Source organism: Streptomyces sp. NBC_01260 (assembly GCF_036226405.1).
Classification (GTDB): domain Bacteria; phylum Actinomycetota; class Actinomycetes; order Streptomycetales; family Streptomycetaceae; genus Streptomyces; species Streptomyces laculatispora.
Genome location: NZ_CP108464.1, coordinates 4398058 through 4628743 on the forward strand (window position 1 = coordinate 4398058; position 230686 = coordinate 4628743).

A 230686-nucleotide genomic window follows, 5' to 3' on the forward strand; every position below is an offset into this window, starting at 1 on the left:
GAGGCCGGCGAGATCGCGGGCCTGAACGTCCTGCGTATCGTCAACGAGCCGACGGCCGCCGCGCTGGCGTACGGGCTCGACAAGGACGACCAGACGATCCTCGTCTTCGACCTCGGTGGCGGCACCTTCGACGTGTCCCTCCTGGAGATCGGTGACGGCGTCGTCGAGGTGAAGGCCACCAACGGTGACAACAACCTCGGTGGTGACGACTGGGACCAGCGCGTCGTCGACTACCTGGTGAAGCAGTTCGCCAACGGGCACGGCGTGGACCTGTCCAAGGACAAGATGGCTCTCCAGCGTCTCCGCGAGGCCGCGGAGAAGGCGAAGATCGAGCTGTCGTCCTCGACGGAGACCTCGATCAACCTGCCGTACATCACGGCGTCGGCCGAGGGCCCGCTGCACCTGGACGAGAAGCTCACGCGCTCGCAGTTCCAGCAGCTCACCGCGGACCTCCTGGACCGCTGCAAGAACCCGTTCCACAACGTCATCAAGGACGCGGGCATCCAGCTCTCCGAGATCGACCACGTCGTTCTCGTCGGTGGCTCGACCCGTATGCCGGCCGTCGCCGAGCTCGTCAAGGAGCTCACGGGCGGCCAGGACGCCAACAAGGGTGTGAACCCGGACGAGGTCGTCGCCATCGGCGCCTCGCTCCAGGCCGGTGTCCTCAAGGGCGAGGTCAAGGATGTCCTGCTGCTCGACGTCACCCCGCTGTCTCTCGGTATCGAGACCAAGGGCGGCATCATGACGAAGCTCATCGAGCGCAACACCACGATCCCGACCAAGCGCTCCGAGATCTTCACGACGGCCGAGGACAACCAGCCGTCCGTGCAGATCCAGGTCTACCAGGGCGAGCGCGAGATCGCGGCGTACAACAAGAAGCTCGGAATGTTCGAGCTGACCGGTCTGCCGCCGGCCCCGCGTGGCGTGCCGCAGATCGAGGTCGCGTTCGACATCGACGCCAACGGCATCATGCACGTCGCTGCCAAGGACCTCGGCACCGGCAAGGAGCAGAAGATGACCGTCACCGGTGGCTCCTCGCTGCCGAAGGACGAGGTCAACCGGATGCGCGAAGAGGCCGAGCAGTACGCGGACGAGGACCACCGCCGTCGCGAGGCCGCCGAGTCGCGCAACCAGGGCGAGCAGCTCGTCTACCAGACGGAGAAGTTCCTCAAGGACAACGAGGACAAGGTCCCCGGCGACGTGAAGACGGAGGTGGAGACCGCGCTCACCGAGCTGAAGGAGAAGCTCAAGGGCGAGGACACCGCCGAGATCCGTACCGCCACCGAGAAGGTCGCGGCCGTCTCCCAGAAGCTGGGCCAGGCGATGTACGCCAACGCCCAGGCCGAGGGCGGCCCGCAGCCGGGTACCGAGCAGGCCCAGGGCGACGCTCAGGACGATGTCGTCGACGCCGAGATCGTCGACGACGAGAAGGACACCAAGGGCGGTGCGGCGTGACCGAGGAGACTCCGGGCTTCGAGGAGAAGCCCGACGTCCCCTCCGGCGCCACCTCTGAAGACGCCGGGACGGAGGCCGCCACCCCCTCTTCGGAGGAGGCGGCGGCCCCCGCCGGGGACGCGAACCAGACAGCCGGTCTGACGGCACAGCTGGACCAGGTCCGTACCGCGCTCGCCGAGCGCACGGCCGACCTCCAGCGGCTCCAGGCCGAATACCAGAACTACCGCCGCCGCGTGGAGCGGGACCGGGTCACGGTCAAGGAGATCGCAGTCGCGGGTCTCCTGTCCGAGCTCCTGCCCGTGCTCGACGACGTCGGCCGGGCCCGGGAGCACGGCGAGCTCCTCGGCGGGTTCAAGTCGGTGGCCGAATCGCTGGAGACGGTCGTCGCCAAGCTCGGCCTGCAGCAGTTCGGCAAGGAGGGCGAGCCCTTCGACCCGACGATTCACGAGGCCCTGATGCACTCGTACGCGCCGGACGTCACCGAGACGACCTGCGTGGCGATCCTGCAGCCTGGGTACCGGATCGGCGAGCGCACCATCCGTCCCGCACGGGTGGCCGTGGCCGAACCCCAGCCGGGGGCGACGCCCGCGACCGCGAAGGACGCGAAAGAAGAGCAGGCAGCCGACGAGGAGAGCGGTGGCGGCGAGGAGGTCTGACATTCCGTCCGACCACTTGGCGGCACACCGCCCGGTCATCAGGGCCTTTGGTTTGGATCAGGCCGGACTCCATGAGCCCGGCAGGATTCAGGCGGAAGGCCCTGGGCCGGTCGTCCGGAAGGAGGGACGTCGATGAGTACGAAGGACTTCGTCGAGAAGGACTACTACAAGGTTCTCGGCGTCCCGAAGGACGCCACGGACGCCGAGATCAAGAAGGCGTACCGGAAGCTCGCCCGCGAGTTCCACCCGGACGCCAACAAGGGTGACAACAAGGCGGAGGAGCGCTTCAAGGAGATCTCCGAGGCCAACGACATCCTCGGTGACACCAAGAAGCGCAAGGAGTACGACGAGGCTCGCGCCCTCTTCGGCAACGGCGGCTTCCGCCCCGGACCCGGCAGCGGTGGCGGCAACTTCAACTTCGACCTGGGGGACCTCTTCGGAGGCGCCCCGAGCGGCGGCCAGGGCGGCGGAGCCGGCGGCTTCGGCGGCGGTGGCGGCGGTCTGGGCGATGTGTTCGGCGGCCTCTTCAACCGGGGCGGCGGTACCGGCACCCGGGTGCAGCCGCGCCGCGGCCAGGACATCGAGTCCGAGGTGACGCTCAGCTTCACCGAGGCGGTCGACGGGGCCACGGTCCCGCTGCGGATGTCCAGCCAGGCGCCCTGCAAGGCGTGCTCCGGCACCGGCGACAAGAACGGCACCCCCAGGGTCTGCCCGACCTGTGTCGGCACCGGCCAGGTCTCGCGCGGCACCGGCGGCGGGTTCTCGCTCACCGATCCCTGCGTGGACTGCAAGGGCCGGGGCCTCATCGCCCAGGACCCCTGTGACGTCTGCAAGGGCAGCGGCCGGGCGAAGTCGTCCCGCACCATGCAGGTCAGGATTCCGGCGGGCGTCTCCGACGGCCAGCGGATCCGGCTGCGCGGCAAGGGCAGTCCGGGCGAGCGCGGCGGACCGGCCGGCGACCTCTACGTCGTCGTCCACGTCGACGCCCACCCGGTCTTCGGCCGCAAGGGCGACAACCTCACGGTCACCGTGCCCGTCACCTTCACGGAGGCGGCGCTCGGCGGCGAGGTGAGGGTCCCCACGCTCGGCGGACCGCCGGTCACCCTGAAGCTTCCGCCCGGCACTCCCAACGGGCGCACCATGCGCGCCCGCGGCAAGGGCGCGGTGCGCAAGGACGGCAGCCGCGGCGACCTGCTGGTCACCGTGGAGGTGGTGGTCCCCAAGGACCTGGGCACGGACGCCCGGGACGCCCTGGAGGCCTATCGCAAGGCGACCGCGGACCAGGACCCGCGGGCGGAGCTGTTCCAGGCAGCGAAGGGAGCTTGAGATGGACGGCCGCCGACGTAATCCGTACGAACTGACCGAAGAATCCCCGGTGTACGTGATCTCGATCGCGGCCCAGCTCTCGGGACTGCATCCCCAGACGCTGCGCCAGTACGACCGCCTCGGCCTGGTCTCGCCCGACCGCACGGCCGGGCGCGGCAGGCGCTACTCGGCCCGCGACATCGAGCTGCTGCGCACCGTGCAGCAGCTGTCGCAGGACGAGGGCATCAACCTCGCCGGCATCAAGCGCATCATCGAGCTGGAGAACCAGGTCGCTGCGCTCCAGCAGCGCGTCGCCGAGCTCTCGACGGCCGTGGACGGGGCGGCGGCGGCGTTGCAGCAGCGCGAGGCGCAGGTGCACGCCTCGTACCGGCGCGATCTGGTGCCGTACCAGGATGTGCAGCACACCAGCGCACTGGTGGTCTGGCGGCCCAAGCGGCCCAGGGAGTAATACCTCAGCACTCACCGAGGCCCGTCGTCCCGCTCGCGCGGGGCGGCGGGCCTTCGTGCCGTCCCGGTCGGGGCGCGGCGAGGCCGGACTCGACGAGCAGGGCGCCGAGGTGGGTGCGGCTGGTGGCGTCGAGGGTCTGCATGAGCTTGGAGATGTGGGCGCGGCAGGTACGGACGCTGATGCCGAGCTTGCGGGCCACCACCTGGTCGACATGCCCCTCGACGAGCAGCCGGGCGATGCTGAGCTGGACCGCGGTCACGGAGCTGTCCGCCGGGGCGGCCGGCAGGGGCTCGGTGAGCGGGGTGGCCTGCGCCCACATGACCTCGTACACCTGGGTCAGATAGTGGACCAGGGCGGGGTGACGGATTTCGAGGGCCACGTCGCGTTCGGCATTGGCCGGGATGAAGGCCACGGTGCGGTCGAAGATGAACAGCCGCTCGACCGTCTGCTCGGTGGTGCGGACCTGGATGTGGCCCGCGGGTATGTCGCCCAGATACGCCTTCAGCGTCGGGCTGTAGCGGGTCGGGTGCTGGTAGATGTGGCGGAGCGTCGCTCCTTGTCCGACGGCGGACAGGGCGCGCGCCAGCGCCTCCTTGAGCTGTTCCGCCGGGCGGCTGCTGCCCGGCTGCAACGTCAGGATCTCGTCCCGTGCGCCGTTCAGGGCGTTCTGGATGGTCGCGTTGATCAGCGGCATGCCTTCGAGCACGGTGATGGCCAGATTGGGATCCGTACTGGCGACGGAGGCCAGCGGCGCCAGGGAGTCGGCGAGGGCCGCGGTGAGCCTGATGCGCTCGTGGATCTCCCGGATGACGGGTTGCAGCAGATGGGCCAGGGCGGCGGACGGCGGCACGGGACGTATCCAGGCGTCGTCCTGCGGGTCGGGATGGACCAGCGTCAACTCGGTGAGACAGGGGGCCGGTTCGAGGGCGCTCCGGGGGATCCGTCCCGCGCTCAGTGCCTCGGTGTAGACGCGGATCGCCGCGTCGCACAGCTGGCGGTCGCCGTGCGGGTGCGCCGTTGTGTCCTCATCCCTGCCCATTCGTGCCCCCCCACTTTTGGCAGTGCAGCAAGATGACGGTGGTGGCAGCGTAGTCCGCGGGCCACTGTGGGTCTTGTCGGGGGAGCCGGGAACTCCCCCGGCTGATCGGGGGCGTGGCCATGTCTCTCCCCCTTGCATGGCCATGCTTCCGGCCCGGGGGTGGGGACCGTTCGGTGCCGCCCGGTCAGGAGTCCTGATCGAGGATTCCTGACTGGGCTATCAGGTAGCCGAGTTGTGCACGGCTGGTGCTTCCCAGTACGGCGGACAGCTTGGCGACATGGGCTCGGCAGGTACGGACGTTCATGCCGAGCCGCCGGGCTATCGCTTCGTCGACGTGCCCCTCGATCAGCAGCGTGGCGATGGCGCGCTGGACGCCTGTGATGCCGTCGCGGGCCGGGTCGTACGGGGCTGCTTCGTCCAGCGGGACAGCTCTGCGCCAGAGTTGTTCGAAGACCTTCGTCAGGTAGGCGACCAGTCCGGGGTGCCGCAGTTCCAGGGCGATGGGCTGGTCGTCCTGGACCGGGATGAAGGCGACGGTGTCGTCGCAGATGATGAGGCGCTCGATGAGCTCTTCGAGCGTCCGGATCTCCATCCGGGCGCCGGCCATGAGGTCGACGTAGGCGAACGTGCGCTGGCTGTGCCTGACCGTGTGCTGGTACAGGGTACGGACGCTGATGCCGGAATCTATGAGAGGTTTGCTGCGGGTGAGGGCCTCGCTGAGGACCTCTTCGCTGCGTTTGCCTCCGGGCTGGACGGTCAGTACTTCCGTCCGGCTCTCGGCGATGGCCAGGTCGAGCGCCCCGTTGATCCGGTCGATGCCTTCCAGCACCGTGATCGCGTGCGTGGGCGCGGGGCTCTGGGCGCTGATGGCCAGGAATGGTTCGAAGGCGTCAGCCAGCTCCAGCGAAGTCCGCCTGCGATCCTGGATCTCGCGTTCCAGCGGGTGAAGGCGCTGCGCCAGGGCGGCGGAAGGCGGAACCGGGCGGAGCCATGAGGCGTCGTCCGGGTCGGGCAGCAGGAGACCGAATTTGACGAGGCAGGGCGCGGGCCTGACCTCGGCGCGGGCGAGGCGGCCCACGCTGAGCGCGGCCGCATACAGCCTGGCCCCCTCGGTGCACAGGTTCGTGACCGCATGAGTATGTGTCGGTTTCGTGTCCATTATAGGTAAAACTCCACCCCCCAGGGTCCTGAACATTCAGGAACATGATGCATCGCTCCTGTGGCTTTGACGCGTCCGAATGAGCCATCGTCTCTTGAAGAGCGGGGGAGAGGATCCATCAAGTGAGGACGAAGCCGACTATGTACAAGAGAATGCTTCGCTCAGTGCTTGGCACTGCGTTTGCGGCTGCTGCACTGCTGCTCGTGGCGCATGGCTCTACTCCGGACGTTGGATGGGGCAATGCGCGGACAAGCGCTGCCGTCGCCCTTTACCAGGGCGATGTCGGTTGGGGCAATGTACAGCCGGCTGCCGCCGGTGGCCTTCACCAGGACGACGTCGGCTGGGGCAATTCGGTGGGGAACAGGGCGGAGTTGTGACCACCCCGCCCGACGACCGGACCTTCCGGCGCGAGATGGCAACCGCCTACCGCTCAGGGTGGCATTTCATCGACCTCGTCACGGCACTCCCCCACCGTGGTGACTCGTTGATGGTCACTCTGTTCGGTGACCCGGTCGTCGTCGCCCGTGAGGACGACGGGGAAGTCCGCGCCTACCGGTGCCTCCGCAAGCCGCGTGGAGCACCGCAGCCCGTGCGCTGCGCTGTTCGGTACGACATGATTTTTGTGAACCTCGCACAGCGTGACCACCAGCTGTTCGAACCTGAAGCCATCGCCGCCACCCCCCGCAGTGCCTGAGCGATCCCCCGTCGTTCCACGTCGCTCAGACACTCCCCCACACAACGGCGTCACCGTGACCTGAACACGGTGGCGCCGTTGTGCTGTCCGTTTCCGGTCAGCCTCGGCCGAGCGCCCGGTCCAGGGTGATCTCGATGGCGACCCGGTCCGGGTTGGGCTTCGGCGCGCGGCCGTAGCGGGCCGTCTTGCGGCGTACCGCGTCCTCGACCCTGTCCTGCTCCGTGCGCACCCTGGCGACGCCCTCCAGGGTCGCCCAGCGGCGCCCTTCCATCTGGCAGACCGCGACCCGTGCGCCGTCCGGGCCCGCGGCCAGGATGTTGGCGACCTTGCGGCTGTTCCTGCCGGTGATGATGCGGGCGAGGCCGGCCTCGGGGTCGTACGTCACGCACACCGGGACCACGTGCGGGGTGCCGTCGGGGCGGAGTGTCGTGAGGGTGCACAGATGGGGCTCGCGCCAGAAGGCGAGGTACTCGGGCCCGGGATCGCGTACGTCAACTGCCATGGGGTCAGGGTAGGCAGCCCCGCGCCGCTCTGCGGTGGCGGGCGGGCGGACCGGCCGGTTCACTCGGACATGAGGGGCGGAACGGTGTGGGAGCAGGCTGTTTTTGCCTTGAGTGGAATAGACTCAACTTTATGCACGTTCAGCGTGTCAGAAGTGAGTACGGGCCAGTCGTAGCAAGGAGGGCAGAGCGCACGTGGACGCCGAGCTGACCAACAGGAGCCGGGACGCCATCAACGCGGCCACCAACAGGGCCGTGAAGGACGGGCACCCCGATCTGACCCCCGGGCATCTGCTGCTTGCGCTGCTCGCGGGCGAGGACAACGAGAACATCATCGATCTGCTCGCCGCCGTCGAGGCGGACCAGATCGCCGTTCGCACCGAGACGGAACGGCTGCTGGCCGCGCAGCCCAGCGTGACCGGGTCGACCGTCGCACCGCCGCAGCCCAACCGCGAGCTGCTCGCCGTCATCTCCGACGCGGCACAGCGGGCGAAGGAGCTCGGCGACGACTACATCTCCACCGAGCACCTGCTGATCGGGGTCGCGGCCGAGGGCGGCCGCGCCGGTGAGATCCTCGACGGGCAGGGGGCCAGTGCGAAGAAGCTGCTGGACGCGTTCGAGAAGAGCAGGGGAGGGCGCCGGGTGACCACACCCGACCCGGAGGGCCAGTACAAGGCCCTGGAGAAATTCGGTACGGACTTCACCGCGGCCGCCCGCGAGGGCAAGCTCGACCCGGTCATCGGCCGTGACCAGGAGATCCGTCGCGTCGTCCAGGTGCTCTCGCGCCGCACCAAGAACAACCCCGTGCTCATCGGCGAGCCCGGCGTCGGCAAGACGGCCGTCGTCGAGGGGCTCGCCCAGCGCATCGTCAAGGGCGACGTACCCGAGTCCCTGAAGAACAAGCGGCTCGTCTCGCTGGACCTCGGCGCGATGGTCGCGGGCGCGAAGTACCGCGGCGAGTTCGAGGAGCGGCTGAAGACCGTCCTCTCCGAGATCAAGGAGAGCGGCGGCCAGATCATCACGTTCATCGACGAGCTCCACACCGTCGTCGGCGCCGGAGCCGGCGGCGACTCCGCCATGGACGCGGGCAACATGCTCAAGCCCATGCTGGCCCGCGGCGAGCTGCGGATGGTCGGTGCCACCACGCTCGACGAGTACCGCGAGCGGATCGAGAAGGACCCCGCCCTGGAGCGCCGCTTCCAGCAGGTGCTGGTGGCGGAGCCGTCCGTCGAGGACACCATCGCGATCCTGCGCGGGCTCAAGGGCCGCTACGAGGCCCACCACAAGGTGCAGATCGCGGACTCCTCGCTGGTCGCCGCCGCGGCCCTGTCGGACCGCTACATCACCTCCCGCTTCCTTCCCGACAAGGCCATCGACCTCGTCGACGAGGCGGCCTCCCGGCTGCGCATGGAGATCGATTCCTCGCCCGTCGAGATCGACGAACTCCAGCGCGCCGTCGACCGGTTGCACATGGAGGAGCTGGCCCTCAAGAACGAGTCCGACGCCGCCTCCAAGCAGCGGCTGGAGAAGCTGCGCCGCGACCTCGCCGACAAGGAGGAGGAGCTGCGCGTTCTCAACGCCCGCTGGGAGAAGGAGAAGCAGGGTCTCAACCGGGTCGGCGAGCTGAAGGAGCGCCTCGACGAATTGCGCGGACAGGCCGAACGGGCCCAGCGCGACGGCGACTTCGACACCGCCTCCAAGCTGCTGTACGGGGAGATCCCCGAGCTGGAGCGGGAGCTGGCCGAGGCCGAGGAGGCCGAGCAGGTAGTAGCGAAGGAGCCCGAGGAGACGCTGGTCAAGAAGAAGGTCGGCCCGGACGACATCGCCGATGTCGTCGGCGCCTGGACCGGAATCCCGGCCGGACGGCTGCTGGAGGGCGAGACCCAGAAGCTGCTGCGCATGGAGGAGGAGCTGGGCAGGCGCCTCATCGGGCAGACCGAGGCCGTACAGGCCGTCTCGGACGCCGTGCGGCGCACCCGGGCCGGAATCGCCGACCCGGACCGGCCCACCGGATCGTTCCTCTTCCTCGGCCCGACCGGCGTCGGCAAGACCGAACTGGCGAAGGCCCTCGCGGACTTCCTCTTCGACGACGAGCGGGCCATGGTCCGCATCGACATGAGCGAGTACAGCGAGAAGCACAGCGTGGCCCGGCTGGTCGGCGCCCCGCCCGGCTACGTCGGCTACGAGGAGGGCGGCCAGCTCACCGAGGCGGTCCGCCGCCGCCCGTACAGCGTCGTCCTGCTGGACGAGGTCGAGAAGGCCCACCCCGAGGTCTTCGACATCCTGCTCCAGGTCCTGGACGACGGGCGGCTCACCGACGGACAGGGCCGGACGGTGGACTTCCGCAACACCATCCTGATCCTGACCTCCAACCTCGGCAGCCAGTACCTGGTCGACCCCCTGACCAAGCCCGAGGAGAAGAAGAAGCAGGTCATGGACGTCGTGCGGGCGTCCTTCAAGCCGGAGTTCCTCAACCGGCTGGACGACCTGGTGGTCTTCTCCGCGCTGTCCGGCGACGAGCTCGCCCATATCGCGGGGCTCCAGATCGACCGCCTCGCCAAGCGGCTGGCCGACCGCCGCCTCACCCTCGACGTCACCCCGGCCGCCCTGGCCTGGCTGGCCGAGAAGGGCAACGACCCGGCGTACGGCGCCCGGCCGCTGCGCCGGCTCATCCAGACGGCGATCGGCGACCGGCTCGCGAAGGAGATCCTCTCCGGCGAGATCACGGACGGCGACACGGTCCGGGTGGACCGGGACGGTGACGGCCTGGTCGTCGGCGCGGCTCGTCACGGGAGTGCGCCCCCCGTGAGCCCCGAAAAGGGAGTGCACGCCCCCTGACCGGAGCGCGCACGGCACAACCGGAGCACACAGCGGCCCCGGTCCCCACCGGCTGGATATCAGCTTGTGGCGGATCGGGGCCGTTCCCGCTTGCCATGCCCCGCCCGGCATGGGAGAGGATGGCAGCCAACCGCACGAAGGGAAATTACGGTGAGCATCGATCCGTCCTCGATTCCTAACTTCGGGGGCCAGCCCGAACCGCAGGCCGCAGGACCGGAGGGCCCCGTCGTTCCTGACCAGGACCTCGTCAAGCAGCTCCTGGAGCAGATGGAGCTGAAGTACGTCATCGACGACGAGGGCGACCTCGCAGCGCCGTGGGAAGACTTCCGCACGTACTTCATGTTCCGTGGCGAGGGCGAGCAGCAGGTCTTCTCGGTCCGTACGTTCTACGACCGCCCGCACGACACGGACCAGCGCCCGGTCCTGCTCGACGCGATCGACGACTGGAACCGCCGCACCCTGTGGCCCAAGGTCTACACGCACACGCACGAGCCCGAGGAGGGCGCCGAGGACACCGGCACCTCGGTCCGGCTGATCGGTGAGGCGCAGATGCTCATCGGCACCGGCGTCAGCCTGGAGCACTTCGTCTCCTCGACGGTCAGCTGGGTGCGGGCCTCGATCGAGTTCGACAAGTGGCTGCTGGAGCGCCTCGGCCTGGCACCGGCCGAGGACGGCGCGGAGCCGGCCGACGGCACCGAGCAGTCCGCTCCGGAGGCCTGAGCCACAGCGCGCGGCGACAGCCCGGCGCGGCGAGCGGGTCCCATCGGACCGCTCCCCGCGCCGGGCTTTCTCACAGGCCCTTCAGCCGGGAGACCGCCTCCGCCAGCACTTCCGTCCGCTTGCAGAACGCGAAGCGGACGAAGGGCGCGCCCTGCTCCCGGTGGTCGTAGAAGACCGCGTTCGGCACGGCCACCACCCCGCACCGCTCCGGCAGCGACCGGCAGAACGCGAAGCCGTCGCCGCTGCTGTCCAGCGGGCGGATGTCGGTGGTGACGAAGTACGTGCCGGCCGGGCGGTAGACCTCGAAACCGGCCTCGGCGAGCCCGCCGCTCAACAGGTCCCGCTTGGCCCGCAGATCCGCGCGCAGCGTGTCGAAGTAGCTGTCGGGCAGCCGCAGCGCCTCGGCGACCGCGTACTGGAACGGGCCGGCGGAGACGTACGTCAGGAACTGCTTCGCGGAGCGGACCGCCGTCACCAGCTCGGGGCTCGCGGTGATCCAGCCGACCTTCCAGCCGGTGAACGAAAATGTCTTGCCGGCCGAACTGATGGTGACCGTGCGCTCGCGCATACCGGGGAACGAGGCGAGCGGCAGGTGCTCGCCCTCGAAGACGAGGTGCTCGTAGACCTCGTCGGTGACGACGAGAAGATCGCGCTCGCACGCCAGGGCGGCGATCGCGGCGAGTTCCTCGCGGGTCAGAACGGTGCCGGTGGGGTTGTGCGGGGTGTTGAGCAGCAGCAGCCGGGTGCGGGGGGTGACGGCGGCGCGCAGCTCGTCGAGGTCCAGCCGGTAGCTGCCGGCCGAGGGCTCGGGATGCAGGGTGACGGGGACGCGGGTGGCGCCCGCCATGGCGATGCAGGCGGCGTACGAGTCGTAGTACGGCTCCAGCGCGATGACCTCGTCGCCGGGCTCCAGCAGGGCCAGCATCGAGGCCGCGACCGCCTCGGTGGCGCCCGCGGTGACCAGGACCTCGGTGTCCGGGTCGTACGTCAGGGCGTAGCGCCGCAGCTGGTGTTCGGTGATCGCGGTGCGCAGCTCGGGGACCCCGGGCCCCGGCGGGTACTGGTTGCCGTGCCCGGCGCGCAGGGCCCGGACCGCGGCCTCGCGGACCTCCTCCGGGCCGTCGGTGTCCGGGAACCCCTGGCCGAGGTTGATGGCGCCGGTGCGGACGGCCAGCGCGGACATCTCCGCGAAGATCGTCGTGCCGAACTCGGCGAGGCGGCGGTTGAGCAGCGGTCGTCCCTGTGTCATGACCGCCATCCTGCGCGGAAGCTCTGGAGTTGCTCAAGTCTGCTTTCGCCGAACGGGGGCGGGGGCATCCCCCTCCTGCACGTAGGAACCGGTGAGAAGCGGGGGACTCGCTTCGGGGGACGGAAGGACGTGAGGTCCGTGAAGGTGGTCATCATCGCGGTGCTCGTGGTCGTGGCGTTGTTGGTTCTCGTTTCGGCGAGGGCGGGCGCCGGCAGCAGCGGCAAGCGGCCGGTCGGGAGCAAGCGCCGGCGCGGTGCGGCCGGTGGCGGTGCGGCGGGCGGCAGCTGGTGGGCGGGGGGCGGCGGCGGCTCGTCGTGCGGCAGCGGCAGCGGTCACTCGGGCGGTCACTCGGGCGGCCACTCGGGCGGCCACTCCTGTGGCGGTGGCCATTCGTGCGGCGGGGGTTCGTCGTGCGGCGGCGGGGGCGGATGCGGCGGAGGCAGCTGACACGGGGCAGCTGGTCCGCGACCGGGCGGGTGTACGACGGCCCGGTGCCGGCGGAGGTGTCCGGCGGGACGTGGGACGGGGCTTCGAACCCGCTCCAAGTCCCGCCGGACACCTTTTTGTTGGGCCTTTCGGCGAGTCGCCGGTGAACAGGTGAACCGGAAGGCCCCCGAGGGGATGGAAACCACGCCAAGTTGGGGAAAAACACTGCGAGTGAGGCTTAGTTCGTGATTCCCTCGGTGGAGAGAACATTCAGCCCTCGGACCCCAGTTGGACCTGATCGGGCGCTTTCCACCTCCCACGTGCACCACGTCGGGGGCGTCCCCCCTGTCCATGTGTCCATGTGTGTTTTGCGGAGCCGACCCATGCTCACGACCCTCCATACGGCCTATTCCGACACCCGTGCCGCCGATCTGGCCTGGGCGCTGGGGCGTGAACCGCTCCCGGCGCTCGCCGTGCTCGACCTCCATCTCGACGGCGCCCAACTCCAGTTGCGCCTGCTCGGCGCCTCCCATCAGGTCCTCCTGGAGGAGGACCGCGGCAGCTGTTCCGAAACCGTCGCCTGTATGCCGGGCAGCAGCACACCGCTGCCCCTCGGTGTGTCCAAGCGGCTCGGGGACTGGGAGTACGAGTTCGCGGCCCGCGTGGAGACGCTCGGCGCGGGCTCGTTCGCGGGGCGCGCGCAGGAGCTCCTGGCGCTCGTCGCCGACCATCCCCACGGCCTGGCCGGGACGTTCCCGGGCAGTCCGCACGCCTTCACCGCCATGCTCGCCCAGCGGACCGAGGGGCAGGTGCGGTGGCGTACCTGGCACGCGTACCCGCAGGAGGGACAGCTGGTGGTGACGCGCACCCGAGTGGGTGTGCGGTTACCGGCCGCCGTGCTGTGACGGGGGCCAACTCCGTTGCGGTTGAGTCACTTACATCCTTGTGGGTGACAAGCGGCGACGTTCCAGTGACGTAGCGTTCGCGGCATGATCGACCAGCAGGTGTCGCTGCGAGGGGGCGCGGCGCGGCTTCCCGTACGACCGCGGACCGGCCGGTACCTCGTGCTGGCCGCGGTCTTCGTCTGCGCCGCGTGCGGTCTGGTGTACGAGCTCGAACTGGTCGCGCTCGCCTCCTATCTGATCGGTGACTCCGTCACCCAGGCGTCCGTCGTGCTCTCCGTGATGGTGTTCGCCATGGGGATCGGCTCTCTGCTCGCGAAACGTTTATGCAGTCGGGCCGCGGTCGGCTTCGGTCTGATCGAGGCCGCCCTCGCGCTGGTCGGCGGCTCCTCCGCGCTGGTGCTCTACGCGACGTTCGCCTGGATCGGGGAGTCGCGGTACGCGCTGGTCGGCTTCTCGCTGGCGATCGGGGTCCTGATCGGTGCGGAGATCCCGCTGCTGATGACGCTGATCCAGCGCGTCGACCGGCAGGACGCGGGCGGGGCCGTCGCCGATCTGTTCGCCGCGGACTACGTGGGGGCGCTGGTCGGCGGGCTGGCGTTCCCGTTCCTGCTGCTGCCGATGCTCGGACAGCTCACCGGGGCGCTGTTCACCGGTGCGGTCAACGCGGCGGCGGGCGGGGCGCTGGTGCTGTGGGTGTTCCGCCGGGATCTCACCTGCCGGTCCCGGTGGCTGCTCATCGCCGTCAATGTGGCGGTGATCGCCCTGCTGGCCACGGCCGCGGTGCTGGCCGACGACTTCGAGCGGGCGGCGAGGCGCGCGGTGTACGGGGACCGGGTGCGGGTCGCGATGCAGACCGACGTCCAGGAGGTGGTGCTGACCGGGGCGGGCCGCAGCTCCCTGGACCTCTATCTGGACGGGCGGCTGTGGGTCAGCTCGCGCGACGAGTACCGGTACCACGAGGCGCTGGTGCACCCGGTGATGAACGGGCCGCACGCGCGGGTGCTGATCCTGGGCGGCGGCGACGGTCTGGCGGCCCGCGAGGTGCTGCGCTACCCCGGCGTGCGGAGCGTCACGCTGGTGGAGCTGGACCCGGCCGTCACCCGGTTGGCCCGTACGGACCAGGCGCTCTCCGCGCTGAACGCGCACGCGTACCGGGACCCGCGGCTGACGGCCGTGACCGGGGACGCGTTCACCTGGTTGCGGGCGGCGCACGGCCGCTACGACGCGGTGATCTCGGACCTGCCGGATCCGGGGGTCTCGGCCAGCACGAAGCTCTACTCGGCGGAGTTCTACGGTCTGGTCGCCGAGGCCCTCGCGCCCGGCGGCCGGCTGGTGGTGCACGGGGGGCCGCCGCTCGGCCGGCCGCACACGTACTGGACGGTCGAGGCGTCGATGAGGGCGGCGGGACTGCACACCCGCCCCTACCGGATCAGTGGCCGGCACGCCGGTTTCGAGGCGGGCCCGGACCGTGCGGCCGGCCGGGCCACGCAGGTGCACGGCTGGGGGTTCGTGCTGGCCGGACTCGGCCGGACCCCGGCGCTCGCGCTGGACCCGGAGGCGCCGGAGCTGAGGTCCCTGTCGCAACCGGTGCTCCGGGAGGCGGGGCGGCGGGCGGAGTCCGGCCGGCTGCCGGGGCTGGCGCCCTCGACCCTGGTGCACCCGAGGTACTGGGACGAGCCGTGAGCGCTTGCCCCGACTGGGGAGCGAGTGGGAAGCGAGTGCCGTGAGCCGTACGGGCGGGACCGGCACGGGGAGCCGTGGGCCGTACGGGACGGGGCGGTGGCGGTGGCTCCGGAGGGGCGGAAGCGGTGACGTGATGCCCGGGGCTGAGTAGGCTCGGTTTCCATGGAGCATGAGGTGTTCGTTCCGGTTCCGGTCCCTGTCCTTCGGCGGACGCTGGGCGATCCTGCCCGGGTCGCGCGCTGTGTGCCGGGGCTCCAGCAGGACGCCGACGCGTCCGCGGGCCCGCTGGCGGGCCGGCTCAAGGTACGGGTCGGCGGCCACACCATCACCTACCGGGGCGCGCTGCGGCTCACCGCGCTGACGGGCGTCGCGGAGGGGGACACCGCGTACGGCGTCTCCGTGACGGGCGAGGGGGCGGAGGCGCGCGGCACCGGCTCGGCGAAGCTGGCCCTGACCGTCCGCCTGACGGAACGGGACGGCGGTACGGCGATCGGGTTCGAGGGCACGGTGGGCGGCGACGGCCGCCTGGTGGAGCTGGACTCGACGGCGGCGCTCACCGCGGCCCACCGCCTGCTGGACCGGTTCGTACAGCAGCTGGTGACGGAGGCGCTCGCCGCGCACGAGGGGACCCAGGACCCCGTGGACGGCGCGGGGGACGACGGGGCCGACGTGGACGACGCCGCGGGGTCCGCGTCCGTGGCCGGTTCCGAGGAGCGGTCCGTCGGGGACGCGGTGGAGAAGGCCATCGAGGAGGCCGCGGAGGAGGCGGACGGCACCGGTGCCGAGGAGGCCCCGACCACGCATGACGCCGCCGCCGACGAGGCGCCGGCCGGGGAGCAGCCGCCGGAGAGGGCCTCGGTCTTCGACACCCCGGTGCCGCCGCCTTCACTGGACCCGGTGTCCGGGATCGAGTTCACCGTCCCGGACGGGCCTCCGGCCGAGGCCGCACATGCCCGGCGCACCATGATCGGGCGCAGCGCCGAAGAGGTCGACCACGCCCCGCCGCGCGGCCGGTACGCCCCCGTGCCGTCGCCCGACTCGACCGGTGCGGGCGCCACGCTCCGCTGGGTGGCCCCGGCGGCCGCCCTCGCCATCGCCTCCGCCGTGGTGGTGGGCCGGGCGCTGCGGCGCCGGAGGTAGCCGCGCCAGTAGTGTCGTCGTGTGAGCAGCAGCGAGAAGGACGTCCGGCTGTCCGTCGGCGACGCAGAGTTGACCGTGAACCCCGCCAACGGTTGCCGTGTCAGCAGCCTGCGGATCGGTGGTACCGAACTGTTGCGGCAGGGGGAGCGGTACGGCTGCTTCCCGATGGTGCCGTGGTGCGGGCGGATGGAGAACGGGCAGTTCCGCAACGGCGGTGTCCTGCACCGGATGCCGCTGACCGCCCCGCCGCACGCCATTCACGGCACGGGCCGTGACACGGCCTGGCAGATCGCCCGGGAGACCGGGACGGAGGCCTCGTTCTACTACGACCTGGCCGCCCCCTGGCCGTACCCGGGCCGGGTGACGCAGACCGTCGAACTGGCCGAGGACTCGGTCACGTTGGCGTTCGGTATCGAGACGTACGGGGACTCCTTCCCGGCGCAGGCCGGCTGGCACCCCTGGTTCCGGCGCAGCCTCGGCGGCGAGGACGTGCGGATCGGCTTCGACGCGGCCTGGCAGGAGGAGCGGGGCGAGGACCATCTGCCGACCGGCCGCCGGATTCCGCCTCTGGACGGACCGTGGGACGACGCCTTCGGGATGCCCGACGGCGTCGATGTGACCCTCACCTGGCCGGAGCAGCTGGAGCTGACCGTGAAGAGCCGGACCGAGTGGGTCGTGGTCTACGACGAGCAGGCCGAGGCGGTCTGTGTGGAGCCGCAGTCGGGTCCGCCGAACGGACTGAACACCGCTCCCCGCTACGTCACCCCGATCGAACCCCTGGAGATCGCGACGACCTGGAGCTGGCGCAGGCTCTGAGCGGCTGCCGCCCGGTCCGAGGCCGCCGACGGCCTCCGAGCCGGTGGAGGTGCGCGTACGGGCCGCCGCCGCGCGAACGGGCCGGTGCCGGGCGCCTTATCCTCGTAGCCATGACAGACGTACGCGCTGAGCTGCTGCAGCAGATCAAGGACAAGGCCGTTGTACACGGCAAGGTGACGCTCTCCTCCGGCCTGGAGGCCGACTGGTACATCGACCTGCGCCGCATCACGCTGGACGGCAAGGCTGCTCCGATGGTCGGTCAGGTCATGCTCGACGCGACCGCGGAGCTGGACTTCGACTGCGTGGGCGGGCTGACGCTGGGTGCCGACCCGGTCGCCACCTCGATGCTGCACGCCTCCGCCGCTCGCGGTCAGGAGCTGGATGCGTTCGTCGTCCGCAAGGCGCAGAAGGCCCACGGGATGCAGCGCCGGATCGAGGGCGCCGAGGTCAAGGGCCGTCGCTGCCTGGTCGTCGAGGACACCTCGACGACGGGTGGCTCGCCGCTGACCGCTGTCGAGGCGGTGCGTGAGGCGGGTGGCGAGGTCGTCGCCGTCGCCGTGATCGTGGAGCGGGGCGCGGCTCCGGCCATCGCCGAGGCGGGGCTCCCGTATGTCCATGTGTACTCGGTCGCGGACCTTGACTTGTCCTGACCTGCGGTTTCTTTTGAGGGCGGCCGGTTTCACGTGAAACCGGCCGCCCTTGTCGTATGTCCGCAACCGGTGGCCCCGAACGATGGGGGAGTGCGCCGGGTGGAGCCGAACCCAGAGTCTGGGAAGATGGGGGCGACGATGACGTCGCCCCCAGGTCAGGGAACCAGCAACGCACACCCGCACATCCCAAGGAGCGGACAGATGCCCATCGCAACCCCCGAGGTCTACGCCGAGATGCTCGACCGGGCGAAGGCAGGCAAGTTCGCCTACCCGGCCATCAACGTGACCTCGACCCAGACCCTGCACGCTGCGCTGCGCGGTTTCGCGGAGGCCGAGAGCGACGGCATCATCCAGATGTCCACCGGTGGGGCGGAGTTCCTGGGCGGCCAGTACAACAAGGACATGGTCACGGGCGCTGTCGCCCTGGCCGAGTTCGCGCACATCGTCGCCGCCAAGTACGACATCACGGTCGCGCTGCACACCGACCACTGCCCCAAGGACAAGCTGGACACGTATGTGCGTCCGCTGATCGAGGTCTCCGCGGAGCGCGTCGCCAAGGGTCAGAACCCGCTGTTCCAGTCCCACATGTGGGACGGTTCGGCCGAGACGCTGGCCGACAACCTCTCCATCGGCCAGGAGCTGCTGGCCAAGGCCGCCGCCGCCAAGATCATCCTTGAGGTCGAGATCACCCCGACCGGCGGTGAGGAGGACGGCGTCACGCACGAGATCAACGACGAGCTGTACACGACCGTCGACGACGCGCTGCGTACCGCCGAGGCGCTCGGGCTGGGCGAGAAGGGCCGCTACCTGCTGGCCGCGTCCTTCGGCAACGTGCACGGCGTCTACAAGCCGGGCAACGTCGTGCTGCGCCCCGAGCTCCTGAAGGACCTCCAGGTGGGTGTCGCCGCCAAGTACGGCAAGCCGGCCGGCAGCCAGCCGTTCGACTTCGTCTTCCACGGCGGCTCCGGCTCCACCGCCGAGGAGATCTCCACCGCGCTGGAGAACGGCGTCGTGAAGATGAACCTCGACACCGACACCCAGTACGCCTTCACCCGCCCGATCGTGGACCACATGTTCCGCAACTACGACGGCGTGCTGAAGGTCGACGGCGAGGTCGGCAACAAGAAGGTCTACGACCCGCGCAGCTGGGGCAAGTCCGCCGAGGCGGGCATGGCCAAGCGCGTCACGGAGGCCTGCGCCAACCTGCGGTCCACCGGCACCAAGCTGAAGTAGTCCCGTACGGATGTGTGCGTGGGCCCGGTATCCCTTGGGGTGCCGGGCCCACGGCATGTCCGTACCCGGCAGGAACGATCCGAGGGAACAGCTGTGAGCACGTCCTACGACTTCGACACCGTCATCGACCGCCGCGGCACCTGGTGCGTCCAGTGGGACGGGGTCGCGGACCGGTTCGGGGTGGACGGGCTGCTGCCGTTCACCATCTCGGACATGGACTTCGAGACGGCCCCCGAGGTGCTGGCCGCCCTGCGGTCCCGTCTCGACCACGGCGTGTTCGGCTACACCGACTGGCAGCAGGACGACTTCACGTCGGCGATCGCCCACTGGTACGCGACGCGGTACGGCACCACGATCGACACCGGCCGGCTGGTGTACGCGCCCTCTGTGCTGAGCCAGCTCTCGCAGCTGCTCCAGATGTGGACGGCGGAGGGGGACGGCGTCGTCGTTCACACCCCCACCTACGACGGTTTCCGCAAGGCGGTCACCGGGCTCGGGCGGGAGCTGCGGGGGGTGCCGCTGGGGGACGCGGCCGCGCTGGAGCGGGAGCTCGCACGTGAGGACAGCAAGGTCCTCCTGCTCTGCTCGCCGCACAATCCGACGGGGCGGGTGTGGACGGAGGCGGAGCTGGCGGAGCTGGCCCTGCTCGCCGCGCGGCACGGGGTCGCGGTGATCAGCGACGAGATCCACGCGGACTTCGTGCACGGCGGACGTCGGCACGTGCCGTGGCCGCGGGTGGCGGGCGACGGGCGCTGGGCGGTCATCACCTCGGCGTCGAAGTCCTTCAACTTCCCGGCACTGACGGGTTCGTACGGGATCATCGGACGGCCCGCCGACCGGACGGAGTTCCTGCGCCGGATGCAGACCGCGGAGGGGCTCGCCTCACCGGCGGTGCTCTCGCTGACCGCGCACATCGCCGCGTACCGGGAGGGCGGGGCGTGGCTGGACGCGGTCCGCACGTATGTCACCGGGAACCTGGCCCTGGTCGGGGAACGCCTGAACGCGGCCTTCCCCGAGCTGGGGTGGGAACCGCCGCAGGCCGGCTACCTGGCCTGGATCGACCTGCGGAAGGCGGGCGTCGAGGACGACGAGGCGCTCCAGCGGGTGCTGATCGAGCGGGAGCGGGTCGCGGTGATGCCGGGGAGCGTGTACGGGGCCGAGGGCTTCGTGCGGCTGAACGTGGGGTGCGCGCGGAGCAAGGTGGAGACGGGGCTGGCGGCGTTGATCCGGGGCGTGGAGGCGGTACGGGTGGCCGCGTAGCGGGGGTGCTGGGGTGCGGGGCATGGGCCGTTTCGGGGGCGCTGCCCCCGGACCCCCGCTCCTCAATCGCCGGAGGGGCTTGAGTTGGCCGGCTGAGGGGCCTGAGCTGCGTGGCTGAGGTGGATTGCGCGAGGGGCTTGAGTTGGCCGGAGGGGCTTGAGTTGTTCCGTTCCCCCGGTGGCCCCGGGGGCGGTCGGCGTTGATGCTGGGGGCATGGAGAAGAGTGAGGCGGACGGGCCCGGGATTCGTGTCGCCTCCGCCGCCGGGCACTGGGTCGTCCTGACGACCGTGCTCGGGTCGAGCATGGCCATGCTCGACTCCACCGTCATCAACGTCGCCCTGCCCCGTATCGGCGAGGACCTCGGCACCGACCTGGCCGCACTCCAGTGGACCGTCAACGCCTACATGCTGACGCTCGCCGGGCTGATCCTGCTCGGTGGGGCGCTCGGTGACCGGTACGGGCGGCGGAGGGTCTTCGTCATCGGGGTCGTGTGGTTCGCCCTCGCCTCGCTGCTCTGCGGCATCGCGCCCAACGCCTTCGTGCTCATCGCCGCCCGCGCCCTCCAGGGCGTCGGCGGGGCGCTCCTCACCCCCGGGTCACTGGCCCTGATCCAGGCGAGCTTCCATCCGGACGACCGGGCCCGCGCGGTGGGGCTGTGGTCCGGGTTCGGCGGGGTCGGGGCCGCCGTCGGGCCGTTCGTGGGCGGCTGGCTCGTCGACGGGCCCGGCTGGCGGTGGGTGTTCCTGCTCAACCTGCCGCTCGCCGCCGTCTGCGCGCCCATCGCCCTGCGTCACGTGCCGGAGTCCCGGAACCCTTACGCGCACGGCCGCTTCGACGTGCTCGGGGCGGCGCTCGGCGCGCTCGCCCTCGCGCTGGTGACGTACGCGCTGATCGAGGCGCCGGGGCTGGGCGCCTCCCCGGCCGTGATCGGGGCGGCGGTCGGCGGGGTGCTGCTCGGCGTCGCGTTCGTCCAGGTCGAGCGGCGGCGGACGTACCCCATGCTGCCGCCGTCGGTGTTCGCCTCCCGGCAGTTCACCACCGTCAACATCGTCACCCTCTGCGTGTACGCGGCGCTCGGCGGCTACTTCTTCCTCTCCGCGATCCAGCTCCAGGTCGTCGCGGGGTACTCGGCGCTCGGCGCCGGCACCGCGCTGCTGCCGACGACCGTCCTGATGCTGCTGTTCTCGGCCAGGTCGGGCGAGCTCGGCCAGCGCATCGGCCCCCGCATCCCGCTCACCGTGGGCCCGCTGATCGCCGCCACCGGAATGCTGCTGATGCTGCGGGTGGGGCCGGGTTCGAACACCGTCACCGGGTACCTGACCGACGTGCTGCCGGCCGTCGCCGTCCTCGGCGTCGGACTGGTCACCGTGGTGGCCCCGCTCACCGCGACCGTCCTGGCCTCCGTGGACACCGGCCGGGCCGGCCTCGCCAGCGGGATCAACAACGCCGCGGCCCGTGCCGCCGGGCTGATCGCGGTGGCCGCGCTGCCGCTGCTCGCCGGGATGGGGCCGGAGGCCTACCGCAACGCCGGGGAGTTCGCCGCGACCTTCCGGCGCGCCATGCCGATGTGCGCCGGGCTGCTGGTCCTTGGCGCGCTGATCGCCTGGTCGACCGTGCGCACGCCCCCCACGGCCGTACGGGACACCGCCCGTCCCGAGTGCGCGGTGCACTGCGGCGTTGCCGCCCCGCCGCTGGAGCCGGCCCCGGAAGCGGCACGCCAGGCGGACGACCCGTGAACGTCCCGGGCGGGCATTGTGCGCCCTTGGTGCCCCGGCGGCGCCGGTGCCAGGCACACTTGGACCCATGTCGATCCACGAGAACCTGCTCGGGGGCCCTGCCCCGACCCACCTGCCCGACGACCCGGGACCGCGCGAGCTGCTCGCGGCGGACGTCGCGCCCGCCGAAGTCGCCGCGAAGTACCCGACCTCCTCGCTGGCCTGGGCGCAGCTTGCCGACGAGGCGTTCGAGGGCGGCCGGGTCATCGAGTCGTACGCATACGCCCGCACCGGCTACCACCGCGGCCTGGACGCACTGCGCCGGGCCGGCTGGAAGGGCCACGGCCCGGTGCCGTTCGAGCACGAGCCGAACCGCGGCTTCCTGCGCGCCCTGCACGCCCTCGCGCGCGCCGCGCAGTCGATCGGTGAGCAGGAGGAGTACGAGCGCTGCTCGTCGTTCCTCCGCGACTCCTCACCGACCGCCGCCGAGACGCTCGGCTAGCACTTTCCGGGGCCCGTCGGGCCCCTGCCGCGCAGACCCCGCAGACGTACCACTGCCTGCGGGGTCTGCGCGTCCCCGGGACAGGCGTTTAGGATGCGAGCAGGGGACCGGAGCTCCACCACCTCACGGAAGGGGCGGACCGCTACCCGGAAGCTCGTGTCGAGGAGACAGCAATGTCGACGATTCACCCCGACCCCGAAGCCACCGGTGCGCAGACCCCGCACCTCGACTTCGCGGGAACGACTCCGTACGAGGACTATGTCCAGGCGGATGTCCTGACCCACCTCCAGCACCTTCGCTCCGACGACCCGGGCGAGATGGTCTTCCTGGTCACCACCCAGGTCATGGAGCTTTGGTTCACCGTCATCGTCCATGAGTGGGAGACGGCCGCGCACGCCCTGCGCGAGGACCGGCTGCCGGTCGCGCGCGACGCGCTGAAGCGGTCGGTGCGGGAGCTGGAGGCGCTGAACGCCTCCTGGACGCCGCTCGCCCAGCTCACCCCCGCCCAGTTCAACTCCTACCGGTCCGCGCTCGGCGAGGGCTCCGGCTTCCAGTCGGCGATGTACCGGCGGATGGAGTTCCTGCTCGGCGACAAGTCCGCGTCCATGCTCGTGCCGCACCGGGGCGCGCCCCGCGTGCACGCCGAGCTGGAGAAGGCGCTCGGCGAGCCGGGGCTGTACGACGAGACCCTCGCGCTGCTCGCCCGGCGCGGCCACGCCGTGCCCCAGGCCGTGCTCGGCCGCGACCTCAGCCAGAAGTACGAGCCGTCGCCCGAGGTCGAGGCCGTCTGGGCGGAGATATACGCCAACCCCGACCAGAACGACGACCTGGTCCGGCTCGGCGAGGCGCTCACCGATGTCGGCGAGCTGGTGTGGCGATGGCGCAACGACCACCTCGTCGCCACCCGGCGGGCCATGGGCTCCAAGACCGGAACCGGCGGTTCGGCCGGCGTCGCCTGGCTGGAGAAGCGCGCCACGAAGAACGTGTTCCCCGAGCTCTGGACGGCTCGCAGCCATGTCTGATCTTCAGGAGCGCGCCCAGGCGCTCGACTCCGCCGACGAACTGGCGCCGCTGCGCGAGCTGTTCACGCTCGACGACACCGTCTACCTGGACGGCAACTCGCTGGGCGCGCTGCCCCGCCACGTGCCCGCCCGGCTGCAGGACGTCCTGACCCGCGAGTGGGGCGAACTGCGCATCCGGTCCTGGGGCGAGAGCGGCTGGTGGACGGCGCCGGAGCGGATCGGCGACCGCATCGCCCCGATCGTCGGGGCGGCCGCGGGGCAGATCGTCGTCGGCGACTCGACGAGCGTGAACGTCTTCAAGGCCGTCGTCGCCGCGACCCGGCTGGCGCCGGAGGGCCGCGACGAGATCCTGGTCGACGCGAACACCTTCCCCACCGACGGGTACATCGCCGAGTCGGCCGCCCGGATGACCGGTCACCGGATCGTCCCCGTGGCCCCCGCCGATGTGCCTGACGCCCTCGGTCCGCGCACCGCGGCCGCCCTGCTCAACCACGTCGACTACCGCACCGGCAGGCTCCACGACCTGCCCGGACTCACCGCCGCCGTGCACGCGGCGGGCGCGATCGCGGTCTGGGACCTGTGCCACAGCGCGGGCGCGCTGCCCGTCGGGCTGGACGCGCACGAGGTGGACCTGGCGGTCGGCTGCACGTACAAGTACCTCAACGGCGGCCCCGGTTCGCCCGCGTACCTGTACGTCGCCGCACGCCATCAGGCGGCCTTCGACTCGCCCCTGCCGGGGTGGACGTCGCACGCCGACCCGTTCGCGATGACCCCCGGGTACGCGCCCGCCGACGGCGCCGTACGGGGCCGGGTCGGGACCCCCGACATCCTGTCCATGCTGGCCCTGGAGGCGTCCCTCGACGTGTGGGACGGGGTCGGGGTCGAGGCGGTACGGGCCAAGTCCCTGGCGCTGACGGACTTCTTCCTGGAGTGCGTCGCGGCGTACGTCCCCGAAGGACGCGTCACCCCGGTCACCCCGGCCGCCCACGCGGAACGCGGCAGCCAGGTCGCGCTGCGGTGTGAGGACGCCGAACCGGTGATGGGCGCGCTCATCGCACGCGGAGTCGTCGGGGATCTGCGCCGCCCGGACGTGCTGCGGTTCGGATTCACGCCGCTGTACGTGGGATTCGCCGACGCGGAACGCGCGGCGCGGCTGCTCGCCGAGGTGTTGGCCGCTCCGGCGGCGTAGGCTCCCTGGTCAGTCCGGCGACCGGCTCGCCCCGGTCGCCGGACGGGTTCCGGGCCCACCCGGGAGTGGGAAGAATGGCGTGCGACGGCCGTCGGCGGCGAGGGGTTGCACCGCATGATCTTCGATATCCACCCTGGCGGTGACGGTGACGGCGGGAGCTGCCCTGCCGGCTATGTGAGGGCCTCGCGCGCGGTCCTCGCCGATGTGGTGCGACGCCGGGAGGACCTCCGGGTGCTGTGCGAAGCCGGTTTTCCGCAGGGCCCTTTCCGGATGGCCCCGCCCCTCGCCGCGGACGACTGCGTGGTCGAGACGAGCAGCGTGGTGGGCCTCGGCGAGGTGGTCGAGATCGCGGAGCTGGACTTCGGCGATCTGCTGCTCTTCGGCTCGGTCCAGGGCTGGTACCTCTTTCTCCACCTCGGCGACGGCACGGTACACGCCTACCCCGACCGGATGGCGCTCTTCGTCGGAGACTTCCGTCCGGTGCACACGGACCTCTCCTCGCTCCGGCACATGCTGGAACTGCTGCACCGGCGCAAGCTGCGGATGAAACGCGAGCGGACCGGCCCCGTCGTCCTCTCGCCGCACGGTGAACTCGACCGCTTCGCCGACGGGATACTGGAGGAGTTCGCCGGCCTCGACCCGCTGGTCTTCTCCGAGGAGGACTCCAGGGAAAGCCCCTGGATCTTCTTCTTCGCCGACCTCCGGAGCGGGATGTACGACCCGTCCTACTAGCGACCCGGCCGGGCGGGCGTCCCCAGTGACCGCCACCGGGGCGGGGAACGGCTCCATACTGATACCGTCCCCGCAGGTCAGCCCAGTTGGGCATTGTCAGGGGACGGTTGGAGCAGCATGTCGGATTCTGCCGCGCGTGATCAGGACGCAGCCGAGACCGAGTCCGCGTTCTCGCATCCGGTGGTCGCCCCCGATGCCTCCGCCGCCTACGGCAGCCACCCGGACCAGACGATCGACTTCTACGCCCCGCACGACGGACGCACCGGCGCGCCCGTCGTGGTCGTCCTGCACGGCGGGGCGTGGCGGGCGCCGTACGACCGGCTCCACGTGTCCCCGTTCGCGGGATTCCTGGCCCGGCGCGGGTTCGCCGTCGCCAGCGTCGAGTACCGGCGGGGCAGCGAGATCCCGCAGCAGCGCGGCTCTGGCCCGGTCGCCGGCCGCTGGCCGGAGACCTTTGACGACGTCGCGGCGGCGATGGACGCGCTGCCGGAGCTGCTGGCGCGGGAGCTGCCCGCGGCGGACGCCCGGCGCATCGTCGTCACCGGGCACTCGGCGGGCGGGCAGCTCGCCCTGTGGGCCGCCGCCCGGCACGTACTGCCGGAGGGCTCGCCGTGGCGGCTGCCGCGCCCGCCCGCGCTGCGCGGCGTGGTGGCCCTCGCACCGATCGCGGACTTCACCCGCGCGGTCGAACTGGATGTGTGCTCCGGCGCGATCGGGCAGTTCCTGGGGACCGACGAGGACTTCGCCGCACGGAGCGCGCACGCCGACCCGGCGCTGCTGCTGCCCACCGGCATCGCGACCGCCGTGGTGCAGGGCACCACGGACCTCACGGTGCCGCAGGCCGTCGTGGAGGCGTTCGTCGACGCGGCCGCGAAGGAGGGGGAGACCGTGGGGCTGACCCTGCTGCCCGGCGTCGGGCACTTCCCGCTGATCGATCCGGCGGCCGACGCGTGCGCGGTGGTGGCCGAGGAGATCGCCCAGCTGGCCTGGTGAACCCGCGGTACGCGGCCGGCGGCGGACCCGGGTAGTACTTGCGACGGACGGTCCAGGATCCGTATCTGTACTGACGACCCCGCTCGCCGTGCCGCCTACCGTGGAAGCGTGACCGAGACCAAGACCAGAAACCCGGAGCTCCGGATGGCCGTAGGGGCCATAGGCGGCCTGCGGCAGGCCCTCATCCAGGACGCGTTCGCCTACCGCCCGCTGCCGCCGATGCGGACCGACGGGCCGCTGACCCGGCGGCTGCCGGAGCGGCTCCGGTCCGGTGCCGGGTGGACGCCGCACGCGGTGGTGCTGGGGGCCGCGCTGATCGCGTTCATGACGGGGTTCTCCCGCACCGGCAACGCCGGTGTCCTGCTGTCCGGGCTGCTGCCCGCCGCCTGCATCGCGATGACGCTGGTCAGGCCGGTCGGGGCTTTCTGGATGTCGATGGCGCTGACCCCGGTGAGCGCGGTCTTCGGAGGCGTGGACGAGCTGTGGGGGCCGAGCATCTTCTTCTCCCACCTGGTCGTGCTGGTCGTCGTCGCGGCCCGGACCCGGCCGCGCACCGCCGCCTGGATGTGGGGCCTGACCCTGCTGTTCGGCACGCTCCTGGAGAACCTGGGCTGGGACACCTCGTCGAACACCGCGGCCATGGCCGTGACCTCCGCGTTCGCCCTGCTCGTCGTGAGCCTGGTGCAGATCCGGCGGGAGGCGGAGCGCGAGGTCACCGTGCAGCGCACCGTCACCGCCGTCGAGCGCGACCGGCGCACGCTGCTGGAGGAGCGCACCACCATCGCCCGCGAACTGCACGACGTGGTGGCCCACCACATGTCGGTCGTCGCGATCCAGGCCGAGGCCGCCCCGTACCGGGTGGAGAATCCGCCGCCCGAGCTGGAGCAGGCGTTCATCACGATCCGGGAGAACGCCGTCGCGGCGCTCACCGAACTGCGCCGGGTGCTCGGTGTCGTACGGACCGAGGGCTACGAGGTGCCGGACGCGCCGCAGCCCACCCTGGCCGAGCTCGACGGCCTCCTCGCCAATGTCGGCGAGGCGGGCCTGACGACGCGGAAGACGGTGACCGGCGCGGTGCGCGAACTGCCGCAGGGCGTCGAGCTGTCGGCGTACCGGATCATCCAGGAGGCCCTCAGCAACACCCTGCGGCACGCGCCGGGCGCCACCGCCGAGGTCGAGATCGGCTATGTGCTGGGCGGGCTCGGACTGCGCGTCGTCAACGGCCCGCCGACCGGCCCGGTGAAACCCTCGCAGGGGGCCGGGCACGGGATCACCGGGATGCGGGAGCGGGTCGGGATGCTGAACGGTGAGATGACCGCCGGGACGACCGCGGACGGCGGTTACGAGGTCGCGGCCTTCATCCCCGTCCAGCAGACCCCCTCCGACGCCCCCGTGGAGCAGGCATGACGACCGACGCGGGTGCGACGATCCGGGTACTGATCGTCGATGACCAGATGATGGTCCGCGAGGGTTTCTCGGTGCTGCTCAACGCGATGCCGGGCATCGAGGTCGCCGGTGAGGCGGTCAACGGCCGCGAGGCCGTCTCGCAGGTCGCGGCGCTCCGCCCCGACGTGGTGCTGATGGACATCCGGATGCCGGAGCTCAACGGCATCGAGGCGACCCGCGAGATCGTCGCGGCGGACGGAGACGCCAAGGTACTGGTGCTGACCACCTTCGACCTCGACGAGTACGTCTACCAGGCGCTGCGCGCGGGCGCCTCCGGCTTCCTCCTCAAGGACGCCTCGGCCCGTCAGCTCGCAGACGGTGTAAGGGTGGTGGCCTCCGGTGAGGCACTGCTCGCCCCCACCGTCACCAAGCGGCTGATCAACGAGTTCTCCAAGCTCACGGCCGCCCCGCGCCCGCCCGCGCTCGCCCGGATCGGCGACCTCACCGAGCGCGAGACGGAGGTGCTGGTCCTCATCGCCCAGGGCCTGTCGAACGCGGAGATCGCCTCGCATCTGGTGGTCGCCGAGTCGACCATCAAGACCCATGTGAGCCGCATCCTGGTCAAGCTGGGCCTGCGCGACCGCACCCAGGCCGCCGTCTTCGCCTACGAGGCCCGGCTGGTCACGCCGTCCTGAGCGCCTGCGCGGCCCGGGCCGCTCGCGCCGTCCTGCAAGCGGGTGCGGCCCCCGGGAGGGCGGGTGGGTGCGGCCCCCGGGAGGGCTGGCCCGGTGGCGGGTGGCCGGTTAGCGTCGGTTCATGAACCAGCCCACGCGTGCCGCCTCCGGTTCCGCCGCCCCCTTCGACCCGTGGTCGGCGGCGTTCGTCGCCGATCCGTATCCCGCCTATGCCGAGCTGCGGGCCACCGGCCGGGCGCACTACTTCGAGCCCACCGACCAGTGGCTCGTGCCGCACCACGCCGATGTGTCCGCGCTGCTGCGTGACCGCCGGCTGGGCCGGACGTATCTGCACCGGTTCACGCACGAGGAGTTCGGCCGGACGGCTCCGCCTCCCGAGCACGAGCCGTTCGAGACGCTCAACGGGCAGGGGATGCTGGACCTGGAGCCGCCGGACCACACGCGCATCCGGCGGCTGGTCTCCAAGGCGTTCACCCCGCGCACCGTCGAGCAGCTCGCGCCGACCGTACGGCGGCTGGCCGCCGGGCTCGTCGACGACTTCGTCGCGCAGGGCGGGGGCGATCTGCTCACGGCGGTCGCCGAGCCGCTGCCCGTCGCCGTGATCGCCGAGATGCTCGGCATCCCGGAGTCCGACCGTGCGCCGCTGCGGCCCTGGTCGGCGGCGATCTGCGGGATGTACGAGCTCAACCCGTCCGAGGAGACCGCCCGCGCCGCCGTCCGCGCCTCGCTCGACTTCTCCGCGTATCTGCGCGAACTGATCGCCGAGCGGCGCGGGAACCCGGGTACGGATCTGATCTCCGCGCTCATCGCCGCCCATGACGAGGGCGAGCGGCTGACCGAGCAGGAGATGGTCTCCACCTGTGTGCTGCTGCTGAACGCGGGACACGAGGCGACCGTCAACACCACGGTGAACGGCTGGTGGACGCTGCTGCGCCACCCCGGGCAGCTGGCCGCGCTGCGGGCCGACCACGGGCTGCTGCCGTCCGCGATCGAGGAGCTGATGCGGTACGACACCCCGCTCCAGATGTTCGAGCGCTGGGTGCTCGACGACATCGAGATCGGCGGCACGGTCATTCCGCGCGGCTCCGAGGTGGCCCTGCTCTTCGGCTCGGCCAACCGCGACCCGGCCCGCTTCCCCGACCCGGACACGCTGGACCTCTCCCGGCAGGAGAACCCGCACATCACCTTCGGCGCGGGCATCCACTTCTGTCTGGGCGCCCCGCTGGCCCGGGTGGAACTGGCTGCGTCCTTCGGGGAGTTGCTCCGCCGGGCGCCTGGAATGCGGCTGGTCGCGGAGCCGGAGTGGAATCCGGGGTACGTGATCCGGGGCGTGAAGGAGCTGCGCGTCGAGCTGTGACCGGCCGGGTGCGGGCCGCCCCGCTCAGTTCAGCATGTCCCGCCTCCGCAGCGCCGCCAGACCGCCGGACACCAGGGCCACCGCGAGCACGGTGAGCAGCGCCACCGGACCCCACTCCATCCCCGCCCCGGGCAGCTTCGGCAGGTGGGTGAACGGCGACAGGTCCATCACCGGCTGCGGCAGGTTCAGGGCCGGGCCGATCCAGCCCAGCGCCAGGCAGAGCCCCACCAGTCCCCAGGCCGCGGCGGCGGCCTTCGGCAGCGCCCCGTACAGCAGGACCGTCACCCCGCCCAGGAGCCAGACGGCGGGCAGCTGCACCAGCGAGGCGCCGAGCACGGCGGGCAGCTCGTGCCCGTATCCCGCGGCCAGGCCGAGGCCGCCGGCCACCGTGATCAGGGCCGCGCCGCCGAAGGCGATGAGCAGGTGGCCGGCCGCCCAGCCGATCCGGCCGACCCCGCCCGCCAGCACTGGTTCGGCCCGCCCGGCGGTTTCCTCGCCGTGCAGCCGCAGCACCGAGGAGACGATGTACAGCGCTGCCACCGTGCCGAGCACGGAGACCATCGAGGCGAGGAACGCGTCGGTCAGACCGGCCTGTCCGCCCATCCGCTCGAAGATCTCCCTGGTCTTCTCGTTGTCCCCGACGAGATCGGCCGCTCCGCCGGTCAGCCCGCCGAAGACGACGCCGACCGCGGCGAACGACACCGTCCATCCCAGTAGCGCACCGCGCTGGAGCCGCACGGCGAGCCCGAACGCCGTGGAGATCCGGCCCCGGGCGGGCCCCGGCCGGGTCGCCAGGAAGCTCATGCCGACATCGCGCCGCCCGGTCAGCGCGTACGCCGCGGCGCACTGCACCGCCACGGCGGCGACGATCACCAGGAGCACCCACCACCGCTCGTCCGCGTACGGCCGGACGTTCTCCGCCCAGCCGATGGGGGAGAGCCAGGTGAACACGGACGAACCGTCGGCCGTCGCGGAGTCGCCCGCCGCCTTCAGGACGAACGCGGCGCCGATCACCGCGGCCGTCAGCCCCTTCGCGAGCCGGGCGCTCTCGGTGAACTGAGCGGCGATCGCGGCGGTGCAGGCGAACAGCACACCGACTCCGGCGACGGCCGACGCGATCGCCACCGCCCCGGCGCCGCCCGCCCCCGACCCGGCCATCCCGGCCATGATCACCAGGGCCAGCGCGGCATTGGCGACCACCGCGGCGAGCAGTGCGGCGGTCAGCGGGGCGCGCCGTCCCACCATGGCCGAGGAGAGCATCTCCTGACGTCCGGTCTCCTCTTCCTCCCGGGTGTGCCGCACGACGACGACCAGACTCATCACCGCGGCCAGCGCGGCGCCGAAGGCGATCATGCGCCAGCTGACGAGCCCGCCGACGGAGTCGTCGAACACCGGCCCGTACATCGCCCGCAGGGAGCTGTTGCCGTTCATCGAGGCGGCGAGCTCGGCGCGCTGGGCGTCCGTCCCGTAGAGCGAGGAGATGGATTTCCCGACGGAGGAGAACGAGCCGCCGAGCACGATCACCCAGAGCGGCATGATGATCCGGTCGCGCCGCAGGGCGAGCCTCAGCAGGACCCAGGTCCCCGCGAGCTGTCCGGTCCCGGTCCGGCGACCGGCGTCGGCCCGTGCGGTCATGGTCACGGCAGTCATCGCGCCGCCACCTCCGCGACCTGGCCGGTGTCCGCCGCGTAGTGCCGCAGGAAGAGCTCCTCCAGCGTGGGCGGGGTGCTGGTCAGCGACCGGACCCCGGACGCCGAGAGCGATTTGAGGACGGCGTCCAGCTTGTCCGTGTCGACCTGGAGCGTGACCTGCCGCCCCTGGATGTCGAGGTCGTGCACCCCGGGCAGCCCCGCCAGTCCGTTGGGCTCTCCGGCCAGTTCGGCGCTGATGTTGGTGCGGGTCAGATGGCGCATCCCGGCCAGCGAGCCGGTCTCCACCGTCCGCCCCTGGCGGATGATGCTGACCCGGTCGCAGAGCGACTCGACCTCGCTGAGGATGTGGCTGGAGAGCAGGATCGTCCGCCCGCGGTCGCGCTCCTCGGTGACGCAGCTCTGGAAGACCTCCTCCATCAACGGGTCGAGCCCGCTGGTCGGTTCGTCCAGGATCAGCAGGTCCACATCGGAGGCGAACGCGGCGACCAGGGCCACCTTCTGCCGGTTGCCCTTGGAGTACGTACGCCCCTTCTTGGTCGGGTCGAGCTCGAACCGCTCCACGAGGTCGGCGCGGCGGGCGTCGTCCAGTCCGCCGCGCAGCCGCCCGTACAGATCGATCACCTCGCCGCCGGAGAGGTTGCGCCACAGCGTGACGTCGCCGGGGACGTACGCCACCCGCCGGTGCAGTTCCACCGCGTCGCGCCAGGGGTCGCGGCCGAGCAGCTGGGCGGCGCCCGCGTCGGCCCGCAGCAGGCCGAGCAGGACCCGGATGGTGGTGGACTTCCCGGATCCGTTGGGCCCGAGGAAGCCGTGGACCTCACCGGACTCGACGGTCAGGTCGAGCCCGTCCAATGCGTGCGTCCGGCCGAACGACTTGTGCAGTCCGGCCACGGTGATTGCCGTCGTCATGATTTTGAACGTACGCTACTTTCACAAATTTGTGAAGTTAAGGAAACATATAAACTCGGACGAGTGACGGGGCCGGAGTCTGCCCGGGCACCCGGGCAGACGCAGGGAGACGATGGGGCTGATGAGCAGCGAATCCGCGGAGAACGCAGGGGACCGCCAGGACGCGGGCGGGGCCCCCGCGCAGCGTGACGCGGAGGCGGTCTCGCGCTTCGTCGAGCGGTTCGCGTCCGAGATGACCGAAGCGGGGATGCAGCGGATGGCGTCCCGGGTCTTCGCCGCCCTGCTCGCCGACGACGACGCCTCGATGACCTCGGCCGAGCTCGCCCTGGCGCTGCAGATCAGCCCGGCCGCCGTGTCCGGCGCGGTGAACTACCTCACCCAGGTCAGCATGGTCGGCCGCGAACGCGAACCGGGCTCGCGCCGCGACCGCTACCGCCTGCACAACGAGATCTGGTACACCACCTTCGCCAGCCGCGACCAGGTGCTGACCCGCTGGGAGCGCACCCTCCGGGAGGGGGCCCGCACGCTCGGCGAGCACACGCCCGCCGGTGCCCGGATCGCCGAGACGGCGGCGTTCTTCGAGTTCCTGCAGTCGGAGCTGGAGGGGCTGATGGCCCGCTGGCACGACCACCGCAAGACGCTCGACCTCCCGACGGCCGACGGCTACACGGGCGCCTGAAGGCACCCGCACGCCGGTCCGGCGCGGGGGAGGCACTCGGGGGAGCTACCCCGCCGGCACCGGCAGCATCAGCCCCCACGCGCCCGCCCGCACCGTCCAGGTGCGCGTCCTCACCGGCCCGCCGACCTGTATGTCCGCGCGGTAGCGGAAGTCCGCGCCGGAGACCGTGACGGCCTTGGCCTCCGTGGTGACCGGGTCGCCGTCCGGCGGGTGGATCGTCACCTCCGCGAGGCCGCCGTCGCCGCACCCCGAGGTCACCGTCACCGATTCGACCGGGCGGTCCAGATCGTTCAGCAGGACGCCGTCCGCCTCGATCCGCAGCCGGTGCGTGCGCAGCGGGGCGGGCAGGGCCGCGGGCGCCGGGTGCACCAGGGTCCGGACCAGGGAGCGGCAGGTGTCCCAGACCGCGGTGACGCCCGAGTGGACGGCCTCCGTGCCCGGTGCGCCGCTCGGGGCCGGGATGCGCAGCGCACCCAGGACCACTCCGTCGCTGTCGTCGACCAGCAGGTCCAGCCGTCGCACCGCACCGTCGAGCGCGGTGCGGGCCGCCGCCACCGCACTCGTCGGCACGCCGAGTGAACGGGCGAGTTCCAGTGCCGCCGCGGCGCCGACCGGGATCAGCGAAAGGGTGCTTCCGGCCGGTTCCCGCTCCCGGTGCAGCTGGGCCACCGCCCGCCTCAGCGCCCGGTCGTCACCGACCACCACCGGCCGCCGGCCGCCCCTGCGGGAGAGGGCCCGGGCGAATTCCTCGGGCCCGTCGGGGAGGCAGATCTTGGCGTGCGAGCCGGCGCTCAGCACGTCCCTCGCGATCCGCACGGACTCGCCGTCCGTCCGGCGGGCGACCGGATCGATCACCACCAGCAGACGGGGCGCACCGTTACCGGGGGGCTGGGCAGCCGACACCTCGGTCCTTCCTCGGGTAGCATCTTGGTGCAAGAGCCCCTTGCGCTATTGCGCCAGGGGCTTGGTCTATTCCGGGGCACCCGGTTCGACGGTTCAGGCCGTGTCGTACAACGTCGTGCGGCATGCACGGCGTTTACGTACGCCCCCTGACCTTGGACATGCCCCGCCCGGAAGGGGTGTACGCCTGTGCCCGCACTTGTGCTGCTCGGTGCTCAGTGGGGTGACGAGGGCAAGGGGAAGGCCACCGACCTCCTCGGTGGATCCGTGGACTATGTGGTGCGATACCAAGGCGGCAACAATGCCGGCCACACGGTGGTCGTCGGCGACCAGAAGTACGCACTGCATCTCCTCCCCTCCGGAATCCTGTCACCGGGGTGTACCCCGGTCATCGGAAACGGTGTCGTGGTCGACCCGGCCGTCCTGCTCTCCGAGCTGAGTGGGCTGAACGACCGCGGCGTGGACACGTCCAAGCTGCTGATCAGCGGTAACGCCCATTTGATCACCCCGTACAACGTCACCGTCGACAAGGTGACGGAACGGTTCCTCGGTAAGCGCAAGATCGGCACGACCGGGCGCGGTATCGGCCCGACGTACGCCGACAAGATCAACCGGGTCGGCATCCGCGTCCAGGACCTCTACGACGAGTCGATCCTGGAGCAGAAGGTCGAGGCGGCCCTGGAGCAGAAGAACCAGCTTCTGGCCAAGGTCTTCAACCGCCGCGCGATCGAGGCCGGCAAGGTCGTCGAGGACATGCTCCAGTACGCGGAGCAGATCAAGCCCTTCGTCGCCGACACGACGCTGATCCTGAACAACGCCATCGACGAGGGCAAGGTCGTCCTCTTCGAGGGCGGTCAGGGCACGCTGCTCGACGTCGACCACGGCACGTATCCCTTCGTCACCTCGTCGAACCCGACCGCGGGCGGCGCCTGCACCGGTTCCGGCGTGGGCCCGACGAAGATCAGCCGGGTCATCGGCATCCTCAAGGCCTATACGACGCGCGTCGGCGCCGGTCCGTTCCCGACGGAGCTGCTCGACGAGGACGGCGAGGCGCTGCGCCGGATCGGTGGCGAGCGCGGTGTCACCACCGGCCGCGACCGCCGCTGCGGCTGGTTCGACGCCCCGATCGCGCGGTACGCGACCCGGGTCAACGGCCTGACCGACTTCTTCCTCACCAAGCTCGACGTCCTCACCGGCTGGGAGCAGATCCCGGTGTGTGTGGCGTACGAGATCGACGGCAAGCGCGTCGAGGAGCTCCCGTACAACCAGACCGACTTCCACCACGCGAAGCCGGTCTACGAGATGCTGCCGGGCTGGTCCGAGGACATCACCAAGGCGAAGACCTTCGCCGACCTGCCGAAGAACGCGCAGGGTTACGTGAAGGCGCTGGAGGAGATGTCCGGCGCCCCGATCTCCGCGATCGGGGTCGGCCCCGGCCGGACCGAGACGATCGAGATCAACTCGTTCCTGTAAGCGCACGGGAGCGGACGGAGGGCCGGGGCGGCGCATGTGCCCCGGCCCTCCCGCGTACCCGCTCCCGGCCCTCCTCGCGTGCCCGCGCTCACCCCTCCCCGCAGATCCGCAGCCCCTCCGGCGTCGCGCAGGGCAGGTGGCCGTGGGTGCGGACGACGTCCTGGCCGCTGCCCCGGCTGAGGTAGGCCAGGAAGCTGGAGGCCAGTGAGTCGGCGGGCGGGCTGCCGTAGGTGTACGCGTACTCGATCTCCCGGTACGGGTAGCGGCTGGTCCCGATCGTGTCGACGGACGGGGCGTCGCCGTCGATGGCGATCTGGTGCGCCCCGGCGGGCTTGGTGCCGGAGCGCAGTTCGCTGTAGCCGATCGCGCCGTCGAGGCGGCCGACCTCGGCCAGGACCTGCTCGGTGGAGTCGAGTTCGCAGCGGATGACGGCGGCCCGCGGGTCGTCCTTCGTGGTGCAGTCGCGGGAGGACTGGGCGGGCTCGTTGCGGCCCAGGACCCGGCGCTGGAAGACCTCGCGGGTGCCGGAGTTGGCGTCCCGGCTGACCAGCAGTACGGGGAGGTCGGGGCCGCCCAGCTCGCTCCAGTCGCGGATGTCGCCCCGGTAGATCCGGCGGACGGTGTCGCCGGTCAGGTTCTTCAGCGGGACCCGGTCGTTGACGACCAGGCGGAAGAGCGAGACGGCGACGCGGTTCTCGCGCAGTTGGGGGAAGCCGCTCGGCTTGGGGCCGTCGGAGAGGGCCACGAGGGCGGGTGAGCCGGACTTCCCGGCCTCGGAGCCCCGGTCGGCCAGTTCCCGTATCCCGGCGGTGCTGCCGTGCGCGTCCACGGTGACGGTGGCCCCCTCGCACGCCTTGCCGTACTTCACCGCCAGCTCCCGCAGGACCGGTGCGAAGGCGGTGGAGCCGGTCAGGGTCAGCTCGCCGCGGGCGCAGCCGATCGGGGGCGGGGTGTCGTCCCGGACCAGGATGATGGAGGCCAGGGTGACGACGCAGACGGTCAGCGCGACGGTGATGAACCGGGCGGCCCGGCCGAACAGCGGGGGCTTCTCGTCGGGGCGGGCCGCCTTGTTCGGCGTCACCTCGCCGTCCCGGATGCCGCCGGTGACCCGGATCGGGCTGCCCACGTGTGAACCGGTCAGCAGGACCAGGAGCTTGAAGTGCTCGCCCCGGTTGAGCGGGACGCGCGGCAGCCGGATGAGGGAGCCGGTCTCGCGGAGTCCGGCGGCCGGGGTGAAGTGGTCCATCAGGTGGTCCGCGCCGGGCGAGTGGGTGACGGCGATTCCGCGAACCCGGCGTTCGGTGAACTCGACCACCAGGCCGTGGAGTTGTTCGTCGGGGCCGGTGTAGTCGCCGCGGGTGATGGACTGCGAGCCGTCGTTCTCGATGCGCAGCAGGACGAGCGTGGCGTCGGACATGTCCGGGGTCTCGTCGAAGAGCCCGAGCCGGACGTTGGCCCGGCCCTGGCTGACGTCGCTGCCGATCGGCGTGTCCATCTGCACCCGGTAGCCGATGCGTTTGCGGCGGGGCACCCGGCGTTCGTACCAGAGCACGCCGATGGAGGCGAGGACGCCCAGTACGGCGGTGAGCACGGCCACGATGTTCTCGGCGCTGAACCACTCCACGGCCTTCACCAGCTCCCCCCGGGGTGCCCGCGCACCCGCGCCGCCGGTCTGCGGTTCGCGCCACCGTACGTGTGTGGCAAGGGAGTTGGGGCCGTCGGGCGAGACCTTCGGCCGACGTTCGCCTGCTGTTCGCCGTGCGGTCGGGGGTGCGGTGCGACCGGGCGGATACCGGGTGCTGGTCTAGACCTTGACAGGTCCAGACCAGTGGGGGTTGGGTGTCGGGGTGCCGGGACGCATGCCGGAGCCCGTTCGGTGTGCCCTGCCGAAGGAGTGAGCAGCGCTGAACCGCATCAAGAGCCTTCTGACCGCACTGAGCGCCGTCGTCGCGACGGCTGCCTTCCTTCCCGCCGCGGCGCATGCGGCGGCCCCCGCCCCCGTCGCCTCGTGCGCGCCGCTGTGGAGTTCCTCGACGGCCTATACGGCCGGCGGCGCCGTCTCGCACCACGGCCGCAACTGGACGGCCAAATGGTGGACGCGGAACGAGAATCCGGGCGCCACCACCGTGTGGCAGGACGGCGGAGCCTGTACGGGCGGGGTCGGTGACTTCGTCATCAGCGAGGCGGAGTTCGACAGGATCTTCCCGGACCGCGACCCCTTCTACACGTACCAGGGGCTGATCGACGCCCTGCACGCCTACCCGCGCTTCGCGAACACCGGGACCGAGGCGATGCGGAGCCGGGAGGCGGCGGCGTTCCTGACGCACGCCGACTTCGAGTCGGTCGGCCTCAAGTGCGTGAAGGAGATCAACGAGGCCAACTACTGGATCAAGTGCGACTACAGCCAGCCCTTCGGCTGCCCGGCCGGGCAGTCCGCGTACTACGGTCGCGGCCCGATCATGTTCAGCTGGAACTTCAACTACAAGCCCGCCGGTGACGCGCTCGGCCTCGACCTGCTGAACAACCCGTGGCTGGTCGAGCGGGACCCGTCGGTCGCCTGGCAGACCGCGCTCTGGTACTGGAACACCCAGAACGGTCCCGGCACCATGACCTCGCACGAGGCCATGGTCGGCGGCGCCGGATTCGGCGAGACGATCCGCTCGCTCAACGGCGCGCTGGAGTGCGACGGCGGCAATCCCGCATCGGTGCGGGCGCGGGTCGCCAAGTACGAGCGGATCACCGGCATCATCGGCACGAACCCGGGTTCCGGACTCACCTGCTGACGGCGCGACAGGTGTGAGGGCAAGGGTGCGCGGCTGACCGGTCGGACAGTAGGGCGTCCCGAATGCTGGACGGGCCCGAAGGTTTTACCTTCGGGCCCGTCCCCGTTCCGGGTGAGGGCGCGGAGTGACTCCCTCCGGAATAGGCCCTGTTGAGGGCGCCTGTGGCCTGTGAGGGCGGCGGTGCCTCCGTGCGGGGGTGGCGGGCTGGGAAGGTTTCCTTACGATGGTCTGGACCTTGACAGGTCCAGACCAGCAGCGCTTGAGTGTCGGCACCCCCCATGGCGGCGCACCGATGAGCTCGGTGCGCCGCGCCGAAGGAGTGTTCACATGATCAGACGCATCATGGGCGTGCTCGCCGCGCTGGGCGCGGTCGTCGCGGCGCTTGTCGTCCTTCCCGCCACCACCGCATCGGCGGCCGACTGCGCGGCTGCCTGGAACTCCTCGTCCGTCTACACGGGCGGCGGCGCCGCCTCGTACAACGGGCACAACTGGACCGCCAAGTGGTGGACCCAGAACGAGAAGCCCGGCAGCTCCGACGTCTGGGCCGATCAGGGCAGTTGCGGGAGCGGCGGCACGGACCCGGGCGGCCCCGGCTCGTCCGACGGCTTCGTCGTCAGCGAGGCGCAGTTCAACCAGATGTTCCCGGGCCGGAGTTCCTTCTACACCTACAGTGGTCTCACCGCCGCGCTGAGCGCCTACCCGGGCTTCGCCAACACCGGCAGCGACACGGTGAAGAAGCAGGAGGCGGCCGCGTTCCTGGCCAACGTCAGCCACGAGACCGGCGGCCTGGTGTACGTGGTCGAGCAGAACACGGCCAACTACCCCCACTACTGCGACAGCAGCCAGCCCTACGGCTGTCCCGCGGGCCAGTCCGCGTACTACGGCCGCGGCCCGATCCAGCTCAGCTGGAACTTCAACTACAAGGCCGCCGGTGACGCTCTCGGCATCGACCTGCTGGGCAACCCCTACCTGGTCGAGCAGAACGCCGCGGTGGCCTGGAAGACCGGCCTCTGGTACTGGAACACCCAGAACGGACCCGGCACCATGACGGCCCACAACGCCATGGTGAACGGCGCCGGATTCGGTGAGACGATCCGCTCGATCAACGGCTCCATCGAGTGCAACGGCGGCAACCCCGCCCAGGTCCAGAGCCGGATCGACAAGTACCAGGCCTTCGTGTCGATCCTCGGCACGACGCCCGGATCGAACCTGAGCTGCTGACCCGCTGAGCTCCCGTCGGGGGGCGCCTGGCGGCCTCACGGCCGGCGGCGCCCCCCGTTCGGCTGTCCGCCCTCGGTCAGGTCCAGCGCCCGGAACGCCAGCCACAGGTCGTAGCGGGCACTCGGCGTCCGCAGGAGCGAGCGCTGGAGCACGGTCTCCAGCCGGGTGAGGCGTTTGCGCACACCGGGTACGGAGATGGACAACGCCTTGGCCGTCGGCCCGAGTTGGGCCTCGCACTCCAGCCAGGCGCGCAGGGTGGTGTACGGGTCGGAGGCGTTGTCCGCCGCCGCGGGGGTGCCGAGTGGGCCCACCTGCTGGGCCGCCCAGGAGCGGACCGCCGGGCTGCGCAGGATCTCGTCCAGCGAAAGGACGGGCGCCGCCGCGTCCCCGGCCGGGCGGCCGGACCTGGGCAGGGCGGGTGTGGCGCGGACGGCCAGGGCCAGATCGAGTGCGGCCTGGTCGGCGACCCGGTTCAGATCCAGGTCCAGCAGCTCGCCGATCAGCCGCAGCCGTGCGGCCAGGGTGTTGCGGTGGATCTTCAGGTGCGAGGTCGCGTGCGAGGAGAACGCGAGCCAGGACGCGAGGGTCGCCGCGAGTTCCTGACTGCCCGGGTCCTGGCTGCGCCGCGGCAGATGCCCGAGCAGCGGGGCCAGCAGGGCGTCGGCCCACCGCGCACCCTCGGCGCCGACCACCAGCGCGGGCTCGGGTGCCGAGCCGAAGCCGGCGTGCCGGCCGGGCAGCCCGCGGGCGACGGCCAGCGCGTGGAAGGCCTGGCGGTACGCGGTCGCCGTGTCGGACAGCGGTACGTCCTGGCTGATGCCCACGACGCAGTCGTCCACCACCGCGGCCACCTCCGGGCCGAGCCCCCCGTCCGCCGGTTCCGGTCCCGCCGGCACGATGAGGATCAGATGGCGTGCGTACACCGGGCACCGCACAATCCAGGACCGGCCGCCGGAGAGCTCCGTGCAGATCCGGGCCACCTCGTCCCTGCCGCCGCCCGAGCACTCGACGACACAGACCCGGACGGGGTCGGGCAGGGCGGGCCTCAGCGCGCCCGCCACCTGGTGCGCGATCGACAACTGGCCGGTCATGAGCAGATGCAGCACCGCCTCGCGGCCGCGGGACTCCGCCAGATCGACGCGACGGCGCTTGCGCTCGACGGTCTCGGCCGCCCAGCACATGGTGAGCGGCAGGGCCGCGTCGGCGAGGAGCACGGCCAGCCGGTCCGGCAGCGGGCGCCGGCCGATCACGGCGAGGACCGGTGCGGCGGTGCCCGGCGGGCCTTCCAGGGCGAACAGCAGCGCGGTGTGCGGCCCCCTGTCGAACGAGAGGGAGCGGGCCCCGAGCGCCGTCAGCTCCCGTGCGCCCTCGGCCGCGAGGGCGGCCGATCCGGCGCTCGCGGCATCCGGGTCCCGGGCGACGCCGTACAGGACGGTGCCCTCGCGGCCGAGCAGTCCCGCCCAGCCGTCGGCACGGCCGGACACCCAGCGCAGCAGTTCCCGCGAGCCGCCGGAGCGGGCGAGCCCGTGCATCCGTATGACGTCGTCGGCGCGACCGCGCGCGTGCACACTTCCCCCGCTCCTGCCAGGAACCGGAGTGAAGCGTACCGGCCTGGTTGTGCGGACTGATACCCCTCACCGCCCACACAGTGCGAACTGAATCTTTACCGGCTCCTGCTCCGCGGCCTAGAGTCCGAACGCGGTTGCGGGCCTTTCGGGGGAGAGGCACGGGGGACGACGGCAGCGGCTCACGGGGGTGGCCGCTGTCGTCGGCGCAACCGCCTCCTCGCTCCGTTGTCAGTGGTGACCCTTAGCGTCGAGGACCAGAGATGGTCGCCGGCGCACGAGGAGAGGTCACCACCATGGAGTTCCGGATCGAGCGCGGCGCACTGGCCGACGCGGTCACCTGGGCGGCCCGGGTGCTGCCCACGAGATCACCCGTTCCTGTGCTGGGCGGTCTGCTGCTGGAAGCGGCGGACGGCCGGCTGTGCATCTCCGGCCTCGACTACGAGGCGTCCGCCCGTATCGAGGTGGACGCCGAGATCCTGAGGCCCGGCAAGGTGCTCGTCATGGGCCGCCGGCTGCTGGACGTCTGCCGGGTGCTGCCCGAGGGCGCGGTGGAGTGCGCGGTGGAGGGCTCCCGCTTCACGGTGACGGGCAGCGGAGCCGGATTCGGCCTCTCGGTGCTGCCGCTCGACGACTATCCGTCGCTGCCGCCGCTCCCGGAGGTCCTCGGGGCGGTGGACTGCGAGGAGTTCGCGGCGGCCGTCGCGGATGTGACGGTGGCGGCCGGCCGGGACGACACCCTGCCGACGCTCACCGGAATCCGGCTGGGGCTCGACGGCGACCGGATGACCCTGGCGGCGACGGACCGGTACCGCTTCGCGGTCCGCACGCTCGGCTGGAAGCCCGGGGCGGCGGACGTCTCGGCGGATGTCGTGGTCTCGGCCCGCCGGCTCACCGAGATCGCCCGCTCCTTCGGCCGCGCGGGCATGGTCAGCCTCGCACTGGACAACGGGTCGGCCGGCTTCGAGCTGGCCGGGATGCGCACCACGGTCCGGCTCCTGGACGGCCGACTGCCCCGCCACGACAAGCTGTTCGCGATGTCGGACCCTGTCACGGCGGTCACGGAGCGCGAGCCCCTGGTCGAGGCGGTGAAGCGGGTCTCGGTGGTGGCGGACAACGACAGCCCGCTCCAACTCGCCTTCCACACGGACTCGGTGCTGCTCCAGGCGGGTTACGAGGACGACGTGGCGTCCCAGCGGCTGCCCGCCGTGCTGGCGGGCGCCCAGGAGATGGCGGTCGCCTTCAACCCCTCCTACCTGATGGACGCGCTGGCCTCGTTCGACGCACCGGTCGTCCGGTTCCGGCTGATGGGTCCGGGGCAGCGCGCCATGGTCACCGGGCATGACACCCGCGAGGACGCGATGGCCACGGCGGAAGGGGCGTCGCAGCCGCCGCACCAGCACCTGCTGATGTCGGTCAAGCCGCTGGTCTAGGGCCTTTCGGACCCAAAGGGGGCGGGGTGGCGTCCGGGCTGTCGATGCCCGTCCGCCACCCCATCCAACGTGCCGCTGCGGTTACTTGGTGAAGATGAAGTACTTCCAGGCGCCGTGGGTGGTCGAGTTGACCGAGTCGCCCGAGGAGCCGTTCACGTACGAGGAGCGGGCACGCATCCGGTATCCCGTCTCGTGAGTGCCCTTGAGCGTCACGGCGGTCTTGCCGTTGGTGCCGAGCCTGAAGTACTGCGAGCCCGCGTCGTACCACTTGCCCTGGTAGTTGAGCTCCAGCGACAGCTTGAACGAGCGGTTCTTGTAGTAGTTCATCGTCGTGGTGAAGACCGGGTCGGTCTTCTTGTGGAAGTACGCGTACGAGGTGGAGCCGATCTTGGCCGTCTTGTACTGCTTGGCGACGGCGGTCGAGACCTTCACCTTCGCGTACGCCGTGGACGTGACCGTCTTGGACGCGTAGCGGCCGTCACCCTTGAAGACGGCGGTGACGGTGGTGTCCCGGGTCATGTCGACCGTGGTGGACAGATTGCCCTTGGAGTTGACCTTTCCGGTCTTCGCCAGCTTCTTCGGCTTGTCCGTGCCGTACGGGTCCACCCACAGCTCGACGGTGCGGTTCTTGTACGTCTTGCCGAGGTGCGCGGTGAACGACACGTCGGTGCCGTACGCGTACAGCGCCTTGTTGCGGTTCAGGGTCAGCGAGGTGGCCGCACGGGAGACGGCGACCTTGCCGGAGCCCGATCCGGCGGAGTGGATGGCGTCACCCGCGTACGACACCTTGTACGTGACCGTGCCGCCCGCGGGCGGGGTGTCGGAGAAGGAGAACGCCCCGTTCGACTTCAGCGTCACCGCGGGGAGGGCCTTGCCCTTGGGTGACTCGACATCGGTACGCGTCACCGTGGCCTTGGCGCCCGCCGCGAACGCGCCGCCCGACGTCACCTTGCCGCTGACGGTGAGCTTCTTGGCGCGCGTCGACTTCGCTGGGGCGGTGACTGTGACCGTGGTCCGCGACTTGACGGTGTCGGTGAGCACCCGCAGTGAACGGACGTCCTTGCTGTTCACCGTGACGGCGAACAGCAGGCTGGTGTCCGGTGCCCAGGCCAGCCCGGCGGGGACCAGCGTGTCCGAACCGCTGCTGGTACCGGTGTTGGGAAAGTCGAACGTCCGCACCGGCTTGCTGGTGGAGGCGCCCGGCTTGTACACGTACACGTCGGGCGAGTACACCCCGTCGATGCCGGCGGCGACCGTACCGTCCGGGGCGATGTCGACAGAGTTGGGGTACGAACCGGACTGGTACGCGACCCCGGGAGTGAGGTCGGAGGTCCGGTACGCCTGGTGGACGTACGGGTACCCGCTGGCCACCACGACCTGCGTGCCGTCCGGGCTGAGCGCCAGGTCCTGCAGGTTGGCGCCGTCCGTGCGGGTCCGCGCGGTCTCCGTGGCCGTGCCCGAGGCCACGTCGTACACGGCCAGCTCCGTCGGACTCTGGCTCTCGATGCCGGCGGCCAGCACATTGGGCGCGCCGGGCGCGGAGGCCAGGGTCGGCGCCGCGTACCAGGTGCCGTTCTCCTCCGGGTCCAGGGTCACGACCGGCTCGGCGCCGTTCAGGTCGAGCGAGCCGATGTGGCCCGAGCCGCCCGAGCCGTAACCGAACCAGAGCTTGCCGCCGGCCAGGGCCGGGTACTTCGGGTCCGTGCCTTCGCCGGTGGCGTACCGGGCGGACTCCTTGAGCGCCTTCGTGTCGATCGTGACGATGGCGTCGGCGCCCGGGACGGCGGCGTAGAGCGTGCCCGAGTCGGCGGACAGGTCGAGCCCGGTGACTCCGGGCAGCGACGGGATCGTCGCGACGACCGCCCCGCTGTAGTCGGCGACGAGGACCTTGCCGCCGGTCGGGTCACTGATGAAGACGTGCTTGTGCACACCGTCCGCGAGGATGTCGCCGACGGACTTTGCAGGAAGGATTCTGCTGGAGTCGGCCGCGGCCGGATTCGCCGCACCGCCGACCAGTACCACTGAGCTGAACAGGACCGCGATCGAAGTCGCGGTGGAGACCCTGCGCATACGGAAGTTGTTGATCTCTACCCCCACGGTAAAAGAGGGCCGCTTGCCACCCGTAGACGAGAAAGGGGCGCGGCACAGGAACGCAGGGTATGGCATGACCTTCACGGTGCGTACACATTATGGTCGGCAGGCATCCGGCCGTCCCGTGGGTCTCGTACCGCGCGGCCTGCCCTGATCATTCGGACTTCGTGTACGTGAGCCTCTCGCCGGTGTCCGTGTTCTCGCGGCTCAGGGTGCCGTCAGGGAGCAGGGTGAGCGTGGTCGGACCGCCCGGTGTGCAGGACGACATGGGCTCGCCGAGCGTCACGGTGGAGGGGCCGATCCGGAGCGGGTCTTCTCCGGTGGCCGCATCCGTCAGAGCTGCCTGGAAGACACAGCGGTAGGTGCCGCCCGCATCGGTCGGACCCTCCGCGGTGAGGCTGAGGACGGTGTCGCCGGCCCCGCCCTGCTGGATGACGAGTTCGCGGGTGGAGTGGCCGACGGCGTTGTCGATGCCGCTGGACCAGGTGCCCAGGTAGGCCTCGGGGACGCCGTCCTCGCCGCCGTCGGTGGGGGACGGGTCCTGGGTGCCGTCGGAGGAGTTGGAGCCGGAGTCGGAGGAGTCGTCCTTGGGAGAGGGGGTGGTGGAGTGGTTCGGGGAGGCGGTGTCGCCGCCACTGTCGCTCATCAGCGCGTAGACGGAGCCGCCGGCCCCTATCGCGACGAGCACCGCGATCGCCACGAGAGCGACGGTCGAGCCGGCTCTCCGGCGGGCCGGCCCGGGGGCGGGCGGCTGGGTTCCGGTCGGGTACTGCGGGTCGTACGGGGGCGTGGAGCCGAAACCGGGCTGCTGGGGATAGCCGTACGCATAGCCCTGGTCGGGGCTCTGCTGCTGCGGATAGCCGTACCCCGGGGCGGGGGTCGCGGCCGGGTACGCGGCCGCGTACGGCTGCGCGGGCTGCTGCGGATATCCGTACCCGGGGGAAGGCGTCCCGGAGTACGTCCCGGGGGAGTACGTCCCGGGCACCGGTGGTCCGGCCGCCGGGGTGGCGGGCTGCTGGGGGCCGGCCGTGGTGCGCGGGGGGTGGGTGCTGCCCGGTGCGGGGTGCTCCGGTGACGTGGCCGGTTCGGCGGGGGGCGGGGGCGGTGTGTCCTGCGGGACCGCGTCCTCAGGGGGCGCCACGCTTTCAGGGGCCGCCGCGTTCTCAGGAGCCTCTGCCTCTCCCGGCCCCTCCGCGTCCTGCGGGTCCTCCGAGTCGAGCAGCTCCACGGCGTGGCGGCCGAGTTGGGCGAGGAGCGCGCCCGGGAGCCAGGGCTCCGACGTGTTGTCCTCGGCCAGCCGGTCCAGGATCTCGTCGGGCACCGGTCTGGCCGCCGGGTCCTTGCGGAGGCAGTCCTGGATCAGCTCCACGAGGTCCACCGGCACCCCGGTCAGGTCCGGGTCCTCCTGCGCGATCCGGAACAGCAGCGCGTGCACCCCGCTGGCGGCATCGCCGAACGGGAGCCGCCCGGTCGAGGCGTACGCCAGCACCGAGCCCAGACAGAACACGTCGCACGCCGTGGTCACCCGCTCGCCCCGCACCTGCTCGGGCGACATGAAGCCGGGGGAGCCGACCAGGGCCCCGGTGCGGGTGAGGCCGCTGTCGGTGACGGTGTCGAGGGCGCGGGCGATGCCGAAGTCGATGACCCGGGGGCCGTCGATCGTCAGCAGGATGTTGGACGGCTTGAGATCGCGGTGGATGAGCCCGGCGGTGTGGATGGCCCGCAGGGCGTGCGCGAGACCGTTGCCCAGGATGTGGACCGAACGCTCGGGCAGTGGTCCGTACGCGCCGGGGGCGGGGCTCGCCGAGGTGCTCGCGCGGCCCGAGACGGTGGTCTGGAGGGACGGTCCGGCGACGTAGCCGGTGGCGACCCAGGGCACGTCGGCGTCGGTGTCGGCGTCCAGTACGGGGGCGGTCCAGGTGGAGCCGAGGCGGCGTGCGGCCATCACCTCCCGCCTGAACCGGTCGCGGAACTCCTGCTGTTCGGCGAGTTCTTCGCGTACGAGCTTGATCGCGACGGTGCGGCCGCGGTCCGAGCGGGCCAGGTACACCTGGCCCATGCCGCCCGCGCCGAGTCTGCCCAGCAGTCGGTAGGCGCCGATGCGTTGCGGATCTACGGAGCCGAGCTTTTCCATGGTGTGCAGTCCTCCCCCGTACGGCGACACGCCGAACGGGTCGAGAATAGCGGCGCGGTTGTGCCCCGGCGGGGGGTGGTGGCCGGTCCGTGCCCTCAACCGCCGGGTGGGCCGGAGGCGTCGGCGGGGCTCGGAGCACCGGCCGTGCTCGGGTGGTGCACCGCGTCCATCGCCCGGGCCAGGCGTTCCAGCACGCGTACCGTTTCCGCGAACTCCTCCGGGCCCAGCTCCCGGGACAGCCGCGCCGCGAACTCCGCGTGGCCGGGGCCGATTCGGGACATCGCCGTGCGGCCCTCCCGGGTCGGGCGCAGGAGCTTCGCGCGGCGGTGGGCCGGGTTCGGTACGTACTCCGCGAGCCCCTTGCCCACCAGCAGATCGGCGATCCGCTGCACTGCCTGCCGGGTGATGCCCATGACCCGGGCGATCCCGGAGACGGGCAACGGTTCGGCCAGCACCGCCCCGAGCACCTGCCACCACGCGGCGGTCAGCCCGGCCGGGCGGGCCAGCTCCTCCGACAGGGAGAGGAACTGGCCGTTCAGCCGGAAGACACCGAGAGCGGTCCGGCTCAGCCGGTCCTGTTCCGTGCGGCTCATCCCTGGAGCACCTCGTACGCGCTCGCGTCCGAGTCATGGAAGAGCCGGTACCAGGCGTCGAGCTTCTCGCCCTCGAACACACCGAGGAGGGCGAGGATCTCGCGGGCGAACGCGACCGGCTCGGTCGGCCCGGCGGTGACCAGCGCCCCACCGGAATCCGCCCCACCGGAATCCGCCCCACCGGAACCCGCCCCACCGGAACCCGCCCCACCGGAACCGGCCCCGTCGCGACCGGCACGGCCGTGGTCGGTGACGGCGTCCGCGTCGACGTAGTGCTTGCCGCCCCCGTAGCCGGTGGCCGCCAGATAGAAGGACACCGCGCTCGTGTGCGCCCGCTCGTCGAGCAGCCCCTCGCGGGCCAGCCCCGCCGTCGCCCCGCAGATCGCGGCGACCGGAACGCCCGCGTCCAGGCAGGTCCGGGCGGCACGTGCGAAGGGGGCCAGTTCGTCGCCGGCGTCCCACAGCCCGGCGCCCGGCAGGATCAGCAGCGCGCCGTCCTCGGGGCGCAGCTCCGCGAGCGCCAGATCGGGGCGCACGGTCAGCCCGCCCATGCTGGTGACCGGGTCGGTCGTCGGGCCCACCGTCCGGACGGTGAAGCCGTGCTGGGCGAGGTGGGCGGTGGTGTGCCCGGTCTCCCAGTCGGCGTAGGTGTCGTACACGGCCAGATACACGGTCCTGCGGGTCATGACGGCCTCCGCGGCAGGAAGAACACTGATGACAACACGCTGTCACTACGACAACATGTTGTCAATGCATCGGCCCTCGCGCCGGACCCGACACCCTGCCGAACCACACGCCCCACTCCATACAAGGTGGCCATACCGGGCCGCGCCCGCCGCGGCCTACGCTCGCCGTATGACCCCTCATCCCCGTCATGCCGACGCCGCTGACCCCGCCGCCGGCGCGGCCGTGAAGGCCGCCGACCGCGCGCACGTGTTCCACTCCTGGTCCGCCCAGGGCCTGATCGACCCGCTCGCCGTCGCCGGCGCCGAGGGGGCGTATTTCTGGGACTACGACGGCAACCGCTACCTGGACTTCACCAGCGGTCTCGTCTACACCAACATCGGCTACCAGCACCCCACCGTCGTCGCCGCGATCCAGGAGCAGGCGGGGAAGATGACGACCTTCGCGCCCGCCTTCGCGATCGAGTCGCGCTCCGAGGCCGCCCGCCTCATCGCCGAGCGCACCCCCGGCGACCTGGACAAGATCTTCTTCACCAACGGCGGCGCCGAGGCCGTCGAGAACGCCGTCCGGATGGCCCGGCTGCACACCGGCCGCACGAAGGTGCTCTCCGCCTACCGCTCGTACCACGGCGCCACCTCCACCGCGATCAACCTGACCGGTGACCCGCGCCGCTGGGCGTCGGACAACGGCTCGGCGGGCGTCGTCCGGTTCTGGGCCCCGTTCCTCTACCGTTCGCCGTTCTACGCCGAGACCGAGGCGGAGGAGTGCGCCCGCGCGCTCCAGCACCTTCAGGACACCCTCGCCTACGAGGGCCCCTCGACCATCGCCGCGATCATCCTGGAGACCATCCCGGGCACGGCCGGCATCATGACGCCGCCGCCCGGCTATCTCGCCGGTGTCCGCGAGATCTGTGACCGGTACGGGATCGTCTTCGTCCTCGACGAGGTGATGGCCGGATTCGGGCGCACCGGAAAGTGGTTCGCCGCGGACCACTTCGACGTGGTGCCGGACCTGATGACCTTCGCCAAGGGCGTCAACTCCGGTTACGTGCCGCTCGGCGGCGTCGCGATCTCCGCCGAGATCGCCGCCACCTTCGACACCCGCCCCTACCCGGGCGGGCTGACCTACTCCGGCCACCCGCTGGCCTGCGCCGCCGCCGTCGCCACCATCCATGTGATGGAGGACGAGAAGGTCATCGAGAACGCCACCCGCATCGGTGAGACGGTCCTCGGCCCCGGTCTGCGCGAGCTGGCCGAGAACCACCCGTCGGTCGGCGAGGTCCGCGGCCTCGGCGCGTTCTGGGCGCTGGACCTGGTCCGCAACAAGGAGACCCGCGAGCCGCTGGTCCCGTACAACGCGACGGGCGCCGACAACGCCCCGATGGCGGCCTTCGGTGCGGCGGCCAAGAAGAACGGCCTGTGGCCGTTCATCAACATGAACCGCACCCACGCCGTGCCGGCCTGCAACGTCACCGAGGCCGAGGCCAAGGAGGGGCTCGCAGCGCTCGACGCCGCGCTGTCGGTGGCCGACGAGCACACCGTGTAGCACCCGTCCGCACACAGCGCCCCTCCCCTCCCCGCACCTGCCCGGCCGGTGCGGCCGATGGGCTCGGTCTAAGGTGGCCGAAACCGAAACTGGGGAGGGGCGCTCATGCGCGCGAGCGGAGCTGTCACGCGCAGTACGCTGCGGCAGCAGATCGCGGACGCGCTGCGTGACGAGGTGCTTGCGGGGCGTCTTCAGCCGGGACGGGAGTTCACCGTCAAGCAGATCGCCGAGCAGTACGGCGTCTCCGCGACGCCTGTCCGCGAAGCGCTGTTCGATCTCTCCGCGCAGGGCCTGCTCGAATCCGATCAGCACCGCGGATTCAGGGTGTACCAGTTCACCGTCGCGGACTACCGGGCGATGGTGGAGGCCCGCACTCTGGTCATGGACGGGGTGATCCGGGACGTCTTCCGTGAGCAGCCCCCGTCCCCGGCCCAGCAGTTGAAGCGCCGGGACTCGCTCGTCTCCGTACGCCGCCGGGCCGAGGAGGCCGCCCGCGCGGCGCGCGGCGGTGACCTGGACATCCTCATCGGCTACGACCTGCGCTTCTGGCGGGAGCTGGGCGCGCTCGCCGGCAACACGTACATCAGCGACTTCCTGCACCGGCTGCGCGTCCAGGCCTGGGTGTTCGCCGTGCCGTACCTGCGCGGCGACGCGGACGTACGGGACTGGCTCTGGCACGGGCACGCCGACCTCGTCGCCGCGGTCACGCTCCGGGACCGCGACGCGCTGCGCGTGGTGGTCCACGACTACAACGGGCACGCGCTGAGCTGGGCGGACCGGCTGGCGGCCGGGGACCCGGCCCACCCCGGTCACACACCGCAGCCGCCCGAGGCGGCCGGACCCGCGGACCCGGCGCGGCCGGGAGCCTGACCGGCACCGGTCCCCGAAGTCGGTCATGGGGGACCACTGTCCGCGACGTGCCGGCCGCATTACGCTGTCCCGACCATCGCACGCACCAGTTGGAGAGCGAGACTTCGTGGCCTGTGACCTGTGGCTGGTCCCCCTCGTCGATGTGCTGTGCCACAGCCCCGACAACCCCTTCGCCGAGGAGATAGCCGTCTTCGACAAGGCGCTGGGTGAGGTGGGGCTGCCGCCCGTGCCCGTCTACGCCTACATGCCGGGCCTGACCGGAGACGTGGCCCCGGTCGCGGGCTTCGACTACGACGCCCTGCACTTCCTGCGCCGCGCCTATCTGCTCCAGATCAGCGGCCTCGCCGTCACGCCCGTGGACGAACTGGGCGGCGACTACGAGCAGTTGCTGGAGATGTTCGAGCCGACGGCCCAGCAGTCGCACCTGGTGTGGCACTACGACCACGCCGGGGCGTACGTCCCCCTGGACTTCGCCTACCCGATCTCCACCGATGACCTGCTGGAGGGCGGCGGCCCGCTCGGCTCCTCGCACGGACTGCTGCGGGAGCTGGAGTTCGTCGCCCCGTCCATCGGCATCGACCCGGCCAACCCGCCGGCCGCCCCGCTGCCGCCCGCCGCGCCCACCGAACTGGAGGAACCGGCGGTCCCGATCCCGTACGACGACAACCCGTTCGCCCGGGAACGCCACGTCTGGCTCGGCCTGCACGCGGCGGTCACCCGCAGCCTCGCCCAGGGCTCAATGATCATCTTCAGCTGACGGACGAGCCGGCGGGCGGCTGACGGACAAGGCGCCCGCCGGACCCCCCGCCGGAGCCCCTCCGGAATCACGGTGATCACCGGTCATCGCGGGGACTCCGGCGGCCGCTGCCGCGGCATGTTCGGCCGGCCCATCGACTGCAGCGGGAACCTCCCCGGCTGTGCGCCCTGCTCGGCACGCCCGCCACCCGTGCCGCCGGACACCAGCGCCTGCGTCCCCATCGGCGCGGGACCGGCCCGGAACTCCACCATCCAGTCCGCGGTCTCCGACCGCACGAGTTCCGTGACGTCCTCCGAGAACCGCCGCAGCACGCCGAGGCACCGCTCGGCCGCCTCGCTCGCCGTCCCCTCGGTCGGGCCGAGCACCTCCCGTACGCACTCCGAGGCCCAGTCGAACTGGAGCACCTGGAGCCGCCGCTGCACGGCCTGTGCCGTGGCGAGATTCCTTATCCACCCCGAGGTCAGGCCGAAGTACCGGTCGCACGCCATGCACGCGGCGCCCAGCAGCAGCGACAGATAGCCCCAGCCCGCCGCGCCGTGCAGCGCCCCCGTCAGATCGAGCAGCGGCAGCGCCGCGCCCGCCACCGCACCGGCCGCGGTCCCCATCCGCAGCACCCTGGCCCCACGCCGCTTCCACACCCGGTCGCACAGATACCAGTCGGCGGTGCGCAGGGCTTCGGCCTCGACCCAGCGGTACAGCTCGTCGAGCCGCTGGGCGGGTTCGCCCCAGTCGCCGAGCGGGAAGGGCGCTCCGGTCAGATCCCGGCCCGGCGCGCCGGAACCCGTACCGGAAGGAGGGGCGGAACCGGCCGGACCGGGCACACCGGAATCGTTGCGGGGCGGCCCTTCGGGCTGCATCTCCGGCTGACTCACCGGGGTACTCCTCTGCATGCTGCATGACGACGCGTGCTGTCGACCGCGTCCTCGACGATGGGCGGGATATCTGCCCTCTGCTCACTGAGGCTCGCTGCGACCGGCAGTGCCCCATACGTAACCTTGCGTGACGGTGGGTGCGCGTGCGCGTACCGGGACGCATGCCCTTCCTACCGCCGAATGGTGGGCCGCGTGGTCGAAATCGCGGTATTCCCGGGTGCGCGGAGCCTGTGATCAGGTATAGGAGTCCTGCCTTCGCTGACTCGATCTCACTCGAAAGAGTTGCTCGCCAGTGGGTGGCGCGCGCCGCCCGGGGACCACGTAGGCTCGGCGTACCGAAACATTTGTCGTCGAAATGCCTGGAGTGACAGTGATTCCCGGTGGTGGTCAGCCCAATATGCAGCAGTTGCTGCAGCAGGCCCAGAAGATGCAGCAGGACCTCGCGGAGGCCCAGGAGGAACTGGCCAGGACCGAGGTCGACGGCCAGGCGGGCGGCGGTCTCGTCAAGGCGACGGTCACCGGCTCCGGTGAGCTGCGCAACCTGGTGATCGACCCGAAGGCGGTGGACCCCGAGGACACCGAGACGCTCGCGGACCTCGTCGTCGCGGCGGTCCAGGCGGCGAACGAGAACGCCCAGACGCTCCAGCAGCAGAAGCTGGGCCCGCTGGCCCAGGGCCTGGGCGGCATGCCCGGTCTCCCCTTCTGACCAAGGGCATGTCCTAGGACATGCCCAAGACGGTACGCACCCCCTACGGTACGTACCACGACGCGGCCGACCAGGCGGCAGGAAAGGCTTTCCGTTGTACGAAGGCGTGGTTCAGGACCTCATCGACGAGTTGGGCAGGCTGCCCGGCGTCGGTCCCAAGAGCGCGCAGCGGATCGCCTTCCACATCCTTCAGGCGGAGCCCACGGATGTGCGCCGCCTCGCCCATGCCCTCCTGGAGGTCAAGGACAAGGTCCGCTTCTGCGCGATCTGCGGCAACGTGGCGCAGCAGGAGCAGTGCGGGATCTGCCGCGACCCGCGCCGCGATCTGACGGTCATCTGCGTCGTCGAGGAGCCGAAGGACGTCGTCGCGATCGAGCGGACCCGCGAGTTCCGGGGCCGATACCACGTACTCGGCGGGGCGATCAGCCCCATCGAGGGCGTCGGTCCGGACGATCTGCGCATCCGCGAGCTGCTGGCCCGGCTGGCCGACGGCTCCATCACGGAGCTGATCCTGGCGACCGACCCCAACCTGGAGGGCGAGGCCACCGCGACGTACCTGGCGCGGATGGTCAAGCCGATGGGGCTGCGGGTGACACGGCTGGCCAGCGGTCTGCCGGTGGGCGGCGACCTGGAGTACGCGGACGAGGTCACGCTCGGCCGCGCCTTCGAGGGGAGGCGCCTGCTCGATGTCTGACCCGCTGCCGGTACCCCTTCCGGCCCCGCCCCCGGCCTCTCTTCCGAGGCCTCACGGCGGCTTTACGTTCAGCGCAGTTATCTTCTACTCAACGTCTCCGACCGTGCCCACGGGAGGTCTCCTCGATGTCTGACGCCACGCTGAACACTGTCACCCAGGACCCCGACGACTTCGCGGTCCAGATCGCCGACCAGATCAAGACGTTCATCGTCGCGGTCACCGAGGTGTCGAGGGTCGAGGAGCCGGAAGAAGCCGTTCCGGTGCTGCTGCTCCAGGTCTCCCAGCTCCTGCTGGCGGGCGGCCGGCTGGGCGCGTACGAGGACATCCTCCCGGACGAGCGCTACGAGCCGGACCTCGGCGCCGAACCGGACGCGGACGGGCTGCGCGAGCGCTTCGCGGTCCTGCTGGAGCCGATCGACGTCTACTCCGAGGTCTTCGACCCGTACGAGCCCCGCAAGGCCCCGGTCCCGGCCCGCATCTCCGACGACCTGGCCGACCTGGTCACGGACCTGCGCCACGGCCTGGCCCACTACGAGGAGGACCGCACCACCGAGGCCCTGTGGTGGTGGCAGTTCTCCTACTTCTCCAACTGGGGCTCCACCGCCTCCGCCACCCTGCGTGCCCTCCAGTCGCTGATCGCCCATATCCGCCTGAACCAGCCGCTCCAGGCGCTCGACGGCCTGGACACCGGCCTGGACGCCGGCGACGACGACCTGGCCGAGGAGGCCGGCCGCGTGATGGTCGAGGAGATCGCGGGCCCGCTGGGGCTGCGCCCGGTCACGTAGCGGACGGCCCTGGCCCGAGCGCGGTGCCACTGAGATGGTCAATTCCAAGGGATGCCTGCGGAGGGTGTGGGGTGCGCGGCGGCCGAAGCCACCGCGAGACGGTCAGGCGGCGGGCTGCCGGCCTTGGTTGTCGAGGTGGCAGCGGGCGGTCAGGCGTCAGGGTCGACTTCGGGGTGCGTGAACCGCACGGGCTTGCCCAGCGACCGGGCGTAGGCGATTTCGGCTCGGGTGCTGTCTCCGATGTAGTCGCCGACTACGAGCACCTCATCAGCGAGCCGGATCTTCGCCCGGTGCAGCTCGTCGAGTCGAACCTTCAGCGCCTCGGCCTCGACAGGATCGGACCGGAGTTCGTGCGGCGACTTCATGTCACAGCCCGGTTTGACGACAATCTTTCCGGCTTTGGTCTCCCGCAGATCGGCCTCGTTCATCTCGGTCATGAAGCGGGTGGAGCCGCAGATCACGACGATACGCGGGAGGCTCAACAGCTTCTTCGCGTCGGCGAGCTTCTCCTCGGGGGTGAGCAGTCGCGGGTATGACACTGGTTCCTCCTGGTGGTGTGGTCAAAGGGGTGCCTGCGGAGACAAGAAACCGCTACGAGGAATACCTGTCCAGGTCGACGGGGGCACGGGGAAGACGGAGGCGTTCGATGACTCAGTACAGCAACTGGGCCGACGTGAAGCGCCGGCTGCGGGAGAGTAACCCCGAGGCGTCCGACGCCGACTGGGAGGGGCGCAAGCAGGTCGCACGCGCTGCCACCGAGGCGTATGTGCTGGGGCACGGCCTGCGTGAGATCCGTGAGGCTCAAGGCCTCACCCAGGTGCAGGTGGCCGAGGCGGTCGGGATTTCCCAGGCGCGGGTCTCCCAGATCGAACGCGGTGAGATCCACAACCTGGAGATCATGCGCACCTACGCGTCGGCGCTGGGAGCCAAGATCACGTTCTCCATCGAGTACGGCGACCGGATCGTCGGCGCAGCCTGATCACTGGTGATCGGCCTGTCCGAGGGCAGACCAGAGCTGTTCCGCGTCCACGAAGGGCGCTGTCGGTGTGGGCCAGGACTGCCACATCAGCGGCCAGGTGTGCCCGTTCAGCGCCGGTACGCCGACGTAGCCGACCTGGTGCCGGGTCCCGAACCGCTCGACGTCCAATGGCCAGGCGCGGTCGCCCGCGGTGCGCGGCGGCAGCAGGAAGTACATCCAGCGCAGCCCGGTCCCCTGCCACACGATCGGGCCGGCATCGTCCCCCGTGAGCCGCCCCAGCCGGGCCGCGACCTCCTCGCCCCGGATGCCCTGGATGCGCAGGGTGTCGAAGTGAACCCCGCTCATGCGGAGTTGGTGCCCGGAGGCGGGGACCCAGTCGGGGCGGTGAATTGCTCGCGTCATGGCTACACGGTGCTGGTGCAGTGGCTACGCTCGGTAGTGACTGCTGCGATACGCGGTGATGTGTATCCCTTGGAGGTGGCCGCTGTGTCAGTTCAGGACCCGCCCCCCGCGGCTTGGCGCTACTGCGGTGACCAGCTGAAACGCTGGCGTACGCGGGCGGGCGTCAGCCGGGAGGAGCTGGGCGCGGCGGCGAAGTACGCCCCGGACACGATCAAGTCGATGGAGCAGGGCGTACGGATGCCGACGCCTCAGTTGCTGGATGCGGCGGACGCGCTACTCCGGGCGGAGGGGCTGCTGAGCGCCGCGAAGGACTTTGTCCGGCGGGAGAAGTACTCCTTCAAGTCGCTCGACTTCATGGCGCGGGAGCGCGAAGCGGCAAGTATGTGGTGGTACGAAACCATCCTGATCCCGGGGCTGTTGCAGACACGTCCGTATTCGCGAGCTCTGATCAGCGATCACTGGCCGCCTCTTGATGAAGAGACGGTTGAGACAAGAGTGACGGCCCGGTTGGAGAGGCAGGCGATCCTTGGCCGCACCCCGCCAGCCGCTTTGAGTTTCATCCTGTACGAGGCGGCGTTGCGCGGCTCCTACGTGGACAAGGGGCAACTGGTCCACCTTCTGGAGGTGGGGCGACTGCGTAACGTGTCGGTCCAGGTGCTGCCGTACGCGAAAGCCAAAGCGGCCTCTTTGCTGGGGCCGATGCTGCTGCTGGAGACCGTTGACCACGAGCGGTTGGCGTTCACGGAGGGCCCGTCGATGAGTCAGCTCACTGCTGACGCGGAAGTGGTTGGGACACAGGCCGAGCGAATTAGCATGCTCCGCATGGAGGCCCTCAGTTCAGCGGGGTCTGCCGATTTCATCAAGCGGATGGTGGATGAGTTATGAGCGACGACCGGCAGTGGTTCAAGTCCAGCTACAGCGACTCCGAAGGGGGCGCCTGCGTCGAAGCCGCCCTGAGCTGGCGCACGTCCACGTACAGCGGATCCGAGGGGGACAACTGCGTCCAGGTCGCCCCCTGCCCCACCGCGATACATATCCGCGACTCCAAGCTGTCCATCGACAGCCCCCAACTGACCGTCCCCGCAGAGCCCTGGGCGGAGTTCCTCGCGTACGCGACCGGTGCCGCCGGCCATTGAATCTCCGCAGGTCCGCCCGAGGCTCAAGCCCCGAGCCGCGAGCCTCGGAGTCCGAGCCTCTTTCTGTGGGAATGGGTGGTGAGGTTGAACCCACCCACCCTCCCAAGTCCCGCGTATCACCTGCGCGGATGACTTTCGGTGATCGGCTTGCGTCACAGCGTGTGCACGCTCTAGGTTCGGTGTAACAGTCCTTAAAACGGACGATCCCGGCGGTGAGCCAACACCAACCGGGATCTCGTCCTGATAGATCGAAGAACTAGAGAGACTCGATCCACATGACTTCTGCTCATGTTAGTGCTGCCCTGCGCGCGCCCGCCCACCGCATGGCCAAAGCCGGTTACGGCAAGCGGCTCGTCCCCGACGAAGCCCCGCGCGGTGCGGCCGACTTCGCGCATCTGCTCACCCGGGAAGCGGCGATCGCCGCGTACATCGACCGGCTGCCCGAGGGTGCCGCGATCGGCTACAAGGTGCTGGCCGAGGAGCTGCCCGACTACGGGCAGCAGGCGTGCCGCAGTGCGCTGGACCGGCTGACCAGGGCCGGGCACCTGCGCCGTATCCGGGTGCAGATCGCTGTGGAGGGCAGCGGGCTGCGCTGGGTGACGCGCACGTTCTTCGCCCGCACCGCCCGCGACGCCGCCTGGTGGACTCGGTACATCCGGTACATCCGGGGCGTGGACGCGCCGGGGCAGCCCCCGGCGCCGGACACGGTGCGGTCCGCCGAGCCCGAGCCGGGCGTTCCGGCCGCGCGCTCGGAGGCGTACGGCGTGCTCGCCGGGCTGGGGAGCAGGGAGCCGAGGCTCCAGCTCTCCGAGGGTGAATGCGTCGCCCTGGAACCGCTGGTGCAGGAGTGGCTGGCGCGCGGGGTGGGTCGTGAGCAGGTCGGCCAGGTGCTCGTCGCAGGACTGCCGGCTTCCGTGCACTCCGCCGGAGCCTTCCTCCGTACCCGACTGGAGAACAAGATGCCGCCCGTACCGCAGCCGAAGAAGAACAAGTTCCGGGAAGTGGAAGAGACCATCGTGGCGGCGCTGGAGATGTGCGCCTTCTGCGACGAGGACGAGAGCACCACCACGCTCGTGGACGGGGTCTGCGTGGACTGCCGCGCGGACATCGACCGGGACGAGGCGAACGGGGCGACGGGCGACATCCCGGACACGTTCCTGGCCCGTCCCCGGCAGCGTACGGACGTCGCGGCCAAGGTGGCCGGGCTGCGGGCTGCTGCGGGGCGCCCGGCCGTACCGGGGCCGAGGGCGGGCGGCTGAACGCGGCCCGCAGGGGCTGTCACCCCGAGCATTCCTCGGGCCGGGAGGCGTTGGTGGTGCCCTGCCAGGTGAGGCTGGTGACGAAGTGGGTGTCGTAGCGGTGCTGCTCGGTGAGCAGGCTGTCGCGGTCGGCCTCACCCCGGCGGATTCTGGCGACCTGCCGTAGGTAGTCGAACCGTTCGATGCCAGGGGTGATCACGATCAGGGCATCGGCGGTGCTCTCCGGGCCGGCGCGGAAGGCGTGGTCGCAGCGTGGTGGGACGACCAGGAAGTCACCGGAGCCGGCCGTGATGATCTTCGATCCCATGAGCACCTCCAGCGTTCCGTCGACGACGAAGAACAGTTCGGACGCGTGGTCGTGCCGGTGCGGGACGGCGCCGTCGGCGCCGCGGGCGAGCTGGATGCGGTGGGCGCTGAGCGCGCCGTTGCTGGCGCCGGCGTCAGCCAGCAGGTAGTGGCCGATCTCGGGCAACTGCTCGGCATCGCCCGCGCGGACGACAACCGGGTCGTGCGGGGCGGCCGCAGAAGCAGACATGAGCGGGTCCTTGTCGATGGACTATCTGGCTAGGTATCTAGGATGCTAGCATCTCCCTCATGGGTGATACGGAGGTCAAACAGTTCAACGTGTATCTGCCGCTAGAGCTGATCAGGCAGGTCAAGCATCACGCGATCGAGACGGAGATGTCGTTGTCGGCGCTGGTCGCCGAGGCGTTGCGTGCCTACCTCGACGACGCCCACGGGCAGCGGCAGCACTCATCCGGAAAGGAGTCATGACATGGCAACCGAAGGCATCGAGGCGATGTTCTTGGAGACCCACAACTGGGGGAAGACCGCGAGCTTCTTCCAGTCGCTGGGTTACGAGTTGGAGACCTCGGAGGGCGACGGCTCCGGCGTACTCCGCAACGGCGAGGGTGCCTACCTCGTCGTCGTCGAGATCCCCGAGGACCGGGAGCCCGGCATGCAGGTGGCGCTGAAGGTGTCCGACGCGGACGCCTTCCGTCCCGGTCCCGCCGTGGAGGTGGTCACCCCGTTCGAGGACACGCACTACGGGACCCGGGAGATGACCGTCCGGGACCCCGACGGACGGCTGTGGAGTCTTCAGGCGCCTCCCAGGAGCTGACGCCGCTCTTTCGTCAGGGTGGCCTGATTCGCCTCGGCCGACGACGCCCGCGCCGCCCTGACCGGCGCGACGGCCTGGTCGAACCGGCCGGGGCGAACTCTGAGGGGCAGCGCCTGACCGGGGGCTGCGACGAGCCATGGAGGGGATACGAATGAGTGGATGGCGCGGCAATCCCTGGGCAGTGCTGCTGACGCTCAGCCTGGGATTCTTCATGACACTGCTGGACCTGACGGCGGTCAACGTCGCCATCCCCAGCATGATGGGCAGCCTGCACGCGTCGCTGGACGAGGTGCTGTGGGTGATCAACATCTACATCCTCGTCCTCGCCGCGCTGCTGATCATGTTCGGCCGGCTGGGCGATGTGCGCGGGCCGCGCGCCATGTTCATCGGGGGCGTGGCGCTGTTCACCGTGGCCTCCGTGCTGTGCGGCCTGTCGCAGGACCCGGCCCAGCTCATCGCCGCCCGGGCCGTACAGGGACTGGGCGCGGCGGCTCTGATGCCGCAGACGATGACGATCATCATCGGCACGTTCCCGGCCGAACGCCGGGGCGTCGCACTCGGCGTCTGGGGCGCGGTCGCGGGCGTGGCCACGATCGCGGGGCCCACTCTCGGCGGGCTCCTGGTCAGCACGGCCGGCTGGCGGTGGATCTTCTTCGTCAACGTCCCGATCGGCGCGATCGTGCTCCTGATGGCCGTCAGGCTCGTGCCCGACATCAGGCAGGGGAACCGCCGGAAGCTGGACGTCGTGGGCGTCGTACTCGCCGCGATGACGCTGGTGTGCCTCACCTTCGCGCTCACCGAGGGCCAGCGGTACGACTGGGGCGTCGGCATCTGGGCACTGCTGGGCGGCGCCGCCCTGCTGCTGGGGCTGTTCCTGATCCACCAGCGCGCCCGGCAGCACGACGAACCGCTGCTCCCCTTCGTGCTCTTCCGCGACCGCGACTACGCGGTCATGAGTTTCGTGGCCGCGACCGTCCAGGTCGGGATGCTCGGCCTGTTCCTGCCGGTGATGATCTATCTCCAGTCGGTGCTGCACTTCAGCGCGCTCACGGCCGGACTCGTGATGGCGCCGGCGATGGTGGTGTCAGCGGTGCTGTCACCGGTCTCGGGCCGGATGGCGGACCGGATCGGCGGCAAGTACGTCCTGATGACCGGCCTGACCCTGTTCGCGTGCGGCATGGCCTGGCTCACCTGGGTCACCGATGTCGGCCGTGCGTGGTGGGAATTCCAGCCCGCCTTGATCATGTCCGGGGTGGGCATCGGCTGCGTGTTCGGTCCGATGGTCACGGTCGCCATGTACAACGTGGAGCCCGCAATGGCCGGGGCCGCCTCCGGCGTGCTGAACACGATCCGCCAGGTCGGCACGGTGTTCGGCAGCGCAGCGGTCGGCGCCGTACTGCAGAACCGTCTGGCCGTCTCGCTGCAGGACGAAGCGGCCGAGCGGGCTGCCGGTCTCCCGGCCGACGTCCGCGGCCCCTTCCTGGCGGGCTTCCGCGACGCCGCCAGGAGCGGTCAGGAGGCCGGCGTCGGGCAGAACGGCGCAGCGATCCAGTTGCCGCGGGGAACGCCGACGGGCCTCGCCCGTCACATCGAGCAGGCGGCGGCGTCCACGTACGAACACGGGGTCGTCCACGCGATGCGGCCGACCCTGGTGCTGCCCATCGTCGTGATCGCGGTCGGCGCCGTCTCGTGCTTCCTGGTACGACGCCGGCAGAGCACCAGCCCGCGCACCTCTCCGGAACCGGTCGACCTCGGCGCCCCGGCCTGACAGCCGGGGCGGACGCCCCCGAATGCCGCGGCCGGGCGTGTGGGCTGGGACACATGAGGGAGTGCGCGGGTGATCGGCGGGCAACAGCCTCGTACGAGCAGTTCGGAACGGCGCGCCGATGATCACGTGGTGAGCGGGACATCTCAGCATATGATATCGGCGAGGCGATTCCGGGCTGCTCGTTAAACTGAGCTGACCGCAGCAATGGACTGAGCGAGGAGCGCACGTGGGCCTGGTCGTGCAGAAGTACGGAGGTTCCTCCGTAGCCGATGCCGAGGGCATCAAGCGTGTCGCCAAGCGAATCGTCGATGCCAAGAAGAACGGCAACCAGGTGGTTGTCGTGGTGTCAGCGATGGGCGACACGACGGACGAGCTGATCGATCTCGCGGAGCAGGTGTCACCGATGCCCGCCGGGCGCGAGTTCGACATGCTGCTGACCGCCGGAGAGCGGATCTCCATGGCCCTGCTGGCCATGGCGATCAAGAACCTGGGCCACGAGGCCCAGTCGTTCACGGGCAGCCAGGCCGGCGTCATCACCGACTCGGTCCACAACAAGGCGCGGATCATCGATGTCACGCCGGGCCGCATCCGGACCTCGATCGACGAGGGCAACATCGCCATCGTCGCCGGGTTCCAGGGGGTGAGCCAGGAGGGCAAGAACATCACCACCCTCGGCCGCGGCGGGTCCGACACCACCGCGGTGGCGCTCGCCGCCGCGCTGGACGCCGAGGTCTGTGAGATCTATACCGATGTGGACGGTGTCTTCACCGCCGACCCGCGGGTCGTCAAGAAGGCCCAGAAGATCGACTGGATCTCCTTCGAGGACATGCTGGAGCTGGCGGCGTCCGGCTCCAAGGTGCTGCTGCACCGGTGCGTGGAATACGCACGCCGTTACAACATTCCGATCCACGTCCGCTCGTCCTTCTCGGGACTGCGCGGAACCTGGGTCAGCAACGAGCCGCTAGGGGACCAGCAGGTGGAGCACGCGATCATCTCCGGAGTCGCCCATGACGTCTCCGAGGCCAAGATCACCGTTGTCGGTGTGCCCGACAAGCCGGGCGAGGCCGCCGCGATCTTCCGTACGATCGCCAACGCCGAGGTCAACATCGACATGGTGGTGCAGAACGTCTCCGCCGCGTCGACCGGTCTGACCGACATCTCGTTCACGCTCCCGAAGTCCGAGGGCCGCAAGGCCATCGACGCCCTGGAGCGCAGCCGCGGTGCCATCGGCTTCGACTCGCTGCGCTACGACGACCAGATCGCCAAGATCTCCCTGGTCGGCGCCGGTATGAAGACCAACCCGGGCGTCACCGCGGGCTTCTTCGAGGCGCTGTCCGACGCGGGCGTGAACATCGAGCTGATCTCGACCTCCGAGATCCGCATCTCAGTGGTCACCCGTGCCGACGACGTCATCGAGGCCGTGCGCGCCGTGCACTCCGCCTTCGGTCTCGACAGCGACTCCGACGAGGCAGTCGTGTACGGGGGCACCGGCCGATGACCGCACGCCGCCCTTCGCTCGCGGTCGTCGGCGCGACCGGGGCGATCGGCGGTGTCATGCTCCAGATCCTTTCGGAACACGCGGATATCTGGGGCGAGGTGAAACTGATCGCCTCGCCGCGTTCGGCCGGCGGCAAGCTGGTCGTGCGTGGTGAGGAGACCGAGGTCCTCGAACTCTCCGAGGACGTCTTCGACGACGTGGACGTGGCGCTGTTCCTGGCGCCCGACGAGGTGTCCGAGCGCTGGGCGCCGCTCGCCGCGTCCAAGGGCGCGGTCGTCATCGACGACTCCGCGGCCTTCCGGATGGACGGCGACGTTCCGCTCGTCGTCCCCGAGATCAACCCCCACTCCGCCCGGATCAGACCGCGCGGCATCGTCGCGAGCCCGAACAGCACGACGCTGGCGCTGATCGTCGCGGTCGGCGCGCTGCACGCCGAATTCGGGCTGCGGGAACTCATCGTGTCCTCGTACCAGGCCGTGAGCGGGGTCGGGCGCGACGGCGTCGCCGCGCTGCGCGAGCAGCTGTCGGTGGTGACCGGTACCGAACTGGGCACGAAGCCGGGTGACGTACGCCGGGTCGTGGGGGACACGGACGGCGGCCCGTTCGCCGCACCCGTCGCCCTCAACGTCGTGCCGTGGGCCGGGACGGACGCCGGTGACGGCTGGTCGTCCGAGGAGCTGGCGATCCGCGACGAGTGCCGCAAGATCCTCGATCTGCCGAACCTGCGGGTGTCGGCGACCTGTGTGTACGTCCCCGTGATCACCACCCACTCGATGTCCGTGCACGCCCGCTTCGAGAACGAGGTCACGGTCGACCGGGCGCACGAGATCCTGGCGACCGCGCCCGGTGTGGTGCTGTACGACAACCCCGGGACGGGCGACTTCCCGACCCCGTCCGACGTGGTGGGCACCGATCCGACCTGGGTCGGCCGGGTCCGCCGGTCGATGGACGAGCCGAGGGCGCTTGAGCTCTTCGTCTGCGGCGACAACCTCCGCAAGGGCGCCGCGCTGAACGTGGCGCAGATCGCCGAATCGGTGGCTGTCGAATTTCCCCGGTCCTGATCGAACCTGTTTTGTACGCTCTGTGAATGCCCTGTGAGCAAGTTGCTGGTCTGAACCTCTTGAGCTGGGGTGTCGCGGTATCCGACGATGACCTTTCGGCCCGTTGCAACCGCTGGTCGGGCGGCGCGCGTCTATGCCGTCACTTCTTGCGCGACGAGGCGCACATTCGGGGTATTTGGGGAAGAGCGGTTACGTATGAAGGCATTTCGCATGGTGTCAAACGCGGTGCCGTATGCGTACAACCCTGACGGGGGGAAACGTGTCCAACTGGCGTGGCAGAGGTACTCGATATCACAGTGGTGGGCCCCTTGCGCGGCGCTTCGGTGCGACCGCTCAGACGGCCCCGCGCGCCCGGCGGTATGCCGGTGATCGCGCCCATGCCCGCTACGCGCCCGGCAGGGCTGCCGTCACAGCGCGAGGGCGCTGACGACAGCGTGGCAGCCGGAACTACCGTTGACCATCTCACCGAAACCTATCGCGCCCACTACCGTTCGCTGCTCGGCCTCGCGGCCCTGCTGCTGGACGACACGGCGTCCTGTGAGGACGTCGTGCAGGAGGCGTTCATCCGCGTGCATTCGGCACGCAACCGGGTACGGGAGCCCGAGAAGACACTCGCGTACCTGCGCCAGACCGTCGTCAACCTCTCCCGCTCCGCGCTGCGTCGCCGCATCCTGGGGCTGAAGCTGCTCTCCAAGCCCATGCCGGACATGGCGAGCGCGGAGGAGGGTGCGTACGACCAACTGGAGCGGGACGCGCTGATCAAGGCGATGCGGGGGCTGCAACGGCGCCAGCGGGAGGTACTCGTGCTGCGCTACTTCGCGGACATGACCGAGGCGCAGGTCGCCACGACCCTGGGGATATCCCTGGGCTCGGTGAAGGCGTACGGCTCCCGCGGAATCGCGGCGCTGCGCGTGGTGATGGAGGCGCAGGCATGAGCCGGCGCGACGGCCACGAAGGCGAGCACGGCCACGAAGGCGAGCACGGCCACCGGCACGGGCCCTCATTCGGACATCGGACTGACCGGACTGGAAACGGAATTGTGAATCACGGGCCGGACAGCACCCCGGGCACGGACCGCGATACGGAACCGGTCGCGGACCGCGACGCGGCACCGGGCACGCAGCCCGGCGCGGTCGTGGGACCGACGCCCCTGAGGGGTGTCGACGCTCCCGCCGACACCCTGGCGGCCGGTCTGCTGACCGACCTCTTCGGCAGCGGCTCCGGTTCCGGATCAGGTTCCGGATCAGGCTCCGGCGATGGTGGGGACGTCGACGAGGACGCGCTGCGCCGGATGATGCGCGGCGCCGTGCAGGACCTTGAACCCCGCGACGGCAGCCTCGACCATCTGTACCGCGCGGTGCCCGCCCGTCGGGCCCGGCGGCGGCAGGCGCTCGTCGGAGCGGCGGCGGCGGCCCTGCTCATCGGCACCGCGATCCCCGCTTTCGTCCATGTCGCGCACTCCGAGGGCTCGAACGCAGCCAGCCCCGCGATCGCCGGTCACGGCGAGCGGGCGCAGGGCGGCAACGGCGAGGAGCCCGGACCGGCTTCCGGCGGTGCGAACGGCGGCGGCGGGAGCGACGGGCGGGAGGACGCCGGTGACGGCGTTCCCGACAGCTCGGCCAGCCCGTCCGCCAGCAGCGGCCAGGGCGTGCAGGGCACCGTGGCCGGCGGTTCGGCCGACCCGCAGGCCAGTGCGGCGGCCGGTATGCCGACCTGCTCGCCCGACCAGCTCGGGGTCGCCTCGGCCAGCACCGGCGCGGCCGGTGCCGACGGCACGGTGTACGGAACGTTCCGGATCGCCAATGTCTCCGGCAAGAACTGCTCGGTGAACAGCGGCGGCACGGTGGGCTTCGAGGCGATGGGCGCGGCCGACCCGGCCAGGATCGTGGTCGTGCGGCACACCCAGGGGGACGCGGCGTCCGGACTGCCCGATCCCGCCGAGGAGGAGTCGACGGTGCTGCTGAAGCCGGAGATGGCGTACGAGGTGCAGTTCGCCTGGGTTCCGGGGGACACCTGCCCGTCGACCGGCGGTTCACCTTCCCCGACCCCGACGGACGGTGCGGCCGGCAACGCCGGGGGCTCGGACGGTGCCAGTACGGGCAGCGGGACCGGGGGCACCGAAACGGGTACGGAGGCGCAGCTCGGCAGCGAGGACGGGGCAGGGACGGCGCAGGGCAGCGTCTCCGTGCAGCACACTCCGGAACCGGGAGCGCCGGTCGCGGAGACGAAGATCGCCAACGCCTGTGCGGGCACGATCTACCGGACGGGCGCGCTGGAGCCGTCGTCGTAGGAGTGACGCAGGAGCGGCGCAGGAGGAGTGGGGCGGGCCGTGGGTACGGGCAGGCGCCCCTGCCCCTCGGGACCGGACTGGGCTGAGCTGAGCTGGGCCGGGCTCGGCGTTCAGGGGGCCGCGGGTGTCTCCGGGCCCGTGTCCGCGTCCCGGTCCGGGGTCGCGTCCGTGTCGGCGACGAGGCCCAGTCGCACGTCCCGGACGGCCTCGGCCTCACGCCGGACCAGCCGGAACCACATGAAGAGCACGAACGCCGCGAAGACGAACCACTCGCACAGGTAGCCCAGATTCTGGAAGGCCTTCAGGTCGAGCCCGGTGCCCTGTGCCGCGGCGGCCGGTACGGGGCGCAGGGCAGCGGCGCCCTTGGCCGCGCCCGCACCCGCACCCGCAGCGGCCGGGGTGTCGGGCTGCTGGAGTGTTACCCACGCGTCGTACACGTCGTAGGGCACGAGGTTGACGAGTGACGCGGCGCTGATCATGCCGACCTGGCCGTCGGGGAGCCCGCCCGTCGCGTCGACCCCCGCGGTGGCCGGGTTCTCCGAGGCCTGGAGGTCGCCGGTCACGGTGACGTCGCCGGTCGGCGCGGCCGGCACCGAGGTGTGTCCGGCCTTCCCGGGCAGCCAGCCCCGCACCACGGGCAGCGCCTTGCCGCTGTCGGTGCGCAGCATGTCCACGACGTAGAAGCCGTTCCGGTCGTCCAGCTTCCGGCCGGGCACCAGGAACTGGTCGGCGTACCGACCGGTCGCGGTGGCGGGACGGCCGGAGGTCACCGTGTCGACGGGCAGCAGCTCGTCGAGCGGCTTGGCGGTCCTCGTGCCCGGAGCGGGCTGCTTGTCGGCGGCCTCGTGCGTCTGCACGCGGTCCTCGAAGCGGCCGAGCTGCCAGGTGCCCATGAACACGCAGAACGGGATGGCCAGCACGACGAAGAGGTTGATCCCCCACCATCGCGGGGTCAGCAGGAACCGGTACACCCCTCCACGGTACGGTCCCCCGCTCCGGCCGTCCGGAGCGGGGCACTCGTGGAGCAGCCCTTTATACGGCTCCTACGCGGTTTGATCCGTGCCGGTACGGCCCGGCGTACCCAGGTGGCGGGCGGCGAAGTCGAGCTCCAGGCGCACCTGCTTGATCCGCTCCTCCACGACGAGCGAGCCATGACCCGCGTCGTAGCGGTAGACCTCGTGCGCGGCGGCGCGGTCCTTCAGCCGGTCCACGTAGTTCTCCACCTGGCGGATCGGGCAGCGCGGGTCGTTGACGCCCGCCGAGATGTAGACCGGGGCCCGCACGGCATCGACGTACGTCAGGGGCGACGAGGCCTCGAAGCGCTCGGGCACCTCCTCCGGCGTCCCGCCCAGCAGGGTGCGGTCCATCGCCTTCAGGCCCTCCATCTCGTCGTGATACGCCGTGACGTAGTCCGCGACGGGGACCGCGGCCAGGCCCACGGCCCAGTCGCCGGGCTGCGTGCCGAGGCCGAGCAGGGTCAGGTAGCCGCCCCACGAACCGCCGGCCAGGACCAGCTTCGACGGGTCCGCGAGGCCGGACTTGACCGCCCACTCCCGCACCGCCGCGATGTCCTCCAGCTCGATCAGGCCGATCCGGTGCTTGAGCGCGTCCGTCCAGGCCCGCCCGTAGCCGGTCGAGCCGCGGTAGTTGACCCGGACGACCGCATAGCCGTGGTCCACCCAGGCGGCGGGCCCGCCCGCGAAGGCGTCGCTGTCGTGCCAGGTCGGGCCGCCGTGGATCTCGAAGACGGTCGGGAACGGCCCCTCGGCCGGGGCCGCGGGACGCTGGACGAGCGCGTGGACCCGGCCCCCGGGCCCCTCCACCCACACGTCCTCGACCGGCACGGACCGCGGAGCCTTCGCACCCGGCGGATCGAGCACCACCGCACCGGTCGTGGACCGGACGACGGGCGGCTCGGCGGCCGACGACCAGAGGTACTCCACCGTGCCGTCCGGGCGGGCGGTGGCCCCGGACACCGAACCGGTGGGCGTCTCCACCCGCACCAGGGTGCCGTCGCCCGCCGCCGGCCCGTACCGCCACAGCTCGCTGCGGGCCTCGAAGCCGTGCTCGATCAGCAGCGCGGAGCCGTCCGGGTACCACTCGGCGCCCACGTCGCCGGGCAGCTCGACGGCGAGGTCCGTCTGGGTGCCCGCCACCGGGTCCCAGATCATCGGCTCCCAGCGGCCGCGCCGCTGGTGCCCGACCAGCAGCCGGGTGTCGCCCGCCACCGGGGCGAAGCCGAGAACGGCCAGGCCCAGCTCCTTCGTGCCCCCTTCGGTGTCGTCCAGCTCGGCGACCGTGGTGCCGTCCGGCCGCACCACGCGCAGCGCGGAGTGCATCGCGTCACCGTGCTCGGTGTGCTCCAGCGCGATCAGCGTCCCGTCGTGCGACAGGTCGCCGACCCCGGCCGACTCGCGGTGGCGGTAGATCTCGACGGGCACCGCCCCGGGCCGTACGACGTGGACCGTCGTCCCGTCCTCGTCCGTCGAACGGCCTACCACCGCGGTGCCGTCCCGGCCGATCGCGAGCCCGGCCGGGTACGAGGGCTCCAGTCCGGGCGCCGCCGGCTCGTCCTTCGCGGCCTCGGCGCCGCCCTCGCCGTCGCGGAACGGCCGGCGCATCCACACCCCGAACTCGTCGCCGTCGGTGTCGTTGAACCACCAGATGGCCTCGCCGTCCGGTGTCAGTGCGCCGTCCGTCGTCCCGTTGGGCCGGTCGGTCACCTGGCGCTGCTCACCGGTCGCCCGGTCCCAGGCGTACAGCTCGTACGTTCCCGTCGCGTTGGACACGAACAGGGCGCGGTCCGGCGCGTCCTCCGCCCAGTCGGGCAGGGACACCCGGGGAGCCCGGAAACGCTGCTCCCACTCCGGAACGGAATCGGTCGTCGAACCAGTGGTCTCAGTCATGCTCCCCATTCTGCGCCGGGCCGCGGACAATCCGTTCGCCCCGTCGGCAGCCTGTGGATAACCTCGCGGACATGCATGCACCGATACCCGCCGACTGGCGCGAGGCCAACCGCGCGATGTGGGATGAACGTGTGCCCATCCATACCGGCAGTGACTTCTACGACCTCGACTCCTTCCGCGCGGGCAAGGACTCCCTGCGCGCCTTCGAGCTGGCGGAGGTCGGGGACGTGACGGGCCGGACGCTGCTGCACCTCCAGTGCCACATCGGACTCGACACCCTCTCCTGGGCCCGGCACGGCGCCGCCCAGGTCGTCGGTCTCGACTTCTCCGAACCGGCCGTCGAGACCGCCCGCTCGCTCGCCCGGGACCTCGGCCTGCCCCCGGACCGGGCGGCGTTCGTCGCCGCCGACGTCCACGACGCGGCGGAGGCCGTCCCGGACTCCTCGTACGACATCGTCTACACCGGCGTCGGCGCGCTGAACTGGCTGCCCGACATAGACCGCTGGGCCGAGACGGCGGCCTCGCTCGTCGCGCCCGGGGGTTTCCTCTACCTGGCGGAGTTCCATCCGCTCACCGACTGCCTCGACGACGCGACCGGCACCCGGATCGTGCACGACTACTTCAGCCGCGACGCCTGGGTGGACGAGACGCCGGGCACGTACGCGGACTTCGACGCGCCGACCGTTCACAACCGCAGCGTCGAATGGCAGCACCCGGTGGGCAGCGTGGTCTCGGCCCTGGCCGCGGCGGGGCTCCGGATCGAGTTCCTGCACGAGCACGACGCCTCGCTCTTCGCACGCTTTCCCGCGCTGGAGCGTCAGTCGGACGGCTGCTACCGCTTCCCGGCGGACCGGCCCCGCATCCCGCTGATGTACTCGATCAAGGCGACCCGGCCCGAACGGCTTCCCTAGCACCGGAGCCGGAGCCGGGCGGGCCATTGCCCATGGTCAGGGCGATTGTCAGTGCTGGGGTCCAGACTCGCATCATGACCACGACTGCTGATCCGCGTGCCACGGTCGAGAGCTACTGGACCGCGGCCGGCCTCCGCGACTGGGACACCTTCGCGGCGACGCTCGCCGACGAGGTGCTGTACGACCTGCCGCAGACCCGCGAGCGCATCCGCGGCAAGGAGCGGTACGTCAGCTTCAACCGGGAGTACCCGGGGGAGTGGCGGGTGCGGGTCGAGCGGATAGTGGCCGACCGGGACGGAGGGCAGGTGGCGGTGCGGACGCTGTTCACGGTCGGCGCAAGGGAGATGCACGCCATCCACTTCTTCACGTTCGACGCGGAGGGGCGGATCAGCGAGATCACCGACTTCTGGCCCGAGCCGTACGAGCCCCCGGCGGGCCGGGAGCATCTCGTCGAGCGGTACTGAGCGCGGCCGGGCGGGGAGAGGAACAGCAGAAGCGCGGCAGGGCCGGGGAGCCGGGGCTCCGCACCCGTTGCCGCGCCGCTGCTTCCCGTGGTCCTACGCGGCTGAGCTGAAGGCGGGCAGGTAGCCGCCCGACTGTCCCTCGGCCTTGGGGTGATACGAGTTCTCGATGGGGATCGAGACGCTGTGGAGCCACGGGTCGCCGGAGCACAGCTCGTGCCCGGTGAACTCGTCGGCAACGCCGGAGAAGGTGAATCCCGCGTTGGCGGCCTGCTTGGCGATGACGCCGTTCAGCACGTCGGACGCGTTGTTGATGGCCGTGCGCTCCGCCTCCGTGAGCCCGGCGATGCAGCTTCCGCCGATCTTGTAGAAGCGCGGGTAGCCGAGCACCACGACATGTGCCTGCGGGGCCTTCGAGTGGATGGACCCGTAGAGCGAACTCAGACCGGCCGGCAGCGAACCGTTCATCTGTGAGACGGCCGAGTTCACGGCGGCGAGGCAGGCGGCCTCACCGGACAGCACGCAGTCCTGCATGACGTCGGCGAACCCGACGTCATTACCGCCCGCGGTCACGCTGACCAGCGAGGTGGACGAGCTCAGCGGGCCGAGCTGGCTGCTCGCCACCGAGCTTGTGGTGGCGCCCGAACAGGCGACGAAGTCGAACGAGGACGGCGAGTTCGCCGCCGCCCAGAGGTAGGCGTAGGCGTTGGTGCTGCGCCGGCAGTCACCGCTGTCGGAGAGGTAGCTCCCCGCGCCGACGCCGGACGAGTACGAGTCGCCCAGGGCGACGTACCCGCCGGTGGCGGCCGAGGAGGATGCCGAGGCCGGCTGGGCCATACCCAGAGCGGCTGCGGCGGCGAGGAGCAGAGTGGATGCGGACGCCCAGAATCTCCGTACTGACATAGCTGTCGGCCCTCCGAAGTGTGGGGGGTGGGTGGGGGGTTGATTGAGCGTCAACTGTTGTAGCAGCTACGGGTACCAGTCGGTAATAGCCAGACTGGAACCTGCCGGAATTGCCCGAATGATCGTTCGGCGGCCGTAGCTCCGCGCGTAGATAATCCTTGAACTCCACCCGAAACAAGGGGTTTACGTCTATCCGACCGTCACTTCGCAGGCGCTCGCCCGGCGGCTGGATGCATGGTCGTCAGGGGCGGCGAGACATCGGGCGGACCCCCGGCGCGCGCCGCTGCGCCGGGCGGCCGCGCCTCGGCCCGATGCGGTCCTGATGGGGCATCCGCATGGTGGGCCTGACGGGCATCCGCCCGGTGGGTCTGATGAGCGTCCGCCCGGTGGGCCCGGTGTCCGAATGTGACAGATAGCCGTCATTGCGGTCATGCGGTGCGGCGGTGACGATGGACGCATGTCCTCCAGCACCTGCCGCGTCGTGATCGCGGTCTTCGCCGACGTCGACCTGCTCGACGTCACCGGTCCGGCCGAGGTGTTCGCCCTGGCCAACCGGGAGACCGGTGGCGATGCGGGGTACGAGGTCAGGCTGGCCGGTCCCGAGAGGGGTCCCGTCGTCACGTCGGCGGGGGTGCGTGTCGTGGCGGACCTGGCGTTCGCCGAGGTGGGAGCCGCGGTGGACACCCTGCTGGTGCCCGGTGCCGTCGACATGGGCCCGGAGGGGCCGGTGGCCCGGGTCGACGACGAGGTGGTGGCCTGGGTGCGGGCCACGGCTCCGCACGCGCGCCGTATCGCCTCGGTGTGCGTGGGCGCGCACGTACTGGCGGCGGCGGGCCTTCTGGACGGGCGGCGGGCGACCACTCACTGGTCGACCGCCGCGCAGCTGGCGGCCGACCATCCCGAGGTGAGGGTGGACCCCGACCCGATCTTCGTGCGCTCCGGCAAGGTGTGGACGGGTGCGGGCATCAGCACCTGCATGGACCTGGCCCTGGCGCTGGTGGCGGAGGACCACAGCGAGGAACTGGCACTGGTGGTGGCCCGGCAGCTGGTGATGTACCTCAGACGGCAGGGCGGCCAGAGCCAGTTCAGCGTCCCGCTGAGCCGGCCGGCCGCGGCCCGCCGGGACATCGACGAGCTGCGGGTGTTCATCACCGGGCACCTGGACGCCGACCTCTCGGCATCCGCGCTGGCGGAACGCATGTGCCTGAGCGAGCGCCACTTCGCCCGGGTCTTCCAGCAGGAGACCGGCACCAGTGCGGCCGCGTACGTGGAAGCGGCCAGGGTCGAGGCGGCGCGCAGGCTGCTCGAAGCCACCGATGAGCCGCTGGAACGAGTCGCGGCGGCGGCCGGTATGGGCTCGGTGGAGACGCTGCACCGGGCGTTCCGCAAGCAGATCAGCACCACCCCGGCCGCCTACCGCCGCCGCTTCCGCACAACGACCTGACCCGTCCCGTCCCTTCTCCGCTCCGTTCAGCCGGCGCGCGATCCCGCCGACCGGCGGCTCCGTCACGCCCGAACCCGAAAGGAACCTTCAGCAATGAGCGTCTCCACGTCCCTGCGCGATGTCATCGGTCTCGACAGCACGCTGCCCCGCCTCGGCGGTGCCACCCTCCTGATGATCGACTTCCAGAACACCTACCGCACCGGCGTCATGGCGCTGGAAGGTGCCGAACCCGCCCTGGCCGCAGGGGCGCGCCTGCTGGCCGCCGCCCGTGAGGCCGGTGCGACGGTCATCCACATCGTCAACGACGGCGGCGAGGGAAGTCCGTACGACATCCGCGCGGAGATCGGGGCCATCAGCCCCGAAGTGGCCCCGGTCGAGGGGGAGTCGGTCGTCGTCAAGCAGTTCCCCGACGCCTTCCACGGCACGGACCTGGAGAAGGTCCTGCGGGAGCGGGGCGCCGGTGCCGACCTGGTGCTGGCCGGGTTCATGACCCACATGTGCGTCACCTTCACGGCCCAGGGCGCCTTCAATCACGGCTACCGGCCCACGGTCGTGGCCGAGGCCACCGCCACCCGCTCCCTGCCCGCCCCCGGCGGCGGCACACTGCCCGCCGCCACCCTCCGGTCCGCCGCCCTGACCACCGTCGCGGACCTCTTCGGCACGGTGGCCCCGACCGTCGCCCATCTCGCGGGCTGACGGGAAGCGCACCCGGCAGGCCCGCGCCCGAGCCGGTGCTCGCACACAGAAATGTTCAAACAAACATGACTGTGTTAGAAATGAGCCATGGGTGTCGCTAATCGTCTGGACCTGACCCTGCGGTTGGTGCAGGGCTCCGACCGGGTTTCCGTGTCGGAGCTCTCCCATCGGCTGGGGGTCTCCGAAATGACCGTGCGCAGGGACCTCGACGCACTTGAGCGCCAGGGGCTGGTGCGCAGGGTGCACGGAGGCGCCGTCGCTACGCGGTCCCGTGAGGAAGGGGCGGGGTTCTCGGCGCGCGAGCCGTGGCAGGCCGCGACCAAGGACCGGCTCGGCGCGGCGGTGGCCGCGATGGTGGAGCCGGGTTCGAGGGTGCTGCTCGACGCGGGCACCACCACCGTCCATGTCGCGGAGCACCTCGCCGAACGGGCCCCGCTCACGGTGGCGGTCCTCAGTCTGCAGGCCGCGGTGAGCCTGGCGGACCGGCCCGGGATCGATCTGCTGGTCGTCGGCGGCCGGTCCCGTCCCGGCGAGCGGTCCCTCGTCGGCCCGCTGGCGCTGCGCACGCTGGAGGCGCTGGCCTTCGACTGCTTCGTCCTGTCCATCGGCGGTGTGCACGCCGAGTACGGGTGGTCGGAGTTCTCGCTGGACGACGCGGCGGTCAAGCAGGCCGCGCTGACGGGAGCGACCCGGACGATCGCGGTGGCGGACGCGACCAAGCTCGGGGTGCGCGCGTTCAGCCAGGTCGCCCCGCTGGGCGAGGTCGACGACTTCGTCACCGACGCCGCCGCCGAGGACTCCGCCACCCACCCGGGCGGCCCCCAGACCCTCACGGCCCTGCGCGATGCGGGCGTCCGCATCACCCTGGCCTGAACCCGGCCCGACCCGCCCCGAACCCGGTCCCACTGCGAGGAGCACCTGCCATGACCGCCGTCCCGCGCCCCCTGATGATCCTGGTCGCCGGCCCCTACCGGTCGGGGACCGGCGACGACCCGGCCAAGCTCGACGCCCATGTGCGCGCGATGAACCGGACCGCACTGGCACTCTTCCGTGCCGGTCACCTGCCGCTCACCGGTGAGGCCCTGGCCCTTCCCCTGGTGGAGGCCGCGGGGAGCACGGGGCCGGGCGACCCGGTCTTCCAGGAGATCTTCCACCCCGTCGCCGAACGCCTGCTGGCGCGCTGCGACGCCGTACTGCGCATCGGAGGCCCCTCGGGCGGCGCGGACCGGATGGTGGCGACGGCCCGGGAGCTGGGCCTGGACGTCTATACCGGCCTCGACGACATCCCGGCCGCCCGGTGACCGCCGGCCTGGACACCCCGGACCGGCGCGGGCGCACCGGCCTGGACCGGCACGGCCGGGACCTGACCGGCAACCCTCGGGTGCGCGTCAGGGATGTGGAGGTGCTCTCCTGCGACTGGTACGTCCTGCGCCGGACGACCTTCGACTACCAGCACAGCGACGGGCACTGGAGCCGGGAGCAGCGCGAGACGTACGACCGGGGCGACGGCGCCACGATCCTGCTCCACAACACCGAACGCCGCACCGTGCTGCTGACCCGGCAGTTCCGTCTGCCCGCGTACGTGAACGGGCACCCCGACGGAATGCTGGTCGAGGCCGCCGCCGGGCTGCTGGACGGTGACGCCCCGGAGGAGGCCATCCGCAGGGAGGCGGCCGAGGAGACCGGGTACGTCATCGGTGTCCCCGAGCCGGTGTTCACCGTCTACATGAGCCCGGGGTCGGTCACCGAACGCCTGCACTTCTACGCCGCTCCGTACGATCCCGTGTCCGCGGTGGCCGACGAGTACGGGCACGGGGTCGCCGAGGAGGGTGAGGACATCGCGACCGTGGAACTCCCCTTCGACGAGGCGCTCGCGATGATCCGCAGCGGGGACATCGCCGATGCCAAAACCATCATGCTGCTCCAGTGGGCGGCCCTGGACGGACCGTACGGGCACCCCGGTCCGCCCTCTTCACCTGTCCCGTAAGCGGATTGAGTCCGCGCCACCACCGTCCGCCCCTGCTCGCGCACGAGGGCCGCGACGCCGTCACCACCCGCGGTCGCGGTCACCGCGGGCGTGCAGCCACCGGCCATCTACCGCATGTTCGGCGACACGGGCGGGCTGCTCGACGTACGTCACCCCCCCCTCAACAACACGTCCGGGTACGGGACATGAGATCCCCGCACCCGGACGAATGCCCATGTGCGGGCTGCGTCAGCCGCGCCCGCCGTTGTCACGCTCGAAGGCGGCGAAGGCCGCCTCCTGGCGCCACTGCGTCGCCGCCTTCGGGCTGGCGGCGAGATAGCGGGAGCAGCGCGGGCTCGGCCGCCCGGTGCCGGGCCGGTCGCTGCGGCAGGCGGGGACCAGCTGGTAGCCGGAGGGGGCGGAGCCGGCGGCCCACAGGCTGCGGCCGTCGCGGAACGCGTACTCCAGCGAGGCGCGGGCCAGGTCCTTCAGCTCGGTATAGCTGAGGCCGTAGGTCTTGGCGGCGTACTGGTACTCGTGGCTGATGTTGATCCGCGAGACCCCCGGGTCGTCGGTGGCCAGGACCACCGGGACGCCGTAGCGACGGTAGGCGTTGAACGGGTGGTCGTTGCCCGCGATACCGAGGATCTGCTTGTTGCTGGAGAAGGGCACCTCGACCGCGACCTTGCGCTGCGCCATCGTCCGGGCGAGCTGCCGCCAGTTGTCCTCGTGGACCAGGTCCACACCGTGTCCGATGCGCTCGGAACCGGCGACGAGTACGGCCTCGCGGATGTGGAAGGTCAGATCCTCGGGCTTGACCAGGCCAGGGGCCAGCTCACCGGCGTGCAGGGTGAGGTGGGAGCCCGGGTACTCGCCGTGCAGGTACTTCAGCATCCGTATCTGGAGCCGGTAGTTGGCCAGCGCGCTCTCCCCGTCCTCGGGTTGTACGAGGTTGACCGCGACGAACCTCGGGTCGCGCTCCGCCAGCCTCATCCCGACCGCGATCTGGGTGAACACCCGTGCCGGGGTGCTGCCCCGGGAGACCTGGGAGATCCACCTGACGGGCAGTCGGCAGCCCGGATCGGGGCGCGCGGTGTCGCAGTGCGCGGTCGCCCGGAACTGGACGTCGGCGGCATCGGCCTCCGCGACCGCCTCGTCGACGACCCGGTCGAGCTGCCCGCCGGCCAGGAGCTTGCGGTGGAAGGCGGCCAGATCGGCGTCGTAGCCCACTTTGTCGGCAAGCTTCTTGGCGCTGTCGGAGGCCGGGGTGACCATGGTCTCCAGATAGAACTGGTTCTGCTCGACCACGGTGTCGGCCACATTGGCGAGGAGCTTGCCGCGGTCCCAGGTCGCCAGGCTGAACTTGCCGAAGGTGTCGAAGAAGTGGTCGTGCCCGGACTGATCGGCGGGGAAGTCCTGCATGGACCAGGCCCTGATGATCTGCTGCCGGAAGGCGGCGTCCGTCCGTGCATCGGACGCGGGCCTGGTGCCCGACCCGCACGGCGGCGCCACAGCCGTCATCGTCGCGTCGATGCAGAGGCCCCTCTCGATCGCGAGCTTGATCAGGTACTCGGTCGTGGCCGCGCCCGACAAGTGGTTGTGGAGGTCACCCCCCTTGGGCAGATCCCTGAAGAAGGCCTTCAGCCGCGCGGGCCTGTTCCGCAGCGAACCGAGGTACGCGGCGGTCCTGCGTTCGGCCGCGGTCACCACGCGGGGCGAGGCCTGCCCGGCGCTCTGCGGCGACGCGTCGTGCGCGGGCGCGGACGCGGCAGCGGCCGGGAACGACGGGAGCAGGGTCAGCACGGTGAGTGCGCCGATCCCGGCCAGGAGGCGGGACTTGGGACGGTGTTCCGTCCGGATTGTTGAGATCACGGCCGAATGATCGCGTCCGAGGAGGTATTTTTCACCCAAACCACATCTATGGCCTGAAACCTCCACTCGATCGAGTGCTTGACCGGCCGCACGACATGTCGCGTGGCATGCCGCGCGACGTACCACGTGACATGCCAACGCCGGCCGCGCGACCAGCGACCGAATCGGCAGGTCCTGCCGCTCGTTGATCGCGTCTTCCATCGGCGGCGGACTCGTCCGCGTCCGAGAAGTTGAGCGGAAGGCGGCAGCGGCCCAGGCGCACCGCCTCGGCCGAGGGGCAAACGGCTCGTCGGCGTGGCAGCCGGGTGCCATACGGTTGCGGCGCCTTGCGGATCAGGCCGTCACCGCGTGTGACACGGTTGAGTGGCCCGAGCGGTCGCGTCCGCCGCACACCTTTCCGGCCTCGCCGTGGCACCGTCGTCGGCGCCGTACGCACGAAATGGAGCATCCGAGGATGGCTCGACACCTGGTCACCAGCGCGCTTCCCTACATCAACGGGATCAAGCATCTGGGCAACATGGCCGGGTCGATGCTTCCGGCGGACGTGTACTCCCGGTACCTCCGTCGGCGCGGTCACGACGTCCTGTACATCTGCGCCACCGATGAGCACGGGACGCCGGCCGAACTGGCGGCCAAGGCCGCCGGGATGTCGGTGGCGGAGTTCTGCGCGCAGGCCCATGACGCGCAGAAGGCCGTGTACGACGGGTTCCAGCTGGCCTTCGACTACTTCGGCCGCAGCTCCTCGCGGCAGAACGCCGAGATCACCCAGCACTTCGCGCGCAGGCTGCACGGACACGGGTTCATCGAGGAGCGGGCGGTCCGCCAGGTGTACTCGCCGGTCGACGGCCGCTTCCTGCCGGACCGCTACATCGAGGGCACCTGCCCGCACTGCGGCTACGACAGGGCCCGCGGCGACCAGTGCGAGAACTGCACCCGCGTCCTGGACCCGACCGACCTGCTGAACCCGCGCTCGGCGATCAGCGGCTCCACGGAGCTGGAGGTCCGCGAGACCACGCACCTGTTCCTGCTCCAGTCCAGGCTCCAGGACGAGGTCGAAGCGTGGGTGGCCCGGCACGAGGAGCAGTGGCCGCAGCTTTCTTCGTCCATCGCCCGCAAATGGCTGACCGAGGGCCTGCAGGACCGCGCCATCACCCGCGACCTGGACTGGGGTGTCCCGGTCCCGGCCGACACCTGGCCGGAGCTCGCGGCCGAGGGCAAGGTCTTCTACGTCTGGTTCGACGCCCCGATCGAGTACATCGGCGCGACGAAGGAGTGGTCGGACGCCGCCCCGGACGGTGAGAGCCGCGACTGGAAGTCGTGGTGGTACGAGGCCGACGACACCGTCCGCTACACGCAGTTCATGGCCAAGGACAACGTCCCGTTCCACACGGTGATGTTCCCGGCCACGGAGCTCGGTGTCCGCGAGCCCTGGAAGAAGGTCGACGTCGTCAAGGGCTTCAACTGGCTGACGTACTACGGCGGCAAGTTCTCCACCTCCCAGCAGCGGGGCATCTTCACCGACGCGGCCCTGGAGACACTGCCGGCCGACTACTGGCGGTACTTCCTGATCGCCAACGCCCCCGAGTCCGACGACTCCTCCTTCACCTGGGAGCACTTCGCCGCCACGGTAAACAAGGACCTGGCCGACACGCTCGGTAACTTCGTCAACCGCGTGCTGTCCTTCTCCCGAAAGAGATTCGGCGACGAGGTCCCGGCCGGCAGCGCCGCCGGTGAGGCGGAAACGCGCCTGGGCGGTGAGATCGCGCGGCTCCTCGCCGAGTACGAGGAGCACATGGAGGCCCTCCAGTACCGCAAGGCCGCCGCCGCGTTGCGCGCCCTGTGGTCGGCGGGCAACTCCTACCTGGAGGCGAAGGCCCCCTGGCTGGAGATCAGGACCGACCCGGAGGGTGCGGCCCTGACCCTGCGCACGGCGATGAACCTCATCCACCTCTACGCGATCGTCTCCGAACCGTTCATCCCGGCCTCGGCCGCCGCCATGCGTGGTGCCTTCGCGCTGGAGAGCGACACCGCGACCTGGGTGACGGCCGAAGAGGCGAAGTCCCTGGCTTCGGTCCCGGCCGGCACGCCGTTCACCGTCCCGCCGGTCCTCTTCGCGAAGATCACGGAGGAGGACCTGGAGTCCTACCGTGCGCGCTTCGGCGGATTCGACGCCTGACTGCGTCTTTGGCGCCCGTACCGACTGCGGCTTCGTCCGACGGTACGGGCGCGGAAGCTCCCAGCCGGTTCATGTCGGCTCGGACTCAACCAGGGTGGTGGGCTACGTGGGTGCCGGTCTGCTTACCTGCTGCACTGGCCCGTAGTGCTCAGGCCACGGCCGGGCTCGCCCCATGGCGTTCGTAGAGCCGTTTTACCTGCGTAATCCAGAACTCGAACTTCTCGTCTGCGGATGCACTCATAGGCAGAAGCCGGAGGTCTTTGGCCAGCTGGTAGAAACCGGATCCGGCATCGTTGGCACCCAGGTAGTTCACCAGTGCTCCCAAACGGCTCCCAAGATGGCCCCCGGAAACCACTCAGGGGCCTGATCCACTGAGTGGATCAGGCCCCTGACCTGGTCTTACGGCTGTCGGGGTGGCGGGATTTGAACCCACGACCTCTTCGTCCCGAACGAAGCGCGCTGCCAAGCTGCGCTACACCCCGATCGTCGTCGGTGTCCCGGCGACATCGATTACTTTAGCCCACCGGCGGCCGGAGACGAAATCCGGTTTTTGTGCCGATCGGGGTGCGGGTGAGGGGTACCAGGGTGGGGTACGTCGGAAGGGTGCGGACGAAGGGCTCGGCCGAGGGGGTGTGAAGGCCTCGGGTGAAGGCCTCGGGTGAGGGCCTACGCGTCCCGGGCCGTCAGGGTCAGCAGGGTCGCCTCGGGGGGGCAGGCGAAGCGGACCGGGGTGTAGCGGTTGGTGCCGCAGCCGGCCGAGACGTGGAGGTAGGCGCGGTTGCCGTCGACGGAGTGGGAGGAGAGTCCCTTCACGCGGTCCGTGTCCAGGTCGCAGTTGGTGACCAGGGCTCCGTAGAAGGGGATGCAGAGCTGGCCGCCGTGGGTGTGGCCGGCCAGGATCAGCGGGTAGCCGTCCGAGGTGAAGGCGTCCAGGGAACGCAGGTAGGGGGCGTGGACCACGCCGATGGAGAGATCGGCGCCCGACTCGGGGCCGCCTGCGACCTCCGCGTAGCGGTCGCGCTTGATGTGCGGGTCGTCGAGGCCGGTGAAGGCGAGCTCCAGGCCGTCGAGCTTGAGGCGGCCGCGGGTGTTGGAGAGGTTCAGCCAGCCCGCCTCGTCGAAGGCGTCCCGCATCGGTTCCCACGGGTTGTGGACGACGCCGACCGCCGGGGCGTTCCCGTTGAGGCCGTGCTTGCCCGCGGTCTTCTCGAAGAGGTAGCGGGCGGGGTTGCGGAGCTTGGGACCGTAGTAGTCGTTGGAGCCGAACACGTACACACCCGGGAGCTCCATCAGCGGTCCGAGCGCGTCGAGCAGCTCCGGGACGGCCTCCGGGTCGGAGAGGTTGTCGCCGGTGTTCACGACGAAGTCCGGGCGCAGTCCGGCCAGGGACTGCAGCCAGGCACGCTTCTTGCGCTGGCCGCTCACCATGTGCACGTCGGAGACCTGCAGGACGCGCAACGGACGTGCTCCGTGCGGGAGTACGGGGATCGTGACCCTTCGCAGGCGGAACGAGCGGGCCTCGAATCCGGCCGCGTAGGCGAGGCCGACGGCGCCGGCCGCGGCGGTGACCGCCGTGATTTTCAGGGGTACTCCGTAGCGTGCGCGCATGGGTCCATCGTCGCAGACCGTGCGTGCCGACAGGAAAACCGGCGGGCGGCGGGCACCCCGCACCTGCCACAATCACCACATGACCACGCTCAAGTCCAAGCTCAAGGAAGACCTCACCACGGCCATGAAGGCGCGCGACGAGCTGACCTCGTCCACGCTCCGGCTGACCCTCACCGCGATCACCAAGGAGGAGGTCAGCGGCAAGTCGGCCCGAGAACTCTCCGACGACGAGGTGCAGAAGGTGATCGCCAAGGAGGCGAAGAAGCGCCGTGAGGCGGCCGAGGCCTTTTCCCAGGGCGGCCGGACTGAGCAGGCCGAGCGGGAGAAGAAGGAGGGCGAGCTGCTCGACGCCTACCTCCCGCAGCAGCTGGGCGACGACGAGCTGGCCGCGATCGTGGCCTCCGCCGTCGATGAGGCGAAGGCCGGCGGCGCCGAGGGGCCCCGTGCGATGGGCGCCGTGATGAAGATCGTGAACCCGAAGGTCGCGGGGCGTGCGGAGGGCGGCCGGGTGGCCGCCGAGGTCAAGAAGCTCCTCGCGGGCTGAGGCCGCGGGAGTCATCCGGCAGGTCGGTGGGCCGCCCCCGGCGGGTCGGTGGGCCGCCCCCGGCGGGTCGGTGGGCCGCCCCCGGCGGGTCGGTGGGCCGCCCTCGGTAGTGGGCCGCTCGGCAGGCCGACGAGCCGTCCGGCAGGTCGGTGAGGCGCGGTGGCTCCGTAGCACCGTGGCCGGTCAAGGACCGTAGACACGAAACTGCCGTAGATATGAAACTGCCGTGGACATGAGGGTGGGGCGCTCCCGGACCGGGAGCGCCCCACCCTCATGTCTACGGCGGCGGCAGTGGCAGGAGCAGGTCAGTGACCGTTCTTCCCGCCGTCGTTCTGACCGCGGCCGTGGCCGGTGTTTCCGCCGAGCAGGTCCGGCGGAATGCTGGTGCCGGGGAAGGGGCTGTTGTCGCCGGGCTTGTCGCCGTCGCCCGGCTTGCCCTTGTCCTCGTCCCTGTTCCTGCCCCTGTCTTCCTTCGGCTTCGACCGCGGTACGTCGACCGGGGTGAAGCCCGGTGTCTCCGAGGCGTTCAGGGAGCCGGTCATTGCCGTCTTCCAGATCGGACCGGGCAGACAGCCACCGCAGACGTCCTCGTAGTACTGGCCGCCGATGGTGATGTTGCTCATCGGGAGCTGCTGGGCGCCGTCACTGCCGACCCACACCGCCGTGGACAGGTTCGGTGTGTAGCCGACGAACCAGGCGTTCTTGCGCTCGTCGGTGGTACCGGTCTTGCCCGCGTTGTCACGGTCGCTGAGACCGGCCTGCTTTCCGGTGCCGTCCTCCACGACGCCCTTGAGCATCTGGTTGATGGTGTCCGCCGTGTGCTCGCTCATGGCCTGCGTGCACTTCGACTTCGGGACGTCCATCTGCTTGCCGTCCGGCTTGGTCACCGAGAGGATCGCGATCGGGGAGCAGTACTTGCCGCGGTTGGCGAAGGTGGCGTACACCGAGGCCATCGCCAGCGGTGTCGACTCCTGACCGCCGAGGGTGGTGGAGGCGACCGGCTGCAGCGGCTTGTTGTTGCCGCGGATGTAGCCGACCTTGTCCGCCATCGAGAGGGTCTCGCAGAGACCGGCCTTCTGTTCCAGCTTCGCGAAGTAGGTGTTGATCGACTTGCTCAGCGCGCTGGTCATGTCGAAGGTGCCCTTCTCCTCCTCCAGCTCGTTCGACACCTCCCAGGGGCGGTTGTCCGCCGGCCGGTTGTCGCAGGTGCGGAAGCTTTCGCCGGGCAGCACTATCTGGTGGTCCGAGGTGAAGCTCTGCGCCGGACTGATCCCCTTCTCCAGCGCGGCCGCCGCGGTGATCGGCTTGAAGGTCGACCCCACCTGGAAGCCGGCGTAGCTGCCGCCCATCTTGTGGTCGACGTTGAGGTTCAGCACGGTCTGGTGCTTGGACTGGTCCAGCCCGTAGGGGCGGGACTGGGCCATCGCCATGATCTGGCCCGTGCCGGGCTTCACCTGCACGACCGCGTCGGCGATCTTGTCGTCCTTGTTGACCCGGGAGGTGGCGGCCTCGTTGGAGGCGGCCTGCGAGCGCGGGTCCAGCGTCGTCTTGATGGTGAGCCCGCCGACCGCCCAGAGCTTGGCCCGGTCCTTCGCGGTCTTGCCGAAGGCGGGATCGCCCGTGACGATCTGCCGTACGTAGTCGCAGAAGAAGCCGGAGCCGCTGACGGCGGTGATGCAGCCGTTCTGCGGCCGCTTGACCTTCAGCTTGATCGGGGTCGCCTGGGCCTTGGCCGCCTCTTCCTTCGAGATGTCCCCGACATCCGCCATCCGCTGGAGGACGGTGTTGCGACGCTTGGTCGCCTCCTCCTTGTCGTTGACGGGGTCATAGCGGCTGGGCGACTGCACGATGCCGGCCAGCAGCGCCGCCTCCTCCACCTTCAGGTCCTTCGCCGACTTCGAGAAGTAGCGCTGCGAGGCCGCCTCGACCCCGTACGCCTGCTGTCCGAAGAAGGTGATGTTGAGGTAGTTCTCCAGGATCTTCTTCTTGCCGAGTTCTTCCTCGACCTGGATCGCGTACTTCAGCTCCTGGACCTTGCGGCCGAGCGTCTGCTGGGTGGCCTCGGCGACCTTGGCCGGGTCGTCGCCCGCCTCCTCGACGAAGACGTTCTTCACGTACTGCTGGGTGAGGGTCGACGCGCCCTGCGCCGTCCCGCCCGACTGAACGTTGCGGTTCATCGCGCGCAGGATGCCCTTGAGGTCGACCGCGCCGTGCTCGTAGAAGCGGGCGTCCTCGATCGCGATGATCGCCTTCTGCATGTACGGGGAGATGCTCTTGAGCGGCACCACGGTGCGGTCACGCGAGTAGACCGTGGCGATCTGGCCGCCCTGGTTGTCCAGGATCGTGGTTCGCTGGCTCAGCGGTGGAGTCTTCAGATTGGCCGGGATCTCATCGAATCCGTCGACCGTTCCCTTGGCGGCGAGACCCAGTGCTCCGGCGGCCGGCAGCGCGATGCCCGCCAGGACCACTCCGGAGAGTGCGGCGACACCGAGGAACTTGGCGGCCTGCTGGGTCGTCGTGAGACCCCCGCCCGAGCGCTTCTTTGGCATGGGGGCAGCCTACGTTCTCATTCGCCGGACACAGGTATATGCCTTGGCCTAAGCTGCTCTCAACTGTCACAGCAGTCCGGTTTCGTATCAACCCCCCTGCATGACCCGTGCGTGACCCGGCCACGATTCAGGCGCTCCCGAAATCGCCTCGTGTGTCATCGAACGTCCGTTGTGACGCAGATGGTCTGTCCCGATTCTTCTTGGATAGTCACGCATGTCCTCACCTCACTCCCCTGGGTGATCTGCCGCATACGCATAGTCCGTTCGGGCCATTCAAGATTGGGCCCGAAGGGGGTGTTGTGCTGTCGCCACCTTCCGTAACGTCCTCAACTGGCAGCGGTGAATATGCCGCTGTCGCCGTGGGGGAGCCTCGATTCGGGAGAGGACGGCGCCGGGATGGGCTGGGTAACCGACTGGAGTGCGCAGGCAGCCTGCCGCACTACCGATCCGGATGAACTGTTCGTACAAGGGGCAGCGCAGAACAGGGCCAAGGCGGTGTGCACCGGATGTCCGGTGCGGACCGAGTGCCTGGCCGATGCGCTGGACAATCGCGTCGAGTTCGGCGTGTGGGGCGGAATGACGGAGCGGGAGCGCCGCGCATTGCTGCGTAGGCGCCCGACCGTCACGTCCTGGCGCCGGCTGCTGGAGACCGCGCGCGGCGAGTACGAGCGGTCCACGGGCATCCTGCCCGTGGCGATCGGGCTGGAGGACGACGAACTGCACGAGACGTTCGCCGCCGTGGGGTAGCCCCGGCCGGTGGACGACAGGTCCGGCCCCGAGGGGGCGGACCGCGCGGTACGTGCGTTCTGACGCCTACTTACGTGCGTCCTGACGCGTACTACGGATCACGGGGTGACTGCGCAGCTCCGGTTTCGGGGCGGCTACGCAGCTCCGGCCGGGGCAGAACCGGTAGCGAGCCGGTCCCCGATGGTTCGCAGCCCTGCGAGGTCGTGAACATCTCCGGGCAGCGCGGCCACCTCGGTCACGGCCACCTCGGGATGCAGCGCGGTGAACCGGTCGCGTGTGCGCTGTTCGCGCGCGGCCACCTGCATCCTTTCGGCGTGCAGACGCAGCAGACCGGCAGTCAGCTGCTCGACGGAGACAGCGGGTTGCTGCTCGGCGGGCCCGGTGGGCTGCTCTTCGGCGGCCCCGGCGTCGGTGTCGGCGGACTGATGCGCGGAGTCCGCGGAGTCCGCGCAGGCTGTGGTGTCGGCCGGGGCTCCGGCCTCGGGCGTGGCATCGGGTGTGTCGGCGGACTCGTGCTCCGAGGCATGCTCGGACGGGTCGGGGGTGGCGGCTCCAGCGGTGTCCGTGGTCTGTGCGGTCCCGGCCTTGGGGGAGTCGGCGGGCTCACGAAGTCCAGCCTTCCCGGCCCTCTGATCCACAATGCCGGCGGCATCAAGATTTTCTGCGGCGGCCAGCGCGCGCTCGGCCGAGAGCCGGGCGGCCTCACTGCCGTGCACCCGGTTGAGGACCAGACCCGCCAGCGGCATGTCCTCCGAGGCCAGCCGCTCCACGAAGTACGCCGCTTCGCGGAGCGCGTCCCGCTCCGGCGTCGCGACGACCAGGAACGCCGTGCCGGGTGCCTGGAGAAGCTTGAACGTGGCATCGGCGCGGGTGCGGAACCCGCCGAACATGGTGTCCATCGCGGCGACGAAGGTCTGTACGTCCCTCAGGAACTGGCCGCCGAGCAGCTTGCCGAGCGTTCCGGTCATCATCGACATGCCCACGTTGAGGAACTTCATCCCGGCCCGGCCGCCCATTTTCGCCGGGGCCATCAGCAGCTTGATGAACTTCCCGTCCAGGAACGAGCCGAGCCGCTTCGGCGCGTCCAGGAAATCAAGCGCGGAACGCGACGGCGGGGTGTCGACGACGATCAGGTCCCACTCCTCGCGCGCCCTGAGCTGACCGAGCTTCTCCATCGCCATGTACTCCTGCGTGCCCGCGAAGCCGGCCGACAGGGACTGGTAGAAGGGGTTCTCCAGAATCGCGCGGGCCCGCTCGCCGTCCGCGTGCGCCTCGACGATCTCGTCGAAGGTCCGCTTCATGTCGAGCATCATGGCGTGCAGCTCACCATCGCCACGCGTCTCGATCCCCTTGACCCGGCGGGGGATGTTGTCCAGCGAGTCGATGCCCATGGACTGGGCGAGCCTGCGGGCCGGGTCGATGGTGAGGACGACGACCTTGCGACCGCGCTCGGCCGCGCGTACACCGAGCGCCGCGGCGGTCGTGGTCTTGCCGACCCCGCCCGAACCACAGCACACGATGATCCTGATGCCCGGGTCGTCGAGGAGCGCGTCGGTGTCCAGGGCGGGGGCGGTTGTCGGCGCGTCCGCGCCCGAGTTCCCGTCCGCGCCGGCATTTGTGCCCGTGCCCGTGCCCGTGTCTGTGTCCCGGTTTCTGTCCGATGTCATGAACCCACCTCTTGTCCCGCCGGTCCTTCGCCCGCCCCTTGCTTACGGAGCTCCATCGCCAGCTCGTACAGCCCGGCCGGGTCCACGCCCTCGCCGATCAGCGGGAGTTCGTAACCCGGCAGTCCGAGGGCTGCCAGCACGGCGCGCTGTTCACGCTCCAGCTCGACCCGCTGGGCGTGCTCGGCGGCCTGTTCGACCAGCGGGCGCACGAGGCCCGCGGAGCCGGTCACGCCGGCCCGGGTCAGCGTTTTGGCGATCTCCCTGCGGCGGCCGCCCGCGGCGGTGCGCAGCGCGTCCTCGTCCAGCAGATGCGGGCGCACCATGTTCACGATGACCCGGCCCACCGGCAGCTCGGCGGCCTGGAGCTCGGCGATGCCGTCGGCGGTCTCCTGGACCGGCATCTCCTCCAGCAGGGTCACCAGGTGGACGGCGGTCTCCGGGGACTTCAGCACCCTCATCACGGCCTGGGCCTGATTGTGTATCGGGCCTATCCGGGCCAGCCCGGCCACCTCGTCGTTCACGTTGAGGAAACGGGTGATGCGGCCGGTCGGCGGGGCATCCATGATCACGTAGTCGTAGACGAACCGGTTCTGCTTGTCCTTGCGGCGCACGGCCTCGCACGCCTTGCCGGTCAGCAGGACGTCCCGGACGCCGGGTGCGATCGTGGTGGCGAAGTCGATCGCGCCGAGCTTCTTGAGCGCCCGGCCCGCGCTGCCGAGTTTGTAGAACATCTGGAGGTAGTCGAGGAGGGCGCGCTCGGCGTCGATCGCCAGGGCGTACACCTCCCCGCCGCCCGGTGCTACGGCGATCTTGCGTTCCTCGTAGGGGAGGGAGTCCGCCTCGAAGAGCTGGGCGATGCCCTGTCTGCCCTCGACCTCGACGAGGAGGGTGCGCCTGCCCTCGGTCGCGAGGGCGAGCGCGAGGGCGGCGGCAACCGTGGTCTTACCGGTACCGCCCTTGCCGCTGACGACCTGGAACCTGCTCACGTATTCGAGCCTAACCAGTAGTACCGCAGGCTACGCACGAGGCTGCGCGTCCCGTGGATTGCACAGGCATTACAGTCAGGCCATGACCAAGTGGGAATACGCGACCGTGCCCCTTCTCGTGCACGCGACCAAGCAGATTCTGGACACCTGGGGCGAGGACGGCTGGGAGCTGGTCCAGGTCGTTCCCGGCCCGAACAACCCCGAGCAGCTCGTGGCCTACCTGAAGCGGGAGAAGCAGTAGTGGCGGGCGCCGTCGAGGCGAAGCTCGCCGAGCTCGGGCTGGCCCTGCCGGACGTCGTGCCGCCGCTGGCCTCGTACCAGCCGGCCGTGCAGTCCGGGGTGTACGTGTACACCTCGGGCCAGCTGCCGATGGTGGACGGCAAGCTCGCCGTCACCGGCAAGGTCGGCGCGGAGGTCACGCCCGACGAGGCCAAGGAGCTGGCGAAGACCTGCGCGCTCAACGCGCTCGCCGCGGTGAAGTCGGTCGCGGGCGACCTGGACCGGATCGCACGCGTCGTGAAGGTCGTCGGCTTCGTCGCCTCGGCCACCGACTTCACCGGCCAGCCCGCCGTGATCAACGGCGCGAGTGAGCTGCTCGGCGCGGTGCTCGGCGACAGGGGTGTGCACGCGCGCAGCGCCGTGGGCGTCGCGGTGCTGCCGCTGGACGCGCCGGTCGAGGTCGAGGTCCAGGTCGAACTGACCGGGGCCTGAGCCGGCCCTTCGCCGCCGCCCCCTCCTGATCCCGTCCGGTCACGACGACCGGGCGGGATCTTCTGTGTGCCGGAGCTGACCGTCTGTGTACAGGGCATGTGCGGACCACCGCCCCTCTCGAACATCGACGCGGTTCCGGATAGCCTCCGGCCATGTCCAATGGTCAGTGGTACCCACCGGAATGGCCCGACCGGATCCGGGCCCTCGCCACAGGCGAACTGACGGCCGCGACCCCCCGTCGGGCCGCCACCGTGATGCTGCTCCGGGACGCCGCGGCGGGTACCGGGGGCGGACCCACTGTCCACATGCTGCGCCGGCGCACCTCGATGGCCTTTGCCGGAGGGGCGTACGCCTATCCGGGTGGCGGGGTCGACCCGCGCGACGACGACCGGCTCGTCGGCTGGGCCGGACCCGCACTGGAGAGCTGGGCGCAGCGGCTCGGTGTCGCCACTCCCGCCGAGGCGCAGGCGATCGTCTGCGCCGCGGTCCGCGAGACGTACGAGGAGGCGGGCGTCCTGCTCGCGGGCCCGAGCGCGGACACCGTCGTCACGGACACCACCGGCGCGGACTGGGAGGCCGATCGCGAGGCGCTGGTCGCACGGGAGCTGTCGTTCGCCGAGTTCCTGGAGCGCCGCGGGCTGGTCCTGCGCTCGGACCTGCTCGGCGCGTGGGCGCGCTGGATCACTCCGGAGTTCGAACCGCGCCGGTACGACACCTGGTTCTTCGTGGCCGCGCTCCCCGCCGGCCAGCGCACCCGCAACGCCTCCACGGAGGCCGACCGCACGGTGTGGATCGGCCCGGGAGAGGCGGCCGACGGCTACGACCGCGGCGAGCTGCTGATGATGCCGCCGACCGTCTCGACGCTGCGCGGACTCAGGGACTACGCCACCGCCGTACAGGCGCTGGAGGCGGCATCGGCCCAGGACCTCGCCCCCGTACTCGCACAGGCGCGTCTGGAGGGCGACGAGCTGGTGCTGAGCTGGCCGGGGCACGCGGAGTTCACCAAACACATCCCGGCGGGCGGCGCGGGCGGTGGGGCGGCATGAGTGACGCGGCAGCGCTGCCCGGACAGCCGCGCGGCGGGGTGCTGTCCGGCCCCGCCACCGCCCGCGCGGTCAACGTCCTCGCGCCCAACGCGTCGCCGATGACGCTGGACGGCACCAACACCTGGATCGTCGCCGAGCCCGACTCCGATCTCGCGGTGGTCATCGACCCGGGACCGCTGGACGACGTCCACCTGCGGGCCGTCATCGACACCGCCGAGCGGGCGGGCCGCCGGATCGCGCTCACGCTCCTCACTCACGGCCACCCCGACCACGCCGAGGGCGCGGCACGGTTCGCCGAGCTGACCCGTACGAAGGTGCGCGCGCTCGACCCCGCGCTGCGTCTGGGTGACGAGGGCCTGGGCACGGGTGACGTGATCACGACCGGCGGGCTGGAGATGTACGTGGTGCCGACCCCTGGCCACACCGCGGATTCGCTCTCGTTCCATCTGCCCGCCGACTGTGCGGTGCTGACGGGGGACACGATCCTGGGCCGCGGTACGACGCTGGTCGCGCATCCGGACGGGCGGCTGGGGGACTACCTCGACTCGCTGCGGCGGCTGCGCTCGCTGACGGTCGACGACGGGGTGCACACGGTGCTGCCGGGGCACGGGCCGGTGCTGGACGACGCGCAGGGCGCGGTCGAGTTCTACCTGGTGCACCGCGCGAACCGGCTGGCCCAGGTGGAGACGGCGGTGGAGGCCGGGTTCCGGACGCCGTCGCAGGTGGTGGCGCACGTGTACGCGGACGTGGACCGGTCGCTGTGGCCGGCCGCCGAGCTCTCGGTGCGGGCGCAGCTGGAGTACCTGGACGAGCACGGCCTGATCTGAGACCGGCCGGCGGGTGCCGTGGGGCCTGCGGCCGTGTCCCCACCCGCGAGGGGCTCGTACGAAGTCCCACGCGGGGTCATGCGTGAGGGGCCCCGCGATGCCGATCGGCGGGGCCCCTCGGACGCTGTGCACGACGGGTCAGCGGGACCGCTTGGCCAGCCGCTCCACGTCGAGCAGGATCACCGCACGGGCCTCCAGCCGCAGCCAGCCGCGGCCGGCGAAGTCGGCGAGGGCCTTGTTGACCGTCTCGCGGGAGGCGCCGACCAGCTGGGCCAGCTCCTCCTGCGTCAGGTCGTGCACGACGTGGATGCCTTCCTCGGACTGGACGCCGAAGCGGCGCGACAGGTCGAGGAGCGCGCGGGCGACACGGCCCGGCACGTCGGAGAAGACCAGGTCGGACATCTGGTCGTTGGTCTTGCGCAGGCGCCGGGCGACGGCGCGCAGCAGGGCCGTGGCCACCTCGGGGCGTACGTTCAGCCAGGGCTGGAGGTCGCCGTGGCCGAGGCCGAGGAGCTTCACCTCGGTCAGCGCGGTCGCGGTGGCGGTGCGCGGGCCCGGGTCGAAGAGCGACAGCTCACCGATCAGCTCGCCGGGACCGAGGACGGCCAGCATGTTCTCGCGGCCGTCGGGGGAGGTGCGGTGGAGCTTCACCTTGCCCTCGGTGACCACATAGAGGCGGTCACCCGGGTCGCCCTCGTGGAACAGCGCGTCGCCGCGCGCGAGGGTCACCTCACTCATCGAGGCGCGGAGCTCCGCGGCCTGCTCGTCATCGAGCGCCGCGAAAAGCGGGGCGCGCCGCAGAACGTCGTCCACGAGTTCTCTCCTTGTCGGCCTGTTCTGGGAACCGTGGTCCCCATCATGCCGGACGGTAAAACAGTGCGATCAATCACAAACCAGTTTGACGCACGCGCGTCCCGGAACGTACGGCAGGGGGCCGATCGGGGGCGGATCGTCAGTGACCGGGGCGGATGTCGGTGGCTGGCTCTAGGCTGGCCGGGTGTCCAGAACGCCGGTGAGAGTGCAGGCCAAGGGGGCTGATGGGGTGTCGGAAGGCCGTAATTCCGCTGTGGGCGAACAGGCTGCGAGCGAACCGAAAAATGCGACAAAAAGCCCGGCGGGGCGGATGAAACGGTTGAGATCGGCGGAACGCGTGGGATCAGCGGAGCGGGTGGGATCAGCGAGTGGCACCGGATCGAAGCCGGACTCGAAGCCGGACTCGAAGCCGAAGGCCGAGCCGACGCCTGAGCGGAAGACCGAACGGAAGACCGAGCCGACGCCGAAACCGAAATCCAAGGCCAAGGCCAAGCCGGAATCACACCTGGCCATGGTCCGCAGGGCTCGCCGGATCAACCGTGAGCTCGCCGAGCTCTACCCCTACGCCCATCCGGAGCTGGACTTCCGGAACGCCTTCGAGCTTCTCGTCGCCACGGTGCTCTCCGCCCAGACCACCGATCTGAGGGTCAACCAGACCACTCCCGCGCTCTTCGCCGCGTACCCCACCCCCGAGGACATGGCCGCGGCCGTCCCGGAGGAAATGGAACAGATCATTCGGCCGACCGGCTTCTTCCGCGCCAAGACCAAGTCGCTGCTGGGCCTCTCCGCCGCCCTCCGGGACAACTTCGACGGCGAGGTGCCCGGACGGCTCGAGGACCTCGTGACCCTGCCGGGAGTCGGCCGCAAGACCGCCAATGTGGTTTTGGGCAATGCTTTCGGCGTACCTGGGATCACTGTCGACACCCACTTCGGACGGCTGGTGCGCCGCTGGAAGTGGACCGAGCAGGAGGATCCGGTGAAGGTCGAGGCGGAGATCGCGGAGATCTTCCCCAAGAGCGAGTGGACGATGCTCTCGCACCGCGTCGTCTTCCACGGGCGCCGCATCTGCCACGCCCGCAACCCCGCCTGCGGCGCCTGTCCGATCGCCCCGCTCTGTCCCTCGTACGGAGAGGGCGAGACGGACCCCGAGAAGGCCCGGAAGCTTCTGAAGTACGAGATGGGGGGCCGGCCGGGTCAGCGGCTGAGCCCGCCGCCGGAGTACCCGGGCGCCCCCGCCCCCGCCCTGGGCGCCGGCTGACCCGGGCGCCGCTCCGGAACGAAATGCGTGACGACAGGCGTTGTGAGACGAGGGGTGCCCATGAAGACGCATCAACACAGCACGGACGCGGACGCCGCGCCGTCGGCCGCGCCCGGGCCGGGTGCCGGCGGCGAGGCCTCGATCACCGTCACCACTGAGGGCCTGCCCGGCTGGCTGGACCCCGTCGCGCACGCCGCGCGCACCGTCGAGCCGCAGCAGCTCAGCCGCTTCCTGCCGCCCGAGAGCGGAGCGGGACGGCAGTCGGCCGTTCTCGTCCTGTTCGGCGAGGGCGCGCGCGGGCCGGAACTGCTCCTGATGGAGCGCGCCGGGAGCCTGCGCTCGCACCCCGGGCAGCCCTCCTTCCCCGGCGGCTCCCTGGACCCCGAGGACGGCGACCAGGCGACGACAGGGCCGCTCAGGGCCGCGCTGCGGGAGGCGGAGGAGGAGACCGGCCTCGATCCGCACGGTGTGCAGCTGTTCGGCGTGCTGCCCCGGCTCTACATCCCCGTGAGCAGCTTCGTGGTGACGCCTGTCCTCGGCTGGTGGCATTCGCCCAGCCCGGTCGGAGTCGTCGACCCGGGTGAGACCGCGCGGGTCTTCACGGTCCCCGTGGCGGATCTCACGGACCCGGCGAACCGGGCCATGGCCGTCCATCCCAGCGGTCACCGAGGCCCGGCATTTCTGGTCGAATCCGCACTCGTATGGGGGTTCACAGCCGGTGTGATCGACCGGATTGTGCACTTCGCGGGCTGGGAGCGCCCCTGGGACAGAGCCAAGCAGGTGCCGCTCGACTGGCGCGCATGACAGGCTGACACCCGTGCTCCACTGCTCCGGGCCCGCCCGGACCCAGAGAGACGTACGGGCCCGGTGACGAATCTGTGAGGCTATAGACGGTGAACGTGCTGGACATCCTGCTGCTTGCCGGCGCCGTGTGGTTCGCGGTCATCGGATACCGCCAGGGGTTCGTCGTCGGCATTCTGTCGGTGATCGGGTTCCTGGGCGGCGGTCTCGTCGCCGTCTATCTGCTGCCGATCCTGTGGGACCAGGTGACGGACGGCTCCGAGGTCTCGTCAACGGCCGCCATCGTCGCGGTCGTCGTCGTGATCGTGTGTGCCTCGGTGGGCCAGGCATTCACCACCCACCTGGGGAACAAGCTCCGCCGGTACATCACGTGGTCGCCCGCGCGCGCCGTCGACGCGACGGGCGGCGCACTGGTCAACGTCGTGGCGATGCTGCTGGTGTCCTGGCTGATCGGCTCCGCACTGGCCGGCACCTCGTTGCCGACGCTGGGCAAGGAGGTGCGCAGCTCCTCGGTGCTGCTCGGCATCTCCCGGGTGATGCCGCCCCAGGCCTCCACCTGGTTCACGGACTTCTCCTCGGTCCTCGCGCAGAACGGCTTCCCACAGGTCTTCAGCCCGTTCGCCAACGAGCCGATCACTGAAGTCAAGGCCCCCGATCCGGCCCTGGGGGGCAGCCCGGTCGCCGCCCGCGCCAAGAAGTCCATCGTCAAGGTCGTCGGTACGGCCCCGAGCTGCGGCAAGGTTCTCGAAGGCACCGGCTTCGTCTTCTCCGACCGCCGGGTGATGACCAACGCCCACGTCGTCGGCGGCGTCGACGAGCCGACCGTCCAGATCGGCGGCCAGGGACGGCTGTACGACGCGAAGGTCGTCCTCTACGACTGGCGGCGCGACATCGCCGTACTCGACGTCCCGGATCTCGACGCGAAGCCGCTCGGTTTCACCGACACCGACCACGACGCCGCGACCGGCAACGGCGCGATCGTCGCGGGTTTCCCGGAGAACGGCGGGTACGACGTGCGGGCCGCGCGGGTCCGCGCCCGTATCGACGCCAACGGCCCGGACATCTACCACCGGGGCACCGTCCGCCGCGATGTGTACTCGCTCTTCACGACGGTCCGCCAGGGGAACTCCGGCGGACCGCTGCTGACCCCCGACGGCAAGGTGTACGGAGTCGTCTTCGCCAAGTCGCTCGACGACCCGAACACCGGCTACGCGCTGACGGCCGACGAGATCCGTCAGGACATCGCGCAGGGCCGCACCGCCAACCAGCAGGTCGACAGTCAGGCGTGTGCGCTCTAGCTTGATCTTTAACCTCGGGGTCCGAACGGCTCGTCGTACTTGATCACTCGGATTGGTAACTGCCGTACACACGGGCGGCCTTCGGCTGAGCATGTGATCCGACCAAGGAACACACAACGCTCAGCACGAAGGCCGTGGGGATGAGTCTGTCGCACCATGCTGTCGGGCAGGATCCGTTTGCGGAACTGTCACGCTTCCGGGGTGAGTTCTACTCCTGTCTGACCAAGCGTGCGGATGCGCTGTTCGAACTCGCGGACGCGGTGTTGTGCGCGGATGGTCCGGTCCGGTCGCTGGTGGAACTGTCGCTGGTGGGCGAACACCGTCGCGGGCATGGCGGGCTCTACGACGCCCTGTCCGCGGGCCGGGTCGACGTCGCCCGGCTGCGACGGGGCCTGGCCACGGTGCCGCTGCCACGGGCGGCGGACGGCCGGCTGGTCCTGGCCGCCGACCTGACCTGCTGGCTGCGGCCCAGTGCCCACACCTCACCGCAGCGGATCCTGTGCCACACCTACGGGCGGGGCAGGGACCAGCACATTCCCGTGCCCGGCTGGCCCTACTCGGTGATCTGCGCGCTGGAGACAGGCCGCAGTTCCTGGACCGCACCGCTGGACGCACTGCGTCTGGCACCGGGCGATGACGCCGCCACCGTCACTGCCGGGCAGATGCGCGATCTCGTCGAGCGGCTGATCGATGCCGGGCAGTGGAAGGACGGCGATCCGGAGATCCTGATCGTCGTGGACGCCGGCTACGACGTGCCCCGCCTGGCCTTCCTGCTCAAGGATCTACCGGTGCAGGTGCTGGGCCGGATGCGTTCGGACCGTGTCCTGCGACGGTCGGTCCCGCCCCGCGAACCCGGTGTCCGGGGTCGGCCGCCCCGCCATGGCGGCGAGTTCGTATTCGGTGACCCGTCCACCTGGAACACTCCCGACGCGCAGACGGTGACCGCAACCCGCCTCTATGGCACCGCCGTCGCCCGGGCCTGGGACCGGCTCCACCCGAGACTGACCCATCGCTCGGCCTGGACCGCTCAGCTGGGTGCTTTGCCGGTTATCGAGGGCACGGTGATCCGTTTGCAGGTCGAGCACCTGCCCAGCGGGGCAACACCGAAGCCGGTCTGGCTGTGGTGGTCAGGGCTCGACGCCACTGAGGCGGAAGTCGATCTGCTCTGGCAGGCATTCCTGCGGCGCTTCGACATCGAGCACACCTTCCGGCTGTTCAAACAGACCCTGGGCTGGACCTGCCCGAAGATCCGCAGCCCCGAAGCCGCCGACCGCTGGACCTGGCTGATCCTCGTGGTCTTCACCCAGCTCCGGCTCGCCCGCCCCCTGGCGGCGGACCTGCGCCGACCCTGGGAGAAGCCAAGTCCCGCGGACAGGCTTACCCCTGCACGAGTCCGCCGCGATTTTCGGCACCTCCGGCCGAAGGCCGCCTGCCCAGCCGGAGCACCGAAATCCTCTCAGCCCGGCCCAGGACGGCCACCCGGCCGCAGAAACAACCAACCCACCGCACGCTACGACGTGCACACAGTCGGCAAACCAGACTCCACAAAGCGACGGACGAAGAAGCCAACGACTCCACGTCCACGCCGCACAGGTTAAAGATCAAGCTAGGGCCTGTTTCAGAAGTGGATCACCAACGAGCGTGACGCTCGGCTGCAGCATGCCACCAGCCGGGCGGAGAGGAGGCTGCGACCCGGGCGGTCGGCTGGTCGGGGTGCAGTCCATGGCGTCGCAGAGCGTCGGCGTTGATGTGGACGTCGAACCAGCCGTGCCACCGACCGTCGGCACCGACACCACAGGCCAGATCCCAACGGACCTCGGTCTGGTGGAAGGGCATCCAGTCGATACCCCGATCACGCAGTCAAGCGCGAACGGCCGCCATGGGCCGGAGGCAGCCCGGCAGGTTCTCGTAGGCGGTGACAGTGATCCAGTCGGCGCTCGGCGTGGTCATGGTGTCCATCATGCCCGGCGCCGGTCCGGCATGAGGGCCGACGGCCCTATCAGAGCCACTCGTTGATGGCCGCGACCAGTACGGTCGCCTCATAGCGGACGGCGAGCTTGTCGTATCTCGTGGCGACCGCGCGGTGACGCTTGAGGCGATTGATCCCACACTCCACCGCGTGCCGCTCCTTGTAGTCGTCCTTGTCGAACTTCGGCGGCCGGCCACCGCGGGAGCCGCGCTTCTTGCGGTTGGCGATCTGGTCGCGCTTCTCCGGGATCGTGCAGCAGATCTTGCGTTTGCGCAGGTAGGCGCGATTCGCGCGGGAGCCGTACGCCTTGTCGGCGCGGACCTTGTCCGGCCGGGTGCGCGGCCGTCCCGGGCCGAGCCGGGGCACCCGGATGCGGCCCAGGACGACCTGGAACTGCGGGGAATCTCCGCGCTGCCCAGCCGTGATCACCAGCGACATCGGTTTCTGGGCCTGCTCAACCGCGAGGTGGACCTTGGTGGTCAGTCCACCTCGCGAGCGTCCGAGCCCGTGGTCTTCGGGCTCAGCGAAGACGCCGCCGGGCGGCTCAGCCTGCAGATCCCCCTTTTGCGGGCACCGGCCGCATGCTGGTGCGCGCGGGCGATCGTGGAGTCCACCGAGATGTCCCAGGTGATCAGGCCCTTCGCGTCGGCCTGGGCCTGGAGCTGCTCGAAGATGCAGTGCCAGGTGCCGTCGCGCTGCCAGCGGCGGAACAGACCGTAGACCGTCTCCCATGGCCCGTATCGCTCGGGAAGATCTCGCCACGGTATCCCGGTCCGGGTCCGGAACCGTATGCCGTTGATCAGCTGCCGCTTGCTGTGCACCGGCGGCCGTCCGGGCTTGATGCCCTTCGGCAGCAGCGGATCCAGCACCGTCCACTGAGCGTCAGTCAGATCTCCCCGAGCCACGAGGCAAGATCATCGCACGGCCTTGATCCACTTCTGAAACAGGCCCTAGGGCCCCTCGTCCCGGCCGGGCGAGGGAGCCGGCCGGGCAGAAACCCGTGAGCCGGGAACCCGCGAGCCGGGGCGCGAGGGGCTCAGAGCGTGATGGTGGTGGGTGACCGGGAGGCCGTCCGCGGAGGCCGGGTGGTCATCCGCGGGGATCGTGGGGTCATCCGCGCGGGTGGCGCAACCGCGCGGAGACCCAGCGGGCCCGGCGGCGGAGAATGCGCGGGATGCCGAGCCGGGGATCATGCAGAACATGCATAGTGTGCACCCGGCCCTGGAGGCCGCTCCCCTCATGAGTGCCCGGACCCGCCGTGGCGGTCGAGCGACGATTGCGTGCTGCGTCACCGAAGTCGTGCGTCCAGCCCATACCCCGACGTCTGCCCGTGGCTCATGGTCGGTAACCGCCCATCCGTCAGCCAATTGGCCTATGCGTCAGGCAAGTGGCTGTTCGTAGGACGTGTGTGCCCGTCGGCTAGCGGTCGGGCTCGGAATCCTTGAGCCAGCTGATGAGTTCGGCCGAGAACCCGGCCGGGTCCTCCTCGTGGGGGAAGTGCCCCAGACCGTCGAAAAGTCGCCAACGGTACGGTGCCTCCACGTACTCGCCGGACCCCGCCGAACTCCGGGTGCGTACCGCCGGATCGAGTGAACCGTGCAGATGCAGCGTGGGCACCCGCACCGGCCGCTTCATGCGCCGGTTGAACTGGATGCCGTCCGGGCGGGCCAGCGAGCGCACCATCCAGCGGTACGGCTCGATCGCGCAGTGCGCCGTCGATGGAATGGACATGGCGCGCCGGTAGACGTCCACGGTCGCGTCGGCGGGGAAGCCCGCGGTCCGCGGCCCCGCCCAGTCGTGGATCAGCCGGCCCACCAACGCCGCGTCGTCCGCCACGAGCTGACGCTCCGGCACCCACGGCCGCTGGAAGCCCCAGATGTACGAGCCCGCGCGGGACTGCGCGAAATCGGAGAGCATCGAGGAGCGCCACCGCCGCGGATGCGGCATCGAGGAGACCACCAGCCGGCGCACCAGCTTCGGGCGCATCACCGCGGCCGTCCAGGCGAGGTAGCCGCCCATGTCGTGGCCGACCAGGGCGGCATCGGGCTCGCCGAGCGAGCGGATCACGCCGGTGATGTCCAGCGCCAGGTTGGCCGGGTCGTAACCCCGGGGCGTACGGTCGCTGCCGCCCACTCCGCGCAGGTCCATCGCCACCGCCCGGAACCCCGCGTCGGCGAGCGCGGGCAGTTGGTGGCGCCAGGTCCACCAGAACTGCGGGAAGCCGTGCAGGAGCAGGACCAGTGGCCCTTCACCCATTTCGGCGATGTGGAAGCGGGCGCCGTTGGCCGCCACGTCGCGGTGCGTCCAGGGGCCGTCCAGGCGGACGGGGCCACCGGACCCGGCCGCGGGGCCCAGCGGGCCGGTGAAAGACGCTGAGGCCGAGGGCGGCGGTGTGGCGGAAGGGTCTGCCGGGGGACCGGCCGGCCCTTCGTGGCCCGCCCGGTCGTCCGGGCCCACTGGGCCGAATGCGCTGGAATCGGGGACCGTCATGTCGATGAGCGTGCCACAGCTGACGCCTTGTCCTGGACCGGACGGTTCTCGATGGCCTTGTCCGCAAGTGTGCTGCCGCCCGCCGGAAGGATCGCGTTCGCGGCGATGCCCGGACGCGGGTGCGGCTTGACGCCCTGGAGGACGGCGGCGGTCTGCTTCGCCGACGCGATGGACTTCTCCGGCGGCTTGACCTTCTTGAACTTGGCGTAGCCGAAGAGTGCGAGCAGGATCCCCAGCAGGATGAACGCGCCGCCCACGATCAGGAACGACAAGGCGAGGCCCAGCCCCAGGTTGTGGATTCCGTACGCGGCCGCGAAGCTCAGCACCGGGATCGCGAACAGGATCAGCACACCCGTGACGATGAACGCCACGCCGCCGGTGACGCCGCGCTTGACGTCCTGTCGCACCTCGGCCTTGGCCAGGGCAATCTCGTCGTGTACCAGCGCCGACAGTTCGGCCGTCGCCGAGGCGACCAGCTGGCCGAGACTGCGGTCGGCGCTGCCCGCGTAATTGCCGGGGTCGCTCATGCCTGACTCCCTCTCCTGTTCAACACATCCGATGTCAGATCATGCCGGACTGTCCGGCTTGTTGCTCGCTGCCCCCGCCAGTTGGGCAAGGCGGCGATGCTCGGCCGCCTTCCGCTCGTGGATCGCGGCCATCCGCAGGTGGTACTCCGGATCGTCCTGTTCATAGACGTCCGGTATCCCCGACTCGTCCTCGTCGAGCTCCTCCGCGTCCGAGAGCGCCCGGTATCTGCGTACCCGGAATTTGAGCAGTACACCGGAGAGTACGGCGGCAATCAGGGAGCCGAGCAGAACCGACGCCTTGACCTCGTTGATCATGTCGTCGTTGCCGGTGAAGGCGAGCTCACCGATCAGCAGCGAGACGGTGAAGCCGATCCCGGCGAGCGAGGCGACCGCGAAGACATCGGCCCAGGCCAGCTCCTTGTTCAGCTCCGCCTTGGTGAACCGGGTGGCCAGCCACGTGCCGCCGAAGATCCCTATCGTCTTGCCGAGGACGAGTCCCAGCACGACACCGAGTGTTTCGGGCCGGGTGAACACGCCGGCCAGTGCGCCGCCGGAGAGTGAGACCCCGGCCGAGAAGAGCGCGAACAGCGGTACGGCGAAACCGGCCGACAGCGGGCGGACCAGGTGTTCGATGCGTTCCCCGGGGGAGTGTTCCTCGCCGTCGCGCCTGGTGCAGCGCAGCATCAGGCCCATCGCGACGCCGGCGATGGTGGCGTGGACGCCGCTGTTGTACATCAGCCCCCAGATGACCAGGGCGAGCGGTACGTAGATGTACCAGCCGCGGACGTTGAGACGCAGCAGCAGGTAGAAGACGGCCAGGCCGACGAAGGCGCCGATGAGCGCGACGAAGTCGATGGTGTCGGTGAAGAAGACGGCGATGATCAGGATCGCGAAGAGGTCGTCGACGACGGCGAGGGTCAGCAGGAACGCACGGAGCGCGGACGGCAGCGAGGTGCCGATGACCGCGAGGACGGCCAGCGCGAAGGCGATGTCGGTGGCCGTGGGGACGGCCCAGCCGCTGGTGGACCCATTGCCGAGCACCGTTACCAGCGTGTAGACGACCGCGGGCACGGCCATGCCGCAGAGTGCGGCGACGACCGGCAGGGCGGCGGCCTTCGGATCGCGCAGTTCACCTGCGACGAGTTCGCGCTTGAGCTCGACCCCGGCGACGAAGAAGAAGATCGCGAGCAGTCCGTCGGCCGCCCAGTGCGCCACGGAGAGATGCAGACCGAGCGCCTCGGGCCCGAAGTGGAGGTGGCTGACGCTCGTGTAGCTCGATCCGTAGGTGTTCGCCCAGATCAGCGCGGCCACCGCGGCGACCAGCAGGATGACTCCGCCGACGGTTTCGGTACGCAGTGCGTCGGTGAGGTATTTCCGCTCCGGGAGCGATTGGCGTCCCAGGAAGGTGCGGCGGGGGGAGGGGGGTGCGGGGGTGGGCGCGGCCACGAGAGAGGACCTCCGGGTGGGTACGGCAGCGACGGCATGGCTGATGCACTTGCCGACCAGACTTCCCGGCACACCCTTTGGAGATTTCTTGTCGTTTTATTGACCAGCTGCCACTCTACCCGGGGTGCGCGGGGCCGTGAGCGGTGATCTTCACCCTAAATGCCCGAAGGGCATCCGGCGCGCTGCCGGATGCCCTTCGGGGAGCTCAGTCCTCGGGAGGAGCGCTCAGCTCTCGGGAGGAACGCTCAGTCCTCGGAGGAGGACGACGGAAGCTGGGTCTGGATGAGATCCATGACCGAGGAGTCCGTCAGCGTCGTGACGTCCCCCAGCTCCCTGTTCTCCGCGACGTCACGCAGCAGACGCCGCATGATCTTGCCGGAGCGGGTCTTCGGCAGCTCGGCCACCGGCAGGACCCGCTTCGGCTTGGCGATGGGGCCGAGCGTGGTGCCGACGTGGTTGCGCAGCTCCGCCACCAGCTCATCGGAGGCGGTCGCCGTACCGCGAAGGATCACGAACGCGACGATGGCCTGGCCGGTCGTCTCGTCGGCCGCGCCGACCACGGCGGCCTCGGCGACCGACGGGTGCGACACGAGTGCCGATTCGACCTCGGTGGTCGAGATGTTGTGCCCGGACACCAGCATCACGTCGTCGACCCGGCCGAGCAGCCAGATGTCGCCGTCCTCGTCCTTCTTGGCACCGTCGCCCGCGAAGTACTTGCCCTCGAAGCGCGACCAGTAGGTGTCGAGGAACCGCTGGTCGTCGCCCCAGATGGTGCGGAGCATCGACGGCCACGGCTCGGTGAGGACGAGGTAGCCGCCCCCGCCGTCCGGGACCTCGCGGGCCTCGTCGTCGACGACCGTGGCGGAGATGCCCGGCAGTGCGCGCTGGGCGCTGCCCGGCTTGGTCGCCGTGACACCGGGAAGCGGCGAGATCATCATCGCGCCGGTCTCGGTCTGCCACCAGGTGTCCACGATCGGGCAGGTGTCGGCGCCGATGTGCTTGCGGTACCACATCCAGGCCTCGGGGTTGATCGGCTCACCGACCGACCCGAGTACGCGCAGCGACGACAGGTCGAACTTGGCGGGGATGTCGTCTCCCCACTTCATGAACGTACGGATCGCGGTCGGCGCGGTGTAGAGGATCGTGACGCCGTACTTCTGGACGATCTCCCAGAAGCGCCCCTGGTGCGGGGTGTCGGGTGTGCCCTCGTACATGACCTGCGTCGCGCCGTTGGCCAGCGGGCCGTAGACGATGTACGAGTGTCCGGTCACCCAGCCGATGTCGGCGGTGCACCAGTAGACATCGGTCTCCGGCTTGAGGTCGAAGACCGCGTGGTGCGTGTACGCCGCCTGCGTGAGGTAGCCGCCGGAGGTGTGCAGGATGCCCTTCGGCTTCCCCGTTGTGCCCGAGGTGTAGAGGATGAAGAGCGGCTGCTCTGCCTCGAACGCCTCAGGGGTGTGCTCGGTGGACTGACGGCCGGTGATCTCGTGCCACCAGACGTCGCGCCCCTCGGTCCACGCGGTGTCCTGTCCGGTACGCCGGACGACGAGGACGTGCTCGACGCTCTCGATACGGGAGACGGCGTCGTCGACCGCGGGCTTGAGCGCGGAGGGCTTGCCGCGGCGGTATCCGCCGTCGGCGGTGATGACGACCTTCGCGTCCGCGTCCTGGATGCGGGTGGCGATGGCATCGGCGGAGAAGCCGCCGAAGACCACCGAGTGCGCCGCACCGATCCGGGCACAGGCCAGCATCGCGACGGCGGCCTCGGGGATCATCGGCAGATAGACGGCGACCCGGTCGCCCTTGCCGACACCGAGCTCGGTGAGGGCGTTGGCGGCGCGGGAGACCTCGTCCTTCAGCTCCGCGTAGGTGATGGCACGGCTGTCGCCGGGCTCTCCCTCGAAGTGGATGGCGACCCGGTCGCCGTTCCCCGCCTCGACGTGGCGGTCCACGCAGTTGTACGCGACGTTGAGCTTGCCGTCCGCGAACCACTTCGCGAAGGGCGGATTGCTCCAGTCGAGCGTCTCGGTCGGCTCCGTGGCCCAAGTCAGGCGGCGGGCCTGCTCGGCCCAGAAGCCCAGCCGGTCCGCATCGGCCTGTTCGTACGCCTCGGCTGTGACGTTGGCGTTCGCGGCCAGATCGGCAGGCGGTGCGAACCGCCGCTCCTCTTTGAGCAGGTTGGCCAGGCTTTCGTTGCTCACGACATCTCCCATTCCCAGGGTGTCCGTTGTGTCCCGGGGCACAGCTCATCAGGCCAAAGGCCGGGTGACAAGTGTCTGCCGGGAATTGGTTTAGACCTGTGTTTCGTGTATGGAGGCACGATCCCGCCCCCGCGGCGGGGTGGAGCAGAGTGCCGAGGTGCCGTGCGGTGGTGCACGGTGCACGGCGATGCGGAGGCGGGACCCACACGGTCTCACGGACCCGAGGTGTACCCGGTTCAGGCGCCGGTACGCGCCAACTCGGCCGGTTCATAGGGATCGTACGGGGCGGAGGGGCTGACCCGTTCGAAGACCTCGTCGAGCCCCTGGCCCGCGCCGATGCCTTCGGTCAGCAGATACGACTGGGCCTCAGCCACGTGGAAGTACATGCCGTGCAGTTGGAGCGTGCCTTCCGCGAGGCGTCGTGCCACCGATCCATGGGTCCGCAGATGCTCCAGTTGCTGGACCACATTGGTGAGACAGAGCTGTTCCACCTCATCGGCGGGCAGCCGGCCGGAGATCCGGGCCCAGGCGTGGCGCTTGGAAGCCATTCGCTTCAGGCTGGGCACACCGTGCCGCAGCCAGCGCCACAGAGGCGTGTCCGGGGTTTCGGGTCCGGCGCCGAGCAGCGCGTTCATCGCGCCGCAGCCGGAGTGCCCGCAGATGGTGATGGACTCCACCCCCAGCACATCCACCGCGTACTCGATCGCCGCACCCACCGAGTCGTCACCTCTCGCGGAATGGGGCGGCGGCACCAGATTTCCGATGTTCCGTACGGTGAACAGGTCGCCCGGACCGCTTGCCGTGATCATGCTCGTCACCAGGCGGGAATCCGCACAGGTGATGAACAGCTGCGAGGGGCGCTGCCCCTCCCTGGCCAGCCGTGCCAGCTCCTCACGCACCAGGGGCGCCGTATTGCGCTGGAACGAGCTGAGGCCGCTGACCAGTCGCTGCCCGCCGGCCCGGCGCGGTGGGGCAGCTGTGTGGTCGGGTACGTAGTCGGTTGAACGGCCGGGGGGCTGCTCGGCGGCTGTGGGGGTGAGCCCATCGGGCGTGGCGCCGGTGGTGTCGGTGACGCCCGCCGGGGGTGAGGCGGGAGTGGGTGCGGGGTGCAGGGCGGCGGATACGAGGACGTGGCTGGGGCTGTCCTTCATGTCCGGGGCAAGTTGGGTGGTGGTGCCGGCGGGGGTCGCGGCGGACTCGGTGGCCTTGGCAGGCTCAGCGGATGTGGTGACCTCGGCGGTGGTGCCTGGGATGCGGCGGTCGCGCCTGAAGCCTGTGAGGGGTACCTGCTCGGGCCGGTCGTGACAGTGATGGTTGCGCCATGGTGTCCAGGGGCGGCAGCAGGAGTGCGCTGCCGAGGCGGGCTCGGCGATCCGGCCACCGGACCTGCCGGCGAAGACGGCCCGGCCGCCGTGGGCGGTGTGGGCATTGCTCCAGTCCTGGAACATCTCGAACGCCGCGTGATCCATGAAGAAGCCGTCCAGCTCGACGACCACGTCCGCGTTCTGGGGCAGCTGGCCCAGCGTCCGGTTGAGCCGTGGCACAGCCAGAAACGTCAACTGGCCCCGTACGACGACCAGATGCTGGCCGCTCTGTTCGGTCACGGTGATCCTGGTCCGCGCCAGTCGGTGCAGGGCGACGGCCACTGCCACCGCGATCCCGATCGCCACGCCCTTGAGGACACCGAAGAGCAGTACTCCGGAGATCGTCGCCCCGTACACCAGGAATTCCCGGTGCCTGTGGACATTGCGGATGTGGGCGAAGTTCACCATCTGGATGCCGACCACCATCACGAGCGCGCCGAGGGCGGCCAGCGGGATCCACTCCAGCGCGGTGACCAGCAGACCGGTGGCGAGCAGCACCCAGACGCCATGCAGCACGGTGGAAGCGCGGCTGGTCGCCCCGGCCCGTACATTCGCCGAACTGCGCACCGCGCCACCGGAGACCGCCAGCCCGCCCAGCAGGCCCGACACCGCATTGGCGATGCCTTGTGCGCGTAGTTCCCGGTCGAGGTCCGAGCGCTTGACGGGGGGCGAGGCCGGGCCTGAGCCGGGCTCGGGGAGGTCGGCCATGTGCTCGGGGGGGCGCTCGGCCGTGTGCTCGGACGGCTTCTCGGGCGGGCGCTCGACCGGCTGATCGTCGTCCCGTTCGACAGCCGGGTCGGCAGACCGCTCGCTGCTCCGGTCGGCGGCCAGTTTGTCCACAGCGACGGCGGCGAGCATGGATTCCAGGCTCGCCACCAGCATCATGGTGAACACGGCCGTGGCCAGGCCGAGTACGGGTCCCTGCGGCATTTCGGGCAGGGCGTGCGAGCGCCAGGACGGCAGATCGACCCGTGCGATCGACGGTGCCGCGAAGGCCGCCACGGCGGTGGCGACGGCCACGGAGACCAGGGCCGCCGGAATCCGCCGCATGACGCGGCCGGGCCGCCCCGGAATCCGGGGCCACAGCACCAGAATCGCGATGGTCAGACCGCCGATGAGCGGTGCGGCGGGGCCCACCTGCTCCAACCGGCCAGGCAGGGTGAGGGCATTGGAGACGGCTGAGCTCTCCGGTGAGCCGCCCAGCACGATGTGCAGCTGAGCGAGCGCGATGGCCACGCCGATGCCGGCGAGCGTGCCGTGCACGATGGCGGGGCTGACGGCGAGCGCGCTGCGAGCGGCCCGCAGTGAACCCAGGAGGATCTGCAGCAGACCCGCGCCGATGGTGATCGCGCAGGTGGTGCGCCAGCCGTAGATCTGGATCAGCTCGGCGGTCACCACGGTCAGCCCGGCGGACGGCCCGGAGACCTGGAGCGGGGTACCGCCGAGCAGACCGGCGACGATGCCGCCGACCGCGGCGGAGATGAGACCGGCTTCCAGCGGAGCATCCATGGCGACGGCCAGGCCGAGCGACATGGGGATGGCGAGCAGGAAGACGGTGATCGATGCGGACAGGTCGGCGCCCGCGATGCGGAATCGTCCGCCGCGACGCGGCGGCGGGCTGTGAGGTCGCTTGACCCCGGATGACCGGGGAGGGCGCGAACTGCGGGATGAGTGGTCATGGCGAGTGGGGACGCAGGCAGGCATGTTTCCCGTCTCCTCCGGGGCAGCGCGGTCGCGGAACGTGGGACGCGGCCGTGGGTCACGGCGTGCAGCGGCGGGATATCTCAACTCTCGGTAAATAGATCGTAATGGAGAGTAAAGATCTGTGTCCACGATTGAGGGCAAATGGTCCATCTAACCACCCATTCCAGTGAATAGGCAGCTTTTCATTCGGCCTGTCGCACGGATTTGTGTGCAGTGCGTGCGACTTTGACCGCGCCACGCCGGCACTTCAGCGCAACCAAACCTGCAAGGAAGAGGGTGGGCGGATGATGACCGCCGCAAAGAGGATCGCCTTGGGCGTCATGGCCGTTGCGCTGGTCGCGGGAGTGGCCGGCTGCTCCGGGTCGGGCGAATCCGGGTCCGGTGTCGTGAACGGAGCGGCCGGGGCGAAGAAGAAGGTCGTCGGCGAGGCTCCCAAGAGCGCGTTCCGGCTCATCGGTGACGGCTCCACGGCCTTCACCGGCGCTCAGCCGAAGCAGCCCGCGGTGCAGCGGCTGGGCCCCGGTCAAAAGCCCCCGCAGTTCGTGGTGTTCTCGTGGGACGGCGCAGGGGAGGACAGTCAGCAGCTCTTCTCGCACTTCCGCGAGGTGGGCAAGAAGTACGACGCGAACATGTCGTACTTCCTCAGCGGCGTGTACCTGCTGCCGGAAGCGAAGCGGAAGCTCTACGACCCGCCCAAGCACAACGCCGGCAGTTCCGACATCGGCTTCAACGACACCAAGGGGATCCGGGACACCCTCACTCAGGTCCGCGGTGCCTGGCTGGACGGCAACGAGATCGGCACCCACTTCAACGGCCACTTCTGCGGCAAGGACGGTGGAGTCGGCACCTGGTCCGTTGCCGAGTGGAAGAGCGAGATCAACCAGGCGAAGTCCTTCGTGAAGGGCTGGAAGTCGAACGATCCCGAGCTCAAGGGCATGAAGCCGCTGCCCTTCGACTACGACAAGGAGCTCATCGGCGGCCGCACCCCTTGCCTGGAGGGGCAGAAGAACATGGTGGCGGCCGCACGCTCGATGGGCTTCCGCTACGACTCCAGTGGCGTCAACGACCAGGTCTGGCCGAAGAAGAAGAGTGGTATCTGGGACCTCTCGATGCAGCTCGTCCCGGTGCCGGGGCGCGGATTCGAGACGCTGTCGATGGACTACAACTTCATGTTCAACCAGTCCGGTACGACGCAGGGTGACCCGGACCAGCACGAGTACTGGGGCAACCAGATGCGGGACGGCCTGCTCCAGGCCTTCGACCGCTCGTACGACGGAAACCGCGCACCGCTGATCATCGGCAACCACTTCGAGTCCTGGAACGGCGGCACGTACATGCGCGCCATCGAGGAGACGATCGAGACCGTCTGCACCAAGCAGGGTGTGCGATGCGTGTCCTTCAAGCAGCTGGCGGACTGGCTGGACGCGCAGGATCCGGCGACGCTCGCGAAGCTCGGCACGCTGAAGGTCGGTGAGGCACCCAAGAAGAGCTGGACGGCCTTCCTCGGCGGGGCCGCGAGTCCCGGCAAGGGCAAGAGCAAGAGCAAGGAGCAGGACAAGGCTGCCGCGAAGGTGCCCGCCGGGTCGGCCGGGAAGCCCGCCGACCCGGACGCCCGCAAGTGAGGATGCGGCCGACTGGGGCTGCCGTGTCCCGTGTGCCCGAGCGGCCCCAGCCGGTGACCGGCGCCCGACGGGCCGGTGACCGAACCCGACCACCCGGATGGACGGGGCCGGCCGGTGCCGGGCAGCTTGGAACCGGCCCGGCACCGGCCGGCCGTGTTGGGGGTGCCCCGTACCGAACTCGGTCAGGGGCACCGTCCGATCAGGCCGGCTGGGCTGCCCCGGTCTGGGCACCGTGCTCGTCGAGCACGAAGGCGGGGTCCACCTGGGCTGCCAGGTCGACCCCTGTCTTCTCGTTGCCCCAGCTCTCCGCGTTCTTCAGATGGAAATGCACCATCTGTCGCGTGTAACGCTCCCAGTCGCGCTGTCCGTACGAGTCCTCCGCGGCGTTCTGCAGAGCCTGCAGGGCCATCCGGTTGTCCGCCTCCAGCAGCTCGAAGCGGGCTGGGCGGCCCTTCTCCATGGCCCGCACCCAGTCGGAATGGCCGACGGTGACCAGCAGGTCGTCGCCGACCTCGGCGCGCAGGAACTCCAGGTCGTCCTCCCCCTGCACTTTGTTGCCGACGACCTTCAGTGCGACTCCGAAGTCACGTGCGTACTCCTTGTACTGACGGTAGACCGAGACTCCCTTGCGGGTCGGTTCCGCGACCAGGAACGTCATGTCGAAGCGGGTGAACATTCCCGAGGCGAAGGAGTCCGAGCCGGCGGTCATGTCGACCACGACGTACTCTTCGGGGCCGTCGACGAGATGGTTGAGGCAGAGCTCGACCGCGCCGACCTTGGAGTGATAGCAGGCCACCCCCAGGTCCGACTCGGTGAACGGCCCGGTGGCCATCAGCCGGATGTCCCCGTCGTCGAGCCCGACCGTGCGCGCGCATGCGTCGTAGATCGGGTTGTCCTCGCGCACACGGAGCAGTCGCGAGCCCTCGCCGGGCGGCGTCGTCTTGATCATCGTCTCGACCGAAGGGATGCGGGGATTGCTGCCGCGCAGATACTCCTTGATCAGAGGCAGCTGCGCTCCCATGGCGGGCAGTGCTGCGGCCTCCTCCTCGTCGAGGCCGAGCGCGGCCCCGAGATGCTGGTTGATGTCGGCGTCCACCGCGACGACGTGGGCCTCATTGGCGGCAAGGTGGCGGATGAAGAGCGAGGACAGCGTGGTCTTGCCGCTGCCGCCCTTCCCTACGAAAGCGATCTTCATGTTCACCTAGGGTAGTGGCACGATCGCTATCCGTCGTCGAGCTTCGTGAATAAGGCCACTCCGGGGGAGCAGGCGCGCGAGGGGCGCGTAGCCTCGCTACTTATGAGTACGACTCCCTCGGACCCGCTCGCCACGCTGGGCACCCTGCCGGGCGTGACGGACGCGGTGGACTCCGTGCGCAAGGCTGTCGACCGCGTCTACGGTCACCGCGTCATGCGGCGCCGCAGTAACGAAGTCACCTCGGAGGCGGCCCTGCGGGGCGCCCGTGGGTCGGCCGCGCTCTCCGGTGCGGACTGGAACCTGGAAGAGGTGCGTCGGCGTACCGACTTCACCGGAGACAGCGAAGCGCGTGTGGTCGGGGCTGCTCTGCGGTTGACCGCAGAGGCGGGCCAACTGCTCTCCATCTGGCGGCAGTCGCCGTTGCGTGTGCTGGCGAGGCTGCATCTGGTGGCGGCCGGTGGCGCGGCGCCCGAGGATGCCGTCGGCCGGCCCCGCCTGGCGGGTGAGCCGGTGGATGAGCCGCTGATCGAAGCGCCGCTGCCCGACGCCGATGAGGTGGCGGGGCGGCTGGAAGGGCTCAGCGGGCTCATCCTTTCGGGGAGTGAGGCGCCCGCTCTGGTGACGGCCGCGGTCGTGCACGGTGAACTGCTGGCCCTGCGTCCCTTCGGTTCGTACAACGGCCTGGTCGCGCGGACCGCCGAGCGGATCGTGCTGATCGGCAGCGGGCTCGACCCGAAGTCGATCTGTCCGGCGGAGGTCGGCCATGCCGAGCAGGGGCGGGCGGCGTACGTAGCAGCCTTCGAGGGTTATCTGTCGGGAACGCCGGAGGGGATGGCGGCCTGGATCGCGCACTGCGGGCGCGCGGCTGAACTCGGCGTCCGGGAATCGACGGCGGTCTGCGAGGCGCTCCAGCGCGGCGCCGCGTAACGACCGGGCGGCCGGAGATTTTCGGCGGCTCGGACGCCGGGGAGTGCCTGGCGAAAAGGGGTGCGGCGGTACCGACCTCGGTACCGCCGCTGGCATGTCCGCCCGGTTACCAAGCGTCCTCTATATATGCCCATCAGGTCGGGTACTTCGCCCGTTCCTGGTGCGGCTGGCCCGTAATCGACGGGTCGACGTCGCGTGGGTGCCCGGCTTTCATGCGCGGTCCGTGGGGCCTTCTCTGCGTTACGGGTCATCCTCACGGATGTCCTTGGTCTCGCGGGCCGTTGAGTCCTTTGTACTCCTGGGGCCGGGTGAGCGGTAGTGCTGGCGGCACTTCTTTACTTTTGGGTTCAATTACGGACTAGTCGGTTCAATTGGGTGTGCAGGGAATTCGGGAGCAGTAATGGCGGCCCGCGCTTGATTTCCGGGGTATCCGAGGTGGTCGGTGGCCCGGTTGGGCGGGGAGGGGCGTTCGTCGTCCGGGTGTCCGCCGACGGGGCCGAGGGCGGGCTGCGTCATGCGGACGCCGCAGCGGTGCGCCGGCGGGCGGTGTACCAGACGAGTCCGGCGGTGAGAGCGGCTGCGCCCACTGCTGCCGCGGCCATGAGTGCCGGGCGCGGCGGCAACGAAAAGGCGGGCAATCGCTGCTTGAGCCGGACCGGGCGGTCGAAGACGAGAATCGGCCACTCCCGGAGAGTCGCCTCGCGGCGTAGGGCACGGTCCGGATTGACCGCGTGCGGATGGCCGACGGACTCCAGCATCGGCACATCGGTCGCGGAATCGCTGTAGGCGTAGCAGCGCGCGAGGTCGTAGCCCTCGGAAACGGCGAGGGCCTTGATGGCCTCTGCCTTCGTCGGCCCGTACGCGTAGTACTCCACCTCGCCGGTGAAGCAGCCGTCGTCACCGACGACCATGCGCGTGGCGACGACGCGGTCGGCACCGAGCAGCTCACCGATCGGTTCGACGACCTCGGCGCCGGAGGTCGAGACGATGACCACATCGCGTCCCGCGGTGTGATGTTCCTCGATGAGCGTTGCCGCTTCGTCATAGATGATCGGGTCGATCAGATCGTGCAGAGTCTCGGCGACAATTTCCTTCACCTGCTGGACGTTCCAGCCTTTGCAGAGCGCGGAGAGATACTCGCGCATCCGCTCCATCTGGTCGTGATCTGCGCCCCCGGCAAGGAACACGAACTGTGCGTACGCAGTGCGCAGTACGGCACGGCGGTTGATCAGCCCGCCTTGGTAGAAGGACTTGCTGAAGGTCAGCGTCGAAGACTTCGCAATGACCGTCTTGTCCAGGTCAAAGAAGGCTGCTGTGCGCGGCAAGAAGCAGTTTTCCACAAGGCAGAGCATAGAGGCCCACCATTCGGCGTAAACTCCGGCGCGTGGGTTTGCCTGAGAAGGCGCTCGGGTACACCATGGAAGTCACGGATCGTTCGCGACCGTGCTAACCCGGTCCGGCTCCTCCCCCCCCGAGTCGGCCGTGGGGACGACCCCCGCTCTCCCCCCCGGCGGGGGTCGTCGCATGTCCGGACGCATTTCTGTCGCTCGGAATCAAGCATTTCTCCTCCTTCTCGGCCGCGGCGACCCGCAACTGCGCTGAACTCACATCAGCATGCCTCGTCACGATGCGTGACGGAAGGGCTGCTCTCCGGAAGCCGCCGGTTCGAGTGACGGGGATATTCACAACGGCGGAGTTGTCCACAGTTTTTGAGCAAGATCCACACGATTTCCTGAAGCGCTGCACCGTGATTCCACCCGTGAAGTCCACGGGTTGCGGAATCACCGTTCTCGGAACGCTCCGAGACCGCCGCGAAACCGCGGTGAAGGTGAGCGAAGAAGGGGGCTGAGATCGTGGCTGAATCCAGTGCACGGGATCGTTTGCAGGCCGTCGGGTTGCGGCGGGGCGGGCCGTTGATCGTCACCGAGGATGTGGATCTGCTCGACGATCTGCTGAGGCTGTGCGCGGCCGCCGGCGCGGAGCCCGAGGTCCATCACACGCTGCCGGATCGGCGAGGGGGCTGGGAGCGGGCGCCCATGGTCCTCGTCGGGGACGACGCGGCACCGCGGTGCCGCGGGGCGGCTCGAAGGCGGGGCGTGATGCTGGTCGGGCGCGATCAGGACGCGCCCGATGTCTGGCGCCGGGCCGTGGAGATCGGGGCCGAATATGTGCTGCGGCTGCCCGATTCGGAGAACTGGCTCGTCGATCAGATCGCCAACGCGACGGAAGGCGTCGGAAGGCCGGCGCTCACCGTCGGGGTGATCGGCGGCCGGGGTGGCGCCGGTGCGTCCACGCTGGCCTGCGCACTCGCGGTGACCGCGGCGAGGATCGGGCGGCGGACCATGCTGATCGACGGCGACCCGCTGGGCGGTGGCATCGATGTGCTGCTCGGCGGCGAACGGGCGGAGGGCATGAGGTGGCCTGATTTCGCCCATTCCAAGGGGCGCGTCGGTGGCGGCGCCCTGGAGGAGTCGCTGCCCGCGCTGCACGGGCTGCGAGTGCTCAGCTGGGGCCGTGACGACTGGGTGGTCATCCCGCCACAGGCCATGCAGGCAGTCCTGGCCGCCGCGCGGAGGCTCGGCGGGGTGGTGGTCGTCGATCTGCCGCGCCGTGTCGATGAGGCGGTGGCCGAGGCCCTTGCGCAACTGGACCTCGGGCTTGTGGTGGTGCCCGGGGAACTGAGGGCGGTCGCCGCGGCGAAACGGGTGGCGTCGATGGCGGGGATGGTGCTCGACGACCTCCGGGTGGTGGCACGCGGGCCGTACGCGTCCGGCCTCGACGAACAATGGGTGGCGCGTGCCATGGGGCTTCCACTGGCCGGCGAACTTCCCTTGGAGCAAGGCCTGCTGGCTGAGCAGGACATGGGTGAGCCGCCCGGCGGCAGCGTTCGCGGGCCGCTTGCCAGGTTCTGCTCGGCCTTCTGGGACCAGGCGCTCGCCGGTGAGCGCGCCGGTGGACCGGCCGTCGGAGGACCGGCCGCCGGAGGTGCCTCATGACCGAGGCGCTGCTCGACGCCGTTCGGCAGCGGCTGGCGCGGAGCGGAGCGGCGCCGACCCCGGCCGGGGTCGCGGCCGCGCTGCGGGCGCAGGGGCGACTCCTGGGGGACGCCGAAGTGCTCTGCGCCGCAGATGAGCTGCGTGGCGAGCTGATCGGGACCGGCGTGCTGGAGCCGCTCCTCGCGGATCCGGCGGTCACCGATGTCCTGGTGTCCGCGCCCGACCGGGTGTGGGTGGACCGGGGCCGCGGACTCGAACTCACCGGGGTGACCTTCGCCGACGCGGCGGCGGTGCGCAGGCTCGCGCAGCGGCTCGCCGCCGTGGCGGGGCGGCGGCTGGACGATGCCAGGCCCTGGGTGGACGCGCGGCTTCCGGACGGGACCCGGATGCACGCCGTGCTGCCACCGGTGTCGGTCGGATCGACCTGCCTGTCGTTGCGGGTGGTCCGTCCCAAGGCCTTCTCGCTGGGCGAGCTGGTTGCGGCGGGGACCGTACCCCCAGGTGGTGACCGGGTGCTGCGGGCGCTGGTGGAGGCCCGGGTCTCCTACCTCATCAGTGGAGGAACGGGGGCCGGAAAGACAACGCTCCTCGCCAGCCTGTTGGGTGCGGTCGGGGAGCAGGAGCGGATCGTGCTCGCCGAGGACTCCGCCGAGTTGCGTCCGGACCATCCGCACGTCGTACGGCTGGAATCGCGTCCTGCCAACCAGGAGGGTGCCGGGCAGGTGACGCTCCGGGACCTGGTGCGACAGGCCCTGCGTATGCGGCCCGACAGGCTGGTGGTCGGGGAAGTACGGGGTGCGGAAGTCACCGAACTGCTGGCTGCGCTGAATACCGGCCATGAGGGCGGCTCGGGGACGGTCCACGCAAACGCGGCCGAGCACGTCCCGGCCCGGCTGGAGGCGCTGGGGACGGCGGCGGGGTTGGACCGTACGGCACTTCACAGCCAGCTGGCGGCGGCGCTGTCCGTGGTGGTTCATCTCGTACGGGACCGGGCCGGGCGGCGGCGGATTGCCGAGGTCCAGGTTCTGGAGCGGGATGCGGCGGGGCTGGTGGTGACCGTACCGGCACTGCGGTGGGGCGCGGCCGGATTCGAGCGCGAGCGGGGCTGGAGGCGTTGCGGTCGCTGATCGGGGGTGAGCTGTGACCGGTGCGGAGGTGGCGATGCCGGAGGCGGTGCATGCGGCGGCGCTGTGCGCGGGAGCGGCTGCCTGGCTGGTGGTGGCCGGGCGGGGCCAAGGGCGCCGAAGAGCGGCGGAGTTGTTCGCCGGAGGGGCTGCGGAGTCGCCCCCGGGGGAGCGGTGGGAGAGCGGTCGGAGGCGGCTCCAGGTGCGGCTGAGGGGGCGGTGGGAGTGGCTCTGCCTGCCGGTGGCTCTGGTTCTGGGGGTCCTTGGCGAGTCCGTGCTGCCGATGGCCGCTGGGGCGGTCGCGGTGCCGCTGGTGCGGCGATGGCTGCGGAGAAGGAAGTTGCGCGAGGACCGGGAGCACCGGGCCGACGGAGTGGTGGACCTGTGCGGTGCGGTGGTGGGTGAGCTGAGGGCCGGCCGCGAACCGGGGCAGGCGCTGCTCGTCGCGGTCCGCGGAACAGGGGCGTTGGGCGTGGCGGAGGCGGGGGTGTCGGCTGCGGCGCGGTTCGGGGGCGATGTCCCGGGAGCACTGGGACAGGCGGCCTGCGAACCGGGCCTGGACGGGCTCGCCGGAGTAGCCGCCTGCTGGCGGGTGGCGGTGGACGGCGGGGCCGGACTCGCGGCCGGTCTGGACCGGCTGGAGGGCTCGTTGCGGGCCGAGCGGCGTCGGCGGGAGGAGCTGCGGGCGCAACTGGCCGGTGCGTGGTCGACGGTTGCGGTGCTGGCCTTGTTACCCGTGCTGGGCATGGGGCTTGGTGCCGCGCTCGGGGCGGATCCGTTGAGGGTGCTGCTGCACAGTCCGGCCGGCCTGGTCTGCCTGGTGGCGGGCGGCTTGCTGGAGGCGGCCGGTCTGGCCTGGGCCGGCCGCATCGTCCGGGCGGGAGAAGCGGTATGAGCGCCGGATTCGGTGAAGTTGTCCACAGGCTGGGGGCCATTGGGGCGGCGGCGGGTGTGTGCACCCAGTTGGCGCTTGCCCTGGCCGGTCGGCGGACCGGGCGGCGGGTGCGTCGCAGGGGAGCGGCGATTCTGGCGGTGGACGAGCTGGGTTCGGTGCGTTCTGGCGGCCGTGTCGGCACAGTCGGCCGGGTTCGGCGTCGGCTCGGCCCACTGGTGGCCGGTGCTCCGGCCAGGCAGTGGGCGGCGGCGCTGGGTGTCGTGCCGGCGAGCTGGATTCTGGTAGGCGGTCTGCTGGGGTGGGCGGTTGGCCTGGTGGCGGGCTACGGCGCCTGGCGGTGGCAGCGGGCTCGGCTGGGGAAGGCGCCGCATGTCGCGGCCGAGGAGACGGCGAAGGCCGCGGAGGCAGTACGTCAGCTTCCGCTGGCTGCCGACCTGCTGGCGGCCTGCATCTCCGTCGGGGCGGGTCCGCGAGAGGCGGCAGAGGCGGTGGGGGAGTCGCTGGGTGGGCCGGTCGGTGAACAGCTGGCCCGGACGGCGGCGGAGATCCGGCTCGGTGGGGACCCCGCCGTCGCCTGGGGGAGGTTCGGGGAGATACCTGGAGCTGCCGCTCTGGCCCGCTGTCTGGACCGGGCCGCTGCGACCGGCGCTCCGGCGGCGGAGCCGGTCTCCAGGCTGGCCGAAGCGATGCGGGCCGAGCGGTCGAGCGCGGCGGTGGCGCGTGCGCAGAGGGCCGGCGTACTGATCACCGCGCCTGTCGGGCTCTGCTTCCTTCCCGCCTTTCTCGTGGTGGGAGTGGCGCCCGTGGTGATCGGTCTGGCGACGGGATTGCTGAATCCCTGACGCACCAACAACGGTTCATGCGGTCAATAACGGTTCATGCGGTCAATAGGCCAATTCGGGTAGAAATCTATCTCGCGGGGGTTTGAAATCATGCGGAAAGTAATGAATTGGGTGCGGAGTCTGGTACGCGGGGCTCGGTCGGACAGGGGCATGACGACGTCCGAATACGCGGTGGGGACGATCGCCGCCTGTGCGTTCGCTGCGGTGCTCTACAAGGTGGTCACCAGTGCACCGGTCATGGCGCAGTTGCAATCACTGCTGAAGGACGCCCTCGATGCGAAGTTCTGAGACCGGCGCAGCGCTGGTGCCGGGTCCTGGGGAGGGGGCCGGTGAGCGATCCGGGCCGGTGCGGTGGCGGAGTGACCGGGGCGCGGTGACGGCGGAGGCTGCCATGGCGATTCCGGTGCTGGTGGTGTTCACCCTCGCCCTTTTGTGGGCCCTGATGGCCGCATCGGCCCAGATTCGGTGTGTGGACGCGGCACGGGCCGGAGCACGGGCGGCGGCCCGCTCGGAACCGGAGGCACAGGTGCGGGAGGCCGCCCTTTCGGCGGCGCCGGGCCGGGCTGGGGTCGAGGTGCAACGGACCGGGGCGCTGTGGCGGGTCAGGGTGACCGCACCGACCCCGGGCCCGGGGCCACTGGCCGTCACGCTGAGAGCGGAGGCTGTGGCGTCGGCCGAGGACATGGTGGGGGCGACGCCATGATGCGGTCGGGGCGGCGAGCGCTGTGCGAATGGCTACAGGGGATCTGTGGGCGCTGCGAGCGGCGGGACCGGGGGATGGCCACCGTGTGGGCTGCGGTGGCCACCGTGACGCTGTGCACGGTGTTTGCGGTGGTGCTGGCGCTCGGGCAGGTGGTGGTGGCTCGGCACCGGGCCGGAGGCGCGGCCGACCTGGCGGCCCTGGCAGCGGCGGACCGGGCCTTGGAAGGGCCGGTCGCAGCCTGCCGGGCCGCCCAGCAGGTCGCCACGGCGCAGGGGGCGGAAGTGGTGCGGTGCGCCGTGCGGGGGGAGGTCGCCGATGTGGCGGCCCGGGTGCGCCTCGGGCCGTACTCACCGGAGGTCAGGTCCCGGGCAGGGCCGGCGACGACGGCTCCTGTGGCTACAGGGCCGTCGGAGAGCCCGGAGAGCCCGGAGAGCCCGGAGAGCCCGGAGAGCCCGGAGAGCCCGGAGAGCCCGGCGGCGCGGGAGGGGCGTCAGGTTCGGGAGGGCTCGGTTCCGCTGATGGGTCCGGTGCCGCCGGGGGATTCGGGGGGCTCGTTGTCGCCGGCTCGGCCCGGTCGGGAGGTGCGGATCGCAGGAGTTCGGTAAGCAGGCGCACGGCGCCGCGTTTGTGGAGCGGTTCGTTGCCGTTGCCGCACTTCGGGGACTGGATGCAGGACGGGCAGCCTGCATCGCACTCGCAGGAAGCGATGGCCTGACGCGTGGCGGTCAGCCAGCCGCGCGCGGTGTGGAAGGCGCGTTCGGCGAACCCCGCACCTCCGGGGTGGCCGTCATACACGAAGACCGTCGGCAACAAGGTGTCCGGATGCAGTGGGACGGACACGCCGCCGATGTCCCAGCGATCACAGGTGGCGAAGAGTGGCAGCATCCCGATCGACGCGTGCTCGGCGGCGTGCAGCGCGCCGCCCAGGATCTCCGGGTTGATCCGCGCGGTGTCGAGCTGGTCCTGGGTGACCGTCCACCACACGGCGCGGGTGCGCAGGGTGCGGGGCGGGAGGTCCAGTTTGGTCTCGCCGAGTACCTCGCCGCTGATCAGTTTGCGACGGAGGAAAGAGACGACCTGGTTGGTGACCTCCACGGAGCCGTAGCACAGGCGTCCGTCGCCCCACGGGATCTCGGTGTCGGTCTCCAGTACGGCGATGGCGGTGGTGTCGCGTGCGGTCGTCGAGTACGGCGGATTCGCCTCCTCGACCAGTGCCGCCGAATCCTCGAGGTCCAGCTTCCGGACCAGGTAGGTGCGGCCCTGGTGGAGGTGGACGGCGCCCTCGTGGACGGCGGTGTGGGCGGCGGACTCGTCGACGGTGCCCAGCAGCCGTCCGGTGCCCTCCTCGACGATCTGGACGGGGCGGCCGCCCTCGCCCCGGATGTCAGTGAGGTCGGCCGCCCGTTCACGCCGGGTCCAGTGCCACCCCGAGGGCCGTCTGCGGAGCAGCTTCGCGGCTTCCAGCTGTGGCAGCAGTTCGGCCGCGGCGGGCCCGAAGAGTTCCAGGTCGGGTTCGGTGAGCGGCAGTTCCGCCGCGGCGGCACACAGGTGGGGGGCCAGGACGTACGGGTTGTCCGGATCGAGGACGGTCGACTCCACCGGCTGCTGGAACAGCGCCTCGGGGTGGTGGACGAGGAAGGTGTCCAGCGGGTCGTCACGGGCCACCAGGATGGCGAGGGCGCCCTGGCCCGCTCGTCCCGCACGGCCGGCCTGTTGCCACAGCGAAGCCCTCGTACCGGGGTAGCCCGCGATGACGACGGCGTCCAGGCCGGAGACGTCGATGCCGAGTTCGAGGGCGGTCGTGGCGGACAGGCCGAGAAGCTGACCGGAGTGCAGGGCGCGTTCCAGGGCGCGGCGTTCCTCGGGCAGATATCCCCCGCGATAGGCGGCGACGCGGGCCGGCAAGGAGCGGTCGATCTCCGCGAGGCGTTCCTTGGCGATGACCGAGATGAGCTCCGCGCCCCGCCGGGAGCGTACGAAAGCGACTGAGCGCACGCCCTGCACGGTCAGATCGGTGAGCAGGTCGGCGGTCTCCGCCGTGGCGGTGCGGCGCACGGGGGCGCCCTTCTCGCCGTGCAGCTCCGTCAGGGGCGGCTCCCACAGGGCGAAGACCAGTTCGCCGCGCGGGGAGGCGTCGTCGGCGACCTCGACGACCGGGAGGCCGGTGAGGCGGCCCGCCGCGGCCGAGGGCTCCGCCGCGGTGGCGGAGGCCAGGAGGAAGACGGGATCGGCGCCGTAGCGGGCGCACAGGCGGCGGAGCCGGCGCACCACCTGGGCGACGTGGGAGCCGAAGACACCCCGGTAGGTGTGGCACTCGTCGATGACGACATAGCGCAGGGCGCGCAGGAAGGAGGACCAGCGGGGGTGGGACGGGAGGATCCCGCGGTGCAGCATGTCGGGGTTGGTGAGGACGTAGTTGGCGTACTGACGTACCCATTCGCGTTCCTCGACGGGGGTGTCGCCGTCGTAGACGGCGGGACGGATCCCGTTGCCCAGCGGGGCCGCGAGCTCCTTCACCGAGCGCCTCTGGTCGGCGGCCAGGGCCTTGGTGGGGGCGAGGTAGAGGGCGGTCGCGCCACGGCCGTTGGGAGCCTCGGAGCCGTCCAGGAGGGCGCTGAGGACCGGGGCGAGGTAGGCCAGCGACTTGCCGGAGGCGGTGCCGGTCGCGATGACGACCGACTCGCCGTCCAGAGCGTGCTCCGCCGCAGCCGCCTGATGGGCCCAGGGATGATCGATTCCGGTTTTCTGGATGGCGGCGATCACTTCTGGACGGATGCGATCGGGCCAGATGGCATGGGTTCCCGTACGCGGGGGCAAGTGCTCCGTATGAGTGATGCGCGCGGACCGGTTCGCCCCTGCGGCGAGCCGGTCGAGGACCATGTCCGGAGAGGGGCGGGAGCCCCCGCTCTCGGGCGGTCGACTGGGGCGGTGATTCTTGGCCATCGGGACCGAGTGTGTCACTGGCGAGGCGGACAATGGTCCCAAGGCGTCGTGCATGACAGCTGGTAAGTGATTGAATGCCATCGCGGCTGGCGATCCGTCCCCTGGCTCCGCCGGGGAGACCGAGGGGCGACCGCTCGATAGCAAGGTGCTGGAGGATCCGTGGACCTGTCCTTGTCGACTCGCAATGTGTCCGGCCCTGGTGGCGACCGTACGGTCGTCGAGGTCGGTGGCGAGATTGATGTGTATACCGCGCCCAAGCTGCGCGAGCAGTTGGTCGAGTTGGTGAATGACGGCAGCTATCACTTGGTTGTCGACATGGAAGGCGTCGACTTTCTCGACTCCACCGGCCTCGGCGTGCTCGTGGGCGGCTTGAAGCGTGTTCGGGCCCATGAGGGCTCGTTGCGCCTGGTCTGCAACCAGGAGCGCATTCTCAAGATTTTCCGGATCACCGGTCTGACCAAGGTGTTCCCGATTCACACCACGGTCGACGAGGCCGTCGCGGCAACCGACTGACGGCCTGCCCGCGGTCGGATCGGCTCAAGGGCCGGTCCGGCGGCAGCGGGCGCCACCGCGGTCGGTGCCGTCGGCAGCTCCGGAGAAAGACAGCTGGAGTGAGGACGGCGGTTCGTCGGCGGCCGGTGGACTCCGGTGGCTGGCGTCCGTCATCGGCCCGTCACTCGGTCGGCGGTCGTTGGCTGATCTTTTTTTGCCGGTCTGTTTGACGGCCGGTCGCTCACACGATCAGCCGTCAGCCAGCCGTCAGCCGTCAGGCAGCGGTCGAACATTGTCCGGACAGCATCCGTCGGGCCGGTGTCCGGCGGGTGCCGGGCAGGTGCGTCGGTCGGCGGTGTTTCGGAGAGACAGAGCCAGGAGTGCCGGGCCACCCGCCCGGTTCCTGGAATGCACACACGTACGTTCGAGGGGGATTGCATGGCCACCGTTGAACTCCGCTTCAGCGCCCAGCCCGAACACGTCAGAACGGCCCGCCTCGTGGCGGCTGCCGTGGCGCGCCGGGCCGGGGTCGACGAGGCCGTGCTCGACGAGGTCAGACTCGCCGTGGGAGAGGCATGCAGTCGCGCGGTCGGGCTGCACCGCAGCCACGGCATCACCGCTCCCGTCACAGTCATTCTGACCGAGGAGGAGAAGTCATTCTCCATCGAGGTCGGCGACGAGGTACCGGGGCCGGGCAGTGACGGGGCCGTATCCGGCGTGTCCGGACGCGGCGCCACGCCCGGCGTGGGACCGGATGAGCCGGAACCCGATCCGGAGGGCGACGGCGAGGACGAGATGGGCCTCGCGGTCATCAGCGGCCTGGTCGACGACGTGGAAGTCAGATCCGGCGCTGATGGCGGAGTCATCCGGATGAGCTGGCCGAAGACGCCGGCAACGGTACAGCCCTGAGAGGGGCGCGTCCCGGGGCGGTTCGGCCGGCCCGGTGGCGCGGGTGGTCACCCCTTGATCAGTTTTCGAGGCCCTGCTGAGCAGGGCCTTTTTCATTTCTGCTTGATCAGTGGTCTACGGACAATGCGTCTGCCCCATTACTGCATTCGGTCCAGTCGGCGAAGGTGATCAATTGCCGTTCGGTGGATGAAGGTCAATTACATTTACCGCGCACTGTTTTGATCGTGTTCTGCTACCTACAATCCGTCCACGTCTTGAGCGCTGAGCGTCAAGGAGGACGTATGGCGGGGTTCGGCACCACACCACTGGCAGAACTGACGCAGTTTTCCGCACTTTCCGACCCACCCACCACTCTTGCGGCAGCGGTACTCACCGATGACAACCGTGTCATCGTGATCGTCGTCGCGGTCGTCGCCGTCGCGGCACTGCTGCTCGCCCAGCTGCTGGCACGCCAGGTGCTGGCGGCAGGTGAGGGCACCGACCGCATGAGGGAGATCGCGGCGGCCGTCCAGGAAGGCGCAAATGCCTATCTCGCCCGGCAGTTGCGCACCGTAGGCATCTTTGCCGTCGTGGTCTTCTTCCTGCTTCTGCTGCTTCCGGCCGACAACTGGGCGCAGCGCGCAGGCCGTTCGGCGTTCTTCCTGGTGGGTGCGCTTTTCTCGGCGGCCACCGGATACATCGGGATGCGGCTCGCCGTCCGGAGCAATGTGCGGGTGGCTGCCGCCGCGCGTGAGGCGACTCCCGCGGAAGGCGAACCGGAAAAGGATCTCACCGCCGTTTCGCACAAAGCAATGAAGATCGCATTCCGTACCGGGGGTGTGGTCGGCATGATCACCGTGGGCCTCGGTCTCCTGGGTGCTTCCTGCGTGGTGCTCGGCTACGCCGCCGATGCGCCCAAGGTGCTGGAGGGCTTCGGACTCGGTGCGGCGCTGATCGCGATGTTCATGAGGGTCGGCGGCGGCATCTTCACCAAGGCCGCCGATGTCGGTGCCGACCTGGTCGGCAAGGTGGAACAGGGCATCCCGGAGGACGATCCGCGCAATGCCGCCACCATCGCCGACAACGTGGGCGACAACGTCGGGGACTGCGCGGGCATGGCGGCCGACCTCTTCGAGTCGTACGCCGTGACGCTGGTCGCCGCGCTCATCCTCGGCAAGGCCGCTTTCGGCGACGCGGGGCTGGCCTTTCCCCTGATCGTGCCCGCGATCGGCGTGCTCACCGCGATGATCGGCGTCTTCGCGGTCGCCCCGCGGCGCAGCGACCGCAGCGGGATGACCGCCATCAACCGCGGGTTCTTCATCTCGGCGGCCATCTCGCTCGCTCTGGTGGCCGTGGCGGTCTTCGTCTACCTGCCGTCCTCGTACGCGGATCTGGACGGTGTCACCGATGCGTCCATCACCTCGCACGGCGGGGATCCGCGCGTGTTCGCCCTGGTCGCCGTGGCCATCGGCATCGTGCTGGCAGCCCTGATCCAGCAGTTGACGGGCTACTTCACCGAGACCAACCGGCGTCCCGTCAGGGACATCGGCAAGTCCTCACTGACCGGGCCGGCCACCGTCGTACTCGCCGGTATCTCCATCGGTCTGGAGTCCGCCGTCTACACCGCGCTGCTGATCGGGCTCGGCGTCTACGGGGCGTTCCTGCTCGGCGGTACGTCGATCATGCTGGCGCTCTTCGCGGTGGCACTGGCCGGGACCGGGCTGCTCACCACCGTCGGGGTCATCGTCGCCATGGACACCTTCGGCCCGGTCTCCGACAACGCTCAGGGCATCGCCGAGATGTCCGGCGATGTCACCGGCGCGGGTGCCCAGGTCCTCACCGACCTGGACGCCGTCGGCAACACCACCAAGGCCATCACCAAGGGCATCGCCATCGCCACCGCCGTTCTGGCGGCGGCGGCGCTCTTCGGCTCCTACCGCGACGCGATCGCCACCGCGGTCGACGACGTCGGTGCCTCGGCCGGGGAGATGGGGCTGAGCCTGGACATCTCGCAGCCCAACAACCTGGTGGGCCTGATCCTCGGTGCCGCGGTCGTCTTCCTCTTCTCCGGCCTGGCCATCAACGCGGTGTCCCGGTCCGCCGGGGCGGTGGTCTACGAGGTGCGCCGGCAGTTCCGTGAGCACCCCGGGATCATGGACTACACCGAGAAGCCCGAGTACGGGCGCGTCGTCGACATCTGCACCAAGGACGCGCTGCGCGAGCTGGCCACGCCCGGTCTGCTGGCGGTGCTGGCGCCGATCGCGGTCGGTTTCAGCTTCGGGGTCGGGGCGCTCGGTTCGTATCTCGCCGGTGCGATCGGCACCGGGACGCTGATGGCGGTCTTCCTCGCCAATTCCGGCGGTGCGTGGGACAACGCCAAGAAGCTCGTCGAGGACGGTCATCACGGCGGCAAGGGGAGCGACGCCCATGCCGCGACCGTCATCGGTGACACGGTCGGTGACCCGTTCAAGGACACGGCCGGCCCGGCGATCAACCCGCTGCTCAAGGTGATGAACCTGGTGGCACTGCTCATCGCACCCGCGGTGGTGAAGTTCAGCTACGGCGCGGACGCGAGCGCCGGGGTGCGCGCGGTGGTGGCCGTGCTCGCCATCGGGGTCATCGTCGGTGCGGTCTACGTCTCCAAGCGGCGCGGGATCGCTGTGGGGGACGAGGGCGGCTCCGGAGGCGAGGACGGGGGCAGTTCGGCCAGGCCGGCCGACCCGGCGGCCGTGCAGTGAGCCGCCCGTCGCAGGGAGGCCGCGTCAACAACGCTCCCGGTCGGCACGGCTAGACGATGTGAGGTCAAGGAACGGGCGGGCGAGGCATTCTGATGCGTCGTCCGCCCGTTGGTCCGTCCGAACGAGTGCTAGCTTGATCTTTAACCTGTGCGGCGTGGACGTGGAGTCGTTGGCTTCTTCGTCCGTCGCTTTGTGGAGTCTGGTTTGCCGACTGTGTGCACGTCGTAGCGTGCGGTGGGTTGGTTGTTTCTGCGGCCGGGTGGCCGTCCTGGGCCGGGCTGAGAGGATTTCGGTGCTCCGGCTGGGCAGGCGGCCTTCGGCCGGAGGTGCCGAAAATCGCGGCGGACTCGTGCAGGGGTAAGCCTGTCCGCGGGACTTGGCTTCTCCCAGGGTCGGCGCAGGTCCGCCGCCAGGGGGCGGGCGAGCCGGAGCTGGGTGAAGACCACGAGGATCAGCCAGGTCCAGCGGTCGGCGGCTTCGGGGCTGCGGATCTTCGGGCAGGTCCAGCCCAGGGTCTGTTTGAACAGCCGGAAGGTGTGCTCGATGTCGAAGCGCCGCAGGAATGCCTGCCAGAGCAGATCGACTTCCGCCTCAGTGGCGTCGAGCCCTGACCACCACAGCCAGACCGGCTTCGGTGTTGCCCCGCTGGGCAGGTGCTCGACCTGCAAACGGATCACCGTGCCCTCGATAACCGGCAAAGCACCCAGCTGAGCGGTCCAGGCCGAGCGATGGGTCAGTCTCGGGTGGAGCCGGTCCCAGGCCCGGGCGACGGCGGTGCCATAGAGGCGGGTTGCGGTCACCGTCTGCGCGTCGGGAGTGTTCCAGGTGGACGGGTCACCGAATACGAACTCGCCGCCATGGCGGGGCGGCCGACCCCGGACACCGGGTTCGCGGGGCGGGACCGACCGTCGCAGGACACGGTCCGAACGCATCCGGCCCAGCACCTGCACCGGTAGATCCTTGAGCAGGAAGGCCAGGCGGGGCACGTCGTAGCCGGCGTCCACGACGATCAGGATCTCCGGATCGCCGTCCTTCCACTGCCCGGCATCGATCAGCCGCTCGACGAGATCGCGCATCTGCCCGGCAGTGACGGTGGCGGCGTCATCGCCCGGTGCCAGACGCAGTGCGTCCAGCGGTGCGGTCCAGGAACTGCGGCCTGTCTCCAGCGCGCAGATCACCGAGTAGGGCCAGCCGGGCACGGGAATGTGCTGGTCCCTGCCCCGCCCGTAGGTGTGGCACAGGATCCGCTGCGGTGAGGTGTGGGCACTGGGCCGCAGCCAGCAGGTCAGGTCGGCGGCCAGGACCAGCCGGCCGTCCGCCGCCCGTGGCAGCGGCACCGTGGCCAGGCCCCGTCGCAGCCGGGCGACGTCGACCCGGCCCGCGGACAGGGCGTCGTAGAGCCCGCCATGCCCGCGACGGTGTTCGCCCACCAGCGACAGTTCCACCAGCGACCGGACCGGACCATCCGCGCACAACACCGCGTCCGCGAGTTCGAACAGCGCATCCGCACGCTTGGTCAGACAGGAGTAGAACTCACCCCGGAAGCGTGACAGTTCCGCAAACGGATCCTGCCCGACAGCATGGTGCGACAGACTCATCCCCACGGCCTTCGTGCTGAGCGTTGTGTGTTCCTTGGTCGGATCACATGCTCAGCCGAAGGCCGCCCGTGTGTACGGCAGTTACCAATCCGAGTGATCAAGTACGACGAGCCGTTCGGACCCCGAGGTTAAAGATCAAGCTAGGGCCTGTTTCAGAAGTGGATCACCAACGAGCGTGACGCTCGGCTGCAGCATGCCACCAGCCGGGCGGAGAGGAGGCTGCGACCCGGGCGGTCGGCTGGTCGGGGTGCAGTCCATGGCGTCGCAGAGCGTCGGCGTTGATGTGGACGTCGAACCAGCCGTGCCACCGACCGTCGGCACCGACACCACAGGCCAGATCCCAACGGACCTCGGTCTGGTGGAAGGGCATCCAGTCGATACCCCGATCACGCAGTCAAGCGCGAACGGCCGCCATGGGCCGGAGGCAGCCCGGCAGGTTCTCGTAGGCGGTGACAGTGATCCAGTCGGCGCTCGGCGTGGTCATGGTGTCCATCATGCCCGGCGCCGGTCCGGCATGAGGGCCGACGGCCCTATCAGAGCCACTCGTTGATGGCCGCGACCAGTACGGTCGCCTCATAGCGGACGGCGAGCTTGTCGTATCTCGTGGCGACCGCGCGGTGACGCTTGAGGCGATTGATCCCACACTCCACCGCGTGCCGCTCCTTGTAGTCGTCCTTGTCGAACTTCGGCGGCCGGCCACCGCGGGAGCCGCGCTTCTTGCGGTTGGCGATCTGGTCGCGCTTCTCCGGGATCGTGCAGCAGATCTTGCGTTTGCGCAGGTAGGCGCGATTCGCGCGGGAGCCGTACGCCTTGTCGGCGCGGACCTTGTCCGGCCGGGTGCGCGGCCGTCCCGGGCCGAGCCGGGGCACCCGGATGCGGCCCAGGACGACCTGGAACTGCGGGGAATCTCCGCGCTGCCCAGCCGTGATCACCAGCGACATCGGTTTCTGGGCCTGCTCAACCGCGAGGTGGACCTTGGTGGTCAGTCCACCTCGCGAGCGTCCGAGCCCGTGGTCTTCGGGCTCAGCGAAGACGCCGCCGGGCGGCTCAGCCTGCAGATCCCCCTTTTGCGGGCACCGGCCGCATGCTGGTGCGCGCGGGCGATCGTGGAGTCCACCGAGATGTCCCAGGTGATCAGGCCCTTCGCGTCGGCCTGGGCCTGGAGCTGCTCGAAGATGCAGTGCCAGGTGCCGTCGCGCTGCCAGCGGCGGAACAGACCGTAGACCGTCTCCCATGGCCCGTATCGCTCGGGAAGATCTCGCCACGGTATCCCGGTCCGGGTCCGGAACCGTATGCCGTTGATCAGCTGCCGCTTGCTGTGCACCGGCGGCCGTCCGGGCTTGATGCCCTTCGGCAGCAGCGGATCCAGCACCGTCCACTGAGCGTCAGTCAGATCTCCCCGAGCCACGAGGCAAGATCATCGCACGGCCTTGATCCACTTCTGAAACAGGCCCTAGTACTCCAGCCGGACTTCTTCATTGGCGCTGGTCAACGGCTTGGGCGTGGGGAGTGTAGCGGGCTGGAACGGGAGTGGGGCGGTTCTTTGCCGGGCCGTCCCACGAACGTGTGGCCGCGCCGCTTGTAGTGGCAGTGGCGGGCGCGTGCTTGATGTCGGCGACGCCAGTGGGACCACCTCATCGCGTGGTCGCGGTCCGGAGTACGGCGGCTGGGTTCAACTGCCAGCAGACGTCGAATTTCGGCCGGTGTGAGGTCCACGAGGTCGGGTGTGTCCCGCTCGGTGCCCCCTTTTCTCGTTCCTGGCCGGCCAGGACTGCGAGGAAGGCATGCGCGAGCATCGCGAGTGTGATGTGCCGGTACCAGCCCACGTAGCGGCGGACTTCGTACTGGTCCAGGCCGCATTCGTTCTTCGCGCTCTGGAAGCATTCCTCGACCTTCCAGCGGCAGCCGGCGACGCGTACGAGGTCGGCGACGGTGGCTTCCAGGGGTGCGCTGGCGAGGTAGTAGGCGAGTTCGTCGGGCTTGGCGATGCTGCGGCGGGCCAGCATCCAGCGCTGCCGGGTCGGTTCGTCGCCGTCGAATTCCCACACAGCGGGCAGGCGGGCTGCGGCCCAGTCGTAGAAACGCTCGCCCTTCGCGCCGCTTCCTGCTGACAGCCGCTGCCAGGCTTCGGGCGGGGCGTGGCCGATGAGGTGGTCGATGCGCGGACCGTGGACCTGCTGGGACTTGGGCACGGCCACGACGTAGGAGAGCTGGTGGTCTTCGAGGAAGCGGCGGAAGTGGGAGTCCTGGCCGTAGGCGGAGTCCGCGGTGACCCAGCCGACGGGCAGGGGCGAGGCGAGGGCACGCAGGATGATGGCCCGCGCCAGCTCTCCCTTGGTGGCGAAGACGCGGTCGTCGGGGACACGGGCAGCCCGACAGCGTTCACGGTCCTCGGTCCAGGACTTGGGCAGGTAGAGCTCGCGGTCGACCAGGGTGTGGCCGCGGAAGGTGGCGTAGGCGGCGAAGACCCCGATCTGGCAATTCTCGGTGCGGCCTGCGGTGCCGGAATACTGGCGTTGGACGCCGGCGGAGGTGGTGCCCTTCTTCACGAAGCCGGTGTCGTCGATGATCAGCACGCCGTTGTCCGCACCGAGGTACTCGGCGACGTAGGTGTGCAGGTCATCGCGGACCTCGTCGGCCTCCCAGCGACTCCGGGAAAGCAGGTGCTGCAGCCCGTCGGGGGTGGCGTGGCCAGCGTATTCGGCGAGCTGCCAGCCGTTCTTGCGGCCCACAGGGCCAAGAAGCCCACGAACGTAGTCCCGCATCCGACGCCGGGATTCCACGCGGGAAAAACGTCCTCCGATCCGCAAGAGCAGCTCAGCAAGTCCCTCTTCCCACAGGCCCGTTGGTGAATCACTCATGCGAGCGGGCTGCCCGGAACGTTGCCACTCCAAGCAGCGCGGCCACACGTTCGTGGGACGGCCCGGCAAAGAACCGCCCCACTCCCGTTCCAGCCCGCTACACTCCCCACGCCCAAGCCGTTGACCAGCGCCAATGAAGAAGTCCGGCTGGAGTACTAGTTCGTTCAGGCGTTCCCGTACGCAGGGGTTGTGTGGGTGAGTTGTATCTCCCTCACTTTGCTTGGTGCAAATGGCTGCAAAAGGTCACCCATCGGACGCCCGGCGCCCGGATGAAGGGCGCTCGACGTGTAAGTTCCGGGGCCGAGAGCCTTGGAAGGGACCAATCCGGTGAACAAGAAGCTTGCGGCCGCGCTGTCCGGCGGTGCGGTACTGGTACTTACGCTGTCGGGCTGCAGCGACGACAGCGACAACAAGGTGAACGACTGGGCCAAAAAGGTCTGTGACCAGGTCCAGCCCCAGCTGCAGAAGATCGCGAACGCCAACGCCTCCATCCAGCAGCAGACCGCCGACAACAGCAAGCCCGCCGACGTCCAGAAGACCGACTCGGCCGCCTTCCAGCAGATCTCCCAGGCCTACAAGGCGCTGGGCTCGGCGGTCGACTCGGCGGGTCCGCCGCCGGTCGACGACGGTGAGACCACGCAGAAGGAGGCCGTGAAGGAGCTCAACGCCTCCTCCGCGGCGTACGCGGATCTGCAGAAGAAGGTCGATGACCTCGACACGAAGGACCAGGCGAAGTTCGCCGACGGCCTCAAGGACATCGCTGACGAGCTGAACAAGATCAGCACCAACGGTGACGAGGCGCTGAAGAAGCTTCAGTCCGGCGAGGTCGGCACCGCGATGGCCAAGCAGGAGGGCTGCCAGAAGCCGACGGCCTCGGCATCGCCGTCGGCCGGCTCCTCGAAGTCGCCCTCGCCCTCGAAGGACTCGAAGAACTCCGAGGACCCGAAGGACTCGAAGGGTTCGAAGGAGGCGTCTCCTTCCGCCTCGCCCAGCGAGAAGTCGTAACCGGGCAGCTCCCGGCCACGGCCGCACACCCCGAACGAGCAGCTGTACGACCGCCGGCCGGCGGCCGTACGACCGGCCCGGCGGCCCCTGGCGGGCCGGCGGGCCGCTGCCGTTGTCAGTGGGAGCCGCCACAATGGGTCACGTGAGTAAGACCAGCCTTCCCGCACCCGACCATGCGACCCGGCTCCGCGAAGCCCTGCTCGCCGCCGCCTTCACCGCAGACGGGCTCCTCGACCTGCTCGGTGCGCCCGCCTACGCCGCGCTCGCCCGCAGCGAGACCGTTCCCGCGCTGCGTGCCACCCGGGGGGACGCGCCGCTCGACACGCTGGTGCGGCTCTTCCTCCTCCAATGCCCGGTTCCGGCCGGGCGGGCGGCTGCCGTGCTGCCGTTGCCGGAATGCGTGGCGGACGGCTGGCTGACCGAGTCGGACGGCGAGGTGCGCGCGTCCGTCGACGTGCGGCCGTACAGCGGGCCGGACGGCCAGGACTGGTTCATCGTCTCCGACCTGGGCTGCGCCGTCGGCGGCGCGGGCGGCATCGGCTCGCACGAGGAGGGCGTCGTCCTCGGTATCGGCGGCGCGTCCACGACCCTCGCCGGGATCACCGTCCGCAGGCCTGTCGCCTCCGCCCTCGATGTCGGTACGGGCTCCGGCATCCAGGCGCTGCACGCCTCGCAGCACGCCACCAGGGTCACCGCCACTGATCTCAACCCGCGCGCCCTCGGCTTCACCCGGCTCACTCTCGCCCTGTCCGGCGCAGCCCCGGCCGATCTGCGCGAGGGTTCCCTCTACGAACCCGTCGCCGACGAGACGTACGACCTGATCGTCTCCAACCCGCCCTTCGTCATCTCGCCCGGCGCCCGGCTCACCTACCGCGACGGCGGCATGGCGGGCGACGACCTGTGCCGGACCCTGGTGCAGCAGACCGGCGAGCGGCTGAACGAGGGCGGTTACGCCCATTTCCTGGCCAACTGGCAGCACACCGAGGACGAGGAGTGGCAGGACCGGCTGCGTTCCTGGGTGCCGCACGGCTGTGACGCCTGGGTCGTGCAGCGCGAGGTCCAGGACATCACGCAGTACGCGGAGCTGTGGCTGCGCGACAGCGGCGACCACCGCGCGGAGCCCGCGGAGTACGCCGCGCGGTACGACGCCTGGCTGGACGAGTTCGAGGCCAGCGGGACCAAGGGCGTCGGCTTCGGCTGGATCACGCTGCGGAAGTCCGCCGCAGCAGCCGCCGGGGCCCCTTCGATCGTGATCGAGGAGTGGCCGCACGCGGTGGAGCAGCCGCTCGGACCTGCCATCGAGACGCACTTCGCCCGTCAGGACTACCTGCGGAACCAGGATGACGCGGCGCTTCTGGCCGGCCATTTCACCCTCGCCGCCGAGGTCGTGCAGGAGCAGGTCGGGATGCCGGGCGCGGAGGACCCCGAACATGTGGTGCTCCGTCAGAACCGCGGTATGCGACGCGCGACGAAGGTCGACGCGGTCGGCGCCGGATTCGCGGGCGTGTGCGACGGATCGCTGCCCGCGGGTCGGATCCTCGACGCCATCGCCCAGTTGATGAACGAGGACCCGGTGCTGCTGCGTGACCGCACGCCGCAGGCCATCCGGCTGCTGGTCGAGGAGGGCTTCCTGGAGCCGGTGCCCCCGGCCGGCCGGACAGCCGGATGATCCGGATCGAGCTGGACGCGCCCTCGCTCGGCGCGACACGGATCGCGATCTGCCCGCCGTAGGACGCCCTTCCGCGGCTGGGTCTCACGATGCCGCACCGCGCCTGCTACGCCCCCGACCGACGCCCCCGACCGACGCCCCCGATTGGCGCCCCCGACTGGCGCCCCGACGGCTGCTCACAGCGGCCGTCGGGACGGGGGTTCACGGGCAGCTGGTCCGTGGTCCCCTTCGGGTCGGGCGGAGCCGTGCAGAACGTCGGCCCGGCACGCGGGAGACGCTGTTCGCCTCGCCCGCGCCGCTGCTCCGCTCTGGTCCGGCCGCGCTCTGACGTAGGTACTGAACAGCCTTTTCATCAGCGCCTTCACGCTCTTCGCGGCGTGCCTGCTGCTTGGTCCGCGGATTCCGGTTGGCGCCCTGCCCGGGCCGGCCGCGGTCCTGCTCGCCGTGGCGACGTACTGCCGCTGACCCACGCGGCCGACGCGGCGTGTGAGTTGTCGGCCGGGGGCGCCTCGACGTCATGTGAGGGCGTGCGGCGCATCCGTACGTACGACCGGTAGTCGTCGGCCGCACGTACGGATGCGCCGCACGTACGGATGACGTGTTCACAGGCCGGACCCGCTGTTCACCCGGGGTTCGCGTCGCCGACGTTCCGCGGTGCGAGCCTCCCCCCGAAACGGTGCGACACGAAGCCGTACGGCGCGGTACGACCGCGGGCACCCGCCCCGGTCCGCGCCGGGGGGACAGAGAGGCGTACGGATATGGAGAGCGGACCTGCGGTCTTCGCCGGAACGGCATTCGCGCTGTTCGGTGCCGCGCTGCTGCTGTGGACGGGGGCGTGCGTGCTGCACCGCGCGCCGGTGGCGCACAGGGTGAGCCCCGTCGCCTCCGCCGCGCTGGCCACTGTGTTCGGCGCGGTTTTCCTCGTCCTCGGGGTGTGGTGCTTCACACGCGTCTGAACAGATGCCTGAACGCGTGTCCGAATCCGGATCTGAACACGCGTCCGAATCTGCCGCGAACCGCTCGCCGCCCGGAGCGGGCCCGGAACACGCCCGGACTGCCCGCACCTCGCCCCCGGCACCCGCAGCGCAGCCACAGCGCCCCCGAAACCCGCAGGCAGCCGCCCTGCGCGCGGCGGACCGAGCGGGCCGGGCGGCAGGAAAGGCGGAAGTCGGGTTACCGTTCGAGTGGCCGTTGCGGGCTTTTGCCGTTTGACACGGGGGCGGGTTGTACCGTCACACTCCGCAGCGACAGCACCGTCGGCAGCGCGATCGCGCTGCCCGGATGCCCACCGAGCGTCGACCGGAGAGAAGAGCGAAGTTGTCCCCGACCAGCGAGACCGCACAGGGCGGCCGCCGACTCGTCATCGTCGAGTCGCCTGCCAAGGCGAAGACGATCAAGGGCTATCTCGGCCCCGGATACGTCGTCGAGGCGAGCGTCGGGCACATCCGCGACCTCCCGAACGGTGCCGCGGAGGTGCCGGACGAGTACACCGGCGAGGTGCGTCGGCTCGGCGTCGACGTCGAGAACGACTTCCAGCCCATCTATGTCGTCAATGCCGACAAGAAGGCCCAGGTCAGGAAGCTCAAGCAGCTGCTGGCCGAGTCGGACGAACTCTTCCTCGCCACCGATGAGGACCGCGAGGGCGAAGCCATCGCGTGGCACCTGCAGGAAGTGCTCAAGCCCAAGGTCCCGGTCCACCGGATGGTCTTCCACGAGATCACCAAGGACGCGATCCGGGCGGCCGTCGCCAACCCGCGCGAGCTCAACCAGCGCATGGTCGACGCCCAGGAAACCCGCCGCATCCTCGACCGCCTCTACGGCTACGAGGTCTCGCCGGTCCTGTGGAAGAAGGTCATGCCGCGGCTGTCGGCGGGCCGCGTCCAGTCCGTCGCCACCCGCCTCGTCGTCGAGCGGGAGCGCGAGCGCATCGCCTTCCGCTCCGCCGAGTACTGGGATCTGACCGGCACGTTCGCCACCGGCCGCACCGGTGACGCCTCCGATCCCTCGACGCTCACCGCCCGCCTCAGCGCGGTCGACGGGCGCCGTATCGCCCAGGGCCGCGACTTCGGTCCGGACGGGCAGCTGAAGTCCGGATCCGGCCAGACGCTGCACCTGGACGAGACGAACGCCCGCGCCCTGGCCGCCGCGCTCGCCGAGTCCACGTTCGCCGTCCGGTCCGTCGAGTCGAAGCCGTACCGCCGTTCCCCGTACGCCCCCTTCCGCACGACGACCCTCCAGCAGGAGGCGAGCCGGAAGCTGGGCTTCGGGGCCAAGGCCACCATGCAGGTCGCGCAGAAGCTGTACGAGAACGGCTTCATCACCTACATGCGTACCGACTCCACGACCCTCTCGGACACCGCGATCTCCGCGGCCCGGGCCCAGGTCACGCAGTTGTACGGGGCGAACTACCTGCCGGACAAGCCGCGCACGTACGCCGGCAAGGTCAAGAACGCGCAGGAGGCGCACGAGGCGATCCGCCCCTCCGGCGACCGCTTCCGCACCCCTGCCGAGACCGGCCTCACCGGCGACCAGTTCCGGCTCTACGAGCTGATCTGGAAGCGGACCGTCGCCTCCCAGATGAAGGACGCGGTCGGTAACTCCGTCACCGTCAAGATCGGCGGCCGGGCGAGCGACGGCCGGGACGCCGAGTTCTCCGCGTCCGGCAAGACGATCACCTTCCATGGCTTCATGAAGGCGTACGTCGAAGGCGCCGACGACCCGAACGCCGAGCTCGACGACCGTGAGCGCCGGCTGCCGCAGGTTGCCGAGGGTGACGCGCTGACCTCGGACGAGATCTCGGTCGACGGTCACGCGACGAAGCCGCCGGCCCGATACACCGAGGCCTCGCTGGTCAAGGAGCTCGAAGAGCGCGAGATCGGCCGTCCGTCGACGTACGCCTCGATCATCGGGACGATTCTCGACCGCGGGTACGTGTTCAAGAAGGGGACGGCGCTCGTGCCGTCGTTCCTCTCGTTCGCCGTGGTCAACCTGCTGGAGAAGCACTTCGGCCGGCTCGTCGACTACGACTTCACGGCCCGCATGGAGGACGACCTCGACCGCATCGCGCGGGGCGAGGCCCAGTCCGTGCCGTGGCTGAAGCGTTTCTACTTCGGTGCGACCGCCGGGGACGAGGCGGCGGGCGCCGGGAAGGCCTCCGACGCGGGCAACGGCGACGGCGACCACCTCGGCGGGCTCAAGGAGCTCGTCACCGACCTCGGCGCCATCGACGCCCGCGAGATCTCCTCGTTCCCCGTCGGCAACGACATCAAGCTCCGGGTCGGCCGGTACGGCCCGTACATCGAGCGCGGCGAGAAGGACTCCGAGGGCCACCAGCGCGCGGACGTCCCCGAGGACCTGGCCCCCGACGAACTGTCCGTCGAGTACGCGGAGGAGCTGCTGGCCAAGCCGAGCGGCGACTTCGAACTCGGTGCTGACCCGGTCAGCGGGAACCAGATCATCGCCAAGGACGGGCGCTACGGCCCGTACGTCACCGAGGTGCTGCCCGAGGGCACCCCGAAGACCGGCAAGAACGCGGTGAAGCCGCGGACCGCCTCGCTCTTCAAGTCGATGTCGCTGGACACGGTGACGCTGGCCGACGCGCTGAAGCTGATGTCGCTGCCGCGCGTCGTCGGCGAGGACGCCGAGGGCGTCGAGATCACCGCGCAGAACGGCCGCTACGGCCCGTACCTGAAGAAGGGCACGGACTCGCGGTCGCTCACCTCCGAGGACCAGCTCTTCGACATCACGCTCGATGAGGCGCTGGCGATCTACGCCCAGCCGAAGCAGCGCGGCCGGGCCGCGGCCAAGCCGCCGCTGAAGGAACTGGGCACGGACCCGGTGAGCGGGGCGCCGGTGGTCGTGAAGGACGGCCGCTTCGGCGCGTACGTCACCGACGGCGAGACGAACGCGACGCTGCGGTCCGACGACAGCGTCGAGGAGATCACGCCGGAGCGCGGCTACGAACTGCTCGCCGAGAAGCGGGCCAAGGGGCCCGCCAAGAAGAAGACGGCGAAGAAGGCCCCGGCCAAGAAGGCGACCGCGAAGAAGGCGCCTGCGAAGAAGGCGGCCGCGGCCAAGAAGACCGCCGCGAAGAAGACGACGACGGCGGCGGCCAAGAAGACCGCGGCCAAGAAGACGACTGCGACGGCGGCGAAGAAGGCCGCTTCTGCGGCGGCGTCGACGGAGGAGTGACCTCGCGGGGTTCCTGAACGCCGGACGGGCTGGAGATGTCTCTCCAGCCCGTCCGGCGTTTGTTTGGTGCTCTTGGTGGCGGGCGGTGCGCCGGGGGCGGGTGGGGTGCGCCTGCGGCGGGCCTTGTCCCTCCCCTCCGCGCCCCTTCCCGTATCCGGGGCTCCGCCCGGCCCCCGCTCCTCAAACGGAGGGGCTGGGATCCGGAGGGGCTGGGGGATGGGCCAGTCGGGTGGCGGGCTGGGGAGGGGCTGGGATGGCGGTTGCCCGGGGTGGTGGGCTGGAACCGCGGTGGGAACGGGTGTGGAGCGGGTGCCTGGCGGTCGTATGTTCGGACGCGGCCCCCGGGCACCGGTCTGCTCCCGATAGGCTGGGCGGATGACGCGAGCCGAGCAGCCAACGGTCGTGAGCCCCACCTCCGACACACTTGCCGCAGACTCACGCGAGCGCGCCGTACGAGCCCTGTTGCGTATTCCCCCGCTGAAGCGGTTGTGGAGCGCCCAGCTCGTCGGCGGTATCGGCGATGCACTCGCCCTTCTCGTGCTGGTGTTGCTGTCGCTGCAAGCGGCGGTCCTTGAGGGCTCATTCGGATCCGGATACCGCGGGGCGGCCTTTGCCGTCGCCGCCGTGTTCGGTGCCCGGATTATTTCCACCTTGCTCTTCGGAGCCGTACTTCTGGGGCCTTTGACGACCCTGACGGCGCCGGGCGGGCCGATCGACCGGCGGTGGCTGATGATCGGGGCGGACGGGCTGCGGCTCGCGCTGCTGGTCGTCGCGCCGCTGTGGATCGACTGGATGCCCGACCGGGCGCTCATGATGATCCTGATCACCGTGTTCGTCACCGGCGTCGGTGAACGCCTGTGGCGGGTCGCCAAGGAGAGTGCCGCTCCCGCGCTGCTGCCCGCCCCGCCCATCGAGGGCGCCGCGGTACGCCCGCTGCCGGACCACCTCGACGCGCTGCGCCGGCTCTCCCTGCGGACCGACTTCGCCGCCGTCCCCGTCGCCGCGGCCGTGCTGCTGGTGGCCACGCTGATCGGGAATCTGCTGGGCTCGGGCCTGGACTGGTTCTCCTTCCACCAGGCGGCCCTCGGCTCGTACGTCGCGGCCGGGCTGTTCTCCGCCTCCATCTCCATCCTGTACTTCCTGGAACTGCCCGGTACGGCCACGCCCCGGCCGCGCTCCCCCCTGGAGGGGCTGCGCCGGCCGACCACCGGCAGCGGACCGGACAAGGGCCGTACCGGTGCCGTCCCGCTGATCGTCGGGACCTGCGCCGCTGTCGCCGGAGCGATCGCGGCCGCGGGTGCCGCCGCCGTACTGCACGCCACCGACCTGGGCGGCGGCCCCGCCACCCTCGCGCTGCTGATCCTGGCCCTCACCGGCGGTACGGGTGTCGGTATCCGCACCGCCGGCAAGGTGCTGCCGGCGCTGTCGCGGCGACGGCTGCTCTCCCTGGCCACCGCCGTCACCGGAGTCGCGCTCCTGGTGATGGGCCTGGTGCCGGACACGGCGACCGTCGTGCTGATCGCGGTGCTCGCCGGGTACGCGGCGGGCGTCGCCGCGAACACCGGCCATGTCCTCGTCGATCAGGAGACCGAGGAATTCCGCCGGGCCCGGACCACCGAACACCTCCAGGCCGTCGTCCGGGTCCTGATCGCGCTCGGCGCGGTCGGGGGCCCGCTGCTGGCCGCCGCCATCGGTACGCACCGGCTGACGGCCGGTGACTTCGTCTTCGCGCACGGCGGTGCCGCTTTCACCCTGATGCTGATCGGCGCCCTGCTGCTGCCGGTTGCCGCGATCGTGCTCGCGAAGACGGACGACCGTTCCGGAGTGCCGCTGCGGCGCGATCTGCGCGAGGCGCTGCGTGGCGGCGATCCGGCCGTCGCACCCGCCGCGACCGGTTTCTTCCTCGCCCTGGAGGGCGGCGACGGAGCCGGCAAGTCCACCCAGGTCGAGGCGCTCGCCGAGTGGATCCGGGCCAAGGGACACGAGGTCGTCGTCACCCGGGAGCCCGGGGCCACGCCCGTCGGCAAGCGGCTGCGGTCGATCCTGCTCGACGTGTCTTCGGCCGGGCTCTCCAACCGTGCCGAGGCGCTGCTGTACGCCGCCGACCGTGCCGAGCACGTCGACTCGGTCGTGCGTCCGGCGCTCGAACGCGGCGCCATCGTCATCTCCGACCGCTACATCGACTCGTCCGTCGCCTACCAGGGCGCCGGGCGCGATCTCGCGCCGACCGAGATCGCCCGGATCTCGCGGTGGGCGACGAGTGGGCTCGTACCGCATCTGACGGTGCTCCTGGACGTCGACCCGGAGACCGCGCGCGAACGGTTCACCGAGGCGCCCGACCGGCTGGAGTCCGAGCCGCCCGAGTTCCACGCCCGGGTGCGGTCCGGCTTCCTGACACTGGCCGCGGCCGACCCGACGCGCTATCTGGTGGTGGACGCCGGCCAGGAACCGGAGTCGATCACCACGGTGGTACGGCACCGGCTCGACCAGCTCCTTCCGCTCTCCGAGGCCGAGATCAAGGCCCTGGAAGCGGCACGCAAGGCCGCCGAGGAAGAGGCCAGGCGCCTCGCCGAGGAAGAGGCGGCGCGCAAGGCCGAGGAGGAGCGCCTGGAGCGCGAGCGGCAGGAACAGCTCGCCAAGCTCCGCGCCGAGGAGGAGGAGCGCAAGCGCCGCGAGCTGGAGGAAGCACGCCGGCGCGAGGCCGAACGCCAGGCGGAGGAGGCCCGGCAGCGCGCCGAGGAGGCCCGCCGGATCGCGGAGGAGGAGCGGGCCCGGCTGGAGGCCGAGGAAGCGGCCCGCGAGGTCGAGCAGGCTCGGCTGCGCCGCCAGGCCGAGGAGGAGGCGCGGCAACGCCGGGAGGCCGAGGCGCAGCGTCTTGAGAAGCAGCGCAAGGCCGAGGAGTCGCTGCTGAGGGCCGAGGCGGCACGCCGCCAGGCCGAGGCCGAAGCGGCTGAGGCGGCCGAGACCGCGCGTGCGGAAGCCGCCGCGGCCGAGGCGGAAGCGGCGGAGGCCGAGGCGGCCGCGAGGGCTTCCCGGTCGTCCGGGTCGTCCAGGGCGTCCGGCTCGTCCTCGTCGTCCGGCTCGTCCGGGCCGGACAACGAGCTGACGGTGCCGACCCCGATCGTCAACCCGAACGAGATCACTCAGCCGGTTCCTTCCCCGGGGGAGCCGTCGTCCGGCGCCACCCGTTCCCGTTCCCGGTCCTCGTCCGCCACCTGGCCCTCCGACGAGGCCGAGACGACGATGATCCCGAAGGTCACCGACCCGTCCGAGCGCTCCGGCGGGCGGGACGCGACAGGCGCGACGGACGAGACGACGGTGCTTCCGCCGGTACGGGACGCGGGCCGCGAGTCCGTGCGGGACGCCGATCCGGCCGACCGGGTACCTCGGGGCATCTTCCGCGACGAGCACCCGGCCGGCTCCGTGCCGGAGCGCGAGAACGAGCGCACCCGCGAGCTCCCGCAGGTCACCGACCCGCACGCGCCCCAGCAGCCGGCCCCGGACCAGCAGGAGCGCTCCGGCCGGCCGTCCCGGCGGCCCCGCCCCGACTGGGCGGAGGAGACCCCGCTGGACGATCTGCCGACACTGGCGGACGAACTGCTCGGCGACCACGACGACGAGGGCCCCGCGTCCTCGGGCCGGGGACGTCGCCCGCGCCGCTGATCCGGTACGCGGAGGGAGTCCCGGGCTGCCCGGGACTCCCTCTTCGTGCCGGTCACCGGGTGACCGGTCACCCGGTCTGCCGGGATTGTCAGACCCGTCCCCCACAATGGGAAGCCGGATCGACGCCTGATCGGCGCCTGATCGACGAGAGTCACGGCGAGAGCCATGACGAGAGCCGCACAGGGCCGCGCCGCCGTTCCACGGAAGGGCAGCGCGGCCGCACACCACCGGAAGGGCGGTGACCCATGTCCGTATGGGACGACCTGGTCGGCCAGGACCGGGTGCAGGAGCAGCTCGGCGCCGCCGCCCGGGACGCCGACGTGCTGGTCTCCGCCATCTCGGCGGGAGAGCCGGTGCCGTCCGGCTCGAAGATGACCCACGCCTGGCTGTTCACCGGCCCGCCGGGCTCCGGACGGTCCACCGCCGCCCGCGCCTTCGCCGCCGCTCTGCAGTGCACCAGTCCGGACCGCGCCCTGGGCGGGGCGCCGGGCTGCGGTTTCTGCGACGGCTGTCACACCAGCCTCATCGGTACGCACGCCGATGTCGACGTGATCCGCACCGACCTGCTCTCCATCGGTGTGAAGGAGACCCGAGAGCTGGTCCGCCGCGCCCAGCTCTCCCCGGCCGTCGGACGCTGGCAGGTCATCGTCATGGAGGACGCCGACCGCCTCACCGAAGGCGCGGGCAACGTCCTGCTGAAGGCGATCGAGGAGCCCGCGCCCCGTACCGTGTGGCTGCTCTGCGCGCCCTCGCTGGAGGACGTACTGCCCACGATCCGGTCCCGCTGCCGTCACCTCACGCTGCGCACCCCGTCGGTCGACGCGGTCGCCGACGTCCTGATCCGGCGTGACGGCATCGACCCGGAGCGGGCCGCGGCCGCCGCCCGCGCCACCCAGGGCCACATCGGCAGGGCCCGCCGCCTCGCCACGGACGAGCGGGCCCGGTCCCGTCGCGCGGCGGTCCTCAAACTGCCGCTGCGCGTCGAGGACATCGGCGGCTGCCTCAAGGCCGCGCAGGAGCTGATCGACACCGCCACCGACGACGCGAAACAGGTCGCCGAGGACGTGGACGTCAAAGAGACGGAAGACATGAAGGCCGCGCTCGGCGCGTCCGCCGGAGGCCGGATGCCGCGGGGCACGGCCGGGGTGATGAAGGAGCTGGAGGACAAGCAGAAGCGCCGCAAGACCCGTACGCAGCGCGACAGCCTCGATCTGGCACTCACCGAACTGACCGGCTTCTACCGCGACGTGCTCGCTCTCCAGCTGGGCTCGCGGATCGCCATCGCCAATACCGACGCGCAGGACTCCCTCGACCGCATCGTCCGCTCGTCCACCCCCGAGCGGACCCTGCGCCGGATCGAGGCAGTGATCGCCTGCCGCCGGGCGCTGGACCGCAACGTGGCCCCGCTGCTCGCGGTCGAGGCCATGACGATGGCGCTGCGGGCCGGCTGACGTCACGGGTCCGGCGGCCATCAGGGTCCAGCGGACACCACTGTCCAGCGGCCACCGCTGTCCAGCGCCATGCCCCCGGATCATCCACTGCCCATCGATCCACCGAGTGTCACCGAATCACCCGGATGAGCAGGGAATCGGGCGAGTCGTCGCCCGGCGGCTACGCTCCGGACATGGACACCAGGCGCCCGCTCCGCACCCTCGCCATCGCGCTCGGCACTGCCGGCCTCCTCATCTCCGGCTGCAGCAGTGGAAGTTCGACGACGAGCGCCTCGTCGTCAATGCCGAGGGCAGCTGTCTCCCCCGTCCCCGCGGCGCTGAAGACGTTCTACGCGCAGCACCTCAGCTGGCGGGACTGCGGCGTCACCGGATTCCAGTGCGCCACGATGAAGGCGCCGCTCGACTACGCGAAGCCGGACGACGGCGAGATCAAGCTGGCGGTCTCCCGCAAGAAGGCCACCGGGCCCGGCAAGCGGATCGGCTCCCTGCTGGTGAATCCGGGCGGCCCCGGCGGATCGGCCATCGGCTACCTCCAGAGCTACGCCGCGATCGGCTACCCCGCCCAGGTGCGGGCCCGGTACGACATGGTGGCCATCGATCCGCGAGGGGTGGCGCGCAGCGAACCCGTCGAATGTCTCACCGGTCCGCAGATGGACGCCTACACCCAGGTCGACCAGACGCCGGACGACGCCGGCGAGGTCACCGCGCTGAGCGGTGCGTTCAAGAAGTTCGCCACGGGCTGCGAGCAGCACTCCGGGGAGATCCTGCCGCATGTCTCCACCGTCGAGACGGCGCGTGACATGGACGTCCTGCGCGCTCTGCTCGGCGACGACCAGCTGAACTACGTCGGGGCCTCGTACGGCACCTTCCTGGGCGCGACGTACGCCGAACTCTTCCCCGCACGGTCAGGCCGGCTCGTCCTCGACGGTGCGATGGACCCGTCGCTTCCCTCGGTCGAGATCAACCGCGACCAGACCGCGGGGTTCGAGACGGCGTTCCAGTCCTTCGCCGGGGACTGCGTCAAGAAGGCGGACTGCCCGCTCGGCACCACGTCCGCCTCCGACGCGGCGAACAGGCTGAAGCAGCTCTTCGCCGGCCTCGACGCCAAACCGATTCCCACGGGTGGCCCCCGCAAGCTCGGCGAGTCCCTCGCCACCACGGGGGTCATCGCCGCCATGTACGACGAGTCGGCCTGGCCCCAGCTCCGCGAGGCGCTCACCGCTGCCGAGAAGGGCGACGGTTCCGGCCTGCTCTCCCTGGCGGACAGCTACTACGAGCGCGAGCCCAACGGCACGTACGCGAACCTGATGTACGCCAACGCGGCCGTGAACTGCATCGACCTCCCGCCCGCCTTCACCACCTCCAAGGCGGTCACCCAGGCGCTCCCCACCTTCGAGAAGGCCTCCCCGGTCTTCGGCAAGGGCTTCGCCTGGGCCTCCCTGAACTGCGCCTACTGGCCGGTCCGCGCCACCGGCACCCCGCACCGCATCAAGGCCGAGGGCGCGGCCCCGATCGTGGTGGTCGGCACCACCCGGGACCCGGCCACCCCGTACAAGTGGGCCAAGGGCCTTGCCGGCCAGCTCTCCTCCGGGACCCTCCTCACCTACGAGGGCGACGGCCACACGGCGTACGGCCGCGGCAGCGACTGCATCGACACGGCGATCAACACGTACCTTCTGGAAGGCACCCCGCCGAGCGACGGCAAGAAGTGCTCCTGACCCCACCCGCCCCGCCACTGACCTGCGACTACACCCTGGCGACAGGGCGGTACTGAGCACCCCTGGAAACTGTGTAGACTTGGGCCCGCTGCTGATCGCACCATGGTGTGGCAGGGCGTGCCGCCTTAGCTCAGTTGGCCAGAGCAACGCACTCGTAATGCGTAGGTCTCGGGTTCGAATCCCGAAGGCGGCTCGGAATTACCCCAGGACTCACTCGCCGTGACCTGGGGTTTTTTCATGTCCGGGGCATGCCGAGCCGGACGACGGGGATGTCGTGGAGCTGCTTGCGTGAGCGATGCGTGAGCGGAGCGGACCGGCCTCCCTTTGTAACGAGCGTGCCGTCTGCGGCCGTGGTGTGGTGATGACCACCGCTGACCCGCTGCCTGTGAGCGACGTTCTCAGCGGGCCGGCCTGCGATGCCCACGTGGCATGACCCACATCCAAGGCGGCCAGCCGGCGCTCCTGGGAGCCTGATTTACGCGTCGCGGCGGCGAGCCTGTTCCTGCCCTGCAGGCGGCGAGAGGGCGGCGAGTCGCCTGAATGGCGCGCACGGCGCGAAGTCCAGGAAGGGGCGGACATCCCCATGGGTCTGTCAAACGTTCGGCTCTGTTCCGTAGTCGGTGGTGACGGCATGGGACTGGCGCGAGCCGTCCAGGACCGACGACGAGAAGACGCCCGAGTCCGCCGAGGCCCTCAACGGGGCGGACACGGGCGCCTGCATGCACGTGGACCCGGCGTTCACCTGGTGAGACGAGGACGGGCCCCTCTCCGGAAGGACCGAAGGAGAGGGGCCCGGCGCGTCACCCGGTCAGCGCCAGCGGAAGGACGCGTTGTTGTTGTACGTGTTGACGAGGTTGCCCTTGTCGCGCGGCGGGGCCACGTCGGAGGCGCCGGCGTAGTTGGAGTTGAAGTACGACACGCCGGTCTTGCTGTCGTGGCTGTTGGCGTAGGACGCGGCGTTGTTCTTCACGTGGGTGCCGACGCCGTTGGTGCCGTCGCCGCCGTTCGAGAAGATCATCGGGTACCCGCCGATGTTGTCCCAGTTGGAGATGTTCTCGTAGGTGGCGGTCCAGCCGCCCTTCTGGTTGGAGTTGTACCAGAGGCAGTAGTCGACATCGATGACACCACCGCACAGGCTGTCGGGGATGCTGTCGGCCTGTGCGGGCGCGGCGGTGGCCAGCATGCCCAGGGTGCCGGCGGCGGCCAGCGCGGCGGCCACGGCGGACTGACGGATACGCATGATGTTCTCCTCAGGTGGTCGGCTCAGGGTGGTCGGCTCGGGTGGTCGGTTCGGTTGGTCAGCGCCAGCGGAAGGACGCGTTGTTGTTGTACGTGTTGACGAGGTTGCCCTTGTCGCGCGGCGGGGCCACGTCGGAGGCGCCGGCGTAGTTGGAGTTGAAGTACGACACGCCGGTCCTGCTGTCGTCGCTGTTGGCGTAGGACGCGGCGTTGTTCTTCACGTGGGTGCCGACGCCGTTGGTGCCCTGGCCGCCGTCCGAGAAGTTCATCGGGTACCCGTTGCCGCTGTAGTTGTCCCAGTTGGCGACGTTCCCGGTCGTGGCGGTCCAGCCGCCCTTCTGGTTGGAGTTGTACCAGAGGCAGTAGTGGCTATCGATGACACCGCCGCACAGGCTGTCGGGGATGCTGTCGGCCTGTGCGGGCGCGGCGGTGGCCAGCATGCCCAGGGTGCCGGCGGCGGCCAGCGCGGCGGCCGCGGCGGACTGACGGATACGCATGATGTTCTCCCTGAGTGGTGTTGCCTGAGTGGTGTTGTCAGCTGGACTGGCCGAGTTCGGCTGCGGCACGCTTGAGCTGGTCGGTCTTGTGCCGCTCGATCCGGGCGAAGGTCTCGGGGTCCTTCTCGATCTCCCTGCGCTGCAACTCGGATTCGACGTCGAACCAGGCACGGACGAGTCCGGTCTTCTTCTTGCATTCGACGTCCGCTCGGGCCGTCGAAATCTCCTTCTGGTCCGCCTTCTTGCCGGCGAAGTCCGGGTTGTCGATGGCGTCCATGGGCGAGTCGTAGCGGTAGCCCTTGGCCGTCATGCACGACGACCAGGTACGGAAGGCGACGAGCACCCGGGGGTCCTTCTGACTGCGGGCGTAGCTGCTCAGGTTGAGGGTGCGGGCCGCCTCGTCGGGTCCGAACTCGTCGGCGCTGCCCGCGAGCCGCTTCTTGGCCTTGCCGATGCAGCCGCCACCGGAATCGAACGTGCCGTCCGCGAGGGGCTCGCCGGACAAGGTGACGCGGGCCGCCTTGCTCAGCGACTTGAGGGCGCTGTCCCGCCCGGCCGGCGGGGCCGGGAAGTGGTATCCGTAGGCCTGCGCGGTGTGGCTGTTGGCGACGCCGTAGCGGCGGTCCATGACACCGATGTCCGGGGACTGGTTGTCGTCCGGCCGGTAGGCGAAGCCGGCCTCCTTCATGCAGTCCACGGCGAGGCTGCTCATGGCCCGGGTCAGCTGGGCGATCTCGGACTCCGAGAAGATGTACGCCTCCACGGGCAGGGCCAGGTCCGTGGTGAGGCTGGACGACGCGGGCGCGATGGAGTTGTCCGGCTGCCGGGGCGCGGCCGTTTCGTCGGAGTCGCCGCCGCACCCCGTGAGGAGCAGGGCACCGGTGAACAGTGCGGCCACTGCCGCCTTCGTCGTCTTTCGCACATCTCTTCCTTGCAGGCGTGGAGGGGCGGGGCGGATCAGCGGCGCAGGGCCTCCGCGGGCTGGATGCGGCTGGCCCGCCAGGCGGGGTAGAGCCCCGCGAGCAGCCCGGTGATCAGCCCGATCGCGGGGGCGGCCACGACGGTCGCCGGGTGGATGACGGGGGTCCAGTCGCGGACGACCGCCATGGCGACGACGGTGACCGTGCCGAGGCTGGTGCCGATCAGGCCGCCGAGCGCACCCAGGGCGCCCGACTCGGCCAGGAACTGGAGGGTGATGTGGCGGCCCCGGGCGCCCAGGGCGCGGCGCAGTCCGATCTCGCCGGTGCGCTCGAGGACCGCGACCAGGGTGGTGTTGGCGATGCCGACCGCGCCGATCACCAGGCAGATGCCGGCCAGCAGCATGAACAGTTCGTCCAGGTCGGAGGTGACGCGGCCGCGCAGGCTCCGCGGGTCCGGCGGCGGCACCGCCTTGAAGTACTCGGGGTGTGCCGGGTCGAGGGCCAGGGCTGCCTCCGAGGCGATCTGCCGGGCCGCCCCCAGGTCGGTCGCGATGAGCATCTGCGCCCGCGCGCCGCGGTCCGGGCCGCCCCAGATCCGCTCGGCGGTGGTCCGCGGCACCACCACCGACAGCAGCAGGTCGGCCCTGCGCTCGACGTCCGCGACGATGCCGATGACGGTGAAGGCGTGGTCGCCCACGAAGACCGCCGGCGCGGTCTCCAGGGTGGTGATGCCCAGCCGTGCGGCCAGCCCCGAGCCGATCACCGCAACGTTCTCGCCCCGCCGGTCGTGGTAGGCGTCGAAGGTCCGGCCCTGCTCCAGGACGGGTCCGGCCGCTTCGAGGATCCCGGGGGAGGCCGCGACGACCTCGGTCCGCTCCCCTTCGCCGCCGGTCCCGGGCGGCGCGGCCGACACGAGTTGCTCCGGTGCCAGCCGCACCGGCCAGTACACGCCCGCCTTCCGCACGCCGTTGAGCGCCTCGATGCGGCGGTCCGCGTCGGCCGGGAAGGCGTTCGCCAGGTACTCGGGCTGCTCGCCGCCGGTGTCCTCGACGGATACCTGGGTGGCGGTCAGCTCATTGAAGCGGGAGTCGATCTGCGAGGACGTGGTGGCCGTGAGGCCGAGGACCACGACGAAGGTGCCGACTCCCAGGACGGTGCCGAGCGCGGTGAGCGCGGAGCGCGCGGGGCGTTGCAGGATGCCGGCGGCGCACTCGGAGAGCAGGTCGCGCCGGCTCAGATGGGACCGCTCGCGTCGCGGCGCCCTGCGCGGACGCAGCTTCACGCGGCCACCACCTGTTCGCTGAGCATGCCGTCCCGGATCGTGACGGTGCGCTGGCCGCGCGCCGCGACGTCCGGGTCGTGCGTGATCACGAGGAGGGTCATGCCGTCGCGGTGGAGCTCGTCCAGGAGCTGCAAAATCGATTCCGCGGTGGCGGTGTCGAGGTTGCCGGTCGGTTCGTCGCACAGCAGCAGCGAGGGCCGGGCGACCAGCGCGCGGGCGACGGCGACGCGCTGTTGCTCACCGCCGGACAGCCGGGTGGGCAGCGCATCGGTGCGGTGGCCGAGGCCGACCCGCTCCAGCGCCTCGCGGGCCCGCCCGGCGCGGGCGCGGCGCTCGGCGGAGTTGTAGACCATGGCCAGCATCACGTTCTCCAGCGCGGAGCGGTGCGGCAGCAGGTGGAAGCTCTGGAAGACGAACCCGATCCGTCGCCCGCGCAGCCCGGTGCGGTCGGCGTCGCCGAGGGCGGCAGTGTCGATGCCGTCCAGGAGGTAGCGGCCCTCGTTGGGCGCGTCGAGCAGCCCAGCGATGTTGAGGAAGGTCGACTTGCCGGAGCCGGAGGGGCCGACGACCGTGACGTACTCGCCCCGGCGTACGGCGAGTTCACATTCCCGCAGCGCCCGCACCGGCGGTGGTCCCGGGTAGGTGAGGCCGACGCCCCGGAACTCGACGACCGGAGGTGCGACCTGGCCGTCGCTCACCGCGCGACGCCCACGACGACCTTGTCGCCCGCGGCGAGCCGCGCGCCCTCGGCCGGAACGACCTCGGTGTAGCCGTCCCCGGAGGTGCCGGCCCGGACCTCGACGCGCCGCCGCCCGCCGGAAGCGTCCAGGACGGTGATGCTGGTGCGGGAGTCGGCCCCGGCGGAGAGGGCGGACACGGGGACGACGAGCACCTTCTTGCCCGAGGTGGCGGCCTCGATGGTCAGACGAACGTCCTGCCCGGCGAGCCGGGCCGGGAGCGGGGCGCCGGGCTTGACGACGACGGCGTACCCCTGGCTGTCCGCGGCCGCGCCCTGGTCCCCGCCCTCGGCGGCGGTGGGGACGTCGGCCACCGAGGCGACCGTGGCGGTCACCTTGTCGCCGTAGACCTCGGACAGCACCTCGACCTTCTGGCCGGGACGGATCAGGCCCTTCTCCTGGGCGCCCAGCGATCCCTTGACCACCAGCCGGCCGGCGGAGACGGTCGCGAGCTTCTCGCCGACCTCGCTGCCGACCTTGGCGGTCATGGAGTCGACGCGGGCCGGGAAGCCGGAGAGGAAGACCACCTCGGAGGCGGGGAGCATGGGGCCCGACTTCGCCTCGGCCTCGGCGAGGTGCGTCCGCGCCTCGGCCAGGTCCTCGCGGGCGTAGCGGATCGCGTCGGCGTCCCGCATTTTCCCGGGCTTGGTCCTGAGCAGCCCGTCGAGCTGACGCTGGGCCTGCTTCACACCGTCCCGGGCGGCGCCGACCGGGACGCCGTCCGTGCCCTCGGCCACGCCCGAGGCAGGGACGGGCTCGTAGCCGATGGCGGCGTAGAGCGCGGCGACGGCCTGCTTGGTGCCGGGGCCGTAGGTGCCGGACGGGTCGGATCCGGTGGAGTGGCCCACCGACGTCAGGGCCTGCTGGAGCTGGCGGACGTCGTCGCCGTGGTTGCCGGGCTTGAGGTCGCGGTAGACGGGGAGGGCACCCGGCAGCGCAAAGACCGGCCGGCCGGAGACCTCCACAAGGACCCGGCCCGCCGGGAACGTCTGGCCGGAGCGGACCATCACCTTCGTGACGACGGGCGCGGTCGACCCGTCCACGGTCGTGCCGACCGGGGCGAGGTTGACCGTCTGCGAGGCGGAGACGGTGCCGCGGGTGACGACGGTGTCCGCCAGGACGCGCCGCTCGACCGGCGCGGTGAGCACGTCGCGGGCCGGCGGTCCGGCGTCGGCCGCGGCCTGGGCGGGCGACTTGACGAAGGACGAGGTCCACAGGGCGGCACCCGCGAGCACGACGGCGCCCGCCGCCATCGCGGCCACGGCACGCTTGCGTCGGGACAGCCCGGTCTGCTCCCTGACTTCGGACATCAGCCCCCCAATGTCGCGGCCGCGTACCGGAGTTGGTCACGTTCCGCAGCCATGTCCGAGGCGAAGCTGATCACCCGGGCCGAGGAGCTGTCAAGGAGATTTTCTGGCCATGGCTTTACCGGAACGTGACGAGACGCTGACAGGATCATCATCTATCCGGGGTTCCCCCGCTGCGCGGGAGTGGCTGACGCGCCGATCAGGGCGGGTTGACGTGGCTTCAGGTTCACGGTTCGGTCGCTGCCCGGTTGGCGTAGTGCTTCTCTTCGAACTCGACCGGGCTGTGACCTGCCCGGATCGGTCGTTTCCCGGAGATGGCGCGCGGCCGTCCCTCACGCTTCGGGCTGTCGAGTAACGAAGCACGAGAGACAGGCAGTTGCCATGAGTCTTCCGTCCGCGTGCCTCGACGTGGGGCAGTTGGGTGTTTTGTCCGAATTCCGAACCGAGTCCTACGATTGCCTCTACCCCCGCGCGGACGCGCTCTTCGAGCTGACCGACGCGGGTGTTGCGCGCGGACGGGCCGGTCACCTCTCTGTCGGAGCTGACGTTGACCGCCGAGTACCAGCGTGGGCACGGCGCGATGTCACACGAAACGGATCACCGGTCCGATGCGGTCCCTGTGGTGACATCGTGGCGTGCCTCTTCGGCTCGGTGGATGGCGCGTGCCGCGTTGATGAGGCCGATGTGGCTGAATGCCTGGGGGTAGTTGCCCAGGGCTTCCCCGGTGGTGGAAGACACTTCTTCGGCCAGTAGACCGACGTCGTTGGCGCAGGCGAGAGCGGTATCGAAGACGTCGCGGGCGCGGGCGACCTCGCCGGTCAGGGCCAAGGCGTGGGCGAGCCAGAAGGTGCAGAGCAGGAACGCGCCCTCGTCTGACGCGAAGTCGTCGCCGAGGTAGCGGCGTACCTGTCCGCGAGGGTCCGTCAGCTGGTCCATGATCGCTGTCACGGTGGACCGGATCCGGGGGTCGTCGCCGGGCAGGAAGCCGACGAGGGGCAGCATGAGGGCTGAGGCGTCGAGTTCGTTCGATCCGAACGACTGGGTGAAGGCTCCCATGCGCGGGTTCCACCCTTGGGTTTCGATGGCGGTGCGGATCGTCTGGCGGGTGTCGCGCCAGCACGTGACGTGTTCGGCGGTTGCCCCGAGCGTGGGTGCGAGGTCGATGGCGCGGTCGAGTGCGACCCAGCACATGAGTTTCGAGTAGACGAAGTGGCGGCTGGGCCCTCGTACCTCCCAGATGCCCTGGTCGGGCTCGTTCCAGCGGCGGGCGGCGGTCTCGGCCGCCTGGAGGAGGAACGTGCGGGTGGACGGGTCGAACCACGCGCTGCGAGGGCGAGTCTGCTGGGCTGCGTCGAGGAGTTCGCCGTAGACGTCGAGCTGGTGCTGGCGCCACGCGTCGTTGCCGGCGCGCACCGGTGCGCTGCCGCGCCAGCCGGAGAGGTGGGTGAGGGTGCGCTCGCTGAGGTCCCTTTCACCACCGATGCCGTACATGACCTGGAGGTCGACGCCGCGGTCGAGCTGGGTCGCCGCAGCCTGGGCGAGGAATCCGAAGTAGGCGGCCTTCTCCTTCTCGCAGGCCGCGGTGGACAGGGCCTGGAGAGTGAAGCTGGCGTCACGGACCCAGGTGTAGCGGTAGTCCCAGTTGCGGTCGGCCCCGACGCTCTCGGGAAGGGATGTGGTGGCCGCTGCGACGATGGCACCGGTGGGCGTGAAGGTCAGTGCCCGCAGCACGCGTCCGCTGTGGCTGACCTCCTCCTGCCACGGGCCGCGGTAGCCCCGGTGGATCTGCGTCCACGAGCGCCATCCCTTGATCGTGTCGCTCAGCCGGCGACGGATGCGCCTTCCTCGCCAGGGCTCCGCTTCGTCGTCACCCCAGACGGAGAGGGACGACAGGGCGAATTCGAGCCGCTCGCCCGCCCGCAGCTCGGTCTCGCCATGCGCGGTCGAACCGTCGATCCGCAGCGGGAGAGGGGTGGACAGGATGAGGCGATGGCTGCCTCCGTACGCGCTGAGCCCGCCCCGTACGACGGACATCACCGGGTGGACGAGGCCGAACTCGGGCCGTGGCGCGAAACTGGTCTCCACGGCCACCGAGCCGCTGGTGCAGGTCAGCTGACGCAGTAGAACGCCCGGTGAGGACGCTCCGAGCGCGTGTCCGCGTTCTCGGTGCCCCATCGCCAGACCGTCGAGGAGGACGGCCGTGCCGGTGGCGGTACGGAAGGTGGTTTCCAGCACCAGGGTTTCCGGCACGTAGCGGCGGACCACCTCGCTCGGCCCGGTGGGGCGGACCGACCAGTGGCCGGCCTCCTCGTCGAGCAGGCGGCCGAAGACCGCAGGGCTGTCGAAGCGGGGAAGGCACAGCCAGTCCAGGGAACCCTCTGTGGAGATCAGTGCTGCCGAGCGGCAGTCCGACAGCAGGGCGTAGTCGCCGATCGGGCGCGTGCTCACAGCTGTCCGGCCTGACCGGCGGGCGGGGCAGGGCAGGAGGACCTGGATGCCGCCGGTTCCTCGCGTTCGGTCACGGCGATGTCTCGGGGTCCGGTCCGCTCTTGCCCGGTTCGCGCGGTGTCGCCGGGGCCGGGGCCGCGGGCGGTGTCCGCTTCGGGGGGCGGGAACGGCCCATCCGGATCAGCAGGGCCGCGGCGGAGAGCGCGAACAGGACGGCTGTGATGAGCAGCCAGCGCCCGAGGAACACATCGGCGGAGAGCGTGGTGTACAGGGTGTACCGGTAGCTCACCCGTCCCAGGATCAGCGGGAAGTACGTCAGGAACAGCACACCGGAGAGGAAGACCGGAACCCGGACGTAGTTGATCCACCTCTGGCCCGACCGGGTGGCTTCATCTGCCGCGGCAGGCTCCCGGCGCTCACCCAGGAGGGTCTGGGCGGCGCGGTCGGTCACGGTGTAGAGGGGCAGCAGCACCAGGTCGTGCAGGAGTGCGGCGCCGACGAACCAGATGACGACCTTCCAGGGCTCGGCGCCGCTGAGCAGCCGTACTCCGGCAAAGCCGGTGAGGGCGAATGAGCACAGGACCAGCAGCAGATGGAGCGGCGAGGCTCCGTACAGGGTGCGGAGGCGGTTCACGCGTTCTCCCCGAAGGTCAGCCGGGTGACCCACTTGGTGTTGTGGACGCCCGGGTTGGCCGGGACGATGATGCGCGCCGGGTAGCCGTGGTCCGGGGACAGGTCGGCCCCGTTGACTCGCAGAGCCAGCAAGGAGCGCGGATCGCTGACCTGGTTGTCGCGCAGCGTCGTCGAACGGAACGACCCCGCCCGCTGAACGGACTGGACGAACACGCGCGGCACCGCGTCCGTGAACCCGACGAGTGCCGCCAGATCCATGAGGCGCACCCCGCTCCACTCCTGGTTCTCGGTGGACCATCCCTCCACACACGCGATGGGCAACGCCGCTGTGTGCTGCGGCATGGCCAGAACCTGATCACGGGTGAAGACCTTCTCCCGGCCAGGCCCCCGCACGACGAGTCGCCAGGCAGGGCCCACATCGCGCGCCCTGATCCCCACACTCACCGCGGTCTTGTTGATCTGGAATCCGTTGGGGCCCGGCCCGGGGTCCTGTCCGCGCGGCGCGAGCAGCGCGGTGGACCGCAGGGCACCCCCGATGCTCTGTCCCGCCGTCACGACGAGCAGCACCAGGGAGCCCGCCCCCACCATGCCCAGCGCGCCCCGGCGCGACATGGTGGGCGCTGCGGGGTGCGGGGTCACCAGATCCGTGGGGTCCGCCGAGTTCTTCCGCCCCGCCTTCGCCGGGCCGCGCAGCTCCTCGCGGAGACGGCCGCTGCGCAGCATCCGGACCATGAGCGGGATACGGAAGGCGACGTGAACGACGAAGGCGCCGATGAAGATCCAGGCACCGTAGAAGTGCAGCGGGTAGAACGAGCCGGGGAAGATGTAGTCCAGCTGGATGTTGAGTACTCCGGTGGCGAACTCGAACAGCACCCCGCCCACGAGCAGCAGCAGCGAAAGCCGCTCCAGCGCGTGGCCGGCCGACTTGACCGGGGGCCAGGAGAACAGCTTGGGGATCACCGACCACAGCTTCGCGAGCAGCACCGGGATCAGCACGATGCCGAGCGTGACGTGGACGCCCTGTGTGAGCCGGTAGAGCCAGTACGGGTGTGTGGGCCAGGCGAACAGGTAGAACCCCAGCCAGCCCCGGTCCGGAGTCTTGTCGTTGGCGCCGAGGTCGGGGTTGTACGCGGCGTACGAGAGCAGTCCCGTCACGAACATCAGCGTGATGCCCACCAGCAGTACCGCGCCGAGCACGGACGTCAGCCAGGGCCCACGCAACGGGCTGCGCCAGAACCCCCGCCGGGTCGGGCCGACCGGCGGCCCGTCCCGCAACAGATCCGACAGCGCGGGCTTGTGCGCCGCCGATTGCTGGAGCGTCGAACCGGACCGCCCTGAGGCCGTCGCGGTGCCGGATGAGTGGGAGTCACGCGATGGCGCCGGACCGGCCGCGCGGGGCTGATCGGCCGCTTCGAGTGGCTCGGCCTTATGGCGTGGGTCGGATGCCCCGTCGTTGCCGGCTGTCCCGTCCCCGGCCTGTCTGTCGTCCATGACGCCCCTCGTGAATCGGACACGACGGAAGACAACCGTCAGGAAATGGACCATAACCGCCACCTCGCCGGAGACACGGCATTACTCCGGGCGAGCCCGTGTATCCGGCTTCATCGGGCAGTAGTGCTACATGGAACTGGACCGCCGCAGCGCCGAACTCCTTTTCCAGGTCCTGACGGAACGCGAGGAAAGGAACAGCGACGCCATGGCCTCGAACGAGTCCATCGGCGGCCGGACCAAGACCTTCACCGCTCAGGGCGACCAGACATACGGTGTGGTCGTGGTGACCGCGTGCAGGCCAAGGCGCGTGAGGATCGGGGCGCTGTCGGCTGAGGCGTCAACGTAGAGGTAGGGGACCTGGCGGGCGGCGGCGAGTTGGGCTCGGTGGGCGACCATGGCCCGGTAGATGCCCTGTCCGCGCCATTCCTCAAGCGTTGAGCCGCCCCAGAGGCCGCCGAAGTCGACGCCGTCCTTGAACACCAGCCAGGCGGCGCAGACGACTTCGGCACGTGCCTCGGCAACGAGGACGATGGTGTTCTCCGGGGCGTTCTCGATCCGAGCGGTCAGGTCGTCGGCGAGCCAGCTCCAGTCCTCGCCCCAGACGGCGCTCTCCATAGTGGCGATGCGCTGGAGGTCTGATCCGGCGGTGACACGGCGCAGTGTCACACCCTCGGGCAGAACGGGATCTGCGGCAAGGTCCGCGGACTGCCCGATGAGCACGGTCTCGCTGTCCTCGGCGACGAAGCCGGCCGCCGTGAGCCGGTCGGTGAGGTCGGCGGGAAGGTCGTGGGAGCGAGTCTTCCATTCGACCGCCTCACCGCGGGCAGCGTAGAAGTCACGCTGCCGCGCTATGAGCGTGTCCAGGTCTGCCCCGCACACACCGAGGTCGCGTGGGCCCGTGACGAAGCCACGGTGCCAACCGACGACACGCGTCAATGGGCCGTCCTTCTCGATGCGGGCGCTGCCGCCGGGCGGGGTGACACCACGGAGCTGGGTGTCATACGCGGTGCGGAGTTCGTCGATCAGAATGTCCTTCACCCGGACACCGTACGGACCGGGTCAAGTGATTGATCGCCGGTCGAATCCGCGCGGATATCAAGGGCTGCTCTCTCTCACCCGGCCATCGCAGATCGGAATCAGGTACCGCCTCCGCTGCTACCTGCCTCGACGGCCTGCCACCCTTCGCGGTCGGCCGTCCCCACGTTCGCATCCACGCAGCGCCCGTCGTTTCTCATCCACATTCCAGAGCCGGCTGATCACCAACTACCTCCGGAGAGAGTCGGCACATGCTGTCTGTGGAGATCAACGAAGCCTTGTATCAGAGTTGTGGCATGCAGAGATCTGCGTGTTCGGCGACATCCCACCCGTTCCGGGTGAACATCGTCCTTGGCGTAGACGGCCACGGCGGCGACACCCTCCCTGTGACCTGTGACCTGTGACCTGTGACCTGTGGCCGGGGCGGTGGCCCGGCCTGGTGGTGGGCGGTGACGCCCACGGCCGGCGCCCCGCCCAGTACGCACGGGGCGGCCGCAGCAGTCCAGAAGCCACTCGACTGCTGATCGCGTGGACCGGTAGCCGACATGTGAGTGCTCCGTCCACCCGCCGGATGCGCTTCGTCCGATGAAGTGACATACGCAATGCGCCCCGCGCGTCATCGCGCGAGCAGCGCTCTGGGCGACAAACTGACACCTGCTGCGCCCGGACCGCCGATCCCGTTTGGCGCCAGCCCAGGCGAAGCTCCCGGAACGCCTCACGTCGCCCCGGGGGTTTCGCCACTCCCCACGGCCGGCCGACTCTCGCCAGTCGCACGCACCGACCGGCCGTGGGGACTTCCCGGCACTGAGGCTGCGCCATCTTGAAGTGGCTGGTCAGCAGGGGTGGTGTGACCCCGTTTCGGGCCGCTCGTACGGGTCGTGGGCGGCAGTCCGGGGTGCAGATCGTCCGGCAGGGCGGATTTGCCGATGAGTTCACCGTCCTCGAACGGTCTACCCAGCGACACGACCGTTCTCGACAGGAGTGCTATGTCCACCATCCAGCCGGTGATCATCACTGCCGACCAAGACGTCCTGATCGGCTTCTACAAGAAATTGTTCGGGGCCGAGGAGATCTTCCGGGTACCGGAGAACGGCCCGGCCTTCTACATCGGCTTGCGCATCGGCGACACCGATCTCGGGCTGGTGGCCAAGACGGACCCGGGGACCGGGGCGGCGCCGCGGATCCTGCTCAGCATCGGTGTCGACGACGTCGACGAGACGTTCGGCCGGGTGACGGCGCTGGGCGGCTCGGTCCGCGGCGGTCCCAACGACATGCCGTGGGGACAGCGCGTCGCCCACATCCAGGACCCCGACGGCAACCCGGTGAACCTCACCCAGCCGATCCCGGCTCAGTGACGCTGTTCCGGGATGCTTGTGCTGGTCGGGCCGTTTGTGCGGCCGGCCGCGGTTGGCCGGCTTCGTGAGCTTCCCGCGCAGCGGCTCCAGCTTGCCCCTCACTCCGGTGTCCAAGCCCGGCGGGGGCTGGTGGTGGCACCGGTGGCCCGAATCGCCGCCCCGGTAGCTCGAATCGTTCGGAAGGTCACAGGACCTCAGGTGTGAAGGGGTGGAGGAGGGGTGGTGGACGGTTCGGTCAGTGCGGTGCTTCGCCTGGTACATTGCAATGCATGGAACCAGGTGAGGCGGGACGCCAGACCTCGGGCAAGGCCGAAAGCCAGCTGCTCAAGGGAGTGCTGGAGTACTGCGTTCTCGCGCTGATGCGGGATGAACCGAAGTACGGCGTCGAGCTGCTCCGCGAGCTTCAGGCGACCGGTGCCCTGGCGACCGGCCAGGGCACCGTGTATCCGCTGCTGTCGCGGTTGCGGCGGGACGAGCTGGCCGTCACCACCTGGCGCGAGTCGACGTCCGGTCCGCCGCGACGGTATTACGAACTGTCCGGGGCCGGCCGGGCCGCGCTCGCGGAGTTCACCGCGATCTGGCCCGGTTTCCGTGACGCAGTCGACCAACTCCTCACGCCGGGCAAGAGCCCCGGCGAGCACCTGGAAGGGCACACTCTTGAAGACCGATGAAACACTGGTGCAGGACTACCTCGCGGCTGTCGAACGCGAGACGTCGACCCTGCCGCCCGAGGCCCGCCAGGAACTCATCGCCGACCTCGGCGAACACATCGAGGTCGCGCTTGCCGAACGGCCCGGCAGCACCCGCGAGATCCTGCGCGAGGTGGGCGACCCCCGCGTGATCGCCGCGACGGCGTTCCAGGAGCTCGGCGGCACCGCGGGAGCGAAGGCCCGGAAGCCGGGCCGGCGCCGTTCTCCGGTGTGGCTGCCCCTGGTCCTCCTGCTGGTCAGCACCGTCCTGCCCTACCTGGCCCGGAACATAATCCTGAACTGGATAGCCATTGCGGGACTGGTCAGTGGTGTCGTGATCGTGTGCCGGGCCCGCTACTGGACCAAGGCCGAGAAGTGGACCGGGGTGGCCCTGGCCTTTCTCGTCCCCCTCGCGATCAAGATCTGCTGGTACATCGTCGCACTCCCGGATGACGGAAGCGGTGTGGACCCGGCGCTGCGCTGGTCGGTCGTCGCTCTGACGTTCATCGTGACGCTGGCCGGCACCGGGTGGCTGTGGCGGACCAAGCGTCCGTGAACCGCCCCTGAAGAGAGGCTGCTTGCGGTCGCATGAGGCTCCTTCTGGTTACTTGAATGGTTACTTGAAGGCCTCGATGTTCCGGCCGGCCCATTCGGCGAAGGTACGGGCCGGGCGGCCGAGGAGCTGTTCGGTGGTGGGGCTGATCCGTTGCTCGGCGGGGGTGGGGTCGCCGAGGATCGCGAGTGTCGTCCCGACCACCGCTTCGGGCATGAACTGCCGCATCTGCGCACGCGCTTCGTCGCGGCTCTGCTCGATGAACGCGATCGGTTCGCCGAGTACGTCCGCGAGGGTCCGCGCCCGTTGCCGGGGTGTGCTGAGGGCCGGGCCGGTCAACTCGTACGTGCTTCCCGCGTGGCCGTCCCCGTACAGCGCGGCGGCGGCGACCTCGGCGATGTCGGACGGGTCGATGACCGGCAGACCCACGTCGCCGAAGGGCGCGGCCGCGATCCGGTGGGTACGGACCGAGTCGGCCCAGGCGTAGGCGTTGGAGGCGAAGCCGCCGGGGCGCAGGATCGTCCACTGCGTGCCCGACTGCCGTACGGCTTCCTCCAGGGACCGCCCCACGCCTCCATGGGAGGCCGACTGCGGCCGGGTGGCCACGCCCTGGGAGGACAGCAGCACGATCCGGCCCACCCCGCCCGCCCTCGCGGCGTCGAAGATGTCCCGCACCTCCAGGAGCTGCGCACCCGCCCCCGTGTCGTGCAGGAACAGCGCGTCGGCGCCGTCGAGCGCGGGGCGCAGGCTGCCCAGAGAGGCGAGGTCCGCGCGGTAGTGCCGTACCGCCCCTGTTCCGGGGGAGGCGTCCGCGGAGGCGTTCCGGGACACCGCCGTCACTTCCATTCCGGCCGCCGCGAGTGCCTGTACAAGTGGGCGTCCTACGTTTCCGGTGGCTCCGGTCACGACGATCATGTGCTCATGTCCTCTGGTTGTCGGGCGTCTTGTCGGGGGTCTGCTGTCGGGTACGCCTTCACGGCTTTCGGCCGTACCAGGACACGAGCCGGTCGATGTCCGCCGCGTCCGCGTCCACCTCCACCACGGCGGCGAACGGCACCCGGCCGCCGCGTGGTTCGGCGGCTCCGGCGCGTCGCATCGCGGCCAGCGGTCCCGCCAGCACCTCCGGGTCCCAACGGCCTTCCACAGGGCGGTGCGGGGATCGGCGGGGGCGGTGCCGGGGTGGCGGTGGGCGGTGTGGTGCGTGGTGTTGTCGGTCATGGCCTCATCCTGGAAGCGAAACTGGCCACCTTCTGGCCAGTTTCCGGAAGAGAATGACCGGCATGAGAGCTGATCGTCTGGTGGCGCTGCTGCTGTTCCTCCAGTCGCGTGGACGGGTGACCGTCGCCGAGGTCGCGGCCGAACTCCACGTGGCCGAACGTACGGCCCGCCGCGATCTGGAGGCGCTGGCCACCGCCGGGATTCCCGTCTACTCGCAGCGCGGGCGGGGCGGCGGCTGGTCGCTCGTCGGCGGAGCCCGTACCGATCTCACCGGGCTGACCGCCGACGAGAGCCGGGCACTGTTCCTGCTGGCCGGGCCGTCCTCGGCCACGCCCGAACTGCGTACGGCCCTGCGCAAGTTGGTACGGGCCCTGCCGACGACCCTGCGTCCGGACGCCGAGGCGGCGGCACGCGCCGGAGTCACCGATGCCACCGACTGGTCGCGGACCGCGGTCACGGCCGACGCACCCCGGCTCGACGCGCTCCAGCGGGCGGTGATCGACGGGGTGCAGGTCCGGCTCGGTTACGCGGGCCCGGGCAGGCCGGCCGGTGAGCGGACGGTGCATCCGCTCGGGCTCGCGTCCAAGGCCGGTGCCGCGTATCTCGTCGCCGGTACCGAACACGGTCTGCGGACCTTCCGGCTCAGCCGTGTCACGTCCGTCGAGGCGACCGGTGAACCCGTCGTGCGGCCGGACGGTTTCGATCTCGCCACGGCCTGGCGTTCCCTCGCCGCGGCGGTGGAGGACCGCATGCACGCGGTGACGGCGCGGGCCCTGGCCGACCCCGGGTCCGAGGTGATCCTGCGACGGCTGTTCGGCGGCCGGCTGCGGATCGGCGCGGGGGCCGCGGACGGGCGGCTGGAGATCGAGGTGGACGGCCCGTCACCCGAGGTGCTGGCCTCCCAACTGGCCGGGCTGGGAGCACAGATCGAGGTCCTCGGCCCGCCGCGAACGAAGGCCCGGCTCGCGGAGCTGGCGGCCGAACTCGTCTCCGTGTACGGGGCTCCGGACGCGGAGTGGACGGCGGGCGCGACCTCGGAGCCGGCCGGCTGAGGCCGGCCTCGGGTCCGGCGCCGGCCTAAGGGCTGCCCCGCAGGTATGCCAGTACCGCCAGCACCCGGCGGTTCGTGGTGTCGTCCAGTGACAGGTCGAGCTTGCCCAGGATGCTGCCGAAGTGCTTGCTGACCGTGCCCTCACTGACCGTCATCGCCGCGGCGACGGAGGCGTTGGACTTGCCCTGCGCCATCAGGGCCAGCACCTCCTGCTCGCGGGCCGTCAGCCGCGCCATGGGGTCCCTGCGGTGCCGGATCAGCTGGCGGACCACCTCCGGATCCACCACCGTGTCCCCTGCGCCGACCCGGTGCAGGGCGTCGATGAACTCCTCGACGTGGCCGATCCGTTCCTTGAGCAGATAGCCGACGCCCCTGCCGTCCGCGGAGTCGAGCAGATCCTCGGCGTAGGTGCGCTGGACGTACTGGCTGAGTACGAGGACGGGCAGGTCCGCCTGCCGGGTGCGCAGTTCGATCGCGGCGCGCAGCCCTTCGTCGGAGAAGCCGGGGGGCATCCGGACATCGGTCACGACGATGTCCGGGCGGTGCTCGGTGACGGCCGCGATCAGCTCGCCGGCCGTTCCGGCGCCCGCCACCACCTGGTGGCCGAATCGCTCCAGCAGGCCGACCAGTCCCTCCCGCAGGAGCACGCTGTCCTCGGCCAGTACGATCCGCACGATCAGGTCCTTTTGTTCGCGGGCGGGGCGGGGACCTCCAGGCGGAACACCGTGGGCCCGCCGGGGGGACTGGACAGTAGCAGGTGGCCGCCGAGCACCGAGAGACGATCGGCCACCCCCTCAAGTCCCGTTCCGCCGCTGGTCACGGCCCCGCCCACCCCGTCGTCCGAGACCTCCACCACGAGCCGGCCCCGCTCCGTCCGGCCGGTCACCCGGGCCCGGCTCGCCCCGCTGTGCTTGGCCACGTTCGCCAGCGCCTCGCAGACCGCGAAGTAGGCCCCGGTCTCGACGGCTTCGAGCAGCCGGTCCGGCAGATCGAGTTCCACGTCCACCGGGACCACCGAGCGGTCCGCGACATCCTCCACGGCGGCCCGCAGCCCCCGGTCGGTGAGGACCTGGGGGTGGATGCCCTGGATCAGCTCCCTGATCTCCACCAGGGCGACCCCGGCCTCCTCATGGGCCTTGGCGAGGAGTCCGGCCAGCGGCTGCGCGGGGCTCTCCAGCCGGGCCAGGCCGAGCGTCATGGAGAGGGCGACGAGCCGTTGCTGCGCACCGTCGTGCAGATCGCGTTCGATCCGGCGCCGCTCCGCCTCGAAGGCGTCCACCAGCCGCATCCGGGAGCGGCCCAACTCCTGGAGCCGGGAGTCGAGTCCGGCCTCCGGCGGGGAGAGCAGCTGCCGGGTCAGCATCGCCCGGCCGGCCGCCAGCACCCCCAGCGGATACGCGGACAACGGCAGCAGGACCACCCCGGCGAGCAGTGCCGCGAAGGCGGGCGGGTAGGAGTGGGCGAGCCAGATCTTGAGCACCCGGACCTCCTCGCCGCCGCTCGCCGCCAGCATCACGGGCGCCGCGATCAGGCCGCCGCAGACCGTGAGGGCGGTTCCCACGGCCAGCGCCTCCAGCGGCCACAGCACCAGGGCGAACAGCAGCGCGTACCCCAACTCGCGCCAGGTGGAACGCTCCTGGAGACGGGTGCGCAGCCAGGACGACAGTCCGGTGCCATCCGGTTCGCGGTGTGCCGGGGCGAGGGGCCGGGGGTCGAGCAGCCGCAGCCTCCGCCGTTCCAGCGAGGCCAGCGGGATGCCCGCGAGCACGAGGGTCAGCAGCAGCGGGATGCCGATCAGGACCACCGTGAGCACACTGCCCGCGGCCGCCAGCAGGAGCAGGGCGGTGAGTGTCGCGATGCCGATGGGCACGCTCGTCAGCAGATAGAGCGCGGCCCGCCAGGGCCACCCGCCGCGTACGTAGCGGCGCTGTCGCAGTGCCTGCCGAAGGCCGGGGGAGGAGGACATGGGGGAACGGTAGGGCGCGGCGGGGGAGGCGGACCACCCAGCAGCGTCGACCCCCCAGGGTGGAGCTACCTCCACCCTGGGGACTCCCGCTCGCTGCGATGTGCCGCAAGCGCGGAAGCGGTTGGCTTGGACCATGAATCAAGCAGCTGTCCGACTCCGTTCGGTCACCCGGTCCTACGGCAGGAAATCCGGCGCGGTGACCGCGCTGGACGGAGTGAGCCTGGACATCCCGCGGGGCACCTTCACCGCCGTCATGGGCCCGTCCGGCTCCGGCAAGTCCACCTTGCTCCAGTGCACCGCCGGTCTCGACCGGCCGACCGGCGGCCGGGTGTTCCTCGGTGACACCGAACTGACCGGGCTCAGCGAGCGGAGGCTGACCCTGCTGCGCCGCAGCCGTATCGGTTTCGTCTTCCAGGCGTTCAACCTGCTGCCCTCCCTCACCGCCGAGCAGAACGTGGCGCTTCCGCTGCGGCTGGCAGGCCGCCGCCCCAAGCGGGGCGAAGTCCTCGACGTGCTGGAGCGGGTGGGGCTGCGCGAGCGGGCGGGGCACCGGCCCGGCGAGCTGTCCGGCGGCCAGCAGCAGCGGGTTGCCCTGGCCCGCGCCCTGGTCACCCGGCCCGACGTGCTCTTCGGTGACGAGCCCACCGGCGCGCTCGACACCACCACCGGACGGGAGGTGCTCTCGATGCTGCGCACCATGGCCGACGGCGGCCAGACCGTGATCATGGTGACGCACGACCCGGTCGCGGCCTCCTGTGCCGACCGGGTGCTGTTCCTCGCCGACGGCCGGGTCCAGGGCGAGCTGCACTCCCCGGCCGCCGAGCAGATCGCCGCGCGTATGACGAGGATGGCGGCGGTCCCGTGCTGAGCCTCGTGCTCCAGGGCATCCGGACCCGCTGGGTCACCTTCGCCGGCTCCTTCATCGCGCTGGCCCTCGGCGTGGGGATCGTCGCCACCACCGGGATGGCGCTCGCGGCCACGTTCGCCGCCCCGCACCAGGGCCCGGAGCGGTTCGCCGCGGCCCCCGTCCTGGTCCGGGGCGAGGACCGGCTGCGGGTGGAGACCCCGATCGGCGTCCGGACGCAGAAGCTCACCGACCCCCGGCCGGTCCCCGCGAAGCTCGCCGCCGAGCTCGCCGGACTCGGCCGCACGGCGCAGGACCGCACGTTCCCCGTCTCGGTCGGAAACACCGTCCTGGACGGCGACGGCGACGGCGACGGCGAAGGAGCCGACGGCCGGGGGACCGTCGGGCACCCCTGGCCGGTCGCGGCCGCCGCCCCCTACCGGCTCACCTCCGGACGGGCCCCGGCCGCGGCCGGCGAGGTCGTCGTGACGGCGGGGGACGGCTCCGCCGTGCGTACCGGGGACCGGATCACCGTCACCACCCCGGCGGGCAGCGGCAGCAGGACCGTGGTCGGTACGGTGCGACCGGCGGGCTTCGAGACCGCGGTGTTCTTCACCGCCGCCGAGGCTGCCAGGATCTCCCCGGACATCGACGCCGTGGTGGTGCACGCCGATCCGGCCGCGGTGCGCGCGGCCGTGCGCCGGGACTCCGCGATGGCGGTCCTCACCGGCGACGACCGGCGCCGGGCCGACCCCGATCCGGACCGGGACGCCGAGGCCCTGGTCTCGGTCAACGCCCTGCTGGGCACGGCCGCGGGCATCACGGCCTTCGTCTCCGTCTTCGTGGTCGCCTCGACCTTCTCCTACGGGGTGGCTCAGCGCCGCCGCGAGTTCGGCCTGCTGCGCACGGCGGGCGCCACCCCCGGCCAGGTGCGCCGGCTGGTGTACGCGGAAGCCGTCCTCGTCGGCGTACTCGCGTCGGCCGCGGGCTGCCGGCTGGGCCTGCTCGGTGCGCCCCGGCTCGCCTCCTGGATGGTCGGCGAGGGGATCGCCCCCCACTGGTTCGCGATCGGTGACCAGAGCTGGCCGCTGCACGCCGCGTTCTGGACCGGGCTGGCCGTGGCACTGGCGGGCGCGGTCGCCGCCGCGCACCGGGCGGGCCGGACCGGACCGGTCGAGGCGCTGCGCGAATCCGCCGTCGACAGCGGCTCGATGCCGTTGAGCCGGGTGCTGCTGGGCGCGGCCGTACTGCTGACCGGGATCGCGCTGGTGGCTGCCCTGCTCGTCCAGGACCCCGGCGGTGTCCTCAAGCGCAAGACGTACCTCACCCAGCCGATGCTGCTGATCACCGGGTTCGCCCTGTTCGCGCCCGTGCTGGTCCGTCCCGTCACCCGGTTCCTCACCTGGCTGCCGGCTCAGCTGCCCGGCGCCACAGGCGTACTGACCAGGGAGAACGCCTCCGCCGGGCTGCGCCGGACGGCTGCCGTCGCCGCTCCCGTGATCGTCACCGTCGCCCTGGCCGCCTCGCTCATGGGCACGACGGCCACCATCGACGCGGCCAAGGCCGCCGAGGCGCGCACCCAGGCGACCGCGGACTTCGTGGCCGCGGCGGACGGCGGGGGCGGCACGCTCTCCCCGCGGTTCGCCGAACGGGCCCGGCACATCCCCGGCGCCGCGGTCAGCGCCTCGCGCTCCACCTCCGTGACCGTGCTCGAGGAGGGCACGGCGCTCGTCCGCTCCGAGGCCAGGGCGGTGGACCCGGCGGACGCGGCCGCCGTGTCCGCGCTGCCGGTGGTGGCGGGCCGGTTCGCCGACCTCGACGACGGCGGCATCGTCGTGAACGAGGAGTGGCTGACCACGACGATCGGCGAGCGCGTCGGCGTCTGGCTGGGCGACGGCCGCAAGGTCACCCTGCGGGTGGTGGCCGTGCTCTCCGCCGGCACGGGCAACAACGGCGTCTACCTCACCCCGCACAACGCCGCCGGCGCCGGGATCGACCGGATCGACGTCGGGGTCCGGACCGGTGCGGACCGGTCTGCCGTCGGGAAGCAGTTGTACGCGGCCGGCCGGGCGACCGGCACCGACGTGCGGACCACGGCGCAGTGGGTGACGGCCAACCACCCGCGCACCGGCGGCAGTACCCGGCTCGGGCTGCTGATGATTCTGGCGATCGCCCTGGTGTACACGGGGATCGCGCTGGCCAACACACAGGTGATGGCCACCGCGGACCGGGTGCGGGACCTGGCGGTGCTCCGTCTCGCCGGGGCGACGAAGGCGCAGGTGCTGCGGCTGGTCGGGGTGGAGGCACTGGCCGTGGTCGCGGTGGGCGCGGTGCTCGGCGCGGTCGTCGCCGCGCTGAACCTGCTCGGCGTGCGGACCGCTCTCGGCCGGCTCGACGTCGGGTCCGGCGTCGTCGTCCCGTGGGGCACCGTCGGCCTCGTGGTGGCGGCGAGCGCGGCCCTGGCCGTGGTCTTCGCCGTGCTGCCCGCCTCGCTCGCGCTGCGCACCCGGCCGGTCGAACTCGCGGGCACACGCGAGTGACCGGGGCCCTGCGGCGCGGACGGGCTCACGGCCGCCCCCGCGACAGCTGATCCACTCCCGGTCGCGGAGGAGACCGTCACCCCGACAGCGACGCGACCAGGTCCGACGCCTCGTCGATGAGGGCCAGTTCGGCCGGGCTCATCGTCGGATTGGCGGCGCGGCGGGCCGCCGCGGCGGCGAGATGGCGGGCCGGGATGCCGTCGTCGGCGGCCAGAAGGGGCATCAGGGTGTCCAGCAGCGCGCGGGCGCCCGCCGCTGCCGGGATATGGGGATCGACCGCGACCTGGGCCAGGATCAGCGCGGTCATGGCCCGGTCCAGGGCGGGCGGGCCCTCCTCGGTGTTGCTCCAGTCGATCACCATGGGGCCGTCGGCCGTCAGCATCACGTTGCCCGGATGCAGGTCGAGGTGGAGGATCCGGTCCTCGGGATGCGCCGAGAGCCGGGCCGGGACGGTGTGCAGATCGGCGAGCAGACCGGCCAGCACGGCGGAGCCCTCGTCCCCGCCGAGCGCGCCGGAGATCAGGGACTCCAGCATCGTCGGACCGGTCAGGCGCTGCATGATCAGGTCGCCGGGACCGGCCGACGCGGGCAGCGGACCGAGCCGGGGGACCGGGTAGCCGGAGGCCGACAGGTAGGACATGACGGGCATCTCGCGTGTGGCGTCCAGATCGACGCGATAGCGCCGCAGGACCCACTCCTCGTCCAGTTCGTATACGTCGGCGGAGCGTCCGGTGCCGAGCAGTTGGCCTATTCGCATGAGGGGAACCTACTCGTGCGGGCCGCACGCGGGGAGGCCGGGAACGGGGTTTGACCGTATCGCCGCCGGTCACGGCTGCCCCATAACGTGATGCGATGGGGTGGACGGGATCTCCTGGAGCCGGGTGCGCGCGGCTACGTTGACGGCAATTCCCCCGCAACCAAGGAGAGTTCCGTGGAGAGATCCATGCTCCGAAGACGTGCACTGGCCGCGTGTACCGCCACCGTGGCCGTCGGCGCGCTCGCCCTGGCCGGGCTGACCGGCACCGCGTCCGCCGATCCCTCACCCGCTGCCGACGCCCCCGCCGCCGGGGCGGACCGGCTCTCTCCCGGTCTGCTCAAGGCGATGCGGCGGGATCTCGGACTGACCGCCGGCCGGGCACGGGCCAGGGTCGGCGAGGAGACCCGCGCGGCAGCCGTGGCCGCCGGGCTGCGGCACTCCCTCGGCGCCGGTTTCGCCGGGGCCCGGGTGAGCGGTGACGCGGCTGAACTGACCGTCGCCACGACCGATGCGGCGGACACCGCCAGGATCACCGAGGCCGGTGCGCGGGCCGTCGTCGTCGCCCACAGCCTGGCCGAACTCACCTCGGCCAAGGACGCCCTCGACCGGGTGGCGCTGCACCGGGCGCCGAAGGACATACCCGTCTGGTACGTCGATGTGCGCACCAACCGCGTCGTCGTCGAGGCCGGCCGCGGCGCCGCAGCCGACACCTTCCTCGCCTCGGCCGGAGTGTCGCGGCAGTTAGTGACGGTCAGTCAGTCGACAGGCGCACCGCGTACGTTCACGGATCTGCGTGGCGGTGACGCGTACTACATGAACGGCTCGGGCCGCTGTTCCATCGGCTTCCCCGTCAAGCGCGGCACCCAGGGCGGGTTCGTCAGCGCCGGGCACTGCGGAACCCCGGGCGTCAGCACCAGCGGTTACAACCAGCAGGCCCAGGGCTCCTTCCAGGGCTCCACCTTCCCCGGCCGCGACTACTCCTGGGTCGCCGCGAACACCGGCTGGACCCCGCGGCCGCTGGTGAACGGCTATGGCACCGGCGATGTGACGGTCACCGGTTCCACCGAGGCGCTGGAGGGCTCGTCGGTCTGCCGCTCGGGCTCGACGACCGGCTGGCACTGCGGCACCGTCCAGCAGCGCAACAGCAGCGTCACCTACCAGGAGGGCGCCGTCTCCGGAGTGACCCGCACCAACGTGTGCGCCGAACCCGGCGACTCCGGCGGCTCGTTCGTCTCCGGCAGCCAGGCCCAGGGCGTCACCTCCGGAGGCACCGGCAACTGCTCCCAGGGCGGCACGACGTACTTCCAGCCGGTGAACCCCGCCCTCCAGGCATACGGACTCACCCTGGTCACCAACGCCACCCCGACCGATCCGACCGGCCCGCCGACCGATCCCGGCGGGAGCTGGGCGGCCGGCACCGTGTACGCCGCGGGCGACGTGGTGACGTACGGCTCCGCCAGATACCGCTGCCTCCAGGGACATCAGGCCCAGGCCGGCTGGACGCCCGCGAACGTCCCCGCGCTGTGGCAGGCGCTGTAGCACCCCTGCCGCGCTCCGAGCCCCTCCGGCGATCGAGGAGCGGGGCCCCGGGCAGCGCCCGGGACCCCCATGCACCCGCATGCCCTTCCCCCACCATCCCGAGGAGTCCGCCATGACCCCCGACCCCATCGACCGCTTCTCCGAAGACCGGCGGATCAGCCGCAAGACGCTGCTCAAAGCGGCCCTGGTGGCCACCGCCGTCCCGCTGTTCGCCGGGACCGGGGTGGCGCTGGCACGCGACACCGGCTCCACCGGCGTCCCGCTCGCCCCGACCCCGGACTGCGACGACGGCGACGACCCGACCCACGACCAGATCGAGGGCCCGTACTTCAAGCCCAACTCCCCGCTGCGCACCAGCCTGGTGACCTCCGGGACGCCCGGCGTCCGGCTGACCGTCAGCGGCTATGTCTTCGGGCGGGCCTGCAAGCCCATCCCCGGGGTGCTGCTCGACTTCTGGCAGGCCGACACCAACGGCGCGTACGACATGAGCGGATTCGGCTTCCGCGGGCACCAGTTCACCGACGCGTCCGGGGCGTTCACCCTCTCCACGGTCGTGGCGGGCCTGTATCCCGGCCGCACCCGGCACATCCATGTGAAGGCCCAGGCGCCCGGCTCGAGGATTCTCACCACGCAGCTCTACTTCCCGAACGAGCCGCGCAACAACACCGACAGCATCTTCGACCCGGCGCTCCTGATGAACGTCCGGTCCGTCGGCTCCGGGAAGGAGGGGTCCTTCGACTTCGTCCTCGACGTCGCGCAGGACCCGACGGATCCGACCGACCCGCCGACCGGCCCGGGCGGCAGCTGGGCGTCCGGCGCGGTCTACCGCGCGGGAGACCGCGTCACGTACGGCGGGGTCGCGTACCGCTGTCTGCAGGCGCACACCGCCCTGACCGGCTGGGAGCCGCCGAACGTCCCCGCCTTGTGGGAACGCGGGTAGACGAGCGGACCGGCGGGCACCACCGCCGCGCGTGCGCCCCGGGCTCCTTCCCCGGGGCACACTCCGTATCCCGGCCCGGCCCGCTCCCCGGGCCGCCGCCGCGGGTGGTTGCGCAGTAGCCTGGAGGGACGCGGGGGACGGCCCGAGGAGGGCATGAGGCATGGAGACCCTGATCACCGTCGCGGTAGTCATCGGCATGATCGCCGTGGTGGCGTTCGCGATCCATCTGCTCAACGGACGCAACCGCCACCGGCACTTGGCCGCCTCCGGTCCCCAGGACCACGGACTCACCGTGTTCCGCACCCCGGCCGCCGGCCGCCGGGGCGGTGATGGGCGGCGTCGTCCGTGGCGGCGCGCGCCGGACAGCCCCTGACCTGCGATCCGGCCCTTACTTCGCGTCCGAGTAGCGCCGCACCACCGCCGTGGTGAACGGGAAGCGCACCGGTGTCTCACCGAAGGCCGTCCGGCCGGCCAGCTCACCGGCGGCCCGGATGGCCTCCACCACCGTCTCGGCCTCCTGCTGCGGACAGTGCACGATCACCTCGTCGTGCTGGAAGAAGACCAGTTCGGCCCGGAGCCCGGCGGCGGTGATCGTCCGGCGCAGGGCGGCCAGGAGCAGCAGCGCCCAGTCGGCGGCGCTGCCCTGCACTACGAAGTTACGGGTGAAGCGGCCGCGCGCACGGGCGTTGGACGAGGCGTAGCCGGGCGTGAAGCCGCCGTCCGCCGCATGCTCGGAGCCGGTCGCCGGAGCATCGTCGCCCTCCTGCGGGATTCCGGCCTCCCCGTCGTCCCCGCTGCCTGCTGCGGGCGGGCTGGTCCGGCCGAGCCAGGTCCGTACGAGACGGCCTTCCTCGCCGGCCTTCGCGGCATCGTCCACATAGGCGACGGCATGCGGGAATCTACGGCGCAGGGCGGCCAGATTCTTCAGGCCGTCCCCGGAGGTCTGGCCGTAGACGGCGCCGAGCAGGGCGATCTTGGCGTGGTCGCGGTCGCCGTGGAAGGCGCGGTCGGACAGTGCGGTGTAGAGGTCGCCGTCGTGGCCGGCCACCTCCATGAGGCCCCGGTCACGGGAGATCGCGGCCAGCACTCTGGGCTCCATCTGGTCGGCGTCCGCGACGACGAGGCACCAGCCCTCGTCGGCGACGACCGCTTGCCGGATCACCTTGGGGATCTGCAGCGCCCCGCCGCCGTTGGTCGTCCAGCGGCCGCTGACCGTGCCGCCCGGCTGGTACTCGGGGCGGAAGCGGCCGTCGCGGACCCAGTCCTGGAGCCAGCTCCAGCCGTGTGCCGTCCAGATCCGGTACAGCTTCTTGTACTGGACGAGCGGTCGCACCGCCGGATGGTCCAGCTCCTCCAGCTCCCAGCGCCGGGTCGACTTCACCTTGATGCCGGCCTGGGCGAACGCCCGCACCACGTCGGCGGGGAGGTCCGGGCGGACCCTGCGGCCGAAGGCGGCGGACACCTCGTCCGCCAGCTCGGCCAGCTTGCGCGGCTCGCCACCGCCCGCGTACCGCTCGCCCAGCAGCTCCTGGAGGACGTCCCGGTGGACGTCGGCCCGCCAGGGCAGACCCGAACGGTGCATCTCGGCGGCGACCAGCATGCCGGCCGACTCGGTGGCCGTCAGCAGGCGCATCCGGGCCGGACGGTCCGTGGCGTCGTGGCGGACGAGCTGGTCCGCGTACACCTGGAGCAGGGCGTCGAAGGGCAGGTCCGTGCCGGACCTGGGCTCGAACAGGGAGGACTGGGAGCCGGGCACCGCCGAGCGCGGCGGCGGATCGGGCGGCACCGCGGCGCCCAGCAGCCGGGCGTGGGCGGCGGCCGCGGAGCGGGGTTCGCCCAGCCGGCCCTCGTGTCCCAGCAGGAGGGACTCGGCGGCCTCGATGTCGTAGCAGCGCGCCACCCGCACCCCGGCGGCGAGCAGCCGGGGGTAGATCTCGGCGGTCGAGCGCCACACCCAGCGGGTGACTCCGGGGCGGGAGCGGACGGCCTCGACCAGGTCGGGTTCGGTCGCGACCGGGGCGGTGGGCAGGCCCGTGCGGTCGAGCGGGACGAGGCGGGCGCCACCGCTCTCCGTGGTGGCCAGGGCCCAGCGTTCGGTCATATGGCCGAGTCTGGCACCCGGCACTGACAGCGGGGCGACGTGCGCGTGCGCGCCGCAGACGGGAGGATCGGCAGGGGCCTGCTTCGGGGCCCGGAGCAGCCACCGAGGGGACAGGCGCGATGGAAGCGATCGTTTTCGAGGAGTTCGGCGGACCCGAGGTCCTGCGTCCGGCCCGGGTCGAGGACCCGCACCCGGGTCCGGGGCAGGTGCGGGTGAAGGTCATGGCCGCCGGGGTGAATCCGATGGACTACAAGATCCGGCACGGCTGGATGGAGGAGGCGTTCCCCACCTCGCTCCCGGCGATCCCGGGCGTCGAGTTCGCCGGGGTGGTCGACCGGACCGGGGAAGGGGTCACCGGGGTCGAGGTGGGCGACGAGGTGCTCGGCTGGAGCGCCACCGGCTCCTACGCCGAGTACGCCCTGGCCGATGCCACGCTCGTCGCCCCCAAGCCGGCCGAGCTGAGCTGGCAGGACGCGGCGGCGCTGACCATCGCGTCGAACACCGCTCAGCGCGTCCTGGACGAGCTCGCGGTGGGCGAGGGCGACACACTGCTGCTGCACGGGGCGGCCGGAGCCGTCGGATCGGCCGCGGTGCAGCTGGCGGCGGCGCGGGGCGCGACCGTGATCGGTACGGCGTCCGCGGCCAACCACGACTATCTGCGGGTGATCGGCGCGACCCCGGTGGAGTACGGGGAGGGACTGGTCGGCCGGGTGCGCGATGCCGCCCCGCAGGGTGTGGACGCGGTCTTCGACGTGGCGGGGCGCGGTGCGCTGCCGGACTCCATCGAGCTGCGCGGCGGCACCACCGACCGCATCGTCACCATCGCCGACCCGAAGGCGGCGGAGTACGGGATCGCCTTCTCCGGGGGCGGCTCCCGGTCCGGGGCGCAGCTGGCCGAGCACGCCCGGCTCGCGGCCGACGGCGAGCTGCGGGTGCCGGTCGAACGGGCCCTGCCGCTCGTCGACGCGGCCGACGCGCAGCGGCTGAGCGAGGCGGGGCACGTACGGGGGAAGCTCGTCCTCCTGCCCTGACCCAGCCCCTGGGCCGGTCGGCCACGGACGCCGGAGCGGGGCCGGTGGAATTCATCCACAGCCTGTGGATGAATTCCACCGGCCCCGCCACGCCTACCCTGACCTCATGGAACCGGTGATCGACCAGGCATTCGCGGCCGCCCTCTACTCGGACGGCGACGCCGGTCTCGACACCGGCGCCTCCCTCCTCGCCGCCGATCCGGCGGCCGACGCCGAGCTGCTGCGGCGCGGCGAGGAGTTCGTCCGGCGCGCCTGGGAGCGCGGCTGGCTGCCCGCCGATGTCGTGCGGGTCGTCCGTCGCGAACTCGACGAGCGCGGGGCCGGTCTGACCGCCGGGCTGATCACCTCGGAGGTCCGGCGGTACGAGCGGCTGCCGCCCCGCTGGCAGTCCCAGCTGGACGAGCTGCCGCCGGGGGTGCCGCCGGGCCGGCCCGATCGGTTCTCGTACGCCTGCGAACTTCTCGGGCTGTACCGGCTGCTCCTGCGGCTGCCCGCCATCGAACCCGTCGGGCCCCCGCCCGGTGCGCCGCGCGACGGGCTGCGCCTGCCGCCCGCGCACGACGAACCCCGCATGCTGACCCGCATCCGGGCGCTGCTGGCCAAGGCGGAGGCGACCGGGTTCCCCGAGGAGGCGGAGGCGCTCACCACCAAGGCGCAGGAGCTGATGGCCCGGCACAGCATCGACGAGGCGCTGCTCGCCGCCCGTTCGCACAGCAGCCGCGCGCCGGGCGCCTGCCGGATCGGGGTGGACGCCCCGTACGAGACGGCCAAGGCGATCCTGCTCGACGCCGTCGCCTCCGCGAACCGCTGCCGGGCGGTGTGGAACAGTGATCTCGGCTTCTCGACGGTCGTCGGCTTCGAGCCGGACCTGGAGGCCGTGGAGCTCCTCCACACCTCGCTGCTGGTGCAGGGCACCGTGGCGATGACCAGGGCCGAGGCGGGCCAGCGGGCCGGCGGGCGCAAACGGACCAAGACCTTCCGGCAGTCCTTCCTGATGGCCTACGCCCAGCGGCTGGGCCGCCGGCTGGCCGACGGCACCGCCCGCGCCACCGCGGCGGCCGATGCCGAGGGCGCCGCGGCCGGCCCGTCCGCCGCGGCGGACCCCGGGCTGCTGCCCGTGCTGGCCGCCCGCGACATGGCGGTCACCGACACCGCCGAGCGGATGTTCCCGCAGACCACGACCACCCGGGTGCGGGGCGCCACCGACCCGGACGGCTGGATCCATGGGACGGCCGCCGCGGACCGAGCCAGGATGGGTGCGGACGCTCCGGAGATCTCCGACTGAGGCCGACGGGCGAACCGGTGCGAGGGCGGCGGACGCCATGAGGTCGATTCCGACAAGTCGGGCATAACGGCAATTCCAGCTAGGCTCTGGGCATGAGTTGGCTCCGGGCGCTGAAGGAGACCGCCCGCTCGGGGCTGACGATCGAGCGGCGGCGCCTCGAACCGCTGATCGCGATCCGCGGCGCGGCCGGTCTGGCCCTGGTGATCGGCGTGAGCCTGGCCCTCTTCGGGCCCGTGGTCGCGGCCAGCTCCGCCTTCGGCGCCTTCCAGGCCGCCATCGCCACCTTCCAGCGCAGCTGGCGGCCGCGGCCGGTGCTCGCCCTGGTCTCCGGCGTGAGCCTCGGCGTGTCGACATTCATCGGCTATGTCACCGGCTACCGTCTCCTGCTCTTCATGGTGCTGCTGGTGCTCTGGACCTTCCTCGCCGGGCTGGCCTGGGCGGCGGGCCCGACGGGCGGCATCATCGCCGCGTCCAACGTCGCGATCATGCTGGTGACGGTCACCCTGCCCACCTCCGTCGCCCAGGCGGCCCTGCACGGGGCGATGATCACGTTCGGCGGAGTGGTCCAGGCGGCGCTGATCGTGCTGTTCCCGGTCCGTAGATGGGGCGTCCAGCGCGACGCCCTGGCCGACGCGCTGGCCGCCGAGGCGGACTACGCCCGCCGGCTGCGCCACGATCCGGTCGCCCACTTCGATCCGGTGCCGTTGATGGAGGCCCGCAGCGCGGCCGCCGTCACCCCGCGCCAGGCCCGCCGCCGCCCGGCCGAGCTGCACGGCTCACGCGGGGTCGCCGAGCGGATCAGACCGGTGCTCGCCTCGCTCGCGGACCCGGCCATGGGCGTACCGGCCGAGGGTCCGGAGCGCCACCGGGTCCGTGAGCTGCTCGCCGCCGCCGGATCGCTGCTCGACGCGGCGGCCAGGGCGATCCGGCACGGCGACCCGGTGCGGCTCCCCGCGCCCGCCGTCGCCGCGCTGAAGACCCCCGACACCGGGGCGCTGCTCACCGGTCCGCCGCTCCGTGCCGCCGACCGGCTCGCCGCCCTGCTCTCCGACGTCATCGAGGCGGCCGAGGGCGACGGCACCAAGGAGGAACGGGCCGAGGCCGAGGAGGCCGCCGACGCCATCGCGGCGAGCCGGGGCCGGGGGCCGGCGGAGCACCAGAGGCGCCCCACCCTGCTGCGGCTGGTCCCGGTCGTGCTCAAGTCGATGCGGGGCGAGCTGCACCGCGGCTCCCCGATCCTGCGGCACGCCATCCGGATCTCCGTCGTCGCGGGCGTCGGCTACCTCCTCGGCACCCTGCTGCCGTACGGCCACGGCTACTGGGCGCCGATGACGGCCGTCATGGTGATGCGGCCGGAGTTCTCCAAGACGTACGAACGCTCCGTGGCCCGCTTCGGCGGCACCATCGTGGGGGTCTTCCTCGCCACCGCGATCGTCCAGACCGCCCACCCCGGTGTGGAGCTGTCCGCCGCGTTCGCCGTGGTCTGCGCCCTGCTGATGTACCTGCTGATGCGCACCGGCTACGCGGTCGGGCAGGCCTGCGTCGCCGCGTACGTCGTCTTCCTGCTGGGCATGGCGGGCGACGACTGGTCGCAGACCGTGCTGGAACGGGTCGTCCTCACCCTCGCGGGCGGGCTCCTCGCGATGGTCTCGTACGCCGTCTACCCGGCGTGGGAGACCCCGCGGCTGCACAACCGGCTCGGCGACTGGCTGAAGGAGGACGGCCGGTACGCCGCCGCGGTCGTCGACCAGTACGCCGATCCGGCCGACCGCGGTCACGACGACGTCCGCGACGCGCTGCTGCGCACCCGTGCGGCCCGTGTCGCCTGGCAGGAGGCGGTGGCCACCGCCCAGCACGAACCGGTGCGCCACCGCGGTCTCTCGCACGCCGCCGCGGACGACACCCAGCACGCCCTCTCCCAGCTCGGCCGGGTCGCGATGCTGATGGAGGCGCACCTCCCGGAGGGCGGCGCCACCCCCGTACCGGAGGCCGGCCCGCTGGCCGAGGCGTTGCGCCGGGCCACCGAGCAGGGCGCGAAAGCGGTGCGGGAGCGGCGGGTGCCGGACTGGGGGCCGGTACGGGAGGCGCTGAAGAAGTGGGACGAGGAGGAGCGGCTGCGCGAAGGAGGGACGGACCCGGTCGTACGGAACGGGGCCCACCTCCTGCTCGAAGCCCTGGAGGATTTCTCCCGGGGCCTGGACGGCGGCTCGCGGCCCGGCCCGTCCGACGACTGAGGGCGCGGCCGCCGCCGGGACGCCGAACACGCGAAGGAGGCGCGGGTGTTACGGGGTCGGCAGGCCGGGCAGTCCTTCGAGCGAGTCGGCGTCGGTCTTGCCGAGGGTGTCCTTGGTCCCGCCGTCCCACGAGACGACGAGGGTCTTGCCGTCGTTGGACTCGACGGCTCCCGCGGTCCGGTCGGTGTCGCCGTCGGCGCACTTGAGTTCCAGGGTCACCTGGTCCGCGCCCTTGGCGCTGCCCGAGCAGACATGGGAGTCGGCGACGACGACGGCCTTCCCGGATGCGACGGACAGCACGACGGCCTTGCCGTCGGTCTGCCCGGCCCAGGCGCCCTCCAGCGCCTTGAGCCCGCCGGTGGCAGCGCCGTCCTCGCCGCCCGTCGAGGAGCCGGAGCCGTCACTGCCGACGGGCGCCGGGGTCGCGGTGGAGCCGGAACTCCTGTCCGTGTCCCCCTTGTCGCTGTCACTGCCGCACCCGGTGAGCGCGAGCGCGGTCAGCAGGCCGGTGGCGACAACTGCGCCGGTACGTACGAGTTTGCGCATGTGGAATTCCCCCTGGGTGACGAAAGACCGTCCAAGCTACCAGTGAGTCGCAACGGGCTGGAGAGGGTCAACTCGGGGAATCGGGAGCCGAACCGGCCCGTCATTCGTCTCTCCTGCGAGAAGCTGTAATCAAAGCAACACCGCGCGTGCACGTGCATCTGCCCATGCATCCGCTCATGCACGGGAAATTGAACACAGCTATGATCCGAGACAGTTGACACTTGCACCTTGCAACTCGGGGAGCGTCCTGTGCACCACGTGTACAACGGCATGGCGGCGACAGAGCTCCGCGGAGTCGCCTGGCAGAAGAGCAGACACAGCAACTCCCAAGGATCCTGCGTGGAGTTCGCGAAACTGCCCGACGGGGATGTGGCGATGCGCAATTCGCGGCATCCCGACGGGCCGGCGCTGGTCTATACGCCGGCCGAGATAGAGGCGCTGCTGCTCGGCGTCAAGGACGGGGAGTTCGACCACCTCATAGCGGAGGGCTGACCTCCGCCCGACCGTGCGACACCGTGCCCGCCGCCGCGCGCGGCGTCGTCCGGTGCCGCCGTCGGTGTGTCACGCCGGGTCGGACAGCCGGAAAAGCGCCCAGACGACCTTCCCGCGAAGCGCCGCGCCGGAGGTGCCCTCCGTACCCAGTACGGGTGAGTGGTGCCAGCCCCAGCAGTCGCTGAAGGACTCCACGAGGAAGAGGCCGCGGCCCGACTCCGCGCAGTCGGCGGCCTCGGACGCCACCGGGCTCGCCTGGCTCGGGTCGCGTACCGCGCACACCAGCCGCGAGGTCCAGCGCATCAGATGCAGCCGCACGGGCGGGTCCTGCGGTTCGCGCGGGATGTCGGCGGGCAGCGCGTGCCGCAGGGCGTTGGTGACCAACTCGGAGACGACCAGCGCGACATCGTCGAACCGCTCGTGCAGACCCCAGCCGGTCAGGGTCGACCGGGTGAACTGCCTGGCCCCGCCGACGGCCTCGTAGCGGGCGGGCAGCGTACAGGTGGCTGATCCGGAGACGGCAGAGGGATCGATGGGGGGAAGCCCCTGCCGTAACGGCTCGAGCATCGTCGATCCATTCGTCCCCATGCGAGGCACTCCCGGGATTCGCGGCTGTCTCGGTACTACGGGTACTCGGGTACAGCGGCACAACACGAACGAGCACGCAGGTGCGCGACACCCATGGTTCCGAATGCGCAGGGCAGATGCAAGGGCAGATGCACGTGCACGCGCCTGACCTGTCCGACCCCGTGCCGGTTCTTGCTCATTTCTTCCTGTGTGGAGTTTTGGAGACTTGGGCAAGTCTTCCCATTTCCGTAATCGAATGAGTACGGGCTGAAGCGTTTTGATGGCAGAATCCGGCTCTTGGGGTTCAGGGGGAGCCCCGATGCCAGGGAAGCGATGGGGAGGGTTGGACCAGTGGCGGCAGGCGAGTCGAGTGGATCCGTGGTGCGGCGCATCCTGCTGGGCTCACAGCTCAGACGGCTGCGTGACTCGCGCGGTATCACCCGTGAGGCGGCCGGCTACTCCATCCGGGCTTCCGAATCGAAGATCAGCCGCATGGAGTTGGGACGGGTGAGCTTCAAGGCCAGGGACGTCGAGGACCTGCTCACGCTCTACGGCGTCACGGACGAGGTGGAGCGCGACTCCCTGCTCGGCCTGGCCCGTGAGGCCAACGTGGCAGGCTGGTGGCACAGTTTCGGCGATGTGCTGCCCGGCTGGTTCCAGACGTACATCGGTCTGGAAGGGGCGGCCTCGCTCATCCGGATCTACGAAGTCCAGTTCGTTCACGGTCTGTTGCAGACCGAGGGCTACGCCCACGCGGTCGTCTCCCGGGGGATGCGCGGCGCCCCCGCTGCCGAGATCGACCGCCGGGTCGCGCTGCGGCTGGAGCGGCAGAAGGCCCTCGTCGCCGAGCGCGCCCCCCGCTTCCATGCCGTGCTGGACGAGGCGGCGCTGCGCCGTCCGTACGGCGGGCGCGAGGTGATGCGCGAGCAATTGCGGCATCTGATCGAAATGTCGGAACAGCCGAACGTCACTCTCCAGGTGATGCCCTTCAGTTTCGGCGGACATGCGGGGGAGAGCGGCTCCTTCACGATGCTGCGATTCCCGGAATCCGATCTGTCGGACATTGTCTATTTGGAGCAGCTGACAAGTGCGCTCTATCTGGACAAGGCCGAAGAAGTCGCCCAGTACGAAAAGGCGATGGTGCGGCTCCACGCGGACAGCCCGGGTCCCGAGGAGAGCCGGGATCTGCTGCGGGGACTTCTCCAACTCTCCTGATATTTCAGTACCATGACAGCCCCACAGGAGTCTGCACCTGCAGTAAGGGATCGCATGTCATTCTTCCGCGAGCTGGCCGACCAGTACATCGACGGTGAATGGCGCACCGGCACCGGCTCGTGGGACATCATCGATTTCAATCCCTACAACGGGGAAAAGCTCGCCGCGATCACCATCGCCACCGTCGAAGAGGTCGACCGCGCCTACCGCGCGGCCGAGCGCGCACAGCGGGCCTGGGCCACCACGAGTCCGTACGAGCGCGCCCGGGTCATGGAACGGGCCCTGCGCATCACCGAGGAGCTGGCCGACGAGATCGTCGAGGCCGTCATCGACGAACTGGGCGGCATCCGGTCCAAGGCGTGGTACGAACTCCGCGCCGCCCAGGAGTTCCTGCGCGAGGCCGCCCATCAGGCGCTGCACCCCGGCGGCCGGATCCTGGCCTCCCCGCTGGACGGCAAGGAGAACCGGCTCTACCGGCAGCCCGTCGGGGTCGTCGGCGTCATCAGCGCCTTCAACTTCCCCTTCCTGGTGACGATGAAGTCGGCCGCGCCGGCCCTGGCGCTCGGCAACGCGGTCGTCGTCAAGCCCAACCAGAACGCCCCGGTGGCCGGCGGCGGGCTGGTCGCCAAGATCTTCCACGACGCGGGACTGCCGGCCGGGCTGCTCAACGTCCTGGTCACCGACATAGCCGAGATAGGCGACGCGTTCATAGAGCACCCCGTCCCCAAGGTGATCTCCTTCGCCGGATCGGACCGGGTCGGCCGCCATGTCGGTGCGACTGCGGGCGCGCTCTTCAAGCGCACCATTCTCGAACTCAGCGGCAACAGCGCCCTGGTGGTGCTCGACGACGCGGACATCGACTACGCGGTCGACGCCGCGGTCTTCAGCCGCTTCGTCTACCAGGGCCAGGTCTGCATGGCCGCCAACCGGATACTGGTGGACCGCGCCGTCGCGCCCGAGTTCACCGAGAAGTTCACCGCACGAGTGGCAGCGCTGCGGACCGGGGACCCGCGCGACCCCGACACCCAGATCGGCCCGGTCATCAACACCTTCCAGGCGGACGCCCTGACCGCCCTGGTCGACCAGGCGGTCGCCGAGGGGGCCACGGCACTGGTCCGGGGCCGCACCCGCGGCAATCTCGTCGAGCCCACCGTGCTCACCGGGCTCGCGGCCGACTCCCCGCTGCTCTCCCAGGAGATCTTCGGCCCGGTGGCGCTGCTGGTCACGTTCGACGGCGAGGAGGAGGCCGTACGGATGACCAACGACAGCCCGTACGGGCTCAGCGGCGCCGTGCACACCGCGGACGCCGAACGCGGGGTGCGGTTCGCCCGGCGCATTCGCAGCGGGATGTTCCACGTCAACGACGCCACCGTCCAGGATGATCCGCTGGTCGCCTTCGGTGGCGAGAAGAAGTCCGGGACGGGCCGGCTGAACGGCGAGGCGACGGTGGACGCCTTCACCACCCAGAAGTGGATATCGATCCAGCACGGCCGGAGCGTTTTCCCGCTCTGAATCACGCACCGCTACTCTCATCAAAGTTGAGTAGAAAGGTGTGTGGGTATGTCCGCGATCCGGCTGCTGGTCCTCTGTGCCGTGCGCCAGCACGGCCGGGCGCACGGCTATCAGATCCGCAACGACCTGGAGTACTGGGGCGCCCACGAGTGGTCCAGCGCCAAGCCGGGATCGATCTACCACGCACTGAAGCAGATGGCGAAGCAGGGCGTACTGCTCGCCCACGAGGTCGCTCCGAGCACGGCCGGCGGCCCGCCGCGTACCGAGTACGAGATCACCGAGCAGGGCGACGAGGAGTACTTCACGCTGCTGCGCGCGGCGCTGACCTCGTACGACCAGAAGCTGGACGTGCTGTCGGCGGGTCTGGGCGGCATCGTCGACCTGGAGCGGTCCGAGGCGGTGTCCCTGCTCAAGGAGCGGGTGGCGGGTCTGGCCAGGTGGCGGACGTCGGTCACCGAGTACTACACGCCGCAGGCGGGCCCCGAGTCGATCGGCCACATCGGCGAGATCATGAACATGTGGGTGCACTCGGCGGACGCGGGAGCCGACTGGACGCGTGGGCTGATCGCCCGGATCGAGGGCGGGGCGTACACCTTCGCGGGTGAGGGCGATCCGTTCGTCGGGGTGCTCGCCGAGGGCGAGGAGAACCCGTACGCGACCGGGGTCGCCGATCCCGGGGACGCTCACTAATCAAGTTTGACGAATGCGGTCCGGCCGGATACCTTTCCCTTGCTAGTCAAATTTGACTACGAGGGGGTGTGGCGATTTTGACCGACGCGATCGTCGTCGAAGGAGTGCACAAGCGATACGGCGCGAAGCGGGCCCTGGACGGGCTCGACCTCACGGTCGCCCGCTCCACGGTGCATGCGGTGCTCGGTCCCAACGGCGCGGGGAAGACCACCGCGGTCCGCATCCTGTCGACGCTGCTGCGGTACGACGAGGGCCGGGTGGAGGTGGCGGGATGCGACGTGCGCCGGCGGGCGGGCGAGGTCCGGCGCCGGATCGGGCTGCTCGGGCAGCACGCGGCGGTCGACGAGCGGCTCGGCGGCCGGCAGAACCTGGAGATGTTCGGGCGGCTGTACCACCTGGGCGCACGACGGGCGGGCGTCCGGGCGGGCGAACTGCTGGACCGGTTCGGGCTCGCGGACACCGGCCGCAAGGCGGTCGCGGAGTACAGCGGCGGTATGCGGCGGCGGCTCGATCTGGCGGCCTCGCTGATCACGGACCCGGAGGTGCTCTTCCTGGACGAGCCGACGACCGGACTCGACCCGCGCGGCCGGGCCGAGGTGTGGGCGGCCGTGCGCTCCCTGGTGGGCGGCGGCACGACCGTACTGCTGACCACCCAGTACCTGGAGGAGGCCGACCAGCTCGCGGACCGGATCTCGCTGGTCGACGGCGGACGGGTGGCCGCCGAGGGCACGGCCGACGAGCTGAAGGCGATGGTGGGCGGCGACCGGATCGACGTCGTCGTCCGCGACGCGGCGCAACTGGACCGGGCGGCAGGGCTGCTGACCGGCGGCGCGGTGGTGGACCGGGACCGGCGGCTGGCCGGCGCACCGGCCGGGCCCCGGATGGCGACGCTCGCCCGGACCGTACGGGTGCTGGAGGAGGCGGGCATCGAGGCGGAGGACATCGCGGTGCGCCGTCCGACGCTGGACGAGGTGTTCCTGTCCCTGACCGGGCGCGGGCCCGACGATGTGGAGGTGGCGGCATGAGTGCGGCGGGCTGGGCGGCGGCCGATTCCTGGACCATGACCCGGCGCGAACTGGCGCACTGGGCACGGCAGCCGGTGCAGGTCGTCGTGGGTCTGGTCTTCCCCGTGATGCTCCTGCTGATGTTCAACTACCTGGTCGGCGGCGGCCGGGGCGTCGAGGGCGACACCGCCGAGTACCTGGTGCCCGGCATGCTCGCGCTCACCATGGCCTTCGGCCTGGAGTCGACCATGCTCGCGGTCACCCGGGACCTCGACAAGGGGGTCGTCGACCGGTTCCGCTCGATGCCGATGGTCTCCGGCGCGGTGCTGGTCGGCCGGTCCGTCGCGGACATGCTCCAGTCGGTGGCCGCGCTGGCCGTGATGACCGCGGTGGGGTACGCGATGGGCTGGCGCTGGCACGACGGGCCGGCCGCGGCGCTGGGGGCGGTGGGGCTGCTCCTGCTGCTGAGGTTCGCGATGCTGTGGCTCGGCATCCTGCTGGCGCTGGTGGCCGGGCGGCCGGAAATGGTGCAAGCGGTACAGATCCTGGTCTGGCCGGTCGGCTTCCTCTCCAACGTGTTCGCGGCGCCGGAGTCGATGCCGGGGTGGCTGGGCGCGGTCGTCGAGTGGAACCCGATGTCGGCGACGGCCACGGCGGTGCGCGGACTGTTCGGCAACCCGGGCGGCGGCGGGGACTCCTGGGCCGCCGCCCACGCCGGGCTCCTCGCGGTGCTCTGGCCCTTGGCGCTGCTCGCGGTGTTCCTCCCACTGGCCGTGCGGCGGTTCGCGCGGCTGAGCCACTGAGGGGGCCCGGCCGCACGGCCTAGGGTCTCTCGTCTGGATCATGCCGGGCTCGCGGGGTCCGGCCTGATCCAGACGAAAGGCCCTAGTGGTGGAACGCCGTGGCCACGTCATGGTCGCGGCTCAACGGGTGGTCCTGGCCGCGCAGTTCGGGCAGCAGCAGCCGCAGGTCCTCCAGCAGCAGCTCCGCGAGGTCCGAGGAGAAGCCGTTGCGGCACACGATCCGCAGCACCGACAGGTCCTGCCGGTTCGCGGGGAAGGTGTACGCCGGCACCAGCCAGCCGCGCTCGCGCAGCCGCCGCGACACGTCGAAGACGTCGTACGCCGTCACCTCCGGCGCGGTCGTCAGCGCGAACACGGGCAGCTGGTCCCCCCGGGTGAGGAGCCGGAAGTCGCCCAGGTCCTCGATCCGTTCGGCCAGCCCGCGGGCCACGTCCCGGGACGCCTGCTGCACGGCCCGGTAGCCCTCCCGGCCCAGCCGCAGGAAGGTGTAGTACTGCGCCACCACCTGCGCGCCGGGCCGGGAGAAGTTCAGCGCGAAGGTCGGCATGTCGCCGCCCAGGTAGTTGACCCGGAAGACCAGTTCCTCGGGCAGCTCGGCGGGCGAGCGCCACAGCACCCAGCCGACCCCCGGGTAGACCAGCCCGTACTTGTGCCCCGAGGTGTTGATCGAGGAGACCCGGGGGAGCCGGAAGTCCCAGACCAGGTCCTCGTCCAGGAACGGTGCCACCATCGCCCCGGACGCCCCGTCCACGTGGACGGGGATGTCGAGGCCGGTGCGCTCCTGGAGGGCGTCGAGGGCGGCGCACAGTTCCTCGATGGGCTCGTAGGAGCCGTCGAAGGTGGAGCCGAGGATGCCGACCACGCCGATGGTGTTCTCGTCGCAGAGGTCGGCGGCTGCCTGCGGGTCGAGATGGAAGCGGTCGCCCTCCATGGGGACCAGGCGCGGCTCGACCTCCCAGAAGGTGCAGAACTTGTCCCAGCAGACCTGCACGTTCACGCCCATGACCAGATTGGGCCGGGCGGTCGCCGGGTACCGGTCGGCGTTCCGGACGGCCCAGCGGCGTTTGAGCGCGAGCGCGGCCAGCATGCAGGCCTCGCTGGACCCGGTCGTCGAACAGCCAACGGCCGTCGAGGGGTCGGGGGCCTTCCAGAGGTCGGCGAGCATCGCCACGCAGCGCCGCTCCAGCTCGGCGGTGCGCGGGTACTCGTCCTTGTCGATCATGTTCTTGTCGCGGCACTCGCCCATCAGGACCCCGGCCTGGGGTTCCATCCAGGTGGTGACGAAGGTGGCGAGATTGAGCCGCGAGTTGCCGTCGAGCATCAGCTCGTCGTGCACCAGGCGGTACGCGGTGGCGGGCGGCAGCGCCCCGTCCGGCAGCTTGTGCCGGGGTGGCGCGGACTCCATTCCCGCTGTCGGATCGGCCTCCCCGAAGAACGGGTTGAGGGCCAGCCTGCGGTGCTCTGCGGACGGTTCACTGCGGGGTGAGTCCTTGTGCAGCGGCATCGCCGACCTGCCCTTCCCGGTTCCTGGCCGCGAGGCCGTGCATAGGCGGATCAATCAGACGATACGGATAGCGTGCGGGTCCGGCGCGTCGGACGGGCCCGGCCGCGGCGCCACCCGCCCGGGTTCACCGCAGCGGCGTACCGTCCTCGTGCAACTGCATCTGAGGCCGCCCCGTCACCAGCAGCCAGGCCGGCAGCGAGGCGACGCAGAGCAGCGGGAGCAGGGCCGAGTCGGAGGCCAGGACCGCCGCCGTGAACAGGCTGAGCCAGCCCTGCCGGGTGATGGCCAGCAGCACTCCGAGCACCCCGCACGTCACCGCGACGGCGATCGGCACCCCGTCGACCAGGGCGTGGGCGCACAGGCCCAGCGCGACGCCGGAGAACACCGCCGGGAAGATTCGCCCGCCCCGGAAGCCGCAGGTCGCCGCGATCAGCAGGGCCGCGGCCTTCACCACGGCCATGAGGGCGAACCGGCCGGCCGACCAGCCGTCCGGATCGGCGGTCAGCTCCTTCACCTCGTCCAGCCCCTTGAACAGGGTGAGGTACCCGCCCAGGGCACCGAGCAGGCCGAGCAGCAGTCCGCCCAGGGTCAGCGCCAGGACCGGATGCCGCAGGGCGCGGAAGGTGCGGTGCGCGTACGGGAAGGCGTACACCGCCGCCAGCCCCAGCACCGCCCCGGCGCAGGCGATCACGATTGCGGAGAGCAGGTCGCCCCAGTGTGTGTGGGTGTAGTCGGGCATCGACAGGTCGAAGCTGGGGTGGGCGAGCAGCGTCATGGTGAGCGCCCCCGCGGACCCCGCCGCCAGCGGGCCGAAGAGCCGGTCCCAGAGCGCTCCGGGGCCGGGGCGCGAGGCCAGCGTCTCGGAGAGGATCAGCGCGGCGGCGACCGGCGTGCCGAACAGCGCGCCGATGGTGCCCGCCGCGGCGAGCGCGACCCACAGCGCGGCCGGGGCGTCCGGCGCGAACCGGCGCCCCGCCCAGTAGGCCAGCGCGATGTTGGCCGCGGTGATCGGGTTCTCCGGGCCGAGGCTGACCCCGCCCGCCAGCGCCAGGACCGTCACCACCAGCAGCCCCGGCACCACGCCGGGCGCCAGCGGCGCATCGACCAGGCCCGTGGTCGCCGGATCGGGTCCGGCCCGGCCGGGCACGGCCCGGATGGCCAGACCGGTCACCAGGCCGATCGCCGTGAGCATCACGATCATCCACAGCGAGGAGTACCGGCCGATCGACAGGGCGTCGGGGAGCGTCTCCCAGAGCACGTCCTGCAACTGGTCCGCGAGCAGGCTGACGCCGAGCAGGACGAGGGCCGAGGCCACTCCGACGGCCAGTGAGGGTACGAGGAGCGGCAGCAGCCGGCGCGCGGGGGCCGTTTCGGCGGAGACGGCGGAGTCGGTGGACATCGGCTCACCATAACCAGGCAAAAGCCTTATAACACTCCAAAAGGTCGTAGTGCGGCGGTATTTCGGGGTTGCATCTCACGTCACGTCAGGGCGCAGGCTCGGACACGTACTCAGCACACGGAAAGGGGCGCGGAGCCATGGAGCACTCCGTGGGACAGGTCGCCGGATTCGCCGGGGTCACGGTGCGCACCCTGCACCACTACGACGGCATCGGGCTGCTCTCGCCCAGCGGGCGCAGCCACGCGGGCCACCGGCGTTACGACGACGCCGATCTCGACCGGCTCCAGCAGATCCTGTTCTACCGGGAGCTCGGCTTCCCGCTCGACGAGATCGCGGCCCTGCTCGACGACCCGGCCGCGGACCCGCAGGAACACCTGCGCCGCCAGCACGCGCTGCTGTCGGACCGGATCGCCGAACTGCAGCGGATGGCCGCAGCGGTCGAGACAGCCATGGAGGCACGGAAGATGGGCATCGATCTCACGCCCGAGGAGAAGTTCGAGGTCTTCGGCGACAAGGACCCGGAGCGTCATGCGGAGGAGGCCGAGCGGCGCTGGGGCGGCACCGGCGCCTACGCCGAGTCCCAGCGCCGGACCGCCCGCTACACCAAGCAGGACTGGCAGCGGATGCAGGCGGAGGTCGCCTCCTGGGGTGAGCGGTACGACGCGCTGATGGCGGCCGGTGAGCCGGCCACCGGAGAGCGCGCGATGGACCTCGCGGAGGAGCACCGGCTCCACATCACGACCTGGTTCTACGAGTGCACGACGGAGATCCACCGGGGGCTCGGCGCGATGTATGTCGCGGATCCCCAGTTCAAGGCGTTCTACGAGTCGATGCGGACGGGCCTGGCCGAGCACCTGCGCGACGCGATCGACGCCAACGCGGAGCGTCAGGAGTAGGCGGACGCGTGCTCACGGGGGTGGGGCTCCCCACCCCCGTGACCGGTCACAGCTTGCTGATCACCGCGGCCGTTCCGTAGGCGCAGACCTCCGTGCCCACGTCGGCCGCCTCGGTCACGTCGAAGCGCATCATCAGCACCGCGTTGGCGCCCCGCGCCCTCGCCTGCTCGACCAGCCGCTCCATGGCCTGGTTGCGGGTCTCGACGAGCGTCTTGGTCAGACCCTTCAGCTCGCCGCCGATCATGGACTTCAGGCCGGCGCCGATCTGGCTGCCCAGATGGCGGGAGCGCACGGTCAGGCCGAACACCTCACCGATGACCTGGGTGATCTGGTGGCCCGGTACGTCATTGGTGGTGACGACCAGCACATCGGCCTGTGCCGTCTGGCCGCCGCCGTAATCCTCAATGCCCATGGTTGTGGCACCTCCTGGGATCGAGTTTTGCCCCGGTTCGCCCCATGTGCATCTCCGTGGGGGCCAGTGGAACCCGGAGGGGCTCCGTTGCGTTGATAGCTTTGGGCGGCCACGCAGCCGCCATCGACCACATCCTGGAGCCCGGACCCTTGAATACGCTTGCGCTCGGACCGAGCTGGCTGGACCCGGACCATCTCATCGGGCAGTTCGGGCTGATCGGTGTGCTGGTCATCGTCTTCGCCGAGTCCGGGCTGCTGATCGGGTTCTTCCTGCCCGGTGACTCCCTGCTGTTCACCACGGGTCTGCTGGTGACGACGGACAAGCTGCACACCCCGCTGTGGCTGGTCTGCCTCCTGGTCGCGCTGGCCGCGGTCATAGGTGACCAGGTGGGCTATCTCTTCGGCCGCAAGGTCGGCCCGTCGCTCTTCAACCGCCCGGACTCCCGCCTCTTCAAGCAGGAGAACGTCGAGAAGGCCCACGAGTTCTTCGAGAAGTACGGCCCGAAGTCGCTGATCCTGGCGCGCTTCGTGCCCGTCGTGCGGACGTTCACACCCATCATCGCCGGTGTGAGCCGGATGAACTACCGCTCGTTCATCACGTTCAACATCATCGGCGGGGTCCTCTGGGGCGCCGGGGTGACGCTCCTGGGCGCGGTCCTGGGCAAGATCGAGTTCGTGCACAAGAACATCGAGGCGATGCTCATCCTGATCGTCCTGATCTCGGTCGTGCCGATCGGCATCGAGTTCCTGCGGGCCCGCAGCAAGTCGAAGAAGGTAGCGGCCGCCGGAGACGACGAGAGCCAGGACCCGGCCGCCGGGCGCCGTGGCCGTCACGCCAAGCGCTGACGCCCTTCCCGGGCCCGCCCTCCCCGGGCCCTCCCTTCCCAGGCCCTTCTCGTCGCCTCAGAAGCCGCGCGTCCGCTTGGCCGCGCGGCGGTTCGCGCCGCTGACGGCACCCGGCACCCGCATGAACAGCCGGGAGATCTCGCTTCCCAGGTTCACCCCGATGGCGATGGCCCCGGCCGTCGCCACCGCGGTCGACAGCGAGGCGAGTCCCCGGTCCAGCTCGTTCTGCGCGATGCCCAGCAGACCGAAGTACGTCGCGGAACCGGGCAGCAGCGGACCGATCGCGGCCGTGATGAACGGCAGCGACGAGGTGTAGCGGTAGCGCGAGAACAACTGCCCGAACAGCCCCACCAGACCGGCGGCCACCGCCGTGGCCGCCACCGGTGAGATACCGCCGGTCCGGGCCATCGCCCCGTAGATCACCCAGGCCACACCGCCGTTGAGGGTCACCGCCAGTACCGTGGACCGCTCCTGCTGGAGCAGGATCGCGAAGGCCAGGCTCAGCACCATCGACGCCAGGATCTGGATCACCGGCCGGTCGTGCGAGATGAACCGGGCCTCCGGGTTCAGCTCGGCGCCCAGCTGGAGGCCCCCGTACAGCACCAGCAGCACCCCGGCGACGATGCCGATGAAGAAGTACATGACCTCGAGGAGCCGCGCGGCCGCGGTGATGTAGTAGCCGGTCAGACCGTCCTGCACCCCTGCCACCAGAGCCCGCCCCGGCAGCAGGGCGAACAGCCCACCGGTGATGACCGCCGAGGGCCGTACGTCGGACCAGTGGGTGAGGGTGAGCGCCACGCCCATCGCGGCGGGCGGCATCGCCGCCGCGACGAACTGGTAGAACTCCGGAAGCCCGCGCCCGGCGCACAGCCAGGCCAGCCGGTCCCCGAGCATCGCGCCGAGCGCCGCCACCGCGAACACCAGCGCGCCACCGCCGACCAGCACCGATGCCGCACCGGCCAGTCCGCCGCCGGCCAGCGTCAGCACCCAGCCGGGGTACGGATGCCGGTTCCGCCGGATCTCCGCGAGGCGCCGGTAGGCCTCCTCCAGGGAGACCTCCTCCTCGGTGGTGATGTCGTCGATGAGCCGGAAGACCGCGGCCAGCCGGGTGTAGTCGGTGCCGCGACGGCGTACCGTACGGCTCGCCGTCACCGGGTCGTCGACCAGTGAGGGCTGGTGCGAGATCGACAGCAGCGTGAAGGTGACGGTCGGCTCGCAGCGGTCGAGACCGTAGCTGCGGGTCACGGCGAACATCGCCGCCTCGACGTCCTCGGCGCCCTCGCCGCCCGCCAGCAGCAGTTCCCCGATACGCAGCGTCAGGTCGAGCACGCGCGGCACCGCGGGACCCGCGTCGTCGGGCTTCTGGACCGGCTCCGGCGCCGGGCGCTCGGCGACCGGCATCCGCAGCATCGTGCGCATCCGGTCCTGCCAGGGGGCTTCCTTGGTCAGCCGGACCATCGGAATGCCGTGCGCGGGCGTGAAGGCGGGCGAGTCCCGGGCGCTGTAGGTGCGCGGCGGGGCGAAGGCCGAGCCGATCGTGTCCGATCCCGAGGCCGCTCCGGAGCCGGAAGCGGAACCTGTTCCCGAGGCGGATCCCGAACCCTGCGGCTCAGGCGTCAGACCGGACGGAAGGGCGAATTCCGACGTCGGGTGGTCCTCCTCGGGCGGCGGCGACTTCCCCACCCCGGCGGGTTGGGAGAATGCGCTGCGTGCCTCGTCGGACTGGGGCTTCTGGTCCTCAGGACCGCCCGGCTCCGCCACCACTGACCTCACTCACCATCGGCTGCGCGTCTTCGGCAGCGCTCCTGCCCAGTATGGCCGCGGAGATGGGCGCACACACGAAACGGGCGGCACACCGGTGAAGGTATGCCGCCCGTCGCGTGCACAGAGCCATAAACGGAACCGCGAGGGGAACCGTAGACGGAACCGCTGGCGGAACGTCAGTGAGCGCCGCCCTGCGCCTCAAGGCGCTTGTACGAGTTCTCGATCTCGGCCTCGGCCTCGGCGCGCCCGACCCAGTCGGCGCCCTCGACGGACTTGCCGGGCTCCAGGTCCTTGTAGACCTCGAAGAAGTGCTGGATCTCCAGGCGGTCGAACTCCGACACGTGGTGGATGTCGCGCAGGTGCTCCACCCGGGGGTCGGAGGCCGGTACGCACAGCAGCTTGTCGTCGCCGCCGGCCTCGTCGGTCATCCGGAACATGCCGATCGCGCGGCACTTGATGAGGCAGCCGGGGAAGGTCGGCTCCTCCAGGATGACCAGCGCGTCCAGCGGGTCGCCGTCCTCGCCGAGGGTGTTCTCGACGAAACCGTAGTCCGCCGGGTAGCTGGTCGAGGTGAAGAGTCGACGGTCCAGGCGGATCCGACCGGTCTCGTGGTCCACCTCGTACTTGTTCCGCGAACCCTTCGGGATCTCGATAACGACGTCGAACTCCACGGGTGGCTCCTCCATGATCAACACATACGACTGATGGTTAAGTGTCCCCCACGGAGATGTGTGCTCGCGAAAGGGGCTGGTCAACGGTGGCAGAGCCAGTGAAAAGACCGTCGATCAATCCGTTCGGCAAGCTCAGCAGGGCGGCCCTGACGGACCACCTCGACCTGCGGAACGGGCTGAGCGACTGGCAGTTCACGGCCGTCTCCGCCGTTCTCGGCCTGGCGCTCGCAGCCGGCGCCGTCCTTGCCGCCGGTCCCTGGGACTCGGGTCAGCGTAAGGCCGAGCAGGACTGGGCGGCCGCCCGGGCCCGTACAGGTGGCGCACATCACGACCCCGACGCGCCCGGCGGACCGGCCCCCGCCCCCAGCGCCCCGGCCGTGCTCGCGGCGCTGGGCACCGCCGCCAACCGGTCCGCGCCGGACGCCCCCGATGCCCCGGACGGCGAAGCGGCCGGACTCCGCGCCGTACTGGGCCCGCTGCTGAAGGACCCCGCGCTCGGACCCCGCCCCAGCGCCGTCGTCATCGACACCGCCACCGGCGAGCGGCTGTACGGGAAGGGGGCCGACACCCCCATGACACCGGCCTCCACGGTCAAGATCGCCACCACGGTCGCGGCCCTGACCGCGCTCGGCCCCGACCACCGCATCGCCACCACCGTCCGGGCCTCCGCCGACTCCCGCACCGTGACCCTGGTCGGCGGCGGCGACCCCACCCTGGACCGGGCGGCCCTGCGCGCCCTGGCCGCCGACACCGCACGCGCGCTGAAGGACGCCGGGGCCCACGAGGTCCGGCTCCGGTACGACGCCTCCGGCTACTCCGGGCCCGCGCACCACCCGATCGGCCCCAACGAGAACATCGCCCCGCTGAGCGCGCTGATGGTCAATGAGGGGCGCCTCGACGACACCGCGAGCGGACCCGCCCCGCGCAGCGAGGACCCCGCCCGGGACGCCGCCGACGCCTTCGGTGAACTGCTGCACGAGGCCGGGATCGACACCGGGTCCGGACCCGGTGCAGGCCGGGCGGCCGCGAAGTCCAGGGCCGTCGCCAAGCACCTCTCCGTCCCGCTGTCCGGCCTCGTCGAGCGGGCGCTGACCAACAGCGACAACGACATCGCCGAGGCGCTCGCCCGGCAGACCGCGCTGGCCGCGGGCGAACCGGCGGACTTCGACGGCGGCCGACGGGCCGTCACCGCCCAGCTGAAGAAGCTGAAACTGCCGCTGAGGGGCGTGAACTTCGCCGACGGCAGCGGACTGAACCGCCAGGACAAGGTCACCGCCGCACTGCTCGCCGGTCTGCTCGCCCGTACGGCCGATCCGGACCACCCCGAACTGCGCTCCGTCCTCAGCGGGCTCCCGGTGGCCGGTTTCAGCGGCACGCTGAGCGGCCGCTACACGACGAAGTCCGGCGGCACCGGCCTGATCCGCGCCAAGACCGGCACGCTCACCGGCGTCAACACCCTCTGCGGAACGGTCGTCGACGCACACGGCCGGCTGCTCGCGTTCGCCTTCCTGGCATCGGGCACCACCGACCCGTCCGGCGCCCAGTCCGGCCTCGACTCGCTCGCGACCGCATTGGCCGCCGGTAAGAGCTGAGCCGGTCAACACCTCACCGCATCAAGGGCCGAGCACGTACGGTTGACGCATGACGAGCATCGGTGGTGCGGGGATGGTCGACTGGAATCTCGCGGTTGCGACCGCGACCCGACTTGTGCGGCCGGGGCCCGAGATCAGCCGCGAGGAGGCCCGCGAGGTCGTCGCGGAGCTGCGCAGGCATGCCAAGGCCGCGGAGGAACACGTCCGTGCCTTCACCCGGATGATCCCGGAGGGGACCGAACCGGAGGACACCCCGGTCCTGGTCGTCGACCGGACCGGCTGGATCAAGGCGAACGTGGCGGGCTTCCGCGAGCTGCTGCGCCCCCTCCTGGAGAAGATGGAGGAACGGCGTGGCGGCGGCACGGGCGGCGCCGTGATCGGCGCGGTCGGCTCCAAGGTGACCGGGGTGGAGGTGGGGATGCTGCTGTCGTTCCTGGCCTCCCGGGTCCTCGGCCAGTACGAGACGTTCGCCCCCGCCACCCGTGACCTCCCCGCCTCGGCCGACGGCGGCGGCAGGCTCCTGCTGGTCGCGCCGAACATCGTCCACGTCGAACGGGAGCTGGAGGTCGACCCGCACGACTTCCGCCTCTGGGTCGCCCTCCACGAGGAGACCCACCGCACCCAGTTCACCGCGGTGCCCTGGCTCCGCGACCATCTGCAGGGCGAGATCCAGTCATTCCTCGACGAGACCGACGTCGACCCGATGACGGTGCTGGAACGGCTCCGCGAGGCCGCCCAGTCGCTGGCCGGCGGCCGGCCCGAGGGCGAGGAGGGCGAGGACGGCGGGCGCAGCCTCGTCGAGGTCGTGCAGACCCCCGCCCAGCGCGAGATCCTCGGCAGGCTCACCGCGGTGATGTCCCTGCTGGAGGGGCACGCGGACTACGTGATGGACGGCGTCGGCCCCGAGGTGGTGTCCTCCGTCGGCGAGATCCGGGAGAAGTTCCAGCAGCGCAGGGCGCGCGGCGCGAGCCGGCTCGATCAGGCGCTGCGCAAGCTCCTGGGCCTCGACGCCAAGCTGCGCCAGTACCAGGAGGGCGAGCGGTTCGTGCGCGCCGTGGTCGACGAGGTCGGCATGGACGGCTTCAACCGGGTCTGGACCTCGCCCAACACCCTTCCGACCAAGGCGGAGATCGCCAAGCCGGAGGACTGGATCGCGAGGGTGCACCGTAGGGCAGAGTCATGATCACGGCGCGAACAGGGGCTCGTGGCCACAGGCGAACGCGCCGGTAATCACCCATCCGAGGGACCGTAGGGGCATGGGAAGGCGTGCAATGCTCGATGGACCGCATTGCTCTGTCACCATCGACGCACTCTGAGTGACGGCACTCTTTCCTGTCCCGGCACTCCGAGGCACCTCTCCGAAACTTCACGAAGGGCACCGGACATGGGTCCCCATCCTGCGGTCGCGGCGATACGCCTGGCGGTCCGCCGCGTACTCCACGACGTACTCACCGACTTCACCGAACAGACCGAACGCGCTCCGCACGCCGGACGCGCCCCGCACCCCGAGCTCGCCGAAGCCGGCACCGGCAGGCGGCGCGCCGCACTCCCCGAACGCCCCGATACCCCGCTGGTGCTGGTGGCATGCTCCGGTGGCGCCGATTCCATGGCACTCGCCTCCGCCCTCGCCTTCGAGGCCCGCAAACTCGCCGTCCGGGCCGGCGGGATCACCGTCGACCACGGCCTCCAGGACGGCTCCGACACCCGGGCCACCGAGGTCGTCGGCCGTCTCGCCGCCATGGACCTCGACCCGGTCGAGGCCGTCGCGGTGCAGGTCGGCCACGGCGGCGGGCCCGAGGCCGCCGCCCGTGACGCCCGCTACGCCGCACTGGACGCGGCGGCCGAACGCCACGGCGCCGCCGCCGTCCTGCTCGGCCACACCCGCGACGACCAGGCGGAGACGGTGCTGCTGGGCCTCGCCCGCGGCTCCGGCATCCGCTCCCTCTCCGGCATGGCCGCCGCGTCCGGCCCGGCCGGCCGCTACCGCCGTCCCTTCCTCCAGCTCGACCGGCAGACCGCCCGCAAGGCCTGTCTGGTCCAGTCCCTGACGGTCTGGGACGACCCGCACAACATCGACCCCGCCTACACCCGCTCCCGGCTGCGTCACGAGGGCCTGCCCGCCCTGGAGAAGGCGCTGGGCAAAGGAGTCGTCGAGGCCCTGGCCCGTACGGCGCAGCTCTCCCGTGACGACGCCGACGCCCTGGACACCTGGGCCGCCGAGGCCGAGCGTGACGTACGCGACGACGCGGGCCGGCTGGAGTGCGCCAAGCTCTGCGCTCTGCCGCCCGCCGTCCGCCGCCGGGTACTGCGCCGGGCGGCCATAGAGGCGGGCTCCCCGGCCGGTTCCCTGTTCGCCCGGCACATCGAGGAAGTCGACCGTCTCATCACCGGATGGCGCGGCCAGCAGGCCATCAACCTCCCCGGCCGCGTCGAAGCCCTGCGCCAGGGTGGCAGACTGGTGATTCGGCAGAGCTGACGCACAAGCGGCTGACATGCAGGCGAGCGGCCGCGCAGGTCCGGGACACCACCCGGACCCGGCAGGCAAAGAAAGAGACGCGGGTGAACGAGAAGGACATGGGCACCGACCTTCAGTCGGTGCTCCTCACCAAGGAAGAGATCGACGCGAAGCTCGTCGAGCTGGCCGCGAAGATCGACGCGGAGTACGCGGGCAGGGACCTGCTCCTCGTCGGTGTCCTCAAGGGCGCGGTGATGGTCATGGCGGACCTGGCGCGCGCCCTGTCCACCCCCGTCACCATGGACTGGATGGCCGTCTCCTCGTACGGTGCGGGCACCCAGTCCTCCGGTGTCGTCCGGATCCTCAAGGACCTGGACACCGACATCAAGGGCAAGCACGTCCTGATCGTCGAGGACATCATCGACTCGGGCCTGACCCTGTCCTGGCTGATGTCGAACCTGGGCTCGCGCGAGCCCGCCTCGCTGGAGATCTGCACCCTGCTGCGCAAGCCCGACGCGGCGAAGGTCGCGCTCGACTGCAAGTGGGTCGGCTTCGACATCCCCAACGAGTTCGTCGTCGGCTATGGGCTGGACTACGCGGAGAAGTACCGCAACCTCCCCTTCGTCGGTACCCTCGCCCCGCACGTCTACGGCGGCTGACCACGACGCGGCGCAACCCGCGCCGACTCCGGGGAACCCTCACGGATTTCCCGCCGTTGAGCCTTCGAAGGCGGGTTTGACAGACGTCCCCGGCGGTCGTCGGTGACAATGCTGGGGTACCGTCCGAAGAACAGTCTTTACTCACACGCAGCATTTACCTACGGGCAGGAGGGACGGGGCGACTTCGCTCCGTATGGATGGACGTGAAGCGATACTTCCGTGGGCCGGTCATGTGGATCGTGCTGGCCGTCCTCGCCGTGGTCGTGTTGATGCAGGTCGTCGGCTCGTCCGGCGGCTACAAGACGGTGGACACCGGCAAGGTGATCCAGGCGATCAGTAAGAACCAGGTGGAGCAGGCCAAGCTCACCACCGGTGACGATCAAATCCTCAAGATTGAGCTGAAGGACGGCCAGAAACTCTCCGGCGAGTCCGGCAGCAAGTTCCAGGCGAGCTACATCGGCAACCAGGGCGTCGAGCTGGCCGACACGCTGCAGAAGAAGTTCGAGAGCGGTGACATCGGGAAGGGTTACACCGTCTCGCCGTCGAAGCAGTCCCCGTTCGTCTCGATCCTCTTCTCGCTGCTGCCCTTCGTTCTCATCGTGGTCGTCTTCCTGTTTCTGATGAACCAGATGCAGGGTGGCGGCTCCAAGGTCATGCAGTTCGGCAAGTCCAAGGCCAAGCTGATCACCAAGGACACCCCGAAGACGACGTTCGCCGATGTGGCGGGCTCGGACGAGGCGGTCGAGGAGCTCTACGAGATCAAGGAGTTCCTCCAGGAGCCGGCGAAGTTCCAGGCCGTCGGCGCCAAGATCCCCAAGGGTGTCCTGCTGTACGGGCCTCCCGGTACCGGCAAGACGCTGCTCGCACGCGCCGTCGCCGGCGAGGCGGGCGTCCCGTTCTACTCGATCTCCGGTTCCGACTTCGTCGAGATGTTCGTCGGTGTCGGTGCCTCCCGGGTGCGTGACCTCTTCGAGCAGGCCAAGGCGAACGCTCCGGCGATCGTCTTCGTCGACGAGATCGACGCCGTCGGCCGGCACCGCGGTGCCGGTATGGGCGGCGGTCACGACGAGCGCGAGCAGACGCTGAACCAGCTGCTCGTCGAGATGGACGGCTTCGACGTGAAGGGCGGCGTCATCCTGATCGCCGCCACGAACCGGCCGGACATCCTCGACCCGGCGCTGCTGCGCCCGGGCCGCTTCGACCGGCAGATCGCGGTCGACCGGCCGGACATGATCGGCCGGCTGGAGATCCTCAAGGTCCACCAGAAGGGCAAGCCGGTCGCACCGGACGTCGATCTCGGCGCCGTTGCCCGTCGTACGCCCGGCTTCACCGGTGCCGACCTGTCGAACGTGCTGAACGAAGCGGCGCTCCTCACGGCGCGCAGCAACAAGAAGCTGATCGACAACAGCATGCTCGACGAGGCCATCGACCGCGTCGTGGCGGGTCCGCAGAAGCGGACCCGGATCATGTCCGAGAAGGAGAAGAAGATCACCGCGTACCACGAGGGCGGACACGCCCTGGTCGCGGCGGCCTCACCTCAGTCGGACCCGGTCCACAAGATCACGATCCTCTCCCGCGGCCGCGCCCTCGGTTACACGATGGTGCTCCCGGAGGAGGACAAGTACTCCACGACGCGCAACGAGATGCTCGACCAGCTGGCTTACATGCTGGGCGGGCGCGCGGCCGAGGAGCTGGTCTTCCACGATCCGACCACCGGCGCTGCGAACGACATCGAGAAGGCCACGGCAACGGCCCGCGCGATGGTCACGCAGTACGGCATGACGGAGCGGCTCGGTGCGATCAAGTTCGGTGGCGACAACACCGAACCCTTCGTGGGCCGCGAGATGGGCCATCAGCGCGACTACTCGGAAGAGGTCGCCGCGCTGGTCGACGAAGAGGTCAAGAAGCTCATCGAGAGCGCGCACAACGACGCGTGGGAGATCCTGGTCGAGAACCGGGACGTTCTTGACGCACTGGTTCTCCAGCTCCTTGAGAAGGAGACCCTCGGCAAGGCGGAGATCGCCGAGATCTTCGCTCCGATCGTCAGGCGTCCGGCGCGTCCGGCGTGGACCGGCTCCGCCCGGCGCACGCCGTCCACCCGGCCGCCGGTGCTCTCCCCGAAGGAGCTCGCCCTCACCAACGGCGCCACCACGGCGAACGGTTCGTCGGTCGCGGACGTTGTCCCGGCCACCGAGTCGATCCCCGAGGAGCGACCCGAGAGCTAGATACCGGACCGTGCGATCCCCGTCACAGGGGTTCGACCAGGCCCGGAATGGAAGCCGCGCCCTCCAGGTTTTAGCCTGTGGGGGCGCGGCTTTCGTATGTCTGCGCGGATGTCCACGCAGCTGACAGTTCAGAGGAACGAGGCACAGATGACCGACCCGGTGACGCTGGACGGCCAGGATTCGATCGGCGAGTTCGACGAGAAGCGGGCCGCGGCGGCCGTACGTGAGCTCCTCCTCGCCGTGGGCGAGGACCCGGACCGGGAAGGGCTGCGGGAGACCCCGGGGCGGGTGGCGCGGGCGTACAAGGAGATATTCGCGGGCCTGTACCAGACGCCCGAGGACGTCCTGACGACCACGTTCGACCTCGGCCACGACGAGATGGTGCTGGTCAAGGACATCGAGGTGTTCAGCACCTGTGAACATCACCTGGTGCCGTTCCACGGGGTGGCCCACGTCGGGTACATCCCGGCGACCAGCGGCAAGATCACCGGTCTGTCGAAGCTGGCCCGGCTGGTGGACGTCTACGCCCGGCGGCCGCAGGTCCAGGAGCGGCTCACCACCCAGATCGCCGACTCGCTGATGAAGATCCTGGAGCCGCGCGGCGTCGTCGTCGTCGTGGAGTGCGAGCACATGTGCATGTCGATGCGCGGTATCCGCAAGCCCGGTGCGAAGACGCTGACCTCGGCGGTACGCGGCCAGCTCCGTGACCCCGCGACGCGTGCCGAGGCCATGAGCCTGATCATGGCGCGCTGACCCCGGCGGATCCTGGGAACGCGGCGAGGTGCCGTAGCTGTCGTCGCGCGCCCGCCGGGAATTGCGGGACAGCCCTTAGGGCGTGCCGGTAAACAACTTGCTGTCGAACACCCTGCTTGAGCAGCGGTGTCAAGGGCTACAACACGCAAGTTAATGCTCTGCACGCCCTTAGGCCCCCGCCGCGTTCTTGTTGTCGTCCTCGTCGTCCGGGAGCTTGCAGACGCGCTCCAGGAACAGGGCCGCCGCGATGACCGCGATGCCGGCCAGGACCGCGAAGCCGGCGTAGATCGCCTGGTCGCGGCGGGCCGGCATGTCGAGGGAGCCGAGCAGGAAGACGCCCGTGCCGCCGTACATCCCCGAGACGAGGGCGACGACGAGGGCGCTGGCCTGGCCGAAGACCACGGCGCGGGCCGCCATCAGCGGTTCGACGCCCTTCGCGCCCGGCCGGCGCTCACGCTGGGCGCGCAGCCGGGAGCGGATGGAGAGCGCCGTCGCCAGCAGGACGACGGCGATCACGGCGAGCACGATGGGCGCGGCCAGCGGCACGCTCGGCAGGGTGCCGAGGGCGTCCCAGAGGCGGGCGCCGCCCCAGGACAGCACCCCGGCGCCGACGAAGAGGCCGGCCAGTACTCCGAGCCGTAGTTGCTTCACCGGGTGAGCCGCCCTTCGCCGCCTGTGATCCGTCCTGCTGTTCCTGTGAGCCTAACGACTACTCGGGCAGCCGGAGTTCCAGGTCGGCCCGGGGCAGTACGCTGCCGCGGCCGACACCGGCCAGCAGATCGGCCACCGGGCCGACGCCGGGCAACTGGGCCGCGGGATCCACGTCGTGCCACGGGGCGAGGACGAAGGCGCGCTCGCGGGCCCGCGGGTGCGGGAGGGTGAGCAGTGGGTCGTCGGAGACCAGGTCGGCGTACGCGACGATGTCGACGTCGATCGTGCGCGGACCCCACCGTTCCTCCCGGACCCGGTCGAAGGCCTCCTCGATGGCCTGGCCGCGCTCCAGCAGGGAGGACGGGGGCAGCGTCGTCTTCACGACGACCACCGCGTTGAAGTACGACGGCTGGGAGCCGGCCTCGACGCCCCACGGCTCCGTCTCGTACACCGGGGAGACCGCCTTGACCCGGAGGCCGGGGGTGTCCTCCAGGGCGTCGATGGCGCCCTGCAGGGTCTCCAGGCGGTTGCCGAGATTGGAGCCCAGGGAGATCACGGCGCGTTTGGGGTTGGAGAGGGTGATGTCCGCGGCGTCCACCTGCTCGACCACGGAGGCGGGAACCGGCTGTACGGTCGGGTCGCTCTGCCCCTCGGTAGAAAATGCAGTCATGCTCGGCTCCGGGTGATGGTGATGGTGACGTCGTCGAAGGGGACGGTGATGGGCGCATCCGGCTTGTGCACCACGACCTCCACCTCCTCGACGCCTTCGTGCTTGAGGCACTGCTGGGCGATGCGCTCCGCGAGCGTCTCGATCAGATCGACCGGTTCGCCCTTGACGACGTCGACGACCTCCTCCGCGACCACGCCGTAGTGCACGGTCTTCGTCAGGTCGTCGGCGGCTGCCGCGGGACGGGTGTCGAGGCCGAGCACCAGGTCCACGATGAACGTCTGTCCCTCTTCCCGTTCCCGGGGAAAGACGCCATGGTGCCCACGGGCCTTGAGGCCGCGCAGCGCGACACGATCCACGCGAATCACTCCTGCTGTTGTTGGTCGTAGGGGCACGGGCCGCGTGCGGGCGGCGTCCTGCCCTCATTGGAATCTACCTGCGAGCACCGACAGCACTCGCCCGTGGGGGCCGCGGGGGACCGCACGGGGCTGGTAGCCGCTGATACCCGGATGCGCCCGATTCCAATCCCTGGGAGCTGCTTTTCGAGCCTCCACCGGGCTTGTACCCATTCAGGTGGGGGACTCTTCGTCCTCTTCCTCACCGGTTTCGGCCAGAACGGGCGAGCCGTGGTGGGACCAGAGCTTCCAGCCGTCCGGAGTGCGCCGGAACACATTGGTGGCGACCACCAGTTGCCCCACGAGCGGCCCCAGTGAGCTGCCCTCCTCGGCCGGACCGCCGCTGAGGATGTTCTCGGTACAGGTGACCAGGGCGGTGTCGCCCGTCATGGAGACCCCGACGTCGGTCAGGAAGAACTGGATGTACTCGGTGTTCGCCATGATCAGGGCGTAACTGCGCAGCACCTCGCCGCGGCCGGTGAGCACCGGCCAGCCGGGGTGGACGCAGGAGACGGTGAGGTCCTCGCCGGGCAGCCAGAGGGCGGTGAGCTCGTCGAGGTCCCCGCGCTCCATCGCCTCGTAGAAGGCGGTGTTCGCCTGCTCGACCGCCTCGATGTCGGCGGCCGCGTCCGCGTGCTCGTCCCGCGACTCGTTCACGCGGCTCCCTCGACGGCGCGGGCGACGCGTACGGCGTCGGCGGTGGCCCGTACCTCGTGGACCCGGACGGCCCAGGCACCGGCGCGGGCGGAGAGCGCGGAGATCGCGGCGGTGGCCGCGTCGCGTTCGCGGGCGGGCGGCGGGGCGGCGCCCGCTCCGGCCAGTACGTGGCCCAGGAAACGCTTCCGGGACGCGGCGACCAGCAGCGGGCGGCCCAGGTCGTGCAGCGCGTCCAGGCGGGCGATGAGCGAGAGGTCGTGGCCGGCGTCCTTGGCGAAGCCGAGACCGGGGTCGATCACGATCCGTTCGGCCGCGACACCGCCCGCGACCACGGCGTCCATCCGGACCCGCAGCTCCTCGACGACCTCGGCGACGACGTCCCCGTAGACCGCCCGGCTGTTCATGGACTCGCTGAAGCCGCGCCAGTGCATGACGACGAAGGGCACCGCGGCGGCGGCGACGACCGGGACCATGTCCGGGTCGGCGAGGCCGCCGCTCACGTCGTTGACGAGGACCGCTCCGGCATCGACGGCCTGCTCGGCGACCCGGGCCCGCATGGTGTCCACGGAGACCGTGACCCCTTCCGAGACCAGGCCCCGGACCACCGGGACCACCCGGCGCAGCTCCTCGGACTCGTCCACCCGGCTGGCGCCGGGGCGGGTCGACTCACCGCCGACATCGACGAGGTCGGCGCCCTCGCCGACCAGGTCGAGACCATGTTTGACGGCCGTCGTGGTGTCGAACCAGCGGCCCCCGTCGGAGAAGGAGTCGGGGGTCACATTGACGACACCCATGACCGCGCAGCGGTCCCACTCCGGCAGGCCCTGGACCGTGCCTCGTCCACGCAACGTACTCATACGCCCAGCCTAGAGCCTGTCCGGAGGGTCAGGGCCGGGGTCGCGGCGCCCGGCACGGCACCCCGCGGCGATACCGGAACGCCCCGACAGCTCCTTTGCCGGGCTCTCGACTTCGTTCGAGCGGGACAGGCTCCGTCCCGGACGCCGTGCCCTGTTCGGCGGCCCCTCACGCCGCGTGGGCGCTGTGCTCCCCGGCGGTGGCCGGCGCGTGCGCGCACGGACGCCGTCCGCTCTGCGGCAGCCTGCGGGCCAGCGGACGGGGGAGCGCGAAGTTGACGAACCCCTCGGCCTGCATGGCCGCCAGTGAGATCCGGGGCAGATCGCGGGCGGTGCGGTAGACCACGAAACGTGGCTCCCAGCGTGGCCGGAACTTGGCGTTGAACTTGTACAGCGACTCGATCTGGAACCAGCGCGACAGAAAGATCAGCAGTCCGCGCCAGATCCGCAGCACCGGTCCGGCGCCCAGCTTCTCGCCGCGGGCCAGCGCGGAGCGGAACATCGCGAAGTTCAGCGAGACGCGGGTGATGCCGAGCCGCGGTGCGGCCTGGAGGGAGGCGACGATCAGCAACTCGTTCATCCCGGGGTCGGCGGCGCGGTCGCGGCGCATGAGGTCCAGGGACATCCCGTCGGTGCCCCACGGGACGAAGTGGAGCACGGCCTTCAGATCGCCGTACGGGGATTCGGCGCTCTGTTCGTCGACCTTGTGGGCGGTGGCGATGAAGCAGTCCCCGTCGGCGCCGTCGCCGATCCGGCCGAGCGCCATGGAGAAGCCGCGCTCGTTGTCGGTGCCGCGCCAGTCGGCCGCGGCCCGCCGGATGCGGGCCAGCTCGGCCTCGCCGATGTCGGCCACGCGCCGGACCCGGGTCTCGTACCCGCCGCGCTCAATGCGCTTCACCATCTGGCGTACGTTGCGCATCGCACGTCCGGCGAGGGAGAAATCCGCGACATCCACCACCGCCTCGTCGCCGAGTTCCAGGGCGTCGAGGCCGGTCTCGCGGGTCCAGACCTCGCCGCCGGTCTCGCTGCAGCCCATCACGGCGGGCGTCCAGGAGTGGGCCCTGGCCTCGTCCATGAACCGTTCGATGGCGCCCGGCCACGCCTCCACGTCGCCGATCGGGTCGCCGCTGGCCAGCATCACCCCGGACACCACCCGGTAGCAGACGGCGGCCTTGCCGCTGGGGGAGAACACCACACCCTTGTCGCGGCGGAGCGCGAAGTGGCCGAGCGAGTCACGGCGGCCGTGCCGCTCCAGCAGCGCGCGCAGCCGGACCTCGTCGTCCTCGGTGAGGCGGGCGGCAGGATGTTCGGGGCGGAACGCGAGGTAGATGGTGGTGACGGCGGTCAGCAGGCCGAGCGCACCGAGCGAGTACCCCACGGTCCAGGAGGTGACACCGGCGTACTCGACCGGGCCTTCGAAGCCGAACAGGCCGTACAGCACGTGCTGGAGCCGGTCGGCGATGCTGGGGTTCCCGACCAGCCGGCCGGGGTGGACGCTGACGATGACCAGGCCGAGGCCGAGCGAACCCGCGCCGAGGAGGACGAAGTTGGCCAGCGCCCTCCAGCGGCTGCGCGGGTCGGGGAGCGCGGCGAATTCACTCCGATGACGTACCAGCAGACAGCACAGCGTCAGTGAGACGACCGCGCCCAGCAGCGAGTGCCGGTAGAGGAACTGGGACAGCGCACCGGCCGGGAGCAGCACGACGGCCGCCCGCCAGGCCCGTCGCTTGTGCCGCTTGAGGCCGTGGGCCAGGAGCAGCAGCAGGACGCCGGCGCTCAGCGAGAGCGCGGCGGCGAAGGGGCCGAGGGCGCCGGGGAGGACCTCGGCGAGGGTGTGCATCCGGCTGTGGCGGAAGCGCGGGAAGACCCCGGAGGCGACATCGATCAGGCCGACTACGGTGCAGGCGGTGCCGACGAGCACCGGTACGGTTTCTGGTCGCGGTCCGCGCACGAACTTGCGTGCGCTATTCGGAACCGATCCCGATTTATCCCCATCTAGCGTGACAGACATGGTTTCCCGTGGTTCCGCGAGAGATTCTTGGAGTCCGTCGGCCGGAGCCCTGCGGACGATGTGCGACCTCTAGGACGAGCCTTCCGGGCTGTGGGTTCACCCGCATCCCGGAAATTTCCTGACAAGAAAGTTCAACCGCCATGGGCCTTACCGGCAAGGCAGTGCTGATCCTGGCGATCGCGCTCGCCGTCGTGCTGTTCGCCGTCACGATCTGGCTCTGGCCGCGGTTCGCCCGGCGCAGTGTGCCCATGGTGTTCGGCAGGGTCGGCCTGCTGCTGGCGACCCAGCTAGCGGTCTTCGCCTCGGTCGGCCTGCTGGCCAACAACTCGTTCCTCTTCTACGGCTCCTGGGCGGACCTGTTCGGCCAGAAGCAGGAACTGGGCGTGGTCACCGACCGTGCCTCCGGGACCCTGGCCGCGAAGAACATCGTCCGGGTGGGGACGCAGCGGCCCGATGTGCCGGGCGGATCGCTGCCCACCAGGGGCGGCCGGATCGACAAGGTCGTGATCGCGGGGCGGCACTCCAAGATCGAGAGCTCGGCGTACGTGTATCTGCCGCCGGAGTACTTCCAGGAGGCTTACGCCCGGCGGAAATTCCCCGCGGTCGTGGTGCTCACGGGCTACCCGGGCACTTCGGAGAACCTCCTCAAGGGGCTGCGGTACCCGCGCACGGCACTCGATCAGGTGAAAGCGGGGCGGTCGCAGCCGATGATCCTGGTGATGCTGCGGCCGACGCTGGCGCCGCCGCGGGACACCGAGTGCGTGGACATAAAGGGGGGTCCGCAGACCGAGACGTTCTTCGCGCAGGACCTGCCGCGGGCCATCTCGGCCGCCTACCGGGTCGGCAAGCGGGCCCGCAACTGGGGCGTCATCGGCAACTCGACCGGCGGCTACTGCGCCCTGAAGATCGGGCTGCACCACCCGGGCCGGTTCACGGCGAGCGCGGGGCTCTCCGCCTACTACAGGGCGGCCGAGGACCCGACGACCGGTGACCTCTTCCACGGCGACCAGCGGGCACGCGACCACGCCGACCTGCTGTGGACCCTGGACCACCGGCCGATGCCCGACTCGTCCTTCCTGGTGACGACGTCCCGCCACGGCGAGGCGAACTACGCCGACACGCGGAAGTTCCTGGCCAAGGTGAGGTCGCCCGCGCAGGCCTCGTCGATCGTGCTCGGCAGCGGCGGGCACAACTTCAACACCTGGCGCCGGGAGATTCCCGCCGCCCTGGAGTGGATGAGCAGCCGGCTCAGCGAGAACTGACCCCGGTCCGGCCGCCCCGCGGCCCCGCGCTCACGGCCCCGCGGTCTTGGCCACGCTCTCCACGCTCTCCACGGCCACCTCGGCGCGCGGCACGGCCCGGTCGTCCGCGTCGATCGACCGGCGCAGCGCCTCATGGAGGCGGGCCGGGGTGAGCACGCCCAGGAACCGGCCCGCGCTCTCCTTGTCGATGACCGCGATCCAGCCGGCGTCGTGCTGGAGCATGGTGGCGAACGCCTGTTTGAGCGGGGCGCCGACGGGCAGCCAGGCCTCCATCCGGCGGGCGTGCTCCCGGACCGTGCCCTGGGTGGCGGTGAGCGCGTCACCGGCCGGGATCCAGCCGTGCAGATGGTCCTCGCCGTCCAGTACGACGGCCCAGCGCGCGCCCTGGGCGCGCAGCCGTTCGGTCGCCGTGGCCAGCGGGTCGTCGAGGTGGACGACCGGGGGCTGGTCGAGGTCGCTCTCCTCGATGGGGGTGACCGAGAGCCGCTTGAGCCCGCGGTCCGCGCCGACGAAATCGGCGACATAGCCGGTGGCGGGGGCGCCGAGCACGGTGGCCGGTGAGTCGAACTGCTCGATCGAGCCCTGGCCGTAGACGGCGATGCGGTCGCCGAGGCGGACGGCCTCCTCGATGTCGTGCGTGACGAACAGCACTGTTTTGCGGACCTGCGCCTGAAGCTTGAGGAATTCGTTCTGCAGCCGTTCCCGGACGACCGGGTCGACCGCGCCGAAAGGCTCATCCATCAGCAGTACGGGCGGGTCTGCGGCCAGCGCCCTTGCCACGCCCACGCGTTGGCGCTGACCTCCGGACAGCTGTTCCGGATATCGGTCACCATAAACGGAAGGGTCGAGTCCGACCAGGTCCAGGAGTTCCGCCGCACGTTCGCGGCCCTTTCCGCGTTTCCAGCCGAGGAGATGGGGCACGGTAGCGGTGTTTTCCAGGACCGTTCTGTGCGGGAACAGACCGACCTGCTGGATCACGTAGCCGATACGCCGCCGCAGCTGGACGGGGTCGATGGCCGATATGTCGTCCCCGTCGAGGAATATCCGGCCCTCGGTCGGTTCGATCAGCCGGTTCACCATCTTCATGGTGGTCGTCTTGCCGCACCCCGATGGCCCGACGAGCGTGACGAGTTCACCCTCGGCGACCTCGAAGGAAAGGTCGTCGACGGCGGTGGTGCCGTCCGCATACCGCTTGGTGACGTGCTCGAAACGGATCATGGTTCCCCATTGTGGCGCGTGTTTTGTGAAGGACGTGTTGCTGGAATACAACGGCTTCCGTGATTGTCAGTGGTCGAGGATAGGCTCGCCGGACATCAGTACGAGTGGGCGATCGGGAGGTGGGGGACAAGATGGCCGCACAGAACTGCCTGGTGACGAACGACTGGATCTGCGGGGAGTATCTCCGTTCCCGCAGCCAGGAGTTGACCGATGCCACGGTCCAGCACATCTGGATCACCGCGGTCTCGGTGGCGATCGGGGTCGCCGTGGCATTCCCGCTGGCACTGCTCGCCCGCCGCAGCCGGCGCCTCGCCGGACCGGTGCTCGGGCTGACCACGGTGCTCTACACCGTGCCCTCGCTCGCGATGTTCTCGCTGCTGCTGCCGCTTTTCGGACTCTCCGCGGCGCTGGTCGTCACCGGCCTGGTGCTGTATTCGCTGACCATTCTCGTGCGGAACATCCTGGCGGGTCTGGAGGCGGTACCCGAGGAGGCGAAGGAAGCCGCGCGGGGCATGGGTTACGGGCCCGCCCGGCTGCTGTGGGAGGTGGAGCTGCCGCTCGCGATGCCCGCACTGATGGCCGGGATACGGATTGCCACGGTCTCCACGATCGCGCTGACGACGATCGGTTCGATCGTCGGCCGGGGCGGCCTGGGCAACCTCATCGACGACGCGCTGCCGAGCTTCTTCAAGGCCCAGGTGCTGGCCGCCTCGGTGCTCTGCGTACTGCTCGCGGTCGTCGCGGACCTGCTGCTGCTCTGCGTGCAGCGGCTGCTGACCCCGTGGACCCGCATATCAAGGACCCACGACGCCGTGGACACGGCCGGCACGGCGAAGGCGGTCTGACCCATGGGAGTTCTCGGCGAGGCATGGACCTGGCTCACCACCGGCGCCAACTGGTCAGGGGAGAGCGGGGTGTCCCACCGGCTCTCCGAGCATCTGTACGTCAGCGGGGTGGCGCTCGCCCTGTCCTGCGCCATAGCGCTGCCCGTCGCGCTCTTCCTTGGGCACATCGGGAAGGGCGGCGCGCTGGCCGTCAACATCTCCAACGTGGGGCGGGCGGTCCCGGTCTTCGCGGTGCTGGCGCTCTTCATGGTCTCGCCGCTGCGCAACAGCGGCTATGTCCCGACGATCATCGCCCTGGTGCTGTTCGCCGTACCGCCGCTGCTGACCAACGCCTACGTCGGGATGACCGAGGTGGACCGTTCGGTGACGGAGGCCGCGCGCGGGATGGGCATGTCGGGCGGCCAGCTCTTCGTACGCGTCGAACTGCCGCTGGCCTACCCGATGATCATGACCGGGCTGCGCTCGGCCGCGGTCCAGGTGGTCGCCACGGCGACGATCGCCGCGATGGTCGGCCAGGGCGGTCTCGGCCGGATCATCACCGCCGGTTTCAACACGTACAACACCCCGCAGGTGGTCGCGGGGGCCCTGCTGGTCGCCGGGCTCGCCCTGCTGGTGGAGACGGTGCTGGTCGCCCTCGACCGGATGCTGTCACCGCTTCGCCGCCGCCGGACGGTGTGAGCCCGGCCCGTTTCGTATCCGACATCGCATATCGCATGTGGCCCTGTTGCCCTGGACGGAGAACAACATGAGCAAGACCTCGCGCATAGCCGGCGCGGTCATCGGCATCGTCGCGCTGGCGGGCTCGCTCGCCGCCTGCGGCGGTGACAGCCTGGAGAAGGACAAGGGTGGACCGGCCGGCGGCGACGACTCCGCGAAGAAGGGCTCGCTCGTCGTCGGCGCCGCCGCCTTCACCGAGTCCAAGGTGCTCGCGGAGCTGTACGCGCAGATCCTGGCCGACGCCGGATACAGCACCTCGGTCACCACCGTGAAGAACCGCGAACTGTACGAACCCTCCCTGGAGAAGGGCGAGATCGACGTCGTACCCGAATACGCCGCGACCATCGCCGAATTCCTCAACGCCAAGGCGAACGGGGCGAAGGCGCCCGAGGAGAAGCCGGTCGCCTCGGGCGACACCGCGGCCACGGTCGCCGCACTGGAGAAGCTGGCGACGCCGCGCGGACTGAAGGTGCTGCCGGCGGGTAAGGCGCTCGACCAGAACGCCTTCGCGGTCACCAAGGAATTCGCCGCGAAGAACAAGCTCAAGACCCTTTCGGACCTCGGCGCCTCCAAGGTGAAGGTGAAGATCGCGGCGGGCGACGAGTGCGAGGTGCGGCCGTTCTGCGCACCCGGACTGAAGAAGACCTACGGCATCGACGTCACCGGCATCGACCCCAAGGGTGTCGGCACCCCGCAGTCCAAGCAGGCGGTCAAGGACGGCAAGGACCAGCTGGTCCTCACCACCACCACGGACGGTGTGCTGGACACCTACGACCTGGTGTTCCTGGAGGACGACAAGAAGCTCCAGAACGCGGACAACATTCTGCCGGTCCTCAATGCCAAGGACGCGGGCGCCCAGGACATCGCCGACGCGCTCGGCAAGCTCACCGGCGCACTCACCACCGAGGACCTGGCGGAACTGAACCGCAAGGTCGACGCCGAGCGCGCCAAGCCCGAGGACGCGGCCAAGGAATACCTTCAGTCGAAAGGTCTGATCAAGAAGTAGCGAAGGCTCGCGGAGGAGCTTCGGAAGGGGCCCCGTAAGGCGTACGGGAAGTCCCTGCGCGGGAGCGGAAGTGAGTGTTTCGGGGGCCGTCAGGTAACCGGCGGGGAACAGATTGCCGGGCGGCCCCCCAAGCAGCCCGTACGCACGGTAAATTTCAGGCCATGCCACGTGGACGCCATCGCCATTCGCCACCTCTGCACAGAATCCTTCCGCCTTCGGTCGTGGCCGGAGCCTCGGTCCTCTGTGCCGCGGGAGCCTGGCTGCTCGCCGAACCCCTGGCCCTGCGCGCGCTCGTCGCCGCCGCGGCGGCCGCCGCCCTCACCGGCGCGTATCTGATGCGCAGCTGGGACCGGGAGGCCGGCCGTCGCGTCGCGGAGCTGACCCGCGCCCGCGCCGGCGACGAGTGGCGGGCCGAGGAACGCATAGCGGAGATCGAGGCCGATCTGGACGAGGCGCGCGAACTGCGCGCCCGTCTGGAGACGAAGCTGCGCCGCAAGCGCGTCGAGCTCGCCGGGCTCCGTGGCGAGCACGCCGCGCTGCTGCGCCGGTACGCCAACGCCGAGACCGAGCGCGCCAGTGTGCTGGAGAGCCGTCGCCAGCTCGCCCTGGAGGCGGCCGCGCCGCCCCGCGAACTGCCCGCCGCGCGCAGCACCCCGACGCCGGCCGGATATCTGCGCGCCGCCCAGGCGCTGGAGGACCTCACGCGCAACGGGGCGCTCCAGGAGGCGCGGCGCACCGCCGAGCAGGCCAGGAAGCGCGACCTCGCGGAGCGGGCCCGGGAGGCGGAGGAGCGGCAGGGGAAGCACGCGGCGGCCGCGCACGCCGGTGCCACGGGCGACGGGCAGCACCGCCGCCCGGCGGCCGCCCTGCCCGCGCCGCCCCGGCAGGCCCAGTCCCAGTCACTGCCCGCCCGGCGCGCCGTGCCGGCCGCCAGCGCGGTCGTCCCGTACGCGGCGGCCCGCCGCCACCTGGTGCCGCAGGGGAGCTTCGACTTCTTCGGTACGCAGAAGGCGCACGCCGCGATCGAGTCCGTGCAGAACGAGGACCTCGCCGACGTGGTGGGCGAGGAGGCACTCGCCGCGCACCGCACGGGCGCGGCCGAGAACCGGGCCGTCGGCAAGGTCATCGACCTGACCGCGCACGACGAGACCGAACAACTGGACGTCGCGGAGCTGCGCAGCGCGATCTCGTAGCGGCGGGGAGCCTTGCTCTCCCGCCGCCGCGGGCCGGGCTACTTGTCGATGTCGCCGACGACGAAGAACAGCGAGCCCAGGATCGCGACCATGTCGGCGACCAGGGTGCCGGGCAGCAGCTCGGTGAGCGCCTGGATGTTGTTGAACGAGGCCGAGCGGAGCTTCAGCCGGTACGGGGTCTTCTCGCCCTTGGACACCAGGTAGTAGCCGTTGACGCCGAGCGGGTTCTCGGTCCAGGCGTAGGTGTGGCCCTCGGGGGCCTTGAGCACCTTGGGCAGCCGCTGGTTGATCGGACCGGGCGCCAGGTCCGCCATCCGGTCCAGGCAGGCGTCCGCCAGGTCCAGGGCGTTGTGCGTCTGGTCCAGCAGGCACTCGAACCGGGCCAGGCAGTCGCCCTCGGTGCGGGTGACGACCTTCAGGGTGTCCTGGAGCTCCCCGTACGCGAGGTAGGGCTCGTCGCGCCGCAGATCGAAGTCGACGCCCGAGGCGCGGGCGATCGGCCCGGACACCCCGTACGCGTGCACGGCGCGGGCCGACAGCACGCCCACCCCGCGGGTACGGCCCCGGAAGATCTCGTTGCCGAGCACCAGCTTGTCGTAGACGTCCATCCGGGACCGGACCGAGGCGACGGCGTCCCGGGCGCGGCCGAGCCAGCCCGCCGGGAGGTCCTCCTTGAGGCCGCCGACCCGGTTGAACATGTAGTGCATCCGGCCGCCGGAGACCTCCTCCATCACGGTCTGGAGCTCCTCGCGCTCCCGGAACGCGTAGAACACCGGGGTGATCCCGCCGAGTTCCAGCGGGTAGGAGCCGAGGAACATCAGGTGGTTGAGGACCCGGTTCAGCTCGGCCAGCAGGGTACGGGTCCAGACCGCGCGCTCCGGGACCTCCATGCCGAGCATCCGCTCGACGGCCATCACGACGCCCAGCTCGTTGGAGAACGCCGACAGCCAGTCGTGGCGGTTGGCGAGCATCACGATCTGCCGGTAGTCGCGGGCCTCGAAGAGCTTCTCCGCGCCGCGGTGCATATAGCCGATGACCGGTTCGGCGTGCTGGACGCGTTCGCCGTCCAGGACGATCCTCAGCCGGAGCACGCCGTGCGTGGAGGGGTGCTGCGGGCCGATGTTGAGCACCATGTCGGTGCTCTCCGCCGCGCCGCCGATGCCGACTGTGGTCTCCGTCATGCGGGACAGTATTCCCTGCGGCCGGGCCGGGGACTAAGCCGCTGCGGCCGCGGACTCCGTCACACCCGTTGCGTCAGCCAGCCGAAGCCTCCCAGGCCGCCCGGCTCGGTCAGCTCCGCCGCCTCACCGGCCCCGGCCAGGGCCCGCAGGTAGCCGGCCGGGTCGCTCGTCGCCAGGGACAGCGGCGGGCGCCCGCCGCTGATGCCCAGCCCGTGCAGCGCCTCGCGCTGGGTGCGGATCTCCGCGGCCGGGCCGCCCGCCGCCGCACACGCGTCCAGCGCCACGTGCGAGGTGAGGTCGCAGCTGCCGTCCGGCACCGGGCGCACCTCGCGCCCCGCCCGGAAGCCGGTCAGGGTGCCGAAGGACGGCCGGGCCTCCCGCAGGTGCATGTAGTCCACCGCGACCGCGAGCCCGCCGGACAGCGTGGACACCGCACGCGCCCACGCCTCGTCGCGCGGGCGGCCGATCTCCGCCCGGCTGCCCGGTCCCGCCGACGGCCACCAGCGGCTCAGCCACCGGGCGTCGGCCCCGCTCACCGGCTCGCCCAGCCGCTCCGTACCGTCCGACGGCCGGACCAGGACGTAGCGGTCGACGCCGTCCGGATCAGTCTCGGCGACCGGCGTCGGCACGTTGTCCAGCCACTCGTTGGCGAACAGCAGCCCGCGCACGCCCCGCGGGGGCTGCGCGCACCACTCCACCCGTGGGTCCAGACCGCAGGGCCGCGCGGCGAGCTCCACGGCGTACGCCCGTACCGAGAGACCGCCGCCGCCCTGTGCCGGCAGCGCGGCGAGCACTCCCGTCAACAACTCTCCGCGCCCTGCCCCCAGATCCACCAGGTCCACCGAACCGGTTCCGAGCTCGCCGGCCGTCCTGACCAGCAGCCGGGCGACGGCCGTGGCGAACAGCCCGGAAGCGTGCACGGAGGTACGGAAATGACCCGCGGGCCCCTCGGGGCTCCGGTAGAACCCCCCGTCCCCGTACAAAGCGGTCTCGGCCGCCTCCTGCCACCCGCGCCAGTCATCCGTCACATATCCAAGTCTCCACCTTGGGGAGTACGGTCTCCGGACCCGGATCGGCCCTTTGGCTGACCCACTCACCTGTCGGCTGTCCCTACGCTGGGCTACGTGCAGCGCCTCTACGATTTCATCCGCAGACACCCGACGGGCGTCGACAGCTTCTGGGCTGTCTTCCTCCTCGGGCTCTCCGGCGTGACCATTGTGGCGGGCGGTGCCGGGCGCGGCGCCGGTGAGCGCTTCGCCGTGGTGCCGGTCATCATCGGTCTCAGCGTCGTCGTCGCACTGCGCCGCCGCGCACCCGAGAAGATGCTGCTGCTCGCGATCGCGATGGGCGTCGTCCAGCTGGTGTTCGGGGTCAGACCGACCACCGCGAACTTCGCCATGCTGGTGATCACCTTCACGGTGGCCACCGTCGGCGAGCGCTGGGCGTCCCGGCTCGCCCTGACGTGCAGCCTGTGCGCGGCCGGGCTCGCCCAGCTCCGCTGGCCGAACGAGCAGCCGGGCGGCTGGGCGCAGAAGGGGTTCATCGTCATCGTGATGACGGTGCCGTTCGTGCTGGCGTGGGTGCTCGGTGACTCGATGCGGACCCGGCGGGCCTACTTCGACCAGTTGGAGGAGCGCGCCGCCCGGCTGGAGCGGGAGCGCGAGGCGCAGTCGAAGGTCGCGGTGGCCGCCGAGCGGGCCCGTATCGCCCGGGAACTCCACGATGTCGTCGCGCACAACGTCTCGGTGATGGTGGTGCAGGCCGACGGCGCCGCCTATGTCATGGATGCGGCACCCGACCAGGCCCGGCAGGCGCTGGAGACGATCTCCAGCACCGGCAGGCAGGCGCTCGCGGAGATGCGGCGGCTGCTCGGTGTGCTGAGGACGGGAGACGTGCGCGAGAGCGGGGAGTACGTCCCGCAGCCCGACGTCGAGCAGATCGAGGACCTGGTCGACCAGGTCAGACAGTCCGGTCTGGCCGTCGACTTCAAGATCGAGGGCACGCCGCGCCCGCTGCCCAGCGGCGTCGAGCTGACCGCGTACCGCATCGTGCAGGAGGCGCTGACCAACACGCGCAAGCACGGCGGCCCGAACGCCGGGGCCAGTGTGCGGCTGGTGTACTTCGACGACGGCCTCGGCCTGCTGGTGGAGGACGACGGCCGGGGCGCCGCGCACGAACTGTACGAGGACGGCGGCGCCGACGGCGCGGGCCACGGGATGATCGGCATGCGCGAGCGGGTCGGCATGGTCGGCGGCACGCTGGACGCCGGGCCGCGCCCCGGCGGCGGATTCCGGATCAGCGCACTGCTGCCGCTCAAACCGGCCACCTAGGGCCTTGCCCGCCGAGGCCGACCGCAGAACGAATCAGGAGACAGGGACCCCATGGCGATCCGCGTGATGCTCGTCGACGACCAGATGCTGCTGCGTACCGGCTTCCGGATGGTGCTGGCCGCGCAGCCGGACATGGAGGTCGTCGCGGAGGCCGGCGACGGCGTGGAGGCGATCGAGAACCTCCGGTCCACCGCGGTCGACGTCGTGCTGATGGATGTGCGGATGCCGAGGCTGGACGGCGTCGAGGCCACCCGCCGCATCTGCGCGGAGCCCGGTGCGCCCAAGGTGCTCATCCTGACGACGTTCGACCTCGACGAGTACGCGTTCTCCGGGTTGAAGGCCGGGGCCAGCGGCTTCATGCTCAAGGACGTGCCGCCGGGCGAACTGCTCGCCGCGATCCGCTCCGTGGACAGCGGTGACGCGGTCGTCGCGCCGTCCACCACCCGCCGGCTGCTCGACCGCTTCTCGCCGATGCTGCCGAGCGGTACGGCCGAACCGCGGCACAAGGACATCGCCAAGCTCACCGAACGGGAGCGTGAGGTGATGCTGCTGGTGGCGCAGGGCCTGTCGAACGGCGAGATCGCCGCGCGGCTGGTGCTCTCCGAGGCGACCGTGAAGACGCATGTCGGCCGCATCCTGACCAAGCTCGGCCTGCGGGACCGGGTGCAGGTCGTCGTCCTCGCCTACGAGACCGGGCTGGTGCGCGCGGGCGGCGGCGCGGGCTGAGCGCGGGCGCGCGCCTCAGAGGCTGTCGGGTGACCTCCGACCGCCGGTCGGAGGTCACCCGACAGCCTCTCAGCGCAGGATGCCCTCCAGGAAGTCGCTGCCGAGCCGCGCCACGACGGTCAGGTCCAGCTGGTGCAGTACGTACCGGCCGCGCCGCCGGGTCGTGATCAGACCGGCCTTCTTGAGCACCGTGAGATGGCGGGAGACCTCGGGTGCCGTGATGCCGTGTGTATCGGCGAGTTCCCCGGTCGTGTACGGGGAGCGCGCGATGTTGCGGCACAGCCGCATCCGCATCGGGTGGGCCAGCGCCTCCATCCTCAGCTGCAGCAGCTCGACGGAGGCGGGGGAGGGCAGCTCGGGCCGGTGCACCGGGTAGTGGATCACCGGGCGCCAGCCCGGCGCGTGCAGCACCGTCAGATGCGGCCAGCCGAAGCTGGTCGGGATGAAGGTGATCCCGGGACCCACGGCCGGGTCGGTGGCGTCGGTCGAGCCCTCGGTCAGCTTGTCGATGCGGATCCGGTCCCCGGCCGCGTCGAGCGAGACCGCGGTGGACACCGCGCCCATCGCCTCGCCGAGCCCCCTGTGCCGCAGCAGGTCCGTCTTGTGCCGGGCGTCGGCCACCAGCTGGACCCGCGTGCGGCGCCAGGTGTCCGCGAAGAACGCCTGGTCGCAGTCCTCGAAGAGGCGCCGTGTCCAGCGGCGTACGGAGGCGGGGTCGGTCAGCAGCCGCTGGGTGAACTCCACCTGCTGCGGGCCGCGCGCCGCCGCCATGTCCAGGGCGCGGGCCCGCATCCCGGCGTTGACGAGGGGCGAGGGCGCGCCGGTCCCGTACTGGGTGGCGCAGGTGAACTCCAGGGCCGCGGCGACGAAGCGCTCGTCGTCCAGCCGGTCGAGGATGTCCAGGTCCTCCGCGAGGCAGGCGCCCGTCCTGCCGTTGCCGCCGCGGACCCCCGCGAACGGCATGAAGATGTCCGAGAACGTGTTCCGCCACAGGAACTCCGCCTCGTGCAGCCGGTCGGCGAGATCCGGCTCCAGCGCCGTGGTGGTGGCCGTCGCCCAGCCGTGCAGGCCCGGGTGGTGCCCCGGCTCGGAGAGCGCGTGCAGGGCGAGCCCCAGCTCGGCGAGGGGGGAGGTCTCGAAGACGATGCGCCCGGGGTCCAGCCCCGTGATGTCGATGGTCACGCTCACCCCTCCATGGTGCGGGGTGAGCGGGGCGGGCCGGGCCCCGATTGACGGCCGGCGTCAATCGGGGCCCGCCGGGCGCGCCTCACTCCTGCCGGGCGAGCCGCTCCTGTTCGGCCACCAGCTTCAGGAAGTCGCCCAGGGCCGCCTTCACGTCCGCCGCCGTCCACGTCAGCCCCGACTCGGTCACGGTGACCTCCGTGCAGGAGATTCCGGGGGGCCCGGCGCCGGCCGGCTGCCACATGCGGAAGAGCGCCGTGCCCGTCTCCTCCGCCAGCCGCACCGACGCCTCCGTCAGGACCTCGGGCGCGTACGGCAGCCACACCTGGAACTGGTGCGTGTGCGGCGGGTCGGGATGCACCCGGAACCACCCGGCACCGGCCTCCGCGAAGCCCTCGGCCAGCGCCTCGGCCACCACCTGCGCGTGGGCCACGTACGACGGCAGCTTCGGCAGCTCCCGCTCCAGGCCGCTCAGGGCGGAGAGCGCCGCGGGGAACTGCTGGAAGAGCTGGCCCCCGTACCGGTGCCGCCAGGTCCGGGCCTCCTCGATCAGCGAGGCGGAACCGGCGAGCGCGGCCCCGGAGATCCCGCCGAGGGTCTTGTAGAACGACACGTACACACTGTCCGCGAGCGCCGTGATCTCCGGCAGCTCCCGCCCGAAGTGCGTCGCGCACTCCCACAGCCGCGCCCCGTCGAAGTGGACCACCGCATCGCGTTCGCGGGCGGCCGCCACCACCGCCTCCAGCTCCTCCCAGGTGGGCAGGACGAAGCCCGCGTCCCGCAGCGGCAGCTCCAGCATCAGGGTGCCGAACGGCTCGTCGAAGTCGCGGATCTCGTCCGCCGTGGGCAGCCGGGGCTCGGACGTGGGGTGGACGGTACGCAGCCCGCTCACCACCGACAGCGCGCCGCGCTCGTACATCTCGGGGTGGGCGAGCGGATGCAGCGCCACCGTCGGGTTGCCGCTGCGCCCCGCCCAGGAGCGCAGCGCGGCCTGCTGGGCCATCGTCCCGGTCGGGAAGAACGCGACCGCCTCCATGCCCAGCACCTCGGCGATCCGCTGCTCCAGCTCGGCGACCACGCCGTCCCCGTAGATGTCCACGGGCTGCCCGAGATCGGTGAGTGCGCCGGCGTCGGCGGCCAGCGCGGCCAGCTGCTCGCCGAGTGAGCGGTCCATCGGAGCCCGCCACAGGGTCCGCTCGGCCCGCTGCCACGCGGTGATCCGGCGGATCCGCGGGAACTGGCCCGCGTCCTGGGGTCCGTCCGGGCCCGGTGCCTCGTCCGCCGCTTCGTCGCGCGCCTGCTCGTTCATGTCTGCCATGGGACGATCATCACGCAGAACCGGGCTCCCGCCCACGGGTTATTCGAACCCCCGTCTGCCCCCTGTCCGACCGGCCCGGTCAGTCGGGTTTCCCACAGCCTGTGGACAGTCGGGAGCCGGACGAAACGCTGGCGTAGCATGCAGAGAAATCGTCCGGTACCCCCCGCGGACTGGAACGGAAGGCACCTGCCGCGTGAATACAACAGCCCCCAAGGAGCCCCTCGACGCGAGGGACCGCCCCGCCCGCCTCACCGTCGGCGTCGTCGGCGCGGGCCGCGTCGGCCCCGCACTGGCCGCGGCCCTGCGGCTCGCGGGACACCGCCCGGTCGCCGTCTCCGGCGTCTCCGACGCCTCGGTGCGCCGCGCCGCCGACCTGCTCCCCGACGTCCCCATGGTGACGCCCGCCGAGGTCCTGGCGCGCGCCGAGCTCGTCCTGCTGACCGTCCCCGACGACGCCCTGCCGGGCCTCGTCGAGGGCCTGGCCGAGACCGGCGCGGTCCGGCCGGGGCAGCTGATCGTGCACACCTCGGGGCGGTACGGCACGAAGGTGCTGGACCCCGCGCTGCGGGCCGGCGCCCTGCCGCTCGCCCTGCACCCGGCGATGACGTTCACCGGCACCTCCGTGGACGTCCAGCGGCTGGCCGGCTGCTCCTTCGGCGTCACCGCCCCCGAACAGCTGAGGCTCGCGGCCGAGGCGCTCGTCATCGAGATGGGCGGCGAACCCGAGTGGATCGCCGAGGAGTCCCGCCCGCTCTACCACGCGGCTCTCGCCCTCGGCGCGAACCACCTGGTCACGCTGGTCGCCCAGTCGATGGAGCTGCTGCGCACGGCGGGGGTCGCCGCCCCCGACCGGATGCTCGGCCCGCTGCTCGGCGCCGCGCTCGACAACGCCCTGCGCTCCGGTGACGCCGCCCTGACCGGCCCGGTCGCCCGCGGCGACGCCGGTACGGTCGCCGCGCACATCGGCGAACTGCGCACCCACGCCCCGCAGACGGTGGCCGGGTACGTCGCGATGGCCCGCGCCACCGCCGACCGCGCGCTCGCCCACGGCATGCTCAAGCCGGAGCTCGCCGAGGACCTGCTCGGCGTCCTGGCCGACGGCGGCCGCACCGGACCGGAGGAGTCCCGATGACCGACCCCGCCGCCACCCTGCTCCGCACCGCCGCGGAGCTCGACGCGTACACCCCGGCCGTGACCGCCGGCAACGCCGCAGGCGCCCCCCGGACCCGCCCCGAGCGCGCCGCCGTGATGACGATGGGCGCCCTGCACGAGGGCCACGCCTCGCTCATCCGCGCCGCCCGCGCGGCCGTCGGCCCGGCCGGTCAGGTCGTCGTCACGGTCTTCGTCAACCCGCTCCAGTTCGGGGAGGCCGCGGACCTGGAGCGCTACCCCCGCACCCTCGACGCCGATCTCGCCCTCGTGGGCGCGGCCGGCGGCGACGTGGTCTTCGCCCCGTCCGCCGACGAGGTCTACCCCGGCGGGGAACCGCAGGTCCGGATCTCGGCCGGTCCGATGGGCGAGCGCCTCGAAGGGGCCTCGCGCCCCGGGCACTTCGACGGGATGCTCACCGTCGTCGCCAAGCTGCTCCACCTCACCCGCCCGGACCTCGCGTTCTACGGGCAGAAGGACGCCCAGCAGCTGGCGCTGATCCGCCGCATGGTGCGCGATCTGAACTTCCCCGTGGAGATCGTGGGGGTGGAGACGGCCCGGGAGCCCGACGGCCTCGCGCTCTCCAGCCGCAACCGTTTCCTGGACGCGTACGAGCGCCACACCGCCCTCGCGCTGTCCCGGGCCCTGTTCGCCGCCCGCGACCGGCTCGCCGCCCAGCAGGCGCTGCACGCCCGCGCGCTGGCCGGCGGGTCGAGCGGTGACCGGGCCGCCGGGCTCACCCGGCTCGGCGAGGCCCGGCTGGCCGCCGACGCGCAGGCGGTCGCCCGCGCCAGGCCGGACGGCGGACCGGCCGCCGTGCGCGCCGCCGCCCGCGCGGTCCTGGACGACGCGGCGGCCGAGCAGCCCCCGCTCGACCTCGACTACGTGGCGCTCGTGGACCCGGCGGACTTCACCGAGATCCCCGACGACCGCACCGCCGGTGACGCGGTACTCGCCGTCGCCGCCCGGGTGGGCGCCACCCGGCTCATCGACAACATCCCGCTGACCTTCGGAGCCACCACGTGACCGGAATACGGCTGACCGCCCCCGCCCCCGGCTGGTCCATCGACGCCGATGTCGTGGTGGTCGGCTCCGGCGTGGCCGGCCTCACCACCGCACTGCGCTGCGCCGCCGCGGGCCTCGCCACCGTCGTCGTCACCAAGGCCCGGCTCGACGACGGCTCGACCCGCTGGGCCCAGGGCGGCGTCGCCGCCGCCCTCGGCGAGGGCGACACCCCCGAGCAGCACCTCGACGACACTCTGGTCGCGGGCGCGGGCCTGTGCGACGAGGCGGCGGTGCGCACGCTCGTCACCGAGGGCCCCGACGCCGTGCGGCGGCTGATCGGGATCGGCGCGCACTTCGACACCACGGACGACGGCGACATCGCGCTGACCCGCGAGGGCGGCCACCACCGCCGCCGCATCGCCCACGCGGGCGGCGACGCGACCGGCGCGGAGATCTCCCGCGCCCTGGTCGAAGCCGTCCGCTCGGCCGCCCTGCACACCGTCGAGAACGCCCTGGTCCTCGATCTGCTCACCGACGCCGAAGGCCGTACGGCCGGCGTCACCCTGCACGTCATGGGCGAGGGCCAGCACGACGGCGTCGGCGCGGTCCACGCCCCCGCGGTGGTCCTCGCCACCGGCGGCATGGGCCAGGTCTTCTCCGCCACCACCAACCCGCCCGTCTCCACCGGCGACGGCGTGGCACTCGCGCTGCGGGCCGGCGCGGAGGTCGCGGACCTCGAATTCGTCCAGTTCCACCCCTCGGTCCTCTTCCTCGGCGCCGGCTCCGAGGGCCAGCAGCCCCTGGTGTCGGAGGCGGTACGGGGCGAGGGTGCCCACCTCGTCGACGCGCACGGCACGCGTTTCATGGTCGGGCAGCACGAACTGGCGGAACTGGCCCCGCGTGACATCGTCGCCAAGGCCATCATCCGCCAGATGCAGCTGCACGGCACCGAGCACATGTACCTCGACGCCCGTCACTTCGGCGCCGAGATGTGGGAGCAGCGCTTCCCCACCATCCTGGCGGCCTGCCGGGCGCACGGCATCGACCCGGTCACCGAGCCGGTCCCCATCGCCCCGGCCGCGCACCACGCCTCCGGCGGCATCCGCACCGACCTGCGGGGCCGTACGACGGTCCCCGGCCTGTACGCCTGCGGCGAGGTCGCCTGCACCGGGGTGCACGGCGCCAACCGGCTGGCCTCCAACTCGCTCCTCGAAGGGCTGGTGTTCGCCGAGCGCATCGCGGCCGACATCGTCGCGGACCGCCCCCGCGCGGGCGCCGAGGCCGTCGTCACGCACCCGGTGACCTCGCCGCTGCTCGCCCCCGAGGCCCGGGGCACGATCCAGCGCATCATGACCCGCGGCGCCGGCGTCCTGCGCTCCGCGGACAGCCTCGCCACCGCCGCCGAGGAACTGGAGGACCTGCACCGCAGCGCGGCCCTGAAGGCCGGGGCGGCCGAGCCGAAGCTCGCGGTGCCCGGCGTCGAGGCCTGGGAGGCCACCAACCTGCTCCTGGTCTCCCGTGTCCTGGTCGCCGCCGCACGCAGCCGCGAGGAGACCCGCGGCTGCCACTGGCGCGAGGACCGGCCCGAGCGCGACGACGAGAGCTGGCGCCGCCACCTCGTCGTACGGCTCACCCCCGACCGGCAGCTGGTCCTCCGTCGGACGGATACCGAGGCGTTCGGCCCCGTACGCCCGGCCGGGGCAGCAGACTGCGCACCAGCAAGCACCACCCACCCCACTCCCGAGGAGCCGTAACCGTGAGCACGCCCGAAGAGAATCCGCGCCCCACACCCGTGGACGTACCGCTGATCCAGATCGGCGCGCCCGCACCTGCCGCGGGTGGCTGCGGCGACGGCTGCGGCTGCGGTGGGGACGACGGCTACGACCTGGACGATCTGGAGTGCGGCCTCGACCCGTCGCTCGCCCAGCTCCTGGCCGACGCGGGTCTGGACCCGGTCCAGGTCGAGGACGTCGCGCACGTCGCCATCGCGGAGGACCTCGACGGCGGGGTGGACGTCACCACCGTGGCCACCGTCCCCGAGGACGCCGTGGCCACCGGCGACTTCACCGCCCGTGAGGCGGGTGTGGTGGCCGGTCTGCACGTTGCCGAGGCCGTCCTGTCCATCGTCTGCACGTCCGAGTTCGAGGTCGAGCGGCACGTCGAGGACGGCGACCGCGTCGTTCCCGGCCAGAAGCTGCTGACCGTCACCACCCGCACCCGCGACCTGCTCACCGGCGAGCGCGGCGCGCTCAACCTGCTCTGCAGGCTCTCCGGCATCGCCACCGCCACCCGGGCCTGGGCCGATGTGCTCGAAGGCACGAAGGCCAAGGTCCGCGACACCCGCAAGACGACCCCGGGCCTGCGCGCCCTGGAGAAGTACGCGGTGCGCTGCGGCGGCGGGGTCAACCACCGCATGTCGCTGTCCGACGCCGCGCTCGTCAAGGACAACCACGTCATCGCGGCGGGCGGGGTGGCCGAGGCCTTCAAGCGGGTCAGGGACGAGTTCCCGGACATTCCGATCGAGGTCGAGGTCGACACCATGGACCAGGTCGCCGAGGTGCTGGACGCGGGCGCCGACCTGATCCTGCTGGACAACTTCACCCCGTCGCAGACGGCCGAGGCCGTCGCCCTGGTGGGCGGCCGCGCGGTCCTGGAGTCCTCCGGCCGGCTGTCCCTCGGCTCCGCCCACGCCTACGCCGAGGCCGGCGTGGACTACCTGGCCGTCGGCGCGCTCACCCACTCCTCACCGATCCTCGACATCGGCCTGGACTTCCGCGACACCGACGGGGCCGGCGCCTGATGCTGCTCACCATCGACGTCGGGAACACCCACACCGTGCTCGGCCTGTTCGACGGCGAGGAGATCGTCGAGCACTGGCGGATCTCCACCGACGCCCGCCGCACCGCGGACGAGCTGGCGGTGCTGCTCCAGGGCCTGATGGGCATGCACCCGCTGCTGGGGATGGAGCTGGGCGACGGGATCGAGGGCATCGCCATCTGCTCCACCGTCCCGGCCGTCCTGCACGAGCTGCGCGAGGTGACCCGCCGCTACTACGGCGACGTCCCCGCCGTTCTCGTCGAGCCGGGCATCAAGACGGGCGTGCCGATCCTGATGGACAACCCGAAGGAGGTCGGCGCGGACCGCATCATCAACGCGGTCGCCGCCGTCGACCTCTACGGCGGTCCGGCGATCGTCGTCGACTTCGGCACGGCCACCACCTTCGACGCGGTCTCCGCCCGCGGCGAGTACACCGGCGGCGTCATCGCGCCCGGCATCGAGATCTCGGTCGAGGCCCTCGGCGTCAAGGGCGCGCAGCTGCGCAAGATCGAGCTGGCCCGGCCACGCAGCGTGATCGGCAAGAACACCGTCGAGGCCATGCAGTCGGGCATCATCTACGGCTTCGCGGGCCAGGTCGACGGTGTCGTCGGGCGGATGAAGAAGGAACTGGCGGCCGACCCCGACGACGTGACCGTCATCGCGACGGGCGGCCTTGCTCCGATGGTGCTGGGCGAGTCCTCGGTCATCGACGAGCACGAGCCCTGGCTCACGCTCATCGGCCTGCGCCTGGTGTACGAGCGCAACGTGTCGCGCCTGTAGTCCGGGTCCGGTCACGAGGCCCTGACCGGCGGTTCGGCGTGCGGCGGCTCATCGGAGCCGCCGCGCCGCCCCGACGGCCAGTTAAACGGATTTTGTCCATTTAGCACGTATTGTCGCGTTATGCCCACGCCCTACGGATCACGCGGCGGTATGGCGTTCAGCGCGGACGAGCTGCGAGTGCTCCGACGTGCCCTCGCCATCGCCCTCCATCCCGTGCCCCTGCCCGACGAGGACGTCCAGGACTGCCTGCGGCTAGCGGGCTCCGTGGACGAGACGGTCGGCGAGGCGGGACGGCTGCGCGCCTTCCTCCTCGCCGACCTCGTCCGCTACCGAAACGCCCTGCCCGGCTCCCTCGGCGGCTATCTGGAGCTCCTCCAGGACGCCCTCGCCGCCGGGTACGACCCCCGCCCCGAGGACCTGGCCGCGCTGCGCGCCCTGCGCGGCGGGCCGGTCGCCGCGGCGCTCCTGGAGCGCTGCTCGGTGCTCGCGGAGCGTTCGGTGCGCACCAGACTGGCCGGGCGCGCCGTCTCCGCGACGACCCCCGCGCCCCGCAGCCGGCTGCTCGCGCTGCCCGGCGGCCGTGCCGCGGAGCCCGAGAAGCCGAAGGCCCCGGCGGCCCCGGCCCGCCCGGCGGCGCCGTCCGAGCGTCCGGCACCGAAGCCCTCGGAGGTCTTCCCGCCCCGTCGCCGCCCGGTGCCCCCGCCGCAGCAGCGCGCCACGGGGTAGCCCGCGGCGGGCGGCCCGGCACGCGGCGGAGGGGGTGCGCGGAAGTCCGTACCGGGCTCGCTACTCTGGACGGCATGGACTACGTATCCGCGCTTGTGCCCCCCGTGGTGATGGCAGCCTTCTTCATCGGCCTGGTCGTGACGATCGTCAAGAGTCAGGGCGGTCCCAACAAGGCCAAAGAGGATGCGGCCGTGGATGCGGCGATCAGCCGCGCGGAGTCGGCCCACCAGGCTCCGCGGACCGAAGCGGTCTGACTCCGTAAAACCGCGCGCATTGCGCACAGCACCGTACGAAGGGCGTACGGCTCCGAGAGAGCCGTACGCCCTTTTGTTGTGTGAATAACCGGCCATTCCAGACATTTGGCACTAGGGTGACGCTGTGCCCCGCCAATTGGGAGAGCTGGAAGACGCCGTGATGACCCGGGTCTGGCAATGGAACCGTCCGGTCACCGTGCGGGAAGTCCTTGAGGACCTTCAGCAGGAACGGTCCATCGCCTACACCACCGTCATGACGGTAATGGACAATCTCCATCAGAAGGGCTGGGTGCGCCGGGAAGTGGACGGCCGCGCATATCGATATACGGCGGTCTCCACCCGTGCCGCGTACTCGGCCGCACTGATGAACGAAGCCTGGTCGAGGAGTGACAACCCGGCCGCCGCACTGGTCGCGTTCTTCGGCATGATGTCGGCCGAGCAGCGTGAGGCTCTCCGGGACGCCATGCGGATCGTTGTGCCCGCTCTTCCCGAGGACGCCGTACCGCCGGGCGGTGAAGTGGCCGATGAAGCAGTCGGCGCGGCCGGTGAAGGTGTCGATGAAGCCGCCGAAGCGGCCGATGGAGCGGAGCCGGAGGCCGGGCGATAGCGTCGGGGTATGTCCTCAGAGCTTCCGCAAACCGATTTCCAGACCGAACCGTCGGTTATAAACGTAGCCATCACCGTCCGGCGTGCGAGGACGAGCGATGTGGCCTCCGTCCGACGTCTCCTCGACGGCTACGTGCGTGAAGGCATCCTGCTCGACAAAGCGACGGTCACGCTTTACGAGGACATCCAGGAGTTCTGGATCGCCGAACGCGACGAGGACGCACGGGTCATCGGCTGCGGTGCACTGCACGTGATGTGGGAAGACCTCGCCGAAGTCCGTACTCTCGCGGTCGATCACAGCATCAAGGGCGCCGGAGTCGGGCACCAAGTGCTGGACAAGTTGTTGCAGACCGCCCGCTGGCTGGGCGTGCGACGGGTTTTCTGCCTCACCTTCGAAGTCGACTTCTTCGCGAAGCACGGCTTCGTGGAGATCGGAGAGACGCCGGTCGACGGAGATGTCTACAGCGAGCTGCTGCGTTCCTATGACGAGGGAGTCGCGGAGTTCCTCGGTCTCGAACGGGTGAAGCCGAACACCTTGGGTAACAGTCGGATGCTTCTGCACCTGTGACAGTCGGAAGAACCCCGAGCTCTATGTCCGAATCGCGCACGTTTCCCGTCTTCTTCCGCTGCTGAACCTCTCCCGAGGGTTTGTGTTTTCCGGGGAAAAGCGGTTTCCTTTCCGCGTACTCCATTTTCGATGAAAGGAAATCCGGTGGCACAGAAGGTTCAGGTCCTTCTTGTTGACGACCTCGACGGCGGCGAGGCGGACGAGACCGTCACGTTCGCGCTGGATGGCAAGACCTACGAGATCGACCTCACCACGAGCAACGCGGACAAGCTCCGTACGCTGCTCGAGCCTTACGCCAAGGGCGGCCGCCGTACCGGTGGCCGTGCCGCCTCCGGGCGCGGCAAGGGCCGTGCGGTTCCCGGCGGCAACAAGGACACCGCCGAGATCCGTAAGTGGGCGCGCGAGAACGGCCACAATGTGAATGACCGCGGCCGTGTTCCCGCGGACATCCGTGAGGCTTACGAGAAGGCCAACGGCTGAGCAGCCGACTCATCGGAGGCCGGCCATGGCCGGGCACGCATCAGCCGGGCCCGGTGGCATTCAGTCGCCACGGCGTCCACGAGCCGGACGAGATCGGGAGCATCCCCACCCCTGCTCCCGAAGCCGGAGAGGGCCGGGAGCACCGGTTCCCCCTCCTGCTCGCGCAGTGGCCAGGGGGGCCGCAGCCATACGGCGGCCCCCGGCGGGCCCGGCCGGCCCGGCGGTGGCGGTGCGGTGATCCGGCCGCCCGTGCCGAGAACGGTCAGCGCGAGGGCGACTCCGCCCCACTCCAGCCAGTCGAGCAGCCCGGGCAGCTCATCCGCGCTTCCGGCCGCCACCAGCAGACTCATCCGCTCACCGGTGAGCGCCACCGGCCCCGCGCGGCCCACCCGGCGCAGCGCCGCGTGACCGGCGGCGGCGGGGACGACGAGAGCGTCGAACCGCAGCCCGGTCAGCAGCCGCACCGGGGCGACGCCCGCGGTGGCCCAGCCGAGCTCCTGCTCGTACCACCGGGCGCAGCCGCCCCGCGGTTCACCCCCGGCACGGCCGTCCTGGCGAGCGGGAAGCGGAGTGCGGGGAGGCGGGACGGTGGGGGCCATGCCGGAAGAACTCCGGATCCGGCCCAGGGGTTACGCAGAGTCCTCGGTCGAACGCTTAGTGTGTCCGGGTTGGGGGCGTACAGGCGCATTCACGCGTAAGAAGATGTTCGCCCGTAGCGGAGGGAACCCGCGTACGCCGCATGGACTGTCTGTAATTGCGGGTAAGACATCCCTAGTGGGAGGGGCGACACGCAAGCCACCGGACGTCTCGCGTTCGCCATCGGCGTACTGGCGATAGGGGTATCTGCCTGGCCTGCGGGAACATCGTCTCGCACCATCGGGTTGGAGCAGTTGTCGGCGTTCGGGGCGGGAGATCCCCCGGGAAGCAGGGCCGGGTGTCGGCAGTTGAAATGAGCGGTCCCCGCTTGCGGGACTAAGCTGCGGAAGGACAGGGAGGGGACCGACCCCTTACTGCCTGACCGCTCTGAGGAGCGATTAACGATGTTCGAGAGGTTCACCGACCGCGCGCGGCGGGTTGTCGTCCTGGCTCAGGAAGAAGCCCGGATGCTCAACCACAACTACATCGGCACCGAGCACATCCTCCTGGGCCTGATCCACGAGGGTGAGGGTGTCGCCGCTAAGGCCCTGGAGAGCCTCGGGATTTCGCTCGAGGCGGTCCGCCAGCAGGTGGAGGAGATCATCGGTCAGGGCCAGCAGGCCCCGTCCGGCCACATCCCCTTCACTCCCCGAGCCAAGAAGGTCCTGGAGCTGTCGCTCCGCGAGGCCCTTCAGCTCGGCCACAACTACATCGGCACAGAGCACATCCTGCTCGGCCTGATCCGCGAGGGCGAGGGCGTCGCAGCCCAGGTCCTGGTGAAGCTGGGCGCCGACCTGAACCGGGTGCGCCAGCAGGTCATCCAGCTGCTCTCCGGATACTCGGGCGGCAAGGAGGCGGCCACAGCGGGCGGCCCCGCGGAGGGCACGCCCTCCACCTCCCTGGTGCTGGACCAGTTCGGCCGGAATCTCACCCAGGCCGCTCGTGAATCCAAACTCGACCCGGTCATCGGGCGCGAGAAGGAGATCGAGCGGGTCATGCAGGTGCTGTCCCGCCGTACGAAGAACAACCCTGTCCTCATCGGCGAGCCCGGCGTCGGCAAGACGGCGGTCGTCGAGGGCCTGGCCCAGGCCATCGTCAAGGGCGAGGTGCCCGAGACCCTCAAGGACAAGCACCTCTACACCCTCGACCTCGGTGCGCTGGTCGCCGGTTCCCGCTACCGCGGTGACTTCGAGGAGCGCCTGAAGAAGGTGCTCAAGGAGATCCGCACCCGCGGCGACATCATCCTGTTCATCGACGAGCTCCACACCCTGGTGGGTGCGGGCGCCGCCGAGGGCGCGATCGACGCGGCGAGCATCCTCAAGCCCATGCTGGCGCGAGGCGAGCTCCAGACCATCGGTGCCACGACGCTCGATGAGTACCGCAAGCACCTGGAGAAGGACGCCGCTCTCGAGCGCCGCTTCCAGCCCATCCAGGTCGCCGAGCCGTCGCTGCCGCACACCATCGAGATCCTCAAGGGTCTGCGCGACCGCTACGAGGCCCACCACCGCGTGTCCATCACGGACGAGGCGCTGGTCCAGGCCGCGACGCTGGCCGACCGGTACATCTCGGACCGCTTCCTGCCGGACAAGGCGATCGACCTGATCGACGAGGCCGGTTCCCGGATGCGCATCCGCCGGATGACCGCGCCGCCGGACCTCCGCGAGTTCGACGAGAAGATCGCGGGCGTCCGCCGTGACAAGGAGTCGGCCATCGACTCCCAGGACTTCGAGAAGGCAGCGTCTCTCCGCGACAAGGAGAAGCAGCTGCTGGCGGCGAAGAGCAAGCGCGAGAAGGAGTGGAAGGCCGGCGACATGGACGTCGTGGCCGAGGTCGACGGCGAGCTCATCGCCGAGGTCCTCGCCACCGCCACCGGCATCCCGGTCTTCAAGCTGACGGAGGAGGAGTCCTCCCGTCTGCTGCGCATGGAGGACGAGCTCCACAAGCGCGTCATCGGCCAGAAGGACGCCATCAAGGCCCTCTCGCAGGCGATCCGCCGTACGCGAGCAGGTCTGAAGGACCCGAAGCGCCCCGGTGGCTCGTTCATCTTCGCCGGCCCGTCCGGTGTCGGTAAGACCGAGCTCTCCAAGACGCTCGCCGAATTCCTCTTCGGTGACGAGGACGCGCTGATCGCCCTCGACATGTCGGAGTTCAGCGAGAAGCACACGGTCTCGCGCCTCTTCGGCTCTCCCCCCGGGTACGTGGGATACGAAGAGGGCGGTCAGCTCACCGAGAAGGTGCGCCGCAAGCCGTTCTCCGTCGTCCTCTTCGACGAGGTCGAGAAGGCCCACCCCGATATCTTCAATTCCCTGCTCCAGATTCTGGAGGACGGTCGCCTGACCGACTCCCAGGGCCGGGTCGTGGACTTCAAGAACACGGTCATCATCATGACGACCAACCTCGGGACCCGGGACATCTCCAAGGGCTTCAACCTGGGCTTCGCCGCCCAGGGCGACGTGAAGACGAACTACGAGCGGATGAAGAACAAGGTCAACGAAGAGCTCAAGCAGCACTTCCGGCCCGAGTTCCTCAACCGTGTCGATGACACGGTCGTCTTCCACCAGCTCACCGAGGAAGACATCATCCAGATCGTCGACCTCATGCTCGCCAAGGTGGACGAGCGGCTGAAGGACCGCGACATGGGCATCGAGCTCAGCGCGGAAGCGAAGTCGCTCCTGGCGAAGAAGGGCTACGACCCCGTGATGGGCGCCCGGCCGCTGCGCCGGACGATCCAGCGCTCGATCGAGGACATCCTCTCCGAGAAGATCCTCTTCGGTGAGCTGCGCCCCGGTCACATCGTGGTCGTCGGCACCGAGGGCGAGGGTGACGAGAAGACGTTCACCTTCCGCGGCGAGGAGAAGTCGGCTCTGCCCGACGTCCCCCCGATCGAGCAGGCGGCAGGCGGCGCCGGCCCGAACATGACGAAGGAAGCGTGACAGGCGCGTAGCGCCCGAGCGCACCGAAGGGGCTGCCCCGGACCGGTTTCGACCGGTCCGGGGCAGCCCCTTCTCCGTGTGCTCAGCGGCCCACCTCAAGCCCCTTGCCGCCGGACACCTCGACGAATCCGGTGACGTCGACCGTGAGGCCCGGCAGCACTTCCAGCGGGGTCGGATCGATGGCCGCACCGCGGGGGTGAGGGGTGAGCCGGAGCGCCCTCAGCGAGGGAAAGACCCGGGGGAGCGGGCCCAGGTCTTGCAGTTCCCCGAACGGATTGAGCCTGAGCGTGGTGACCGACGGGACCACGGCCGCGCCCAGGAACTCCGAGACACCCGCCCGCACCGTCAGGCTCGTCACCTGAGGGGACTGCCGGAGTGCGGCGCACATGGGGGGAATCGCCGTGGGGGACCTCAGGTCGAGGTCGTACGGGTGTTCCCAGCCGCGCAGCGCGTCGATCGTCATCGGGCGTTCGCCGCTGAGCGTCAGCACGGTCACCTGCGGGTGCGCGGGCACCTCGCTCAGCCGGTGTGCCGTGAGGCCGTCGAGGTCCAGTGCGAACAACAGCCCGTTCCCGACCGTGGCCAGCAGTGCGGTGGGAGGCAGACGGCTCATGTCCAGCCGGAGCCCTCTCAGCTTCCGGAGTCCGCCGAGCGGGCCGACTCGACGGCGTCGGCGAGCTCGATGCCGTCGTGGCGTCCCGTGTCCGTCGTCCTGCCGCCGCCGTTTCCGCCCGTACCTGCGGTGTTGCCGGTCATGGGCCGTCCCCCCGGGAGCCGATCGGTTTCGCCGTGCCAGCGTAGTCAGGTTGCCCGCCGAAGGTCCCGAATCGGACGGCCTTTGGTCCCACCGGCGGTGACAAGGCACACAGCCCTTTCGAGGCCTACTAGGCGACTTAGGAGGAGGCGGCGTGATCGCGGGAGGGGCCTTCGGCCCTGCGTGCGGCGGGACCTTGGGGGCTACAGGGCGAAGCGCCCCAATGGCGGGCACATGTCCGATTAGGGCGGTTTGGAACTGGGGTTAAACGTCTCCGGACGAAGAGATCCGAAGGGGCGGGAGGGGCGGGTTCCGGGACCCGTGGAAGTGAATTCCCAGGGCTTCGGCTACGGCTTTTCTTCGTAGATGGGGGGTTTGAGCACAGGTGGGGATGCGGGTTACCAAGGGATGGCCAGCCCGGCCGGTACGCCGGGTCCAGTCATCTTCGGAGGTTTCCGCTTATGTCGAAGCGCGTTACGTTCAAGCACTCCCACCGCCCGTCCGCTTCCCGTGTGCGCGGCGCCGTGGTGGCGGCCGGTCTGGGTACGTCGATGGTTCTCGGTGCGGGCGCTGCGTTCGCGGTCGGCACGACGGGGACCGCCGCCACCGCGAGCCTGGTGAGCACCACCACGGCCGACGCCGTCGCCCAGCAGGCGGCCGCGCAGGGCAAGGCCGCCGAGCACACGGCTGCGAAGAAGGCCGATGAGGCCAAGAAGAAGGCCGAGGCCGAGAAGAAGGCCGCCTCGAAGCTGCGCTGGGAGACCCCGGTCTCCCACTACGAGCTCAGCGCGAGCTTCGGCAACGACGGCAGCCGCTGGTCGCACAAGCACTCCGGCCAGGACTTCGCCGTGCCGATCGGCACCAAGGTCGAGGCCGCGCACACGGGCACCATCGTGAAGGCCGGCCCGAACGGCGGCGGCGACGGTCCCGCGTACGGCAACGCCATCGTGATCAAGCACGGCAACGGCACCTACTCGCAGTACGCGCACCTCTCGCAGATCGACGTGCACATCGGCCAGTCCGTGGAGAAGGGGCAGAAGATCGCCCTCTCCGGCAACACCGGCAACTCCAGCGGTCCGCACCTGCACTTCGAGATCCGGACCACCGCGAACTACGGTTCCGCGATCAACCCGGTCAACTACCTGCACAAGGAGGGCGTCAACGTCTGACCGGCCGCGACACCGATCCGCTACTGGTCGGAACCCGGGGCATGCGCCTGGGTCACCAGATCGACGGCGACCTCCAGGACGGCCTTGCGCTTGTCCTCGGGGTCGCCGTCGACGTCCTTGAGGGCGAACATGCCGGCGTGCATCGTGAAGAGCGCGCTGAAGCACCGCACCTGGTCGATGATCGGCGCCTCGGGGTCCTTGATCAGGTCGACGAGCCCCAGGATCCGGCCCTTGATCGTCGCGCCGATGCTCAGGTCGCGTACGGTCGCCTGGTTCTCCTGCATGAAGCGGAAGAGCGGGGCGGCCTTGGTCAGCGCGTCGCTGTAGCGGGCGAGGATCTCCTTCTTCGTCTCCAGGGTGCGTGGCTGCTCCCGGCCCCAGACGATCAGGTCCTCCACGGGCCGGTTGAGGTCCTCGAAGATGCTGACGAGGATGTCTTCCTTGGTCTTGAAGTGGTAGTAGAGGGCGGCCTTGGTGACGTCCAGCTTCTCGGAGATCTCACGCAGTGAGGTCTTCTCGTAGCCCTGCTCGGCGAAGAGTTCCAGAGCGACGTCCTGGATGCGCTGGCGGGTGTTGCCCCGGCGCGGCTGCGGCGTGCTGCTCATGGTGCTCTCCCAAACTTACTTGACGCCCGGCTAGTTGCGGGGGTACTTTCCCCCAGTGTAGTCAACTAGCCGGGCGGCAAGTAAGGGTCCGGTGTTCAGGGGATCAGGGGAGCTGGGGAACATGTCGGACCTGAAGACGGCGACGGGCGGGAAGGCGGCCGGCCGCGAGCCGAAGCGCGAGCCGCAGCAGCGCAGCGTCCGGGTGGTGATGCTCGCCCTGATGATCGCCATGCTGCTGGCCATGCTCGACAACCTGATCGTCGGCACCGCGATGCCGACCATCGTCGGTGACCTCGGCGGGCTGGAGCACCTGTCCTGGGTTGTCACCGCCTACACCCTGGCCACCGCCGCCTCCACCCCCATCTGGGGCAAGCTCGGCGACATGTACGGGCGCAAGGGCATATTCCTCACGTCCATCGTGCTCTTCCTGATCGGCTCGGTCCTCAGCGGAATGTCCCAGGACATGGGACAGCTGATCGGCTTCCGCGCGATCCAGGGCCTCGGTGCCGGCGGTCTGATGGTCGGCGTCATGGCGATCATCGGTGACCTGGTGCCGCCCCGCGAGCGCGGCAAGTACCAGGGTCTGATGGCCGGTGTGATGGCGATCGCCATGATCGGCGGACCGCTGGTCGGCGGCACCATCACCGACCACCTCGGCTGGCGCTGGAGCTTCTACATCAACCTGCCGCTGGGCGCGGTCGCCCTGGGCATGGTCACCGCCGTACTGCACCTGCCCAAGCGGGAGCGTGCCAAGTCGAAGGTCGACTACCTCGGCGCCGGGCTGCTGACGGTCGGCATCACCTCGATCGTGCTGGTCACCACCTGGGGCGGCTCGGAGTACGACTGGAACTCCGCCGTCATCATGGAGCTCATCGCGATCGGTGTCGCGTCACTGGCCGGCTTCCTCTTCGTCGAGACGAAGGCCTCGGAACCGATCATCCCGCTGCACATCTTCCGCAACCGCAACTTCACCCTGATGTCCCTGGTCGGCTTCATGTCGGGCTTCGTGATGTTCGGCGCGGTGCTCTTCCTGCCGCTCTTCCAGCAGTCCGTCCAGGGCGCGTCCGCGACCAACTCCGGACTGCTGCTCCTGCCGATGCTGCTGTCGATGATGATCGTCTCGCTGATCGCCGGCCGGGTCACCACCAGCAGCGGCAAGTACAAGATCTTCCCCATCATGGGCTCGATCCTGATGGTCGTCGGCCTCTTCCTGCTCTCGCAGATGGACACCGGCACCACCCGCTTCACCTCCGGTGTCTACATGGCGGTGCTCGGTGCCGGCATGGGCTTCCTGATGCAGATCACGATGCTCGTCGCGCAGAACAGCGTCGAGCTGAAGGACATGGGCGTCGCCTCGTCCGCCACCACCCTGTTCCGTACGCTCGGCAGCTCCTTCGGTGTCGCCATCATGGGCGCGCTGTTCACCGGCCGGGTGCAGGACGAGATGGCGGCGCGCGGCGGCGGGGGAGCCACCGCGAGCTCGGCCCAGCTGGACGCGGCGAGCCTGGCGAAGCTGCCGGTTCCGGTGCGTGAGGCGTACCAGTTCGCGGTGTCGTCCGGCACGCACATCGCCTTCCTGGTGGGTGCCTCGGTCGGACTGGTCGCCCTGGTGGCGGCGCTGTTCGTCAAGGAGGTTCCGCTGCGCGGAGCGGGGCCGGAGCCCGTACCGGCGGCGGTGTCCGACAGCGAGTAGAGCCGTACGGGGGAGGCCCCAGGGGCGCGCGCATCCCGCGCGCCCCTGGGGCCTCCCCCGTTGCCGTGTCCGTCCCGCCCGGCCCGCTCAGCCGTCCGGCTGGTCGCGGCCGGGCTCCGTGTCCGCGGCCGTCCTGCCGTTCGATTCGGGGTCGCGCTGTTCGGCCAGCTGGAGCATCGGGTAGCTGCCGGTGTCGGTGGGCGCGTGCTCGGGCAGCCACAGCACGGCGATCGCCCCGCCGGTGCCCGGGGCCGCGCCCTCGGGGGCCGCGTTGCGGAAGGTCAGCCGGGCGCCGAGCACCCGTGCCTGGCCGGCCGCGATCGTCAGCCCCAGCCCGTGCCCGTGTCCGGCCCGGTCGGTGCTTCCGGTACGGAACCGGCTCGGCCCCTCGCGCAGCAGCGCCGCCGGGAACCCCGCACCGTGGTCGCGGATCCGCACCACCCGGCCCTCGACCGTGACCTCCACCGGGGTGGAGCCGTGCCTTGCGGCGTTGCCCAGCAGATTGCCCAGGATGCGCTCCAGCCGGCGCGGATCGGTGCTGACCCACGACTCGTGGACCACCTGGACCTGCACCTCCGGGTCCAGCAGCGCGATCCGGCGGCTCACGAAGTCGCCCAGCGCGACCTGCTGCAGCTCGGCCCGCTCGGACGCGCTGTCCAGCCGGGCCACCTCCAGCACGTCCTCGACGAGCGTGCGCATCGCCTGTGCCCGGTCCCGTACGAGCTCCGTGGGGCGGCCCGGCGGCAGCAGCTCGGCCGCCGTCAGCAGCCCCGTCACCGGGGTGCGCAGCTCGTGCGCGATGTCCGCGGTGACCCGGCGCTCGGCCTCGATCCGCTCGTTCAACGCGTCCGTCAGGGCGTCCACCGCACCGGCCAGCTCATCGGTCTCGTCCCGGACGACGCCGCCGACGGCATCCCTGACCCGGACCTCCGTATTGCCCTGCGCGACCTTCCCGGCCGCGGCCGCCGCCTTGCGCAGCCGCCGCGACAGCTGGCCGCCGATCAGCACCCCCAGCGCGCAGCCGCCGAAGACCACCGAGACCGATCCGATGATCAGGGCCCGGTCCAGATCGCCCATGATCGTGGTGGAGCGGTCGGCGAAGCGGGTGTGCAGCGAGAGCACGTCGCCGTTGGCCAGCGGTACGGCCGCCCAGACGTCCGGCACCCCGCCGCCGTCCTCCACATGCGTGGCACGCCGGTTCTTCCGGGTCTCCTGGCGCAGGCTCTTCGGCATCGTCGGGTCGTTGAGCTTCGCGCCGAAGCGGGGGTCGGCCTTCTTCGTCTTCGTCGCCTCGTAGAGCAGCTGGGCGTAGGTCAGCCGCTCCAGCTGGACCTCGCGGGCGTTCTCCAGCATCGAGACCCTGGCCGCGTTGTGAACGACCAGGCTCAGCGCGACCGCGATCAGGGCGCCGACCGCCGCGATCGCGATGCTGATCTTCCAGCGGACACTCGTCCGCAGGGACGGCCGCCTCATGCCCTGAGCTTGTAGCCGAAGCCGCGGACCGTCTCGATCCGGTCCTGGCCGATCTTCGTACGCAGCCGC

At 70.8% G+C, this 230686-nt stretch carries 208 protein-coding genes, 2 tRNA genes and 4 pseudogenes (2 of these 214 running past the window's edge); 133 read left to right on the forward strand and 81 right to left on the reverse strand.

Features of this window, described 5'->3' with window-relative positions; genetic code table 11:
• From dnaK to OG322_RS19660, 4 genes are all read left to right on the forward strand, one after another.
• On the forward strand, positions 1–1455 hold the 3' portion of the coding sequence (dnaK, locus tag OG322_RS19645; protein ID WP_123460206.1) for a molecular chaperone DnaK. The gene continues 393 nt to the left of window position 1, outside the view; only the last 1455 of its 1848 coding nucleotides appear in the window; its start codon lies beyond the left edge, outside the window; it ends in the stop codon at positions 1453–1455.
• The gene (gene grpE, locus OG322_RS19650) at positions 1452–2111 is read left to right on the forward strand and encodes a nucleotide exchange factor GrpE (RefSeq protein WP_123460205.1); all 660 of its coding nucleotides are present in this window, start codon (positions 1452–1454) and stop codon (positions 2109–2111) included. Before dnaK ends, grpE begins: the two co-directional genes overlap by 4 nt.
• A gap of 132 nt (positions 2112–2243) precedes the next feature.
• Complete coding sequence (dnaJ, locus tag OG322_RS19655; RefSeq protein WP_123460204.1) at positions 2244–3437, forward strand: molecular chaperone DnaJ; 1194 nt, start codon at positions 2244–2246, stop codon at positions 3435–3437.
• 1 nt (position 3438) lies between these two features.
• Positions 3439–3885: a heat shock protein transcriptional repressor HspR gene (locus OG322_RS19660; protein WP_123460203.1), complete on the forward strand. Its 447-nt coding sequence runs from the start codon at positions 3439–3441 to the stop codon at positions 3883–3885.
• Positions 3886–3889: 4 nt separating this feature from the next.
• Here the strand turns inward: OG322_RS19660 and OG322_RS19665 are convergent, their stop codons facing one another.
• On the reverse strand, positions 3890–4924 hold the full coding sequence (locus tag OG322_RS19665) for a helix-turn-helix transcriptional regulator (RefSeq protein WP_123460202.1): 1035 nt from the start codon (positions 4922–4924) through the stop codon (positions 3890–3892).
• 184 nt (positions 4925–5108) lie between these two features.
• On the reverse strand, positions 5109–6083 hold the full coding sequence (locus OG322_RS19670; protein WP_123460201.1) for a helix-turn-helix transcriptional regulator: 975 nt from the start codon (positions 6081–6083) through the stop codon (positions 5109–5111).
• Positions 6084–6456: 373 nt separating this feature from the next.
• On the opposite strand from OG322_RS19670, the gene OG322_RS19675 reads away from it, so the two are divergent.
• Complete coding sequence (locus OG322_RS19675) at positions 6457–6777, forward strand: (2Fe-2S)-binding protein (protein WP_123460200.1); 321 nt, start codon at positions 6457–6459, stop codon at positions 6775–6777.
• Between the two features lie 97 nt (positions 6778–6874).
• Here the strand turns inward: OG322_RS19675 and OG322_RS19680 are convergent, their stop codons facing one another.
• Positions 6875–7279: a pyridoxamine 5'-phosphate oxidase family protein gene (locus tag OG322_RS19680; protein WP_123460199.1), complete on the reverse strand. Its 405-nt coding sequence runs from the start codon at positions 7277–7279 to the stop codon at positions 6875–6877.
• Between the two features lie 193 nt (positions 7280–7472).
• Between OG322_RS19680 and clpB the strand changes: the two genes are divergently transcribed.
• Together clpB and OG322_RS19690 are read left to right on the forward strand one after the other, a co-directional pair.
• The gene (clpB, locus tag OG322_RS19685) at positions 7473–10115 is read left to right on the forward strand and encodes an ATP-dependent chaperone ClpB (RefSeq protein ID WP_124284434.1); all 2643 of its coding nucleotides are present in this window, start codon (positions 7473–7475) and stop codon (positions 10113–10115) included.
• A gap of 150 nt (positions 10116–10265) precedes the next feature.
• A complete protein-coding gene (locus OG322_RS19690) occupies positions 10266–10835 on the forward strand; it encodes a YbjN domain-containing protein (RefSeq protein WP_123460197.1) in 570 nt (189 codons plus the stop codon).
• 70 nt (positions 10836–10905) lie between these two features.
• On the opposite strand, the gene OG322_RS19695 is transcribed toward OG322_RS19690, so the two are convergent.
• Positions 10906–12084 carry a pyridoxal phosphate-dependent aminotransferase gene (locus tag OG322_RS19695; protein ID WP_123460196.1) on the reverse strand — a complete coding sequence of 393 codons (1179 nt, stop codon included), beginning with the start codon at positions 12082–12084 and terminating at the stop codon, positions 10906–10908.
• Positions 12085–12222: 138 nt separating this feature from the next.
• Here OG322_RS19695 and OG322_RS19700 point away from each other — a divergent pair, with 138 nt between their 5' ends.
• From OG322_RS19700 to OG322_RS19780, 17 genes are all read left to right on the forward strand, one after another.
• The gene (locus OG322_RS19700) at positions 12223–12531 is read left to right on the forward strand and encodes a hypothetical protein (RefSeq protein ID WP_185095320.1); all 309 of its coding nucleotides are present in this window, start codon (positions 12223–12225) and stop codon (positions 12529–12531) included.
• Between the two features lie 362 nt (positions 12532–12893).
• Positions 12894–13415: a DUF2617 family protein gene (locus tag OG322_RS19705; protein ID WP_164494355.1), complete on the forward strand. Its 522-nt coding sequence runs from the start codon at positions 12894–12896 to the stop codon at positions 13413–13415.
• 84 nt (positions 13416–13499) lie between these two features.
• On the forward strand, positions 13500–15098 hold the full coding sequence (locus OG322_RS19710; protein ID WP_123460194.1) for a polyamine aminopropyltransferase: 1599 nt from the start codon (positions 13500–13502) through the stop codon (positions 15096–15098).
• Between the two features lie 162 nt (positions 15099–15260).
• The gene (locus OG322_RS19715; RefSeq protein ID WP_329306748.1) at positions 15261–16238 is read left to right on the forward strand and encodes an SRPBCC domain-containing protein; all 978 of its coding nucleotides are present in this window, start codon (positions 15261–15263) and stop codon (positions 16236–16238) included.
• A gap of 21 nt (positions 16239–16259) precedes the next feature.
• On the forward strand, positions 16260–17054 hold the full coding sequence (locus tag OG322_RS19720) for an aldose epimerase family protein (RefSeq protein WP_123460193.1): 795 nt from the start codon (positions 16260–16262) through the stop codon (positions 17052–17054).
• Positions 17055–17164: 110 nt separating this feature from the next.
• The gene (gene pyrE / locus OG322_RS19725) at positions 17165–17704 is read left to right on the forward strand and encodes an orotate phosphoribosyltransferase (protein WP_123460192.1); all 540 of its coding nucleotides are present in this window, start codon (positions 17165–17167) and stop codon (positions 17702–17704) included.
• A 201-nt stretch (positions 17705–17905) separates the two neighbouring features.
• On the forward strand, positions 17906–18937 hold the full coding sequence (fbaA, locus tag OG322_RS19730) for a class II fructose-bisphosphate aldolase (protein WP_329306749.1): 1032 nt from the start codon (positions 17906–17908) through the stop codon (positions 18935–18937).
• A gap of 93 nt (positions 18938–19030) precedes the next feature.
• On the forward strand, positions 19031–20197 hold the full coding sequence (locus OG322_RS19735) for a MalY/PatB family protein (protein ID WP_123460190.1): 1167 nt from the start codon (positions 19031–19033) through the stop codon (positions 20195–20197).
• Between the two features lie 213 nt (positions 20198–20410).
• On the forward strand, positions 20411–21934 hold the full coding sequence (locus OG322_RS19740) for an MFS transporter (protein ID WP_123460189.1): 1524 nt from the start codon (positions 20411–20413) through the stop codon (positions 21932–21934).
• A gap of 67 nt (positions 21935–22001) precedes the next feature.
• The gene (locus OG322_RS19745; protein ID WP_123460188.1) at positions 22002–22415 is read left to right on the forward strand and encodes a DUF3151 domain-containing protein; all 414 of its coding nucleotides are present in this window, start codon (positions 22002–22004) and stop codon (positions 22413–22415) included.
• Between the two features lie 173 nt (positions 22416–22588).
• Positions 22589–23437, forward strand: a complete 849-nt coding sequence (locus OG322_RS19750; protein WP_123460187.1) for a tryptophan 2,3-dioxygenase family protein — start codon at positions 22589–22591, stop codon at positions 23435–23437.
• Positions 23430–24626, forward strand: a complete 1197-nt coding sequence (gene kynU, locus OG322_RS19755; protein ID WP_123460186.1) for a kynureninase — start codon at positions 23430–23432, stop codon at positions 24624–24626. Before OG322_RS19750 ends, kynU begins: the two co-directional genes overlap by 8 nt.
• A 114-nt stretch (positions 24627–24740) precedes the next feature.
• Complete coding sequence (locus OG322_RS19760; RefSeq protein ID WP_329306750.1) at positions 24741–25358, forward strand: SUKH-4 family immunity protein; 618 nt, start codon at positions 24741–24743, stop codon at positions 25356–25358.
• Positions 25359–25475: 117 nt separating this feature from the next.
• Entirely contained in the window at positions 25476–26351 is an 876-nt protein-coding gene (locus OG322_RS19765; protein ID WP_123460184.1) for an alpha/beta hydrolase family protein, read from the forward strand.
• 108 nt (positions 26352–26459) lie between these two features.
• Positions 26460–27758 carry a sensor histidine kinase gene (locus tag OG322_RS19770; protein ID WP_123460183.1) on the forward strand — a complete coding sequence of 433 codons (1299 nt, stop codon included), beginning with the start codon at positions 26460–26462 and terminating at the stop codon, positions 27756–27758.
• A complete protein-coding gene (locus OG322_RS19775; RefSeq protein WP_123460182.1) occupies positions 27755–28432 on the forward strand; it encodes a response regulator in 678 nt (225 codons plus the stop codon). Before OG322_RS19770 ends, OG322_RS19775 begins: the two co-directional genes overlap by 4 nt.
• 121 nt (positions 28433–28553) lie before the next feature.
• Entirely contained in the window at positions 28554–29789 is a 1236-nt protein-coding gene (locus OG322_RS19780; RefSeq protein WP_124284429.1) for a cytochrome P450, read from the forward strand.
• 24 nt (positions 29790–29813) lie between these two features.
• On the opposite strand, the gene OG322_RS19785 is transcribed toward OG322_RS19780, so the two are convergent.
• Positions 29814–31439 (reverse strand): ABC transporter permease, encoded by a 1626-nt coding sequence (locus tag OG322_RS19785; protein ID WP_329306751.1) that lies wholly within the window; start codon positions 31437–31439, stop codon positions 29814–29816.
• Positions 31436–32350, reverse strand: a complete 915-nt coding sequence (locus tag OG322_RS19790) for an ABC transporter ATP-binding protein (RefSeq protein WP_123460179.1) — start codon at positions 32348–32350, stop codon at positions 31436–31438. The genes OG322_RS19785 and OG322_RS19790 overlap by 4 nt, the downstream gene beginning before the upstream one ends.
• A gap of 121 nt (positions 32351–32471) precedes the next feature.
• Here OG322_RS19790 and OG322_RS19795 point away from each other — a divergent pair, with 121 nt between their 5' ends.
• A complete protein-coding gene (locus OG322_RS19795) occupies positions 32472–33029 on the forward strand; it encodes a GbsR/MarR family transcriptional regulator (protein ID WP_123462108.1) in 558 nt (185 codons plus the stop codon).
• A gap of 45 nt (positions 33030–33074) precedes the next feature.
• Here the strand turns inward: OG322_RS19795 and OG322_RS19800 are convergent, their stop codons facing one another.
• Entirely contained in the window at positions 33075–33932 is an 858-nt protein-coding gene (locus tag OG322_RS19800; RefSeq protein WP_123460178.1) for a diacylglycerol kinase family protein, read from the reverse strand.
• 186 nt (positions 33933–34118) lie between these two features.
• On the opposite strand from OG322_RS19800, the gene OG322_RS19805 reads away from it, so the two are divergent.
• Entirely contained in the window at positions 34119–35402 is a 1284-nt protein-coding gene (locus tag OG322_RS19805; protein WP_123460177.1) for an adenylosuccinate synthase, read from the forward strand.
• 88 nt (positions 35403–35490) lie between these two features.
• Here the strand turns inward: OG322_RS19805 and OG322_RS19810 are convergent, their stop codons facing one another.
• Positions 35491–37026 carry a substrate-binding domain-containing protein gene (locus OG322_RS19810; RefSeq protein ID WP_329306752.1) on the reverse strand — a complete coding sequence of 512 codons (1536 nt, stop codon included), beginning with the start codon at positions 37024–37026 and terminating at the stop codon, positions 35491–35493.
• 280 nt (positions 37027–37306) lie between these two features.
• Between OG322_RS19810 and OG322_RS19815 the strand changes: the two genes are divergently transcribed.
• Together OG322_RS19815 and OG322_RS19820 are read left to right on the forward strand one after the other, a co-directional pair.
• Positions 37307–38185, forward strand: coding sequence for a glycoside hydrolase family 19 protein (locus OG322_RS19815; RefSeq protein ID WP_329307747.1), 879 nt, complete (start codon positions 37307–37309; stop codon positions 38183–38185).
• A 327-nt stretch (positions 38186–38512) separates the two neighbouring features.
• Complete coding sequence (locus tag OG322_RS19820) at positions 38513–39406, forward strand: glycoside hydrolase family 19 protein (protein WP_123460175.1); 894 nt, start codon at positions 38513–38515, stop codon at positions 39404–39406.
• A 35-nt stretch (positions 39407–39441) separates the two neighbouring features.
• Here OG322_RS19820 and OG322_RS19825 read toward each other — a convergent pair whose 3' ends face one another.
• Positions 39442–40938: a helix-turn-helix domain-containing protein gene (locus tag OG322_RS19825; RefSeq protein WP_329307748.1), complete on the reverse strand. Its 1497-nt coding sequence runs from the start codon at positions 40936–40938 to the stop codon at positions 39442–39444.
• Positions 40939–41267: 329 nt separating this feature from the next.
• Between OG322_RS19825 and dnaN the strand changes: the two genes are divergently transcribed.
• Positions 41268–42404 (forward strand): DNA polymerase III subunit beta, encoded by a 1137-nt coding sequence (dnaN, locus tag OG322_RS19830; RefSeq protein ID WP_123462104.1) that lies wholly within the window; start codon positions 41268–41270, stop codon positions 42402–42404.
• Positions 42405–42485: 81 nt separating this feature from the next.
• Here dnaN and OG322_RS19835 read toward each other — a convergent pair whose 3' ends face one another.
• From OG322_RS19835 to OG322_RS19850, 4 genes are all read right to left on the reverse strand, one after another.
• Positions 42486–44474, reverse strand: a complete 1989-nt coding sequence (locus tag OG322_RS19835; RefSeq protein ID WP_329307749.1) for a YncE family protein — start codon at positions 44472–44474, stop codon at positions 42486–42488.
• Between the two features lie 175 nt (positions 44475–44649).
• Positions 44650–46629 (reverse strand): serine/threonine-protein kinase, encoded by a 1980-nt coding sequence (locus OG322_RS19840; RefSeq protein WP_123460172.1) that lies wholly within the window; start codon positions 46627–46629, stop codon positions 44650–44652.
• Positions 46630–46724: 95 nt separating this feature from the next.
• Positions 46725–47222 carry a MarR family winged helix-turn-helix transcriptional regulator gene (locus OG322_RS19845; RefSeq protein ID WP_123460171.1) on the reverse strand — a complete coding sequence of 166 codons (498 nt, stop codon included), beginning with the start codon at positions 47220–47222 and terminating at the stop codon, positions 46725–46727.
• Complete coding sequence (locus OG322_RS19850) at positions 47219–47908, reverse strand: DJ-1/PfpI family protein (RefSeq protein WP_329306753.1); 690 nt, start codon at positions 47906–47908, stop codon at positions 47219–47221. The genes OG322_RS19845 and OG322_RS19850 overlap by 4 nt, the downstream gene beginning before the upstream one ends.
• Positions 47909–48077: 169 nt before the next feature.
• On the opposite strand from OG322_RS19850, the gene OG322_RS19855 reads away from it, so the two are divergent.
• The 3 genes from OG322_RS19855 (at position 48078) to OG322_RS19865 (ending at position 51078) form a co-directional block, all read left to right on the forward strand.
• Positions 48078–49451 (forward strand): aspartate aminotransferase family protein, encoded by a 1374-nt coding sequence (locus OG322_RS19855; RefSeq protein ID WP_123460169.1) that lies wholly within the window; start codon positions 48078–48080, stop codon positions 49449–49451.
• Between the two features lie 105 nt (positions 49452–49556).
• Positions 49557–50321, forward strand: a complete 765-nt coding sequence (locus OG322_RS19860) for a GntR family transcriptional regulator (protein WP_329306754.1) — start codon at positions 49557–49559, stop codon at positions 50319–50321.
• Positions 50322–50427: 106 nt separating this feature from the next.
• Entirely contained in the window at positions 50428–51078 is a 651-nt protein-coding gene (locus OG322_RS19865) for a hypothetical protein (protein WP_123460167.1), read from the forward strand.
• 83 nt (positions 51079–51161) lie between these two features.
• On the opposite strand, the gene OG322_RS19870 is transcribed toward OG322_RS19865, so the two are convergent.
• Positions 51162–51935 (reverse strand): SLATT domain-containing protein, encoded by a 774-nt coding sequence (locus tag OG322_RS19870; protein WP_123462102.1) that lies wholly within the window; start codon positions 51933–51935, stop codon positions 51162–51164.
• A gap of 385 nt (positions 51936–52320) precedes the next feature.
• On the opposite strand from OG322_RS19870, the gene OG322_RS19875 reads away from it, so the two are divergent.
• From OG322_RS19875 to OG322_RS19885, 3 genes are all read left to right on the forward strand, one after another.
• Positions 52321–52656 carry a YbaB/EbfC family nucleoid-associated protein gene (locus OG322_RS19875; protein WP_123460166.1) on the forward strand — a complete coding sequence of 112 codons (336 nt, stop codon included), beginning with the start codon at positions 52321–52323 and terminating at the stop codon, positions 52654–52656.
• A 94-nt stretch (positions 52657–52750) separates the two neighbouring features.
• Positions 52751–53350 carry a recombination mediator RecR gene (gene recR, locus OG322_RS19880; protein WP_123460165.1) on the forward strand — a complete coding sequence of 200 codons (600 nt, stop codon included), beginning with the start codon at positions 52751–52753 and terminating at the stop codon, positions 53348–53350.
• A 125-nt stretch (positions 53351–53475) separates the two neighbouring features.
• Entirely contained in the window at positions 53476–54135 is a 660-nt protein-coding gene (locus OG322_RS19885; RefSeq protein WP_123460164.1) for a DUF5063 domain-containing protein, read from the forward strand.
• A gap of 149 nt (positions 54136–54284) precedes the next feature.
• Here OG322_RS19885 and OG322_RS19890 read toward each other — a convergent pair whose 3' ends face one another.
• Positions 54285–54674 (reverse strand): hypothetical protein, encoded by a 390-nt coding sequence (locus OG322_RS19890; RefSeq protein WP_329306755.1) that lies wholly within the window; start codon positions 54672–54674, stop codon positions 54285–54287.
• Between the two features lie 107 nt (positions 54675–54781).
• Here OG322_RS19890 and OG322_RS19895 point away from each other — a divergent pair, with 107 nt between their 5' ends.
• A complete protein-coding gene (locus OG322_RS19895) occupies positions 54782–55114 on the forward strand; it encodes a transcriptional regulator (RefSeq protein ID WP_123460162.1) in 333 nt (110 codons plus the stop codon).
• Here OG322_RS19895 and OG322_RS19900 read toward each other — a convergent pair whose 3' ends face one another.
• Complete coding sequence (locus tag OG322_RS19900) at positions 55115–55516, reverse strand: hypothetical protein (RefSeq protein ID WP_124284422.1); 402 nt, start codon at positions 55514–55516, stop codon at positions 55115–55117. It abuts the gene before it with no gap.
• Positions 55517–55600: 84 nt separating this feature from the next.
• Here OG322_RS19900 and OG322_RS19905 point away from each other — a divergent pair, with 84 nt between their 5' ends.
• The 3 genes from OG322_RS19905 to OG322_RS19915 all read left to right on the forward strand — a co-directional run bounded on the left by OG322_RS19905 (position 55601) and on the right by OG322_RS19915 (position 57911).
• Positions 55601–56401, forward strand: coding sequence for a helix-turn-helix domain-containing protein (locus OG322_RS19905; RefSeq protein WP_123462099.1), 801 nt, complete (start codon positions 55601–55603; stop codon positions 56399–56401).
• Entirely contained in the window at positions 56398–56652 is a 255-nt protein-coding gene (locus OG322_RS19910; protein WP_123460160.1) for a DUF397 domain-containing protein, read from the forward strand. Before OG322_RS19905 ends, OG322_RS19910 begins: the two co-directional genes overlap by 4 nt.
• Positions 56653–56975: 323 nt before the next feature.
• Positions 56976–57911, forward strand: coding sequence for a hypothetical protein (locus OG322_RS19915; protein ID WP_329306756.1), 936 nt, complete (start codon positions 56976–56978; stop codon positions 57909–57911).
• Positions 57912–57930: 19 nt separating this feature from the next.
• Here the strand turns inward: OG322_RS19915 and OG322_RS19920 are convergent, their stop codons facing one another.
• On the reverse strand, positions 57931–58446 hold the full coding sequence (locus OG322_RS19920) for a cupin domain-containing protein (protein WP_123460158.1): 516 nt from the start codon (positions 58444–58446) through the stop codon (positions 57931–57933).
• Between the two features lie 59 nt (positions 58447–58505).
• On the opposite strand from OG322_RS19920, the gene OG322_RS19925 reads away from it, so the two are divergent.
• The 7 genes from OG322_RS19925 to OG322_RS19955 all read left to right on the forward strand — a co-directional run bounded on the left by OG322_RS19925 (position 58506) and on the right by OG322_RS19955 (position 65648).
• Positions 58506–58685, forward strand: a complete 180-nt coding sequence (locus OG322_RS19925) for a CopG family transcriptional regulator (protein ID WP_123460157.1) — start codon at positions 58506–58508, stop codon at positions 58683–58685.
• A 1-nt stretch (position 58686) separates the two neighbouring features.
• The gene (locus tag OG322_RS19930; RefSeq protein ID WP_123460156.1) at positions 58687–59031 is read left to right on the forward strand and encodes a VOC family protein; all 345 of its coding nucleotides are present in this window, start codon (positions 58687–58689) and stop codon (positions 59029–59031) included.
• A 151-nt stretch (positions 59032–59182) separates the two neighbouring features.
• Positions 59183–60799, forward strand: a complete 1617-nt coding sequence (locus tag OG322_RS19935) for an MFS transporter (protein ID WP_123460155.1) — start codon at positions 59183–59185, stop codon at positions 60797–60799.
• 226 nt (positions 60800–61025) lie between these two features.
• Positions 61026–62297 (forward strand): aspartate kinase, encoded by a 1272-nt coding sequence (locus OG322_RS19940; protein WP_123460154.1) that lies wholly within the window; start codon positions 61026–61028, stop codon positions 62295–62297.
• Entirely contained in the window at positions 62294–63358 is a 1065-nt protein-coding gene (locus tag OG322_RS19945) for an aspartate-semialdehyde dehydrogenase (RefSeq protein ID WP_123460153.1), read from the forward strand. Before OG322_RS19940 ends, OG322_RS19945 begins: the two co-directional genes overlap by 4 nt.
• Positions 63359–63630: 272 nt before the next feature.
• Positions 63631–64293 carry a SigE family RNA polymerase sigma factor gene (locus OG322_RS19950; protein WP_241200043.1) on the forward strand — a complete coding sequence of 221 codons (663 nt, stop codon included), beginning with the start codon at positions 63631–63633 and terminating at the stop codon, positions 64291–64293.
• A gap of 104 nt (positions 64294–64397) precedes the next feature.
• The gene (locus OG322_RS19955; protein WP_123460151.1) at positions 64398–65648 is read left to right on the forward strand and encodes a hypothetical protein; all 1251 of its coding nucleotides are present in this window, start codon (positions 64398–64400) and stop codon (positions 65646–65648) included.
• Between the two features lie 110 nt (positions 65649–65758).
• On the opposite strand, the gene OG322_RS19960 is transcribed toward OG322_RS19955, so the two are convergent.
• Together OG322_RS19960 and OG322_RS19965 are read right to left on the reverse strand one after the other, a co-directional pair.
• The gene (locus tag OG322_RS19960) at positions 65759–66619 is read right to left on the reverse strand and encodes an SURF1 family protein (protein ID WP_266411628.1); all 861 of its coding nucleotides are present in this window, start codon (positions 66617–66619) and stop codon (positions 65759–65761) included.
• Between the two features lie 72 nt (positions 66620–66691).
• Positions 66692–68554 carry a S9 family peptidase gene (locus OG322_RS19965; RefSeq protein ID WP_185095318.1) on the reverse strand — a complete coding sequence of 621 codons (1863 nt, stop codon included), beginning with the start codon at positions 68552–68554 and terminating at the stop codon, positions 66692–66694.
• A gap of 71 nt (positions 68555–68625) precedes the next feature.
• Between OG322_RS19965 and OG322_RS19970 the strand changes: the two genes are divergently transcribed.
• Both OG322_RS19970 and OG322_RS19975 read left to right on the forward strand, forming a co-directional pair.
• Positions 68626–69465, forward strand: a complete 840-nt coding sequence (locus OG322_RS19970) for a class I SAM-dependent methyltransferase (RefSeq protein WP_123460149.1) — start codon at positions 68626–68628, stop codon at positions 69463–69465.
• A gap of 74 nt (positions 69466–69539) precedes the next feature.
• Positions 69540–69929 (forward strand): nuclear transport factor 2 family protein, encoded by a 390-nt coding sequence (locus OG322_RS19975; protein ID WP_123460148.1) that lies wholly within the window; start codon positions 69540–69542, stop codon positions 69927–69929.
• A gap of 93 nt (positions 69930–70022) precedes the next feature.
• On the opposite strand, the gene OG322_RS19980 is transcribed toward OG322_RS19975, so the two are convergent.
• Positions 70023–70829 carry an SGNH/GDSL hydrolase family protein gene (locus tag OG322_RS19980; protein ID WP_329306757.1) on the reverse strand — a complete coding sequence of 269 codons (807 nt, stop codon included), beginning with the start codon at positions 70827–70829 and terminating at the stop codon, positions 70023–70025.
• A gap of 457 nt (positions 70830–71286) precedes the next feature.
• On the opposite strand from OG322_RS19980, the gene OG322_RS19985 reads away from it, so the two are divergent.
• The 6 genes and pseudogenes from OG322_RS19985 to OG322_RS41600 all read left to right on the forward strand — a co-directional run.
• Complete coding sequence (locus OG322_RS19985) at positions 71287–72273, forward strand: GlxA family transcriptional regulator (RefSeq protein WP_123460146.1); 987 nt, start codon at positions 71287–71289, stop codon at positions 72271–72273.
• Positions 72274–72366: 93 nt separating this feature from the next.
• Positions 72367–72969 (forward strand): isochorismatase family protein, encoded by a 603-nt coding sequence (locus tag OG322_RS19990; RefSeq protein ID WP_123460145.1) that lies wholly within the window; start codon positions 72367–72369, stop codon positions 72967–72969.
• 87 nt (positions 72970–73056) lie between these two features.
• Positions 73057–73842, forward strand: a complete 786-nt coding sequence (locus tag OG322_RS19995) for a DeoR/GlpR family DNA-binding transcription regulator (protein WP_123460144.1) — start codon at positions 73057–73059, stop codon at positions 73840–73842.
• Positions 73843–73892: 50 nt separating this feature from the next.
• Positions 73893–74270, forward strand: coding sequence for a DUF4406 domain-containing protein (locus OG322_RS20000; protein ID WP_241200042.1), 378 nt, complete (start codon positions 73893–73895; stop codon positions 74268–74270).
• Positions 74267–74956, forward strand: coding sequence for an NUDIX domain-containing protein (locus tag OG322_RS20005; protein ID WP_123460143.1), 690 nt, complete (start codon positions 74267–74269; stop codon positions 74954–74956). Before OG322_RS20000 ends, OG322_RS20005 begins: the two co-directional genes overlap by 4 nt.
• 5 nt (positions 74957–74961) lie before the next feature.
• Positions 74962–75100: pseudogene (locus OG322_RS41600) on the forward strand (helix-turn-helix domain-containing protein); the annotation flags it as partial.
• Positions 75101–75184: 84 nt separating this feature from the next.
• Here the strand turns inward: OG322_RS41600 and OG322_RS20010 are convergent.
• Positions 75185–76807, reverse strand: a complete 1623-nt coding sequence (locus OG322_RS20010; protein WP_329306758.1) for an adenosine deaminase family protein — start codon at positions 76805–76807, stop codon at positions 75185–75187.
• Between the two features lie 454 nt (positions 76808–77261).
• Here OG322_RS20010 and metG point away from each other — a divergent pair, with 454 nt between their 5' ends.
• On the forward strand, positions 77262–78983 hold the full coding sequence (metG, locus tag OG322_RS20015) for a methionine--tRNA ligase (protein WP_266411632.1): 1722 nt from the start codon (positions 77262–77264) through the stop codon (positions 78981–78983).
• Positions 78984–79131: 148 nt separating this feature from the next.
• Here metG and OG322_RS20020 read toward each other — a convergent pair whose 3' ends face one another.
• From OG322_RS20020 to OG322_RS20030, 3 genes are all read right to left on the reverse strand, one after another.
• Positions 79132–79296 carry a hypothetical protein gene (locus tag OG322_RS20020; RefSeq protein WP_164494301.1) on the reverse strand — a complete coding sequence of 55 codons (165 nt, stop codon included), beginning with the start codon at positions 79294–79296 and terminating at the stop codon, positions 79132–79134.
• Between the two features lie 95 nt (positions 79297–79391).
• Positions 79392–79465, reverse strand: a tRNA-Pro gene (locus OG322_RS20025).
• Between the two features lie 184 nt (positions 79466–79649).
• Positions 79650–80591 carry a metallophosphoesterase gene (locus OG322_RS20030; RefSeq protein ID WP_123460140.1) on the reverse strand — a complete coding sequence of 314 codons (942 nt, stop codon included), beginning with the start codon at positions 80589–80591 and terminating at the stop codon, positions 79650–79652.
• 79 nt (positions 80592–80670) lie between these two features.
• On the opposite strand from OG322_RS20030, the gene OG322_RS20035 reads away from it, so the two are divergent.
• A complete protein-coding gene (locus tag OG322_RS20035; protein ID WP_123460139.1) occupies positions 80671–81135 on the forward strand; it encodes a GatB/YqeY domain-containing protein in 465 nt (154 codons plus the stop codon).
• 305 nt (positions 81136–81440) lie between these two features.
• Here OG322_RS20035 and OG322_RS20040 read toward each other — a convergent pair whose 3' ends face one another.
• Positions 81441–83684, reverse strand: a complete 2244-nt coding sequence (locus OG322_RS20040; RefSeq protein ID WP_123460138.1) for a transglycosylase domain-containing protein — start codon at positions 83682–83684, stop codon at positions 81441–81443.
• 396 nt (positions 83685–84080) lie between these two features.
• Between OG322_RS20040 and OG322_RS20045 the strand changes: the two genes are divergently transcribed.
• Entirely contained in the window at positions 84081–84431 is a 351-nt protein-coding gene (locus OG322_RS20045; RefSeq protein ID WP_185095317.1) for a WhiB family transcriptional regulator, read from the forward strand.
• A 134-nt stretch (positions 84432–84565) separates the two neighbouring features.
• On the opposite strand, the gene OG322_RS20050 is transcribed toward OG322_RS20045, so the two are convergent.
• A complete protein-coding gene (locus tag OG322_RS20050) occupies positions 84566–86098 on the reverse strand; it encodes an ArsA-related P-loop ATPase (protein ID WP_329306759.1) in 1533 nt (510 codons plus the stop codon).
• On the reverse strand, positions 86095–87084 hold the full coding sequence (locus OG322_RS20055; protein ID WP_123460135.1) for an ArsA family ATPase: 990 nt from the start codon (positions 87082–87084) through the stop codon (positions 86095–86097). Before OG322_RS20055 ends, OG322_RS20050 begins: the two co-directional genes overlap by 4 nt.
• 82 nt (positions 87085–87166) lie before the next feature.
• On the opposite strand from OG322_RS20055, the gene OG322_RS20060 reads away from it, so the two are divergent.
• The 4 genes from OG322_RS20060 to OG322_RS20075 all read left to right on the forward strand — a co-directional run bounded on the left by OG322_RS20060 (position 87167) and on the right by OG322_RS20075 (position 89668).
• On the forward strand, positions 87167–87325 hold the full coding sequence (locus OG322_RS20060; protein ID WP_003991873.1) for a DUF4177 domain-containing protein: 159 nt from the start codon (positions 87167–87169) through the stop codon (positions 87323–87325).
• On the forward strand, positions 87325–87795 hold the full coding sequence (locus OG322_RS20065) for a RidA family protein (RefSeq protein WP_123460134.1): 471 nt from the start codon (positions 87325–87327) through the stop codon (positions 87793–87795). Before OG322_RS20060 ends, OG322_RS20065 begins: the two co-directional genes overlap by 1 nt.
• A 152-nt stretch (positions 87796–87947) precedes the next feature.
• A complete protein-coding gene (locus tag OG322_RS20070) occupies positions 87948–88841 on the forward strand; it encodes an NUDIX hydrolase (RefSeq protein WP_123460133.1) in 894 nt (297 codons plus the stop codon).
• Positions 88838–89668: an MBL fold metallo-hydrolase gene (locus OG322_RS20075; RefSeq protein ID WP_124284413.1), complete on the forward strand. Its 831-nt coding sequence runs from the start codon at positions 88838–88840 to the stop codon at positions 89666–89668. The genes OG322_RS20070 and OG322_RS20075 overlap by 4 nt, the downstream gene beginning before the upstream one ends.
• Positions 89669–89806: 138 nt before the next feature.
• Here the strand turns inward: OG322_RS20075 and OG322_RS20080 are convergent, their stop codons facing one another.
• The gene (locus OG322_RS20080) at positions 89807–90481 is read right to left on the reverse strand and encodes a Crp/Fnr family transcriptional regulator (RefSeq protein ID WP_123460131.1); all 675 of its coding nucleotides are present in this window, start codon (positions 90479–90481) and stop codon (positions 89807–89809) included.
• Positions 90482–90836: 355 nt separating this feature from the next.
• Between OG322_RS20080 and nth the strand changes: the two genes are divergently transcribed.
• From nth to OG322_RS20100, 4 genes are all read left to right on the forward strand, one after another.
• Entirely contained in the window at positions 90837–91739 is a 903-nt protein-coding gene (nth, locus tag OG322_RS20085) for an endonuclease III (protein ID WP_398910657.1), read from the forward strand.
• Between the two features lie 60 nt (positions 91740–91799).
• Entirely contained in the window at positions 91800–92543 is a 744-nt protein-coding gene (locus OG322_RS20090; protein ID WP_123460129.1) for an NUDIX hydrolase, read from the forward strand.
• An 89-nt stretch (positions 92544–92632) separates the two neighbouring features.
• The gene (locus OG322_RS20095; RefSeq protein ID WP_123460128.1) at positions 92633–93838 is read left to right on the forward strand and encodes a MarP family serine protease; all 1206 of its coding nucleotides are present in this window, start codon (positions 92633–92635) and stop codon (positions 93836–93838) included.
• 140 nt (positions 93839–93978) lie between these two features.
• A complete protein-coding gene (locus OG322_RS20100; protein ID WP_329306760.1) occupies positions 93979–95436 on the forward strand; it encodes an NF041680 family putative transposase in 1458 nt (485 codons plus the stop codon).
• A 401-nt stretch (positions 95437–95837) separates the two neighbouring features.
• Here the strand turns inward: OG322_RS20100 and OG322_RS20105 are convergent.
• The 7 genes from OG322_RS20105 to OG322_RS20135 form a co-directional block, all read right to left on the reverse strand.
• A protein-coding gene (locus OG322_RS20105) for an IS5 family transposase (RefSeq protein ID WP_329306761.1) occupies positions 95838–96712 on the reverse strand; the annotation gives its coding sequence in 2 pieces (ribosomal slippage) (positions 95838–96320 and positions 96323–96712; 873 coding nt in all).
• Positions 96713–96917: 205 nt separating this feature from the next.
• Positions 96918–97121, reverse strand: a complete 204-nt coding sequence (locus OG322_RS20110; RefSeq protein ID WP_123460127.1) for a hypothetical protein — start codon at positions 97119–97121, stop codon at positions 96918–96920.
• A gap of 105 nt (positions 97122–97226) precedes the next feature.
• Positions 97227–98297, reverse strand: coding sequence for an alpha/beta fold hydrolase (locus OG322_RS20115; RefSeq protein ID WP_123460126.1), 1071 nt, complete (start codon positions 98295–98297; stop codon positions 97227–97229).
• The gene (locus OG322_RS20120; protein ID WP_329306762.1) at positions 98294–98824 is read right to left on the reverse strand and encodes a phage holin family protein; all 531 of its coding nucleotides are present in this window, start codon (positions 98822–98824) and stop codon (positions 98294–98296) included. Before OG322_RS20120 ends, OG322_RS20115 begins: the two co-directional genes overlap by 4 nt.
• Positions 98825–98863: 39 nt before the next feature.
• Positions 98864–100270 (reverse strand): Na+/H+ antiporter NhaA, encoded by a 1407-nt coding sequence (gene nhaA / locus OG322_RS20125; protein ID WP_123460124.1) that lies wholly within the window; start codon positions 100268–100270, stop codon positions 98864–98866.
• Positions 100271–100515: 245 nt separating this feature from the next.
• A complete protein-coding gene (gene acs / locus OG322_RS20130) occupies positions 100516–102513 on the reverse strand; it encodes an acetate--CoA ligase (protein WP_185095316.1) in 1998 nt (665 codons plus the stop codon).
• Between the two features lie 194 nt (positions 102514–102707).
• Positions 102708–105539: a bifunctional SulP family inorganic anion transporter/carbonic anhydrase gene (locus tag OG322_RS20135; RefSeq protein WP_329306763.1), complete on the reverse strand. Its 2832-nt coding sequence runs from the start codon at positions 105537–105539 to the stop codon at positions 102708–102710.
• 284 nt (positions 105540–105823) lie between these two features.
• Between OG322_RS20135 and OG322_RS20140 the strand changes: the two genes are divergently transcribed.
• Positions 105824–107161 (forward strand): hypothetical protein, encoded by a 1338-nt coding sequence (locus OG322_RS20140; RefSeq protein WP_329306764.1) that lies wholly within the window; start codon positions 105824–105826, stop codon positions 107159–107161.
• 199 nt (positions 107162–107360) lie between these two features.
• Here OG322_RS20140 and OG322_RS20145 read toward each other — a convergent pair whose 3' ends face one another.
• The gene (locus OG322_RS20145) at positions 107361–108356 is read right to left on the reverse strand and encodes an ATP-binding protein (RefSeq protein ID WP_329306765.1); all 996 of its coding nucleotides are present in this window, start codon (positions 108354–108356) and stop codon (positions 107361–107363) included.
• Between the two features lie 102 nt (positions 108357–108458).
• Between OG322_RS20145 and OG322_RS20150 the strand changes: the two genes are divergently transcribed.
• Complete coding sequence (locus OG322_RS20150) at positions 108459–109283, forward strand: oxidoreductase (RefSeq protein ID WP_123460119.1); 825 nt, start codon at positions 108459–108461, stop codon at positions 109281–109283.
• Between the two features lie 512 nt (positions 109284–109795).
• Here OG322_RS20150 and OG322_RS20155 read toward each other — a convergent pair.
• Complete coding sequence (locus OG322_RS20155) at positions 109796–110635, reverse strand: HAD family hydrolase (RefSeq protein WP_123460118.1); 840 nt, start codon at positions 110633–110635, stop codon at positions 109796–109798.
• A gap of 528 nt (positions 110636–111163) precedes the next feature.
• On the opposite strand from OG322_RS20155, the gene ssd reads away from it, so the two are divergent.
• From ssd to OG322_RS20190, 7 genes and pseudogenes are all read left to right on the forward strand, one after another.
• Positions 111164–112279, forward strand: a complete 1116-nt coding sequence (gene ssd / locus OG322_RS20160; protein ID WP_124285213.1) for a septum site-determining protein Ssd — start codon at positions 111164–111166, stop codon at positions 112277–112279.
• A pseudogene (locus OG322_RS20165) lies at positions 112276–113423 on the forward strand (TadA family conjugal transfer-associated ATPase). The gene ssd and the pseudogene OG322_RS20165 overlap by 4 nt, the downstream one beginning before the upstream one ends.
• Before the next feature lie 17 nt (positions 113424–113440).
• Positions 113441–114298 carry a type II secretion system F family protein gene (locus tag OG322_RS20170; protein ID WP_123462093.1) on the forward strand — a complete coding sequence of 286 codons (858 nt, stop codon included), beginning with the start codon at positions 113441–113443 and terminating at the stop codon, positions 114296–114298.
• Positions 114295–115140, forward strand: coding sequence for a type II secretion system F family protein (locus OG322_RS20175; RefSeq protein ID WP_164494354.1), 846 nt, complete (start codon positions 114295–114297; stop codon positions 115138–115140). Before OG322_RS20170 ends, OG322_RS20175 begins: the two co-directional genes overlap by 4 nt.
• Positions 115141–115230: 90 nt before the next feature.
• Complete coding sequence (locus tag OG322_RS20180) at positions 115231–115428, forward strand: DUF4244 domain-containing protein (RefSeq protein ID WP_123460115.1); 198 nt, start codon at positions 115231–115233, stop codon at positions 115426–115428.
• Complete coding sequence (locus tag OG322_RS20185; protein ID WP_185095315.1) at positions 115415–115843, forward strand: TadE family type IV pilus minor pilin; 429 nt, start codon at positions 115415–115417, stop codon at positions 115841–115843. The genes OG322_RS20180 and OG322_RS20185 overlap by 14 nt, the downstream gene beginning before the upstream one ends.
• A gap of 74 nt (positions 115844–115917) precedes the next feature.
• Positions 115918–116160: pseudogene (locus OG322_RS20190) on the forward strand (Rv3654c family TadE-like protein); the annotation flags it as partial.
• Between the two features lie 79 nt (positions 116161–116239).
• Here the strand turns inward: OG322_RS20190 and OG322_RS20195 are convergent.
• A complete protein-coding gene (locus OG322_RS20195) occupies positions 116240–118867 on the reverse strand; it encodes a DEAD/DEAH box helicase (protein ID WP_329306767.1) in 2628 nt (875 codons plus the stop codon).
• Positions 118868–118945: 78 nt separating this feature from the next.
• Here OG322_RS20195 and OG322_RS20200 point away from each other — a divergent pair, with 78 nt between their 5' ends.
• From OG322_RS20200 to OG322_RS20210, 3 genes are all read left to right on the forward strand, one after another.
• The gene (locus OG322_RS20200; RefSeq protein ID WP_003967428.1) at positions 118946–119299 is read left to right on the forward strand and encodes an STAS domain-containing protein; all 354 of its coding nucleotides are present in this window, start codon (positions 118946–118948) and stop codon (positions 119297–119299) included.
• Between the two features lie 417 nt (positions 119300–119716).
• Positions 119717–120187 (forward strand): ATP-binding protein, encoded by a 471-nt coding sequence (locus tag OG322_RS20205; protein WP_124284409.1) that lies wholly within the window; start codon positions 119717–119719, stop codon positions 120185–120187.
• A gap of 281 nt (positions 120188–120468) precedes the next feature.
• Positions 120469–122904, forward strand: a complete 2436-nt coding sequence (locus OG322_RS20210) for a sodium-translocating pyrophosphatase (RefSeq protein ID WP_329306768.1) — start codon at positions 120469–120471, stop codon at positions 122902–122904.
• 140 nt (positions 122905–123044) lie between these two features.
• On the opposite strand, the gene OG322_RS20215 is transcribed toward OG322_RS20210, so the two are convergent.
• The 3 genes from OG322_RS20215 to OG322_RS20225 all read right to left on the reverse strand — a co-directional run bounded on the left by OG322_RS20215 (position 123045) and on the right by OG322_RS20225 (position 127363).
• The gene (locus OG322_RS20215; RefSeq protein WP_329306760.1) at positions 123045–124502 is read right to left on the reverse strand and encodes an NF041680 family putative transposase; all 1458 of its coding nucleotides are present in this window, start codon (positions 124500–124502) and stop codon (positions 123045–123047) included.
• 533 nt (positions 124503–125035) lie between these two features.
• A protein-coding gene (locus OG322_RS20220; RefSeq protein ID WP_329306761.1) for an IS5 family transposase occupies positions 125036–125910 on the reverse strand; the annotation gives its coding sequence in 2 pieces (ribosomal slippage) (positions 125036–125518 and positions 125521–125910; 873 coding nt in all).
• 226 nt (positions 125911–126136) lie between these two features.
• Positions 126137–127363, reverse strand: coding sequence for an IS701 family transposase (locus OG322_RS20225; protein WP_123466689.1), 1227 nt, complete (start codon positions 127361–127363; stop codon positions 126137–126139).
• A 327-nt stretch (positions 127364–127690) separates the two neighbouring features.
• On the opposite strand from OG322_RS20225, the gene OG322_RS20230 reads away from it, so the two are divergent.
• From OG322_RS20230 to OG322_RS20270, 9 genes are all read left to right on the forward strand, one after another.
• The gene (locus tag OG322_RS20230) at positions 127691–128368 is read left to right on the forward strand and encodes a small secreted protein (protein WP_123460110.1); all 678 of its coding nucleotides are present in this window, start codon (positions 127691–127693) and stop codon (positions 128366–128368) included.
• 142 nt (positions 128369–128510) lie between these two features.
• On the forward strand, positions 128511–130037 hold the full coding sequence (locus OG322_RS20235; RefSeq protein ID WP_185095314.1) for a DUF7059 domain-containing protein: 1527 nt from the start codon (positions 128511–128513) through the stop codon (positions 130035–130037).
• A gap of 758 nt (positions 130038–130795) precedes the next feature.
• Positions 130796–130993 (forward strand): hypothetical protein, encoded by a 198-nt coding sequence (locus OG322_RS20240; protein ID WP_266411646.1) that lies wholly within the window; start codon positions 130796–130798, stop codon positions 130991–130993.
• A gap of 361 nt (positions 130994–131354) precedes the next feature.
• A complete protein-coding gene (gene topA, locus OG322_RS20245) occupies positions 131355–134228 on the forward strand; it encodes a type I DNA topoisomerase (RefSeq protein WP_123460107.1) in 2874 nt (957 codons plus the stop codon).
• A gap of 375 nt (positions 134229–134603) precedes the next feature.
• A complete protein-coding gene (gene tmk / locus OG322_RS20250) occupies positions 134604–137891 on the forward strand; it encodes a dTMP kinase (protein ID WP_206432332.1) in 3288 nt (1095 codons plus the stop codon).
• 245 nt (positions 137892–138136) lie between these two features.
• The gene (locus OG322_RS20255) at positions 138137–139342 is read left to right on the forward strand and encodes a DNA polymerase III subunit delta' (RefSeq protein ID WP_123460105.1); all 1206 of its coding nucleotides are present in this window, start codon (positions 138137–138139) and stop codon (positions 139340–139342) included.
• A gap of 173 nt (positions 139343–139515) precedes the next feature.
• Positions 139516–141060 carry an alpha/beta hydrolase gene (locus tag OG322_RS20260; protein WP_266411647.1) on the forward strand — a complete coding sequence of 515 codons (1545 nt, stop codon included), beginning with the start codon at positions 139516–139518 and terminating at the stop codon, positions 141058–141060.
• A 119-nt stretch (positions 141061–141179) separates the two neighbouring features.
• Positions 141180–141253 (forward strand) — tRNA-Thr (locus tag OG322_RS20265).
• 430 nt (positions 141254–141683) lie between these two features.
• Complete coding sequence (locus tag OG322_RS20270) at positions 141684–141809, forward strand: hypothetical protein (protein ID WP_260146851.1); 126 nt, start codon at positions 141684–141686, stop codon at positions 141807–141809.
• A gap of 59 nt (positions 141810–141868) precedes the next feature.
• On the opposite strand, the gene OG322_RS20275 is transcribed toward OG322_RS20270, so the two are convergent.
• From OG322_RS20275 to OG322_RS20320, 9 genes are all read right to left on the reverse strand, one after another.
• On the reverse strand, positions 141869–142300 hold the full coding sequence (locus OG322_RS20275; RefSeq protein WP_123460104.1) for a peptidase M23: 432 nt from the start codon (positions 142298–142300) through the stop codon (positions 141869–141871).
• Positions 142301–142358: 58 nt separating this feature from the next.
• Positions 142359–142796, reverse strand: coding sequence for a peptidase M23 (locus tag OG322_RS20280; protein ID WP_123460103.1), 438 nt, complete (start codon positions 142794–142796; stop codon positions 142359–142361).
• A 37-nt stretch (positions 142797–142833) separates the two neighbouring features.
• A complete protein-coding gene (locus tag OG322_RS20285; protein ID WP_124284319.1) occupies positions 142834–143718 on the reverse strand; it encodes a hypothetical protein in 885 nt (294 codons plus the stop codon).
• Between the two features lie 35 nt (positions 143719–143753).
• Positions 143754–144998: an ABC transporter permease gene (locus tag OG322_RS20290; protein ID WP_123460101.1), complete on the reverse strand. Its 1245-nt coding sequence runs from the start codon at positions 144996–144998 to the stop codon at positions 143754–143756.
• The gene (locus tag OG322_RS20295; protein ID WP_123460100.1) at positions 144995–145696 is read right to left on the reverse strand and encodes an ABC transporter ATP-binding protein; all 702 of its coding nucleotides are present in this window, start codon (positions 145694–145696) and stop codon (positions 144995–144997) included. Before OG322_RS20295 ends, OG322_RS20290 begins: the two co-directional genes overlap by 4 nt.
• Positions 145693–147045: a peptidoglycan-binding protein gene (locus tag OG322_RS20300; RefSeq protein ID WP_123460099.1), complete on the reverse strand. Its 1353-nt coding sequence runs from the start codon at positions 147043–147045 to the stop codon at positions 145693–145695. The genes OG322_RS20295 and OG322_RS20300 overlap by 4 nt, the downstream gene beginning before the upstream one ends.
• Positions 147046–147639: 594 nt before the next feature.
• The gene (locus OG322_RS20310) at positions 147640–149490 is read right to left on the reverse strand and encodes a glycoside hydrolase family 15 protein (RefSeq protein ID WP_329306769.1); all 1851 of its coding nucleotides are present in this window, start codon (positions 149488–149490) and stop codon (positions 147640–147642) included.
• 70 nt (positions 149491–149560) lie between these two features.
• The gene (locus tag OG322_RS20315; protein ID WP_241200018.1) at positions 149561–150124 is read right to left on the reverse strand and encodes a hypothetical protein; all 564 of its coding nucleotides are present in this window, start codon (positions 150122–150124) and stop codon (positions 149561–149563) included.
• Positions 150121–151614, reverse strand: a complete 1494-nt coding sequence (locus tag OG322_RS20320) for a molybdopterin-dependent oxidoreductase (RefSeq protein ID WP_329306770.1) — start codon at positions 151612–151614, stop codon at positions 150121–150123. The genes OG322_RS20315 and OG322_RS20320 overlap by 4 nt, the downstream gene beginning before the upstream one ends.
• Positions 151615–151741: 127 nt before the next feature.
• Here OG322_RS20320 and OG322_RS20325 point away from each other — a divergent pair.
• Positions 151742–151864: pseudogene (locus OG322_RS20325) on the forward strand (IS21-like element helper ATPase IstB); the annotation flags it as partial.
• A gap of 2 nt (positions 151865–151866) precedes the next feature.
• On the opposite strand, the gene OG322_RS20330 reads toward OG322_RS20325, so the two are convergent.
• Positions 151867–152652: a GNAT family N-acetyltransferase gene (locus OG322_RS20330; protein WP_329306771.1), complete on the reverse strand. Its 786-nt coding sequence runs from the start codon at positions 152650–152652 to the stop codon at positions 151867–151869.
• Between the two features lie 983 nt (positions 152653–153635).
• On the opposite strand from OG322_RS20330, the gene OG322_RS20335 reads away from it, so the two are divergent.
• The 3 genes from OG322_RS20335 to OG322_RS20345 all read left to right on the forward strand — a co-directional run bounded on the left by OG322_RS20335 (position 153636) and on the right by OG322_RS20345 (position 155249).
• Positions 153636–154004 (forward strand): VOC family protein, encoded by a 369-nt coding sequence (locus OG322_RS20335; protein WP_123460096.1) that lies wholly within the window; start codon positions 153636–153638, stop codon positions 154002–154004.
• 269 nt (positions 154005–154273) lie between these two features.
• Positions 154274–154675: a PadR family transcriptional regulator gene (locus OG322_RS20340; RefSeq protein ID WP_123460095.1), complete on the forward strand. Its 402-nt coding sequence runs from the start codon at positions 154274–154276 to the stop codon at positions 154673–154675.
• Positions 154662–155249 carry an HAAS signaling domain-containing protein gene (locus OG322_RS20345; RefSeq protein WP_123460094.1) on the forward strand — a complete coding sequence of 196 codons (588 nt, stop codon included), beginning with the start codon at positions 154662–154664 and terminating at the stop codon, positions 155247–155249. Before OG322_RS20340 ends, OG322_RS20345 begins: the two co-directional genes overlap by 14 nt.
• 60 nt (positions 155250–155309) lie before the next feature.
• Here OG322_RS20345 and OG322_RS20350 read toward each other — a convergent pair whose 3' ends face one another.
• Positions 155310–156161, reverse strand: a complete 852-nt coding sequence (locus OG322_RS20350; RefSeq protein ID WP_266411665.1) for an SDR family oxidoreductase — start codon at positions 156159–156161, stop codon at positions 155310–155312.
• A gap of 58 nt (positions 156162–156219) precedes the next feature.
• Positions 156220–156390: a hypothetical protein gene (locus OG322_RS20355; protein WP_185095312.1), complete on the reverse strand. Its 171-nt coding sequence runs from the start codon at positions 156388–156390 to the stop codon at positions 156220–156222.
• A 136-nt stretch (positions 156391–156526) separates the two neighbouring features.
• Here OG322_RS20355 and OG322_RS20360 point away from each other — a divergent pair, with 136 nt between their 5' ends.
• Positions 156527–157516, forward strand: coding sequence for a helix-turn-helix transcriptional regulator (locus OG322_RS20360; RefSeq protein WP_123462085.1), 990 nt, complete (start codon positions 156527–156529; stop codon positions 157514–157516).
• Positions 157517–157541: 25 nt separating this feature from the next.
• Here the strand turns inward: OG322_RS20360 and OG322_RS20365 are convergent, their stop codons facing one another.
• Together OG322_RS20365 and OG322_RS20370 are read right to left on the reverse strand one after the other, a co-directional pair.
• On the reverse strand, positions 157542–158192 hold the full coding sequence (locus OG322_RS20365) for a response regulator transcription factor (RefSeq protein ID WP_329307750.1): 651 nt from the start codon (positions 158190–158192) through the stop codon (positions 157542–157544).
• Positions 158192–159481 carry a sensor histidine kinase gene (locus OG322_RS20370; RefSeq protein WP_266411667.1) on the reverse strand — a complete coding sequence of 430 codons (1290 nt, stop codon included), beginning with the start codon at positions 159479–159481 and terminating at the stop codon, positions 158192–158194. The genes OG322_RS20365 and OG322_RS20370 overlap by 1 nt, the downstream gene beginning before the upstream one ends.
• Before the next feature lie 133 nt (positions 159482–159614).
• Here OG322_RS20370 and OG322_RS20375 point away from each other — a divergent pair, with 133 nt between their 5' ends.
• Together OG322_RS20375 and OG322_RS20380 are read left to right on the forward strand one after the other, a co-directional pair.
• Complete coding sequence (locus OG322_RS20375) at positions 159615–160349, forward strand: ABC transporter ATP-binding protein (RefSeq protein WP_329306772.1); 735 nt, start codon at positions 159615–159617, stop codon at positions 160347–160349.
• Positions 160343–162865 carry an ABC transporter permease gene (locus OG322_RS20380; protein WP_329306773.1) on the forward strand — a complete coding sequence of 841 codons (2523 nt, stop codon included), beginning with the start codon at positions 160343–160345 and terminating at the stop codon, positions 162863–162865. The genes OG322_RS20375 and OG322_RS20380 overlap by 7 nt, the downstream gene beginning before the upstream one ends.
• Before the next feature lie 76 nt (positions 162866–162941).
• On the opposite strand, the gene OG322_RS20385 is transcribed toward OG322_RS20380, so the two are convergent.
• Entirely contained in the window at positions 162942–163622 is a 681-nt protein-coding gene (locus tag OG322_RS20385; protein ID WP_123460089.1) for a phosphotransferase, read from the reverse strand.
• 186 nt (positions 163623–163808) lie between these two features.
• Here OG322_RS20385 and OG322_RS20390 point away from each other — a divergent pair, with 186 nt between their 5' ends.
• From OG322_RS20390 to OG322_RS20400, 3 genes are all read left to right on the forward strand, one after another.
• Positions 163809–165161 carry an alpha-lytic protease prodomain-containing protein gene (locus OG322_RS20390; RefSeq protein WP_329306774.1) on the forward strand — a complete coding sequence of 451 codons (1353 nt, stop codon included), beginning with the start codon at positions 163809–163811 and terminating at the stop codon, positions 165159–165161.
• Between the two features lie 112 nt (positions 165162–165273).
• On the forward strand, positions 165274–166101 hold the full coding sequence (locus OG322_RS20395; RefSeq protein WP_329306775.1) for a dioxygenase family protein: 828 nt from the start codon (positions 165274–165276) through the stop codon (positions 166099–166101).
• Positions 166102–166261: 160 nt separating this feature from the next.
• Entirely contained in the window at positions 166262–166474 is a 213-nt protein-coding gene (locus tag OG322_RS20400) for a hypothetical protein (RefSeq protein ID WP_124284309.1), read from the forward strand.
• 15 nt (positions 166475–166489) lie between these two features.
• Here the strand turns inward: OG322_RS20400 and OG322_RS20405 are convergent, their stop codons facing one another.
• Positions 166490–168202, reverse strand: coding sequence for a bifunctional 3'-5' exonuclease/DNA polymerase (locus OG322_RS20405; RefSeq protein ID WP_329306776.1), 1713 nt, complete (start codon positions 168200–168202; stop codon positions 166490–166492).
• A gap of 119 nt (positions 168203–168321) precedes the next feature.
• Here OG322_RS20405 and OG322_RS20410 point away from each other — a divergent pair, with 119 nt between their 5' ends.
• From OG322_RS20410 to OG322_RS20420, 3 genes are all read left to right on the forward strand, one after another.
• Complete coding sequence (locus tag OG322_RS20410; protein WP_123460084.1) at positions 168322–169233, forward strand: NADP-dependent oxidoreductase; 912 nt, start codon at positions 168322–168324, stop codon at positions 169231–169233.
• 106 nt (positions 169234–169339) lie between these two features.
• Positions 169340–170518 carry a DUF2786 domain-containing protein gene (locus OG322_RS20415; protein ID WP_329306777.1) on the forward strand — a complete coding sequence of 393 codons (1179 nt, stop codon included), beginning with the start codon at positions 169340–169342 and terminating at the stop codon, positions 170516–170518.
• Positions 170519–170610: 92 nt separating this feature from the next.
• Positions 170611–172752 (forward strand): FUSC family protein, encoded by a 2142-nt coding sequence (locus OG322_RS20420; RefSeq protein ID WP_123460082.1) that lies wholly within the window; start codon positions 170611–170613, stop codon positions 172750–172752.
• Positions 172753–172800: 48 nt separating this feature from the next.
• On the opposite strand, the gene OG322_RS20425 is transcribed toward OG322_RS20420, so the two are convergent.
• Complete coding sequence (locus OG322_RS20425; RefSeq protein WP_123460081.1) at positions 172801–173298, reverse strand: hypothetical protein; 498 nt, start codon at positions 173296–173298, stop codon at positions 172801–172803.
• Between the two features lie 249 nt (positions 173299–173547).
• Here OG322_RS20425 and OG322_RS20430 point away from each other — a divergent pair, with 249 nt between their 5' ends.
• On the forward strand, positions 173548–173790 hold the full coding sequence (locus OG322_RS20430) for a DUF397 domain-containing protein (protein WP_073733643.1): 243 nt from the start codon (positions 173548–173550) through the stop codon (positions 173788–173790).
• A 69-nt stretch (positions 173791–173859) separates the two neighbouring features.
• Here the strand turns inward: OG322_RS20430 and OG322_RS20435 are convergent, their stop codons facing one another.
• On the reverse strand, positions 173860–174357 hold the full coding sequence (locus OG322_RS20435; RefSeq protein WP_123460080.1) for an ATP-binding protein: 498 nt from the start codon (positions 174355–174357) through the stop codon (positions 173860–173862).
• 333 nt (positions 174358–174690) lie between these two features.
• Between OG322_RS20435 and OG322_RS20440 the strand changes: the two genes are divergently transcribed.
• The 5 genes from OG322_RS20440 (at position 174691) to OG322_RS20460 (ending at position 179581) form a co-directional block, all read left to right on the forward strand.
• Positions 174691–175572, forward strand: a complete 882-nt coding sequence (locus OG322_RS20440) for a helix-turn-helix domain-containing protein (RefSeq protein WP_123460079.1) — start codon at positions 174691–174693, stop codon at positions 175570–175572.
• Between the two features lie 54 nt (positions 175573–175626).
• The gene (locus OG322_RS20445; protein ID WP_123460078.1) at positions 175627–177084 is read left to right on the forward strand and encodes an aldehyde dehydrogenase family protein; all 1458 of its coding nucleotides are present in this window, start codon (positions 175627–175629) and stop codon (positions 177082–177084) included.
• A gap of 48 nt (positions 177085–177132) precedes the next feature.
• Positions 177133–177774 (forward strand): PadR family transcriptional regulator, encoded by a 642-nt coding sequence (locus OG322_RS20450; RefSeq protein ID WP_123460077.1) that lies wholly within the window; start codon positions 177133–177135, stop codon positions 177772–177774.
• Between the two features lie 77 nt (positions 177775–177851).
• The gene (locus OG322_RS20455; protein WP_329307751.1) at positions 177852–178799 is read left to right on the forward strand and encodes an ATP-binding cassette domain-containing protein; all 948 of its coding nucleotides are present in this window, start codon (positions 177852–177854) and stop codon (positions 178797–178799) included.
• Positions 178796–179581: an ABC transporter permease gene (locus tag OG322_RS20460; RefSeq protein ID WP_123460075.1), complete on the forward strand. Its 786-nt coding sequence runs from the start codon at positions 178796–178798 to the stop codon at positions 179579–179581. The genes OG322_RS20455 and OG322_RS20460 overlap by 4 nt, the downstream gene beginning before the upstream one ends.
• A gap of 82 nt (positions 179582–179663) precedes the next feature.
• Here OG322_RS20460 and OG322_RS20465 read toward each other — a convergent pair whose 3' ends face one another.
• On the reverse strand, positions 179664–181085 hold the full coding sequence (locus tag OG322_RS20465) for a glutamate decarboxylase (RefSeq protein ID WP_123460074.1): 1422 nt from the start codon (positions 181083–181085) through the stop codon (positions 179664–179666).
• Between the two features lie 124 nt (positions 181086–181209).
• The gene (locus tag OG322_RS20470) at positions 181210–182484 is read right to left on the reverse strand and encodes an ion channel protein (protein WP_124284307.1); all 1275 of its coding nucleotides are present in this window, start codon (positions 182482–182484) and stop codon (positions 181210–181212) included.
• A 137-nt stretch (positions 182485–182621) separates the two neighbouring features.
• Here OG322_RS20470 and OG322_RS20475 point away from each other — a divergent pair, with 137 nt between their 5' ends.
• On the forward strand, positions 182622–183380 hold the full coding sequence (locus OG322_RS20475) for a MerR family transcriptional regulator (protein WP_123460072.1): 759 nt from the start codon (positions 182622–182624) through the stop codon (positions 183378–183380).
• A gap of 46 nt (positions 183381–183426) precedes the next feature.
• Here the strand turns inward: OG322_RS20475 and OG322_RS20480 are convergent, their stop codons facing one another.
• On the reverse strand, positions 183427–183792 hold the full coding sequence (locus OG322_RS20480) for a YbjQ family protein (protein ID WP_124284306.1): 366 nt from the start codon (positions 183790–183792) through the stop codon (positions 183427–183429).
• Between the two features lie 149 nt (positions 183793–183941).
• Here OG322_RS20480 and OG322_RS20485 point away from each other — a divergent pair, with 149 nt between their 5' ends.
• A complete protein-coding gene (locus OG322_RS20485; RefSeq protein WP_123462081.1) occupies positions 183942–184637 on the forward strand; it encodes a DedA family protein in 696 nt (231 codons plus the stop codon).
• 57 nt (positions 184638–184694) lie between these two features.
• Here OG322_RS20485 and OG322_RS20490 read toward each other — a convergent pair whose 3' ends face one another.
• Both OG322_RS20490 and OG322_RS20495 read right to left on the reverse strand, forming a co-directional pair.
• Positions 184695–186401 (reverse strand): threonine/serine ThrE exporter family protein, encoded by a 1707-nt coding sequence (locus OG322_RS20490; RefSeq protein WP_123460070.1) that lies wholly within the window; start codon positions 186399–186401, stop codon positions 184695–184697.
• Between the two features lie 176 nt (positions 186402–186577).
• A complete protein-coding gene (locus OG322_RS20495; protein WP_123460069.1) occupies positions 186578–187072 on the reverse strand; it encodes an inorganic diphosphatase in 495 nt (164 codons plus the stop codon).
• 86 nt (positions 187073–187158) lie between these two features.
• On the opposite strand from OG322_RS20495, the gene dacB reads away from it, so the two are divergent.
• From dacB to folE, 6 genes are all read left to right on the forward strand, one after another.
• Positions 187159–188664 carry a D-alanyl-D-alanine carboxypeptidase/D-alanyl-D-alanine endopeptidase gene (gene dacB / locus OG322_RS20500; RefSeq protein WP_123460068.1) on the forward strand — a complete coding sequence of 502 codons (1506 nt, stop codon included), beginning with the start codon at positions 187159–187161 and terminating at the stop codon, positions 188662–188664.
• Between the two features lie 49 nt (positions 188665–188713).
• Complete coding sequence (locus OG322_RS20505) at positions 188714–189847, forward strand: zinc-dependent metalloprotease (RefSeq protein ID WP_123460067.1); 1134 nt, start codon at positions 188714–188716, stop codon at positions 189845–189847.
• 201 nt (positions 189848–190048) lie between these two features.
• The gene (tilS, locus tag OG322_RS20510; RefSeq protein WP_123460066.1) at positions 190049–191140 is read left to right on the forward strand and encodes a tRNA lysidine(34) synthetase TilS; all 1092 of its coding nucleotides are present in this window, start codon (positions 190049–190051) and stop codon (positions 191138–191140) included.
• Between the two features lie 98 nt (positions 191141–191238).
• The gene (gene hpt, locus OG322_RS20515) at positions 191239–191778 is read left to right on the forward strand and encodes a hypoxanthine phosphoribosyltransferase (RefSeq protein ID WP_123462079.1); all 540 of its coding nucleotides are present in this window, start codon (positions 191239–191241) and stop codon (positions 191776–191778) included.
• A gap of 197 nt (positions 191779–191975) precedes the next feature.
• Positions 191976–194003 (forward strand): ATP-dependent zinc metalloprotease FtsH, encoded by a 2028-nt coding sequence (gene ftsH / locus OG322_RS20520; protein WP_123460065.1) that lies wholly within the window; start codon positions 191976–191978, stop codon positions 194001–194003.
• 147 nt (positions 194004–194150) lie between these two features.
• Positions 194151–194756 (forward strand): GTP cyclohydrolase I FolE, encoded by a 606-nt coding sequence (gene folE, locus OG322_RS20525; RefSeq protein ID WP_123460064.1) that lies wholly within the window; start codon positions 194151–194153, stop codon positions 194754–194756.
• A gap of 168 nt (positions 194757–194924) precedes the next feature.
• Here folE and OG322_RS20530 read toward each other — a convergent pair whose 3' ends face one another.
• The 6 genes from OG322_RS20530 to OG322_RS20555 form a co-directional block, all read right to left on the reverse strand.
• Positions 194925–195407 (reverse strand): DUF3180 domain-containing protein, encoded by a 483-nt coding sequence (locus tag OG322_RS20530; protein WP_123460063.1) that lies wholly within the window; start codon positions 195405–195407, stop codon positions 194925–194927.
• Positions 195408–195465: 58 nt separating this feature from the next.
• On the reverse strand, positions 195466–196077 hold the full coding sequence (folK, locus tag OG322_RS20535; protein ID WP_123460062.1) for a 2-amino-4-hydroxy-6-hydroxymethyldihydropteridine diphosphokinase: 612 nt from the start codon (positions 196075–196077) through the stop codon (positions 195466–195468).
• Positions 196074–196433, reverse strand: coding sequence for a dihydroneopterin aldolase (folB, locus tag OG322_RS20540; RefSeq protein WP_024493348.1), 360 nt, complete (start codon positions 196431–196433; stop codon positions 196074–196076). Before folB ends, folK begins: the two co-directional genes overlap by 4 nt.
• Positions 196434–196643: 210 nt before the next feature.
• Positions 196644–197126 carry a nuclear transport factor 2 family protein gene (locus OG322_RS20545; protein WP_123460061.1) on the reverse strand — a complete coding sequence of 161 codons (483 nt, stop codon included), beginning with the start codon at positions 197124–197126 and terminating at the stop codon, positions 196644–196646.
• Positions 197123–197983 carry a dihydropteroate synthase gene (gene folP / locus OG322_RS20550; protein ID WP_123460060.1) on the reverse strand — a complete coding sequence of 287 codons (861 nt, stop codon included), beginning with the start codon at positions 197981–197983 and terminating at the stop codon, positions 197123–197125. The genes OG322_RS20545 and folP overlap by 4 nt, the downstream gene beginning before the upstream one ends.
• Positions 197984–198149: 166 nt before the next feature.
• Complete coding sequence (locus tag OG322_RS20555; RefSeq protein ID WP_185095310.1) at positions 198150–199991, reverse strand: phosphatidylglycerol lysyltransferase domain-containing protein; 1842 nt, start codon at positions 199989–199991, stop codon at positions 198150–198152.
• A 140-nt stretch (positions 199992–200131) separates the two neighbouring features.
• Here OG322_RS20555 and OG322_RS20560 point away from each other — a divergent pair, with 140 nt between their 5' ends.
• Entirely contained in the window at positions 200132–201253 is a 1122-nt protein-coding gene (locus OG322_RS20560) for an alpha/beta hydrolase (RefSeq protein ID WP_123460058.1), read from the forward strand.
• 30 nt (positions 201254–201283) lie between these two features.
• On the opposite strand, the gene OG322_RS20565 is transcribed toward OG322_RS20560, so the two are convergent.
• Positions 201284–202471, reverse strand: coding sequence for a betaine/proline/choline family ABC transporter ATP-binding protein (locus tag OG322_RS20565; RefSeq protein ID WP_329306778.1), 1188 nt, complete (start codon positions 202469–202471; stop codon positions 201284–201286).
• Positions 202472–202602: 131 nt separating this feature from the next.
• Between OG322_RS20565 and OG322_RS20570 the strand changes: the two genes are divergently transcribed.
• The 4 genes from OG322_RS20570 (at position 202603) to OG322_RS20585 (ending at position 206232) form a co-directional block, all read left to right on the forward strand.
• Positions 202603–203316, forward strand: a complete 714-nt coding sequence (locus OG322_RS20570) for an ABC transporter permease (RefSeq protein ID WP_124284302.1) — start codon at positions 202603–202605, stop codon at positions 203314–203316.
• Positions 203317–203319: 3 nt separating this feature from the next.
• Positions 203320–203994, forward strand: a complete 675-nt coding sequence (locus tag OG322_RS20575; RefSeq protein ID WP_124284301.1) for an ABC transporter permease — start codon at positions 203320–203322, stop codon at positions 203992–203994.
• A gap of 67 nt (positions 203995–204061) precedes the next feature.
• Positions 204062–205039, forward strand: coding sequence for an ABC transporter substrate-binding protein (locus OG322_RS20580; protein ID WP_123460055.1), 978 nt, complete (start codon positions 204062–204064; stop codon positions 205037–205039).
• A gap of 161 nt (positions 205040–205200) precedes the next feature.
• Positions 205201–206232 (forward strand): hypothetical protein, encoded by a 1032-nt coding sequence (locus tag OG322_RS20585; protein ID WP_329306779.1) that lies wholly within the window; start codon positions 205201–205203, stop codon positions 206230–206232.
• A gap of 38 nt (positions 206233–206270) precedes the next feature.
• Here the strand turns inward: OG322_RS20585 and OG322_RS20590 are convergent, their stop codons facing one another.
• Entirely contained in the window at positions 206271–207413 is a 1143-nt protein-coding gene (locus tag OG322_RS20590) for an NADH-quinone oxidoreductase subunit D (protein WP_123460054.1), read from the reverse strand.
• A gap of 59 nt (positions 207414–207472) precedes the next feature.
• Positions 207473–208441: an SAM-dependent methyltransferase gene (locus OG322_RS20595; RefSeq protein ID WP_123460053.1), complete on the reverse strand. Its 969-nt coding sequence runs from the start codon at positions 208439–208441 to the stop codon at positions 207473–207475.
• 96 nt (positions 208442–208537) lie between these two features.
• Between OG322_RS20595 and OG322_RS20600 the strand changes: the two genes are divergently transcribed.
• Both OG322_RS20600 and OG322_RS20605 read left to right on the forward strand, forming a co-directional pair.
• A complete protein-coding gene (locus tag OG322_RS20600) occupies positions 208538–209743 on the forward strand; it encodes a sensor histidine kinase (protein WP_123460052.1) in 1206 nt (401 codons plus the stop codon).
• 51 nt (positions 209744–209794) lie between these two features.
• Positions 209795–210469, forward strand: coding sequence for a response regulator (locus OG322_RS20605; RefSeq protein ID WP_123460051.1), 675 nt, complete (start codon positions 209795–209797; stop codon positions 210467–210469).
• A 69-nt stretch (positions 210470–210538) separates the two neighbouring features.
• Here OG322_RS20605 and OG322_RS20610 read toward each other — a convergent pair whose 3' ends face one another.
• Together OG322_RS20610 and OG322_RS20615 are read right to left on the reverse strand one after the other, a co-directional pair.
• A complete protein-coding gene (locus OG322_RS20610) occupies positions 210539–211651 on the reverse strand; it encodes a DUF5937 family protein (protein WP_124284300.1) in 1113 nt (370 codons plus the stop codon).
• A gap of 85 nt (positions 211652–211736) precedes the next feature.
• A complete protein-coding gene (locus OG322_RS20615; RefSeq protein ID WP_124284299.1) occupies positions 211737–212969 on the reverse strand; it encodes a threonine aldolase family protein in 1233 nt (410 codons plus the stop codon).
• Positions 212970–213162: 193 nt separating this feature from the next.
• On the opposite strand from OG322_RS20615, the gene OG322_RS20620 reads away from it, so the two are divergent.
• The 10 genes from OG322_RS20620 (at position 213163) to OG322_RS20665 (ending at position 221354) form a co-directional block, all read left to right on the forward strand.
• Complete coding sequence (locus tag OG322_RS20620; RefSeq protein WP_123460048.1) at positions 213163–214101, forward strand: Rossmann-like and DUF2520 domain-containing protein; 939 nt, start codon at positions 213163–213165, stop codon at positions 214099–214101.
• Positions 214098–215144, forward strand: a complete 1047-nt coding sequence (gene panC / locus OG322_RS20625; RefSeq protein ID WP_123460047.1) for a pantoate--beta-alanine ligase — start codon at positions 214098–214100, stop codon at positions 215142–215144. Before OG322_RS20620 ends, panC begins: the two co-directional genes overlap by 4 nt.
• Positions 215141–216877, forward strand: a complete 1737-nt coding sequence (locus OG322_RS20630) for an L-aspartate oxidase (RefSeq protein ID WP_123460046.1) — start codon at positions 215141–215143, stop codon at positions 216875–216877. Before panC ends, OG322_RS20630 begins: the two co-directional genes overlap by 4 nt.
• Positions 216878–216879: 2 nt before the next feature.
• Complete coding sequence (gene nadC / locus OG322_RS20635; protein WP_123460045.1) at positions 216880–217923, forward strand: carboxylating nicotinate-nucleotide diphosphorylase; 1044 nt, start codon at positions 216880–216882, stop codon at positions 217921–217923.
• A complete protein-coding gene (locus OG322_RS20640; RefSeq protein ID WP_123460044.1) occupies positions 217923–218720 on the forward strand; it encodes a type III pantothenate kinase in 798 nt (265 codons plus the stop codon). The genes nadC and OG322_RS20640 overlap by 1 nt, the downstream gene beginning before the upstream one ends.
• 150 nt (positions 218721–218870) lie before the next feature.
• A complete protein-coding gene (locus OG322_RS20645) occupies positions 218871–219446 on the forward strand; it encodes a hypothetical protein (protein ID WP_123460043.1) in 576 nt (191 codons plus the stop codon).
• 74 nt (positions 219447–219520) lie between these two features.
• Positions 219521–219700, forward strand: coding sequence for a hypothetical protein (locus OG322_RS20650; RefSeq protein WP_123460042.1), 180 nt, complete (start codon positions 219521–219523; stop codon positions 219698–219700).
• Between the two features lie 124 nt (positions 219701–219824).
• Positions 219825–220307 (forward strand): BlaI/MecI/CopY family transcriptional regulator, encoded by a 483-nt coding sequence (locus OG322_RS20655; protein ID WP_123460041.1) that lies wholly within the window; start codon positions 219825–219827, stop codon positions 220305–220307.
• A gap of 9 nt (positions 220308–220316) precedes the next feature.
• Positions 220317–220874 (forward strand): amino-acid N-acetyltransferase, encoded by a 558-nt coding sequence (locus OG322_RS20660; RefSeq protein ID WP_123460040.1) that lies wholly within the window; start codon positions 220317–220319, stop codon positions 220872–220874.
• Positions 220875–221018: 144 nt separating this feature from the next.
• Positions 221019–221354 (forward strand): histone-like nucleoid-structuring protein Lsr2, encoded by a 336-nt coding sequence (locus OG322_RS20665; RefSeq protein ID WP_024494064.1) that lies wholly within the window; start codon positions 221019–221021, stop codon positions 221352–221354.
• Here OG322_RS20665 and OG322_RS20670 read toward each other — a convergent pair.
• On the reverse strand, positions 221333–221953 hold the full coding sequence (locus OG322_RS20670) for an SCO3374 family protein (RefSeq protein ID WP_124284297.1): 621 nt from the start codon (positions 221951–221953) through the stop codon (positions 221333–221335). The genes OG322_RS20665 and OG322_RS20670 overlap by 22 nt on opposite strands.
• A 441-nt stretch (positions 221954–222394) precedes the next feature.
• On the opposite strand from OG322_RS20670, the gene OG322_RS20675 reads away from it, so the two are divergent.
• Positions 222395–224923 (forward strand): ATP-dependent Clp protease ATP-binding subunit, encoded by a 2529-nt coding sequence (locus OG322_RS20675; RefSeq protein ID WP_123460038.1) that lies wholly within the window; start codon positions 222395–222397, stop codon positions 224921–224923.
• Positions 224924–225005: 82 nt separating this feature from the next.
• Here the strand turns inward: OG322_RS20675 and OG322_RS20680 are convergent, their stop codons facing one another.
• Both OG322_RS20680 and OG322_RS20685 read right to left on the reverse strand, forming a co-directional pair.
• Positions 225006–225536, reverse strand: coding sequence for a hypothetical protein (locus OG322_RS20680; RefSeq protein WP_329306780.1), 531 nt, complete (start codon positions 225534–225536; stop codon positions 225006–225008).
• Between the two features lie 17 nt (positions 225537–225553).
• Positions 225554–225679, reverse strand: a complete 126-nt coding sequence (locus OG322_RS20685) for a hypothetical protein (protein ID WP_266411679.1) — start codon at positions 225677–225679, stop codon at positions 225554–225556.
• Positions 225680–226138: 459 nt separating this feature from the next.
• On the opposite strand from OG322_RS20685, the gene OG322_RS20690 reads away from it, so the two are divergent.
• A complete protein-coding gene (locus OG322_RS20690) occupies positions 226139–226846 on the forward strand; it encodes a M23 family metallopeptidase (protein WP_123460036.1) in 708 nt (235 codons plus the stop codon).
• Between the two features lie 20 nt (positions 226847–226866).
• On the opposite strand, the gene OG322_RS20695 is transcribed toward OG322_RS20690, so the two are convergent.
• Entirely contained in the window at positions 226867–227451 is a 585-nt protein-coding gene (locus OG322_RS20695) for a TetR/AcrR family transcriptional regulator (protein WP_123460035.1), read from the reverse strand.
• A gap of 121 nt (positions 227452–227572) precedes the next feature.
• Between OG322_RS20695 and OG322_RS20700 the strand changes: the two genes are divergently transcribed.
• Positions 227573–229144, forward strand: coding sequence for an MDR family MFS transporter (locus OG322_RS20700; protein ID WP_124284295.1), 1572 nt, complete (start codon positions 227573–227575; stop codon positions 229142–229144).
• A gap of 87 nt (positions 229145–229231) precedes the next feature.
• On the opposite strand, the gene cseC is transcribed toward OG322_RS20700, so the two are convergent.
• Together cseC and cseB are read right to left on the reverse strand one after the other, a co-directional pair.
• Complete coding sequence (cseC, locus tag OG322_RS20705; RefSeq protein WP_329306781.1) at positions 229232–230617, reverse strand: two-component system sensor histidine kinase CseC; 1386 nt, start codon at positions 230615–230617, stop codon at positions 229232–229234.
• Positions 230614–230686, reverse strand: partial view of a two-component system response regulator CseB gene (gene cseB, locus OG322_RS20710; protein WP_123460032.1) — the 3' portion only. 635 nt of this gene lie beyond the right edge of the window; only the last 73 of its 708 coding nucleotides appear in the window; its start codon lies off the right edge, out of view; the stop codon is at positions 230614–230616. Before cseB ends, cseC begins: the two co-directional genes overlap by 4 nt.

Coding starts and splice junctions, on each gene's coding strand:
- OG322_RS19715 (WP_329306748.1), top strand. CDS start 15,261: ATGGAGCATGAGGTGTTCGTTCCGGTTCCGGTCCCTGTCCTTCGGCGG.
- OG322_RS20450 (WP_123460077.1), top strand. CDS start 177,133: ATGTCCGCGATCCGGCTGCTGGTCCTCTGTGCCGTGCGCCAGCACGGC.
- OG322_RS19680 (WP_123460199.1), bottom strand. CDS start 7,279: ATGGCAGTTGACGTACGCGATCCCGGGCCCGAGTACCTCGCCTTCTGG.
- OG322_RS20680 (WP_329306780.1), bottom strand. CDS start 225,536: ATGAGCCGTCTGCCTCCCACCGCACTGCTGGCCACGGTCGGGAACGGG.
- OG322_RS20275 (WP_123460104.1), bottom strand. CDS start 142,300: ATGCGTATCCGTCAGTCCGCCGTGGCCGCCGCGCTGGCCGCCGCCGGC.
- OG322_RS19790 (WP_123460179.1), bottom strand. CDS start 32,350: ATGACGACGGCAATCACCGTGGCCGGACTGCACAAGTCGTTCGGCCGG.
- OG322_RS19760 (WP_329306750.1), top strand. CDS start 24,741: ATGATCTTCGATATCCACCCTGGCGGTGACGGTGACGGCGGGAGCTGC.
- OG322_RS19780 (WP_124284429.1), top strand. CDS start 28,554: ATGAACCAGCCCACGCGTGCCGCCTCCGGTTCCGCCGCCCCCTTCGAC.
- OG322_RS20175 (WP_164494354.1), top strand. CDS start 114,295: ATGAGCGCCGGATTCGGTGAAGTTGTCCACAGGCTGGGGGCCATTGGG.
- OG322_RS19990 (WP_123460145.1), top strand. CDS start 72,367: ATGAGCGTCTCCACGTCCCTGCGCGATGTCATCGGTCTCGACAGCACG.
- OG322_RS20605 (WP_123460051.1), top strand. CDS start 209,795: ATGGCGATCCGCGTGATGCTCGTCGACGACCAGATGCTGCTGCGTACC.
- OG322_RS19840 (WP_123460172.1), bottom strand. CDS start 46,629: ATGGAAAAGCTCGGCTCCGTAGATCCGCAACGCATCGGCGCCTACCGA.
- OG322_RS20475 (WP_123460072.1), top strand. CDS start 182,622: ATGGAGCACTCCGTGGGACAGGTCGCCGGATTCGCCGGGGTCACGGTG.
- OG322_RS20375 (WP_329306772.1), top strand. CDS start 159,615: ATGAATCAAGCAGCTGTCCGACTCCGTTCGGTCACCCGGTCCTACGGC.
- OG322_RS19975 (WP_123460148.1), top strand. CDS start 69,540: ATGACCACGACTGCTGATCCGCGTGCCACGGTCGAGAGCTACTGGACC.
- OG322_RS20215 (WP_329306760.1), bottom strand. CDS start 124,502: ATGAGTCTGTCGCACCATGCTGTCGGGCAGGATCCGTTTGCGGAACTG.
- OG322_RS19870 (WP_123462102.1), bottom strand. CDS start 51,935: ATGCAGCCCGAAGGGCCGCCCCGCAACGATTCCGGTGTGCCCGGTCCG.
- OG322_RS20390 (WP_329306774.1), top strand. CDS start 163,809: ATGCTCCGAAGACGTGCACTGGCCGCGTGTACCGCCACCGTGGCCGTC.
- folP (WP_123460060.1), bottom strand. CDS start 197,983: ATGAGTACGTTGCGTGGACGAGGCACGGTCCAGGGCCTGCCGGAGTGG.
- OG322_RS20260 (WP_266411647.1), top strand. CDS start 139,516: ATGGACACCAGGCGCCCGCTCCGCACCCTCGCCATCGCGCTCGGCACT.
- OG322_RS20460 (WP_123460075.1), top strand. CDS start 178,796: ATGAGTGCGGCGGGCTGGGCGGCGGCCGATTCCTGGACCATGACCCGG.
- OG322_RS20145 (WP_329306765.1), bottom strand. CDS start 108,356: ATGAAGATCGCTTTCGTAGGGAAGGGCGGCAGCGGCAAGACCACGCTG.
- OG322_RS19710 (WP_123460194.1), top strand. CDS start 13,500: ATGATCGACCAGCAGGTGTCGCTGCGAGGGGGCGCGGCGCGGCTTCCC.
- OG322_RS20690 (WP_123460036.1), top strand. CDS start 226,139: ATGTCGAAGCGCGTTACGTTCAAGCACTCCCACCGCCCGTCCGCTTCC.
- OG322_RS20700 (WP_124284295.1), top strand. CDS start 227,573: ATGTCGGACCTGAAGACGGCGACGGGCGGGAAGGCGGCCGGCCGCGAG.
- OG322_RS19705 (WP_164494355.1), top strand. CDS start 12,894: ATGCTCACGACCCTCCATACGGCCTATTCCGACACCCGTGCCGCCGAT.
- OG322_RS20660 (WP_123460040.1), top strand. CDS start 220,317: ATGTCCTCAGAGCTTCCGCAAACCGATTTCCAGACCGAACCGTCGGTT.
- OG322_RS19930 (WP_123460156.1), top strand. CDS start 58,687: ATGGCAACCGAAGGCATCGAGGCGATGTTCTTGGAGACCCACAACTGG.
- OG322_RS20090 (WP_123460129.1), top strand. CDS start 91,800: ATGAAGACGCATCAACACAGCACGGACGCGGACGCCGCGCCGTCGGCC.
- OG322_RS20505 (WP_123460067.1), top strand. CDS start 188,714: ATGACGAGCATCGGTGGTGCGGGGATGGTCGACTGGAATCTCGCGGTT.
- OG322_RS19820 (WP_123460175.1), top strand. CDS start 38,513: ATGATCAGACGCATCATGGGCGTGCTCGCCGCGCTGGGCGCGGTCGTC.
- OG322_RS20155 (WP_123460118.1), bottom strand. CDS start 110,635: ATGCTCTGCCTTGTGGAAAACTGCTTCTTGCCGCGCACAGCAGCCTTC.
- OG322_RS19825 (WP_329307748.1), bottom strand. CDS start 40,938: ATGCACGGGCTCGCCCGCTCCGGCGGCTCGCGGGAACTGCTGCGCTGG.
- OG322_RS20000 (WP_241200042.1), top strand. CDS start 73,893: ATGACCGCCGTCCCGCGCCCCCTGATGATCCTGGTCGCCGGCCCCTAC.
- OG322_RS19765 (WP_123460184.1), top strand. CDS start 25,476: ATGTCGGATTCTGCCGCGCGTGATCAGGACGCAGCCGAGACCGAGTCC.
- OG322_RS19795 (WP_123462108.1), top strand. CDS start 32,472: ATGAGCAGCGAATCCGCGGAGAACGCAGGGGACCGCCAGGACGCGGGC.
- OG322_RS19925 (WP_123460157.1), top strand. CDS start 58,506: ATGGGTGATACGGAGGTCAAACAGTTCAACGTGTATCTGCCGCTAGAG.
- OG322_RS20120 (WP_329306762.1), bottom strand. CDS start 98,824: ATGAGCGACCCCGGCAATTACGCGGGCAGCGCCGACCGCAGTCTCGGC.
- OG322_RS19980 (WP_329306757.1), bottom strand. CDS start 70,829: ATGTCAGTACGGAGATTCTGGGCGTCCGCATCCACTCTGCTCCTCGCC.
- OG322_RS20185 (WP_185095315.1), top strand. CDS start 115,415: ATGCGAAGTTCTGAGACCGGCGCAGCGCTGGTGCCGGGTCCTGGGGAG.
- OG322_RS19855 (WP_123460169.1), top strand. CDS start 48,078: ATGACCCCTCATCCCCGTCATGCCGACGCCGCTGACCCCGCCGCCGGC.
- OG322_RS19965 (WP_185095318.1), bottom strand. CDS start 68,554: ATGACTGAGACCACTGGTTCGACGACCGATTCCGTTCCGGAGTGGGAG.
- OG322_RS20395 (WP_329306775.1), top strand. CDS start 165,274: ATGACCCCCGACCCCATCGACCGCTTCTCCGAAGACCGGCGGATCAGC.
- OG322_RS19850 (WP_329306753.1), bottom strand. CDS start 47,908: ATGACCCGCAGGACCGTGTATCTGGCCGTGTACGACACCTACGCCGAC.
- OG322_RS19750 (WP_123460187.1), top strand. CDS start 22,589: ATGTCGACGATTCACCCCGACCCCGAAGCCACCGGTGCGCAGACCCCG.
- OG322_RS20225 (WP_123466689.1), bottom strand. CDS start 127,363: ATGAGTGATTCACCAACGGGCCTGTGGGAAGAGGGACTTGCTGAGCTG.
- folK (WP_123460062.1), bottom strand. CDS start 196,077: ATGACTGCATTTTCTACCGAGGGGCAGAGCGACCCGACCGTACAGCCG.
- OG322_RS19660 (WP_123460203.1), top strand. CDS start 3,439: ATGGACGGCCGCCGACGTAATCCGTACGAACTGACCGAAGAATCCCCG.
- OG322_RS20075 (WP_124284413.1), top strand. CDS start 88,838: ATGAGTGACGCGGCAGCGCTGCCCGGACAGCCGCGCGGCGGGGTGCTG.
- OG322_RS20410 (WP_123460084.1), top strand. CDS start 168,322: ATGGAAGCGATCGTTTTCGAGGAGTTCGGCGGACCCGAGGTCCTGCGT.
- OG322_RS20695 (WP_123460035.1), bottom strand. CDS start 227,451: ATGAGCAGCACGCCGCAGCCGCGCCGGGGCAACACCCGCCAGCGCATC.
- OG322_RS19900 (WP_124284422.1), bottom strand. CDS start 55,516: ATGACGCGAGCAATTCACCGCCCCGACTGGGTCCCCGCCTCCGGGCAC.
- OG322_RS20445 (WP_123460078.1), top strand. CDS start 175,627: ATGTCATTCTTCCGCGAGCTGGCCGACCAGTACATCGACGGTGAATGG.
- OG322_RS20585 (WP_329306779.1), top strand. CDS start 205,201: ATGCCACGTGGACGCCATCGCCATTCGCCACCTCTGCACAGAATCCTT.
- OG322_RS20360 (WP_123462085.1), top strand. CDS start 156,527: ATGAGAGCTGATCGTCTGGTGGCGCTGCTGCTGTTCCTCCAGTCGCGT.
- hpt (WP_123462079.1), top strand. CDS start 191,239: ATGGGCACCGACCTTCAGTCGGTGCTCCTCACCAAGGAAGAGATCGAC.
- OG322_RS20320 (WP_329306770.1), bottom strand. CDS start 151,614: ATGGACGACAGACAGGCCGGGGACGGGACAGCCGGCAACGACGGGGCA.
- OG322_RS19785 (WP_329306751.1), bottom strand. CDS start 31,439: ATGACTGCCGTGACCATGACCGCACGGGCCGACGCCGGTCGCCGGACC.
- OG322_RS20645 (WP_123460043.1), top strand. CDS start 218,871: ATGGCGTTCAGCGCGGACGAGCTGCGAGTGCTCCGACGTGCCCTCGCC.
- OG322_RS20415 (WP_329306777.1), top strand. CDS start 169,340: ATGGAACCGGTGATCGACCAGGCATTCGCGGCCGCCCTCTACTCGGAC.
- OG322_RS20440 (WP_123460079.1), top strand. CDS start 174,691: ATGGGGAGGGTTGGACCAGTGGCGGCAGGCGAGTCGAGTGGATCCGTG.
- OG322_RS20640 (WP_123460044.1), top strand. CDS start 217,923: ATGCTGCTCACCATCGACGTCGGGAACACCCACACCGTGCTCGGCCTG.
- dnaJ (WP_123460204.1), top strand. CDS start 2,244: ATGAGTACGAAGGACTTCGTCGAGAAGGACTACTACAAGGTTCTCGGC.
- cseC (WP_329306781.1), bottom strand. CDS start 230,617: ATGAGGCGGCCGTCCCTGCGGACGAGTGTCCGCTGGAAGATCAGCATC.
- OG322_RS20140 (WP_329306764.1), top strand. CDS start 105,824: ATGATGACCGCCGCAAAGAGGATCGCCTTGGGCGTCATGGCCGTTGCG.
- OG322_RS20570 (WP_124284302.1), top strand. CDS start 202,603: ATGGCCGCACAGAACTGCCTGGTGACGAACGACTGGATCTGCGGGGAG.
- OG322_RS20470 (WP_124284307.1), bottom strand. CDS start 182,484: ATGTCCACCGACTCCGCCGTCTCCGCCGAAACGGCCCCCGCGCGCCGG.
- OG322_RS20650 (WP_123460042.1), top strand. CDS start 219,521: ATGGACTACGTATCCGCGCTTGTGCCCCCCGTGGTGATGGCAGCCTTC.
- OG322_RS20060 (WP_003991873.1), top strand. CDS start 87,167: ATGACCAAGTGGGAATACGCGACCGTGCCCCTTCTCGTGCACGCGACC.
- kynU (WP_123460186.1), top strand. CDS start 23,430: ATGTCTGATCTTCAGGAGCGCGCCCAGGCGCTCGACTCCGCCGACGAA.
- OG322_RS20420 (WP_123460082.1), top strand. CDS start 170,611: ATGAGTTGGCTCCGGGCGCTGAAGGAGACCGCCCGCTCGGGGCTGACG.
- OG322_RS20560 (WP_123460058.1), top strand. CDS start 200,132: ATGGGCCTTACCGGCAAGGCAGTGCTGATCCTGGCGATCGCGCTCGCC.
- OG322_RS20565 (WP_329306778.1), bottom strand. CDS start 202,471: ATGATCCGTTTCGAGCACGTCACCAAGCGGTATGCGGACGGCACCACC.
- OG322_RS20195 (WP_329306767.1), bottom strand. CDS start 118,867: ATGGCATTCAATCACTTACCAGCTGTCATGCACGACGCCTTGGGACCA.
- OG322_RS20575 (WP_124284301.1), top strand. CDS start 203,320: ATGGGAGTTCTCGGCGAGGCATGGACCTGGCTCACCACCGGCGCCAAC.
- metG (WP_266411632.1), top strand. CDS start 77,262: ATGGCTCGACACCTGGTCACCAGCGCGCTTCCCTACATCAACGGGATC.
- pyrE (WP_123460192.1), top strand. CDS start 17,165: ATGACAGACGTACGCGCTGAGCTGCTGCAGCAGATCAAGGACAAGGCC.
- dnaN (WP_123462104.1), top strand. CDS start 41,268: ATGGAGTTCCGGATCGAGCGCGGCGCACTGGCCGACGCGGTCACCTGG.
- OG322_RS20685 (WP_266411679.1), bottom strand. CDS start 225,679: ATGACCGGCAACACCGCAGGTACGGGCGGAAACGGCGGCGGCAGGACG.
- OG322_RS19935 (WP_123460155.1), top strand. CDS start 59,183: ATGAGTGGATGGCGCGGCAATCCCTGGGCAGTGCTGCTGACGCTCAGC.
- OG322_RS20205 (WP_124284409.1), top strand. CDS start 119,717: ATGGCCACCGTTGAACTCCGCTTCAGCGCCCAGCCCGAACACGTCAGA.
- panC (WP_123460047.1), top strand. CDS start 214,098: ATGACCGACCCCGCCGCCACCCTGCTCCGCACCGCCGCGGAGCTCGAC.
- OG322_RS20030 (WP_123460140.1), bottom strand. CDS start 80,591: ATGCGCGCACGCTACGGAGTACCCCTGAAAATCACGGCGGTCACCGCC.
- OG322_RS20675 (WP_123460038.1), top strand. CDS start 222,395: ATGTTCGAGAGGTTCACCGACCGCGCGCGGCGGGTTGTCGTCCTGGCT.
- OG322_RS19695 (WP_123460196.1), bottom strand. CDS start 12,084: ATGACACAGGGACGACCGCTGCTCAACCGCCGCCTCGCCGAGTTCGGC.
- OG322_RS20040 (WP_123460138.1), bottom strand. CDS start 83,684: ATGCCAAAGAAGCGCTCGGGCGGGGGTCTCACGACGACCCAGCAGGCC.
- OG322_RS19920 (WP_123460158.1), bottom strand. CDS start 58,446: ATGTCTGCTTCTGCGGCCGCCCCGCACGACCCGGTTGTCGTCCGCGCG.
- OG322_RS20340 (WP_123460095.1), top strand. CDS start 154,274: ATGGAACCAGGTGAGGCGGGACGCCAGACCTCGGGCAAGGCCGAAAGC.
- OG322_RS19845 (WP_123460171.1), bottom strand. CDS start 47,222: ATGAGCCGCACGGAACAGGACCGGCTGAGCCGGACCGCTCTCGGTGTC.
- OG322_RS19860 (WP_329306754.1), top strand. CDS start 49,557: ATGCGCGCGAGCGGAGCTGTCACGCGCAGTACGCTGCGGCAGCAGATC.
- OG322_RS20280 (WP_123460103.1), bottom strand. CDS start 142,796: ATGCGTATCCGTCAGTCCGCCGCGGCCGCCGCGCTGGCCGCCGCCGGC.
- folE (WP_123460064.1), top strand. CDS start 194,151: ATGACCGACCCGGTGACGCTGGACGGCCAGGATTCGATCGGCGAGTTC.
- OG322_RS20405 (WP_329306776.1), bottom strand. CDS start 168,202: ATGACCGAACGCTGGGCCCTGGCCACCACGGAGAGCGGTGGCGCCCGC.
- OG322_RS19985 (WP_123460146.1), top strand. CDS start 71,287: ATGTCCTCCAGCACCTGCCGCGTCGTGATCGCGGTCTTCGCCGACGTC.
- fbaA (WP_329306749.1), top strand. CDS start 17,906: ATGCCCATCGCAACCCCCGAGGTCTACGCCGAGATGCTCGACCGGGCG.
- OG322_RS20035 (WP_123460139.1), top strand. CDS start 80,671: ATGACCACGCTCAAGTCCAAGCTCAAGGAAGACCTCACCACGGCCATG.
- OG322_RS20180 (WP_123460115.1), top strand. CDS start 115,231: ATGCGGAAAGTAATGAATTGGGTGCGGAGTCTGGTACGCGGGGCTCGG.
- tilS (WP_123460066.1), top strand. CDS start 190,049: ATGGGTCCCCATCCTGCGGTCGCGGCGATACGCCTGGCGGTCCGCCGC.
- OG322_RS20150 (WP_123460119.1), top strand. CDS start 108,459: ATGAGTACGACTCCCTCGGACCCGCTCGCCACGCTGGGCACCCTGCCG.
- OG322_RS20400 (WP_124284309.1), top strand. CDS start 166,262: ATGGAGACCCTGATCACCGTCGCGGTAGTCATCGGCATGATCGCCGTG.
- OG322_RS20335 (WP_123460096.1), top strand. CDS start 153,636: ATGTCCACCATCCAGCCGGTGATCATCACTGCCGACCAAGACGTCCTG.
- OG322_RS19885 (WP_123460164.1), top strand. CDS start 53,476: ATGTCTGACGCCACGCTGAACACTGTCACCCAGGACCCCGACGACTTC.
- OG322_RS20435 (WP_123460080.1), bottom strand. CDS start 174,357: ATGCTCGAGCCGTTACGGCAGGGGCTTCCCCCCATCGATCCCTCTGCC.
- OG322_RS20385 (WP_123460089.1), bottom strand. CDS start 163,622: ATGCGAATAGGCCAACTGCTCGGCACCGGACGCTCCGCCGACGTATAC.
- OG322_RS19915 (WP_329306756.1), top strand. CDS start 56,976: ATGGCCAAAGCCGGTTACGGCAAGCGGCTCGTCCCCGACGAAGCCCCG.
- OG322_RS20465 (WP_123460074.1), bottom strand. CDS start 181,085: ATGCCGCTGCACAAGGACTCACCCCGCAGTGAACCGTCCGCAGAGCAC.
- OG322_RS20670 (WP_124284297.1), bottom strand. CDS start 221,953: ATGGCCCCCACCGTCCCGCCTCCCCGCACTCCGCTTCCCGCTCGCCAG.
- OG322_RS20255 (WP_123460105.1), top strand. CDS start 138,137: ATGTCCGTATGGGACGACCTGGTCGGCCAGGACCGGGTGCAGGAGCAG.
- OG322_RS20070 (WP_123460133.1), top strand. CDS start 87,948: ATGTCCAATGGTCAGTGGTACCCACCGGAATGGCCCGACCGGATCCGG.
- OG322_RS20115 (WP_123460126.1), bottom strand. CDS start 98,297: ATGACGGTCCCCGATTCCAGCGCATTCGGCCCAGTGGGCCCGGACGAC.
- tmk (WP_206432332.1), top strand. CDS start 134,604: ATGACGCGAGCCGAGCAGCCAACGGTCGTGAGCCCCACCTCCGACACA.
- OG322_RS19740 (WP_123460189.1), top strand. CDS start 20,411: ATGGAGAAGAGTGAGGCGGACGGGCCCGGGATTCGTGTCGCCTCCGCC.
- OG322_RS20210 (WP_329306768.1), top strand. CDS start 120,469: ATGGCGGGGTTCGGCACCACACCACTGGCAGAACTGACGCAGTTTTCC.
- OG322_RS20370 (WP_266411667.1), bottom strand. CDS start 159,481: ATGTCCTCCTCCCCCGGCCTTCGGCAGGCACTGCGACAGCGCCGCTAC.
- OG322_RS19665 (WP_123460202.1), bottom strand. CDS start 4,924: ATGGGCAGGGATGAGGACACAACGGCGCACCCGCACGGCGACCGCCAG.
- OG322_RS19670 (WP_123460201.1), bottom strand. CDS start 6,083: ATGGACACGAAACCGACACATACTCATGCGGTCACGAACCTGTGCACC.
- OG322_RS20580 (WP_123460055.1), top strand. CDS start 204,062: ATGAGCAAGACCTCGCGCATAGCCGGCGCGGTCATCGGCATCGTCGCG.
- OG322_RS20050 (WP_329306759.1), bottom strand. CDS start 86,098: ATGACATCGGACAGAAACCGGGACACAGACACGGGCACGGGCACGGGC.
- OG322_RS20480 (WP_124284306.1), bottom strand. CDS start 183,792: ATGGGCATTGAGGATTACGGCGGCGGCCAGACGGCACAGGCCGATGTG.
- OG322_RS19970 (WP_123460149.1), top strand. CDS start 68,626: ATGCATGCACCGATACCCGCCGACTGGCGCGAGGCCAACCGCGCGATG.
- OG322_RS20135 (WP_329306763.1), bottom strand. CDS start 105,539: ATGCCTGCCTGCGTCCCCACTCGCCATGACCACTCATCCCGCAGTTCG.
- OG322_RS19995 (WP_123460144.1), top strand. CDS start 73,057: ATGGGTGTCGCTAATCGTCTGGACCTGACCCTGCGGTTGGTGCAGGGC.
- OG322_RS20110 (WP_123460127.1), bottom strand. CDS start 97,121: ATGGGCTGGACGCACGACTTCGGTGACGCAGCACGCAATCGTCGCTCG.
- ftsH (WP_123460065.1), top strand. CDS start 191,976: ATGGACGTGAAGCGATACTTCCGTGGGCCGGTCATGTGGATCGTGCTG.
- OG322_RS19745 (WP_123460188.1), top strand. CDS start 22,002: ATGTCGATCCACGAGAACCTGCTCGGGGGCCCTGCCCCGACCCACCTG.
- OG322_RS20615 (WP_124284299.1), bottom strand. CDS start 212,969: ATGGCAGACATGAACGAGCAGGCGCGCGACGAAGCGGCGGACGAGGCA.
- OG322_RS20045 (WP_185095317.1), top strand. CDS start 84,081: ATGGGCTGGGTAACCGACTGGAGTGCGCAGGCAGCCTGCCGCACTACC.
- OG322_RS20240 (WP_266411646.1), top strand. CDS start 130,796: ATGGAGAGCGGACCTGCGGTCTTCGCCGGAACGGCATTCGCGCTGTTC.
- OG322_RS19910 (WP_123460160.1), top strand. CDS start 56,398: ATGAGCGACGACCGGCAGTGGTTCAAGTCCAGCTACAGCGACTCCGAA.
- OG322_RS20350 (WP_266411665.1), bottom strand. CDS start 156,161: ATGATCGTCGTGACCGGAGCCACCGGAAACGTAGGACGCCCACTTGTA.
- OG322_RS19895 (WP_123460162.1), top strand. CDS start 54,782: ATGACTCAGTACAGCAACTGGGCCGACGTGAAGCGCCGGCTGCGGGAG.
- OG322_RS20100 (WP_329306760.1), top strand. CDS start 93,979: ATGAGTCTGTCGCACCATGCTGTCGGGCAGGATCCGTTTGCGGAACTG.
- OG322_RS20300 (WP_123460099.1), bottom strand. CDS start 147,045: ATGTCCGAAGTCAGGGAGCAGACCGGGCTGTCCCGACGCAAGCGTGCC.
- OG322_RS20170 (WP_123462093.1), top strand. CDS start 113,441: ATGCCGGAGGCGGTGCATGCGGCGGCGCTGTGCGCGGGAGCGGCTGCC.
- OG322_RS20425 (WP_123460081.1), bottom strand. CDS start 173,298: ATGCGCAAACTCGTACGTACCGGCGCAGTTGTCGCCACCGGCCTGCTG.
- OG322_RS19835 (WP_329307749.1), bottom strand. CDS start 44,474: ATGCGCAGGGTCTCCACCGCGACTTCGATCGCGGTCCTGTTCAGCTCA.
- OG322_RS20555 (WP_185095310.1), bottom strand. CDS start 199,991: ATGTCTGTCACGCTAGATGGGGATAAATCGGGATCGGTTCCGAATAGC.
- OG322_RS19945 (WP_123460153.1), top strand. CDS start 62,294: ATGACCGCACGCCGCCCTTCGCTCGCGGTCGTCGGCGCGACCGGGGCG.
- OG322_RS19775 (WP_123460182.1), top strand. CDS start 27,755: ATGACGACCGACGCGGGTGCGACGATCCGGGTACTGATCGTCGATGAC.
- OG322_RS20590 (WP_123460054.1), bottom strand. CDS start 207,413: ATGACGGAGACCACAGTCGGCATCGGCGGCGCGGCGGAGAGCACCGAC.